249 protein-coding genes, 5 tRNA genes and 2 riboswitches (2 of these 256 only partly in view) are annotated in these 230686 nt (G+C 38.8%); of the genes, 219 read left to right on the top strand and 35 right to left on the bottom strand.

Annotated elements, in window-relative coordinates:
- The 7 genes in view from yqeH to AC3WJG_RS06920 are tightly spaced (at most 60 nt apart) and all read left to right on the top strand, a layout consistent with a single transcriptional unit that may run on beyond the window.
- On the top strand, positions 1-649 hold the 3' portion of the coding sequence (yqeH, locus tag AC3WJG_RS06950; protein WP_013059262.1) for a ribosome biogenesis GTPase YqeH. The gene continues 458 nt to the left of window position 1, outside the view; the window shows 649 of its 1107 coding nt (coding positions 459-1107); its start codon lies off the left edge, out of view; it ends in the stop codon at positions 647-649.
- Between the two features lie 19 nt (positions 650-668).
- A complete protein-coding gene (gene aroE, locus AC3WJG_RS06945; RefSeq protein WP_028410608.1) occupies positions 669-1508 on the top strand; it encodes a shikimate dehydrogenase in 840 nt (279 codons plus the stop codon).
- Positions 1509-1526: 18 nt separating this feature from the next.
- On the top strand, positions 1527-1826 hold the full coding sequence (yhbY, locus tag AC3WJG_RS06940) for a ribosome assembly RNA-binding protein YhbY (RefSeq protein WP_013059260.1): 300 nt from the start codon (positions 1527-1529) through the stop codon (positions 1824-1826).
- 60 nt (positions 1827-1886) lie between these two features.
- Complete coding sequence (locus tag AC3WJG_RS06935) at positions 1887-2459, top strand: nicotinate-nucleotide adenylyltransferase (protein ID WP_028410609.1); 573 nt, start codon at positions 1887-1889, stop codon at positions 2457-2459.
- Positions 2446-3018, top strand: a complete 573-nt coding sequence (yqeK, locus tag AC3WJG_RS06930) for a bis(5'-nucleosyl)-tetraphosphatase (symmetrical) YqeK (RefSeq protein WP_028410610.1) — start codon at positions 2446-2448, stop codon at positions 3016-3018. The genes AC3WJG_RS06935 and yqeK overlap by 14 nt, the downstream gene beginning before the upstream one ends.
- Positions 3011-3364, top strand: coding sequence for a ribosome silencing factor (gene rsfS / locus AC3WJG_RS06925; RefSeq protein ID WP_013085071.1), 354 nt, complete (start codon positions 3011-3013; stop codon positions 3362-3364). The genes yqeK and rsfS overlap by 8 nt, the downstream gene beginning before the upstream one ends.
- Complete coding sequence (locus AC3WJG_RS06920; RefSeq protein ID WP_102812658.1) at positions 3361-4119, top strand: class I SAM-dependent DNA methyltransferase; 759 nt, start codon at positions 3361-3363, stop codon at positions 4117-4119. The genes rsfS and AC3WJG_RS06920 overlap by 4 nt, the downstream gene beginning before the upstream one ends.
- A gap of 40 nt (positions 4120-4159) precedes the next feature.
- Here AC3WJG_RS06920 and comER read toward each other — a convergent pair whose 3' ends face one another.
- Positions 4160-4990: a late competence protein ComER gene (gene comER, locus AC3WJG_RS06915; protein WP_025750559.1), complete on the bottom strand. Its 831-nt coding sequence runs from the start codon at positions 4988-4990 to the stop codon at positions 4160-4162.
- Positions 4991-5086: 96 nt separating this feature from the next.
- Between comER and AC3WJG_RS06910 the strand changes: the two genes are divergently transcribed.
- The 3 genes from AC3WJG_RS06910 to AC3WJG_RS06900 all read left to right on the top strand — a co-directional run bounded on the left by AC3WJG_RS06910 (position 5087) and on the right by AC3WJG_RS06900 (position 8742).
- On the top strand, positions 5087-5719 hold the full coding sequence (locus AC3WJG_RS06910) for a helix-hairpin-helix domain-containing protein (RefSeq protein ID WP_028410612.1): 633 nt from the start codon (positions 5087-5089) through the stop codon (positions 5717-5719).
- A 96-nt stretch (positions 5720-5815) separates the two neighbouring features.
- A complete protein-coding gene (locus tag AC3WJG_RS06905) occupies positions 5816-6382 on the top strand; it encodes a ComE operon protein 2 (protein ID WP_014458174.1) in 567 nt (188 codons plus the stop codon).
- A 68-nt stretch (positions 6383-6450) separates the two neighbouring features.
- Positions 6451-8742 carry a DNA internalization-related competence protein ComEC/Rec2 gene (locus AC3WJG_RS06900; RefSeq protein ID WP_492588069.1) on the top strand — a complete coding sequence of 764 codons (2292 nt, stop codon included), beginning with the start codon at positions 6451-6453 and terminating at the stop codon, positions 8740-8742.
- A gap of 57 nt (positions 8743-8799) precedes the next feature.
- On the opposite strand, the gene AC3WJG_RS06895 is transcribed toward AC3WJG_RS06900, so the two are convergent.
- The gene (locus AC3WJG_RS06895) at positions 8800-8934 is read right to left on the bottom strand and encodes a YqzM family protein (protein ID WP_013059251.1); all 135 of its coding nucleotides are present in this window, start codon (positions 8932-8934) and stop codon (positions 8800-8802) included.
- A 326-nt stretch (positions 8935-9260) separates the two neighbouring features.
- On the opposite strand from AC3WJG_RS06895, the gene holA reads away from it, so the two are divergent.
- Complete coding sequence (holA, locus tag AC3WJG_RS06890; protein ID WP_102812657.1) at positions 9261-10277, top strand: DNA polymerase III subunit delta; 1017 nt, start codon at positions 9261-9263, stop codon at positions 10275-10277.
- A gap of 34 nt (positions 10278-10311) precedes the next feature.
- Here the strand turns inward: holA and rpsT are convergent, their stop codons facing one another.
- Entirely contained in the window at positions 10312-10578 is a 267-nt protein-coding gene (gene rpsT / locus AC3WJG_RS06885; protein WP_013059249.1) for a 30S ribosomal protein S20, read from the bottom strand.
- A gap of 256 nt (positions 10579-10834) precedes the next feature.
- Between rpsT and gpr the strand changes: the two genes are divergently transcribed.
- The 35 genes from gpr (at position 10835) to AC3WJG_RS06710 (ending at position 45242) form a co-directional block, all read left to right on the top strand.
- The gene (gpr, locus tag AC3WJG_RS06880; RefSeq protein WP_013059248.1) at positions 10835-11947 is read left to right on the top strand and encodes a GPR endopeptidase; all 1113 of its coding nucleotides are present in this window, start codon (positions 10835-10837) and stop codon (positions 11945-11947) included.
- Positions 11948-12031: 84 nt separating this feature from the next.
- The gene (locus tag AC3WJG_RS06875; RefSeq protein ID WP_014458177.1) at positions 12032-12367 is read left to right on the top strand and encodes a DUF3679 domain-containing protein; all 336 of its coding nucleotides are present in this window, start codon (positions 12032-12034) and stop codon (positions 12365-12367) included.
- 128 nt (positions 12368-12495) lie between these two features.
- Positions 12496-14319 carry a translation elongation factor 4 gene (gene lepA / locus AC3WJG_RS06870; RefSeq protein WP_013059246.1) on the top strand — a complete coding sequence of 608 codons (1824 nt, stop codon included), beginning with the start codon at positions 12496-12498 and terminating at the stop codon, positions 14317-14319.
- Between the two features lie 175 nt (positions 14320-14494).
- Positions 14495-15634, top strand: coding sequence for a radical SAM family heme chaperone HemW (gene hemW / locus AC3WJG_RS06865; protein ID WP_028410616.1), 1140 nt, complete (start codon positions 14495-14497; stop codon positions 15632-15634).
- 91 nt (positions 15635-15725) lie between these two features.
- The gene (hrcA, locus tag AC3WJG_RS06860; protein ID WP_013059244.1) at positions 15726-16754 is read left to right on the top strand and encodes a heat-inducible transcriptional repressor HrcA; all 1029 of its coding nucleotides are present in this window, start codon (positions 15726-15728) and stop codon (positions 16752-16754) included.
- Positions 16755-16859: 105 nt separating this feature from the next.
- Positions 16860-17420, top strand: coding sequence for a nucleotide exchange factor GrpE (grpE, locus tag AC3WJG_RS06855; protein ID WP_028410617.1), 561 nt, complete (start codon positions 16860-16862; stop codon positions 17418-17420).
- A gap of 30 nt (positions 17421-17450) precedes the next feature.
- Positions 17451-19268: a molecular chaperone DnaK gene (gene dnaK / locus AC3WJG_RS06850; RefSeq protein WP_013059242.1), complete on the top strand. Its 1818-nt coding sequence runs from the start codon at positions 17451-17453 to the stop codon at positions 19266-19268.
- 235 nt (positions 19269-19503) lie between these two features.
- A complete protein-coding gene (dnaJ, locus tag AC3WJG_RS06845; RefSeq protein ID WP_013059241.1) occupies positions 19504-20634 on the top strand; it encodes a molecular chaperone DnaJ in 1131 nt (376 codons plus the stop codon).
- A gap of 117 nt (positions 20635-20751) precedes the next feature.
- Positions 20752-21693 carry a 50S ribosomal protein L11 methyltransferase gene (gene prmA, locus AC3WJG_RS06840; RefSeq protein ID WP_028410618.1) on the top strand — a complete coding sequence of 314 codons (942 nt, stop codon included), beginning with the start codon at positions 20752-20754 and terminating at the stop codon, positions 21691-21693.
- A 19-nt stretch (positions 21694-21712) separates the two neighbouring features.
- Positions 21713-22465 carry a 16S rRNA (uracil(1498)-N(3))-methyltransferase gene (locus tag AC3WJG_RS06835; RefSeq protein ID WP_102812656.1) on the top strand — a complete coding sequence of 251 codons (753 nt, stop codon included), beginning with the start codon at positions 21713-21715 and terminating at the stop codon, positions 22463-22465.
- Between the two features lie 5 nt (positions 22466-22470).
- Positions 22471-23829: a tRNA (N(6)-L-threonylcarbamoyladenosine(37)-C(2))-methylthiotransferase MtaB gene (mtaB, locus tag AC3WJG_RS06830; protein WP_025750549.1), complete on the top strand. Its 1359-nt coding sequence runs from the start codon at positions 22471-22473 to the stop codon at positions 23827-23829.
- Positions 23830-24055: 226 nt separating this feature from the next.
- The gene (gene rpsU, locus AC3WJG_RS06825; RefSeq protein WP_013059237.1) at positions 24056-24229 is read left to right on the top strand and encodes a 30S ribosomal protein S21; all 174 of its coding nucleotides are present in this window, start codon (positions 24056-24058) and stop codon (positions 24227-24229) included.
- A 15-nt stretch (positions 24230-24244) separates the two neighbouring features.
- On the top strand, positions 24245-24688 hold the full coding sequence (locus AC3WJG_RS06820; protein WP_013059236.1) for a GatB/YqeY domain-containing protein: 444 nt from the start codon (positions 24245-24247) through the stop codon (positions 24686-24688).
- Positions 24689-24866: 178 nt separating this feature from the next.
- The gene (locus AC3WJG_RS06815; RefSeq protein WP_102812655.1) at positions 24867-26198 is read left to right on the top strand and encodes an NfeD family protein; all 1332 of its coding nucleotides are present in this window, start codon (positions 24867-24869) and stop codon (positions 26196-26198) included.
- On the top strand, positions 26198-27181 hold the full coding sequence (floA, locus tag AC3WJG_RS06810; protein ID WP_013059234.1) for a flotillin-like protein FloA: 984 nt from the start codon (positions 26198-26200) through the stop codon (positions 27179-27181). The genes AC3WJG_RS06815 and floA overlap by 1 nt, the downstream gene beginning before the upstream one ends.
- A 31-nt stretch (positions 27182-27212) precedes the next feature.
- Positions 27213-27674 carry a YqfB family membrane protein gene (locus AC3WJG_RS06805; RefSeq protein WP_102812654.1) on the top strand — a complete coding sequence of 154 codons (462 nt, stop codon included), beginning with the start codon at positions 27213-27215 and terminating at the stop codon, positions 27672-27674.
- Between the two features lie 59 nt (positions 27675-27733).
- Entirely contained in the window at positions 27734-28018 is a 285-nt protein-coding gene (gene yqfC / locus AC3WJG_RS06800) for a sporulation protein YqfC (RefSeq protein ID WP_013059232.1), read from the top strand.
- Positions 28019-28034: 16 nt separating this feature from the next.
- Positions 28035-29222, top strand: a complete 1188-nt coding sequence (gene yqfD, locus AC3WJG_RS06795; protein WP_102812653.1) for a sporulation protein YqfD — start codon at positions 28035-28037, stop codon at positions 29220-29222.
- A gap of 3 nt (positions 29223-29225) precedes the next feature.
- On the top strand, positions 29226-30200 hold the full coding sequence (locus tag AC3WJG_RS06790; protein WP_028410624.1) for a PhoH family protein: 975 nt from the start codon (positions 29226-29228) through the stop codon (positions 30198-30200).
- 63 nt (positions 30201-30263) lie between these two features.
- Positions 30264-32372 carry an HD family phosphohydrolase gene (locus AC3WJG_RS06785; RefSeq protein WP_028410625.1) on the top strand — a complete coding sequence of 703 codons (2109 nt, stop codon included), beginning with the start codon at positions 30264-30266 and terminating at the stop codon, positions 32370-32372.
- The gene (gene ybeY, locus AC3WJG_RS06780) at positions 32369-32839 is read left to right on the top strand and encodes an rRNA maturation RNase YbeY (protein WP_025750544.1); all 471 of its coding nucleotides are present in this window, start codon (positions 32369-32371) and stop codon (positions 32837-32839) included. The genes AC3WJG_RS06785 and ybeY overlap by 4 nt, the downstream gene beginning before the upstream one ends.
- Positions 32823-33194: a diacylglycerol kinase family protein gene (locus AC3WJG_RS06775; protein WP_025750543.1), complete on the top strand. Its 372-nt coding sequence runs from the start codon at positions 32823-32825 to the stop codon at positions 33192-33194. Before ybeY ends, AC3WJG_RS06775 begins: the two co-directional genes overlap by 17 nt.
- Positions 33195-33285: 91 nt before the next feature.
- Positions 33286-33684: a cytidine deaminase gene (locus AC3WJG_RS06770; protein ID WP_013059226.1), complete on the top strand. Its 399-nt coding sequence runs from the start codon at positions 33286-33288 to the stop codon at positions 33682-33684.
- Positions 33677-34582 (top strand): GTPase Era, encoded by a 906-nt coding sequence (gene era, locus AC3WJG_RS06765; RefSeq protein WP_337133913.1) that lies wholly within the window; start codon positions 33677-33679, stop codon positions 34580-34582. The genes AC3WJG_RS06770 and era overlap by 8 nt, the downstream gene beginning before the upstream one ends.
- A gap of 155 nt (positions 34583-34737) precedes the next feature.
- On the top strand, positions 34738-34881 hold the full coding sequence (locus tag AC3WJG_RS06760; protein WP_014458193.1) for a YqzL family protein: 144 nt from the start codon (positions 34738-34740) through the stop codon (positions 34879-34881).
- A 27-nt stretch (positions 34882-34908) separates the two neighbouring features.
- Complete coding sequence (recO, locus tag AC3WJG_RS06755; protein ID WP_013059224.1) at positions 34909-35673, top strand: DNA repair protein RecO; 765 nt, start codon at positions 34909-34911, stop codon at positions 35671-35673.
- A gap of 258 nt (positions 35674-35931) precedes the next feature.
- A complete protein-coding gene (gene ccpN, locus AC3WJG_RS06750; protein WP_025750542.1) occupies positions 35932-36570 on the top strand; it encodes a transcriptional regulator CcpN in 639 nt (212 codons plus the stop codon).
- A gap of 33 nt (positions 36571-36603) precedes the next feature.
- Positions 36604-37407, top strand: coding sequence for a pyruvate, water dikinase regulatory protein (locus AC3WJG_RS06745; RefSeq protein WP_013059222.1), 804 nt, complete (start codon positions 36604-36606; stop codon positions 37405-37407).
- 311 nt (positions 37408-37718) lie between these two features.
- The gene (locus AC3WJG_RS06740; protein ID WP_102812652.1) at positions 37719-38189 is read left to right on the top strand and encodes a YaiI/YqxD family protein; all 471 of its coding nucleotides are present in this window, start codon (positions 37719-37721) and stop codon (positions 38187-38189) included.
- A gap of 41 nt (positions 38190-38230) precedes the next feature.
- Positions 38231-40039 (top strand): DNA primase, encoded by a 1809-nt coding sequence (dnaG, locus tag AC3WJG_RS06735; protein ID WP_016765586.1) that lies wholly within the window; start codon positions 38231-38233, stop codon positions 40037-40039.
- Between the two features lie 65 nt (positions 40040-40104).
- A complete protein-coding gene (rpoD, locus tag AC3WJG_RS06730) occupies positions 40105-41238 on the top strand; it encodes an RNA polymerase sigma factor RpoD (protein ID WP_013059219.1) in 1134 nt (377 codons plus the stop codon).
- A gap of 382 nt (positions 41239-41620) precedes the next feature.
- Positions 41621-42760 carry an acyl-CoA dehydrogenase family protein gene (locus AC3WJG_RS06725; RefSeq protein WP_013059218.1) on the top strand — a complete coding sequence of 380 codons (1140 nt, stop codon included), beginning with the start codon at positions 41621-41623 and terminating at the stop codon, positions 42758-42760.
- Positions 42761-42891: 131 nt separating this feature from the next.
- Positions 42892-43251: a cytochrome c550 gene (cccA, locus tag AC3WJG_RS06720; protein ID WP_013059217.1), complete on the top strand. Its 360-nt coding sequence runs from the start codon at positions 42892-42894 to the stop codon at positions 43249-43251.
- Between the two features lie 168 nt (positions 43252-43419).
- Positions 43420-44124 carry a tRNA (adenine(22)-N(1))-methyltransferase gene (locus AC3WJG_RS06715; protein ID WP_028410626.1) on the top strand — a complete coding sequence of 235 codons (705 nt, stop codon included), beginning with the start codon at positions 43420-43422 and terminating at the stop codon, positions 44122-44124.
- Positions 44121-45242 (top strand): Nif3-like dinuclear metal center hexameric protein, encoded by a 1122-nt coding sequence (locus AC3WJG_RS06710; protein ID WP_060746222.1) that lies wholly within the window; start codon positions 44121-44123, stop codon positions 45240-45242. The genes AC3WJG_RS06715 and AC3WJG_RS06710 overlap by 4 nt, the downstream gene beginning before the upstream one ends.
- A gap of 47 nt (positions 45243-45289) precedes the next feature.
- Here the strand turns inward: AC3WJG_RS06710 and AC3WJG_RS06705 are convergent, their stop codons facing one another.
- Positions 45290-46240, bottom strand: coding sequence for a 4-hydroxy-3-methylbut-2-enyl diphosphate reductase (locus tag AC3WJG_RS06705; RefSeq protein ID WP_013059214.1), 951 nt, complete (start codon positions 46238-46240; stop codon positions 45290-45292).
- 128 nt (positions 46241-46368) lie between these two features.
- Positions 46369-47082, bottom strand: a complete 714-nt coding sequence (locus AC3WJG_RS06700) for a YqfQ family protein (RefSeq protein ID WP_223272395.1) — start codon at positions 47080-47082, stop codon at positions 46369-46371.
- 176 nt (positions 47083-47258) lie between these two features.
- On the opposite strand from AC3WJG_RS06700, the gene AC3WJG_RS06695 reads away from it, so the two are divergent.
- Together AC3WJG_RS06695 and AC3WJG_RS06690 are read left to right on the top strand one after the other, a co-directional pair.
- A complete protein-coding gene (locus tag AC3WJG_RS06695) occupies positions 47259-48578 on the top strand; it encodes a DEAD/DEAH box helicase (protein ID WP_013059212.1) in 1320 nt (439 codons plus the stop codon).
- A gap of 28 nt (positions 48579-48606) precedes the next feature.
- Positions 48607-49494, top strand: a complete 888-nt coding sequence (locus AC3WJG_RS06690) for a deoxyribonuclease IV (protein ID WP_028410628.1) — start codon at positions 48607-48609, stop codon at positions 49492-49494.
- 48 nt (positions 49495-49542) lie between these two features.
- On the opposite strand, the gene AC3WJG_RS06685 is transcribed toward AC3WJG_RS06690, so the two are convergent.
- Positions 49543-49794, bottom strand: a complete 252-nt coding sequence (locus AC3WJG_RS06685; RefSeq protein WP_013059210.1) for a DUF2624 domain-containing protein — start codon at positions 49792-49794, stop codon at positions 49543-49545.
- A gap of 273 nt (positions 49795-50067) precedes the next feature.
- Between AC3WJG_RS06685 and AC3WJG_RS06680 the strand changes: the two genes are divergently transcribed.
- Genes AC3WJG_RS06680 through AC3WJG_RS06670 form a run of 3 tightly spaced genes read left to right on the top strand, consistent with a single transcriptional unit; the run spans position 50068 to position 52096 of the window.
- The gene (locus tag AC3WJG_RS06680) at positions 50068-50847 is read left to right on the top strand and encodes a metal ABC transporter ATP-binding protein (protein WP_013059209.1); all 780 of its coding nucleotides are present in this window, start codon (positions 50068-50070) and stop codon (positions 50845-50847) included.
- The gene (locus AC3WJG_RS06675; protein WP_013059208.1) at positions 50844-51686 is read left to right on the top strand and encodes a metal ABC transporter permease; all 843 of its coding nucleotides are present in this window, start codon (positions 50844-50846) and stop codon (positions 51684-51686) included. The genes AC3WJG_RS06680 and AC3WJG_RS06675 overlap by 4 nt, the downstream gene beginning before the upstream one ends.
- Positions 51683-52096, top strand: coding sequence for a Fur family transcriptional regulator (locus tag AC3WJG_RS06670; RefSeq protein ID WP_013059207.1), 414 nt, complete (start codon positions 51683-51685; stop codon positions 52094-52096). Before AC3WJG_RS06675 ends, AC3WJG_RS06670 begins: the two co-directional genes overlap by 4 nt.
- A 30-nt stretch (positions 52097-52126) precedes the next feature.
- On the opposite strand, the gene AC3WJG_RS06665 is transcribed toward AC3WJG_RS06670, so the two are convergent.
- Positions 52127-52702 (bottom strand): 5' nucleotidase, NT5C type, encoded by a 576-nt coding sequence (locus AC3WJG_RS06665; protein ID WP_102812651.1) that lies wholly within the window; start codon positions 52700-52702, stop codon positions 52127-52129.
- A 259-nt stretch (positions 52703-52961) separates the two neighbouring features.
- Between AC3WJG_RS06665 and AC3WJG_RS06660 the strand changes: the two genes are divergently transcribed.
- The gene (locus tag AC3WJG_RS06660; RefSeq protein ID WP_013059205.1) at positions 52962-53327 is read left to right on the top strand and encodes a G protein-coupled receptor family protein; all 366 of its coding nucleotides are present in this window, start codon (positions 52962-52964) and stop codon (positions 53325-53327) included.
- 36 nt (positions 53328-53363) lie between these two features.
- Here AC3WJG_RS06660 and ispG read toward each other — a convergent pair whose 3' ends face one another.
- Both ispG and AC3WJG_RS06650 read right to left on the bottom strand, forming a co-directional pair.
- Positions 53364-54467 carry a flavodoxin-dependent (E)-4-hydroxy-3-methylbut-2-enyl-diphosphate synthase gene (ispG, locus tag AC3WJG_RS06655; RefSeq protein ID WP_201763664.1) on the bottom strand — a complete coding sequence of 368 codons (1104 nt, stop codon included), beginning with the start codon at positions 54465-54467 and terminating at the stop codon, positions 53364-53366.
- A 151-nt stretch (positions 54468-54618) separates the two neighbouring features.
- Entirely contained in the window at positions 54619-54951 is a 333-nt protein-coding gene (locus tag AC3WJG_RS06650; protein WP_013059203.1) for a hypothetical protein, read from the bottom strand.
- 76 nt (positions 54952-55027) lie between these two features.
- Between AC3WJG_RS06650 and AC3WJG_RS06645 the strand changes: the two genes are divergently transcribed.
- On the top strand, positions 55028-56239 hold the full coding sequence (locus AC3WJG_RS06645; RefSeq protein WP_028410630.1) for an MFS transporter: 1212 nt from the start codon (positions 55028-55030) through the stop codon (positions 56237-56239).
- 147 nt (positions 56240-56386) lie between these two features.
- Here the strand turns inward: AC3WJG_RS06645 and AC3WJG_RS06640 are convergent, their stop codons facing one another.
- Positions 56387-57178, bottom strand: coding sequence for a DUF1189 domain-containing protein (locus AC3WJG_RS06640; protein ID WP_028410631.1), 792 nt, complete (start codon positions 57176-57178; stop codon positions 56387-56389).
- Between the two features lie 114 nt (positions 57179-57292).
- Between AC3WJG_RS06640 and AC3WJG_RS06635 the strand changes: the two genes are divergently transcribed.
- From AC3WJG_RS06635 to AC3WJG_RS06520, 24 genes are all read left to right on the top strand, one after another.
- Positions 57293-57487 (top strand): hypothetical protein, encoded by a 195-nt coding sequence (locus AC3WJG_RS06635; protein WP_034276871.1) that lies wholly within the window; start codon positions 57293-57295, stop codon positions 57485-57487.
- A gap of 26 nt (positions 57488-57513) precedes the next feature.
- On the top strand, positions 57514-57999 hold the full coding sequence (locus AC3WJG_RS06630) for a DUF456 domain-containing protein (protein ID WP_013059199.1): 486 nt from the start codon (positions 57514-57516) through the stop codon (positions 57997-57999).
- Between the two features lie 62 nt (positions 58000-58061).
- Positions 58062-58136: transfer RNA gene (locus AC3WJG_RS06625), tRNA-Asn, on the top strand.
- A 1-nt stretch (position 58137) separates the two neighbouring features.
- Positions 58138-58211 (top strand) — tRNA-Met (locus tag AC3WJG_RS06620).
- Between the two features lie 40 nt (positions 58212-58251).
- A tRNA-Asn gene (locus tag AC3WJG_RS06615) sits at positions 58252-58326 on the top strand.
- Between the two features lie 3 nt (positions 58327-58329).
- Positions 58330-58406: transfer RNA gene (locus AC3WJG_RS06610), tRNA-Ile, on the top strand.
- A gap of 11 nt (positions 58407-58417) precedes the next feature.
- Positions 58418-58510, top strand: a tRNA-Ser gene (locus tag AC3WJG_RS06605).
- Positions 58511-58707: 197 nt separating this feature from the next.
- Positions 58708-59316 carry a superoxide dismutase SodA gene (sodA, locus tag AC3WJG_RS06600; RefSeq protein ID WP_013059198.1) on the top strand — a complete coding sequence of 203 codons (609 nt, stop codon included), beginning with the start codon at positions 58708-58710 and terminating at the stop codon, positions 59314-59316.
- Between the two features lie 129 nt (positions 59317-59445).
- On the top strand, positions 59446-60723 hold the full coding sequence (locus AC3WJG_RS06595) for an MFS transporter (protein WP_028410632.1): 1278 nt from the start codon (positions 59446-59448) through the stop codon (positions 60721-60723).
- Positions 60724-60884: 161 nt separating this feature from the next.
- Positions 60885-63062, top strand: coding sequence for a peptidoglycan D,D-transpeptidase FtsI family protein (locus AC3WJG_RS06590; protein ID WP_102812650.1), 2178 nt, complete (start codon positions 60885-60887; stop codon positions 63060-63062).
- 143 nt (positions 63063-63205) lie between these two features.
- Positions 63206-63334 (top strand): hypothetical protein, encoded by a 129-nt coding sequence (locus AC3WJG_RS06585; protein ID WP_255256606.1) that lies wholly within the window; start codon positions 63206-63208, stop codon positions 63332-63334.
- Positions 63335-63681: 347 nt separating this feature from the next.
- Positions 63682-64479 (top strand): phosphate ABC transporter ATP-binding protein PstB, encoded by a 798-nt coding sequence (gene pstB / locus AC3WJG_RS06580; protein WP_371264484.1) that lies wholly within the window; start codon positions 63682-63684, stop codon positions 64477-64479.
- Between the two features lie 22 nt (positions 64480-64501).
- A complete protein-coding gene (gene phoU / locus AC3WJG_RS06575; protein ID WP_102812649.1) occupies positions 64502-65161 on the top strand; it encodes a phosphate signaling complex protein PhoU in 660 nt (219 codons plus the stop codon).
- Positions 65162-65354: 193 nt separating this feature from the next.
- Positions 65355-65849 (top strand): DUF4912 domain-containing protein, encoded by a 495-nt coding sequence (locus AC3WJG_RS06570; protein WP_102812648.1) that lies wholly within the window; start codon positions 65355-65357, stop codon positions 65847-65849.
- Positions 65842-68160 (top strand): glycosyltransferase, encoded by a 2319-nt coding sequence (locus AC3WJG_RS06565; protein WP_028410636.1) that lies wholly within the window; start codon positions 65842-65844, stop codon positions 68158-68160. The genes AC3WJG_RS06570 and AC3WJG_RS06565 overlap by 8 nt, the downstream gene beginning before the upstream one ends.
- Positions 68157-70436 (top strand): sugar phosphate nucleotidyltransferase, encoded by a 2280-nt coding sequence (locus AC3WJG_RS06560; RefSeq protein WP_102812647.1) that lies wholly within the window; start codon positions 68157-68159, stop codon positions 70434-70436. Before AC3WJG_RS06565 ends, AC3WJG_RS06560 begins: the two co-directional genes overlap by 4 nt.
- A 238-nt stretch (positions 70437-70674) precedes the next feature.
- Positions 70675-70824, top strand: coding sequence for a 50S ribosomal protein L33 (gene rpmG / locus AC3WJG_RS06555; protein ID WP_013059189.1), 150 nt, complete (start codon positions 70675-70677; stop codon positions 70822-70824).
- 46 nt (positions 70825-70870) lie between these two features.
- On the top strand, positions 70871-71437 hold the full coding sequence (locus AC3WJG_RS06550; RefSeq protein ID WP_102812646.1) for a 5-formyltetrahydrofolate cyclo-ligase: 567 nt from the start codon (positions 70871-70873) through the stop codon (positions 71435-71437).
- Positions 71424-72221, top strand: a complete 798-nt coding sequence (locus AC3WJG_RS06545) for a DUF92 domain-containing protein (protein ID WP_102812645.1) — start codon at positions 71424-71426, stop codon at positions 72219-72221. The genes AC3WJG_RS06550 and AC3WJG_RS06545 overlap by 14 nt, the downstream gene beginning before the upstream one ends.
- Positions 72222-72272: 51 nt before the next feature.
- Entirely contained in the window at positions 72273-72449 is a 177-nt protein-coding gene (gene yqgO / locus AC3WJG_RS06540) for a protein YqgO (protein WP_013059186.1), read from the top strand.
- A gap of 134 nt (positions 72450-72583) precedes the next feature.
- Positions 72584-74104 (top strand): rhomboid family protein, encoded by a 1521-nt coding sequence (locus AC3WJG_RS06535; RefSeq protein ID WP_098331857.1) that lies wholly within the window; start codon positions 72584-72586, stop codon positions 74102-74104.
- Positions 74105-74285: 181 nt separating this feature from the next.
- Positions 74286-74492, top strand: a complete 207-nt coding sequence (locus AC3WJG_RS06530) for a YqgQ family protein (protein WP_013059184.1) — start codon at positions 74286-74288, stop codon at positions 74490-74492.
- A 2-nt stretch (positions 74493-74494) separates the two neighbouring features.
- Positions 74495-75463, top strand: coding sequence for an ROK family glucokinase (locus AC3WJG_RS06525; protein ID WP_013059183.1), 969 nt, complete (start codon positions 74495-74497; stop codon positions 75461-75463).
- Between the two features lie 111 nt (positions 75464-75574).
- On the top strand, positions 75575-76477 hold the full coding sequence (locus AC3WJG_RS06520) for a M14 family metallopeptidase (protein WP_337133916.1): 903 nt from the start codon (positions 75575-75577) through the stop codon (positions 76475-76477).
- A gap of 35 nt (positions 76478-76512) precedes the next feature.
- Here AC3WJG_RS06520 and AC3WJG_RS06515 read toward each other — a convergent pair whose 3' ends face one another.
- Positions 76513-76689 carry a DUF2759 domain-containing protein gene (locus tag AC3WJG_RS06515; RefSeq protein WP_013059181.1) on the bottom strand — a complete coding sequence of 59 codons (177 nt, stop codon included), beginning with the start codon at positions 76687-76689 and terminating at the stop codon, positions 76513-76515.
- Between the two features lie 208 nt (positions 76690-76897).
- Between AC3WJG_RS06515 and AC3WJG_RS06510 the strand changes: the two genes are divergently transcribed.
- Positions 76898-77530, top strand: a complete 633-nt coding sequence (locus AC3WJG_RS06510; protein WP_028410642.1) for an MBL fold metallo-hydrolase — start codon at positions 76898-76900, stop codon at positions 77528-77530.
- 37 nt (positions 77531-77567) lie between these two features.
- Here the strand turns inward: AC3WJG_RS06510 and AC3WJG_RS06505 are convergent, their stop codons facing one another.
- Positions 77568-77804, bottom strand: coding sequence for a DUF2626 domain-containing protein (locus AC3WJG_RS06505; RefSeq protein ID WP_013059179.1), 237 nt, complete (start codon positions 77802-77804; stop codon positions 77568-77570).
- A 261-nt stretch (positions 77805-78065) separates the two neighbouring features.
- On the opposite strand from AC3WJG_RS06505, the gene AC3WJG_RS06500 reads away from it, so the two are divergent.
- From AC3WJG_RS06500 to AC3WJG_RS06460, 9 genes are all read left to right on the top strand, one after another.
- Entirely contained in the window at positions 78066-78449 is a 384-nt protein-coding gene (locus AC3WJG_RS06500) for a Spx/MgsR family RNA polymerase-binding regulatory protein (RefSeq protein ID WP_013059178.1), read from the top strand.
- 268 nt (positions 78450-78717) lie between these two features.
- Positions 78718-79770 (top strand): competence type IV pilus ATPase ComGA, encoded by a 1053-nt coding sequence (gene comGA / locus AC3WJG_RS06495; protein WP_492588059.1) that lies wholly within the window; start codon positions 78718-78720, stop codon positions 79768-79770.
- Positions 79761-80807: a competence type IV pilus assembly protein ComGB gene (gene comGB, locus AC3WJG_RS06490; RefSeq protein ID WP_028410643.1), complete on the top strand. Its 1047-nt coding sequence runs from the start codon at positions 79761-79763 to the stop codon at positions 80805-80807. Before comGA ends, comGB begins: the two co-directional genes overlap by 10 nt.
- Positions 80808-80821: 14 nt before the next feature.
- Positions 80822-81133 (top strand): competence type IV pilus major pilin ComGC, encoded by a 312-nt coding sequence (gene comGC, locus AC3WJG_RS06485; RefSeq protein WP_016765560.1) that lies wholly within the window; start codon positions 80822-80824, stop codon positions 81131-81133.
- The gene (gene comGD, locus AC3WJG_RS06480; protein ID WP_337050928.1) at positions 81075-81557 is read left to right on the top strand and encodes a competence type IV pilus minor pilin ComGD; all 483 of its coding nucleotides are present in this window, start codon (positions 81075-81077) and stop codon (positions 81555-81557) included. The genes comGC and comGD overlap by 59 nt, the downstream gene beginning before the upstream one ends.
- A complete protein-coding gene (locus tag AC3WJG_RS06475; RefSeq protein ID WP_028410645.1) occupies positions 81541-81879 on the top strand; it encodes a type II secretion system protein in 339 nt (112 codons plus the stop codon). Before comGD ends, AC3WJG_RS06475 begins: the two co-directional genes overlap by 17 nt.
- Entirely contained in the window at positions 81876-82313 is a 438-nt protein-coding gene (gene comGF, locus AC3WJG_RS06470; RefSeq protein WP_492588057.1) for a competence type IV pilus minor pilin ComGF, read from the top strand. Before AC3WJG_RS06475 ends, comGF begins: the two co-directional genes overlap by 4 nt.
- Positions 82303-82677, top strand: a complete 375-nt coding sequence (gene comGG, locus AC3WJG_RS06465) for a competence type IV pilus minor pilin ComGG (RefSeq protein ID WP_102812643.1) — start codon at positions 82303-82305, stop codon at positions 82675-82677. Before comGF ends, comGG begins: the two co-directional genes overlap by 11 nt.
- Positions 82678-82720: 43 nt before the next feature.
- Complete coding sequence (locus AC3WJG_RS06460) at positions 82721-82906, top strand: YqzE family protein (RefSeq protein ID WP_128819640.1); 186 nt, start codon at positions 82721-82723, stop codon at positions 82904-82906.
- 23 nt (positions 82907-82929) lie between these two features.
- Here AC3WJG_RS06460 and AC3WJG_RS06455 read toward each other — a convergent pair whose 3' ends face one another.
- A complete protein-coding gene (locus AC3WJG_RS06455; protein WP_060746976.1) occupies positions 82930-83754 on the bottom strand; it encodes a YqhG family protein in 825 nt (274 codons plus the stop codon).
- Positions 83741-85414, bottom strand: a complete 1674-nt coding sequence (locus tag AC3WJG_RS06450) for a DEAD/DEAH box helicase (RefSeq protein ID WP_014458233.1) — start codon at positions 85412-85414, stop codon at positions 83741-83743. The genes AC3WJG_RS06455 and AC3WJG_RS06450 overlap by 14 nt, the downstream gene beginning before the upstream one ends.
- Before the next feature lie 180 nt (positions 85415-85594).
- A riboswitch (glycine riboswitch) is annotated at positions 85595-85687 on the top strand.
- 212 nt (positions 85688-85899) lie between these two features.
- Between AC3WJG_RS06450 and gcvT the strand changes: the two genes are divergently transcribed.
- From gcvT to gcvPB, 3 genes are read left to right on the top strand one after another with little or no spacing between them, the layout of a single operon-like run.
- Positions 85900-87000 (top strand): glycine cleavage system aminomethyltransferase GcvT, encoded by a 1101-nt coding sequence (gene gcvT, locus AC3WJG_RS06445; protein ID WP_060746977.1) that lies wholly within the window; start codon positions 85900-85902, stop codon positions 86998-87000.
- Positions 87001-87020: 20 nt separating this feature from the next.
- The gene (gene gcvPA / locus AC3WJG_RS06440; RefSeq protein ID WP_028410649.1) at positions 87021-88367 is read left to right on the top strand and encodes an aminomethyl-transferring glycine dehydrogenase subunit GcvPA; all 1347 of its coding nucleotides are present in this window, start codon (positions 87021-87023) and stop codon (positions 88365-88367) included.
- Positions 88360-89838, top strand: coding sequence for an aminomethyl-transferring glycine dehydrogenase subunit GcvPB (gene gcvPB / locus AC3WJG_RS06435; protein WP_337133918.1), 1479 nt, complete (start codon positions 88360-88362; stop codon positions 89836-89838). The genes gcvPA and gcvPB overlap by 8 nt, the downstream gene beginning before the upstream one ends.
- 44 nt (positions 89839-89882) lie before the next feature.
- Here the strand turns inward: gcvPB and AC3WJG_RS06430 are convergent, their stop codons facing one another.
- A complete protein-coding gene (locus tag AC3WJG_RS06430) occupies positions 89883-90266 on the bottom strand; it encodes a rhodanese-like domain-containing protein (protein WP_013085006.1) in 384 nt (127 codons plus the stop codon).
- 230 nt (positions 90267-90496) lie between these two features.
- On the opposite strand from AC3WJG_RS06430, the gene AC3WJG_RS06425 reads away from it, so the two are divergent.
- From AC3WJG_RS06425 to AC3WJG_RS06410, 4 genes are all read left to right on the top strand, one after another.
- Positions 90497-91330 carry a lipoate--protein ligase family protein gene (locus AC3WJG_RS06425; protein ID WP_060746979.1) on the top strand — a complete coding sequence of 278 codons (834 nt, stop codon included), beginning with the start codon at positions 90497-90499 and terminating at the stop codon, positions 91328-91330.
- 312 nt (positions 91331-91642) lie between these two features.
- On the top strand, positions 91643-94201 hold the full coding sequence (locus tag AC3WJG_RS06420; protein WP_060746980.1) for a vitamin B12-dependent ribonucleotide reductase: 2559 nt from the start codon (positions 91643-91645) through the stop codon (positions 94199-94201).
- A gap of 284 nt (positions 94202-94485) precedes the next feature.
- The gene (gene mntR, locus AC3WJG_RS06415) at positions 94486-94917 is read left to right on the top strand and encodes a transcriptional regulator MntR (RefSeq protein WP_013085004.1); all 432 of its coding nucleotides are present in this window, start codon (positions 94486-94488) and stop codon (positions 94915-94917) included.
- Between the two features lie 102 nt (positions 94918-95019).
- Positions 95020-95901: a patatin-like phospholipase family protein gene (locus AC3WJG_RS06410; RefSeq protein ID WP_016765549.1), complete on the top strand. Its 882-nt coding sequence runs from the start codon at positions 95020-95022 to the stop codon at positions 95899-95901.
- 30 nt (positions 95902-95931) lie between these two features.
- Here AC3WJG_RS06410 and AC3WJG_RS06405 read toward each other — a convergent pair whose 3' ends face one another.
- Together AC3WJG_RS06405 and AC3WJG_RS06400 are read right to left on the bottom strand one after the other, a co-directional pair.
- Entirely contained in the window at positions 95932-96330 is a 399-nt protein-coding gene (locus tag AC3WJG_RS06405; protein ID WP_013059160.1) for an SA1362 family protein, read from the bottom strand.
- Positions 96331-96377: 47 nt separating this feature from the next.
- On the bottom strand, positions 96378-97334 hold the full coding sequence (locus AC3WJG_RS06400; protein ID WP_014458240.1) for a DUF1385 domain-containing protein: 957 nt from the start codon (positions 97332-97334) through the stop codon (positions 96378-96380).
- Between the two features lie 313 nt (positions 97335-97647).
- On the opposite strand from AC3WJG_RS06400, the gene AC3WJG_RS06395 reads away from it, so the two are divergent.
- From AC3WJG_RS06395 to spo0A, 26 genes are all read left to right on the top strand, one after another.
- Complete coding sequence (locus AC3WJG_RS06395; RefSeq protein WP_016765547.1) at positions 97648-98184, top strand: YqhR family membrane protein; 537 nt, start codon at positions 97648-97650, stop codon at positions 98182-98184.
- 121 nt (positions 98185-98305) lie between these two features.
- Positions 98306-98743, top strand: coding sequence for a type II 3-dehydroquinate dehydratase (aroQ, locus tag AC3WJG_RS06390; RefSeq protein ID WP_033579708.1), 438 nt, complete (start codon positions 98306-98308; stop codon positions 98741-98743).
- A 1-nt stretch (position 98744) separates the two neighbouring features.
- Positions 98745-99803: a M24 family metallopeptidase gene (locus AC3WJG_RS06385; RefSeq protein ID WP_028410654.1), complete on the top strand. Its 1059-nt coding sequence runs from the start codon at positions 98745-98747 to the stop codon at positions 99801-99803.
- A 19-nt stretch (positions 99804-99822) separates the two neighbouring features.
- Positions 99823-100380, top strand: a complete 558-nt coding sequence (gene efp / locus AC3WJG_RS06380) for an elongation factor P (RefSeq protein WP_013059155.1) — start codon at positions 99823-99825, stop codon at positions 100378-100380.
- Positions 100381-100518: 138 nt separating this feature from the next.
- Positions 100519-100800 carry a YqhV family protein gene (locus AC3WJG_RS06375; RefSeq protein WP_013059154.1) on the top strand — a complete coding sequence of 94 codons (282 nt, stop codon included), beginning with the start codon at positions 100519-100521 and terminating at the stop codon, positions 100798-100800.
- Between the two features lie 65 nt (positions 100801-100865).
- Complete coding sequence (spoIIIAA, locus tag AC3WJG_RS06370; RefSeq protein WP_102812641.1) at positions 100866-101813, top strand: stage III sporulation protein AA; 948 nt, start codon at positions 100866-100868, stop codon at positions 101811-101813.
- Between the two features lie 6 nt (positions 101814-101819).
- A complete protein-coding gene (gene spoIIIAB, locus AC3WJG_RS06365) occupies positions 101820-102332 on the top strand; it encodes a stage III sporulation protein SpoIIIAB (protein WP_028410656.1) in 513 nt (170 codons plus the stop codon).
- Positions 102333-102351: 19 nt separating this feature from the next.
- On the top strand, positions 102352-102558 hold the full coding sequence (gene spoIIIAC / locus AC3WJG_RS06360; RefSeq protein ID WP_013059151.1) for a stage III sporulation protein AC: 207 nt from the start codon (positions 102352-102354) through the stop codon (positions 102556-102558).
- Between the two features lie 20 nt (positions 102559-102578).
- Positions 102579-102962, top strand: coding sequence for a stage III sporulation protein AD (gene spoIIIAD, locus AC3WJG_RS06355; protein WP_013059150.1), 384 nt, complete (start codon positions 102579-102581; stop codon positions 102960-102962).
- Positions 102963-102986: 24 nt separating this feature from the next.
- A complete protein-coding gene (gene spoIIIAE, locus AC3WJG_RS06350) occupies positions 102987-104171 on the top strand; it encodes a stage III sporulation protein AE (protein WP_013059149.1) in 1185 nt (394 codons plus the stop codon).
- Positions 104168-104797 (top strand): stage III sporulation protein AF, encoded by a 630-nt coding sequence (gene spoIIIAF / locus AC3WJG_RS06345; protein ID WP_231504554.1) that lies wholly within the window; start codon positions 104168-104170, stop codon positions 104795-104797. Before spoIIIAE ends, spoIIIAF begins: the two co-directional genes overlap by 4 nt.
- Positions 104794-105456, top strand: a complete 663-nt coding sequence (spoIIIAG, locus tag AC3WJG_RS06340; protein ID WP_028410658.1) for a stage III sporulation protein AG — start codon at positions 104794-104796, stop codon at positions 105454-105456. The genes spoIIIAF and spoIIIAG overlap by 4 nt, the downstream gene beginning before the upstream one ends.
- Positions 105457-105463: 7 nt before the next feature.
- On the top strand, positions 105464-106114 hold the full coding sequence (locus AC3WJG_RS06335) for a SpoIIIAH-like family protein (protein WP_272766929.1): 651 nt from the start codon (positions 105464-105466) through the stop codon (positions 106112-106114).
- A 352-nt stretch (positions 106115-106466) separates the two neighbouring features.
- Complete coding sequence (accB, locus tag AC3WJG_RS06330; RefSeq protein ID WP_337133919.1) at positions 106467-106973, top strand: acetyl-CoA carboxylase biotin carboxyl carrier protein; 507 nt, start codon at positions 106467-106469, stop codon at positions 106971-106973.
- A gap of 12 nt (positions 106974-106985) precedes the next feature.
- Complete coding sequence (accC, locus tag AC3WJG_RS06325) at positions 106986-108338, top strand: acetyl-CoA carboxylase biotin carboxylase subunit (RefSeq protein ID WP_013084993.1); 1353 nt, start codon at positions 106986-106988, stop codon at positions 108336-108338.
- A gap of 29 nt (positions 108339-108367) precedes the next feature.
- Positions 108368-108769, top strand: coding sequence for an Asp23/Gls24 family envelope stress response protein (locus tag AC3WJG_RS06320; RefSeq protein ID WP_013059143.1), 402 nt, complete (start codon positions 108368-108370; stop codon positions 108767-108769).
- A 221-nt stretch (positions 108770-108990) separates the two neighbouring features.
- Positions 108991-109383 carry a transcription antitermination factor NusB gene (nusB, locus tag AC3WJG_RS06315; protein WP_013059142.1) on the top strand — a complete coding sequence of 131 codons (393 nt, stop codon included), beginning with the start codon at positions 108991-108993 and terminating at the stop codon, positions 109381-109383.
- A gap of 84 nt (positions 109384-109467) precedes the next feature.
- Complete coding sequence (xseA, locus tag AC3WJG_RS06310; protein ID WP_337133920.1) at positions 109468-110808, top strand: exodeoxyribonuclease VII large subunit; 1341 nt, start codon at positions 109468-109470, stop codon at positions 110806-110808.
- A gap of 3 nt (positions 110809-110811) precedes the next feature.
- Positions 110812-111045 carry an exodeoxyribonuclease VII small subunit gene (locus tag AC3WJG_RS06305; protein WP_013059140.1) on the top strand — a complete coding sequence of 78 codons (234 nt, stop codon included), beginning with the start codon at positions 110812-110814 and terminating at the stop codon, positions 111043-111045.
- The gene (locus AC3WJG_RS06300) at positions 111045-111941 is read left to right on the top strand and encodes a polyprenyl synthetase family protein (RefSeq protein WP_013059139.1); all 897 of its coding nucleotides are present in this window, start codon (positions 111045-111047) and stop codon (positions 111939-111941) included. The genes AC3WJG_RS06305 and AC3WJG_RS06300 overlap by 1 nt, the downstream gene beginning before the upstream one ends.
- A 320-nt stretch (positions 111942-112261) precedes the next feature.
- Positions 112262-114163 (top strand): 1-deoxy-D-xylulose-5-phosphate synthase, encoded by a 1902-nt coding sequence (dxs, locus tag AC3WJG_RS06295; protein ID WP_028410662.1) that lies wholly within the window; start codon positions 112262-112264, stop codon positions 114161-114163.
- Positions 114160-114987, top strand: coding sequence for a TlyA family RNA methyltransferase (locus AC3WJG_RS06290; protein ID WP_014458249.1), 828 nt, complete (start codon positions 114160-114162; stop codon positions 114985-114987). Before dxs ends, AC3WJG_RS06290 begins: the two co-directional genes overlap by 4 nt.
- A 161-nt stretch (positions 114988-115148) precedes the next feature.
- Positions 115149-115598 carry a transcriptional regulator AhrC/ArgR gene (gene ahrC / locus AC3WJG_RS06285; RefSeq protein WP_013059136.1) on the top strand — a complete coding sequence of 150 codons (450 nt, stop codon included), beginning with the start codon at positions 115149-115151 and terminating at the stop codon, positions 115596-115598.
- A gap of 16 nt (positions 115599-115614) precedes the next feature.
- The gene (recN, locus tag AC3WJG_RS06280) at positions 115615-117342 is read left to right on the top strand and encodes a DNA repair protein RecN (RefSeq protein WP_028410663.1); all 1728 of its coding nucleotides are present in this window, start codon (positions 115615-115617) and stop codon (positions 117340-117342) included.
- 182 nt (positions 117343-117524) lie between these two features.
- Positions 117525-118805 (top strand): SpoIVB peptidase, encoded by a 1281-nt coding sequence (spoIVB, locus tag AC3WJG_RS06275; protein ID WP_016765539.1) that lies wholly within the window; start codon positions 117525-117527, stop codon positions 118803-118805.
- 227 nt (positions 118806-119032) lie between these two features.
- A complete protein-coding gene (spo0A, locus tag AC3WJG_RS06270; RefSeq protein ID WP_013084985.1) occupies positions 119033-119821 on the top strand; it encodes a sporulation transcription factor Spo0A in 789 nt (262 codons plus the stop codon).
- Between the two features lie 386 nt (positions 119822-120207).
- On the opposite strand, the gene AC3WJG_RS06265 is transcribed toward spo0A, so the two are convergent.
- Positions 120208-121539, bottom strand: coding sequence for a peptide MFS transporter (locus AC3WJG_RS06265; RefSeq protein ID WP_013084983.1), 1332 nt, complete (start codon positions 121537-121539; stop codon positions 120208-120210).
- A 312-nt stretch (positions 121540-121851) separates the two neighbouring features.
- Positions 121852-122004: a YycC family protein gene (locus AC3WJG_RS06260; protein WP_013059130.1), complete on the bottom strand. Its 153-nt coding sequence runs from the start codon at positions 122002-122004 to the stop codon at positions 121852-121854.
- A 125-nt stretch (positions 122005-122129) separates the two neighbouring features.
- Between AC3WJG_RS06260 and AC3WJG_RS06255 the strand changes: the two genes are divergently transcribed.
- Complete coding sequence (locus AC3WJG_RS06255) at positions 122130-122858, top strand: glycerophosphodiester phosphodiesterase (protein WP_028410665.1); 729 nt, start codon at positions 122130-122132, stop codon at positions 122856-122858.
- Between the two features lie 12 nt (positions 122859-122870).
- Here AC3WJG_RS06255 and AC3WJG_RS06250 read toward each other — a convergent pair whose 3' ends face one another.
- Entirely contained in the window at positions 122871-123122 is a 252-nt protein-coding gene (locus AC3WJG_RS06250; protein WP_013059128.1) for a DUF2627 domain-containing protein, read from the bottom strand.
- Between the two features lie 175 nt (positions 123123-123297).
- On the opposite strand from AC3WJG_RS06250, the gene AC3WJG_RS06245 reads away from it, so the two are divergent.
- From AC3WJG_RS06245 to AC3WJG_RS06165, 17 genes are all read left to right on the top strand, one after another.
- Positions 123298-125367 carry a sigma-54 interaction domain-containing protein gene (locus AC3WJG_RS06245; RefSeq protein WP_028410666.1) on the top strand — a complete coding sequence of 690 codons (2070 nt, stop codon included), beginning with the start codon at positions 123298-123300 and terminating at the stop codon, positions 125365-125367.
- Positions 125368-125605: 238 nt separating this feature from the next.
- Complete coding sequence (gene yqiS / locus AC3WJG_RS06240; protein ID WP_028410667.1) at positions 125606-126517, top strand: phosphate butyryltransferase; 912 nt, start codon at positions 125606-125608, stop codon at positions 126515-126517.
- A gap of 12 nt (positions 126518-126529) precedes the next feature.
- Positions 126530-127633 (top strand): branched-chain amino acid dehydrogenase, encoded by a 1104-nt coding sequence (bcd, locus tag AC3WJG_RS06235; RefSeq protein WP_013059125.1) that lies wholly within the window; start codon positions 126530-126532, stop codon positions 127631-127633.
- Between the two features lie 96 nt (positions 127634-127729).
- Positions 127730-128809, top strand: coding sequence for a butyrate kinase (gene buk / locus AC3WJG_RS06230; protein WP_371400211.1), 1080 nt, complete (start codon positions 127730-127732; stop codon positions 128807-128809).
- 28 nt (positions 128810-128837) lie between these two features.
- On the top strand, positions 128838-130259 hold the full coding sequence (gene lpdA / locus AC3WJG_RS06225; protein ID WP_028410669.1) for a dihydrolipoyl dehydrogenase: 1422 nt from the start codon (positions 128838-128840) through the stop codon (positions 130257-130259).
- A 20-nt stretch (positions 130260-130279) separates the two neighbouring features.
- The gene (locus AC3WJG_RS06220) at positions 130280-131272 is read left to right on the top strand and encodes a thiamine pyrophosphate-dependent dehydrogenase E1 component subunit alpha (RefSeq protein ID WP_102812639.1); all 993 of its coding nucleotides are present in this window, start codon (positions 130280-130282) and stop codon (positions 131270-131272) included.
- A gap of 12 nt (positions 131273-131284) precedes the next feature.
- Positions 131285-132268, top strand: a complete 984-nt coding sequence (locus tag AC3WJG_RS06215; RefSeq protein WP_013084975.1) for an alpha-ketoacid dehydrogenase subunit beta — start codon at positions 131285-131287, stop codon at positions 132266-132268.
- A gap of 15 nt (positions 132269-132283) precedes the next feature.
- A complete protein-coding gene (locus AC3WJG_RS06210; RefSeq protein WP_028410670.1) occupies positions 132284-133543 on the top strand; it encodes a dihydrolipoamide acetyltransferase family protein in 1260 nt (419 codons plus the stop codon).
- Between the two features lie 260 nt (positions 133544-133803).
- On the top strand, positions 133804-135840 hold the full coding sequence (locus tag AC3WJG_RS06205; protein ID WP_337133921.1) for an acyl-CoA mutase large subunit family protein: 2037 nt from the start codon (positions 133804-133806) through the stop codon (positions 135838-135840).
- Complete coding sequence (gene scpA / locus AC3WJG_RS06200) at positions 135833-137983, top strand: methylmalonyl-CoA mutase (protein ID WP_028410672.1); 2151 nt, start codon at positions 135833-135835, stop codon at positions 137981-137983. The genes AC3WJG_RS06205 and scpA overlap by 8 nt, the downstream gene beginning before the upstream one ends.
- 16 nt (positions 137984-137999) lie before the next feature.
- Positions 138000-138995: a methylmalonyl Co-A mutase-associated GTPase MeaB gene (gene meaB / locus AC3WJG_RS06195; RefSeq protein WP_098331867.1), complete on the top strand. Its 996-nt coding sequence runs from the start codon at positions 138000-138002 to the stop codon at positions 138993-138995.
- A 193-nt stretch (positions 138996-139188) separates the two neighbouring features.
- Entirely contained in the window at positions 139189-139626 is a 438-nt protein-coding gene (locus AC3WJG_RS06190; protein WP_028410674.1) for a BrxA/BrxB family bacilliredoxin, read from the top strand.
- Between the two features lie 282 nt (positions 139627-139908).
- Positions 139909-140712 (top strand): transporter substrate-binding domain-containing protein, encoded by an 804-nt coding sequence (locus AC3WJG_RS06185; RefSeq protein ID WP_026106695.1) that lies wholly within the window; start codon positions 139909-139911, stop codon positions 140710-140712.
- 31 nt (positions 140713-140743) lie between these two features.
- Complete coding sequence (locus AC3WJG_RS06180; protein ID WP_013059114.1) at positions 140744-141403, top strand: amino acid ABC transporter permease; 660 nt, start codon at positions 140744-140746, stop codon at positions 141401-141403.
- Positions 141396-142118 (top strand): amino acid ABC transporter ATP-binding protein, encoded by a 723-nt coding sequence (locus AC3WJG_RS06175; protein ID WP_028410675.1) that lies wholly within the window; start codon positions 141396-141398, stop codon positions 142116-142118. Before AC3WJG_RS06180 ends, AC3WJG_RS06175 begins: the two co-directional genes overlap by 8 nt.
- 160 nt (positions 142119-142278) lie before the next feature.
- A complete protein-coding gene (locus tag AC3WJG_RS06170; RefSeq protein WP_013059112.1) occupies positions 142279-143229 on the top strand; it encodes an aromatic acid exporter family protein in 951 nt (316 codons plus the stop codon).
- A gap of 98 nt (positions 143230-143327) precedes the next feature.
- On the top strand, positions 143328-143852 hold the full coding sequence (locus tag AC3WJG_RS06165; RefSeq protein ID WP_337133922.1) for a L,D-transpeptidase: 525 nt from the start codon (positions 143328-143330) through the stop codon (positions 143850-143852).
- Positions 143853-143927: 75 nt separating this feature from the next.
- On the opposite strand, the gene prli42 is transcribed toward AC3WJG_RS06165, so the two are convergent.
- Positions 143928-144023 carry a stressosome-associated protein Prli42 gene (prli42, locus tag AC3WJG_RS06160; protein ID WP_149917156.1) on the bottom strand — a complete coding sequence of 32 codons (96 nt, stop codon included), beginning with the start codon at positions 144021-144023 and terminating at the stop codon, positions 143928-143930.
- Positions 144024-144171: 148 nt separating this feature from the next.
- On the opposite strand from prli42, the gene mce reads away from it, so the two are divergent.
- The 12 genes from mce (at position 144172) to rnz (ending at position 158342) form a co-directional block, all read left to right on the top strand.
- Entirely contained in the window at positions 144172-144597 is a 426-nt protein-coding gene (mce, locus tag AC3WJG_RS06155; RefSeq protein ID WP_028410677.1) for a methylmalonyl-CoA epimerase, read from the top strand.
- Positions 144590-146140, top strand: coding sequence for an acyl-CoA carboxylase subunit beta (locus tag AC3WJG_RS06150; RefSeq protein ID WP_337133923.1), 1551 nt, complete (start codon positions 144590-144592; stop codon positions 146138-146140). Before mce ends, AC3WJG_RS06150 begins: the two co-directional genes overlap by 8 nt.
- Before the next feature lie 25 nt (positions 146141-146165).
- Complete coding sequence (locus AC3WJG_RS06145) at positions 146166-147284, top strand: tripeptidase T (protein WP_013084962.1); 1119 nt, start codon at positions 146166-146168, stop codon at positions 147282-147284.
- Positions 147285-147509: 225 nt separating this feature from the next.
- Positions 147510-148871, top strand: a complete 1362-nt coding sequence (locus tag AC3WJG_RS06140) for an NAD(P)-dependent oxidoreductase (RefSeq protein ID WP_028410679.1) — start codon at positions 147510-147512, stop codon at positions 148869-148871.
- Between the two features lie 21 nt (positions 148872-148892).
- Entirely contained in the window at positions 148893-150173 is a 1281-nt protein-coding gene (gene preA, locus AC3WJG_RS06135; RefSeq protein WP_337133924.1) for an NAD-dependent dihydropyrimidine dehydrogenase subunit PreA, read from the top strand.
- Positions 150174-150192: 19 nt separating this feature from the next.
- Positions 150193-151611 (top strand): dihydropyrimidinase, encoded by a 1419-nt coding sequence (hydA, locus tag AC3WJG_RS06130; RefSeq protein WP_028410681.1) that lies wholly within the window; start codon positions 150193-150195, stop codon positions 151609-151611.
- A 33-nt stretch (positions 151612-151644) separates the two neighbouring features.
- On the top strand, positions 151645-151857 hold the full coding sequence (locus AC3WJG_RS06125; RefSeq protein WP_028410682.1) for a hypothetical protein: 213 nt from the start codon (positions 151645-151647) through the stop codon (positions 151855-151857).
- Positions 151858-152252: 395 nt separating this feature from the next.
- On the top strand, positions 152253-152444 hold the full coding sequence (locus AC3WJG_RS06120) for a hypothetical protein (protein WP_013059103.1): 192 nt from the start codon (positions 152253-152255) through the stop codon (positions 152442-152444).
- Positions 152445-152583: 139 nt separating this feature from the next.
- Positions 152584-154215, top strand: coding sequence for a PucR family transcriptional regulator (locus tag AC3WJG_RS06115; RefSeq protein WP_034276881.1), 1632 nt, complete (start codon positions 152584-152586; stop codon positions 154213-154215).
- A 207-nt stretch (positions 154216-154422) separates the two neighbouring features.
- Positions 154423-155892: a CoA-acylating methylmalonate-semialdehyde dehydrogenase gene (locus AC3WJG_RS06110; RefSeq protein ID WP_028410684.1), complete on the top strand. Its 1470-nt coding sequence runs from the start codon at positions 154423-154425 to the stop codon at positions 155890-155892.
- A gap of 93 nt (positions 155893-155985) precedes the next feature.
- Positions 155986-157344 (top strand): aspartate aminotransferase family protein, encoded by a 1359-nt coding sequence (locus tag AC3WJG_RS06105; RefSeq protein WP_028410685.1) that lies wholly within the window; start codon positions 155986-155988, stop codon positions 157342-157344.
- 68 nt (positions 157345-157412) lie between these two features.
- The gene (gene rnz, locus AC3WJG_RS06100; RefSeq protein ID WP_028410686.1) at positions 157413-158342 is read left to right on the top strand and encodes a ribonuclease Z; all 930 of its coding nucleotides are present in this window, start codon (positions 157413-157415) and stop codon (positions 158340-158342) included.
- Between the two features lie 28 nt (positions 158343-158370).
- Here rnz and namA read toward each other — a convergent pair whose 3' ends face one another.
- A complete protein-coding gene (gene namA / locus AC3WJG_RS06095) occupies positions 158371-159387 on the bottom strand; it encodes an NADPH dehydrogenase NamA (protein ID WP_028410687.1) in 1017 nt (338 codons plus the stop codon).
- Between the two features lie 137 nt (positions 159388-159524).
- Positions 159525-160373 (bottom strand): pyrroline-5-carboxylate reductase ProI, encoded by an 849-nt coding sequence (gene proI / locus AC3WJG_RS06090; protein ID WP_013059097.1) that lies wholly within the window; start codon positions 160371-160373, stop codon positions 159525-159527.
- A 268-nt stretch (positions 160374-160641) separates the two neighbouring features.
- Here proI and AC3WJG_RS06085 point away from each other — a divergent pair, with 268 nt between their 5' ends.
- The gene (locus AC3WJG_RS06085; RefSeq protein ID WP_028410689.1) at positions 160642-161598 is read left to right on the top strand and encodes an MBL fold metallo-hydrolase; all 957 of its coding nucleotides are present in this window, start codon (positions 160642-160644) and stop codon (positions 161596-161598) included.
- Positions 161599-161621: 23 nt separating this feature from the next.
- Positions 161622-162416 carry an SDR family NAD(P)-dependent oxidoreductase gene (locus AC3WJG_RS06080; protein WP_060746998.1) on the top strand — a complete coding sequence of 265 codons (795 nt, stop codon included), beginning with the start codon at positions 161622-161624 and terminating at the stop codon, positions 162414-162416.
- Between the two features lie 73 nt (positions 162417-162489).
- Here AC3WJG_RS06080 and AC3WJG_RS06075 read toward each other — a convergent pair whose 3' ends face one another.
- A complete protein-coding gene (locus AC3WJG_RS06075; protein WP_028410691.1) occupies positions 162490-162705 on the bottom strand; it encodes a CDGSH iron-sulfur domain-containing protein in 216 nt (71 codons plus the stop codon).
- A gap of 130 nt (positions 162706-162835) precedes the next feature.
- Between AC3WJG_RS06075 and AC3WJG_RS06070 the strand changes: the two genes are divergently transcribed.
- The gene (locus AC3WJG_RS06070) at positions 162836-163174 is read left to right on the top strand and encodes an iron-sulfur cluster biosynthesis family protein (protein WP_028410692.1); all 339 of its coding nucleotides are present in this window, start codon (positions 162836-162838) and stop codon (positions 163172-163174) included.
- Here the strand turns inward: AC3WJG_RS06070 and AC3WJG_RS06065 are convergent.
- Together AC3WJG_RS06065 and AC3WJG_RS06060 are read right to left on the bottom strand one after the other, a co-directional pair.
- Positions 163171-164082: an alpha/beta hydrolase gene (locus tag AC3WJG_RS06065; protein WP_028410693.1), complete on the bottom strand. Its 912-nt coding sequence runs from the start codon at positions 164080-164082 to the stop codon at positions 163171-163173. The two genes, AC3WJG_RS06070 and AC3WJG_RS06065, sit on opposite strands and share 4 nt — an antisense overlap.
- A gap of 68 nt (positions 164083-164150) precedes the next feature.
- On the bottom strand, positions 164151-165047 hold the full coding sequence (locus tag AC3WJG_RS06060; protein WP_028410694.1) for a hydroxymethylglutaryl-CoA lyase: 897 nt from the start codon (positions 165045-165047) through the stop codon (positions 164151-164153).
- 177 nt (positions 165048-165224) lie between these two features.
- Between AC3WJG_RS06060 and AC3WJG_RS06055 the strand changes: the two genes are divergently transcribed.
- The 4 genes from AC3WJG_RS06055 to AC3WJG_RS06040 all read left to right on the top strand — a co-directional run bounded on the left by AC3WJG_RS06055 (position 165225) and on the right by AC3WJG_RS06040 (position 168339).
- Complete coding sequence (locus tag AC3WJG_RS06055) at positions 165225-166412, top strand: acetyl-CoA C-acetyltransferase (RefSeq protein WP_028410695.1); 1188 nt, start codon at positions 165225-165227, stop codon at positions 166410-166412.
- A gap of 235 nt (positions 166413-166647) precedes the next feature.
- On the top strand, positions 166648-167337 hold the full coding sequence (locus AC3WJG_RS06050) for a CoA transferase subunit A (protein ID WP_025750456.1): 690 nt from the start codon (positions 166648-166650) through the stop codon (positions 167335-167337).
- 20 nt (positions 167338-167357) lie between these two features.
- Positions 167358-168026: a 3-oxoacid CoA-transferase subunit B gene (locus AC3WJG_RS06045; protein WP_016765510.1), complete on the top strand. Its 669-nt coding sequence runs from the start codon at positions 167358-167360 to the stop codon at positions 168024-168026.
- A gap of 64 nt (positions 168027-168090) precedes the next feature.
- Complete coding sequence (locus AC3WJG_RS06040; protein WP_098326287.1) at positions 168091-168339, top strand: YqkE family protein; 249 nt, start codon at positions 168091-168093, stop codon at positions 168337-168339.
- Positions 168340-168366: 27 nt separating this feature from the next.
- Here AC3WJG_RS06040 and AC3WJG_RS06035 read toward each other — a convergent pair whose 3' ends face one another.
- Both AC3WJG_RS06035 and mciZ read right to left on the bottom strand, forming a co-directional pair.
- Positions 168367-169284: an aldo/keto reductase gene (locus tag AC3WJG_RS06035; RefSeq protein ID WP_098658775.1), complete on the bottom strand. Its 918-nt coding sequence runs from the start codon at positions 169282-169284 to the stop codon at positions 168367-168369.
- Positions 169285-169377: 93 nt separating this feature from the next.
- The gene (gene mciZ / locus AC3WJG_RS06030; RefSeq protein ID WP_013059085.1) at positions 169378-169542 is read right to left on the bottom strand and encodes a Z-ring formation inhibitor MciZ; all 165 of its coding nucleotides are present in this window, start codon (positions 169540-169542) and stop codon (positions 169378-169380) included.
- 71 nt (positions 169543-169613) lie between these two features.
- On the opposite strand from mciZ, the gene AC3WJG_RS06025 reads away from it, so the two are divergent.
- From AC3WJG_RS06025 to lysA, 19 genes are all read left to right on the top strand, one after another.
- Entirely contained in the window at positions 169614-170165 is a 552-nt protein-coding gene (locus AC3WJG_RS06025; RefSeq protein WP_013059084.1) for an NUDIX hydrolase, read from the top strand.
- A gap of 327 nt (positions 170166-170492) precedes the next feature.
- Positions 170493-171137, top strand: coding sequence for a stage II sporulation protein M (gene spoIIM / locus AC3WJG_RS06020; protein ID WP_028410697.1), 645 nt, complete (start codon positions 170493-170495; stop codon positions 171135-171137).
- A 112-nt stretch (positions 171138-171249) separates the two neighbouring features.
- Positions 171250-171702 carry a ferric iron uptake transcriptional regulator gene (gene fur / locus AC3WJG_RS06015; RefSeq protein ID WP_013059082.1) on the top strand — a complete coding sequence of 151 codons (453 nt, stop codon included), beginning with the start codon at positions 171250-171252 and terminating at the stop codon, positions 171700-171702.
- A 196-nt stretch (positions 171703-171898) separates the two neighbouring features.
- Positions 171899-172126 carry a YqzK family protein gene (locus AC3WJG_RS06010; protein ID WP_013059081.1) on the top strand — a complete coding sequence of 76 codons (228 nt, stop codon included), beginning with the start codon at positions 171899-171901 and terminating at the stop codon, positions 172124-172126.
- Between the two features lie 6 nt (positions 172127-172132).
- Complete coding sequence (gene xerD / locus AC3WJG_RS06005) at positions 172133-173026, top strand: site-specific tyrosine recombinase XerD (RefSeq protein ID WP_028410698.1); 894 nt, start codon at positions 172133-172135, stop codon at positions 173024-173026.
- A 197-nt stretch (positions 173027-173223) separates the two neighbouring features.
- Complete coding sequence (gene deoB / locus AC3WJG_RS06000; RefSeq protein ID WP_098658774.1) at positions 173224-174405, top strand: phosphopentomutase; 1182 nt, start codon at positions 173224-173226, stop codon at positions 174403-174405.
- 16 nt (positions 174406-174421) lie between these two features.
- On the top strand, positions 174422-175252 hold the full coding sequence (locus AC3WJG_RS05995) for a purine-nucleoside phosphorylase (RefSeq protein WP_098249277.1): 831 nt from the start codon (positions 174422-174424) through the stop codon (positions 175250-175252).
- Positions 175253-175368: 116 nt separating this feature from the next.
- Positions 175369-176535 carry a D-alanyl-D-alanine carboxypeptidase family protein gene (locus tag AC3WJG_RS05990; protein ID WP_028410701.1) on the top strand — a complete coding sequence of 389 codons (1167 nt, stop codon included), beginning with the start codon at positions 175369-175371 and terminating at the stop codon, positions 176533-176535.
- A gap of 102 nt (positions 176536-176637) precedes the next feature.
- Positions 176638-176988: an anti-sigma F factor antagonist gene (gene spoIIAA / locus AC3WJG_RS05985; protein ID WP_028410702.1), complete on the top strand. Its 351-nt coding sequence runs from the start codon at positions 176638-176640 to the stop codon at positions 176986-176988.
- Positions 176988-177431 (top strand): anti-sigma F factor, encoded by a 444-nt coding sequence (gene spoIIAB, locus AC3WJG_RS05980; protein ID WP_013084935.1) that lies wholly within the window; start codon positions 176988-176990, stop codon positions 177429-177431. Before spoIIAA ends, spoIIAB begins: the two co-directional genes overlap by 1 nt.
- A gap of 12 nt (positions 177432-177443) precedes the next feature.
- Entirely contained in the window at positions 177444-178205 is a 762-nt protein-coding gene (gene sigF / locus AC3WJG_RS05975) for an RNA polymerase sporulation sigma factor SigF (protein ID WP_013059074.1), read from the top strand.
- 161 nt (positions 178206-178366) lie between these two features.
- Positions 178367-178987 carry a stage V sporulation protein AA gene (locus AC3WJG_RS05970; protein ID WP_098249274.1) on the top strand — a complete coding sequence of 207 codons (621 nt, stop codon included), beginning with the start codon at positions 178367-178369 and terminating at the stop codon, positions 178985-178987.
- Complete coding sequence (locus AC3WJG_RS05965; RefSeq protein ID WP_074677429.1) at positions 178977-179399, top strand: stage V sporulation protein AB; 423 nt, start codon at positions 178977-178979, stop codon at positions 179397-179399. The genes AC3WJG_RS05970 and AC3WJG_RS05965 overlap by 11 nt, the downstream gene beginning before the upstream one ends.
- Before the next feature lie 18 nt (positions 179400-179417).
- On the top strand, positions 179418-179879 hold the full coding sequence (gene spoVAC, locus AC3WJG_RS05960; protein ID WP_025750442.1) for a stage V sporulation protein AC: 462 nt from the start codon (positions 179418-179420) through the stop codon (positions 179877-179879).
- 13 nt (positions 179880-179892) lie between these two features.
- Positions 179893-180924, top strand: a complete 1032-nt coding sequence (gene spoVAD / locus AC3WJG_RS05955; RefSeq protein WP_013084932.1) for a stage V sporulation protein AD — start codon at positions 179893-179895, stop codon at positions 180922-180924.
- Positions 180912-181262 carry a stage V sporulation protein AE gene (gene spoVAE, locus AC3WJG_RS05950; protein ID WP_028410706.1) on the top strand — a complete coding sequence of 117 codons (351 nt, stop codon included), beginning with the start codon at positions 180912-180914 and terminating at the stop codon, positions 181260-181262. The genes spoVAD and spoVAE overlap by 13 nt, the downstream gene beginning before the upstream one ends.
- 6 nt (positions 181263-181268) lie before the next feature.
- On the top strand, positions 181269-181835 hold the full coding sequence (gene spoVAEA, locus AC3WJG_RS05945) for a stage V sporulation protein SpoVABEA (protein ID WP_028410707.1): 567 nt from the start codon (positions 181269-181271) through the stop codon (positions 181833-181835).
- Positions 181828-183309: a spore germination protein gene (locus AC3WJG_RS05940; protein WP_028410708.1), complete on the top strand. Its 1482-nt coding sequence runs from the start codon at positions 181828-181830 to the stop codon at positions 183307-183309. Before spoVAEA ends, AC3WJG_RS05940 begins: the two co-directional genes overlap by 8 nt.
- A 138-nt stretch (positions 183310-183447) precedes the next feature.
- The gene (gene lysA / locus AC3WJG_RS05935; protein WP_028410709.1) at positions 183448-184767 is read left to right on the top strand and encodes a diaminopimelate decarboxylase; all 1320 of its coding nucleotides are present in this window, start codon (positions 183448-183450) and stop codon (positions 184765-184767) included.
- 50 nt (positions 184768-184817) lie between these two features.
- Here the strand turns inward: lysA and AC3WJG_RS05930 are convergent, their stop codons facing one another.
- Positions 184818-185693: a DUF1002 domain-containing protein gene (locus tag AC3WJG_RS05930; protein ID WP_013059065.1), complete on the bottom strand. Its 876-nt coding sequence runs from the start codon at positions 185691-185693 to the stop codon at positions 184818-184820.
- A 388-nt stretch (positions 185694-186081) separates the two neighbouring features.
- On the opposite strand from AC3WJG_RS05930, the gene AC3WJG_RS05925 reads away from it, so the two are divergent.
- Positions 186082-186516 (top strand): peptidylprolyl isomerase, encoded by a 435-nt coding sequence (locus AC3WJG_RS05925; RefSeq protein WP_013059064.1) that lies wholly within the window; start codon positions 186082-186084, stop codon positions 186514-186516.
- Between the two features lie 244 nt (positions 186517-186760).
- Complete coding sequence (locus AC3WJG_RS05920) at positions 186761-187114, top strand: GNAT family N-acetyltransferase (protein ID WP_013059063.1); 354 nt, start codon at positions 186761-186763, stop codon at positions 187112-187114.
- 74 nt (positions 187115-187188) lie between these two features.
- Here AC3WJG_RS05920 and AC3WJG_RS05915 read toward each other — a convergent pair whose 3' ends face one another.
- Positions 187189-187710: a DUF309 domain-containing protein gene (locus tag AC3WJG_RS05915; protein WP_028410710.1), complete on the bottom strand. Its 522-nt coding sequence runs from the start codon at positions 187708-187710 to the stop codon at positions 187189-187191.
- A gap of 132 nt (positions 187711-187842) precedes the next feature.
- Complete coding sequence (locus AC3WJG_RS05910; protein WP_170836726.1) at positions 187843-187941, bottom strand: YjcZ family sporulation protein; 99 nt, start codon at positions 187939-187941, stop codon at positions 187843-187845.
- Positions 187942-188139: 198 nt separating this feature from the next.
- On the opposite strand from AC3WJG_RS05910, the gene AC3WJG_RS05905 reads away from it, so the two are divergent.
- From AC3WJG_RS05905 to AC3WJG_RS05850, 12 genes are all read left to right on the top strand, one after another.
- Positions 188140-188895 (top strand): segregation/condensation protein A, encoded by a 756-nt coding sequence (locus tag AC3WJG_RS05905; protein WP_013059060.1) that lies wholly within the window; start codon positions 188140-188142, stop codon positions 188893-188895.
- On the top strand, positions 188892-189464 hold the full coding sequence (gene scpB, locus AC3WJG_RS05900; protein WP_013059059.1) for an SMC-Scp complex subunit ScpB: 573 nt from the start codon (positions 188892-188894) through the stop codon (positions 189462-189464). Before AC3WJG_RS05905 ends, scpB begins: the two co-directional genes overlap by 4 nt.
- Before the next feature lie 118 nt (positions 189465-189582).
- Complete coding sequence (locus AC3WJG_RS05895; protein ID WP_028410711.1) at positions 189583-190731, top strand: D-alanyl-D-alanine carboxypeptidase family protein; 1149 nt, start codon at positions 189583-189585, stop codon at positions 190729-190731.
- Positions 190724-191323 carry a nucleoside recognition domain-containing protein gene (locus AC3WJG_RS05890; RefSeq protein WP_013059057.1) on the top strand — a complete coding sequence of 200 codons (600 nt, stop codon included), beginning with the start codon at positions 190724-190726 and terminating at the stop codon, positions 191321-191323. The genes AC3WJG_RS05895 and AC3WJG_RS05890 overlap by 8 nt, the downstream gene beginning before the upstream one ends.
- Entirely contained in the window at positions 191320-191853 is a 534-nt protein-coding gene (locus AC3WJG_RS05885) for a spore maturation protein (RefSeq protein WP_013084923.1), read from the top strand. The genes AC3WJG_RS05890 and AC3WJG_RS05885 overlap by 4 nt, the downstream gene beginning before the upstream one ends.
- Positions 191854-191939: 86 nt before the next feature.
- Positions 191940-192665, top strand: coding sequence for a pseudouridine synthase (locus AC3WJG_RS05880; RefSeq protein WP_013059055.1), 726 nt, complete (start codon positions 191940-191942; stop codon positions 192663-192665).
- Between the two features lie 199 nt (positions 192666-192864).
- Positions 192865-193386 (top strand): thiol-disulfide oxidoreductase ResA, encoded by a 522-nt coding sequence (gene resA, locus AC3WJG_RS05875; RefSeq protein ID WP_028410712.1) that lies wholly within the window; start codon positions 192865-192867, stop codon positions 193384-193386.
- 12 nt (positions 193387-193398) lie between these two features.
- The gene (resB, locus tag AC3WJG_RS05870; RefSeq protein WP_028410713.1) at positions 193399-195021 is read left to right on the top strand and encodes a cytochrome c biogenesis protein ResB; all 1623 of its coding nucleotides are present in this window, start codon (positions 193399-193401) and stop codon (positions 195019-195021) included.
- Between the two features lie 11 nt (positions 195022-195032).
- Positions 195033-196211, top strand: a complete 1179-nt coding sequence (gene ccsB / locus AC3WJG_RS05865) for a c-type cytochrome biogenesis protein CcsB (protein ID WP_028410714.1) — start codon at positions 195033-195035, stop codon at positions 196209-196211.
- Between the two features lie 349 nt (positions 196212-196560).
- Positions 196561-197277 carry a response regulator transcription factor gene (locus AC3WJG_RS05860; RefSeq protein ID WP_013059051.1) on the top strand — a complete coding sequence of 239 codons (717 nt, stop codon included), beginning with the start codon at positions 196561-196563 and terminating at the stop codon, positions 197275-197277.
- Positions 197277-199049: an ATP-binding protein gene (locus AC3WJG_RS05855; RefSeq protein ID WP_337133925.1), complete on the top strand. Its 1773-nt coding sequence runs from the start codon at positions 197277-197279 to the stop codon at positions 199047-199049. The genes AC3WJG_RS05860 and AC3WJG_RS05855 overlap by 1 nt, the downstream gene beginning before the upstream one ends.
- Positions 199050-199218: 169 nt before the next feature.
- Complete coding sequence (locus AC3WJG_RS05850) at positions 199219-199908, top strand: peptidoglycan DD-metalloendopeptidase family protein (protein WP_060747009.1); 690 nt, start codon at positions 199219-199221, stop codon at positions 199906-199908.
- Between the two features lie 33 nt (positions 199909-199941).
- On the opposite strand, the gene serA is transcribed toward AC3WJG_RS05850, so the two are convergent.
- The gene (serA, locus tag AC3WJG_RS05845) at positions 199942-201516 is read right to left on the bottom strand and encodes a phosphoglycerate dehydrogenase (protein ID WP_337133926.1); all 1575 of its coding nucleotides are present in this window, start codon (positions 201514-201516) and stop codon (positions 199942-199944) included.
- Positions 201517-201815: 299 nt separating this feature from the next.
- A riboswitch (FMN riboswitch) is annotated at positions 201816-201958 on the top strand.
- Positions 201959-202112: 154 nt separating this feature from the next.
- Between serA and AC3WJG_RS05840 the strand changes: the two genes are divergently transcribed.
- Complete coding sequence (locus AC3WJG_RS05840; RefSeq protein ID WP_098331879.1) at positions 202113-202688, top strand: ECF transporter S component; 576 nt, start codon at positions 202113-202115, stop codon at positions 202686-202688.
- 78 nt (positions 202689-202766) lie between these two features.
- Here the strand turns inward: AC3WJG_RS05840 and AC3WJG_RS05835 are convergent, their stop codons facing one another.
- Complete coding sequence (locus AC3WJG_RS05835; RefSeq protein WP_013059046.1) at positions 202767-203015, bottom strand: ferredoxin; 249 nt, start codon at positions 203013-203015, stop codon at positions 202767-202769.
- 257 nt (positions 203016-203272) lie between these two features.
- Between AC3WJG_RS05835 and AC3WJG_RS05830 the strand changes: the two genes are divergently transcribed.
- The 10 genes from AC3WJG_RS05830 (at position 203273) to AC3WJG_RS05785 (ending at position 212695) form a co-directional block, all read left to right on the top strand.
- Positions 203273-204322 (top strand): YpbB family protein, encoded by a 1050-nt coding sequence (locus AC3WJG_RS05830; RefSeq protein ID WP_098249266.1) that lies wholly within the window; start codon positions 203273-203275, stop codon positions 204320-204322.
- A 23-nt stretch (positions 204323-204345) separates the two neighbouring features.
- Positions 204346-205863 carry a RecQ family ATP-dependent DNA helicase gene (locus AC3WJG_RS05825; RefSeq protein WP_028410720.1) on the top strand — a complete coding sequence of 506 codons (1518 nt, stop codon included), beginning with the start codon at positions 204346-204348 and terminating at the stop codon, positions 205861-205863.
- Positions 205863-206468: a CPBP family intramembrane glutamic endopeptidase gene (locus tag AC3WJG_RS05820; RefSeq protein ID WP_060747012.1), complete on the top strand. Its 606-nt coding sequence runs from the start codon at positions 205863-205865 to the stop codon at positions 206466-206468. Before AC3WJG_RS05825 ends, AC3WJG_RS05820 begins: the two co-directional genes overlap by 1 nt.
- 87 nt (positions 206469-206555) lie before the next feature.
- Positions 206556-207011: a DUF2663 family protein gene (locus AC3WJG_RS05815; RefSeq protein WP_221840792.1), complete on the top strand. Its 456-nt coding sequence runs from the start codon at positions 206556-206558 to the stop codon at positions 207009-207011.
- 54 nt (positions 207012-207065) lie between these two features.
- Positions 207066-207440: a hypothetical protein gene (locus AC3WJG_RS05810; RefSeq protein ID WP_221840793.1), complete on the top strand. Its 375-nt coding sequence runs from the start codon at positions 207066-207068 to the stop codon at positions 207438-207440.
- A gap of 20 nt (positions 207441-207460) precedes the next feature.
- Entirely contained in the window at positions 207461-208228 is a 768-nt protein-coding gene (locus AC3WJG_RS05805) for a metallophosphoesterase (protein ID WP_221840794.1), read from the top strand.
- Positions 208229-208335: 107 nt separating this feature from the next.
- Complete coding sequence (locus tag AC3WJG_RS05800; protein ID WP_060747016.1) at positions 208336-209247, top strand: MerR family transcriptional regulator; 912 nt, start codon at positions 208336-208338, stop codon at positions 209245-209247.
- 127 nt (positions 209248-209374) lie between these two features.
- Positions 209375-209977 carry a genetic competence negative regulator gene (locus AC3WJG_RS05795; protein ID WP_013084906.1) on the top strand — a complete coding sequence of 201 codons (603 nt, stop codon included), beginning with the start codon at positions 209375-209377 and terminating at the stop codon, positions 209975-209977.
- A 357-nt stretch (positions 209978-210334) separates the two neighbouring features.
- Positions 210335-211600 carry a Glu/Leu/Phe/Val family dehydrogenase gene (locus tag AC3WJG_RS05790; RefSeq protein ID WP_370506064.1) on the top strand — a complete coding sequence of 422 codons (1266 nt, stop codon included), beginning with the start codon at positions 210335-210337 and terminating at the stop codon, positions 211598-211600.
- A gap of 123 nt (positions 211601-211723) precedes the next feature.
- Positions 211724-212695, top strand: coding sequence for a YpdA family putative bacillithiol disulfide reductase (locus tag AC3WJG_RS05785; protein WP_028410725.1), 972 nt, complete (start codon positions 211724-211726; stop codon positions 212693-212695).
- Between the two features lie 19 nt (positions 212696-212714).
- Here AC3WJG_RS05785 and AC3WJG_RS05780 read toward each other — a convergent pair whose 3' ends face one another.
- A complete protein-coding gene (locus tag AC3WJG_RS05780; protein ID WP_028410726.1) occupies positions 212715-213686 on the bottom strand; it encodes an asparaginase in 972 nt (323 codons plus the stop codon).
- Positions 213687-213884: 198 nt separating this feature from the next.
- Between AC3WJG_RS05780 and prsW the strand changes: the two genes are divergently transcribed.
- The 10 genes from prsW to AC3WJG_RS05730 all read left to right on the top strand — a co-directional run bounded on the left by prsW (position 213885) and on the right by AC3WJG_RS05730 (position 223229).
- Positions 213885-214535, top strand: a complete 651-nt coding sequence (prsW, locus tag AC3WJG_RS05775) for a glutamic-type intramembrane protease PrsW (RefSeq protein WP_028410727.1) — start codon at positions 213885-213887, stop codon at positions 214533-214535.
- Positions 214536-214681: 146 nt separating this feature from the next.
- Positions 214682-215614 carry a spore cortex-lytic enzyme gene (gene sleB, locus AC3WJG_RS05770; RefSeq protein WP_043976367.1) on the top strand — a complete coding sequence of 311 codons (933 nt, stop codon included), beginning with the start codon at positions 214682-214684 and terminating at the stop codon, positions 215612-215614.
- 17 nt (positions 215615-215631) lie between these two features.
- Positions 215632-216981 (top strand): germination protein YpeB, encoded by a 1350-nt coding sequence (gene ypeB / locus AC3WJG_RS05765; RefSeq protein ID WP_028410729.1) that lies wholly within the window; start codon positions 215632-215634, stop codon positions 216979-216981.
- A 156-nt stretch (positions 216982-217137) separates the two neighbouring features.
- On the top strand, positions 217138-217803 hold the full coding sequence (locus AC3WJG_RS05760; protein ID WP_098333971.1) for a flagellar brake protein: 666 nt from the start codon (positions 217138-217140) through the stop codon (positions 217801-217803).
- A 69-nt stretch (positions 217804-217872) separates the two neighbouring features.
- A complete protein-coding gene (locus tag AC3WJG_RS05755; protein WP_161968321.1) occupies positions 217873-218049 on the top strand; it encodes a YpfB family protein in 177 nt (58 codons plus the stop codon).
- A 163-nt stretch (positions 218050-218212) separates the two neighbouring features.
- Positions 218213-218887: a (d)CMP kinase gene (gene cmk, locus AC3WJG_RS05750; RefSeq protein ID WP_013059029.1), complete on the top strand. Its 675-nt coding sequence runs from the start codon at positions 218213-218215 to the stop codon at positions 218885-218887.
- On the top strand, positions 218884-219471 hold the full coding sequence (locus AC3WJG_RS05745) for a lysophospholipid acyltransferase family protein (RefSeq protein WP_034276893.1): 588 nt from the start codon (positions 218884-218886) through the stop codon (positions 219469-219471). Before cmk ends, AC3WJG_RS05745 begins: the two co-directional genes overlap by 4 nt.
- A gap of 162 nt (positions 219472-219633) precedes the next feature.
- A complete protein-coding gene (gene rpsA, locus AC3WJG_RS05740) occupies positions 219634-220770 on the top strand; it encodes a 30S ribosomal protein S1 (protein WP_029714590.1) in 1137 nt (378 codons plus the stop codon).
- A gap of 16 nt (positions 220771-220786) precedes the next feature.
- Positions 220787-221839 carry a type 2 isopentenyl-diphosphate Delta-isomerase gene (gene fni / locus AC3WJG_RS05735; RefSeq protein WP_028410733.1) on the top strand — a complete coding sequence of 351 codons (1053 nt, stop codon included), beginning with the start codon at positions 220787-220789 and terminating at the stop codon, positions 221837-221839.
- Between the two features lie 175 nt (positions 221840-222014).
- Entirely contained in the window at positions 222015-223229 is a 1215-nt protein-coding gene (locus tag AC3WJG_RS05730) for an MFS transporter (RefSeq protein ID WP_098249260.1), read from the top strand.
- Between the two features lie 30 nt (positions 223230-223259).
- Here AC3WJG_RS05730 and AC3WJG_RS05725 read toward each other — a convergent pair whose 3' ends face one another.
- Positions 223260-223397 (bottom strand): YpzI family protein, encoded by a 138-nt coding sequence (locus AC3WJG_RS05725; protein ID WP_016765475.1) that lies wholly within the window; start codon positions 223395-223397, stop codon positions 223260-223262.
- A gap of 120 nt (positions 223398-223517) precedes the next feature.
- On the opposite strand from AC3WJG_RS05725, the gene AC3WJG_RS05720 reads away from it, so the two are divergent.
- The 8 genes from AC3WJG_RS05720 to folE all read left to right on the top strand — a co-directional run.
- Positions 223518-224123 (top strand): YphA family membrane protein, encoded by a 606-nt coding sequence (locus tag AC3WJG_RS05720; RefSeq protein ID WP_102812626.1) that lies wholly within the window; start codon positions 223518-223520, stop codon positions 224121-224123.
- A gap of 297 nt (positions 224124-224420) precedes the next feature.
- Positions 224421-225731, top strand: a complete 1311-nt coding sequence (gene der / locus AC3WJG_RS05715; protein ID WP_014458340.1) for a ribosome biogenesis GTPase Der — start codon at positions 224421-224423, stop codon at positions 225729-225731.
- A 17-nt stretch (positions 225732-225748) separates the two neighbouring features.
- A complete protein-coding gene (locus AC3WJG_RS05710; RefSeq protein WP_102812625.1) occupies positions 225749-226780 on the top strand; it encodes an NAD(P)H-dependent glycerol-3-phosphate dehydrogenase in 1032 nt (343 codons plus the stop codon).
- A gap of 315 nt (positions 226781-227095) precedes the next feature.
- Positions 227096-227299, top strand: a complete 204-nt coding sequence (locus AC3WJG_RS05705) for a DUF2768 domain-containing protein (protein WP_013059020.1) — start codon at positions 227096-227098, stop codon at positions 227297-227299.
- Positions 227300-227323: 24 nt separating this feature from the next.
- The gene (locus tag AC3WJG_RS05700; protein ID WP_028410737.1) at positions 227324-228046 is read left to right on the top strand and encodes a YphF family lipoprotein; all 723 of its coding nucleotides are present in this window, start codon (positions 227324-227326) and stop codon (positions 228044-228046) included.
- 229 nt (positions 228047-228275) lie between these two features.
- Positions 228276-229754: a stage IV sporulation protein A gene (gene spoIVA, locus AC3WJG_RS05695; protein WP_013059017.1), complete on the top strand. Its 1479-nt coding sequence runs from the start codon at positions 228276-228278 to the stop codon at positions 229752-229754.
- Positions 229755-230127: 373 nt separating this feature from the next.
- Positions 230128-230400 carry an HU family DNA-binding protein gene (locus AC3WJG_RS05690; protein ID WP_013059016.1) on the top strand — a complete coding sequence of 91 codons (273 nt, stop codon included), beginning with the start codon at positions 230128-230130 and terminating at the stop codon, positions 230398-230400.
- A 148-nt stretch (positions 230401-230548) separates the two neighbouring features.
- Positions 230549-230686, top strand: the beginning of a protein-coding gene (gene folE / locus AC3WJG_RS05685; protein ID WP_337133927.1) for a GTP cyclohydrolase I FolE. The gene runs 429 nt beyond the window's last position; the window shows 138 of its 567 coding nt (coding positions 1-138); it begins with the start codon at positions 230549-230551; the stop codon falls past the right edge of the window.

The raw sequence follows: 230686 nt of genomic DNA, 5'->3' as shown, positions 1-230686 counted from the left end.
AGCTATTGAACATTACCGCGAAGGTAAAGATGTATATGTTGTGGGATGTACAAACGTTGGTAAATCAACATTTATTAATGCCATTATTAAAGAAGTAACGGGAGAAAAAGATATTATTACTACATCTCAATATCCGGGTACAACGCTGGATATGATTGATATCCCGCTTGATAACGGCGCGTCTTTATATGATACGCCTGGCATTATTAATCACCATCAAATGGCTCACTATGTAGATAAACGCGACTTAAAGTTAATTTCTCCTAAAAAAGAAATAAAGCCGAAGGTTTATCAGCTAAATGAAGGGCAAACGTTATACTTTGGAGGACTGGCGCGCTTAGATTATGTACAGGGAGGCCGCAAGTCATTAACATGTTATGTATCGAACGATTTGCATATCCATCGTACGAAGCTTGAAAAAGCAGATGAGTTGTATGAAAAGCAAGCAGGTGAACTGCTTCAGCCGCCGCGCCCAGAGCAAATGGATGAGTTTCCTGAACTGGTTGCACATGAATTTACAATAAAAAATGAAAAAACGGATATTGTTTTTTCAGGGCTTGGCTGGGTGACGGTTAATGAGTCAGGTTCAAAAGTTGTGGCGCATGCACCAAAAGGAGTCGGCGTATTTGTGCGCGATTCTTTAATTTAAACAAAAAGGGGAAAAAATCTTGAGTACATTATATGGGCTAGTTGGTTATCCGCTTGGGCATTCACTATCGCCATTGATGCAAAATGATGCCTTTAAACGTCTGAATATGGATGCTCATTATGAAGCTTTTCCAATTGAACCTGTTCATTTTGAGTCAGCCATTGGAGAGCTAAAAGATAAAAACATTCAAGGATTTAATGTCACGATTCCTTATAAAGTTGATATTATGAAGCATTTGGATGAAGTCGATCCATTAGCAAAGGCAATTGGCGCTGTAAATACAGTTGTTAATCAAGATGGCCGTTATATTGGATACAATACCGACGGAGAGGGGTATGTGACGTCTTTACTCAAAGCAGTAGAAGGAAGCTTATCCCAAAAAAGAATTTTAATTATTGGAGCTGGAGGGGCTGCAAAAGCTATTTTTTATACAATTGCAGCTCAGCATGCTCCCGACGTAATTGCGATATGCAATCGTACCGTCGAAAAAGCAGCTGTATTAGCTAACGAGCTGCCTTTTTCGACGAAAACGGCGGCGATGTCTATTTCTGATGCAGAAAAACAATTAGATACATTTGATATTATTATTAATACCACTTCAGTGGGAATGTATCCTAATGTTGATGAGCTGCCTTTAGCACTTACTTTCTTGCAAAAAGAAGCCGTAGTCAGCGATATTATTTACAACCCTTTAAAAACAAAGCTTTTAAAAGAGGCTGAAGCAAAAGGGGCAGGCACTCATAACGGTGTCGGTATGTTTGTACTGCAAGGTGCACTTGCATTTGAAAAGTGGACGAATGTCCGTCCTGACGAAGAGGCAATGGAACACATTGTTCTTTCAACACTAACTAAGAGATAAGATACAACGGAGGTTTTTATGTTAACAGGTAAACAAAAACGTTTTTTACGTTCAAAAGCACATCATTTAAATCCAATTTTCCAAGTAGGAAAAGGTGGAGTCAACGAGAATATGATTGGTCAAATTGCTGATGCATTAGAAGCAAGAGAATTATTAAAAGTAAGCATTCTGCAAAACTGTGACGAAGATCGTGACACGGTTGCTGCTCGATTAACAAAAGGAACAAAAGCAGAGCTTGTACAAGTGATTGGAAATACAATTGTATTATATAAAGAATCACGCGAAAATAAGCAGTTAATGCTTCCAAAAGTGAAATGAAATAGAGCGGGGAAACCCGCTCTATTTAAAAATGAAGTAAATTAAAGGAGTCGGGGATTGTTGAAGAGTATTGGAATTTTAGGTGGAACATTCAATCCGCCTCATTTGGGGCATTTAATGATGGCAAATGAGGTTTTGCATGCCTTGAAATTAGATGAGATATGGTTCATGCCGTCGTATATTCCACCTCATAAAACAATCAAAGAGCCTATTGAGCCATATCATCGTTTACAAATGCTAAAGCTAGCTATTGAAGAACATGATCAATTTATCCTGCAGCCGATTGAATTTGAGCGCAAAGAGCCTTCATATACATATGATACGATGAGAATACTAACGGAGAAATATCCAACGTATCAGTTTCATTTCATCATTGGTGCTGATATGGTAGAATATTTGCCGAAGTGGTATGAAATTGATGAATTAGTCAATTTGGTTACATTTGTAGGTGTAAAACGCCCGGGGTATACCATTACGTCCCCTTACCCGATAAAAGAAGTAGAAGTTCCGCAGTTTGATGTCTCCTCTTCCTTTATTCGCGAACGAGTAGTAAAGAAAGAAACCATTCGTTATTTTATACCTGCTGGTGTTAAACAATATATCGAGGAGAATCAATTATATGAATCGAACTGAGGCATTAGCAATCGTAAAGAAACAGTTAACAGAACGTCGTTATATTCATACTGTCGGGGTAATGGAAACAGCAATTGAATTAGCTAAGCGTTTTGAAGCAGACGAAAAAAAAGCAGAACTGGCTGCTATTTTTCATGACTATGCCAAGTTTCGTCCAAAGGAAGAGATGAAGCAAATTATTATTGATCAAAACATGAACCCTTCTTTATTGGAATACAATACCGAATTATGGCATGCTCCAGTAGGCGCGTTTTTAGTGAGAAATGAAGTAGGGATTACGGATAAGGAAGTATTGGATGCAATTGCTTACCATACATCCGGAAGACCTGGCATGACGTTACTTGAAAAAATTGTGTACGTTGCTGATTACATTGAACCCGGAAGGAGATTTCCAGGTGTTGATGAAGTGCGGGAGTTAGCTAAAACGGACTTAAATGCAGCACTTATTCAATCACTGAAAAACACCATTTCTTTTTTAATGACTAAACATCAGGCCGTTTATCCCGATACGATGATGACATATAATGATTTAATCTTAGGAGGTCAAACACATGACTGAACGTGAATTGCTATCTCTTGTTGTAGAAGCAGCAGACGATAAAAAAGCAATCGATATCGTAGCGTTAAATATGGAAGGAATCTCACTTGTGGCAGATTATTTTGTTATTTGTCACGGTAACTCAGATAAACAAGTGCAGGCAATCGCTCGTGAAATTAAAGAAAAAGCACACGAACAAGGCATTTCTGTGAAGCGTTTAGAAGGATTTGAGCAGGCTAAGTGGGTTCTTGTTGATCTTGGAGATGTTGTGGTTCACATTTTCCATAAAGATGAGCGCGGATATTATAACTTAGAACGCTTATGGGGAGATGCACCATTTGTAAGTTCAGAAGAGCTACAGCTATGAGCAGGTACGGAGAATTTGCCTACGTATATGATCAGCTAATGGCAGACGTTCCGTATGACGATTGGGCTGAATTTTTTAATCAGCAGGTGGCAAAAGCGAAAACAAAGCCTGACAGTATATTAGACCTTGCCTGCGGCACGGGGGAACTCTCCGTTCGATTTGCACAAGAAGGTTTCTCCGTAGTAGGCGTTGATTTGTCTGATGATATGCTTATGGTAGCCCAGGAAAAGGCGGCAGAAGCAGGGGTAACGCTATCTCTTTTTCAGCAAAACATGGCGGAACTTGAGTTATTGAAAGAGTTCGACTGTGTAGTAATCTTTTGTGATTCTTTGAACTATTTGCAAAGTGATAAAGAAGTTCAAGAAACCATTCAACGTGTATATAAGCACTTAAAACCAGGTGGGCTCTTTGTATTTGATGTTCATTCAGTGCACAAGATGAAGGACGTATTTGGAAATCAATCTTTTTCTTACGTTGATGAAGACGTGTCATATATTTGGAACTGCACCTATGACGATACAGACATGCGCGTAGAGCATGATATTACGTTTTTTGCTTATGATGAAGAAATGGATGCATATCATCGCTTTGATGAGGTGCATGCTCAGCGCACTTGGTCGATTGACCGTTATCAATCTTGGCTGGGCGAAGCTGGTTTTATAAATATAGAAGTAAGTGCAGATTTCAAAATGAGTGAGCCTACTTCAAACAGTGAGCGCATCTTTTTCTCTGCGCAAAAAAAAGAAGCCGAGTAGAGGCTTCTTTTTTTGTTTCAAAGCAGGATTTCTACAGAAATTATGGAATAAGACTATCAAACTGATTGTGAACAAGCTCAATGTCTTCGTCAAATTTTTCATGTGTTTTTTGAAATACGTGCACAAACATCTCTCCGAGTTCAGCTTCTAAAACTTTAATACCTTCTCCGGTTACACCGCCTTTTACGCATACTTTATCCTGCAAGGTAGGAAGCGTAAATATTTCTTTTTCCAACAGTTTTCCCATTCCAATAATCATATCACTGGCCATGACGGTAGCTTCTTCTTCAGAAATATTTGTTTCTTGAACTGCTGCATCAATAAAGCGTTGAAGCAAAAAGCTGAAGAATGCAGGACCGCAGCTTACGATATCGGATGATACGCGCGTAATCGTTTGATCAATAGCCACAGGCTTTGACATAGATGAAAATAATTCATGTAAATAATTTTGGTAAAAAGGCGTACATCTTTCTCCAAACGTGAAAAGAGAAACACCTGCTAATGCCCGATTCGTAATGCTAGGGATAATTCTAGCTGCTTGACTCGGAATGAGGCGTTCGATTTGTTCTACGCTAATTGGACTGGTAATGGATACAATGCAATGATCTTTCGTCAGCAGTGGTTCTAATTTTATTAAAAGGGGGTGAATATCCAATGGCTTAACACAAATAAAAATGACTTTGGATGCGTGAACAACTTCTTCAGCTGTATCAGCAACATGAATTTTTTTATGCTGCTGTTGAATCTCTTTGGCTCTTTTTTTTGTGCGATTCATAATAGTAATTTTAGAAGGACGTACGGCTTTTGATTCAATAAACGCATCAATTAATATTTTCCCCATGTTTCCTGTTCCGATAAACCCTATGTTCACTGATTCATTCCCTCCTTCAAAAGCCTTTTCTTCTAAACACTATGAAGACATAATGGAATTTATGACGTTACTTCAAAATTCAAAGGAGTGTACAATTTGACTTTTTCAAAAAAACACTGGCTAATCGGGTGTATTTGCTTAGCAGTTGGCTTGGCTTTTTATATCTATCGCACAGGTGGAGAGAAACCGGAAAGTTCTCTTCAAACCTCAGATATGATAAGGGCAGAATCTTCTGCTGCAAAAAAAGGAGAGTCGTCTGATCAAGTAATTTCGAGCCAAGATTCTCCGTTTGTTATGGTGGATATTAAAGGAGCTGTTCAGAAGCCTGGTGTATACCAGCTTCCGAAAGATGCAAGGGTAAAAGATGCTCTAGCACAAGCCGGAGGCGCTACGAAAGAAGCGGACTTAAGACAGCTCAATTTAGCTAGCAAGCTACAAGATGAAATGGCAGTTTACATTCCAGCTGCTGGAGAAGAAATCCCCCCTTCATCTCCTGTTTCTTCAATCTCTTCCTCAGGAACTTCAAACGATCAGCCCCTTGTTAATATCAATACAGCGAACACTGATGAACTGCAAACGTTAAATGGCATTGGACCTTCAAAAGCGAGTGCCATCATTTCATATCGAGAGGAAAATGGCTTATTTCAAACAGTAGAGGATTTGGGGCAAGTATCAGGTATTGGCGAGAAGTCGCTAGAAAAAATCAAAGCTCAAATTACGGTACAGTAGAGACTTATTGACGAAAAAGGAAAAGAAACGCTACACTATGAAAGAGACAAGTATAATGATAATTATTCAGTTTTAAATAAAAAGGTAGGGAATGAGATGAACCGGATTTCATGGGATCAATATTTTATGGCACAAAGCCATTTGCTAGCTTTAAGAAGCACTTGTGAACGTCTGGCTGTTGGGGCTACAGTGGTGCGTGATAAACGTATTATAGCTGGAGGATACAACGGCTCGATCAGCGGAGGCGTGCATTGTGCTGACGAAGGTTGTTATGTGATTGATGGACACTGTGTAAGAACTGTCCATGCAGAAGTGAATGCACTCTTGCAGTGTGCTAAGTTTGGTGTGAAAACAGAAGATGCGGAAGTATACGTCACGCATTTTCCGTGTTTAAACTGCTGTAAAGCCCTTATTCAAGCGGGAATTAAAACAGTATATTACGCTAATGATTACAAAAATCACCCGTATGCTGTTGAGTTATTTCAACAGGCGGGAGTGAAAACAGCAAAAGTTGAACTTGATGAAGCAGTCATTGACTTAAAAAGTAAAGAGAAGCTTCAATTTGTGACGGATGTTCTCGCTCGTTTAGAAAAAAGCGGAGCGGACGAAGCAGAAGTGATGAATTTACAGCGTGAAGCTCTCGCTTTATTTACGGCAAATTAAAGGTGAAAGAGGTTTTTTACTATGTAACAGTAAGAAGCCTCTTTCTTTTAAGAAGAAAGGAGCTAAAAGTGAAAGGATATTATATTTACTGTGCTTTTAGCATGATGATAGCTTTATATGTATATGATAATTATTCTGCTGTAAGCCTGTTTTTGCTAATCGTGCTTTTCATTTTTCAATGGCTACAATGTCCGAGGAAAGTGGTTATTGCTTCTGCACTGTTGAGTGTCTTGTGCGTCTACCTATTAGCTGAGACAAATAAGCATAACAAAACGGTTCTTTTAGCTGAATCTTCTTCTTTTACAGGCGAAATTTCATCTGTGCCGCATAGTGACGGCGACAAGCTTACTTTTAAGTTTACGGTTCAAAATGAAGAGGTCATGGCTTTTTATAAACTAAAAACGTTGGAAGAGAAACAGCAGCTCGAAAAGCTAACGATTCATCAAGTTTGTCAACTAGCGGGGCAATTAACTTCTCCTTCACCCGCCCGCAACCTTCATGCATTTGATTATCAGCAATATTTGTACCATCAGTCTATTCATTGGCAGCTTAACGTTAAGAGACTTGATTTGGTAAAATGCCAGCTCCCCACTCTAACTCCACTTACGTACCTTACCTTTATTCGTCAAAAAGGAATTAATTATATTCAACAAAATATGTCGGATCCAGGCGCTGGGTTTATGCAGGCACTAATTTACGGCGAGCGCACCGGCATCGAAGAAGAGAGTATCAAGCGCTATCAGCAATTTGGTTTAATACACTTGCTTGCCATATCAGGTCTTCATGTTGGACTGCTGACAGCAATGTGTTTTTATTTGCTCATTCGGATTGGAATAACGCGCGAGCGAGCCATTACGCTTTTACTTTTGCTTCTTCCTGTATACATGGTTTTGGCTGGTGGCAGCGCTTCAGTTGTCCGAGCTGTTTTTATGAGTATGCTGATGCTTATATCGATAAAAATACAAAGAAAAATTCTTTTAGTTGATAGCATCAGCCTTGCTTTTATGGCCATGCTGCTTTTTAAGCCGTACTATTTATTTGATGTAGGATTTCAGCTTTCTTTTGCCGTTAGTTTTGCATTGATTTTATCGAGTCAGACGATTTTACCCCGTTTTCATTCTTCTTTCAGCCAGCTCATGGCTGTTTCAGCGATTGCACAAATCAGTTCACTTCCTTTACTGCTGTACTATTTTTATGGAGTATCTCTCCTCAGTTTGCCATTAAATATGGTGTTTGTACCTCTGTTTTCTCTTGTTATATTACCTCTTTGTTTGCTCATTCTTTTTGTTCATATCCCCTTGCCGGGAGTGAGTGAACTGCTGGAGCAAATTCTTCATGTTCTTTTACTTGTTTGTGAAAAATTGCTTGGCTTTTTTGAGTGGATTCCCGCTGATTTTGTAACAGGAAAGCCCCACATTGTGCTGTTTTTGGGCATGTACGTATGCATTTATGCTTTATTTGTGGCGGTCGAAGAAGGGCAATTTTTCGTTCGCTATATGTTTCTTCTCCTGGCATTGTTAGCCGCCCAATGTATGTATCCTTATTTGAATCCAAAAGGAACGGTCACAATGGTCGATGTAGGACAAGGAGACTGCTTTATCATTGAGCTTCCTTATCGAAAAGGTGTGTATATGATCGATACCGGAGGAACGGTTTCATTTCCAAAAGAACCATGGCAAAAACGCCGTTCTTCTTTTGACGTGGGAGAAGACGTACTTGTTCCGTTTTTGCATTCAAAAGGAATAACAAGGGTCGATAAAATGATTATCACACATGGTGATTATGATCACGCAGGGGCGGCACAGCATTTATTTTCACAAGTGGCTGTAGGAGAGCTGGTGCTTGGAGAAAAAGCTGAATTAAATGAGGTAGAGACTGGTTTGGTAATCGCTGCTCAAAAACAAAGCGTACCTGTTCACATTGTTCAGCAAGGAGATGGCTGGCAAGATGGAGGTGTGTTATTTCAGATTATTTCTCCAACAAGTTTCGAAGAAACGAGCAATAACGGCTCGATTGTAATAGACGCTAAGTTAGGAAATTTAAGATGGCTATTCACCGGAGATTTAGAAAAGGAAGGAGAACAAAGAATATTGAAAGACTTTCCAAATCTTAAAGTAGATGTATTAAAAGTTGGGCACCATGGCAGTAAAACCTCAACTTCAGAAGAGTTTGTTCAACATTTAAATCCTAAAGTAGCGCTTGTTTCAGCGGGACAAAAAAATCGTTATGGTCATCCTCATCAAGAAATATTAGAGCTTCTGAAAAGCTGCGGGGTGTATATTTATCGAACGGATGAAGATGGTGGAGTAATGTATGAATTTACAAAAAAGTCAGGAACGTTTTCAAAGCAACTTCCATAGTCTATAGTAAGAAAAACGAACTAAAAAAGACTGCTAAGAAGCAGCCTTGAAGCAATTTTACGAACCCAAGTAGTGAATCACAGTTGCAATAACAAATAAGGCAGTGAAAAAGCCAAATGAAACACCAAATCCTACGGCAGAATCGACAGCGTCGTTGCGTTTACTTTGGACACTTTCTTCAAATTGGTTCATTAACACCCCTCCTGTTTACAGTATAGTCTAACTTTTTTAAAAAATCTAGACAATTTAAAAGCGTTTTCACAAACTGACAACAGTTAACAACTATACTTTACGAGCATGAGGAGAAAATAGAGATAAGGGTTTAATCATTAACAAATAAGTAACCTAGGGCTTATATTGTTAATGTTTATCATAAACTGAGGAATTGTCGTTTTAAGGCAATTCCTTTTGTATTGTTGCCAAAAACTCATAACACCTTTACGATAGAAATTGTATTTTGTTTATCAGTAACTATACATAATCAATATAGATGAATAAAAAAGAGGAGCGTATATACGTTGGCAGTTGATAGCTTAAAAAGTATTACCAAAAATAATATAGCCCCCGTTTACTTAATACACGGGGTCAATGCATTTATGAGTAAAAAGATTAGAGATAAAATCGTCGACTATACGTTGAATGAAGAAGATAAAGAATTTAACTTGTCACTATACGATTTAGAAGAAACATCGATTGATCAAGTTCTAGAAGATGCTGAAACGCTTCCTTTTTTAGGAGACAAGCGTGTAGTCGTTGCGAAAAATGCAGCATTTTTAACGGCTGAAAAATCGAAAGATAAAGTAGAGCATGATCTAGCAAAACTTCAGCAATATGTGGAGCAGCCCCCGTCTTTTTCAACGTTAATTCTGCTAGCTCCTTATGAAAAGCTGGATGAAAGAAAAAAAATAACAAAATTATTAAAAAAACAAGCAGCTTACATCGAAGCGAACGAATTTGGTGAAAAAGAAATGAAGCAGTGGATTCGTAATTTACTTTCAAAAGATGGAGTGAATATGGATGAAGATGCTGTGACTCTCCTTATTCAGCTTGTGGGTCTTAATGTAACGCTTGTGACAAATGAAATTGAAAAAATGGTGTTATACGTTGGACAAGGCGGAGTTATTACAAAAGAAGTTGTGCTTAAGCTTGTGGCAAAAACGCTTGAACAAAATGTATTTACGCTTATTGACGCTGTTATTCAGCGAAAGGTTTCTACTGCTTTAAATATGTATCAGGATTTACTGCGTAATAACGAAGAGCCTATTAAAATTTTATCTTTGTTAGCGACGCAGTTTCGCTTGATTTATCATACGAAGCAGCTGTCTAGTCAAGGGTACGGTCAGCAGCAAATTGCTCAAACGATTAAGGTACATCCGTTTCGTGTGAAAATTGCTTTGCAGCAGAGCAGAAGTTTTGAGGAACAGCAGCTTAAAGAAATTTTAAAGGATTTAGCAGAGGCAGATTATGAAATGAAGACGGGGAAAATGGATAAAGCGCTTATTTTACAGCTGTTTTTATTAAAAAGAGCGCAATAAAAAAACGATCCTAATGGGATCGTTTTTGTCTCAATTATGCAGATAAACCGTTAAGTTTTACTGCTAAGCGAGATTTTTGACGAGCTGCAGCATTTTTGTGGATAATACCAGATTGTGCAGCTTTGTCTAATTTTTTAGAAGCAACAGCAAATGCTGCTTTTGCGTTATCTACATCGTTGTTTTCAACTAAAGCTTCAAAGTTTTTGATTGCAGTACGCATAGCTGATTTAGCTTGAATGTTATGAGCACGGCGAGCTTCAGTAGTTTTTACACGTTTGATAGCTGATTTAATGTTTGGCATCCGTTTCACCTCCCGAAATGATAACAATCGAGATTATATAGAACTCGACATTCTTCACAATAAGAACAAAAGATATTTTATCAAACACAAGGACAGAATGCAATAGCCTTGACAAGGAATTTTATATGACAGACCTCTCTTCAAAAGCTTGTAGCTGATATTGCGCCTTTCTTTCCACTTTTCATTTCTTAAATGCATGAATCTGCCAGTCCTCGGTGACAATAATTCCAACAAAGATTGTCTAGGAGGTTAAGAAGTGGAAAAAGAACTTGATTTAAGTCAATATAGCGTGCGCACGGATTTAGCTGTCGAAGCAAAAGACATAGCGTTAGAAAACCAGCCTAAACCGAATAACCAGTCAGAAATCAAAGGCGTAATTGTAAAAGAAAAAGAAGAACAAGGTGTCAAAATTTCAATGGTAGAAATTACGGAAGAAGGCGCAGAAGCAATCGGTAAGAAAAAAGGCCGATATGTAACCCTTGAATCGGTAGGTATTCGCGAGCAGGATACTGAAAAGCAAGAGGCCATGGAAGAAGTATTTGCTAAAGAGCTGAATTTTTTTATTAAAAGCCTCAACATTCCAGATGATGCTAGCTGTCTTGTAGTGGGTCTTGGAAACTTAAGTGTTACACCAGATGCGCTTGGACCAAAGGCAGTAGATAATTTGTTGATTACAAGACATTTGTTTGAGCTACAGCCTGAAAGCGTGCAAGATGGCTTTAGACCCGTTAGCGCCATTGTTCCGGGAGTAATGGGAATGACGGGTATTGAGACAAGTGATATTATCTTTGGCGTTGTAAAGAAAGTGAATCCAGATTTTATCATTGCAATCGATGCGCTGGCCGCTCGTTCGATTGAACGGGTAAATGCTACCATTCAAATTTCAGATTCAGGTATTCACCCGGGGTCTGGGGTTGGAAACAAGCGCAAAGAAATCAGTTATGAAACACTTGGCATTCCAGTTATTGCAATAGGTATTCCAACGGTAGTGGATGCTGTTTCCATTACAAGCGATACAATTGACTTTATCTTAAAACATTTCGGCCGAGAAATGAAAGAGCAGGGAAAGCCGTCTAAGTCGCTGCTTCCGTCCGGTATGACGTTTGGAGAAAAAAAGAAGCTCACGGAGGATGACTTACCCAATGAAGAGCAGCGTCAAACGTATCTCGGGATGATTGGCACCCTTCCTGATGAAGAAAAAAGACGTCTTATTCATGAAGTGCTTGCACCTTTAGGTCATAATTTGATGGTTACGCCAAAAGAAGTGGATATGTTTATTGAAGATATGGCTAATGTAGTTGCAGGAGGACTTAACGCTGCTTTGCATCATGAAGTGGATCAAGAGAACTTTGGAGCATATACTCATTAATACGCTTTTAGATGAATGAGTTCTTCACAATATAGTCATAATGGTTAGTACTACAGAAGATAAAGAAGTAAGGGGCCTAATAATATGATTAAATTCACTTTAAAATCAGTAGTGCTAACCATTTTTTTACTGTGCGTCGTATTTTTAGGGATGCAGACGGCTCAGCAAGGATTGATTAAAATGAAGGGATATAATGATCCTTCGATTGAACATGTTATTAATGTGTCTAAAACGTCAGATGGTCAGGTGGAAGCTGCAGTTTTAGGTTCAAAAAAAGTCGTGAATATTGATGAAAAACAGCAGTTTCTAGAAAAACGAAAGGCTTTTAACTTTTTCTCCTCGCTAGGTCAAAGTCTAGCGGAAGGCGTGAAAAGTACAATAGGAAAAGCTTTTAAGGCTATCCATCATCTTCTTAATTAAAAGCAGAATTTCTTTCTGCTTTTTTGTATGGAAAAATCCCCAATGGAATGCTTATTGAATGTTGACGAATGTGTTGTTATAATTTAGTTTAGTGTATTTTGCCGATTTTCAGTAGGAGTGAAAAAAATATGGATAGAGAAGCAAGATTGAAACGACAATCGAAAATTAGAAACTTTTCGATTATTGCTCATATAGACCACGGTAAGTCAACATTAGCAGACCGTATTTTAGAAAAAACAAATGCGTTAACACAGCGAGAAATGAAAGCTCAGCTTTTAGATTCGATGGATTTAGAACGTGAACGTGGAATTACCATAAAATTAAATGCTGTGCAGCTTCAATACAAAGCAAAAGATGGAGAAGAGTATACTTTTCATCTAATTGATACACCGGGACACGTCGATTTTACATATGAAGTGTCGCGAAGTTTAGCCGCGTGTGAAGGTGCTATTCTAGTAGTAGATGCAGCTCAAGGTATTGAAGCTCAAACATTAGCAAACGTGTATTTAGCACTTGATAACAACCTTGAAATTTTACCTGTCATTAATAAGATTGACCTGCCGAGTGCAGAGCCAGAGCGAGTGCGCCAAGAAGTTGAAGACGTAATTGGATTAGATGCGTCGGAAGCTGTATTAGCTTCAGCTAAAGCAGGAATTGGTATCGAAGAAATTTTAGAACAAATTGTTGAAAAAGTTCCTGCTCCTGAAGGGGATCCAGATGCACCGCTTCAAGCGCTGATCTTTGATTCATTTTATGATGCATACCGAGGTGTAGTTGCATCTATTCGTATTGTACAGGGACGAGTAAAAGTAGGCGACAAAATTAAAATGATGGCAACAGGAAAAGAGTTTGAGGTAACGGAGCTAGGTGTGTTAACGCCAAAAGCCGTTGCTAAAGATGAACTTTCTGTTGGCGACGTAGGTTTTTTAACAGCAGCTATTAAAAACGTTGGAGATACGCGAGTAGGGGACACGATTACTCTTGCTAAAAATGGAGCAAGTGAACCTCTTCCTGGTTATCGTCGTCTGAATCCAATGGTATACTGCGGACTGTATCCAATTGATACAGCGAAGTATAACGATCTTCGTGAAGCACTAGAAAAGTTAGAGCTAAATGACTCTGCACTTCAGTTTGAACCAGAGACGTCTCAGGCCTTAGGGTTTGGTTTCCGATGTGGATTCTTAGGGTTGCTTCACATGGAAATTATCCAAGAGCGTATTGAGCGCGAATTTAAAATTGATTTAATTACAACAGCTCCAAGCGTTATTTATGACGTGTATTTAACAGACGAGACTCACCTGTCTGTAGATAATCCGTCTAATATGCCGGACCCACAAAAGATTGAACGCGTGGAAGAACCGTATGTAAAGGCAACGATGATGGTACCAAACGATTATGTTGGTGCTGTGATGGAGCTTTGTCAGAAGAAGCGGGGCAACTTTATTGATATGCAGTACTTGGATGCTAATCGCGTGAGTATTGTATACGAAATTCCGCTAGCTGAAATTGTATATGATTTCTTTGATCAATTAAAATCAAATACAAAAGGCTACGCGTCGTTTGATTACGAGCTTATCGGATATCAGCCTTCGAAACTTGTGAAGATGGATATTCTCTTAAACGGCGAAACGGTCGATGCACTGTCCTTTATCGTGCACAGAGATTCGGCTTACGATCGTGGTAAAGTCATTGTAGAAAAGCTTAAAGAGCTTATTCCACGTCAACAGTTCGAAGTGCCGATTCAAGCGGCAATCGGTCAAAAAATTGTGGCGCGTTCAACAATTAAAGCCATTCGTAAAAACGTTTTAGCAAAATGTTACGGAGGAGATATCTCTCGTAAACGTAAACTTCTTGAAAAACAAAAAGAAGGTAAAAAACGTATGAAGCAGGTCGGTTCTGTTGAAGTACCGCAGGAAGCATTTATGGCTGTGCTTCGCATGGACGAAGATTAATAGCTGAAATTCTATTATTTAACATGTCAAATTAGTTTTGAAAATCAAGCTAATCTGATACGATAGTAAAGAGTTTTGAGCGCTGTAAATAAGTGTGAACGAACATAGATAAAAATACCGCAGAGAGACTCTGCGGTATTTTTATCATTTATAAATGTGATTGAGGTGAAAGTCCATGGTGAAGGCAGCATATCTGCATATCCCGTTTTGTCATCATATTTGTCACTATTGTGACTTTAATAAAGTGTTTTTTAAAAATCAGCCCGTTATGCCGTATTTGGAAAGCATGCGAGAAGAAATGAAACAAACAGTCGAACGTTATCCAACGACCAATTTAAACACGATATTCGTTGGGGGTGGAACGCCCACAGCGTTAGATGAACAGCAGCTAGAGTATTTTTTAGAATCCATTCGTATGTATCTTCCTTATGACGAAAAAGGTGAGTTTACATTTGAAGCGAATCCGAATGAATTGACGAAAGAAAAACTTCAGCTTCTTCATGATTATGGCGTGAATCGTTTAAGCATTGGTGTACAAACGTTTAATGAAAGATTATTGGAGAAAATTGGACGTGTGCATTCAAATAGACAGGTATTTGATTGTGTTGAGCAAGCGAGAAAGATTGGAATGTCGAATATAAGCTTAGACTTAATTTATAGCCTGCCGGAACAAACGGTAGCTGATTTCTCTTCTACGCTTCAAACCGCTTTTTCATTAGAGGTAGAGCACATGTCTGCCTATTCGTTGATTATTGAGCCTAAAACGGTATTTTATAATTTAATGAACAAAGGGAAACTGCCTCTGCCTGCTCAAGAAGAAGAAGCAGCTATGTATGAGCTGCTTATGAAAGAAATGGACAAACAAGGTTTTCATCAATATGAAATCAGTAATTTCGCAAAGCCAGGCTACGAGAGTATTCATAATCTAACCTATTGGAACAACGACGATTATTACGGAATTGGCGCAGGCGCACATAGCTATATAAACGGAATAAGACGAGCAAATATTGGACCATTAAAAAAGTACATTGATTCGGTCGAGCAAAAAGGAAATGCATATCTCAATGAAGTGAGCGTGACCGAGGCTGAAAAAATGGAAGAAGAAATGTTTTTGGGCCTTCGTAAAACGAAAGGAGTCTCAAAAGAGGAGTTTAAGAAAAAATTCAATCGAGAATTAAAAGATGTATTTGGAGAACCTATTCAAGAATACAAAGAGAAAGGACTTTTGGGTGAAGACAATAGCTCAGTCTTTTTAACACACAACGGTCGATTTTTGGGGAATGAAGTTTTTCAAGCCTTTATTGGGATAATCTAATATCAAATCGTTGACATCGCTATAGTGATTTGGTAATTTATTATTAGATTTAGCACTCAGAGTTTTAGAGTGCTAACAGAGGTGATGAAGCGTGCTTACTGATCGACAGTTATTAATTTTACAAGTCATTATTGATGATTTCATTCGATCTGCGCAGCCGGTAGGCTCTCGAACATTATCTAAGAAAGAAGAGTTTAATTTTAGTTCGGCTACGATTCGCAATGAGATGTCAGACCTAGAAGAACTTGGATTTATTGAAAAAACTCATACTTCTTCAGGGCGCGTTCCGTCTGAGAAAGGTTATCGTTATTATGTTGATCATCTAGTGTCCCCGCAGCACTTGAAAGCAAGCGACGTTTCCACGGTACGTTCGGTATTCGCTGAACGCATTGTAGAACTGGAGCAGCTCGTTCAAAAGTCAGCGCAAATTTTATCTGATTTAACGAGTTTAACGTCTATTGTGCTAGGACCAAAAGCGGTCAGCCATAAGTTAAAACAGCTGCAGATTTTACCTTTAACGGCTCAGTCAGCTGTTGCCATTATTGTGACCGATACAGGACACGTTGAAAGTCGGACGATTACGCTGCCGAGCAGTATTCAACCTTCCGATATTGAAAAAATGGTTAACATTTTAAACGAAAAGCTCATCGGCGTTCGCATTACTGATTTACATGATAAAATGTACAAAGAAGTAGCGACACTCTTAAAAAGCCATATTCAAGGGTATGAGCAGACGATGGATATACTCAATGATGCATTAAAGCTCAACATGAATGGCAAATTAGTAGTTGGCGGCAAAACGAATATGTTTGCTCAGCCGGAATTTCATGATCTTAATAAAATTCGCGGGCTGTTTAACATTATTGAACATGAACAGCAGTTTTATAAGCTGTTAAGCCCAAATGAGGCTGGCATACATGTGAAAATTGGTCATGAAAATAAATTGAATGAAATGGTAGGGTGCAGCTTAATTACAGCTAGTTATTCCTTTGGTCACGAACAGCTTGGCACAATTGCTATACTGGGACCGACCCGCATGGAATATGCGCGTGTGATTAGTTTGCTTACACTGCTGTCATCAGATATGTCTCAAGTATTAACAAACTTGTATAAAGAATAAAGGAATCGGGTGGAATATATTACTTCCATCCTTTCCCTGTGATAAAATAAAAAACGTTGTTTAAAATGTGAAAATGTGTGTAAACATTTAAGGGAGGTGAATGAATTGTCAAACGAAAAGCAAGTAGAAGAACAAAACGAAGAAGTGGTTGAAGAAGTTCAAACAAACTCTGCTGAAGCAACTGAAGCTGAAGCGTCTGAGGAAGTAAACCCTCTTCAACAAGAAAATGATCAATTAAAGCAACAGCTTGAAGAAGAAGAGAATCGCTACTTACGTCTACAAGCTGATTTCGATAATTTCCGTCGTCGTTCACGTCTCGATGCAGAAGCTGCTCAAAAATACCGTGCTCAATCATTAGTTTCGGATATTTTACCAGCACTTGATAACTTTGAACGTGCATTACAAGTTAACACAGCGGACGAACAAACTAAATCCGTGCTGCAAGGTGTAGAAATGGTATACCGCCAATTAGTAGAGGCACTTCAAAAAGAAGGTGTTGAAGCAATTGAATCAGTCGGGAAAACATTCGATCCATACGAGCATCAAGCAGTGATGCAAGTAGAAGACGATGAATACGAACCGAACACGGTAGTAGAAGAGCTTCAAAAAGGTTACAAATTAAAAGATAAAATCATCCGCCCTGCGATGGTTAAAGTGAATCAATAACACTACATATTATGAAGGAGGTCATTGTCAATGAGTAAGATCATTGGTATCGATTTAGGTACAACTAACTCTTGTGTCGCTGTATTAGAAGGCGGCGAACCAAAAGTAATTCCAAATCCAGAAGGAAACCGTACAACGCCATCAGTTGTGGCATTCAAAAACGGTGAGCGTCAAGTTGGGGAAGTAGCGAAACGTCAAGCTATTACAAACCCTAACACAATTATTTCAGTTAAACGTCATATGGGTACAGACCATAAGGTGGAAGCTGAAGGCAAGCAATACACGCCTCAAGAAATGTCAGCTATCATTCTTCAACATTTAAAAGGTTATGCTGAAGAGTATTTAGGTGAGCCTGTAACAAAAGCTGTTATCACAGTTCCGGCTTACTTTAATGATGCTGAGCGTCAAGCAACAAAAGATGCTGGTAAAATTGCTGGTTTAGAAGTAGAGCGTATTATTAACGAGCCTACTGCAGCAGCACTTGCGTACGGATTAGAAAAAACAGATGAAGATCAAACAGTTTTAGTTTATGACCTTGGTGGCGGTACGTTTGACGTATCTATTCTAGAACTTGGCGACGGCGTATTTGAAGTTCGCGCAACTGCAGGTGACAACCGCCTTGGTGGTGACGACTTTGACCAAGTAATCATCGACTATTTAGTCGCTGAATTCAAAAAAGAAAACGGCGTTGATTTAAGCAAAGATAAAATGGCGCTTCAACGTTTAAAAGATGCGGCTGAAAAAGCGAAAAAAGATTTATCAGGCGTAACATCTACACAAATTTCTTTACCATTTATCACTGCTGGAGAAGCTGGCCCTCTTCACTTAGAGGTATCTTTATCACGTGCTAAATTTGACGAGTTATCAGCAGGCCTTGTAGAACGTACAATGGCTCCTGTGCGTCAAGCTTTAAAAGATGCAGGCCTTTCTGCAAGCGAACTTGATAAAGTAATCTTAGTTGGTGGTTCAACTCGTATCCCAGCGGTACAAGATGCGATCAAAAAAGAAACTGGTCAAGATCCTCACAAAGGTGTAAACCCTGATGAAGTAGTTGCACTTGGTGCAGCAATTCAAGGTGGCGTATTAACGGGTGATGTAAAAGACGTTGTATTACTAGACGTAACGCCTTTATCACTAGGTATCGAAACAATGGGTGGCGTATTTACAAAGCTAATTGAGCGTAATACGACGATTCCAACAAGTAAATCACAAGTATTCTCAACGGCTGCAGATAGCCAAACGGCTGTAGATATTCATGTTCTTCAAGGTGAGCGTCCAATGTCTGCAGACAACAAAACGCTAGGTCGTTTCCAGTTAACTGATATTCCACCTGCACCACGCGGAGTACCTCAAATCGAAGTGTCATTCGATATTGACAAAAACGGTATCGTAAACGTTCGTGCAAAAGATTTAGGCACAAACAAAGAGCAAGCTATTACAATTAAATCTTCAACAGGTTTATCAGATGACGAAATCGACCGCATGGTAAAAGAAGCGGAAGAAAACGCAGATGCTGATAAGCAACGTAAAGAAGAAGTGGAACTACGCAATGAAGCAGATCAATTAGTGTTTACAACTGAAAAAACACTAAAAGATCTTGAAGGAAAAGTAGAAGAAGCTGAAGTAACAAAAGCTAACGAAGCAAAAGATGCTTTAAAAGCAGCGATTGAAAAGAATGACCTTGAAGAAATCAAAGCGAAAAAAGATGAACTTCAAGAAATCGTTCAAGCGTTAACTGTAAAATTGTATGAGCAAGCTCAACAAGCTCAGCAAGCAGGTGAACAAGGCGCTCAAAATGATGATGTTGTAGATGCAGAGTTTGAAGAAGTAAACGACGACAAAAAATAATGCATCTTGACGACTAACGTGAATGACGCCATGGTGCGATTCACATCTTTTTAAAAAGTCAAAGTCAAGCTTATTTCTTGGCTTTGACTTTTTTAACGTGGAAAAGCGAAAGGGAAAGTTTTTCACGTGGCTCTCTGCGTGTACGGGAGCAATAGAAAGTAACTTTTATGTTGCTATGGAATTATTAATAATGATACAATTACGTTTATGTGAAACGATTCGGGAGTGAGTATTGATGAGTAAGCGAGATTACTATGAAGTACTCGGTATCAGTAAGAGCGCTACAAAAGATGAAATAAAAAAAGCATACCGCAAGCTTTCCAAACAATATCATCCAGATATTAACAAAGCGGAAGATGCTGCTGACAAATTTAAAGAAGTAAAAGAAGCATATGAAGTATTGAGTGATGACCAAAAAAAAGCACAATACGATCAATTTGGTCATACTGATCCAAATCAAGGCTTTGGCGGCTTTGGTGGAGGCGGCTCAGACTTTGGTGGCTTCGGCTTTGAAGATATTTTCAGCTCGATCTTTGGTGGTGGTGGTCGCAGACGTGACCCTAATGCTCCGAGACAAGGTGCCGATTTACAATACACGATGACACTTTCTTTTGAAGAAGCTGTTTTCGGAAAAGAAACAACAATTGAAATTCCACGTGAAGAAACGTGTGAAACATGTCACGGTTCAGGTGCAAAACCTGGAACAAAAGTCGATACATGTTCGCACTGTAATGGTTCAGGTCAGTTAAACGTTGAACAAAACACGCCGTTTGGCCGCGTGGTAAATCGACGTGCGTGTCATCATTGTAATGGTACGGGAAAAATCATTAAAGACAAATGTGCAACGTGCCACGGTGACGGTAAAGTAACAAAACGACGTAAGATTAATGTTAAAATTCCAGCTGGTGTAGATGATGGTCAACAGCTGCGCGTAAGTGCTCAAGGAGAACCAGGGGTAAATGGTGGTCCTCCGGGAGATTTATACGTAGTGTTCCACGTGCGCACTCATGAATTCTTTGAACGTGATGGAGACGATATCTACTGCGAAATGCCTTTAACGTTTGCTCAGGCAGCGCTAGGTGATGAAGTAGAAGTACCAACTCTACACGGCAAGGTGAAGCTGAAGATTCCTGCTGGTACACAAACGGGAACGAAATTCCGTTTAAAAGGAAAAGGTGTGGCAAACGTACGAGGATATGGTCAAGGAGATCAGCATATTCACGTTCGAGTTGTAACTCCAACAAAAATATCAGAAAAACAAAAACAATTATTGCGTGAGTTCGCTGAACTGAGCGGTCAAGAAGCCGTTGATGAGCAGCATGATTCCTTTTTTGCAAAAGTAAAACGAGCAATTAAAGGAGAATAATTGTCTTTCATAGTAAACAGAGACAGGTTGGTAAAGGTACTTTGCCAACCTGTCATCTGTCATGTTCATATTTAAAATCCTATATTACTGAAGGCAGAAAGGATGAAGTTGGTAGCAATGAAATGGTCTGAAATTTGTATTCATACAGCGCAAGAAGCAATTGAACCCATCTCTCATATTTTACATGAATCAGGAGCTAGCGGGGTAGTCATTGAAGATCCTGCTGATTTAGTGAAGGACAGAGATACAACTTTTGGTGAAATCTACGATTTAAACGTAGAAGACTACCCAGAAGAAGGTGTAGTGATTAAAGCATATCTTCCAGTTAACAGCTTTTTAGCAGAAACTGTGGATGGTATCAAAAAAGAAATTAATGGACTGCTTGTTTACGACTTTGATTTAGGAGCTAACAAAGTTACGATCAGTGAAGTGAACGAGGAAGAGTGGGCCACTGCTTGGAAAAAATATTACCATCCGGTGAAAATTTCAGAGCGTTTTACGATTGTACCAACTTGGGAAAACTATGAAAAAGTAAGCACAGATGAATTGATTATCGAGCTTGATCCCGGAATGGCTTTTGGGACAGGTACGCATCCAACAACGGTTATGTCTCTTCAAGCATTGGAAAGAACAGTGAAAGCAGGAAATACTGTTATTGACGTGGGTACAGGTTCAGGAGTGCTAAGCATTGGCGCGGCTCTGTTAGGAGCAAGTAATGTACAAGCTCTAGACCTTGATGAAGTAGCCGTACGTTCTGCTCGCGAAAATATTGAATTGAATCAAGTTGGGAACGTCGTAACAGTAGGTCAAAACAACTTATTGCAAGGTATAGAAGGACCGGTTGACATTGTTGTGGCGAATATTCTAGCTGAAGTAATCGTTCGTTTTGTAGACGATGCTGCAAAAGTATTAAAGCCAGGAGGCATGTTCATTACATCAGGTATTATTAGTGCGAAAAAAGAAGATGTCAAAAAAGCGTTAACGGGAGCGGGCTTTGTTATTCAAGAAGTAACGCTTATGGAAGACTGGGTAGCAATTATTGCGCAAAAACAAGCTTAACAAGTGAGAAGGTGTCAAGATGCAACGTTATTTTCTGCCAAATGATCAATTTCAAGAGCAAAGTGTCATAGTGACACAAGATGATGCCCATCATATCTCACGCGTCATGAGAATGAATGAAGGATCACAGTTTATTGCCTGTAATGAACAGGGGCAAGCTGCTTTGTGTGAAATTGAAAAAATTTCCGCTAACGAAGTGAAAGCATCTATTATAGAATGGATAAGCGAAGAAAAAGAGCTTCCAGTCCATGTTACAATTGTGAACGGTCTGCCTAAAGGGGATAAGCTCGAGCTTATTATCCAAAAAGGGACAGAACTTGGGGCGTATAAGTTTATCCCTTTTATTGCGGCTCGTTCAGTTGTTAAATGGGATGATAAAAAGAGTCAAAAAAAAGTAGATCGCTGGAACAAGATTGCTAAAGAGGCTGCAGAACAATCTCATCGTACGATTGTACCAGCAGTAGAAGCCCCAATTTCTTTTAAAAAACTAGTAGAAATTAGCGGTGACTATACTCATAAAGTTGTAGCCTATGAAGAAAGAGCAAAGCAAGGAGAAACATCTCATCTGCACGCTGTTCTTTCGGCTTTAAAACCCGGCCATTCCGTGCTTGTGGTTGTAGGCCCCGAGGGTGGTTTGACCGAGCAGGAAGTAGAAGTATTAGAAGAAAATGAATTTACAATAAGCGGATTTGGTCCGCGAATTTTACGAGCAGAAACAGCTCCTTTATATGCGCTGTCTGCTATATCTTATCAAACTGAGTTAATGAGGTGACGATTATGTCAACAGTTGCTTTTCACACGCTAGGGTGTAAAGTAAATCACTATGAAACAGAAGCAATTTGGCAATTGTTCAAAGGCCAAGGCTATGAGCGTGTTGAATATGAACAAACTGCCGATGTATATGTAATTAATACATGTACGGTAACAAATACAGGAGATAAAAAAAGCCGTCAAGTTATTCGCAGAGCTGTGCGGAAAAATCCAGATGCGGTTATTTGTGTAACTGGGTGTTATGCTCAAACTTCGCCAGCTGAAATTATGGCCATTCCTGGTGTTGATATCGTAGTAGGTACACAAGATCGCGTTAAGATGCTTGATTATATTGAACAATTTAAAAAAGAGCGTCAGCCGATTAACGGCGTAGGAAACATTATGAAAACACGCGTATATGAAGAGCTAGATGTACCGGCTTTTACAGACCGTACGCGTGCTTCGTTAAAGATTCAAGAAGGCTGTAACAACTTCTGTACATTCTGTATTATTCCATGGGCGCGCGGTTTAATGCGATCTCGTGATCCTAAAGAAGTAGTAGCACAAGCACAGCAGCTAGTGGATGCGGGCTATAAAGAAATCGTGTTAACAGGTATTCACACTGGCGGATACGGAGAAGACATGAAAGATTACAATCTTGCCCAGCTTCTTCGTGATTTAGAGTCTCAAGTAAAAGGATTAAAACGCATTCGTATTTCGTCAATTGAAGCAAGTCAAATTACGGACGAAGTGATTGAGGTACTAGATCAATCAGAAATGGTTGTACGTCATTTGCATATTCCTCTTCAATCAGGTTCAAATACGGTATTGAAGCGCATGCGTCGTAAGTATACAATGGAGTTCTTTGGTGAGCGCTTAAACCGTCTGAAAGAAGCTCTTCCTGGATTAGCGATTACATCAGATGTTATTGTTGGCTTCCCAGGTGAAACAGAAGAAGAGTTTATGGAGACGTATAACTTTATTAAAGAGCACGGTTTTTCAGAGCTTCATGTATTCCCGTATTCTAAACGTACAGGTACGCCAGCGGCTCGTATGACCGACCAAATTGATGAAGAAGTAAAAAATCAACGTGTGCATCGTTTAATCGAACTTTCAAATCAATTGGCAAAAGAATATGCTTCAACGTTTGAAGGAGAAGTACTAGAAGTAATTCCGGAAGAAAAATATAAAGAAGATCCTGAAAGTGGTTTATATGTAGGATATACTGATAACTACTTAAAGGTTGTGTTTAAAGCGTCTGAAGAAATGGTTGGAAAGCTTGTAAAAGTGAAAATTTCAAAAGCTGGATATCCTTATAATGAAGGTGAGTTTGTTCGCGTGCTAGATGAGGTTCATCTTCAAGATCAGGTGAAAATGAGCTCATAACACTTATTGGAAAGCTGCGTGTATATGCAGCTTTTTTCATACGTGTAAAAAAGCTGAACGAGTAATGTTTTATCAAGAAAGTTCATAAAATAAAGGAGGAATAACTGCATTACTTTATGTAAAGCGGTTGACCTTAAGGAATCATTATATTATAATTGCAAAAGACATGTCTAACATGTCATTTCATTATGATGTTAGTGGTTTTGTTCGGAGGGAGGGAATTAGAATGTCAAGAACAGTTGTTCGTAAAAACGAATCGCTTGAAGATGCTCTTCGTCGCTTCAAACGTTCAGTTTCAAAAACTGGTACGTTACAAGAAGCAAGAAAGCGCGAATTCTATGAAAAGCCTAGCGTAAAGCGTAAGAAGAAATCTGAAGCTGCTAGAAAACGCAAGTTCTAATAAGAGGGTGGATTTATGAGTCTTCTCGAGCGTTTAAATAGTGATATGAAACAAGCGATGAAAAACAAAGAGAAAGAGAAGCTTGGGGTCATTCGTATGGTCAAAGCATCTCTTCAAAACGAAGCCATTAAGTTAGGAACCGACCTAACTGAAGCAGACGAGTTGACGGTTATTTCTCGCGAATTCAAACAACGTAAAGACTCCCTCCATGAATTTGAGAAAGCAGGTCGTCAAGATCTTGTTGATAAAATTCATTCTGAATTAGCGGTTTTAGAAGTTTACGCTCCTAAACAGCTAACTGAAGAAGAGTTATCTGAAATTATTAAAACGACGATTGAAGAAACGCAGTCTTCCTCTAAAGCTGATATGGGGAAAGTTATGGGAGCGCTTATGCCGAAAGTAAAAGGCAAAGCGGATGGCTCTCTTGTTAATAAGCTTGTCCTTCAACACTTATCATAAAAAACACCTTACCTTGTGTAAGGTGTTTTTTATATGGATAACAATCGAACGTATGTTTTGTTTTTCTTGTGCAAAGAATAAAATAGATAAATTTTAAAAAATTTGAAACTATTGTTAAAGTTATTCGTATATACAGATACATGCTCATACTATCTATGGAAGGAGGGAAGTGTATTCGGTGAAAACCTTATTTTCTTTCGTGTGCTTTCTTATCTTAGCCACTGGGTTATTCCCCACTATTAGCACCGCTGACGTGAAGGGTGTACACGTTATTCCTGTAAATAAAACGGTAGAAAATGGACTGCTTTCTTTTCTAAACAGATCCATTGAAGATGCGGAAAATGACGGTGCAGATTTGATTATATTGGACATAGATACTCCTGGAGGAGCTGTAGATGCAGCTTCTGAAATAGCTAAAAGCTTAACCTCAACACCTATTCCTACCGCTGCTTTTGTCGATAAAAAAGCATTATCAGCCGGAGCGTATATTGCACTTAACGCCGATCAAATTTATATGACACCCGGTTCTACAATGGGATCGGCAGCTGTGATTGACCAACAGGGAAATGCCGCAGGAAAAAAAGCTCAGTCCTACTGGTTATCGGCTATGAAGAGTGCAGCAGAGCAAAATAACCGAAACCCTAAATATGCAGAAGCGATGGCAAATACCAAGATGGTAATACCTGAGCTCAACTTAAAAGGAAACGAATTGCTGACGCTCACTCCGAAGCAAGCCGAGCAAGTTGGTTATTCAGAAGGGACTGTGAAAAATTTAGACGATCTCCTAAGCGTACTTGGCTATGAAGATGCTAAACTGACGTATGCGAAAATGAGTGTAAGTGAACAAATTGCTCGTTTTCTTACCCATCCACTTGTTGTTCCCATTTTATTATCCATTGGTGCTTTAGGAATTGTAATTGAATTGTTTACGCCTTCATTTGGTATTGCGGGTTCTATTGGAATAGCTTCACTTCTTTTATTTTTCTATGGTCATATGGTAGCAGGATTAGCTGGCATGGAAGCGCTCGTTTTATTTATAGCAGGAATTATATTGCTTCTGTTAGAGATTGTAGTACCAGGCGGAGTTTTAGGACTACTAGGGCTTGGAGCTATCATTTTAAGTTTTTTTATGTCAACAGATAATAATGTCGAAATGGGAATTTCTCTTGTAATTGCAATAGTGGTGGCACTGGGAGGTGCGTTTGTGATGATGAAATTTTTTAAAAGAAAGCTTACACCTTTCAAAAAAATGGTGCTTAATGATTCACTTAATACCGAATCTGGCTACGTGTCGAATCAAAATCGTTATGAATTAATAGGAAAACAAGGTAAAACAACAACACCGCTTCGTCCTTCAGGTACCGTGCTCATCGATGAAGAGTATGTGGATGTAGTCACTGAAGGCGGATATTTAGACAAAGATGTGTTAGTAAATATTATAAAAGTAGAGGGATCAAGGGTTGTGGTGCGGAAGCTTACAGAGCCTTTGAAAAAGGAGGACCTTAATTAATGGAAGTAGGTAGCGTATTGTTTTTTGTAGTTATTGGTCTAGCAATTATTGCTTTAGCTGTTTTTTTCACTTTTGTACCGATTATGCTATGGATTTCAGCATTAGCAGCAGGCGTTCGTATTAGTATTTTCACACTGGTCGGAATGAGACTTCGTCGAGTGATACCATCTCGCGTTGTGAACCCGTTAATTAAAGCAAGTAAAGCAGGTTTAGGTATTACCATTAATCAATTAGAAAGCCACTATTTAGCAGGCGGTAACGTTGACCGCGTGGTAAACGCGCTGATTGCAGCGCACCGAGCAAATATTGAGTTAACATTTGAGCGCGGAGCAGCTATCGACTTAGCGGGCCGTGATGTGCTAGAAGCTGTACAAATGAGCGTTAATCCAAAAGTTATTGAAACACCTTTTATTGCAGGGGTGGCTATGGATGGAATCGAAGTCAAAGCAAAAGCTCGAATTACTGTTCGTGCAAACATTGATCGACTAGTAGGGGGAGCAGGAGAAGAAACGATTATTGCCCGTGTTGGCGAGGGGATTGTTTCTACAATCGGTTCGCAAAAAGATCACAAAAAAGTATTGGAAAATCCCGATATGATTTCTCAAACGGTGTTAGGAAAAGGGTTGGATTCAGGAACAGCGTTTGAAATCTTATCCATTGATATTGCTGACATCGATATTGGTAAAAATATTGGGGCAGTTCTTCAAACAGACCAAGCGGAAGCAGATAAAAATATTGCACAAGCAAAAGCCGAAGAACGTCGTGCTATGGCCGTTGCTCAAGAACAAGAAATGCGTGCAAAAGTAGAAGAAATGCGTGCAAAAGTAGTAGAAGCAGAAGCAGAAGTACCGTTAGCGATGGCAGAAGCACTGCGCTCTGGAAATATTGGCGTCATGGATTATATGAACATTCAAAACTTGACTGCTGATACGGATATGCGTGATTCAATTGGAAAAATGTCTAAAGAAGACGATGAGAAATAATGAATCAGCTTAACAAGGAGGTTTTCTCCTAATGAATATCGTTGAAACGCTTATTAAACTAATTATTAATAATGCTTTCATTTTTGTCATCATTGGAGGGATTATTTTTAACGTTGTGCAGCGTTTTATGGCTCAGTCAAAAGAGGAAGAACAGCAGCGTTCTAAAAGAGCTCCTATGCCTCCTGTAAACAATCCTTCAAGGCGGGAAAGACCTAGATATCGACCTGTCAAAGAAGAGCCAAAAACAGCTCGTATGGAGCCGGAAACTGTTCCATCAGCAGAAACAAATCCTTTGCAAGAAAAATTGGAAGAGCTAAAAAATCGTTCGTATCATGAACCGTCTATTCAAAAGAAAATCACGGTTGACAAACCAAAAATCACAGGTGAGAAAAACGTTTTCAAGCCCATTTCTCGTAAAGAAGCTGTTCAAGGAGTGGTATGGTCCGAAATTCTAGGGCCGCCAAAATCGAAACAACGTAAATATAAACGATAAATAGATGTGATACATTAACCCCCTTTCTCATAAACATGAGATGAAAGGGGGTTCTTTTTATGAGCAAAAAGTGGAGACACCAAATGAAAAGATGGATGACAAAAACAATGGAACTACCCGCTGATGTATTAATGGATCTTCCCCGTATTACGTTAGTTGGACAAATACACATTTATATTGAAAACCATAAAGGTTTATTAGCCTTTTCTGATACTGAAATACGCGTGTTACTAAAACAGGGACAAATGTTAATTCGAGGTGAAGGACTGGTCATTAAAGTAATACTGCCAGAAGAACTGGTTTTAGAAGGTAAAATCAATCAAGTTCTTTATTTAGAACAATAACACAAGGAGGAAAAAAATGAAGAATGGATGGACAAACTTTGTTATTGGTACCGTACGTATTCGAATTGTTGGAAAAGGAATTGAACGTTTCTTAAATAATTGTGTGAGACAACAAATTATGATTTCGAATGTCCATAAAGTTGACGGTCAGCTAGCGACAGCAACAATATTATTGAAAGATGTAAAGAAAATTCGTATACTAATTCGCAACGCAGATTGTAAAATTTACTTTATAAGAGGCAGGGGTTTTCCTTTTTTAACAAAACGAGTGATCAAAAATAGTGGATTTGCTTTAGGTTTTCTTTCTTTTTTTATTATTCTTGGTTTGCTTTCCAACATGGTGTGGAAAGTGGAAATTAGCGGTGCAGAACCACAAACAGAACATCAAATGACTAAGCAACTCGCCAAAATAGGTGTAAAAAGAGGAGAGTTTCAATTTCTGTTAGAGAGTCCTGAAAAAATCCAGCGCTATTTAACGGATAATATGAACAATATTACCTGGGTGGGAGTAGAAGTGCGCGGCACTTCTTATCACTTCCAAGTGGTTGAAAAAAATGAGCCCAAGCCTCAGCAAAAAACACCTTACCAACATTTAATTGCTAAAAAGAAAGCCATTATTACGAATTTGTTTGTCGAAAAAGGACAACCTTTAGTCAAGGTTAATGATTTTGTCAATGAAGGCGAGGTCTTAGTTTCCGGTATTATTGGAAACGAAAAAAATAAAAAAGTAGTAGCTGCTAAAGGGAAAGTCTACGGTGAAACATGGTATAAGTCTGAGGTGGAAGTGCCTTTAAAAACTGATTTTCAGGTGTTAACGGGTAATGGATATACGAAGCACTATTTAGATTTTCAAGCTTTTAAAATGCCTCTTTGGGCTTTTGACAAAGAAAAATACGGTTCAAAGGTGACAGAAAAAGTGGAGCATCCACTCTATTTTTTTAAATGGAAGTTACCTCTGTCGTATGAGAAAGTTGCTGTACGAGAAGAACAGAACTCGCAGCGCGTCTATTCTAAACAAGAGGCGGTGGAAAAAGCTTTGGAAATCGGTCGAAAAAAATTACTATCAACTTTAGGTGAGGATGCTAAAATAAAAGGTGAAAAAGTTTTGCACCAAGAACAGGACAATGGTAAAGTTAGATTATCAATACATTACCAAGTTATAGAAAATATTGCGAACACTCAACCAATTATTCAAGGAGATTGATGAATGTCAGAACAGCTAGTAACAATTAACGTACAACTTGATGATTCAAACGAAGCCATTTCATTATTTGGCGTACAAGATGCGAATTTAAAGCGAATTGAAGAAGAAATGCAGGTCTCTATCATTTCAAGAGGTGAGACTGTTGTAGTCTCCGGAAGTACAGAAAATGTTCAGCTAGTGGAAGAAATGCTTAAAAAGTTACTGAACATTATCCGAAAAAATATTTCCATATCTGAACGAGATGTTGTGTATGCGATTCAATTAGCTAAGAAAAATTCTCTCGAGTTTTTTGAAGATGTATATGAAGAAGAGATTGGTAAAAATGTAAAAGGTAAGACTATTCGTGTTAAGACATTAGGACAAAGTCAATACATTTCGGCTATTAAGAAAAATGATTTGGTATTTGGAATTGGGCCTGCTGGTACTGGTAAAACGTATTTAGCCGTTGTCATGGCCGTTAATGCTCTTAAAAATGGTCACGTGCAGCGTATTATTTTAACACGTCCTGCTGTTGAAGCAGGTGAAAGTCTTGGCTTCTTGCCAGGAGATCTGAAAGAAAAAGTAGATCCGTACTTGCGGCCTCTGTACGATGCATTACATGATGTATTAGGAACAGAACATACGCAACGCCTAATCGAACGCGGAGTTATTGAAATAGCACCCCTTGCTTATATGCGAGGTCGTACACTAGATGATGCGTTTGTTATCTTAGACGAAGCGCAAAACACCACGATGGCGCAAATGAAGATGTTTTTAACACGACTAGGATTTGGGTCTAAAATGGTGATTACAGGAGATATTTCACAAATTGATTTACCAAAAGGAGCTCAGTCTGGTCTAGCGGCTGTCTCGAAAATCCTGACCAATGTTAAAGGTATTTCGTTTATTCATCTAGAACAGTCAGATGTTGTGCGCCATCCACTTGTGGGACGCATCGTTCAAGCGTACGAACAAGCTGACCAAAAGACCCTTTCTTAATAGGGTCTATTTTTTGTAAAAGGGGGTACGTTTGTGTCAACGTTTCGGATAATCAAGCAAACAATGGCACAGATCGAGCGATTACGGTTAATTCAAATTGGGTTATATGCCTTGTTAGGTGTAATGATGTTTGCGTCTATGTATAGCAATGTAAAGCCGCAGGAATTAGATCTCAGATTACTATCTATTTCCCCGCAAACCATTTACTCACCCGTTACCATTGAAGATAAAGAGAGCACAGAGAAAAAACGGGCAGAGGCAGAACAAGCCGTTGAAGATGTGTATACACAAAAAACAGAATACGCACAGAACCAAGTCGATCTTGTTGCATCTATTTTTGATGCGATGATGGAAGTTAATACAGAATATGAAAAAGAAGATCATGAAGATGACAGTATCGATGCTGTATTAAAAACCAAACAAAAAATGCTAGAGGACAAGCTTCCTGAAGACATTCAAAAAAACTTGCCAAAAGATACCATTAAGCAGCTGCTTCAGTCTTCTAACAGTGATTTATCGATTGCGAAAGATGCTGTAGTCACGGCCGTTCATCATGTGATGAAAGATCAAGTGAAGATTAGCGATGTAGAAGAGAAAAAAGATCAAGTAGAAAGTCAGCTTGTTTACACCAATGTCAGCAATTCTCTAAAGGATTCGATGAATGCAATTGCTAAATTCGCTATCATTCCAAATGTGATTTATGATCCACAAAAAACAGCTGAAAACCGTCAAGCAGCTGTGGAAAAAGTGGAGCCTGTCCGAATCAAACAAGGCCAGATTATTGTAGAAGAAAATCAGCTTATTAATCCTGATATATATCGTCAGCTCCAGCTCGCGGGATTGTTGAATAATAAAGGATCTATTCAGCCTTTTGCGGGGTTAGCTTTGCTGATTGTAATGATGATAGCGGGCCTCATTTACTATTTGCGTGAATTTCACACCAAGACATATCAGCCCTTGCTGTTGTATGTATTGGTAGCAACCATTACGATTGGCCTCATGAAAATTTTAAGCTTGTTTCAGCAAATTGATTTATCAGAAATTGGTTTCTTAGCTCCTGTTGCGGTGGGAGGTTTGCTGATTCGAATTTTAATGGATGAACGCATTGCTATTTTATCAAGCATTGTATTTGCTATTTGTGGAAGCATTATTTTTAATGGTGAATTGACAACCTCGTTTAATATGAACATTGGGATCTACTTTTTAATTAGCAATATTGCTGCTATTTTATTTTTAAGCAGGCAGCACAGACGTTCACGGATTTTGCAGGCAGGTCTATTTGTAGCTATGGTAAACGTAATTATCAGCTTTGCTATTATTTTTATTAAAAATGGCCAAATCGGCACTGTAGAGCTTGGCTATTACAGCATGATGTCAATTGCATCTGGTGTTATTGCTTCCGTTTTAACTATAGGTTTGCTTCCGTTTTTTGAAAGTGGATTTGGCATTTTATCTACGATGAAGCTGATTGAATTATCGAGTCCTACTCATCCGCTATTACGCAAAATCTTAACCGAAACACCTGGAACATATCATCACAGCGTAATGGTGGCAAACTTATCTGAAGCGGCGTGCGAAACAATAGGAGCTAACGGTTTATTAGCGAGAGTCGGGGCTTATTACCACGATATTGGTAAAACGAAGCGACCGCAGTATTTTATTGAAAATCAAATGAATATTACTAATCCGCATGATAAACTAAGTCCGAAGACTAGTAAAAATATTATAATCGCACATGCTACAGATGGAGCTACCATTTTGCGGAATCACAAGTTTCCAAAAGAGATTGTAGATATTGCAGAGCAGCATCACGGAACAACTCTTCTTAAGTTTTTCTATCATAAGGCACTTGAACAAACAGAAGAAAAAATTGATGAAAAAGAATATCGCTATCCTGGACCAAAGCCTCAGTCTAAAGAAGCAGCGGTTATTTGCATAGCTGATAGTGTAGAAGCAGCCGTAAGGTCAATGTCCAATCCCACTCCGGAAAAAATTGAGAACTTGGTGCGAAATATTATTAAAGATCGCTTGCAGGATGAGCAGCTTAGCGAGTGTAACGTAACGCTCAAAGAGCTAGAGTTAATTCGTCAAGCACTATGTGAAACTTTAAATGGGATTTTTCATTCCCGAATCGAATATCCAGAGATAAAAAAAGAGAAGGTGAAGGTATGAGTTTAGTTATTGATTTTATTGATGAAACAAACGAAGTAAGTGAAGAACAGCAAAAAGAGCTTGAAAAGCTGCTTGAAGCCGCTGCTATATATGAAAATCTGCAAGAGGATGCAGAAGTGTCCGTTACATTTGTGGATAATGATCGAATTCAAGAAATCAATCATCAATATCGCCATAAAAATCAGCCAACGGATGTAATATCGTTTGCGCTAGAAGAAATGGGCGAAGATGAAATGCAAATTATCGGAGATGAGATGCCAAGAGTCCTAGGGGACATTGTCATTTCGATTCCAAAAGCTCATGAGCAAGCAGAAGAATACAATCACTCGTTTATGAGGGAGCTAGGATTCTTAACGGTTCACGGTTTCTTGCACTTGCTTGGATATGACCATGAAACATCAGAAGATGAAAAAGAGATGTTTACACGTCAAAAAGATATTTTAGAACAATATGGACTCTCGCGATAAAAAGGGGATAGCTAAAGTTGTCAGTAGCTTTGGCTATGCAATAGAAGGGTTTATTTATGTTTGTAAAACACAGAGAAATATGCAAATTCACGTAGCAGCTTCTTTCATCGTCCTTTTCTTAGGCGCCGTGCTGTCAATTACAGCTGGTGAATGGACGGTTGTGCTGCTTCTGATTGCAGGCATGTTCAGCTTGGAGTTAATGAATACAGCAGTTGAAAAAGTTGTCGATTTAGTTTCTCCTGAATACCACATACTAGCAAAACACGCAAAAGATGCAGCCGCAGCCGCGGTGTTGGTCTATGCGTGTTTTGCTGTCCTTATAGGAGGAATTATTTTCTTAAAGTATTTGTTTTAAAAAGGATTCTTTTTGGTTCTTTACACCCCCGTGGTATAATAAAAAAGGACAAGTTAAAAGACATGTAGAAGCGCAAAAGGAGAGCGGATAAATGGATAAGACCGGACTGATTGATGAGGCGAAAAAAGCTCGTGAAATGGCTTATGTACCGTATTCAAAATTTAAAGTTGGTGCAGCTTTATTGACGAAGGATGGAAAGGTTTATCGCGGCTGCAATATTGAAAATGCAGCTTATAGCATGTGCAATTGCGCTGAGCGTACGGCTTTATTTAAAGCCTATTCAGAAGGAGATAAAGAGTATGCAGCACTTGCTGTAGTAGCTGATACTGATCGTCCTGTTTCTCCGTGTGGAGCATGCAGACAAGTAATCTCTGAGCTTTGTCCAAAAGAAATGAAAGTTATATTAACCAATTTAAAAAATGATATACAAGAATTAACTGTGGAAGAATTACTTCCAGGAGCATTTTCATCGGAGGATTTACATGAGTAATAATGAATTTAAGTCAGGTTTTGTTTCAATTATTGGAAGACCAAACGTAGGGAAATCAACTTTTTTGAACCGAGTAATTGGTCAAAAGATCGCGATTATGAGTGACAAACCGCAAACAACTAGAAATAAAATTCAGGGTGTGTACACGGAAGATCAGGCGCAGATTGTGTTTATTGATACACCAGGAATTCATAAACCAAAGCATAAATTAGGCGACTTTATGATGAAGGTAGCGCAAAATACGCTTAAAGAAGTAGATTTAATTTTATTTATGATTAACGCAACAGAAGGCTTAGGTCGAGGCGATGAATTTATTATCGAGCGTTTAAAGGACACAAAAACGCCTGTTTTCCTTGTGATTAATAAAATTGATGAAATTCATCCAGACGAATTGTTTTCAATTATCACGAATTATAAAGACTTATATCCTTTTGCTGAAATTGTGCCAATTTCAGCTTTACAAGGAAATAACGTGGAGCGTTTGCTTGATCAAATTAAGCAGCGATTGCCGGAAGGTCCGCAATATTATCCGGCAGATCAAGTAACTGATCACCCGGAGCGCTTTATTATTACGGAATTAATTCGTGAAAAAGTACTGCATGCAACGAGGGAAGAAATACCTCATTCTATTGCCGTTGTGATGGATTCTATGCAAAGACGAGATAATGGTTCGGTTTACGTAGGCGCTACAATTATCGTCGAAAGAGATTCACAAAAAGGCATCGTAATTGGAAAGCAAGGAAAGATGTTAAAAGAGGTAGGAAGAAAAGCAAGAGCAGACATTGAAGCCCTTTTAGGTTCAAAAGTATTTTTAGAACTATGGGTAAAAGTGCAAAAAGATTGGCGAAACCGAGCGTCGCATCTCCGTGACTTTGGATTTAGAGAAGACGAATATTAATCATTTGAGTTCTTGTTTGCGTCGATTTATATCCCTTCATAAAAGAAGGTAATTTGTAAAAAATTGTGTTACATGATTTTACGTCGGAAGGCTATTCTAAACATAAGGAATTGAAATATGTATCTGATCTTTATGGTTAGAAAGGTGGGAGTTCTATGTTGAATTTTACTTGGAACATTTTTTCACAAACAGGTAGCATTGATACTTATCTCATTTTTAAGGAACTTGAAAATGAAGTGAAAGAAAGACCCGAAACATATGAGGACAACAGCGAAAGTCTCAATTCTCCCTTGTCTTAGCCTTCTGTAAGATGGCGGTGATGATGATTGTTTAAAAAGTGTGAAGGAATTGTGATTCGAACGAATGATTACGGTGAATCAAATAAAATTGTCACCATTTATTCACGTGAACTCGGAAAAGTGGGTCTCATGGCAAGAGGGGCAAAAAAGCCCAGTAGTCGCTTAGCTTCCGTCACACAATTATTTACGTATGGATACTTTTTTATACAAGCAGGTTCAGGAATGGGTACTCTCCATCAAGGAGAAGTTATCTCATCTATGAGAAGCATACGCGAAGATATCTTCACAACAGCGTATGCTTCTTATATTCTTGAATTAACGGATAAAGCTACTGAGAACAATAAGCCAAATCCATTTCTATTTGAACTGCTGCACCAAACCATTCATTATATGAACGAAGAGTATGATGCAGAGATCTTAACATTTATTTATGAAATGAAAATGTTAAACGTTCTAGGTCTTCATCCTACATTAAATGAATGTGCAGTCTGCCACCAAGGTGAAGGAACTTTTCATTTTTCCATTCGAGAAGGTGGGTTTATTTGTCATCGATGCTTAGAAAAAGATCCTTATCATTTGAAAATTAGTCCGATGACGGTTAAACTATTAAGGCTATTTTATTACATTGATTTAAAGCGGTTAGGTTCTATTTCTGTTAAGCCCGAAACAAAAAAACAATTAAAGTTCGTAATTGATCAATATTACGAAGAATATTCAGGATTGTTTTTAAAAACAAAGCGGTTTTTGAATCAGATGGAGTCTTTAAAACAATCGCTCTCTGATGAGAAGTAGAAAAGATAATCAGTGATATGCAAGGAATTGCTGTCGCTAGGGTGCCTCGTAGTGTGTAGGGGACACCCTTTTTACTGTGGAGCGAAGGGGTAGTTTCGCTTATTGTAAGCGTAATGCCTGCTTTTTTTGAGAAGCCGTGGTAAAATAAACGGCATTCTAAAAAGATAAAATGCTAAAATTAATAAGTTATAGCTTTTACTTTTGCTTAAAAAGTATATAATGTTTTATAAATAGTATGTCACATTTAATGATTAGGTGGTGAGTACAATCGAACTGAACAAACGACAAGAACAAATTTTGCAAATTGTCAAAGACGAAGGCCCTATTACAGGTGAGCATATTGCAGATCAGCTTAGCCTTACGAGGGCAACGCTAAGACCGGACTTGGCTATTTTAACAATGGCCGGTTATTTAGAAGCGCGACCGCGCGTAGGTTACTTTTACACAGGTAAAACAGGAGCACAGCTTCTTACAGATAAAATAAAAAAAATACAGGTGCAAGAATATCAGTCTATCCCGGTAGTCGTGAACGAAAATGTGTCGGTATATGATGCTATTTGTACAATGTTTCTAGAAGACGTGGGGACCCTTTTTGTAGTGGATGAGAAATCCCAGCTAGTGGGAGTACTGTCGCGTAAAGATTTATTGCGCGCGAGTATCGGAAAGCAAGAGCTCACATCTATTCCTGTTCATATTATCATGACGAGAATGCCCAACATTACATATTGCTATCGCGAAGATTTGTTGATTGATATTGCTAAGATCTTAATTGAAAAACAGATTGATGCTATGCCCGTTATTAAAGAGGGAGACGGCAATTTTGAAGTGGTGGGACGCATTACCAAAACAAATATTACAAAATTACTAGTAGCATTAGCAAATGATGAAGTATTATAAGTGAAAAAGGATTAAAAAGGGGATGCACAAAATATGAACAACCCATGTCTTTATGTCATTTCGGATTCTGTAGGTGAGACAGCTGAACTAGTTGTAAAGGCTGCATCAAGTCAGTTCAATATGACGGACTTTGTAATTAAAAGAGTACCTTACGTAGAGGACATCGCAACACTTTCAGAAGTGGTTTCAGTAGCGAAGATGAACAACGCTATTATTGGTTTTACGCTAGTAAAGCCTGAAATGAGAGAATTTTTAATTCAAGAAGCGTCCAAGAATGGGGTAGAGGTATTTGATATTATTGGACCTTTAATTGATAAAATTCAATCTTCTTATCAACTTTCTCCTCGCTATGAGCCAGGAATGGCTAGAAAATTAGACGAAGATTATTTTAAGAAAGTAGAAGCGATTGAATTTGCAGTAAAATATGATGATGGGCGTGATCCGAGAGGCATTCTTAGAGCGGATATCGTATTAATCGGTGTATCAAGAACATCTAAAACACCTCTTTCTCAATTTTTAGCACACAAGCGTTTGAAAGTAGCCAATGTTCCGATTGTACCTGAGGTTGATCCACCAGAAGAGCTGTTTCACGTATCACCTGAGAAGTGTATAGGGCTTACTATTAGTCCTGAAAAACTAAACGATATTCGTAAAGAGCGTTTAAAGTCTCTTGGGCTAAATGATAAAGCAATTTATGCTAATATTGGCCGTATTAAAGAAGAACTTGAATTTTTCCAAGGGATTGTAGATAAGATTGGCTGTGAAGTGGTGGACGTATCCAACAGAGCCGTAGAAGAAACAGCAGGTATCATTCTCAATACCATCAAAAAGAAATAAACGATAGATCTCCTCTGTGCGTGACAGAAAGGAGATTGCTTTCTTATGTTTGTATGCTGTAAGCCTAAGAAAATATCCCAAAGATGAATATGACAGAACTTTTAAAAACAAGTGACTTTGGTATAGAAAATATAGGTTGTTTATATTATAATAAAAAATTGTGATAAAAAAGAATAGTTTTAGGTTTAGACTTTGTTAAGAACGAATAAACTATTTATATAAAAGTCAAGTCAGAATCGAAAAAAGTATTCGACAAATGCCATCTACAGGAAATAACAAATTGTTAGAAGGAATCTCTGGAGGGATGTAGAATACAGAGTTATAGCAAAAGAAAAAGTAAAGTTTTTGTCGATGCTGATGCATGCCCTGTTAAAGCAGAAATCGTTGAACTTACACATACATATGACATCGATCTTGTGTTTGTTGCTTCCTATGCTCACATGCAAACAAATCCTACACCAGGAAAATGGGTCTATGTGGATGCAGAAAAGGAAGCCGCAGATTTATATATTTTAAATCACGCAGTCAAGCAGGATATTGTCGTAACTCAAGATACTGGCTTAGCAAGCATGTTAGTAAGTCGAGGGGTTTACGCACTGTCTCCTCGTGGAAAGTACTATAATGACGACGAAATGAATACGGTGCTTTTCTTTCGCTATGTTTCTGCAAAAGAGCGACGGTCAGGCTGTCATACTAAAGGCCCAAAGGCATTTAGTGAAGAAGATCGCCAGCATTTCATTCAAGCTTTTGAAAAAATGTTGTCGAAACTTGCAGGAATTTAGCACTTAGTGAAGAATATTATATGAAATACGGAGCTGTTACTATGGCAAATCGAATTCCTGATGAAGTAATCGACCGTATTCGGCATTCAGTAGATATTGTCGACGTCATAAGCGATTATGTACAACTAAAAAAACAAGGGCGCAATTATTTTGGACTCTGTCCGTTTCATGGGGAAAGCACACCGTCTTTTTCAGTATCGCCTGATAAACAAATTTATCATTGCTTTGGATGTGGTGCAGGAGGGAATTCATTTTCATTCATAATGGAATTAGAAGGACTGTCCTTCACGGAAGCAGCTCAGCAGCTTGCTGAAAAAGGAGATATTCCTTTCGAACATGAGATACATCCTCATGAAGAAGATAATCAAAAGCCTAGCAATAAAATGATTGAAGCACACGAGCTTTTAAAGAAATTTTACCATCATTTATTGGTAAATACAAAAGAAGGCCAAGATGCTTATGATTATTTAATAAATCGAGGGTTTTCACGAGAAATTATCGATGAATTTGAGATAGGTTTTGCTTTAGATTCGTGGGAATTTGTAAGTAAGTTCTTAACAAAACGTGGGTTTAATCCGCAAGAGATGGAACATGCAGGTTTAATCATTAAACGCAACCAAGATGAAACGTACTTTGATCGTTTTCGTGATCGAATTATGTTTCCTATTGCTGACTTGCAAGGCAAAACAATTGCATTTTCAGGGCGCCTGCTAAAAGAGATAAAAGGGCAGCCTAAATATTTAAACAGTCCCGAAACTTCTATTTTTAACAAAAGTCGCACACTCTACAACTTTCACCGCGCTAAAAAACATATACGCAAAAATCAGCAGGTTATTTTATTTGAAGGATTTGCAGATGTTATTTCGGCTGTTAAAGCGGGTTGCCCGAACGCAATTGCAACAATGGGAACTGCCTTAACAGAAGAACAGGCCAAGATTATTCGCCGAAATGTAGAGTCCGTTATCATTTGCTACGATGCAGATTCTGCCGGAATTGAAGCAGCGCACAAAGCAACTGCTATCTTAACAAATGTGGGTTGTACCGTTAAGATTGCTGTGATGCCGGATGGTTATGACCCGGATGATTATATTAAAGAATACGGGGCAGAGAAGTTTCAAAATGATGTTATTAATAGCAGCTTGACCTTTATGGCATTTCAAATGAGGTATCTCCGCCGAAAACGAAATCTACAAAATGAATCTGAACGTATGCAATACATTGAAGACGTTTTGAAAGAAATAAGCCTCCTTACGAAAGCCGTAGAGCGAGATCATTATTTACGCCAATTGGCACAAGAGTTTTCCATTTCATTAGATGCGCTTAAAGAACAGCAGTATCAAGTGTATCGAACTGAAAAAAAGAAAAAGGATAATGATTCTCCAAATCGAAATAATATAAATAGACAACCAGTCGTAAAGAGAAGCTTATTACCGGCTTATCAAAATGCAGAACGTTTTTTAATCGCTCATATGTTGAAAGATAAGGATGTAGCATTTAGAATTCAAGACCGACTTCAAGGTCAGTTCAATGTCGAGGAACATCGTGCGCTTGTTCTATATTTGTATGCTTATTACGAGGAAGGACACGAGCCTAATCCGAGCGGATTTATCGAGCGGTTGCCCGAGTCTTCGTTGTCTAGTCTAGCTTCAGAATTGGCGATGATGTCAATCAATGATGAATTGTCGGAGCAAGCTTTGAATGATTATATCCAAACGATATTGATTTACCCACAAAGGGTAGCGATAGAAAAAAAAGAAGCAGAAAAGCAAGAAGCAGAGCGTCAAAAAGATTATTTAAAAGCTGCGACAATAGCAATGGAAATTTTACAGTTGAAAAAAACGTTAAAATAAACGATATTGCGTATTAGTCCCACTTTTAGAAGGTTTTCCTTAAAATTTTGGAAGGAGGGGATCTGATGGCTGAAAAATCAGCTCAATCAAAACAACTTGATTCAGATTTAACAATTGAACAAGTAAAAGATCAATTGACCGAAATCGGAAAAAAACGTGGTGTGCTCACATACGAAGAAATTGCAGAGCGTATGGCGAACTTCGAAATTGAATCCGATCAAATGGATGAATATTATGAATACCTTGGAGAACAAGGTGTTGAAGTAATGAGTGAATCTGAAGCAAATGATGACGATGCCGATCCCGATATTCAAGAACTGTCAAAAGAAGAAGAGTTTGATTTAAATGATTTAAGTGTACCTCCTGGTGTAAAAATTAATGATCCAGTTCGTATGTACTTAAAAGAAATCGGACGCGTTGACTTATTGTCAGCAGAGGAAGAAATCAATTTAGCAAAACGTATTGAAGAAGGCGATGAAGAAGCGAAACGTCGTCTTGCTGAAGCAAACTTACGTCTTGTTGTAAGTATTGCAAAACGCTATGTTGGACGCGGAATGCTGTTTCTTGATTTAATTCAAGAAGGAAACATGGGTCTTATTAAAGCGGTAGAAAAATTTGATTATCGCAAAGGTTATAAATTCAGTACGTATGCGACATGGTGGATTCGTCAAGCTATTACTCGTGCAATTGCTGACCAAGCAAGAACGATTCGTATTCCCGTCCATATGGTTGAAACAATTAACAAGCTAATTCGTGTTCAACGTCAGCTTCTACAAGATTTAGGTCGCGAACCATCTCCTGAAGAAATTGCAGAAGATATGGACTTAACACCTGAAAAAGTTCGTGAAATCTTAAAAATTGCTCAAGAACCGGTTTCTCTTGAAACACCAATTGGTGAGGAAGATGATTCTCATTTAGGTGACTTCATTGAAGACCAGGATGCAACATCACCTTCTGAACATGCTGCATATGAATTATTAAAAGAGCAGTTAGAAGACGTCCTTGATACGTTAACAGATCGCGAAGAAAATGTTCTTAGACTCCGCTTTGGTCTGGACGATGGACGTACGCGTACGCTTGAAGAAGTAGGAAAAGTATTTGGCGTAACGCGTGAGCGTATTCGTCAAATTGAAGCTAAAGCGCTTCGTAAGCTTCGTCACCCTAGCCGAAGCAAACGTTTAAAAGATTTCTTAGAATAGATAAAAGCGTAAATAACGCTTATGAGATAGCTTCTTTCCTAGAGGAAAGGGGCTATCTATTTTTTATGGAATAAATTTCATAAAAACGCATTTTGAAGAAGTATATTGATTTTTTTACCAACTTTTCTTCTTTCATATATTTTACTGAATTGTCCTGCGTTTTGCAAATGCTCCTTTGTATTCTTTTGTCACAGAGCGTAAGCTGTTCAAATTCCTTTTAAACATCCGAAAAATGGAATCGCTATCATTTTATTCATGCTTTGATTAGTACTCTTATATTATAACACGAAAAAATTAAAACGTTTTAAAAGTTGAGAAAATTTACAAAAATGAATTATAATTAAATAATGTAAGCGTATACATTTTTTTAGGGGGAATAAAAATGAATTTTGAATTAACCAATGAACAAAAGATGATTCAACGGACGCTCAGAGAGTTTTCAGAAGCGGAAGTAGCACCGAATGCACTAGAGCGCGATCGAAGTAAGCAATTTCCGCTTGATGTTTTTAAAAAGTTAAGTGAGCTTGGTGTAATGGGGCTTCCTTTTCCTGAAGAGTATGGAGGCGGAGGAGCAGATACGGTTAGTTTTGCTATTGTCGTAGAGGAATTAAGTAAAGCTTGTGGCTCTACAGGAATTACATACTCAGCTCATGTTTCGCTCGGGGGCGCACCTATTTATTTATTCGGAACAAAGGAGCAAAAAGAACAGTACCTACCTGCTTTATGCTCCGGGGAATCTTTTGGAGCGTTTGGTTTAACCGAACCGAACGCAGGAAGTGACGCGGGGGGAACGGAGACCGAAGCAGTGTTGAAGGATGGAACATTTAGGATTAATGGAAGTAAATGCTATATTACGAATGCCAGCTATGCAAAGTTTTTAGCTTTAACGGCTGTTACAAATCGTACAGAAGGGAAAAAAGAAATTTCAGCTATTATCGTGCCTACAGAAGCTCGAGGTTTTACTGTAATAGACAATTACGAGAAAATGGGTCTACATGCTTCAAATACAACTGAACTCGTTTTAGAGGATGTTGAAGTGCCTGAAGAGAATTTACTCGGTGTAAGAGGAGAAGGCTTTAAACAATTTCTAATGACGCTTGACGGGGGAAGAATTGGAATTGGAGCAATGGCCGTTGGAATCGCTCAAGCGGCTTATGAAAAAGCACTGTCATATGCGCAGGAAAGAAAGCAATTTGGGAAAGCTATTTCATCATTTCAAGCGATTCAGTTTAAATTAGCTGATATGGCGATGAAAATTGAGTTAGCAAGAAATATGGTGTATAAAGCAGCGTGGTTAAAAGACCAAGGAAAGCCATTTACGAAAGAAGCTGCTATGTGTAAACTGTATGCTTCTGAAATTTGTATGGAAGTAGCCAGTCAAGCTGTTCAGATTCATGGAGGATACGGCTACATGAAGGAGTATCACGTGGAGCGGTATTTACGAGATGCCAAGCTTTTAGAAATTGGAGAAGGAACTTCAGAAATTCAGCGCTCGGTTATTGCAAGACAAATTGGCTGTTAAGATACGCAATAAGAAATTAGTTAATTATGTAAATAAAACCCTTTCACTTATGAGCATTTTCAAGTAAAATAAAAGTGCTTATACTATTTTGTTATTTCTAGGGATGGGAATACATAAAGGGGGTATAGTGAGTGAAGCGAAATCCGCTAATACCATTTTTATTAATTGCGGTAATTGGGATTGCTTTAATGTTAACGCTTTCGTTCAACGGATTGAATAACGCAAAAGAAATCGCGGCTGAAAAAGAAGGCGGTGGCGCGGAACAGCAGGCTTCAGCTAAACCAGAAGAAATTTATCAAAAAACTTGTATTGGTTGCCACGGTGATCAGTATCAAGGTGGAGTAGGTCCTTCGTTAAAAGGAATTGGGAAAAAAGTTTCTCAAGACGAAATTGCAGATATTGTTGTAAACGGTAAAGGAAACATGCCGCCTGGGCTGGTTCCTCCGGAAAAAGCGAAGGAAATGGCTAAATGGGTATCAGAAATTAAATAGAGTTCAGAAACATGATTTTCTGGAAAGCCGCTCATTTATAAAGCAGGCTTTTTTTTTGTGATTTTTTATAAGCATTCAGCTAAAAGGAAAACATGAAGAGAAATAGGAATCATGCAGCTATCTATGTTAAAATAATGAACAGTAATCACATAGAGAATAGGTGACAAAATGAATGAATTAAACTTATCAATAAGACTTGAAGAAGTAGTAAAGTCGATTCCTTTGGGAGCAAAGATAGCAGACATTGGCTCAGATCATGCATACTTGCCGTGTTTTGCTTATTTAAATGGATATATTAGCGGTGCCGTAGCAGGAGAAATTACAGAAGGGCCTCTTCAATCTGCTATTCAGCAGGTGAAAAAAACAAGCTTAACGGACGTTATTGACGTTCGAAAAGGAAACGGCCTAGAAGTAATATCACCGAATGAAGTAGACTGTATTACAATCTGCGGAATGGGCGGAACGCTTATTACAATGATTTTAGAAGAAGGAAAAGCAAAGTTAGAAGGAGTAAAAAGGCTTGTACTTCAGCCGAATATTGGTTCACATCATATTCGCAGCTGGCTGATTGAACACAGCTGGGAAATCATTGATGAAAAAATCATCGAAGAAGACGGTCGTATGTATGAAGTCATCGTCGCTGAACCTGGAAACGCCTTAGCTCCTTATAACGGTGAAGTGGAAGCCGGTGTGTTAATGGGCCCTATTTTAAAAGAAAAGCGCTCTTCTGCTTTTATGACAAAGTGGACGCATGAACTAAATCATCTTAAACAAATTGTCAGCCAAATGGAGCTGGCTCAGTCCGAGGAAAGCAAAGCAAAACTTCAAAAACTTACCCAAGACATCTCATTAATTGAGGAGGCGTTAAAATGAGTAAAATCCCTAACGGATTTCAAGTAATTGAAGCATTTGAATCATTTTCTCCCAAGCATTTAGCGGTTGAAGGAGATAAAATTGGTTTGCAGATTGGAACGTTAAACAAGCCTGTAAAAAAAGTAATGGTAACGTTAGATGTTCTTGAAACGGTCGTAGACGAAGCTATTGAAAAACAAGTGGATTTGATTATTGCTCATCATCCTCCTATTTTTAGACCTCTAAAACAAGTGGTTACAGATCGTCCTGAAGGGCGTATTTTAGAGAAATGCATCAAACATGATATTGCTGTATATGCTGCTCATACAAACTTAGATATAGCTAAAGGCGGAGTAAATGACCTGTTAGCCGAAGCATTGGGGCTACAAGAGACAAAAGTGCTGGTTCCAACAACGTCTATTCAGCTGAAAAAGCTTGCTGTATTTGTTCCTTCAAATCATGCTGAAGCAGTGCGCACAGCTATTTGTGATGCGGGAGCTGGACATGTGGGTCTTTACAGCGACTGTACGTTTTCAACTGAAGGGGAAGGCACGTTTAAACCTTCTTCAGAAGCCAATCCATACATTGGCTCAAAAGAAGAGTTAGAACGTGTAAATGAAGCAAAAGTTGAAACTATTTTTGAAGCGGGTCAACAAAATAAAATTATTCGTGCCATGCTCAGTGCTCATCCTTACGAAGAAGTAGCCTATGACATTTATCCAGTGGAACAAACGGGCGAGACGCTTGGACTTGGACGAATTGGTAAGTTAAAAGAAGAGATGACGTTAAAACAGTTTGCCGCTCATGTTAAACAAGTATTGGATGTGGATGGTGTTAGAGTAGTAGGGTCTATGGATGCCACAGTGAAAAAAGTAGCTGTTCTTGGCGGAGATGGAAACAAATATATTACAAACGCAAAATTTAGCGGAGCAGATGCCTATGTAACAGGTGATTTGTATTTCCACGTTGCGCATGATGCAATGGCAATGGGATTAAACGTTGTAGATCCTGGTCATCATGTTGAAAAAGTTATGAGACAAGGTGTAACGCGTGTATTAACCAGTCTTTTTGATGCGAAAAACTTTGAGTGTGAAGTATTTGATTCAAAAGTAGACACAAACCCATTTACGTTTATGTAACAAAGAAAGAAGGTGTTGACGAATGTCAACACCTTCTTTTGCGTCTATTAAGACGATTTTTTTGTTCGAACTTTTGGTAAGATCTTTGAAAGAGGCACGCTTTTTTCACGTGTCCAAGTTGTTTCATCTTCCGGATCGAACTGATCTAGAAAATTGATGACCTCTTTTGTGATTGGAGTAGGGGTAGATGCTCCTGCCGTAACAGCTACGGTTTTCGCGTTCATCAACCATTCGATCTGCAGCTCTGAGATGTCACCGATACGATATGCCTCAGTGCCGGCAATCTCCATTGATACTTGAGCTAAACGGTTTGAGTTGTTACTTTTAGGATCTCCTACTACAATTGTAACATCTGCTTCACCTGCTTGCTCGGCTACAGCTTCTTGGCGAACTTGTGTAGCTAAACAAATTTCCTTGTGAACTTCAGCGTGCGGATATTTTTCTTTTACCTTTTCCATTACTTCTGCAACGTCCCACTGACTCATTGTTGTCTGATTTGTTACAATGATTTTTTCACGTTGAATATTTAAATGGGCTACGTCTTCTGCTTTTTCAATTAAATGAACGATATCTGGCGCGATACCAAGTGCACCTTCTGGCTCAGGATGATTTCGTTTTCCGATATAAATAACGTCATAACCTTCTTTTTCTTTTTGGCGAATAAGGTCATGGGTTTTTGTAACATCCGGACATGTAGCATCGATTGTTGTTAAGCCTTTTTCTTTTGCTCGTTCTTTTACTTCTGGAGATACTCCGTGCGCAGTAAAAATAACGGTTCCTTCATTTATTTGGTCTAAGATTTCTAGGCGATTAGCACCGTCCAGTGTGATAATGCCGTCCTCTTCAAACGCATCTGTAACGTGTTTATTATGAACAATCATTCCTAAGATATAGATTGGTCGAGGCAATGATTTATCTAAAGCGGCGTTTCGTGCAATGACCATTGCGTCTACTACACCATAACAATAGCCGCGCGGTGCAATTTTAATAACTTTCATTTCAATTTCCTCCTCATCATAATCCTGACGAGCAATTCAACTCGCTTCTATTATATAAAAGAGGAAGGAAGAATACAAAGATATTCTTTTTTTGCTCACTGTATTTCCTTAAGGAATCAGCAGATTTATCAAATATAAAGTTTTGGTTTAGACACCCGATCTCTGGATGAATGTTCAATTTCTTCTTCAAAGAAATCCAGCTCATCATCGGATGAATCCGTGCTTTCTGCGCCTGCTGATAAAACCTTACTGTCTTTACTTTCATCAGTTTCAGAAACCTCTGTTCCTTCTGCTTCGAGTACTTCATCTGTGTCATCACTTGAGCGCAAGGCCTGATAGATTTTCCATAGAGAAGGAGCATTTTTGACAAGAGGTCCGTATTGTTGAATCATAGGTCCCATCGTTTCCGCTGCTTTTAGTACTCGCTGAACATTCCCCATCATGGAGCTCAAGTTAGCAGGGTTCGTTAATCCTTGCAAACCTCCAAGCAGGGAAGAAGAGTTAGTCGCTCCTGCAGCACCTTGGGCTCCTGAAAGTCCAGAAAACAAAGAACCTCGAGGAGCAGCCGCAGCCGCTTGTTGAAATGGTATGTTTCTATTTCCGCCTCTTCGGAATAGGCGAGTTAAGAAGTTACCTCCTCCACGGTTCAGGCCTTGCTGATTCGGGTAAAATGATTGTTGAGCATTTGTTTGCTGGGCAAAGTTACGAAACTGCTGTAATGGATTAAATTGGCCAAAGTTACCAGGTTGTTGCCCAAAGCCGTTTTGTGGTGGCATTCCTGGCATCATTCTTCTTTGCATACCGGGTGGAAATGGTGGTCTTCGCTGTAGCAAAGGACGCACCTCCTTTAGTAAAGTAGATTTTCTTTTACTATCGTATGCAACTCGCGATAAAATGTTTTTGAAACAGGTAATAAGTTTTAGTAATATGAATGAGAAGTAGTCACAGAAGGAAAAATCGATTATAATCATATATTGTGCCTTAAAAGATGAACGTGAATGTAAAAAAGGAGACTATTATGGAAAAAACAAACTTTGAACGTTTTGAGTTTCAACCATTTTTAATAGAAGCAATTAAACAATTAGGTTTTTATCAGCCTACAGAGATTCAGGAGCGCTTAATTCCTTCCGTTTTAAAAGGGGAAAGTGTAATTGGTCAGTCGCAAACAGGGACCGGCAAAACACACGCTTATTTATTGCCTTTACTTGAAAAGGTAGACCCTAAAAAAGAAGAAGTACAAGTTGTAATCACCGCTCCAACTCGTGAGCTTGCTTCTCAAATTTATCAAGAAGTATTAAAGCTAACAAAACACAGTGCTGAAGGAGAAGAAATTTCAGCAAAATGTTTTATCGGCGGTACAGATAAGCAGCGTACAATCGACAAATTAAAGAAGCAGCCTCAAGTTGTTGTAGGAACACCGGCTCGTTTGTTTGATTTAGTAAATGAAAAAGCGTTAGTTGTGTATACAACAAAGGCGTTAGTAGTAGACGAAGCTGATTTAATGCTTGATATGGGATTTTTAGAAGATGTGGACCGTTTGGCAAGCAATATGCCTGAAAAATTACAGATGCTTGTTTTTTCAGCAACTATTCCTGAAAAATTAAAGCCATTCTTAAAAAAATACATGGAAAATCCAAAATTCACGCATGTTTCGCCGAAGCAAGCAGCAGCAGCTAAATTAGAGCATGTATTAGTTCCACTGCGTCATCGCAACAAGTTTAAGCTCCTGCATGATATGCTTATTTCTTATAATCCTTATTTAGCTATCGTCTTTACAAATACAAAGAAAATGGCGGACGAAGTAGCAGATGACCTACTGTCTAAAGGATTAAAAGTAGGAAGAATTCACGGAGACTTATCTCCTCGTGACCGTAAGAAAATGATGAAGCAAATTAATAATTTAGAATTTCAATACGTAGTAGCGACAGATTTAGCAGCTCGCGGTATTGATATTGAAGGAATTTCACACGTCATTAACTTTGAGCTTCCTTCAGATCTAGATTTCTACATTCACCGAGTAGGACGTACAGCTCGTGCTGGTCATTCTGGAATTGCTGCTACAATCTTCGATGTGGAAGATGAAGATGCAGTAAATAAGCTGGAGAAAATGGGAATCGAGTTTGTAAACAAAGATCTTCAAAAGCAAGAATGGGTTTCCATCGATGACCGTAACCGCCGTAAAAAGCGTGTAAAGAAAGCGGATGAAGTGGGAGAAGAGGCACATCGCTTTATTCAAAAGCCGAAGAAAGTAAAGCCTGGCTACAAGAAAAAACGTGCTCGTGAAATTACAAAGTATGTGCAAAAGAAAAAGCGTAGTGAAAGACGCAACAATCGTTAATCGCAATAGGTTAGAGGTGTAAAAAGTAATGTTGAAAATTGGTTCTCACGTATCAATGAGCGGCAAAAAGATGCTTTTAGGAGCAAGTGAAGAGGCAGCTTCTTACGGAGCAAATACGTTTATGATCTATACAGGCGCTCCACAAAATACTCGTCGCAAAAAGATTGAAGAGCTTAATATTGAAGCTGGTCTTTTGCATATGAAAGAGCATGGAATGACAGATATTGTTGTACATGCTCCCTATATCATTAATCTAGGAAATACAACAAAGCCCGAAACATTTGAGCTTGGAGTAGATTTCTTAACGTCTGAAATTCAGCGCACCCATGCTCTTGGTGCAAAGCAAATTGTTCTTCACCCAGGAGCTCATGTGGGCGCTGGAGCAGATGCCGGTATTCAGCAAATTATCAAAGGTCTAAACGAAGTGTTGACAGCTGATCAAGAAGTTCAAATTGCGCTTGAGACAATGGCTGGAAAAGGAACAGAGTGTGGAAGAAGTTTTGAAGAAATTGCCCAAATTATTGATGGCGTGACGCACAATGAAAAGCTCTCTGTTTGTTTTGATACATGTCACGTACATGATGCTGGTTATGATATCGTTCAAGACTTTGACGGTGTATTAAATGAATTTGACAAAACCGTAGGCATACAGCGAATTAAAGTGCTTCACATCAATGATAGTAAAAATGTATGCGGTGCTCGAAAAGACCGCCATGAAAATATTGGATTTGGTGAAATCGGATTTGGTGCACTGAATTATATTGTTCATCACCCAGCGTTTACAGAAGTTCCTAAAATTCTAGAAACTCCTTATGTAGGAGAAGATAAGAAAAATAAAAAAGCGCCATATCAGTTGGAAATTGATATGGTTCGTGCACAAAGCTTTGATTCAGAGCTAAAACAAAAGCTTATGTAATTTCATATGTAAAAGAAGAGGTCATGTCTATAGACATGACCTCTTCTTTTACATCAACTGCTGAAATAATTCGTTCACTCGTCTGGCAGTTTCACGATCTGTTACTTGAGCAATTTGTTTGATTAAATTTCGGCGCTCTTCAAGGTTATAAATATTTACGGGCTGCTGTCTAATGACGGATACAAGTGTGTGTGCCTGCTGATCTGTAATGGGGATGTTGTATTGTTTGCTATACTTTAAAAGCTCTTTCGGGGTAATGTTGTTTACTTTCTTATTGACAATCTGCTGTACAATTTTCATATGATTACCTCCTCGTCATATACAGTTTATGAATAAAAAAGAAAGATGTGACTATATTGTGTAATAAAACAACATTTCGAGTCGGATGAACTTACGGAGATAAGAAAGCAAAGGAGTGAAACGGCTTAGTTTACAAATAAAAGACAATCCTGTATACTACATTAATGACTAAATCGTAATGATTCTGAGAAAGTAAATGGGTAACGGAGTATACGATAGAAACCGTGCCCTCTTTTGTATGGAGAAATATAAAAAAAGAATGGTGAGGCGCATATGAATACACCTGATATCATTGAAATTGATCATTTATCATTTCAATATGATGGAGTGAATGTATTAGAAGATATAAGTTTTTCAATTCCAAAAGGAGCTTTTTTGGGTCTCGTTGGTCCAAATGGCTCTGGGAAATCAACGCTAATCAAATGTTTGCTTGGTTTGCAAAAACCATCTCAAGGTGCAATTCGTTTATTTGGAAAAGATCAGAGAAGGTTTAAAGAACGAAGTAAAATTGGATATGTATCGCAAAAAGCGAATAGTTTCAACAGCGGCTTTCCTGCTACCGTTTTTGAAGTAGTTTCCACGGGTCTTACTTCAAAATTAGGTTTGTTTCGCTTTATGAATGCTTCTCATAAACAAAAAGTAAAAGAAGCGGTAGAAGCAGTGGGGATGAGCGAATTTTTAAATCGAAACATAGGAGAACTGTCCGGTGGTCAGCAGCAGCGAATTTTTATTGCGCGCGCGCTTGTAAGTGAACCCGAGCTGTTAATTTTAGATGAGCCAACAGTCGGAGTGGATGCACAAAATGTGTACACTTTTTATGAGCTTCTCGAAAAGTTAAATAAAGAAAAAGGAATTACGCTTGTGCTTGTTACTCACGATATTGGCACTGTCTCAGAAAAAGTAACCCACGTTGCTTGTTTAAATAAATTTCTACACTTTCATGGGAATGCTAAAGAATTCGAACAGCTTTGTGAACATGACGTATCTATGTTTTATGGTCATAATGTTCATGTGTTAACCCATGATCATCATCATGGAGGGCAGCACGTATGATAAGCAGTTTATTTCAATTTGAGTTTTTACGAAATGCATTTTTAACCGGTATGATTATTGGCGTCTTAGCTCCTTTATTGGGCACGTTCATCGTAGTAAGACGTCTTTCTTTAATTGCAGACGCGTTAAGTCACGTGACGCTAGCAGGGATTTCTGCGAGCTTGCTTCTTAGTCAGAAAATAGGGTTTATGCAAGGAGTGAACCCCGTCTATTTAGGGATGGTATCTTCCGTTACAGGCGCTCTTTTTATTGAAAAACTTCGAAGCGTCTACAAGCATTACCAAGAGCTGGCCATTCCGATTATTTTATCGGGCGGAATTGGGATTAGTGCAATTTGTATCTCGCTAGCGGACGGTTTTAATAATGATTTAATGAACTATTTGTTTGGAAGCGTAAGTGCGGTGAGTCGTTCGGATCTTTGGACAGTTGTTGTCATAGCCGTATTTGTTATAGCTATTGTCTTTTTCTTATATAAAGAATTGTTTATTTTATCTTTTGACGAGGAGCACGCTTCTGCTTCTGGGATTAAATCGAAGTGGATGCACTTTTTATTTATTGTGATGGTTGCTCTTGTCATTGCTGTATCGATGCGTATCGTCGGTATCTTATTAGTGTCATCTCTTATGACTCTTCCTGTAGCAGCAAGCATTCGCTTAGCTAGAGGCTTTAAACAAACGATTCTGCTTTCGGTGATTTTTGGCGAAATATCTGTTTTAGGCGGATTATTTTCAGCGTACTACTTGGATTTAGCACCAGGCGGTACAATTGTTGTCATTGCTGTTGTTATTTTAATCATATCTATTATGATTAATAAAGGACGGAAGGGGAAACAAAAATGAATTTAACTGAAGCCATTCATTTATTAAAAGATCAAGGATATAAACATACAGGAAAGCGTGAAGAAATGCTTGCCCTGTTTTCAAAATCAAATAAGTACTTAACGGCAAAAGATGTATTAGAGTACATGAAGCCTGATTATCCTGGTCTGAGTTTTGATACAATTTACCGTAATTTATCATTGTTTGTGGAGTTAGGCGTACTTGAAATGACGGAGCTTTCGAGCGAAAAGCACTTTCGATTTAAATGTGCGACCGCCCATCATCATCACCACTTCATTTGTTTAGATTGTGGAAAAACAAAAGAAATTGAAGCTTGTCCGATGGAGTATGTAGACGAGGATTTGCGTGGGTACAATATTACAGGCCATAAATTTGAAATTTACGGTCAATGTATAGAATGTAATCAATAAAAAAGAGAGGGCGTTATGCACCTCTCTTTTTTATTTTTGCTGTTCTTTTAACCAGCTGGCTACCCACTGATCTGCTTCTAGCCAATTGTATACGCGAACCACTCCTTTTGGAACAGGTGAGCGATTATAAGGAGTATCAAATAAGATAACAGGGATATTGCATTCTTCACTGATTTCACAAGCATTATCATGTTTGTCTTCAAAAAAGATATCAACATCATATCGTTTTGCTGTCTCAACTTTAAAATGAGAACCCACTAACTCAATGTGATGAAACGATAGTTCATTTTTTTGAAACCATTCTTCCGTGACGTCCAATAGCTTATCGTGCCTTGCACTAATAAAGAATAATTCGTGCTTTTGATGCCATTTTTGCAAAACCGCTTTTGCATCGTCTGCAAGTGGAGAGGTTTCGTAAATAGAGCGTTCATTTGCTTTAAACCATTTCCCGAGTTCAGCAGGTGATACATTTACAAAAGGGCTGAAATCATATTCTGTAATGTCTTCAAGTGTTAAATTTAAGTTAAAGGCTTTATTTAAATGAGGAACAAAAGTTTCAGGAGAAGTAACAGTTCCATCAATGTCAATTCCAAACTTTTTCGTCAACTACGTGCACTCCTTTAATACGTTTATTCTACTTAGGTGCTTGATTATTCTTGTCTAGTGTAACATAAAGCCTAAAGAGAAACAGTAATACTTTTTATACGCCTTTAGCAAAACGTAATGATCACTGCACGGCCTGGTGATTGCGTCTGTACCTATTTCTTATAAGGGAGCGAGCGGCTGTATAAGATTAACACTTATAATTTTTCCCCGCATTCAGATACTATAAATGCTCCTTATTTACGAAAGCGAGGGATTAAGCATGGAGAATGAAGAACAAAGGCGTAGAAAAGATGTATATGAAGCTGATTTCATGGAAGAAACTGCAGCTGAAGTGGGCGTTCCTTACCGAGTAGGAGAGCCTCATGCAGAGCGTGAAGTTATAGATATTGATCGCAATCGCAATCATGAAGTCGCTGGACGAGGAGAAGGAACGGGATACGGTCGTTTCGCACTCGTGCTTTCGATTCTTTCACTATTCTTTTTACCAATTATTCTTGGTGCCGCTGGGATTATTCTAGGGTTTATCGCACGCAGAAAAGGAGCACTTACGCTAGGAGCATGGGCAATAGGGATCGGAGTTGTATCGATTATTGTCGGTACGTTTATATTACCGTTCTTTTCATAAAAAAAGCGAGGCGCATATGCGCCTCGCTTTTTTTAGTTATGATTTAGCTGCAGCTTTTTCAGCTTCTTGCTTTGCGTGATATTCAGCAGCAATTTTATCAATTTCTTTTTTTAGTTCCTCAACCATTGTTTCTTCAGGAACTTTGCGTACGATTTCGCCTTTGCGGAATAGTAGACCTTCACCGCGTGCTCCTGCAATCCCGATATCAGCTTCACGAGCTTCACCAGGACCGTTTACAGCGCAGCCAAGTACCGCTACTTTAATCGGTGCTTTTACAGTTGAAATATACTCTTCAACTTCATTAGCAATGCTAATTAAATCAATTTCAATACGTCCGCAAGTTGGGCAAGAAATAAGAGTTGCCGCATTGGAAGCTAAACCGAATGATTTTAGCAATTCGCGCGCAACCTTTACTTCTTCTACAGGATCCGCACTTAAAGAAATACGTAATGTATTTCCGATTCCTTTAGATAAAATAGCGCCAAGACCTGCTGCACTTTTTACAGTTCCTGCAAATAATGTACCCGATTCTGTAATTCCTAAGTGAAGAGGGTAGTCAAATGCTTGAGCAGCTTTTTCATAAGCTTCAATTGCCAAGTTAACATCCGATGCTTTCATTGAAACGATGATGTCATGGAAATCAAGGTCTTCTAAAATTTTAATGTGATGAAGTGCACTTTCTACCATGCCATCTGCTGTCGGATAGCCGTATTTATCTAAAATACGTTTTTCAAGTGAACCGGCGTTAACTCCAATACGAATTGGAATATTTTTAGCTTTTGCAGCATTTACAACAGCTTCCACTTTTTCACGGCGACCGATATTACCAGGGTTGATACGGATTTTATCCGCTCCGCCTTCAATAGCTTTTAATGCTAAGCGATAGTCAAAATGAATATCCACAACTAATGGAATGTTAATGCGTTTTTTAATTTCAGGGATTGCATCTGCTGCGCGCTCGTCTGGACAAGCAACACGAACAACTTGGCATCCTGCTTCTTCTAAACGTTTAATTTCTGCAACCGTTGCTTCAACATCATGTGTCTTAGTGGTTGTCATACTTTGAATAACTAACTCGTTGCTGCCTCCGATTGTTAAATCTCCAACTTTAACCGGGCGTGTTTTTGTACGATGTATAATTTCACTCACGTGATAATCTCTCCTTCAAAATGAAATCAAGAATTTGAATTCATTAATAGAATAACTCTTTATGAACAAAATAACTAGTAGAAAGTACTACCTTAGCTATTTTAACAATGACTATCCCATCTTGACAAGAAGAATGCTGTCATTACTTGTAAATAGGGAACTTATACGTTTTTCCAATTTGAATATCCTCAGGCGCTGTACCGTTATTTAACTTTTTGAAGTCTGTAATCATTTGGTTCATAGAAACCGGTATCGATTTTTTTGTAAGCTCCTCAATGACGGATAAAACTGTATCGCCTGGCTTAATTTTTATTTTTGTATAGGTGGAAGAAGAGCTGGCGGCTTTTGTTTCTGCAGGCTGCGCTTTGCTGACTTGAACTGCTTCAGTAGCAGTGGGAATGGTCCCGTATTTAATGTCATAGTGACAAATATATCCGATAAAAGCGAAAGCGGCTAATGCACATAGCTTTTTCATTATGCTCCTCCTTCATTCTTTTGCTTATGTGTAAAGCCTATGCTTGTCTTACTTAAATATGATTGGAGAACGAAAATTGAAAGGAAAATTAATGATTGTTTCATTAGGCTTATTGCCTTTAATCATGGTGCTGGGAAATTCCATGCTCATTCCTCTGCTGCCAAGCATTCAAAAGTCACTTCACTTAAGCGGAGTTCAAACCAGTTTGATACTGAGTGCATTTTCGATTCCAGCCGCATTGTGTATTCCTGCTGTAGGAATTTTATCAGACCGGTATGGGCGTAAAAAGTTAATCATATATTCACTCGTCATGATGATAATAGGCAGTGTCATCGCTGCTGGTAGTGCTTTATTCTCTTCTGGAAGCTTTGCTGTGTTGATGGCAGGCAGAGTCATTCAAGGGATTGGAGCTGCAGGTACTACAACGTTGGCAATGGCATTAACTGGAGATGTATTTACAGGGGAAAAAAGAGCAAAAGTCCTCGGGATTTTAGAAGTGTATAATGGAGTTGGAAAAGTGGTTGCGCCGATAATTGGAGCATCGGCAGCACTCGTCGTATGGTATGCCGCATTTTTTGTCTATCCTTTAGCTGCAGGTGCTGCTTTAGTAGGTATAGTGATGTATGTGAGAGAAGGGAAAACAGGCTCGGATTTAGTATCTGTTCAAGAATATTTAAAGAGAGCCATTGGGATTGTCTATGATAAAAGAAAATCGCTTTTTCCTTTATTCTTTGTGGGGGGATTGGGGTTATTTTTATTATTTGGCATTTTATATTACTTATCTTTTCTAATAGAGGAAACGTATCATATAGACGGTTTTTTTAAAGGAACCGCTTTTTTATTTCCTCTTGGTGCGATGACGCTCGTTTCTTATTGGACGGGTCAACGCATCAAAACAGATGTAGAGCTCATGAAAAAATTAATGATAGTAGGGATAACTCTTTTATTCCTGATGTTTGGAGTATTAACGATTATTTATACGCTTCCTGTGCTGATGTTTTGTTTGACAGTCGCCTTTGGCGGCTTAGGATTTGTTCTTCCGTGTATTAATATGATGATTACTTCAGCGGCTTCAGACGAAGAAAGAGGGTTTATTGTATCCATTTATGGAACGGTGAGATTTTTAGGAGTAGCGTTGGGACCTGTTGTTTTTGAAGTGTGGATGCACACTGAAAGGCTGATGTTTGTTTATAGCTTTATTCTGCTCACAGCAGGAGGTTTGTGGGTTTTGTATCAGTTGAAAATTCTTCCTTGTGCAATGGGAAGAAGAAAAGTTGTACCGAAATAAAGAGGCTGAGACTTAACTACATCACTCCAATCACCAGCTAGAAGCAGCCGCATACATGAAACCTGCGTTCACCATATCAATAAAAAAATCCAAAAGAGGTGGATTCTCTATCAAGAATCTAGATTCCTCGTTTGGATTTTCCTTCAACTAAGATACGTTTGTCCCAGCATCTTTATTAGGTTTTACTTTTTTTCTTATAGGAACCCTTGTGACGAGCAACAAGTAAATGAAGAATGTTCCTATCCAGTAAAGAGAGCTATGTAGTGCTAGAGACAAAGAAAAAGCTTCAAAAAGCGTATACAGCAGCGTGAAGGCTACTGTACTATAAGCGCTCAGTGCCCATAGCTGCTTGAAAGGAAGCTGCTTTTTAGTAATGAGTCCAATCAGTTTCCCAAGATAAGCAAGGCAGGTAATAGAAAGGAAGTTTAGTCCAGATGTTAATACGTACAGTAAAAGCATAGCGATAGGGACAAGTATGTATAAAGAAAATTTTTGTTCGTGCAGCAAGTTTAGCAATTCATTTTTATCTTTATGATGCCAGTTTAGCAACTCATATGAATACGTTTGTGTTTGTGAATTAGTCGTGATGTAAATTCCATCCTTTAAAAAACCAATGGCATGAGCAGGGGAATGAAACCGTTCAATAGACTGTGAGGGGTTTAAGATAAAAGCGGTACCATTTACTTTTTTTGTGAAAGGTTGACTTGACGTAAGCTGTGAGTTTGAAATAGAAAAAGAAGAAACAGATTTCGGAAGATCTGTAGTAGCGATATGATAGCCATTTACAATCGTCAAAGTCATAAAGAAAAATGTAGGCAGCAAAGAAATAAATGTTAAAAACAGCACAAAGCCAATTGTTTTATTCGTATGCTCAAAGCGAAGCGACCTTATTTTTTTGAAGGAAGTAAAACTCCATGCCATCTTTTTCAGCATGCTCATTGTAAAGCCTCCTCTTATTGAAGATTCTGGTTATATCTTATTTTATAGCGAAAATTTAAGGTTTACAATAGATTTTAGAAACCGTTACCAATTACAATGATGCGGTGGAGCGTTTTGTCACAAGCACATCTTATGCGTATATGTACAGGTTTCCCTGTCATTGTTTTTGGGGGATATTACGGGCAGCTTGAGGACCGTGCTGTTAATATTGCAGAGGTACACTCAAAAATCGTATTCGAAAGTAAAATAAAGGAAGGACTCGTCGTGCAAGGTCTTTCTTTATGGGAGTGGTTATTGTATGATAAATAGTAATAATAAAAAGGATAGGTGCGGGCATGGCTATTTTATGTTGGGCATTAATTATCATTAGCTTTGTTGTATCGTTTGTTGGGTTGGTTTATCCCATCATCCCAAGCGTGCTATTTGTAGCTCTGGGATTTGTTATATACGGTTTATTTTATGATTTTAGCTCCTATAGCTGGTTATTTTGGGTGATACAAGGATTGTTAGTTGTCGCACTTTTTTTAGCAGACTATATAGCTAATATTATTGGTGTGAAAAAATTCGGAGGCACTAAAGCAGGTGTTTGGGGAAGTACAGTTGGGCTGCTTGTGGGTCCGTTTGTCATTCCGGGATTTGGAATTATTTTAGGGCCATTTATCGGAGCGATTGTAGGAGAACTGATTGTTCATCGGACCACAATTAGCAACGCAGTAAAAATTGGAGTAGGTTCGGTTATTGGCTTTTTTAGTGGCGCTATTTCAAAAGGATTTATTCAACTGCTGATGATTGCCTATTTTTTATACGCTGTTTTAAAATAATATATTGACTTTAGGCTAGAAACATGTTAAATTTTTAATGTCGCTAGTAAATGTTATATTGTTCCACAGTAGCTCAGTGGTAGAGCTATCGGCTGTTAACCGATCGGTCGTAGGTTCGAGTCCTACCTGTGGAGCCATGGCGGTGTAGCTCAGCTGGCTAGAGCGTACGGTTCATACCCGTGAGGTCGGGGGTTCGATCCCCTCCGCCGCTATTTTCCAATTTGCGTTTGTGACATACATAATTCATATTGTTCCACAGTAGCTCAGTGGTAGAGCTATCGGCTGTTAACCGATCGGTCGTAGGTTCGAGTCCTACCTGTGGAGCCATGTGGACCCTTAGCTCAGCTGGTTAGAGCAGACGGCTCATAACCGTCCGGTCGCAGGTTCGAGTCCTGCAGGGTCCACCATTTATAGGGTTGGAGGAATACCCAAGTCCGGCTGAAGGGATCGGTCTTGAAAACCGACAGGGGTGTTAAAGCCCGCGGGGGTTCGAATCCCTCTTCCTCCGCCATACTATTGTCTATTCAAAGCTTCTTTTGAGAAAAAGAAGCTTTTTTTATGTTTAAAAGAATAGCGAATGGGAATTAGGTAAATATAAATCATGGATTAGGAACTTTTTATTTGAAACAGTAGGGTAAATTTGCTAATCTAAACGTATATGGTGCTTTTGCGCCAAAATGCTTACATATTTTGAAGGAGGAATTATTCATGGCTTACAAATTACCAGAACTACCTTATGCATACGATGCACTGGAACCACATATCGACAAAGAAACAATGAATATTCACCACACAAAACATCACAACACATATGTTACAAATCTAAACGCTGCTGTTGAAGGCAAAGCGGATTTAGAAAGCAAAAGTATTGAAGAGTTAATTTCAAACTTAGATGCTGTTCCTGAAGATATCCGTACAGCAGTACGCAATAACGGTGGCGGTCATGCGAACCACTCATTATTTTGGACAATCCTTTGCCCTAACGGCGGCGGTGCTCCAACTGGTGAATTAGCAGACGCTATCGCTAGCAAATTCGGCAGCTTTGATCAATTCAAAGAAGAATTTGCAAATGCAGCTAAAACTCGCTTCGGTTCTGGCTGGGCTTGGTTAGTTGTAAACAACGGCGAATTAGAAGTAACAAGCACACCAAACCAAGATAGCCCATTAATGGAAGGCAAAACGCCAATTCTTGGTCTAGACGTTTGGGAGCACGCTTACTACCTAAATTACCAAAACCGCCGTCCAGATTACATTTCAGCATTCTTTAATGTTGTAAAATGGGACGAAGTTGCTAAACGTTACGACGCTGCAAAATAAGCTGAAGACGTATTTAAGAGCCAGTAAAGTAATTATTACCTTTACTGGCTTTTTTGTTTTCCAATTCTTTTACATATCTCCTTTTCTTTTTCACACACTAGGTGTAGAAGAGAAAAGGAGTTTTTTGATATGCCTTTATTAAAAAAAGTAGTTGGAGATGTAGAAGTTAGTAAAGATTTACTTTTGCTTTTAATTATAGGCGGTCTTTATGCCTTGGCTATTTCAATTTCCAATTCGTTTGTTAACATTTATCTGTGGAAACAATCAGGCGAATTTTCGGATCTCGCTATTTATAATTTAGCGGTAGTGGTGCTTCAGCCGCTTACGTTTATTTTAGCAGGTAAATGGGCCAAACGAATTGACCGGGTTGTGGTTTTAAGATTAGGTGTATCTTTTTTAGCTGTTTTTTATATCGCTGTATTAATCAGTGGAGCTAACGCAGCCCAGTATTTAGTATTGCTTGGCGGACTGCTGGGTATAGGATACGGCTTTTATTGGCTAGCTTTTAATGTGCTAACTTTTGAAATTACAGAACCTGATACAAGAGACTTTTTTAACGGATTTTTAGGGATCTTAAACTCTTTTGCAGGGATGATTGGTCCTTTAGGAGCGGGCTTTGTTATTTCCGCTTTGTATGAATCACTTGGGTATAAAATCGTGTTTGGTGTATCACTGCTATTGTTTATCGGTGCCGTTGTGCTTAGTTTTTTTATTACAAGACGCGCAGCGGAAGGAGTATACAAATTTAAAGAAGTATGGGCTGAACGAAAAGTCAATAAAGACTGGAATCGAATATTGCAGGCTCATTTCTTTCAAGGGTTGCGTGAAGGTACGTTCATTTTTGTTGTATCCGTCATGGTATTTATTACGACGGGAAGTGAACTAGCTTTAGGAACATATGGACTGGTGAATTCAGCAGTTGCGTTTGTAGGATACTATGTTGCCTCAAGGTTTATTAAGCAAAAAAATCGCCTTCGATTTATCTTCGCAGGGGGCCTCCTTCTCTATGGAGCAGTCTTTTTGCTTATCTTTAACTTATCGTATCCAAAGTTAATTATATATGCTGTTTGTATTGCCATTGCTTATCCTATTTTGTTGGTTCCATTCATTTCTCTAACGTACGATGTGATTGGGCGAGCAAAAGACGTTGTTTCAAAAAGAATTGAATACATTGTTGTCAGAGAAGTATTTCTGAATATTGGACGCGTCGCTTCCATATCTTTATTTTTAATAGCTGTACTATTTTTTGATGAAGCAAAAAGTATTCCCATTTTATTAGCTATTGTTGGAGCAGGGCATACGATCATTTATTTTTGTGTGAGACATATCTCACAGCCTCTGCACAAAAAAGAAACGACTGTTACTCCTCCGGTATTAAATGAAGGAGACGGAGAGTCTCCAGCTTAGAGTATTGTGAGCTCCTTCATTTGTACTATGGAAAATGCTTCGCTTTTCTTTTAGAATAAATACGTTGTGTAAATAGGCACCTGCCAGGTGTCTATTTATTTGCTAAATAGCTGATTTTATGGTGTTATGGTATATATGTTTTATAAAGTGTAGGTGTTGGTATGAAAAAGAAAAAAAGAAGAAAAAGTCACGTGCCTTTTCGTGTGAACTTACTTTTCTTGACCGTATTTGCCCTATTTTCCGTATTAATTTTGCGGTTGGGACTTGTTCAAATTGTATACGGTGAGAATTACGAACGAGAAGTCGAAAAAACACAGGACGTTACGGTCAGTACGCCTGTTCCTCGAGGGAAAATGTACGATCGTTATAACCGCGTAATTGTAGATAATACCTCTTTAAATACAATTACATATACTCGTTTTCAAGGAAATACAGCTGAAGAAAGGCTGCGCATCGCTAAAAAGTTAGCCACTATGATCGATGTTCCTTACACCACAAATGTGATTGATATTCCGGAAAATAAAAAGAATAAAGATGCTAAAAATGTGGTAAAAATTACAGAACGCGATATGAAGGATTATTGGATTATGCTTCACCCTAAAGAAGCGGAACAGAAAATTACGCAAGCTGATCGCAAAAAAGTTCAAGATGGTGAAATGACTGATGACCAACTGTATCAACGTCAGTTAGACCGCATCTCTAAAAAAGATTTAGAAAGTCTAAAGAGTGATTTAGAAGTTCTCGCTATTAAGCGCCAAATGGAGGCAGGTTACTCTAACACCCCGCAAATTGTTAAGAGCGGTGTGACAAATGAAGAGTATGCCGTTGTAAGTGAGCACTTAGATGAACTTCCAGGTGTTGATACAACAACGTATTGGGATCGCTCATACCCAGAAAACAGTACTCTTCGCACTTTGCTTGGAAATGTATCATCTGCCAACGAAGGACTGCCTAAAGATAAAGTACAGTATTACTTGTCAAGAGGCTATAGCCGAAATGACCAAGTTGGGACGAGCTATTTAGAGAAGCAATACGAAGCTCAGCTCAGCGGTCAAAAAGAAAAAGTCCAATATGTAACAGATAAAAAAGGAAATCTCCTTGATACAATTCAAGTGTCTAAAGGTGAACGCGGCAGTGATTTGGTTTTAACTATTGATATGGAGCTTCAAAAAGCGGTAGAAAAACAAATTACCGACCAGCTTTTAGCCAAAAAGCAAATGAAAGGAACGCAATTTTTAGACCGTGCTTTTGTTATTATGATGGATCCTCACACAGGAGAAATTTTAACGATGGCAGGTAAAAAATACACCATTGATAAGAAGACTGGAGCGCCTAAAATAGAAGATTTTGCATTAGGAAATATTTCAACATCTTATACAATGGGCTCTGTTGTAAAAGGAGCAACGGTTTTAGCCGGCTTAGATTCAGGAGCTATTAAGCCAAACACAGTGTTCGTTGATGAACCGTTAAAAATTAAAGGAACACCGGTTAAAAAATCAGCTGAGGCTGAAGGGCTAGGACCCTTAACGTATTCATCTGCGTTAAAATATTCATCCAACGTATTTATGTTTAAAACGGTAATGGCTATGGCTGGGTTACAGTATCATAAAAACATGACTTTACCGATTAAACCTGATACATTCAGCGAACTGCGTTCTTACTACAGTCAGTTCGGCTTAGGCGTATCAACAGGCATAGACCTTGATAACGAATCAACAGGTGTCCAAGGCGGAAGCGATGTTCCAGGTACGGCGCTTGATTTAGGAATTGGTCAGTATGATACGTACACGCCGCTGCAGCTTGTTCAATATACTTCTGCAATAGCTAATGGAGGGTATCGTATTAAGCCGCAGCTAGTAAAAGAAATCCGAAAACCAACGATTAAAACCGATGAAATTGGCGGTACGCAGCATTCATTTGAACCTGATGTGTTAAATCGTATCACGATGAAAGAAGAATACATTAAAGATGTTCAAAGTGGCTTTAAGCGCGTTACTCAAGAACAAGGCGGTACAGGGTATGCAGCTTTCCATACAGCAAACTATAATCCTGCTGGTAAATCAGGAACGGCACAAGCCTATGAGAAAAACCCAAGCGGAGGGGATCCGATTAAAGTTAATAATTCAAACTTTGTGGCCTTTGCTCCGGCGAATGATCCTGAAATTGCAGTAGCTGTAGTGGTACCATCGGCATTTGTGCCAAGTGCACCAAATACCATTACAAAAGAGCTTGCTCGTTCTGCGCTCGATACGTATTTTGATTTAAAGAAAAAAGGTGAACAAGAAGTAAAAGACCAAGAAGAGAATCAACAGGCTGTCATTGCAAACGACGCCAATTAAAGAGGCTGGAATAAAAGCATATTAGTTAAAGTAAGATCCGAACGAAGTTGATTAAGAATCAGCTTCGTTCGGATTTTTTTATTGGTAGAGTGAACGTAGATTTCGTGTAGGTGGGCCCTTTTAGCGATTGATTGGAGGGCAAGGTGAAGACTTCTGCAGGGAAAGCGAAGCGACGAGGAGGCTCACCGGCTGTCCGTGAAACGAAAATCAACAGCGGTATCGGAAGTAATTCATACTGGCTTATTAATCCAATCCACCCACCTTTAGATTGAATTAATTTAGTTATGTCTCTACCTCTTCTTTTTTTGTTGAAAATCTTTACATATATGGTTTTTTATTGAATTTAAGGGTCGTAAGAACTAGTTTTTTACCTAAAAAACACGCAGATAGACCTTCGTTTACAAAAGCTTTACATTGAGTTAAAACACAATTAATAGTCGGCTATTATTCTGTAAGTGTAAGGGTTAATAGAAATGATCAAAATAAGGGGAAGCGTTTCGGCTTCTCGTATTTATTTACACTGATAGTAAACAATAGATATTAAATAGACATAGAGAGACTTTTATTGTGCTCAAAACGGTTAAAGACGATGAAGGAGGATTATCCAATGGCAATAACAATGGAATTGACTAACAAAGAAAAAGTAGATACTCCGCAAACAAAAGAAATTGTATATAAAACAAAAGGTTTGAATTTATGGTATGGCAACACACATGCCTTAAAAAATATTGATTTAGACATTCATGCTAACGAAGTTACCGCGATCATCGGTCCATCAGGCTGCGGAAAATCAACATATATTAAAACGTTAAATCGTATGGTAGAAATGACTCCAATTGTCCGTACATCAGGTGAAATTGAGTATAGAGGGAAAAATATTTTTGATAAATCGTACCACGTGGAAGAGCTGCGCACGCAAGTAGGAATGGTTTTCCAAAAGCCAAATCCGTTCCCAAAATCTATTTATGATAATATTGCCTACGGCCCAAGAATTCATGGCGTTCGCAATAAGAAAAAACTAGATGAAATTGTTGAAAAAAGTTTACGAGGAGCAGCTATTTGGGACGAAGTTAAAGATCGTTTGAATCAAAATGCGAATGGGTTGTCAGGTGGACAACAGCAGCGTATCTGTATTGCGCGCTGCTTGGCTATTGAACCCGACGTTATTTTAATGGATGAGCCTACTTCTGCACTCGATCCAATTTCAACATTAAAAGTAGAAGAGTTAGTACAAGAATTAAAGAAAGACTTCAGCATTATTATTGTTACACATAATATGCAGCAAGCGGCACGTATTTCAGATAAAACAGCATTTTTCTTAAATGGAGAAGTGGTAGAGTACGCAGAAACAGATAAAATCTTCTCAATGCCATCTGATAAACGCACAGAAGATTATATTACAGGTCGTTTCGGTTAAGACATACAAGGAGATGGGATGAGTGGTTGTACGCGAAAAGTTTCATGGTGATTTAAAGATATTACGTGAAAAATTATTAGAAATAGGGCGTTTAACGCATGAGGCGCTATCAAAATCAATTGAAGCGTTGCAAACAAGCAATGTTGAGCTGGCGCTAGAAATTATCGACGGCGATTCATACGTAGATGACTTAGAAGAAGAAATTAATGACCTAGCTATCTTACTGATTGCAAAGCAGCAGCCCGTGGCTATCGATTTAAGACGTATCATTGTGGCAATTAAAATTGCTTCGGATGTTGAGCGTATGGCAGATTTTGCGGTTAACGTAGCAAAATCAGCTATACGAATTGGAAACGAAGAATTAATTAAGCCGTTAGAACATGTAAAGAAAATGCACGATATTTCGATTGAAATGTTGAGCCTTTCGTTAAAAGCTTATCACGAGGAAGATCTTGTGCTGGCTAAAAAAGTAGCGGAAATGGACGATCAAGTGGATGAGCTTTACGGAATAACAATCAAAGAACTTTTAAGTCTTGCTAAAGAAAAGCAGGAGGCTATGAACCAAATTACGCAGCTTTTATTTGTAGCCCGCTATTTAGAGCGTATGGCTGATCATACCACTAACGTAGCAGAAAGCATATTTTACCTTGTAAAAGGCAAACGCTACGACTTAAACGAATAGTAGAAAAACCTCTTCTAATAAGCGAAGAGGTTTTTTTGTTAGTAAATTATAATTACTACGTTAACCTGAATTTTTAACACAAATCGACAAATTGCGTTTATTGTGGCAACTTTTTCTGAATGGTAAGATGTTAATAAGTTTATACGGCATTTATATGTAGAAAAAACATTCTAAGAAACGAAGTGATAAAACAGTGGCTGCTAATCTTATTCAAAACTTAAATGTGTGTATAGCTACTCAGCTTGACTCATCTCGTATTTATGTTCATTGGTCGTTTTCTGAGCATATTCGAGAGATGGTAGAAAGTATGTTTTCGACACGATGGGAAGAATTGAATCTAGCTATGTGTACGTATGATATAACAGGTCTTCATTTTAACGGGCATGAATCAAACCGCTATTATATGAAAGGCCTTACTCCTAAGCAAGACTTCATGTTTATGAACAGCTTGGAAAGTGAGCGCACGTATGTAATAGATATTGGCATTCAAGATAAAGAAGGAAGTTTTTTTTCCCTTCTTCGTTCGAATCCGGTTTATTTGATGAAAGAACAACATGAACAAGTGAATGCAACTTCGTTGAGCTGGATGTACGAACCTGTAAAAGTTCACCAGGGTGTTCAAAATGAATTTAGCACATATTCCTTATATTCAAATGACTTGGAGCAGGTGAAAAAGCAATATGAATAGTGATGACTGTATTCTTTTAACTTATATGCATTATCCCTTGCTACATGTATTTCAAGCAGAGAGCGAGTATCCGCTGTTTGAACAAGTAACGAACGAGTTCATCCCTTTTTTAGATCAAATTGAGTCTAAGAAATTGATAGGTGCAACAGCTGTGATGTCTTGTGTATTTTTGAACGCATTAAACGACGAGGCATTTAACACTCGTTACGCGCGGTATTTACACCAGTTTTCAAGCCGGCAGCATCAGAGAGCACTCACTTTTTTAAAAAAGTGGAAAGGGAGCTTGTTCTCAGCCTGCAAATATTTCTTTCAACATGACATGATGGAATGTATTCCTACTACCGTAACGAACGCGTTCGTTTCCATCCTTAAAACCGAACAAACATTAAATCTCCAAATTACAGAAGCAATACGTGTTTTTCAACAGTTTTTTGAAAAAAAGCCCGGCGGTTTTTTTATACAGCAAGGAGAATATACTCATCAAGTAGATATGCTCCTAAAATCTCATGAAATACGCTATACCTTTGTGAAGTCATCAACAGATGAACTAAAAAAGTCGCCTGCTGGCATTATCTTGTTTCCATATCCTAAGCAAGGAAAACAAATTGAGGAAGGAACCATGAATAAAGCGAGCGCTGTTTTGGATTTGAAAGCTAAGGACACGCTTGGCTTTCAGCGAATGCAAGCAGCAAGGGGTACATTTCAATATCCTTTAGACTACGCGAGGGATATACAGTTTCACCAAAACGAAACTCTTGCACTCTACGGTGCAACAAAAAGCGCTGAATTTGTCAGTCAGAACAATCAATTGTTTATTTCAACTGTACAGAAGTCAGAGGCAATGCTAGATGTTATCGATTCTAAACATCCTAGCGTGGTGAATGCTATCTACCGACAGTGGCTTCTTTTAAGCAGCAGCGATTGGCTTTATAACTTTGAAAAAGTCAGAGATGAATACGAAAGGCAAGTAAAACTATTTGATTTTCTTTGTCACGAAAAGAATCCAAGGATGGATAGCGAAAACAGTTTTCTTTCAGGCAGTTCTTTTTTATACCCTACAAAAGAGATAGAGCCGGCAGCTTTATCAGTAAATCAATACAAAGGCGGTCTCTCCATTTTAATGCTTGCATGGGAATTCCCTCCTCTAGTTATCGGAGGACTTGCACGACATGTATTTGATTTATCCAGAGCGTTAGCAAAGGCGGGCCATCACGTTAGTGTATTAACAACATATGTAGAGGGGCTGCCGGAATATGAGCGGTTATACGGTGTTCATGTTTACCGAGTTAAAAGCCTGCAGCCTCATCATCCGGATTTTTTGACATGGGTAAACAGTTTGAACGTGGCTATGGCTCTTAGAGGACTGCAATTAGGCTACAAGCTGTCTTTTGACGTTATTCATGCTCATGACTGGCTTGTTGCCTCCGCTGCAAAATGTTTAGCGGATAAAACGGATAGACCGCTAATTACGACCATTCATGCGACAGAACATGGGCGCAATAATGGTATTCATAATGACATGCAGCAGAAAATTCACTTGCAAGAAGAGGAGCTGATTCGACAATCAAGTTCAATTATTGTCTGCAGTGACTATATGAAGAAAGAATTAATCACTTTATTTCACGTAGAACAAGATAAAATTGCTATATTTCCAAATGGAATTGACAAGCAGCTGGTAGTCGACGCAGTAAATGAGCGGTTAAAAGAAAGTTTACAAAAGAAATATAATTTTAGAAAGGCCCCTATTATTTTTTCAATTGGACGAATTGTATATGAAAAAGGATTTCAGCTATTTATTGAAGCAGCGGAACTATTTAAGAAAAAACAAATAGATGTTCAATTCGTTGTGGCGGGAAAAGGACCTTTACTTCATGAGTTTCGAACACAGGTAAGTGAAAAGCAATTGGACAAATACGTGTATTTTATTGGATACATTACCGATAACGAACGAAATCAGCTTCTTCAAGCTTGCAAAATGGTTGTTTTTCCAAGTCTATATGAACCTTTTGGAATTGTGGCTTTAGAGGGGATGGTAGCCAAGAAGCCAACTATCGTTGCCGATACAGGAGGTCTAAGCGATATTGTTTCACATTTCGACACGGGCCTGACGTTTGCCCGAGGAGATACGCTCGAATTAATTAACTGTATTGAATTTTTGTTAAAAAATGAAAAAACGGCTGCGAAAATCAGCGAAAATGGGTATAGAAAAGCAACAACTATGTTTAGCTGGGAAAAAATCGCTATTGATACAAGTAAGCTGTTTCAACATCACATTTGCCAGGATAAAAAAAGGAGGGAGGCAAAAAATTGAAAGCCATTATACTTGCTGGCGGTAAAGGAACAAGACTGCAGCCCTTGACCTATACGATTCCAAAGCCTATGCTGCCGCTTTACGATAAACCTGTGATGGAATATAGCATTGAGCTGCTTAAGAAACATGGAATTACAGAGATTGGGATTACGCTGCAGTATAGGCATGAACAAATTATTGAATACTTTGGGGATGGCTCTCAGTGGGGAGTGACGCTTACTTATTTTATCGAAAAAGAGCCTCTTGGAACGGCGGGCGGAATTAAGCGAGCAGAGGCCTTTATTGAGGAAGACTGTATTATTATTAGTGGAGATGCCTTAACAGAAATTAATCTTCAAGACGTTATTCATTTTCATTATGAACAAAAAAGCGAAATGACCATTGTTACAAAAGAAGTAAACGACGTGCGGGGTTATGGAGTGGTGACGATAGATGAAGGGCATCGAGTCACCGAGTTTGTAGAGAAACCGACCTACGAACAGGCCAATAGCCGATTGATTAATACGGGAGTGTATGTGATCAAAAAATCCGTTTTTGATTACGTGAATTCTTATGGTCCTACAGATTTTAGCTTTGACATTATCCCGCTTCTTTTGGAACATAATCATACTGTGTGCAGTTTTGTAACGGAAGATTATTGGATTGATATTGGGCAAATCCACCATTATCGTCAAGCACACTATGATTTGTGGAGCAAGTGGTTTGGCAATAGACAGGAAAGTATTGTCTCAGATGACGCGCTCATAGAAGAAGGGGTGACTGTTTACGATCCGGTTTACGTAGGAGAAAATGTGGTGATTAAAAAAGGTGCTTCAATTGGTCCTTACACGATTATTGGAACCAATAGCATCATAGAAGCACATGCTGCAATCGATAAAACGATTTTGCTTCAAAACGTAACGGTGGGGGCAGAATCGTTTTTATACAACGCTACGATAGGTCCCTATGTAAATGTTCAAGCAATGACTACGTATGTCCAAGATACAGTAGCTGAAAATCAAGTGCTACCCCAACTTTCTGTAAAGCCAGATGTTTCTATCTTCAAAAACGGTCGCTTGTATGTACATTCATCTGTTGATCGAGAAAGACTATACAATGCGTTATTACTTGTATGCAAACATCAAGGGTCGTTTTGTCTAGCAAGCGATGATGAAGGAGAAGCCACTCAGCTTCGCAAAGAATGCTTTTCTTTTTTACGAAGTAATCATTCAGCTGTGTATGATATTAAAAAAGAAGCTCTTCCGGTATTTCGATATTACATGATGACTTCACAAGCGAGCATTGGTATTTATATTGGTGTGGATAGCAAAAACAGCAGCCTGTTTTTAGAAATATATGATGATAAAGGGCAATTAGTTAATCAGCTTATTGAAAAAAAGATTGAGCGGATGTACCTTCAAGCTAAAAAAGCAAGCGTAACGACTTCTGTTTCATTTAAAGAAACAAGCATAGGAAATATCAGGAGAGAATATTGTGATGCTTTAGTAAAATCAATTAATCAGCATGCTTTATTAGAAGACAATATGCGGATTGGCGTGATCTGTTCGCCGTTTATACAGGAAGTTGTCGAATTATTATGTAAGCGTCTTCGTGTCCACGTTTTATTTTTAAACAAATGGGAGAAAACAGAAGAACCCAAACGAATAATTAAACGAAATAAGCTGTCTTTTTGTATTCAGATTAAAGAAGATGGAGAAACATTTGCTCTATATGATGAAAAAGGCTGCAGCGTAAATGACTCAGAAATTATGTCGCTTTATATTTATAGCGTATACATGACAAAAAAAGTAGCATTCGTTCCTATTCCTATACACTATTCATCCACACTAGAAACATTTGCTCAATCTCTCAATCAATCATTTATGAGAACAAAAGCAAAAAAACGTGATTTGCTTAGTCTTTTAGGGCCTGTTCAATTTCAGTTGGATGCCATGTACGCTTTATGCCAGCTGATCGAATTAATTATGGTGCAACAGCGGAAAATTTCTGAAATGATTCAATATGTCCCGCACGCTTATATGAACTGGCGGTATATTTCATGTCCGCTAGAAATTCAAGAACAAGTGATGAAGAAACTATTAGAAGAAGCAATCGGTAAACAAGTGTATGTCATTGATGGCTTGAAAATTTATCATGATCCTCATGAATGGACGCTTATTTTGCCCGATGGTCACTTGCCTGTATTAAATATTTATTCCGAGGCGTTAAACACTCAGACTGCCAAGAAGCTGTCGGCATATTTTGTAGAAAAAATACAAGAGTATCAAAGAGTGTAAATAATGGATTTTATTTAAAAGAAAGGAAGTGCGCCTCTCGTAAAAAGAGTTTCGTTTATTTCAAGAAACTTCATATATAAGGTGCAGCAGAGAAGGAACTCAGGGCTCTAAGAGGAAAGAAAAAGTGAAGAAATGAAATTAAATGACTTTCTTCAAAAAAACAGACTGGCATTTCCTTTCGAAAAATGATATTATATTAAAGTCTGATTTATGTTTATAATGTTTGGAGGGAAAATAGATGCGCGTAAACGTTACATTAGCTTGCACTGAAACTGGTGACCGTAATTACATTACAACTAAAAACAAGCGTAATAACCCAGATCGTCTTGAGTTAAAAAAATACAGCCCAAGACTTAAAAAAGTTACACTTCATCGTGAAACAAAGTAAGCAGTAGGAGTACAATCCTGCTGTTTTTTTTATAGGGGGAATTAAAATGAAATCTCATCTGCGCAAAGAGATGAAGGGCGTTCTTAATTTAATTTCTGAAGAGCAGCACGAGGCACATTCAACAAGCATAGCAAATGCACTGTATGAAACTTGTTTATGGAAAGAAGCTAGAGTCATTGCAGCTACAGTTTCAAGAAATAAAGAAGTTAATACGAAAGCCATCATTGAACGTGCTTGGAAAGATGGAAAGAAAGTAGCTGTTCCAAAATGCAACCCCACAACATCTCAAATGGTTTTCTACGAGATTACGAATTTTTCACAGCTTGAAACAGTGTACTACGGGTTAGCCGAACCAATTGTTGAAGAAACTGTTCCCGTTTCAAAATCTTCAATTGATTTACTCCTTGTGCCTGGCGTGCTATATAGCAAAAATGGATATCGTATCGGCTATGGAGGCGGCTATTACGATCGTTATCTAACAGATTATACCGGACAGAAGCTAAGCCTCGCGTTTGATTGTCAAGTCGTTTCAGAGGTCCCATATGAATCTCATGATATTCCCGTTGAATATATTTTGACAGAGAAGGAGCTTATTTGCTGTGAATCCGTTTGATGCTGTCATGATAATTGTAATATTACTCATGGCAGGAGCAGGCTACATAGCAAAAGCACTGACAGTATCGGGAGCCTGCATGTCTTTCATCGTAGGAGCGAGCGTTTATATTGGTTTTTCGCTTCAAGGTTTTTTACTCTTACTCTTATTTTTTAGCACTTCTACGTTGTGTAGTAAGTACAAAAAAGAAAAAAAACGCGCACTAGAAGAAAAGCTAGAGAAACACGACAGGCGAGATTATATTCAAGTCCTTGCTAATGGAGGTGTAGGTGCTGCTTGCGGTTTGTTATATGCTGCAACAGCTTTTCCTGTTTACATGTGGATGTTTATGATCAGTATCTCAGCTGCTAATGCGGACACATGGGCATCTGAAATAGGATCTCTTAGTAAGAAGCCGCCGTTTTACCTTTGGACATTAAAGAGAGTAGAAGCGGGTACCTCAGGAGCCGTTTCACTTTTAGGTACAGCAGCCGGAGCAGCCGGAGCTTTTCTTATCGCTGCCGCTTGTTATTTTGCTTTTCCATTCGCATCGCTGAGTAGTATATTGCTAGTCGGGTGCTTTGGTTTTATTGGAAACGCTATAGACACTCTTCTTGGAGCAAGTGTGCAAGTTCGCTTTCGCTGTCAAAGCTGCGGTATTGAAACGGAACGGAAAGATCATTGCCGTAAGCCAACGATAAAAGAGAAAGGAATAACTTTCTTTAACAATGATGTTGTAAATCTTGCCGCTATTTTGCTTGCTGCTTTTACAGGCGGAATCCTTATCCTGCTTTTACCTATATAAGAGCATAAAATGTTCGTCATAGGAGCAAAGTAAACGTAAGGAGGCTTGAAAATGAGACATATTGTATTAGTACTTACGCTTTTAGTTGTTGGAACGCTGGGCTATCAAATGAGATACCGTGTTTTAAATTCGCTGTTTGGAAATTCATTTATCCGCAGTCTAGCTGTTCGTTCATTTTTTAATTTGCCGTTTGTTCGGGATCGTTTAATGAAGCAGGTCTTCCGCTAAGAGCGAAAGATACATAAAAAACACCTTACCGACCTGTAAGGTGTTTTTTTGTAGAAAAAGAAAAAGGGAAAATCGTTGCTTTTTTCCTGGCTTTCTGCCATCTTTACATATAGAGAGTATGAGGAGGTGACTATTTGTCTAGGCAAGATTTTTATTATTTGCAGCTGGCACAGCAATTGCTTGGCCATTCTTCATATGAGCTGATTTCGATGAAAGCTGATGCTTCTGAGCTATGGTTTCAATCGTCGCATCGTAAAGATAAGTCAATTGTCCGCATAGTCCGCCGGAATTTTAAATCAGCCGTTGAGCAGCAAAAAGATGTATTGTATGCATTACAAAGAGCTGAGAATGTGCGAAAGCAGAGAGGTAAATCAACGCTTACTCTTAACACGATTTACTTTGCTGATTTTGATCCTTTTTATACAGAGCAGTCCTTAGAAAGTGCGCCGAGTCCCTCTAAAGTGAATAGTTACGTTGAACAACTAACGGCAGAGAAAGCAAGCGCTTATGAACCTTTATTCGAACGGCTAGGTCTTACATTAGAAAGCGCAGACAATTTCTCTTCCGAAGAAGAAGCACAGCGAATAGAGAAGTGGAAACATAAAATTGTGCTTTTTGTACAGAAAAAACAAAGCGAAGAACAGCAAATAGCTGGATACGGGAAGCCTATTTTTACATATATATTTTTAGCGCTGCAAATCTTAATGTTTCTATTTCTGGAGTGGAAGAGCAGTACACAAAATACGCTCACTCTGATTCAATACGGAGCTAAATACAACCCCTTAATTATGGAAGGCGAATGGTGGCGTTTTTTTACACCTATAATTTTGCATATAGGACTTCTGCATTTGCTTATGAATAGTGTAGCCCTTTATTATTTAGGAACGCTTGTAGAGAGGATATATGGCAGCGGACGTTTTGTCTTTATTTATATATTTGCCGGGTTTGCAGGATCTCTAGGAAGTTTTATATGGAATACGTCCATTTCCGCAGGAGCCTCAGGGGCTATTTTCGGTTGCTTTGGAGCTTTACTGTTTATAGCAAGAACAAATCCACGCTTCTTTTTTCGAACAATGGGGTCGAGTTTTATTGTCATCATTGTGATTAACTTGATTTTTGGATTTGTTGCGCCGAACGTCGATAATGCAGGACATATTGGCGGTTTGGTTGGCGGATTTTTAGCTGCGAGCATCGTCAGTTTACCGAAACAAAAAAAGCTGTATATTCAGATTCCGGCTTTCATTTGCACGCTTTTATTAGTAGGAAGTCTGCTTTTTTATGGATATCATGAGCGTTCTGTTTATCAAGATGAGCCCTATGCACTCAGCGTAGCGGCTACGTATCTTCAACAGAAGCAGTATGAAGAAGCAAAAGATGCCATTAAGCTTTTTGTTGAAAAAGGAACAGCAAATAGTAACGTGTATTTCGTCAGTGCTAACGCAGAATTTTATCTTGAAAATTATAAAAAAGCTAAACAGCAATTAAATCAGGCTGTAAAGTATGATTCAACTTTTCATGAGGCGTATTACAATTTAGCTCTGGTGAATATGAAACTGAATGATATTCCAGCGGCCACACAAAATATCGATAAAGCAATTGCGCTGGAACCGCAAAATGAAAAATACGAAAAGCTGAAGCAAGAGATAGGAAATTAAAACTGTTGAATGACGAATTTAATATTTTATACTTTACTATTGTGAGAACGTTTACTAGAATATTAATATGTAGACCTAGCAGTGGGCGTTAAATACGGCCGCTGTTTATGACTGAATGACTGTTGAGTTATCTCAAAATAAATGAATCATATCACCTAGAAAATAGGATAAAGGTGACAGAATGAATACGTTATATGATGTACAACAATTATTAAAGTCCTTCGGCATTTTTATATACGTGGGCGATCGTATTGCTGATTTAGAGCTGATGGAAGCGGAAGTAAAAGAGTTATATCAGTCTAACTTGATTGATGTACGTGATTACCAAATGGCAATTCTTTTGCTTCGTCGAGAGTTAAAACAACAAAAAGAGAAAAAGGATGAATGAACATGGATGACAAATGGTTAGTTGGAGTTGATTTAGGCGGTACAACAATAAAAATGGCCTTTATTAATCATTATGGAGAAATCATTCACAAGTGGGAAATTAATACGGATGTGAGCGAGCAAGGCCGTAAAATTCCAACGGATATTGCAAAAGCAATTGATAAAAAGTTAAACGATCTTGGAGAAGTAAAATCAAGGTTAGTAGGAATTGGTATTGGTGCACCGGGGCCTGTCAACTTTGCAAACGGTTCGATTGAAGTAGCTGTCAATTTGGGTTGGGAAAAATTCCCTATTAAAGATATCTTGGAAGTAGAAACTTCTCTTCCTGTTGTAGTAGACAATGATGCAAACATTGCAGCGATTGGAGAAATGTGGAAGGGTGCTGGAGACGGAGCAAAAGATTTACTTTGCGTTACGCTTGGCACAGGCGTTGGCGGTGGCGTCATTGCAAACGGTGAAATTGTACAAGGCGTAAATGGAGCCGCTGGTGAGATCGGGCACATTACTTCTATTCCTGAAGGCGGGGCACCGTGTAACTGCGGCAAAACCGGCTGTTTAGAAACCATTGCTTCAGCAACTGGAATTGTACGTTTAACAATGGAAGAATTAACGGAAACGGACAAACCAAGTGAGCTTCGCACAGTGTTAGAACAAAATGGACAAGTTACATCTAAAGATGTATTTGATGCAGCTCGTTCAAAAGACGAGTTAGCTATGCATGTTGTAGATAAAGTTGCTTTTCATTTAGGTCTAGCACTAGCAAACTCTGCTAATGCATTAAACCCTGAGAAGATCGTTCTAGGCGGCGGTGTGTCTCGTGCAGGCGAGGTATTACTTGCACCGGTAAGAGATTATTTCAAACGTTTTGCATTTCCTCGCGTAGCGCAAGGTGCTGAACTAGCAATCGCTACTTTAGGAAACGATGCGGGAATTATTGGAGGAGCTTGGTTAGTTAAATCTTATTTTGAATAATAAGCAAGAATCTAACTGAGATAAAAAAGCGCTTTGACATTTAGTCAAAGCGCTTTTTTATCATGCATCTTTTCAATCTTTACATATACATAGTGTAAAGGAGTGAAGATTATGCAAATTGTAGATATCCAAAAGCCCTACGATTACACGCGAACAATACAAGATATCCAAACACTTTTAACGTACTATCCCTATGGTGCTCTTGAATGGATAGGGTGCAGCGTGCTTGGAAAGCCGATTCCTCATATTTTAATTGGAAACGGAGAAAGAAAAGTTCATATTAATGCGTCTTTTCATGCCAATGAATGGATTACGACAAATGTTCTTCTACAGTTTGTTGAAGATTATTTAGCTGCTCTTCATTATGATCAGGCGTTGAATGGTAAGGAAGCAAGAACTCTTTTTAATCAAATTACGCTTTCTGCGGTTCCAATTGTTAATCCAGACGGAGTAGATCTGGTCTTAAAAGGTCCTGCTGTAAGTGAACCTTATGCGTCTTTTCTTTCTAAAATAGGGAGAGATTTTCCTGATTTTCAAAGCTGGAAAGCAAATATCCGAGGGGTAGACTTAAACAATCAGTTTCCAGCTTATTGGGAAATTGAAAAAAAGCGCAAAGAACCTAAAGCTCCGCATTATCGGGACTTTCCAGGCTATGAATCTCTGTCTGAACCTGAAGCGCAGGCAATGGTAAAACTCGTTGAGCGTCATGATTTTGATTGTGTGATCGCTTTACATACCCAAGGAGAAGAATTTTACTGGGGGTATATGAATGAAGAGCCGAAGGAAGCGGAGGAAATAGCCAATTATTTTGAAAGGGTAAGCGGTTATAAAGCAGTCAAAACGATTGATAGTCACGCTGGATTTAAGGATTGGTTTATTTTGGAAAAGAAAAAGCTAGGGTTCACTTTAGAACTGGGGAAAGGAATTAATCCGCTGCCTTTATCTCAAATATCGCGCGTATATAATCCCACCAAGGCTATTTTAGTTGCGGCAATGGAATATCTATCTATTTGAAAAGCCACGCAAAGCATATGCTTTGCGTGGCTTTTTTAATGATGTACCGCCGGGTAACCGTGATGTATAATGGTCATCACGGTAAACCATCCGAACACACCGAATGTTAGTACCGAAAAACCAATGCCTAATATGTTTTTATTTCTAAAAGATGAAATAGCTGCAAATACGCCTAGCAATGTTGTTAGTGCAAAAATAATCATAAGACCCACTCGAAGAAACCTCCTTTAGGCAACTTAAAATTAAAGCGCTATCATTAGCTTATCCCTTTAATTGTAAAACTTTTCTAACCGTTTGTCGAGATGAAAACCAATCTTTCTTTCGCCTTATTAGCTTAGAAAGGTCCTTACTTTCATTTATAAGATGATGTGTGTATGATAATGCATATAACGAAAATAAATTTTACAAGGAGGATACATTATGAACTATCATCGTATACCGCTAGGACCGATTCAAACGAATTGTTATGTCGTGGCTAACGAAAAAAAAGAGTGTTTAGTTTTTGACCCGGGAGCTCAGGGAAAACAGCTTGTTGAATTTCTAGAAAAACAAACGTATAAACCGTTGGCTATTTTGCTGACACACGCTCATTTTGATCACATTGGAGGAGTAGATGAAGTGATGAATCACTACTCTATCCCGCTTTATGTACATAAAAATGAAAAAGAATGGCTTCATAATAGTGATTTAAACGGTTCGAAATTTTTTGATTTAGGAGAAATTACGGCTCCAGATGCAACCGATATTATTTCAGTCGAAGGCAATTTAACAATTGGCTCATTCCAATTTGAGGTGTATGAAACGCCTGGCCATTCTCCTGGCAGCGTTTCATATTATTTCAAACCGGGTAACTTCGTAGTATCTGGTGACGCGCTTTTTGCAGGCGGCATTGGACGCACAGATTTACCTGGAGGCAATCAAGCTCAGCTGTTAGAAAGCATCGAATCAAAATTGCTGTCCCTTCCAGAAGATACGCTTGTACTAAGCGGTCACGGACCTGAAACAACTGTGGGACACGAAATGGATCAAAATCCTTTTCTAAATGGTTTTTAAGAATACAAAAAGCGATGGAAGCCCATCGCTTTTCTCTTTACTGTCCTGGTGTCATCATAAAAGTTGACCAGTACGTGAACCCCACAAAAAAGACCGTCAAATATGCTCCGAAAACGTAAATGTACATTCTTTCAGACAGCTTTAAATAACTAAGAATTACAAAAAAGCCTGTTTGAGCTAAAAAGAGTAAAGAAGTCTTATGCATGTGACCGAGGTAAAACATTACAGTGAAAATTGCTGTCCAGAACCCCATTACACGGTACATTCGTTCCACGTCCATTTCCTCCTTTATCAAACTTAGTTAGTGTCATGATGAATGTCATCGCTGTGTAAGCACTAGAAAGCACTTATGAAACTATATCGATACTTTTCCATTATAATACATCCTTTCTTTCCTGAAAACGCTATCTTTTCCTTGAAATACGACAGAAGAAAAAAAGTTATACAAAACATGTGCAAAATACTATACAAAAGTTATACAAAACGTGTACAATGTATATAAACAACCTACAACTAAAAAACGGGAGGGTTTCATATGGAAGAAATTAAATTTTATACGTATCCGAGCTGTACATCTTGTCGTAAAACGAAAAAATGGCTAGTGAAGGAAGATGTAAATTTTAAAGAGCGTCATTTATTTAGAGAAACACCTACTCATAAAGAAATGCTTGAACTTCTTTCTATGACAACAGAAGGGATGGATGAACTTCTTGCTAAAAGAAGTCAAGAATATAAAAAGTTAAATGTTGATGTGGATAGCATGACGCTATCAGAAGTAGTCAATCTATTAATTGAACATCCTCGTTTGCTTCGCCGACCAATTTTGACAGATGGCAAAAAGCTTGTAGTAGGCTATAACGAATCTGCTCTTAAAAATTTAGTCAAGAAAAAAACAAGTCTTGCTTCTCTAGTTGTGTAAGCGTACATGATGAAGAAGTTCAATTCAGTAAATAACGAATAAAACGACAGCGTAGAGTTTTACATCACGTTGTCTTTTTTATGTAATCGTTTAGAGGTGTACAGAAGTTGTACATCTTGTACAAGGATTGAAGCGAAGAAAAGAAGCGTATACCAAAAAAATTATAAAAAATGAAAAAAAAAGGAGGGAAATCTCGAAAAAGGTCGAAATTACTGTTTCTAGATGTTTTACCAATCATCTTGATTACAAATAAAGGAGTGATGATCGTTTGACCGAAATTGAACAGTTTGCAACTTACATTATACGAGATGCATGTGAGTGCCGAAGTTCTGATGTGCATATTGTGCCCCGAAAGAAAGATGCTGTGATTCAGCTGCGAATTGACCAAGAGCTTATTTTAAAGAGGGTTATTTCAAAGGAAATGTCTAAACGGCTCATTTCGCATTTTAAATTTTTAGGGGGAATGGATATTGGCGAACGAAGAAAACCTCAAAATGGTGCATTGACCACTTCCATTGATCACTATCAAGTAAATTTACGTTTATCAACTCTTCCTACTTCTCATGATGAAAGTCTTGTTATTCGGCTTTTGCCTCATCAACAATCTACATCTCTCAAACATTTATCTCTTTTTCCTGAACATACTAAAAAGCTTATTTCTCTCTTGAAATTCTCTCATGGATTAATTATTTTTACCGGTCCTACAGGATCAGGTAAAACCACTACTCTATATACTCTTTTACACGAAGTAAAGCATCTTTTTAATCGAAATGTTATTACACTAGAAGACCCTATTGAAAAACCGAGTGAAACCGTGCTTCAAGTACAGGTAAATGAACGGGCGGGGATTACGTACACGACTGGTTTAAAAGCTATATTGCGCCATGACCCAGACATTATCATGGTGGGAGAAATAAGAGATAGTGAGACTGCCAAAATTGCTGTGAGAGCAGCGCTTACCGGACACTTGGTTTTGACAACGATGCATACTAAAGATACAAAAGGATCTTTGTACAGGCTGCTTGAATTTGGCGTTAGCTTTCAAGAAATGGAACAGACTCTTGTAGCAGTAGCTGCACAGCGCCTTGTAGAAATTCGCTGTCCGCTGTGTTCCGGAAAATGCCATCCCGCTTGTAAAAAAATGAGAAAGCATCGTCAGTCCAGCATATACGAATTGCTTTATGGCAAGGAGCTTAGCGCAGTGATGAGAGAAGTGAAAGGAGAAAATGCGGATTATGATTATAAGACGCTCCGAGATGTTATTCTAAAAGGAATCGCGCTAGGCTATTTATATCCGCATTCGCTAGACGGATGGGGGTAAAGACAAATAGACAAAAAAGGTGGTCTCTTGCTCAGCAAGCGAAAATTCTTAAGCAGGTCTCTAAGCTCTTAGAAAAAGGCTACACTCTTTCTCAAGCTCTTTCGTTTTTGACGTTTCAAGTATCTAACAAAGAAAAAACGGATATTGAAAAATGTCTTGAGCAGTTAAAACGAGGAGAATCTTTGCACGATGCTTTTGTTAAACTTCAGTTTCACCGTGATATTTTAAGCTATTTATATTTTGCGGAGCAGCATGGAAACCTTCAATTTGCTTTAAAAGAAAGCAGCTCAATGATTGAAGAAAAAGTAAGGCATCGTAAAAAATTTCAAAAGCTTGTTCAATATCCCGTATTGCTACTGCTGTTTATTCTGTCCATTTTATTTGTTTTAAGTACGGTTTTACTTCCACAGTTTGAAGCTCTGTACTTATCCTTTGGAAACAAGCAGTCTTCGTTTATCCTCTTATTTATGCAGGCGATGTCGTTCTTTCCTTTTGTGTTACCTGCAGTCATCAGTATGCCAATCATCCTGTATTTGTTTTATGTGATTTACATTAAAAAATTGCCTCCAGTAGTTCAAATGCAGCTCTTTATGAGAGTTCCCGTTATCCGAACGTTCACACGGCTATTTAACTCGTACTTTTTTTCTGTTCATATGAGCAATTTACTAAATGGTGGTTTATCTATTTATGAATGCTTTGCTCTTTTTCAAAAGCAAGAGCATCATCCGTTTTTTCAAGTGGAAGCTTTTGCTTTTACAGATCAACTTTCCTCAGGAATGCGATTAGATCATATCGTTTCAGGTAAATCTCATTATGAAAAAGACTTGGCTCATGTTATTGTTCATGGCCAGCAGAACGGTGAGCTTTCTCAAGAACTGTATGATTACAGTCTATTTATGATGGAAAGAATGGAACAGTTTATTTTTCGTATTTTAAAATATGTACAGCCGCTTACATTCTTATTCATCGGAATTGTCATTCTGCTTATGTATATGTCCGTTATGCTTCCGATGTTAGAAGTGATGTCGAGCTTGTAGAAAGGTGAAAGAATATGATTCTAAAAGGTAATAAAGGATTTACCCTTATTGAAATGCTCATTGTTATGCTCGTTATTACCGTGCTTTTGCTCATTATGATTCCAAATGTATTAAAGCATAATACGGTTATTAACAACAAAGGCTGCTCAGCTCTTGTCAAAACCGTAGAGGCTGAGGTACAAGTATACGAACTTGAAAATGGCGAAAAACCAAGTCTAGAAGAGCTTGAAGCAGGGGGCTACTTAAAAGAAGGCACCGTGTGTCCAAATGGTCAAGCTATTCAAATTGACGGTACCGGAAAGGTTACAGCTAGTGGTTCTTCTTAAGCAAAAAGGATTTACCCTCATTGAGATGCTGATGGTTTTATTTATTGTGCAAGTGATGATGTTTTCCGTTATCGTAGCCATTCGGCCGCTTGTGGAATATTACAAAATCACATTATTCTTGCGACAGCTGCAAAGCGACACGTTTTATGTGCAGCAGACAGCCATGAACCGAGAATCTCCAATTAAAATTAACTTCGCACCGAAGGGAACAGAATATATTATTTCTGATTCTCGTGCCGTTCTTTATAAGCGCGCCTATGACTCCACCATTCATATCACGTTTGGAAGCGGCAATTCCACGATACAATACAACAAAAACGGCAATATTTCTCAAGCGAAGACCATTTTTATCAGCAATCAAAAATTTAAATATAAAGTTACTTTTCAAATAGGCAGAGGGCGTTTTTATGTGGACAAGATGTAAGGGTCAGCAGGGCTACACCTTGTTAGAAATGCTTGTTTCATTTAGTATGCTTTTACTCCTAACCGGTACAATTATTCCTTTGTATGTTCAGATGAAGGAAGCAGAAAAGAAGCAATATGTTTCGTATCAAGCTGATGCTATCTTGCACGAAGAGCTATTGAAATATAAATATGAAGCAGGATATAAACGGCGAGAAAAAATCGTAAAAGAAAACGTTGCGTTTTATCTGAAGTGGGACGGAGAAAGTGCTCAAAAGCTTTGTGTAGAATGGACAGATTCCGCTGAGAAAATGAAAAAGAAGTGTGATGTGATGTTGAAGTGAAAAGGGAAAAAGGTTTTACGCTTGTAGAGATGCTAGTCAGTTTTACTCTTTTTTTGATCATTGTTTCCTTTTTCCCCATTATCATTCCGCTAGCTAAGCAAACATATAATCCGGACTTTAGTATGAATGAAATGGAGTGGGAAATCTTTGTAAATCAACTTGCTATGGAATATCGAGAAGCAAAAGAAGTGGGAATTCATGCGACTACGCTTACGTTGAAAATGGAAAATAATCAGATCATCACTTATGAACGCTACGAAGACAAGATAAGAAGACGAGTGGATGAAAGCGGTCATGAAGTTGTGCAGCAGCACATTAAGAATATTATGTACGAACAGCAAAAAGAAAGGCTGTTGATTCGTTCAACAGACGGTGTTAACAAAGTTAGAGAAGAAACCATTACGACGTTTTTGATGCTTGCTCATGAAACATAATGAGCAAGGATTTATTCTCCCGGTTGTTTTGGCATTTTGTGCGCTTTTTCTTCTGTTAATAGCTCAGCAAACCACTTATTTTGTGACGAAAAGTTCATTTTATCAAGAAGTAGAGCAGAAAAATCGTCTGCAGCATCTTTTAGAAAACGCGGTTGTACATGTAAAAAAAGAAATAAAAGAACATAATAAATCTCCATTTGCACCTTTAGTATTAGAAACTGGTACGGTTTCATACGAAGTAGTAAGTGAAGATGAACAGATGATTATCCTAAAAATAAAGTGTCAAACATTGCAAGGAAGAGCATTGACGGAAACGGCATATATTCAAAAAAAGGATCAGCACATTGTGAAGTGGACGGATTAAGTCTCTTTCTCTCCGGATATAATAGTGCTGAGGAGATGATTATATGAAAACGAATGATTATGTAAAATATATGACTCAGCAATTTGTACAATATATGGATCAGCCAAAAGAAGAGAGGAAAACGAAAAAGATTCAAAAAAAAGAAGAGCGAGCACCTTTTGCAAACAGATGGTTTGGAATGATTCCGCTGTCGTTTATGCTGTGGTATCGAAAGAAAAAAAAAAGATGAGCATATCATATGCTCATCTTTTTTTAACCGGCTTGTGTTTTATTAAATTGACGAGACATCGTTTCAGGCGATATGTAAAATAAGCCACCGTTTATAAATTTAAATAAGATAGTCGGCTCGTACAATTCTTGAAGCGCTGTTTTTTCGGTCATATATATTTCTGGCAGCTCTTCTGCTGTTTCGTAAAAATGATCAAGAAGCGCTAAGTCTTCATACCATCTCTCCTGCGCTTTTTCAGCCCATTCAGTTGGCTGAGTTTTAACATAGTCACTCACATATGATGTGAGTCGTGCGATGGCACTTTTCGGTTTAATAAAAGGTGAGAGAGTAAAGCAATAGTCTGAGATTTTAGATGATAAATTTTGATTAATGATTAATTCGTGAAATGATTCAATAATTTGTCCATTGATTAAATTAATGCCAAGCGACAAGAGCTCATCTTTTTTACGATCGCATTTGTACGAGACTTTAATATTTAATGCAAGCCAAGGGTGTAAAGGCTGATTTGTTGGCTGAGCTGATGCAACTTGTTCATACAAGTGAATAAACCCGCCAAGTTTTTGAGTAGAAGCGAAAATTTGGTGCAGCCTAGGTGAACCGAAATGAATTCGTTCTCCTTGAACGGAATCGTCTTCAAATGCTGGGTCTGTAATGAAAGTGAGCGAAGCAGGAGTTGCTTCTCCTCCCGTCTTTTCGATATAGTGCCAGTAAAATGGACGATTCATCAATTCTTTATCGAGTTCAATCGTTAATTGAACCGTCAGGTAAGACGATGTTTCTGTGACAATAGAACAATTATTAGCTAGAAAATAACGCTTTAAAAATTGATGAATATCAGTTTGCTGCATGCTGATCCTCCTCGCTGTCTTCGTATTGAATAATAGACGTCAAGTTCTCCATTTTGATTTTTATTTCTCCTTCACTCCGTGAATGAAATAAAATATCTTGAATATGCTCTTCGATATTTTTTAAATCAAGCTTTGTTAAAATATCATCTAGCTCTCCAACAACCCGTTCAAAAAGGTTTATTTTTTCGTACAGTAATTTTAAAATATGTTCTTCGACCGTATGTTGAATGGCTAAATTGTAAATGTGAACATCATGTTTTTGACCTAAACGATGGACCCTTCCAATTCGCTGTTCTAGACGCATTGGATTCCACGGCAGATCATAGTTAATGATATGATGACAAAACTGAAGGTTGATTCCTTCTCCGCCTGCTTCAGTGGCAATAAATACTTGCGCGTGGCTTTCAAAAAGCTGCTTCATCCAGTCTTTTTTACCTCGCTTAAATCCGCCTCTAAAGGGTACAGAGGTAATTCCATGCTGTTTTAAATACCACTGTAAATACAGTTGAGTTGCCCTGTACTCAGTAAAAATAATGACTTTATCATCAATTTTCTGAACGAGCTCTAGCACTTTTTCTGCTTTTGCATTTTGCGGCACTTGCTGAAGTAGTTCCATTAACGGCGTAATCATATGTTCCGTTAATGCGCTGTTTTGATCTTCCTGACGTTCCAGCATGTTTTTTAATGTCATATACACCGCTTCACGGCTGCTGCAGGCCTCTCGCTGCAGAGTTAAAATTGAAAAAGCGCTTGAAGGGTGGAGTCCGTTTCCTTTAAAAGATGTAATTGCATCGTACAGCTCCCGTTCTTTTGGCGAGAATTCAACAGGAATGGTTTGAACAATTCGCTTCGTCCATTCGATACCCGTATCGTGGCGGCGATTTCGAATCATAACTTTGTTAACAAGCTCTTTTAAGTGTTCATCGTTTTGCAAAGAGCGTTTTTTAGCGGAAAATAATTCTTCGAAATAGTCTTTATTGCCGAGATGGCCAGGCTTTAAAAGAGAGACTAAGTTAAAAATTTCTTCAATTCGATTTTGAATCGGTGTTGCGGTTAGCAACAGACAAAATTTCTTTTTTAGACTTTGCACAAATTCATAGTTTTTTGTTTTGTTGTTTTTAAGTTTGTGAGCTTCATCAATGATGATGAGATCGTAGTCTTGTTCAAGCACAATTTCTCGATGAGGAGAACGTTTTGCTGTATCAATTGAAGATACAACGATGTCACACTGATCCCACACATATGATTTTCTTTGAGGAACTGCGGGAATATAAAATTTTTGATTCAATTCCATAGCCCACTGTGAAACAAGCGAAGCTGGAACTAAAATGAGAACTTTTTTAACAAGTCCGCGAATCATATATTCCTTCAAAATTAACCCTGCTTCAATCGTTTTCCCCAGTCCTACTTCATCTGCTAAAATGGCTTTCCCATTCATTGTTTCAACTACTTGTTTGGCTACTTCGAGCTGATGAGGAAGCGGCGTTAAATCAGCTAGATGTTTTGGGCTTTGCAGTCCTTCAAATTCTGAGATAAGCGTTTGGTCTTCTATTTCATAGGCAAGTTTATACAAATCCCATGCAGACCAAGGGCCATCTTGCTCCAATTTAGTTGAGAAGGCTGCTTCCCATGTTTCATCGATGTTTAATTTCACTTTCATGATAAAAATGCTCCTTTGTAAAAAATTTTTATTGAACAAATGATAAGAATCAGGTAGGATAAAAATATATTTAGAAAATTTGAAAAAGAAAATAGATTAGCACTTTACAAATGATTGTGTGAATAAAGATAGATACATCTTTCAGTAGTATGCCCAACTTTACCAACTTTATAGAAGCGAATGACGACACGGGGAGAGACTACTTGAATGTAGCGCCGAAGGAGCAAGCAATAAAATTGTGAATCTCTCAGGCAAAAAGACTCTTGTTTGACGCAGCTCTGGAGAGTGTCTATGCGTTTATAGACCACCCACGAGGCAAACCTATTCGTTTATAGGTAAACTTTCAGGTGAAAAGGACAGAGACTTCCTACTAAATACAGTAGGGGGTTTTCTGTCCTTTTTTGTTTGGATACATAGTGATCCCCACACTATTTGAAAACTCCCCGTTATGAAAAGTTTCACGTGAAAAAGAGGAGGACATAAATATGACAACAGAATTACACAAAACGCCGCTTTATGATACCTATCAAAAATATGGTGCCAAAACAATTGATTTTGGCGGATGGGCTCTTCCCGTTCAATTTTCTTCTATTAAAGAAGAGCATGAAGCTGTACGTACAAAGGCAGGCCTTTTTGATGTCTCTCATATGGGAGAAATTCTTGTAACAGGAGCTGATAGCTTAGCTTTTCTTCAGCACACGATGACAAATGACGTTTCTACCCTCGTAGATGGAAAAGCGCAGTATACGGCTATGTGTTATGAAGACGGAGGCACGGTAGATGATTTGCTGATTTATAAAAAAGCAGATCAAGAGTATTTGCTAGTCGTAAACGCTGCTAATATTCAAAAAGACTATGAGTGGCTGGTGTCTCACAAACAAGGAGATGTAACGCTCGTTAATCAATCTGATGAAACTGCGCAGTTAGCTTTACAAGGTCCTGTAGCAGAAAAAGTTTTACAAACGTTAACGAACGAAAATTTAGCTCTATTAAAGCCATTTACATTTGCTGATGATGTAGAAGTAGCGAATATAAAAGCTCTCGTTTCACGTACTGGGTACACCGGGGAAGACGGCTTTGAAATTTATTGTTCTTCAACTGACGCCGCTCACTTGTGGACGGCTATTTTAGAAGCAGGCAGTGATGAAGGTGTGCTGCCTTGCGGATTAGGAGCTCGCGATACGCTTCGTTTTGAAGCCACTTTGGCTTTATATGGCCAAGAGCTTTCAAAAGATATTACGCCCATTGAAGCTCGAATTGGATTTGCAGTAAAAACGAACAAAGACAGCTTTATTGGAAAAGAAGTGTTAAAAGAACAGCGTGAAAGTGGGGCACCTCGTAAGCTGGTAGGAATTGAAATGATTGATAAAGGTATACCAAGACACGGTTACGAAGTATTTGCAGATGAAGAACAAATTGGATTTGTGACAACAGGTACACAGTCACCGACATTAAAGAAAAACATCGGTCTAGCACTATTGTCAGCAGAGTATACAGAGCTTGGTCAAGAAGTGGAAGTGCAGGTTCGGAAAAAACGCTTAAAAGCAAAAGTGGTTTCAACACCTTTTTATAAACGTTCAAAGTAAGCTTTGGGGAGGAATTTAACATGTTACATCGCTATTTACCAATGACAGAACAAGATCAGCAGCAAATGTTAGCAGCAATTGGTGTTTCATCTGTTGATGATTTATTTTCAGATATTCCGCAGCGCGTTCGTTTTCAAGGAGAATACAATATTAAAAAAGCGGCCTCAGAGCCTCAGTTGTTAAAAGAATTAAATAGTATGGCTGCTAAAAATGCTCATTTAAAAGACTATGCTTCTTTTTTAGGAGCAGGAGTTTACGATCATTACATGCCGGTTATTGTTGATCATGTTATTTCTCGTTCGGAATTTTATACGGCCTATACTCCGTATCAACCAGAAATTTCTCAAGGAGAACTTCAGGCCATCTTTGAATTTCAAACAATGATTTGTGAGTTAACGGGGATGGACGTGGCTAATTCTTCTATGTATGACGGAGGAACTGCTTTAGCAGAAGCCGCTATGCTCAGTGCGGGTCAAACAAAAAAGAAAAAAGTACTTGTCTCTGCGGCTGTTCACCCTGAGTCAAAAGATGTGTTAAAAACGTATGCGAAGGGTCAATACATTGAAGTGGTAGAAATCCCTGCAGCAGACGGAGTAACAGATATGATTGCATTAGAAAAAGAGATGGGGAGTGACGTGGCAGCTGTTATTGTCCAGTATCCAAATTTCTACGGACAAATCGAGCCGTTAAAAGAAATTGAAGAAATTACCCATCAAGAAAAATGCATGTTTGTGGTTTCAAGCAATCCGTTATCATTAGGTTTACTTACGCCTCCTGGAGAGTTCGGAGCTGATATTGTCATTGGAGATGCACAGCCATTTGGTATTCCAAGTCAATTTGGAGGCCCGCACTGCGGATACTTTGCAACTACGTCTAAGCTTATGCGAAAAATCCCAGGACGTTTAGTAGGGCAAACGGTAGATGAAAACGGTAAGCGAGGGTTTGTTTTAACCCTTCAAGCACGTGAACAGCATATACGCCGCGATAAAGCGACGTCTAACATTTGTTCAAATCAAGCGTTAAATGCTTTAGCGGCATCAGTTGCCATGACAGCTTTAGGCAAGCAAGGTGTAAAAGAAATGGCGCTGCAAAATTTATCAAAAGCACATTATGCATATGAAGCGTTAAAGGCAAAAGGGGTAAATGTAGCATTTGAAGGACCGTTTTTTAATGAATTAGTCGTGAAGCTTCCTGTTTCGGTAACAGAAGCAAACAGTCAGTTATTAGCTTCAAAAATAATTGGCGGTTATGATCTTAGCCGTGATAACCAAGCGCTTGAAAATCACATGCTGCTTGCTTTTACAGAGCTCCGTACAAAAGAGGAAATTGACCAACTTGTAAATGAATTGGGGGATCTTCATGCTTAATCAAAATCAATCACTTATTTTTGAAAGCAGTAAAGAAGGGCGAATCGGCTATTCATTGCCAGAGTTAGATGTGCCAAAAGTTAATGCTGAAGAACTGCTTGGAAAAGCGTATGTGCGTACCAAAGCTCCTGAGCTTCCTGAAGTATCAGAACTCGATATTATGCGTCATTACACCGCGCTTTCAAAACGAAATCACGGAGTAGATTCAGGGTTTTATCCGCTTGGTTCATGTACGATGAAATATAATCCAAAAGTGAACGAACAAGCAGCACGCATTGCTGGGTTTGCGCATATTCATCCGCTTCAGGATGAGCAAACGGTTCAAGGTGCTCTCGAACTTTTATATGATTTACAAGAGCATTTAACAGAAATCACAGGAATGGATGAAGTAACGCTTCAGCCAGCAGCAGGTGCTCACGGCGAGTGGACCGGGCTTATGATGATTCGTGCCTATCACGAAGCAAATGGTGAGACGCAGCGAACAAAAGTCATTGTTCCAGACTCAGCCCACGGAACGAACCCGGCTTCGGCAACAGTTGCGGGATTTGAAACGATAACGGTAAAATCAAACGAACATGGTTTAGTGGACTTAGAGGATTTACGCCGCGTAGTAGGAGAAGATACAGCCGCTTTAATGTTAACAAATCCAAATACGCTGGGGTTATTTGAAGAAGATATTTTAGAAATGGCTGAAATTGTTCACGCAGCAGGTGGAAAGCTTTATTATGACGGTGCAAATTTAAACGCAGTATTAAGTAAAGCCCGTCCTGGAGATATGGGGTTTGACGTGGTTCATTTAAACCTTCATAAAACGTTTACAGGTCCTCATGGAGGAGGCGGTCCTGGTTCTGGTCCGGTAGGGGTAAAAGCAGATTTAATTCCGTATTTGCCTAAACCAGTGCTTGTGAAAACAGAACAAGGCTATCACTTTGACTATAACCGTCCTCAGTCAATTGGACGCGTAAAGCCGTTTTACGGCAACTTCGGCATCAACGTTCGCGCTTATACGTATATTCGTTCAATGGGTCCAGACGGCTTAAAAGCCGTGACGGAAAACGCTGTGCTAAACGCCAACTATATGATGCGTCGTTTAGCAGAGCACTATGAGCTGCCGTTTGACCGTCACTGTAAGCACGAATTTGTTTTATCAGGAAAACGTCAGAAAAAGCTTGGGGTACGCACATTGGATATCGCGAAACGACTGCTTGATTTTGGCTATCATCCGCCGACTATCTACTTCCCGCTTATCGTAGAAGAGTGCATGATGATCGAACCAACGGAAACGGAGTCGAAAGAAACGCTAGATGCGTTTATCGATGCGATGATTCAAATTGCAAAAGAAGCAGAAGAAACGCCTGAAGTCGTACAGGAAGCTCCGCATACAACGGTTGTGAAGCGCCTTGACGAAACGCTCGCAGCGAGAAAGCCAGTTCTTCGCTATCAGAAAGAACAGGCTGTTCAAAACGTCTAACAAAAAACCTCGCCCAAAGGCGAGGTTTTTCTATATACATACCATTATTTTTTCTTTTTCACTTTACCGTTCCACATTTTGAAGCCGCCTTTTAAATCATAGATTTCTTGAACACCGTGGCGACGAAGCATTTGTGCTGCGCGTCCTGTGCGCATTCCGCTTTGACAATAGATGTAGACAGGTTGATCTGGACGAAATTCTTTAATGCGCATACGGAACTGTGAAAGAGGAATATTTCGTGCGCCTAAAATATGTCCGTTTTCGAATTCATTCGGTTCACGAATATCAACTAGCTGTGCCTTGCGGTAGCCGCTGCGGAATTCTTCTTCAGTTAACGTTTTCATAATGCGACGTTGGACAAAGAACATAACGACAGAGTATATGATGATTACTCCAAGTAAAATGAGTACTGCTGTAATTGCTGACATGCTGATTCTTCCTTTCTTCGACAAAATCCATACTCTTATTATATAAGTGAATGAAATTAGAAGTAAAGCGATTTTGCCTTGAATCTAGCGGATTTATTCCCGAAAATGAAAAAACTACCACATTTGAATTCGCAGTTTTATGTTGCTCTTTGCTTTTCCTTAGCTCAATCTTTTGGTAGACTAAAAAACGGATTTATTTTTTATATTACATATAGCTGAGGATGAGGTAGATGAAAGCAAAGTGGAGATTTATTGATTCCAACAACCGTTCGCCTTATTACAATATGGCGTTAGATGAAGCGTTATTAGAATGGCATAGTAAAGGAGAAATTCCACCTACGATTCGTTTTTACGGATGGGACCCTCCAACGCTGTCAATCGGTTATTTTCAAAAAGCTGAAAAAGAAATTAACTTTGATAAAGTAAAAGAATTAGGACTAGGATTTGTAAGACGTCCAACGGGCGGCAGGGGCGTGCTTCATGATGAAGAGCTTACTTACAGCGTAATTGTATCTGAAGAGTATCCTAACATGCCTAAGACAGTTACAGAGGCATATCGCGTAATCTCTGAAGGTTTACTGGAAGGATTTCGTTCGTTAGGGCTCGAGGCTTATTTTGCTATTCCTCGTTCAGAAGAAGAAAAAAATAGCTTAAAAAACCCTCGTTCGTCCGTGTGCTTTGATGCTCCTTCTTGGTATGAACTAGTTGTAGAGGGCCGCAAAATTGCTGGAAGTGCCCAAACTAGACAAAAAGGAGTTATTCTACAGCACGGCTCTATTCTGTTAGAGATTGATGAAGATAAATTATTCAGCGTGTTTAATTATCCAAATGATCGCGTGAAAGAAAGAATGCAGCGCGCATTTCGTTCCAAAGCGGTAGCCATCAATGCAATTGCGGGCCGCAAAATCTCTATTGAAGAAGCAAAAGAAGCGTTTTATAAAGGATTTGCTTCTGCTCTTGATATCGATTTAGAACCGTATACACTGTCTGAAGAAGAGGAAGCATATGTAGAAGAACTAGCGCGCACAAAGTACGGATCGGATGAATGGAACTTTAAGCGCTAAACGGATGCCCATGGGAAATAGATAAAAGTGCAACTTCTTATAAGTTGCACTTTTTATTGGGATTTTTAGAAACAATGCTTGGCTAATAGAATACATAGAGAAGAAAAGTCAAACACTTTTTTTACGAAAAAAAAAATATTTCACTTGACACCCTTCTATATGTAGATGTTTGGAGAAGTGTCAAATACTATATATTGAATTCGTCCAAGCCGTGTGGTAAGTTATTGATAGTTGATTGAAAAACTCTATTTCCTTTAAAAGGAAATAGAGTTAATAAATTTATAGATGTTCGATAGGTAAGGAGTTGTGAGAATGACTGTTTTGTTAAATCAAAAAGTGAATATGAATGTTGAAAAGCTCAATTCAGATATTGAACGCTTTCCGCAAGTACATCCGATTACACCGGATATGAAGTTGACTCATAAAGGTGTTTCAAGATTGGTAATGTTAGACCGCTATGCGTTTAAGGATACGGAAAAATTAACGTTATCAGAAGGAGATTTTGTTGTTCTAACCGTAAAGGAAGATCCAAAATTTCCAGCACGAGGACTTGGCTATGTGGAAAGCATTAATTTTGAGCAAAAAACCGCTGTTGTCAAGGTAGAAGATGAGTTTAGAGGAGCTTTATCGCCTGAAGAAGCAGAAAACGGATTAATTACTCGTTCTTTAGATGTCATTGAAAAACCTCTAGAAGTCTTCTATGAGCAAATTGCAAAACGTAATGCAACAGGCTTAGCTTCTGTGGAAAAAACAGAAGAAAAGCGCAAAGAATGGTTTGAAAAGTTCTATCAAGAGCTTGTTCAGCTAAACTTTGTACCAGCTGGCCGCGTTCTTTACGGTGCAGGTGCTGATACGGACGTAACGTACTTCAACTGTTATGTAATGCCTTATGTAAAAGATTCACGTGAAGGTATTTCAGAACACCGCAAACAAGTAATGGAAATTATGAGCCGTGGAGGCGGTGTTGGAACGAATGGTTCAACTCTTCGCCCGCGCAACACGCTGGCTCGCGGTGTAAACGGCAAATCATCTGGTTCGGTTTCATGGTTAGATGATATTGCTAAACTGACGCATCTTGTTGAACAAGGTGGGTCGCGCAGGGGCGCCCAAATGATCATGCTTGCCGACTGGCATCCTGACATTGTAGAGTTTATTATTTCTAAAATGCAAAACCCTCGCATTTTACGTTTCTTAATTGAAAACACAAATGACGAAATGATTAAAAAACATGCGCAAGATAAATTGAAGTTCACGCCGCTAACAGAGTCTGAAGAAGCGATGTATCAAGGAATCATTAACTATAAACAAATTCCTGGTCTTGGTGGATTCAGTGAAAAAATCATCAAAGATGCAGAAGAAAAGCTGCAAACAGGCGGAACGTACAGCGTTCATAACTCAGAGTTTTTAACAGGAGCAAACATTTCTGTATGCTTAACAAAAGATTTCATGGATGCTGTTGAAAACGACGGAGAATACGAACTTCGCTTCCCAGACGTAGAAAGCTATTCAAAAGAAGAAATGGCTAACTACAATGAAAACTGGCACGAAGTAGGCGACGTGCGCGAATGGGCAAAACAAGGAAACAAAGTTCGTACGTACCGTACTATCCGTGCAAAAGAGCTATGGAACTTAATTAACATCTGTGCAACGTACTCAGCTGAACCAGGCATTTTCTTCTTCGACAATGCTAATGACATGACAAATGCTCAAGCATATGGTCAGCACGTTGTTGCAACAAATCCATGTGGTGAACAACCACTTGCACCATTCTCTGTCTGCAACTTAGCTGCTGTTAACTTAGCGCAAATGGCAGATAAAGAAACGAAAACTGTTAATTTTGAAAAGTTACGTCAAACGGTTGAAACAGGCGTTAGAATGCAAGATAACGTTATTGATGCAACTCCTTATTTCTTAGAAGAAAACCAAAAGCAAGCGCTTGGCGAACGCCGCGTTGGCCTTGGTGTAATGGGTCTTCACGATCTTCTTATTTATTGTGAGACAGAGTACGGCTCTGACAAAGGCAATGAGTTAGTAGACAAAGTGTTTGAAACAATTGCAACGACGGCTTACCGCGCGTCTGTAGAGCTTGGAAAAGAAAAAGGAAGCTTCCCGTTCTTAGTGGGTGAAACAGATGCTGAAACGGCTTCTTTACGTGAAGCATTTACAAATACAGGCTTCATGAAAAAAATGCCTGAAGATATTCGTCAAAACATTAAAGAGAACGGTATCCGAAACTCTCATTTATTAACAGTAGCGCCAACAGGCAGTACTGGAACAATGGTTGGAGTATCAACGGGTCTTGAACCTTATTTCTCATTCTCATACTTCCGAAGCGGCCGTTTAGGTAAATTTATTGAAGTAAAAGCTGATATCGTTCAAGAGTATTTAGATCAGCATCCAGAAGCAGATCCAAACAATCTTCCTGAATGGTTCATTTCAGCTATGGAACTTGCACCACAAGCTCACGCGGACGTGCAATGTGTGATTCAGCGCTGGATTGACAGTTCAATTAGTAAAACAGTAAACGCTCCTCGCGGTTACACAGTAGAGCAAGTTCAAAAAGTGTACGAGCGTCTGTATAAAGGCGGAGCAAAAGGCGGTACGGTGTACGTAGACGGCAGCCGTGATGCACAAGTCTTAACGCTAAAAGCAGAAGAAAATACGTTTGATGAAGAAATTGAAGCGCCAAAAGAAGAAACGAAACCGCACGTTGTGTTAGTTGATACAATTAATGAAATTCGTTCAACTGATGTAACAATCGGTTCTGAAGTAGGTAATACTTGTCCGGTTTGCCGTCAAGGAACAGTAGAAGAAATGGGCGGATGCAACACATGTACAAACTGTGGTGCACAGCTGAAATGCGGCCTTTAATTTTGAACATGATTGACTAGTAAAAGCTGACTCAAACGAGTCAGCTTTTATTATGTATAAAAATGGGGCATAAATAAGAAGCGGGATCGAACGGTTCTTGTATTTGAATAAGCATTGTAGTATGATTTTAATTGAATGTCTTTTATCCAGTTTTATCTTATGACATCGCTTTATTTACACGTTTTTTTCACATAGATTATCAAACATGAACACGATATCACTATAAGAAACAGACATTTATGACTTATTATTAGCAATACATAATATTAATTGGGGGAGATTTCATGCCTACACCGAGTATGGAAGATTATATTGAACAAATATATATGCTAATTGAAGATAAAGGATACGCTCGAGTGTCTGATATTGCTGATGCATTGGCGGTTCACCCCTCATCTGTAACGAAGATGGTTCAAAAGCTAGACAAAGATGAGTACTTAATTTATGAAAAATATCGAGGCCTTGTTTTAACAGCTAAGGGGCAGAAGATTGGAAAACGTCTTGTTTATCGCCACGAGCTTTTAGAGCAGCTGCTGCGCATCATTGGTGTAGATGAGAAAAATATTTATGATGACGTAGAAGGAATTGAACATCATTTAAGCTGGAATTCCATTGATCGAATTGGAGATTTGGTTCAATACTTTGAAGAAAATCATAACCGTATTCAAGATCTTCGCAATGTACAAAAACGAAATGAAGAAGAGCAAAAATTATAAGAAAAAAGCAGCGGCCAATAGCGTCACTGCTTTTTTTCTTTTTATCATAACTTGTTGCTGAGTCGACTACAAATGTAGAGTGGGTAGTTTGGAGGAGAGGCTGTGTACGTCGACGGAGTGTTTTCAGGTGGCGGTATTAAAGGGCTTGCACTGATTGGCGCGTTACAAGCTCTAGAAGAAAAAGGCTTGATCTTTCGGCGGTTAGCCGGAACGAGTGCGGGTTCCATTATTTGTGCATTTGTAGCAGCCGGTTATACAAGTGAAGAAATTGTTGAAATGATGAATGAAATTGAGTTATCGTCTTTTTTAGATCAAAGAATGTCTTTTTTACCATCGAGCTTGACAAAGTGGCTGTTTTTATATTGGAAAATGGGATTGTATAAAGGAGAAAGGCTTGAAAAGTGGATTGCTGAGAAATTGCGGAGCAGAGGAATTCGTACATTTGCTGATTTGCCTGATCAGTCGCTGCGCATTATTGCGTCAGACTTGACCAACAGTACGATGCTTGTTCTTCCAGATGATTTGCCTAAATATCAAATCGACCCGAATCGCTTTTCTGTAGCAAGAGCCGTTCGAATGAGCTGCAGCATTCCATATTTTTTTGAGCCGGTTAAATTAAAATCTACCCCAAGCAGTTTAATAGTCGACGGGGGCGTGTTAAGCAACTTTCCAATTTTTCTGTTTGATGATGATAAAAGTCTTAAGAAGCGACCGGTAATTGGTGTGAAGCTGAGCCCGAAGGACGAAGAAAGGGAACGGAATAAAATTAAAAATGCCGTTGGTTTATTCAGCGCGCTTTTTGAGACGATGAAAGATGCGCACGATGCAAGGCATATTTCAAAACGTCACGAAAAAAATATTATCTTTTTACCTGTTAATCAAGTTTTTGCGACAGAATTTACCCTCACAGAAGAACGGAAGGAGGAGCTGATTGCGTTTGGAAAAAAGCGTACAAGGGCATTTTTGAAAAAATGGTGCTATTAAAAAAACAAGGAGGCTTTTCTCCTTGTTTTTTTAAAAGAATGCTCTATTTTTCTTTTTTCCTTTTTTACCTTCGATGACGGTCAAGTGTGAGTTGTTTTTCTTTTTCTTTAGCGGTTTCGTTGATTTGGATACCGGGCGCTTATTTGAGCTTCGGTACGTATGCATATCAACTTTGTTGCTTCCTCGCTCTTTTTCTTTTTGACGCAGTTTTGATTGTTTTACTGCGCGCACATAGCCTCTATCTTGACCTTTTGTCTGAGAAGGGCGGAGAATAAACCGATAAACTAAGTAAAACAAAATGATAAACAGAAAAATATAACCTGCTTGACGTAATAAAACAGCTGGATCTGTAATCAACGTAAATGCAAAGCCAATGACTCCTAACCCGATTAGACCATATACAAGTGGTTTCACGAATGGACGTCTCATTTTGTTCACCTCCTAAAATAGTAAAAAAGAAAGCAAAACGGTGTGGATTAGACAACTTGTTCGTCAGTGGTAGAAGAAAGTTCATTTTCAACGCGTAAAAGTTCTTTAAATGAAGCAATCGCAACTTCAACTTGATCATCTTTTGGTTCTTTGGTTGTTAAAAGCTGAAGCCATAAACCGGGATAACCTAAAAAGCGAAGAAGAGGGACATGACGAACTTTATTGGTTAACTGTAACACTTCAAATGATAAACCAAGGACAACTGGAATTAATGCAAGGCGATCCACAATTCGTAACCAAAGAGGATCCGTTGGAACAAGTAGGTAGACAAACATTCCTACAACTACGGTAAAGAGGATAAAGCTACTTCCGCAGCGATAATGAAGTCGAGACTGTGCTTGCACGGCTTCTACCGTAAGTTCAGCATTGTTTTCATATGCATTAATGACCTTGTGTTCTGCTCCATGATATTGAAACACCCGTTTAATAAGTGGCGTTTGTGAAATCACATAAATATAGCCAAGAAGCAATAATAGTTTAAATACTCCTTCAATAAAAACCTGAGCTACACTTGAAGTGAAAACAGGACGTGTCAATTGTGCTAAAAACACAGGAATCAATGTAAATAGTACTTTCCCGAAAAGAAAGGATATTACACCAATAGTTGCAACGCCAAATATTAAAGATAGTTTTGATTCTTTTTTCTCTTTTTGTTGTTCTGCTGCTACTTGAGCATCATCTTCTGGATTCACGTCATAGCGTTCAGAGGAAAAGTTCAAGTGCTGCGTACCGTTTGCACTGGCTTCAACAATAGCAGCAATTCCTCGTAAAAAAGGAATTTTTTTTAAAGCAGTGAGTACGGAATTTGATTTTCTTTTTGAATGAAAATAATCAATAGATTGATCTTTGCGGCGAATAGCCGTCACCATCATACGTTTGCCACCGAACATGACGCCTTCTATAACGGCTTGACCACCATACGCAGGTTTTTGTAATTTAGACATTTCAGGCACCAACCTAACTTAACTAGACTAGACTTCTTAGTATTTTATATTCTACAGCAAAATCAAATAAACCTCTAGGCGGATGCATGTTATCTAGTTTAGCCAATATTTTTCATCTCCACACCCTTGTTATGAATTTTTTTCCTTTCACTTATAAAATTTGTTTATGAAACTCTGTGCGAAGTAATTTAAAAATGTCTCTTTGATATCAGGCTCCCTTCTTGCGTATAGGAAGAGTAATAAACGTAAAAACTTAGAAATGAGTCAGTAGGAAATGAGAAAAAAGTTCATACTACATCAAGAGGTGATTAATATGTCAGAACCTAAAGAACAGCATGAAAAAAAACAGGATAACCACCCTACGCATAAACAGGAAATGTCTTTTTTATTTAAAGCCATCTTTATTTCCTTTTTTGGAGGGATTTTCTGGAGCTTTATTGGCTATTTAAATTATCTGTTCAGCTTTAGTGTTATCAATCCAAATATGCTTTTAGATCCATGGGCGTTAGGTGATTGGAAGGATAAAGGAATAGGTGTTATCGTCAGTATTTTTCTTATAGGGGTATTATCTATTGTTGTCGGGTTGTTATACTACGTCCTATTAAAGAAGTTTAAAACAATTTGGATAGGTTTTGCTTACGGCTTATTATGGTGGGCAATTGTATTCGTTGTTTTGAATCCGCTCTTTCCCAACTTAAAAACAATTGGAGAGCTTCCAGCTAACACGATTATTTCATCCCTCTGTATTTATATTTTATATGGTGTATTCATCGGATATTCCATTTCTTTTGAAGCTGCAGAGCTTCAAACAAAAGATGAATCTACAGATTTTCAAACGGCGAATAAGTAGTGTGAATGTTCCAACGTATGCTAATATATTCTATATAATGATTTAAAAAGAAAAATAAAGTGCAAATTCACATAAGTGAGCTGCATAAAGGGTTCGTAGTAGGGGAGAGTGTTGAATTAAGATGAATAAGATTTTAGTAATAAACGGTCCTAATTTAAATCGTTTAGGCGTACGCGAACCAGCGGTATATGGGACAGATAATCTTCAAAATCTTGAAGAGAAGCTTCAGCGAGCAGGCAGAGACCATAGGGTAGAAGTTGAGTGCGTACAGTCTAATCACGAAGGTGTAATTATCGACTGGATTCATGAAGCAGATGAGAAATTTGATGGGATTATGATCAATCCTGGTGCTTTTACTCACTACAGTTATGCCATTCGAGATGCGATTGCCAGTATATCTGTTCCTGTTATTGAAGTGCATATTTCGAACGTACATAAGCGTGAAGAGTTTCGCCACCATTCGGTGACGGCACCTGTTACACATGGTCAAATTGTCGGGTTAGGTTTATACGGATACGAGCTTGCCCTGCAGGCACTTTTACAATTAAGGGGGAAATAAAATGAAAATCGAAAAACTACGCGAACAGTTTTCAAAGTTGAATGTGGATGGTGTTGTAATTACAAGTGAATATAACAGACGCTATATGACCAATTTCACAGGATCTGCTGGTGTCGTTATCATTTCTGAAGACAAAGCGGCATTTGTAACAGATTTTCGTTATGTTGAACAAGCAACTAGTCAAACAGAAGGTTTTGATATCGTTCAGCACAAGGGTCCTATTGTAGAAGAAGTAGCGAATGTAGTGAAACAATTTGGAATTAAAAAGCTTGGTTTTGAACAGAATTATGTTACATATGGACAGCATCAATTATTTGATAAGCATATCGGCGCGGAACTTGTTCCAATCTCGCACGCAATCGAAAACTTACGCTTGATAAAGAGTGACTCAGAGATTAAGATATTAAAGGAAGCTGCAAAAATAGCAGATGCAGCATATGAACATATTTTAACCTTTGTTCGTCCTGGTTTAACAGAGCTTCAAGTATCTAATGAACTGGAGTTCTTTATGAGAAAACAAGGCGCAACATCTTCATCTTTTGATACAATTGTTGCTTCAGGGCATCGCGGGGCTTTACCGCATGGTGTTGCTTCTGAAAAAGTAATTGAAAAAGGGGAACTTGTAACGCTTGATTTTGGCGCATACTATAATGGTTACTGTTCAGATATCACACGGACATTTGCCGTCGGTGAAGTAAGTGATAAGCTAAAAGAAATTTATAATGTCGTACTGCAAGCGCAGCTTAATGGAATGAGCGGCATCAAAGCGGGTATGACGGGTAAAGAAGCAGATGCGTTAACGCGTGATTATATTACAGAACACGGATACGGCCAGTATTTTGGACATTCGACCGGTCACGGCGTAGGGTTAGAAGTACATGAAGGCCCATCACTTTCTGTGAAATCTACAGATGTACTGCAGCCAGGTATGATTGTAACCGTTGAACCAGGTATTTACATACCAGACTTAGGGGGCGTTCGTATTGAAGATGATACGATCGTCACAGCAGAAGGTAATGAGGCATTATCGCACTCATCAAAAGAGTTCATTATTTTATAAAATGTAGGAGGATTTCTTCATGATTTCAGTAAATGATTTTCGTACAGGTTTGACAGTAGAAGTAGACGGAGGTATTTGGCGTGTAATGGATTTCCAACACGTAAAGCCTGGTAAAGGCGCTGCATTCGTTCGCTCAAAACTACGTAACCTTCGTACAGGAGCTGTGCAAGAAAAAACGTTCCGTGCAGGTGAAAAAGTAGGAAAAGCACAAATTGATAACCGTAAAATGCAATATCTATATGCAAGCGGCGATCAGCACGTATTCATGGACAACCAGTCTTATGAGCAATTAGAGCTTCCAGCAAGTGCAATTGAATATGAGCTAAAATTCTTAAAAGAGAATATGGAAGTAGCAATTATGATGTACCAAGGTGAGACATTAGGTGTTGAACTTCCAAACACAGTTGAGCTTAAAGTAACAGAAACTGAACCTGGTATTAAAGGTGACACAGCTTCTGGCGGTACAAAACCGGCAACTGTGGAAACTGGCTTAACAGTAAACGTTCCGTTCTTCGTAAACGAAGGCGACGTATTAATTATCAACACAACAGACAGCAGCTACGTATCACGCGCGTAATTGGATCGTGTAAGCAAGCTGCAAACATACAAAAAAGGCAGAGAATCATTCTCTGCCTTTTTTGTATGTTTTTTTGTGCTAACTCTTCCTTATTTTGCATAGGTTGTACTAAACAACGCAGAGATATAGGAGGGGCTTATGAAGCAGTGGTTGGATCATTTAAACGGTACGGTATTAACGATGGCGTGCCTTCGATTTATTTCTTCATTTATTGAGTTTATTGCCGCTATTTTAATTGTCACAAACAATGATGTGAAAAAAGCGTTAATGATTAATGGAATGTTAGCACTTGTTGGTCCGATTGTAATGGTGAGTTCTTTTACCATAGGTTTAGTGTCCGTAGCCGATCAATTATCTTTTGGGAAATTAATCATGATTGTAGTAGGAGTGCTCTTCATTTTAATCGGTGTTTTTAAATAAAAGGTAGGCATAAAATGGTCAAGCTTATAATACATTGAAGTGAGTTCAAATATGAGGGGATGAATATGTTAAACGAAATACTTGCAATCTTTCCGCCTAATTTAAAAAAGACTGTTGAATTTTATGTTACAAACCATTCTCATGTACTAGAAGAAATTCGAGTGCGTATAGGAAGACCTGTCGAATTTACAATCAACAATCAGCCATATTTCGAATCGTATCTTCCAAGTGCAGAAGATGCTTTATTTATCTTAAATAAATTAAGCCAGTTTTCAATTTATATGATTGAAGAAGAATTGAAAAAAGGATATGTCACCATTGAAGGCGGGCACCGGGTTGGGCTAGCGGGAAAAGTTGTAACAGAAAATGGACAGGTTCGTGTGATTCGAGATGTATCATCCTTTAATATCCGGATTGCTAAACAAAAGATTGGTATTTCGAATCAGCTTCTTCCTTTTTTATACAATCGCTATTGGCAAAGTACGGTCATTATAGGACCTCCTCAAACAGGAAAAACAACCATGATTCGCGATTTAGCCAGAGTAATAAGTACTGGCATAGAGCGCTCTAAGATTCCTCCGTTTAAAGTGGGAATTGTAGATGAACGATCAGAAATTGCTGGGGCTGTTAAAGGGGTTCCTCAGCATACATTCGGATCTAGAATGGATTTATTAGACAGCTGTCCGAAAGCTGAAGGCATGATGATGATGATTCGCTCCATGAGCCCCGATGTGCTGATCGTCGATGAAGTGGGAAGTGAAGAAGATTGTAAGGCCGTACTTGAAGCGGTTAATGCTGGCGTTCGTGTCATTATGACTGTTCATGGCTATGACATTGACGATTTAATGAAGCGTCCCACTTTGCAAGCTTTAATGAAACTTCACGTATTCAAAAGGTATGTTGTGCTATCGAACAGCCGAGGTCCTGGAACACTTCAGGCTATCTACGATGAGCACTATAATTCCATGAAAACGTCCGTTGAAAAGTCGCTTATTGAAAATAGTAAAGGGTGATGGTGTATGAAACTGTTTGGTGCCATCTTTATCTTATTTGCTTCCACTTACACAGGGTTTGAGTTTGCAAAGCAGCTTAGTGCAAGACCTAGGCAGCTCAGGCAATTAAAAACGGCTCTGAGGTCGTTAGAAGCAGAAATTATGTACAGCAATCGGCCTCTTCAAGAAGTTGCTCATTTGTTATCTCTACAGCTTCCTAATCCTTTGGCTTCTTTATTTAATGAGTTTTCAATGAAATTAAAAGAAGGTACTGAAAGTGTCAAGGAAGCTTGGGAAAAGACGTTGGACCAATTTTGGAAACAAACCGCACTTAAAACGGGAGAACTAGAAATCTTAAAACAATTTGGTGAAACGCTTGGTCAGCATGATCGTTATTCGCAGCAAAAGCATATCTTACTGACGCTGAATCATCTTGAACGCGAAGAACAAGATGCAATTGATAAGCAGAATCGCTATGAAAAAATGGTTAAAAGTTTAGGCTTTCTATCTGGGTTGCTACTGGTCATTCTATTGATGTAGCGATAGAGGAGGATTGAATGTGGGAATTGATATGAACACCATTTTTCAGATTGCTGGGATTGGTATCGTCGTAGCTTTTTTAGTCACCGTACTCGAACAGATGGGAAAAAAAGATTACGCGAACTGGGTTACCCTCATCGGTTTTATTTATATTTTATTTATGGTTGCTTCGATTGTAGAGGACTTATTTCAAAAAATCAAATCGGTTTTTTTATTTCAAGGGTAGAGGGGTGAGTTGCCATTGAAATGCTTCAAATTGTGGGCTTAGGGTTAGTAGCTACGTTTTTGGCTCTTATTTTAAAAGAACATAAATCACCTATTGCTTTTTTACTTGTTGTATTCGTGGGATCCGTGATCTTTCTTTTTTTAATTGATCAAATCTACGAAATTATTAAGATGGTCGAGCGGCTGTCGATTAATGCCCACGTTAACATGATTTATGTGGAAACCATTTTGAAAATTATTGGTATCGCCTATATCGCCGAATTTGGTGCTCAAATTACGAAAGATGCAGGGCAGGGTGCCATTGCTTCTAAAATTGAATTAGGTGGAAAAGTGCTGATTCTCTCCATGGCAATTCCTATTTTAACGGTCATTATTGAAACGATTATTTCAATGCTGCCCAATTAATTTTACTTAATATGAGGTGACGAAATGAAGCGGTGGACGTTTAAAGTGAATATACTCGCTCTTCTTTTGTTCCTCTTTTTTTTCTTTCCAGAAAATGTACAAGCTTCCGAACCCCCGAAGCAGCAAGAACTTGTCAATGAACAAATTGATAAGCTCGGTATCGATGAAGTCAAACAGTTTTGGGACGATATTATTACCCAATACGGCGGCTTTTTACCCGAGAGTCAGAAGGGAAGTTTAGTCGATTTTTTAAAAGGAGAAAAAGAGTTCTCTCTTAAAGAATGGCTAGGAGGTCTTGTAAAGTTTTTATTTCATGAAGTATTAGCGAATGGAAAGCTCCTCGGCACGCTCATTATGCTAACGGTTTTTAGCGTGTTTTTACAAACGCTCCAAAGTGCGTTTAATCAGCAAACCGTAAGTAAAGTAGCGTATGCGCTTGTATATATGGTTTTGATCATCATTGCTCTTAATAGTTTTCAAATTGCTATCTCTTATGCAACGGGAGCGATTGAGACCATGACCAAATTCATTTTAGCTCTGGTGCCGCTGCTGCTTGCCTTAATGGCATCATCAGGAGGAGTTGTATCGGCAGCCTTTTTTCATCCGATGATTTTGTTTTTAATGAACACAAGCGGTTTGCTTATTCAATACGTAGTGATGCCGCTGCTTTTTCTTTCAGCACTGCTTAGCATTGTGAGTACGATTTCAGATGAACATAAGGTTACACAGCTTGCTCAGCTGTTGAGAAATATAAGCATTGGCGTGCTTGGAATATTCCTAACTGTTTTTTTAGGGGTGCTGTCCGTTCAAGGGGCCACCTCAGCTGTTGCCGACGGTATTACAATTCGAACGGCAAAGTTTGTCACAGGGAACTTTATACCTGTTGTAGGACGTGTATTCACAGATGCGGCTGATACAGTCATCAGTGCCTCGCTTCTATTAAAGAATTCAGTAGGGATTGCTGGAGTAGCAGTCTTACTGTTAATCGTCGCGTTTCCGGCTATTAAAGTGTTAACGCTCGCTTTTATCTATAAGCTAGCAGCAGCTCTTCTTCAACCTATTGGAGGAGGACCGGTTATTTCCTGCTTGAGCATTATCAGCAAAAGCGTCATCTATATTTTCGCGGCGCTTGCGGTTGTCTCGCTTATGTTTTTCTTATGTTTAACGGTCATCATTACAGCGAGCAACGTCACAATGATGGTGAGGTGAAGAAATTGCAGGCCTTAACGACGTGGATTACTAATATCGTTCTTTTTATCTTATTAGCTACCATTATTAATTTACTATTGCCCAATTCTAGTTTTCAAAAATATACAAAGCTGGTGGTTGGACTTCTTTTAATGCTGATTATTATTACACCCGTTTTTCAAATTTTCAAAGTGGATGTTAATCAAATGCTGAAATCACTTAGCTTATCATCTATTCGATCCGATCAGCAGGTAGAAAATTCAATAGAAAATCAGAAAAAAGAAATACAAGCTTCACAACGTGCATATATTTTAGAACAAATGGCTGTCCAAATGGAGACAGATGTAAAAGAGGAGTTGATGGATCAGTATGGTGTAGCAATTGATCGAATTCACATTGAAACAAAAAAGCCGAACGACGAACCTACCGCTGATAATATTAAATCCATTTCAGTTGCCGTAAGTAAAAAAGCATCGGATGATTCCGAGGTTGTTTCAGCTGTGAAAGTTATTTCTATTGATACCTCCACACCGATCGAAACAAACAAACCAACAGAATCCAAGAAATTATCCAACTATTTAGCAGCAAAATGGGATGTAAAACAAGGCCAAGTTGTTGTGAATATGGAGGAGGGAGACACGAAATGAGTCAAAAGCCAGAAAAAGGTGACCCATCATTTTTTCAGCGGTTCTTTTCACTTAAACAGTCATCAACTACGAAGAAACCTTCAAAGTTAATGTATATAGGCATTTTACTAGCTGCAGGCGTTATCTTTATGGTATTTAGCAACTCACTCACAACATCTATGAATTCAGGCGGATTACTAAAGGGTGCAAGCAAAGAAACCAGCGCACCACCGGTATCACAGGATGTTCCCGCTTTTAGCTCTAAAAAGACAACAACGATGACAGGTTATGAAGAGCGGTATGAGGAAGAATTGAAAGATATTTTGGATCAAGTTAGAGGCGTAAGTAAGGTAAAAGTAATTGTGAACCTAGATGCAACAGAATCCAAAATATATGAAAAAAACAGCGTCACAAAATCGCAAACGACCAACGAAACGGACCGTGAAGGAGGGACTCGTAAAGTTGAAGATTCCTCAACAGACGAACAGCTGGTCATTGTAAGAAGCGGAGAACAAGAAAAGCCTGTTGTAGTTAAAACCGAAAAACCAAAAGTAAGAGGCGTGTTAGTTGTCGCTAAAGGAGCTGATAATATCGAGGTAAAGAAATCTATTATTGAAGCCGTGACAAGAGCGCTCGATATACCAAGTCATAGAGTAGCAGTATTAGCGAAAAAAGGATGAGGGGGAAATGAATATGTTATTAAAAAAGCAAACGGTTTGGTTATTAACAATGCTAAGTTTAGTGGTTGTGTTATCGGTGTATTATATGACAACGCCAGAAAATCCTCAGAGTAATGTTGCGTTAGTAGACAATGAAAAGCAAAGCGAAAAGCAAGCTGATGACAAGGCTCCTGCAGAAGATACAAAACAACAGACAGATGAGAAATCAGGAACAAAAGAAGATTCAAAAACTGAAGGCTCATCAGAAGATGTAAAGAAGGAAACGGCTAAAAATGCAAAAGAATCAGCGGTTGTATCAAGCACGGACAGCGATGAGCTATTTACGGCGCTTCGTTTGGAATTAAATGATGAAAGAAGTCAATTAAAAGAAGAGTATCAAGAAGTAGCGGCATCAAAAAATGTGACGCCTGCGGAAGTAAGCAAGGCGATGGATAAAATTGATGAATTATCAAAGCTAGGGGAAAAAGAAGCCACGCTGGAAACATTAATTAAAGCAAAAGGATACAGTGACGCGCTAGTAAGAGCAGACGGAAAGCAAGTACAAATTACGGTTAAGACAGAAAAACACTCAAAAACAAAAGCAAATCAAATCATTCAGCTAGTCAAAAAAGAAATGGGTCCAAAAGAAGTAGCGGTAGAGTTTCAGCCAACTAAATAAAGGGAATAAAAGAAGTGTGAAACAGCCGTAAATTGGGGTTGTTTACACTTCTTTTTTTATGAAATGACTAAAATCTAAGCGAGACGGTAAAAATTTTAACATGGCTTTCTTTTTTTACTTCGGTTATAATAGGTTTCATAATCTTATATTAGTACTAGGTGACAAATGTTTTCATACGTATTGTCATCTGTAAAGCTATGTTTCCATTTATAAAACGATAACGCTAAAAAGTTATTATAGAGTAAGTGGAACTTCTTTTTAATGTTTGCCAAACGAATTGAATGGCTGTAGCCATCTATCGTATTATTAACATTGTAGAGAATTCTATTTTCATGAGGTAGGAGTGTTCAATATGTTAAAAATTCAAGAGATCCGTGAGATCATTAAACTAGTTGATCAATCATCAATCGAGGAGTTCACCTATGAGCACGAAGGCTCCAAAATCAAGATGAAGAAAAAAGACGCAATTGTTTCCAAACAAGCGCAGCAAGTAGTGGTTTCGGCACCTGAACAAGTGGCAGCACCTGCACCGCAGGCAGCAACGGCTCCAGCGCCAGCCCCAGCAGCACAGTCTGCTCAACCAAAAGAAGAACAAGCGGCCCCAGCGGTTGATGAGAGTTTACATAAAATTACATCTCCGATGGTAGGGACATTCTATGCGTCATCATCGCCAGAATCAGATGTATACGTAACTCCTGGAGATAAAGTACAAAAAGATTCGGTTGTATGTATCGTAGAAGCAATGAAATTATTCAATGAAATCGAAGCAGAAGTTAAAGGTGAAATCGTTGACGTATTAGTTGAAAATGGACAACTTGTAGAATACGGTCAACCTCTTTTCTTAGTAAAGCCTGAATAAGGAGCGGTAAATATGATTAAAAAGCTATTAATTGCGAATCGAGGAGAAATTGCGGTTCGAATTATTCGAGCGTGTAAAGAATTAGGTGTAGAATCAGTAGCTGTTCATTCTCAAGCTGATCGTGACTCTTTGCATGTACAATTAGCAGACGAAGCGTATTGTATTGGACCAACGTCATCTAAAGACAGCTATTTAAACTTTACAAACATTATGAGCGTTGCGATGCTAACGGGCTGTGACGCCATTCACCCTGGATACGGCTTTTTAGCTGAAAACGCTGATTTTGCAGAGCTATGCAGAGAGTGTAACGTTACATTTGTAGGACCAAGTCCTGAAGCCATTAACAAAATGGGAACAAAAGACGTAGCGAGAGAAACGATGCGTGAAGCGGGTGTCCCAATTGTCCCTGGTTCAACTGGAATTGTAGAGTCAGTGGAAGACGGTATGTCAATTGCTAATGATATTGGCTATCCTGTTATTATTAAAGCAACGGCAGGAGGCGGAGGAAAAGGAATCCGCGTTGCGAAAAATGAACAAGAGCTTATCAAAGGTATTACAATTACACAGCAAGAAGCTGCTACAGCTTTCGGTAACCCTGGTGTGTACATTGAAAAGTTCATTGAGGATTTCCGTCACGTTGAGATCCAAGTGTTGGCTGATTCTCATGGGAATACTGTACATTTAGGAGAGCGTGATTGCTCGATTCAACGTCGTCTTCAAAAATTAATTGAAGAAACGCCTTCTCCAGCGTTAGACGAAAAAACGCGTGAATTAATGGGCGACGCTGCCGTTAAAGCTGCTCAAGCCGTTAATTACACAGGAGCCGGAACAGTGGAATTCATTTATGATTACCGTGAAAACAAATTTTACTTCATGGAAATGAATACGCGTATCCAAGTAGAACACCCTGTTACAGAGATGGTGACAGGAGTTGATTTAATTAAAGAACAAATCAAAGTGGCAAATGGTGAAACTTTACCGTTTACGCAAGAAGAAGTGACATTTAACGGATGGGCAATTGAGTGCCGAATCAACGCAGAAAACCCAGAGAAAAACTTTATGCCATCACCAGGTACGATTCAAATGTACTTGCCGCCAGGTGGCTACGGAGTGCGCGTAGACTCTGCTGCATACCCGGGCTATGCAATCCCGCCTTACTATGATTCAATGGTGGCTAAATTGATCGTTCATGCGCCAACTCGTGAGGAAGCTATTGAACGAATGAAGCGCGCGTTAGATGAATTTGTTATCGACGGCGTGGCGACCACTATTCCTTTTCACCAAAAACTATTAAATCATGAAAAATTTGTTAGCGGTGAATTCAACACGAAGTTTCTTGAGCTATATGACGTAATGAATTCTTAGTATAATATAAACTATAGGAGGTGCTGTACATGAATGAAAATCATGTATTAGAAATGGAAGAACACCCAAATTCTCTTGGCAAAGTAGAAATTGCTCCTGAGGTTATTGAAGTCATTGCGGGTATTGCTGCTTCTGAAGTAGAAGGCGTTTCTGCAATGAGAGGAAATTTTGCAGCTGGCGTTGTGGAGAAACTAGGAAAGAAAAACCACGGTAAAGGTGTAAAAGTGGACTTAACAGAAAACGGGATAAAAGTAGACGTATTTTGTATGATGAAGTTTGGAGTGTCTATTCCAAACGTAGCGCAACAAGTACAAGATAACATTCGTCAAGCCCTTAAAAATATGACAGCTATTGATCTCGATGAAGTAAACATTCATATCGTAGGGATTCAGTTTGATACGCAAAAAACTGATATTGAAGAAGTTGAATAAAACAAACGTTGACCTAACGGCTGTTGCTAAAATGGAATAACGTATGATTACTTGTTCCTTTTCAACACAAGCTATGGTAAAGTGAAAAAGACTGTCTCGTCATAAAGACGGTCTTTTTCGTGTTCTACAAACTTCGTCTAAGAACAATGAAGTATCGTTTCATAAACTATGCTATTATCTAGGTATACTAGTTGAAGAAGATAAATAAAGGAGCAAAAATAATGAAAAGACATACAGCACGCCAAAAAGCATTACAAGCACTATTTCAGCATGATTTAGGGCAGACCGAGCCAATGGAGGCAATCGGAAATGTTGTACAAAATGAAAAGTCTGATCAATTTTTAGAAAGTCTCGTGCTAGGTGTGGTTGAACATCAGCAAGAAATTGATGAACTTTTACGCAATCATTTAGAAAAATGGACGTTAGATCGTGTAGCTACTGTAGACCGCGTTATCCTACGTATTGCCGTATACGAAATGAAGTATGAAGAAGAAATTCCTACGAGCGTTACGTTAAATGAAGCGATTGAATTAGCGAAAACGTTTGGCGATGATCAATCAAGCAAGTTTATCAATGGCGTATTGTCTAAAGTGTTAACAACTTTATCTAAATAAAGGTTCATCTTGCCAAATCAAGTGACCAAAATGCTTCTCTCCTTTATATAAAGGGGAGAGGGTGACTGCAAAGGAGGCAAAACGATGAGTGAAGTGCGTTATCTAACCGTTACGGCTCTTACACGATACATTAAGCGCAAGTTTGATGTAGACCCTCACATGCAAGATGTATGGATTAAAGGAGAAATTTCTAACTTTAAACGTCATAGTCGGGGACATATGTATTTCACCTTGAAAGATCAAAATGCTCGTATCGCAGCCGTTATGTTTGCTGGGCATAACCGGCAGCTTAATTTTCAGCCTGAAGAAGGAATGAATGTACTCATTCGAGCTGAAATTTCGGTTTATGAACCAAGCGGAAACTATCAAATGTACGTAAAAGAAATGCAGCCTGATGGCGTTGGAAACTTATACTTGGCCTACGAACAGCTGAAAAAAAAGCTGGAAAAAGAAGGCTTATTTGATCCTGCTAGGAAACGAAAACTGCCGAAGTATCCAACAACAATAGGTGTTATTACATCTCCAACTGGAGCAGCCGTACGTGATATTATTACGACATTAAAGCGCAGATATAACGCGAACATTATTGTGATGCCCGCTCTTGTTCAAGGAGTGAATGCGGCACCGTCTATCATTAAGGCAATTGAAGAAGCAAACCGTCGTAAAGAAGCAGACGTATTAATTGTTGGCCGCGGTGGTGGGTCAATTGAAGAGCTTTGGGCTTTTAACGAAGAAAGCGTTGCTCGTGCAATTTTCACTTCTACTATTCCTGTTATTTCAGCGGTTGGACATGAAACCGATTTTACAATTGCAGATTTTGTAGCAGATCTTCGCGCTCCTACTCCAACGGGTGCTGCGGAATTGGCTGTGCCTCATATCAGTGAAATTACAGAAAGATTGACTCAGCGAAATATCCGTCTTCTTCGTTCGATGAAAGAAATGCTTCAGTCTAGTAGCCGCAGGCTTGAACGATCCCAAAAATCATATGCTTTTCGTTATCCTCAAAAGTTGGTCCAGCAAAAAGAGCAGCAGTTAGATCAGTTGATGGAGCGTTTTTATCGTGAAGGTAGAAGGTACATTGAAGATAAACGGACGAACTCCGAGCAGCTAACAGCCGCTTTGTTGCGCAATCACCCCCAGCATCAGTTAACGAAAGCAGCGGAGCGTCAACAGCAGCTGACGAAAATGCTGACAAAAGAGATGCAGCAGCTGCTAAAGCAAAAACAGCTTTTATTTGCAACGGCAACGTCAAAATTACATACGCTTAGTCCATTAAAAACAATGGAAAGAGGCTACAGCTTAGTATACGATAAAGAAAAAGAGTTAATTAAATCAACCAAACAAGTATCCAAAGGCGATGTGGTAAACGTTCGTTTGACCGATGGACAGTTGCAGTGTGAAGTTTCGAAAATAGAGGAGCGATGAAAAATGGCGACAAATAAAGAGTATACGTTTGAAGAGGCGATGGAGCAGTTAGAAACCATCGTAAACAAGCTAGAAGAAGGCGACGTGCCTTTAGAAGAAGCAATTCAACAATTCCAAGAAGGAATGACTCTTTCAAAATTCTGTCACGATCGTCTTCAGCATATTGAAAAGCAAATGGAAACTATTTTACGTGAAGACGGAACGCTTGAGCCATTCTCGGTGCAGGAGGAAGAGTGATGGTGAATGAAATGAATTTAAAAGAGTATATTTCTTTTACAAAAGATCGAGTAGAAACACGCTTGCCTGAAGTGGTAAAAGCATTACATGCTCCGGTTAACTTAAAGGAATCCATGCTTTACTCTCTTACGGCAGGAGGAAAGCGACTTCGCCCAGTGCTGTTGTTTGCAACGCTACATGCGTTTGGAAAAGACGAGAGCATGGGATTAGAAACAGCATGTGCAGTGGAAATGATTCATACATATTCTCTCATTCACGATGATTTACCTAGCATGGATGATGACGACTTAAGAAGAGGTAAACCGACGAATCACAAGGTGTACGGCGAAGCAACGGCTATATTAGCTGGAGATGCTCTTTTAACAAATAGCTTTCAGCTCATTTCTGAAGCGGCACATCCTGAGATTACATCACATATGAAGCTTCAGCTCATTACAGAACTGGTAAAAGCAAGCGGAACAGAAGGTATGATCAGCGGACAGGTTGCGGATATGGAAGGCGAAAAAAAGCAGCTCACGCTAGATGAGCTTGAATATATTCACCTTCACAAAACGGGGAAGCTGCTAGGTTTTTGTGTAAAAGCAGGAGCTATTCTTGCAAAAGCTACGCCTCTACAGCAAGAATTATTAGAAGAATTCAGTAAGCATGTAGGGTTAGCGTTTCAAATTCAAGATGATATCTTGGATGTGGAAGGGTCTGAAGAAAAATTAGGAAAGCCAATTGGCAGTGATACAGAAAATGAAAAAACGACATATCCTTCTTTGTTAGGTATGGAAGCGGCCAAAGAAAAGTTACAGTATCATGTTGAACAAGCACTTCTCTCGTTACGTCAAGCTCAAATTAAGCACGGATTACTAGAAGAAATTTGTTTATATATAGCAAAACGTGATAGTTAATGACGAGTTCTGTCAGGTTTTTTGAGTGATACAGTAAAATAAGATTGAGTCCCAATAGGGGCTATGCTATAATGATTTTACTACTGTATAAAAGCGTAGTGCATAGGTTTGAAAGACATATACAATATCTTGGTGGCCGTTATCACATTTGTGTTAGCGGCTATTTTTTCACTGTTTTCCTTTGAATATCACTGGTTTACTGATAGAATATCAAAGGTATTGTAAGTAATAAGGAAATACTAAAAATTGACTATACGTATAAAACAATAGACAATGTATTAAGGTAACTTTATAACAAGTACGAAAGTGAGTGATCCACCTTGGATCTTACAACGATAAAAAATCCTGAGTTTTTAAAGAAAATGTCAGTAACACAATTAGAAGAACTAAGTGAAGAGATTCGTCGTTTTTTAATTACAAAGCTTTCTGCAACTGGTGGTCATATAGGGCCGAATTTGGGGGTTGTTGAGTTAACGCTTGCACTCCATAAAGTGTTCGACAGCCCAAAAGATAAATTTTTATGGGACGTGGGGCATCAGTCGTATGTCCATAAAATTTTAACAGGACGAGCGGGAGAGTTTGATACAATCCGTCAATATAAAGGATTATGCGGTTTTCCAAAGCGTGACGAAAGTGAGCATGATGTATGGGAAACGGGACATAGTTCTACATCTCTTTCAGCCGCAATGGGAATGGCTGCTGCAAGAGATTTACAAAAAACAAAAGCTCATATTGTTCCTATCATTGGGGATGGAGCTTTAACAGGTGGTATGGCTCTTGAAGCGCTTAACCACATCGGGCACGAGCAAACGGATATGACCGTTATTTTAAATGACAATGAAATGTCTATCGCTCCTAACGTGGGTGCTGTACACAGTATTCTAGGACGTTTGCGCACGGCGGGCAAATACAACTGGGTAAAAGATGAGCTTGAAGTCTTGCTGAAAAAAGTGCCTGCAGTAGGCGGGAAGCTTGCAGCAACGGCAGAACGTGTAAAAGATGGCCTAAAGTACATGGTCGTGTCAGGCATGTTCTTTGAAGATCTTGGCTTTACGTATTTAGGCCCGGTTGATGGCCATAGCTATGACGATTTATTGGAAACGTTACAATATGCAAAGAAAACAAAAGGACCGGTACTGATTCACGTTATTACGAAAAAAGGGAAAGGGTACTTGCCAGCGGAAAGCGATAAAAGCGGAGCATGGCATGGTACAGGCCCTTACAAAATTGAGTCTGGTGACTTTATTAAAGACAAAAATGTTCCGATTGCTTGGAGTAAATTAGTAAGTGATACGGTATTGAAGATGGCTAGAGAAGATGATCGCATTGTAGCCGTAACGCCAGCAATGCCTGTAGGTTCAAAACTCGAAGCATTTCAAAAAGAGTTTCCACATCGCATGTTTGATGTTGGGATTGCAGAGCAGCATGCAACAACAATGGCAGCGGGTCTTGCAACTCAAAATATGAAGCCCTTTTTAGCTATTTATTCTACGTTTTTACAGCGTGCATACGATCAGGTGGTTCATGATATTTGCCGTCAGAAGCTAAATGTATTTATTGGAATTGATCGCGCTGGACTAGTAGGTGCTGATGGTGAAACGCATCAAGGCGTGTTTGATATTGCATTCTTACGTCATTTGCCTAACCTTGTTATTATGATGCCAAAAGACGAGAATGAAGGCCAGCACATGGTTCACACTGCTTTGACTTATGAAGAAGGTCCGATTGCTATGCGCTACGCTAGAGGAAACGGATTAGGTGTTGAACTAGATTCAGAACTGAAAAACATTCCAATCGGTACATGGGACGTATTAAAAGAAGGTTCAGATACAACCATTTTAACGTTTGGTACAACGATTTCAATGGCGATGGATGCAGCAGCAGAACTTGAGAAGCAAGGAATCAGCGTCAAAGTGGTAAATGCTCGTTTTATTAAACCGCTGGATGAAAAAATGCTTCATGAGATTTTCCAAACGAATAAGCCTGTGATTACGGTAGAAGAAGCGGTACTTCAAGGCGGTTTTGGAAGCGCGGTGTTAGAGTTTGCATCAGAGCACGGCTATTATGATACGCGCGTTGAACGTATGGGGATTCCAGATCGCTTTATCGAGCACGGCAGCGTAACAAAACTTTTAGAAGAAATTGGCTTAACCAAAGAAGAGATTATAAATCGAGTTAAAAAACTCGTAACACCAACACAAAAGAGGCTTGAAGTTAAGTGACAAAAAAAGAACGAGTAGATGTATTATTAGTAGAACGAGGTTTGATTGAAACAAGAGAAAAAGCAAAGCGTACAGTAATGGCAGGACTTGTTTATGCGAATGAAGTCCGTTTGGATAAGCCGGGAGAGAAAATTGAGCGCGATACGCCGCTGACAATTAAAGGTGCAGTAATGCCTTACGTCAGCAGAGGCGGCTTTAAGCTTGAAAAAGCGATTAAAGAATTTAATGTCCATGTAGCGGATAAAATCATGATTGATATTGGTTCTTCTACTGGAGGCTTTACTGATTGTGCGCTTCAAAATGGAGCGAAGATGTCCTATGCGCTAGACGTAGGCTATAATCAGCTAGCTTGGAAGCTTCGCCAAGATGAGCGAGTAGAAGTAATGGAACGAACAAATTTCCGTTACGTGACGCCAGCTGATTTATCAAGAGGCTTGCCTGAATTCGCTTCTATTGATGTATCATTTATTTCCTTAAGACTCATTCTTCCTGTGTTAAAAACACTTCTTGTTCCACACAGCGATGTTGTTGCGCTCGTTAAGCCACAGTTTGAGGCTGGAAGAGAGCAAGTTGGGAAAAAAGGAATTGTACGTGATTCAAAAGTGCATGAAGAAGTCCTTCAAGGCATGGTGGATTTCTCGCTTCGTCAAGGATACGATGTATATAACATGTCGTATTCACCGATAACGGGAGGAGATGGAAATATCGAATTCCTTCTCCACCTGCGCTGGAAAGGCGAGCGTGAACTTGGTGAAAATCAAGCTCCGCTCACTGTGCATGAAGTAGTCGAAGAAGCACATAAGACGTTAAAAGAGAAAAAGTAATAATGGCCAATGTTAAGCAAAGACTTAGCATTGGCGATTTGATTATGACTCTTTATACAAAAGGTGCATAATCAAGTTGAACACATTATGCTACTTAATTAGTGAAAGACTTATAAACAACAAAACAAAAAGAAGATTACATATTAATGTGAGGTGCCAACATGAATAAAGGGCAAAGACATATTAAAATTCGTGATATTATCACGAATAATGATATTGAAACACAGGATGAATTGGTAGATATTTTAAAAAACCAAGGTTTTAATGTAACACAGGCAACAATCTCTCGTGATATTAAAGAATTGCACTTAGTCAAAGTGCCTTTGATGGACGGTCGATACAAATACAGCTTGCCTGCAGATCAGCGTTTTAATCCCTTACAAAAGTTAAAGCGCTCTCTTATGGACGCATTTGTAAAAATTGATTCAGCTGGGCATATGTTGGTGATGAAAACATTACCGGGAAATGCAAATGCGATTGGCGCATTAATTGATCATTTGGACTGGGATGAAATATTAGGAACAATTTGTGGAGACGATACATGTTTGATTATTTGCCGTACTCCTGAAGATACGCAAATTATATCAGACCGATTCTTAGAAATGTTATAAAGGTGAGTGAAGCAGGTTGTTAGCTGAATTATCCATTAAAAACTTTGCGATTATTGATGAACTTTCTGTTTCATTTGAAAAAGGCTTAACGGTATTAACAGGCGAAACAGGAGCGGGGAAATCGATTATTATTGATGCCATTTCATTGTTAGTAGGTGGAAGAGGCTCTTCGGAGTTTGTCCGCCACGGAACAGACAGAGCCGAAATTGAAGGACTTTTCTTATTTGATGAAGAACAGCATCCAAGTCATGAAAAAGCTAAACAAGTCGGTTTAGAAGTGGAAGATGGAATGATTGTGCTTCGCCGAGACATTACCACAAATGGGAAAAGTATTTGCCGGATCAACGGTAAGCTCGTAACGTTAGCTATCCTGCGTGAAGTCGGACAGACGTTAATTGATATACATGGACAGCACGAGCACCAAGATTTAATGAATCAAGATCGTCACTTAACTCTTCTTGATCAATATGGAGGAGAAAAAGTAGAAGAGGCTTTGACGGAGTATCGAGAGGTATTTTCTAGGTATACATCGCTAAAAAAACAGCTCGATCAATTAACTGAAAATGAACAGCAGATGGCACATCGCCTCGATCTTATTCAATTTCAATTAGATGAAATCAAAGCGGCAAATTTGCAGCTGAACGAAGACGAGGAACTAAATGAAGAGCGTTTGAAGATTTCTAACTTTGAAAAGATCTATACGTCGCTAAACGATGCGTACAATGCGCTGCACGGTGAACACCAAGGTTTAGATTGGGTAGGTGTAGCCATGAATCATACGGAGGATATTTCGTCACTGGAAAAAAACTATGCCGAAATTTCTGAGATCATTTCATCGAGCTTCTACCAGCTAGAAGACGCATCTTATAAAATTCGTCAGCAGCTTGATTTATTAGAATTTGATCCCAAACGCTTAGATTTTATTGAAGCGCGTTTAAATGAAATTAATCACTTAAAGCGTAAATACGGTCAAAGTGTAGATGAAATTCTAGAATATGCAGCGCAAATTGAAGATGAAATTGATCGTATTGAAAATCGAGATACGCATGTGAGCAAGATCAAAGAAGAGTTAAACAGTGTAGCACAGGATTTATTAGTAGAAGCTAATAACGTTTCAGCTATTCGAAAAAAACTTGCTCAAGAGTTAACGGACAGCATCCATCATGAGCTTCAAGAACTGTATATGGCTAAGACCGTATTTCAAATTAAATTCTCTGTTGTAAATGCAGGTAAAAATGATGTTGAAGTAAATGGAGAAAGAATAAAATTCACCAAAGACGGCATTGACAACGTAGAATTTTATATTTCTACCAATCCTGGTGAACCGTTAAAGCCTCTTGCAAAAGTAGCATCAGGAGGAGAACTGTCAAGAATTATGCTGGCGTTAAAAAGCATCTTCTCTAAGCATCAAGGCGTGACGTCCATTATCTTTGATGAAGTTGATACAGGCGTAAGTGGAAGAGTAGCTCAATCGATCGGTGAAAAAATACATGCTATTTCTGTTGATTCACAAGTTCTCTGTATATCTCATCTGCCTCAGGTAGCAGCAATGGCAGATACTCATCTCTTTATTGCTAAAGAGATAAAAGGCGATCGTACAACGACGTCTGTTCTTCCATTAACTGTTGACGAAAAAGTAAAAGAAATTGGTCGAATGATTGCAGGAGCTGAAATTACAAGCTTAACAAAGGAACATGCCAAAGAGCTTTTAGATTTAGCGGATAAGATGAAGCACACCATTTAAAAAAACACCTTTTAACACGTAACAGTATGTGTTAAAGGTGTTTTTTTATACAAAATGGAGGAACTGAAAATGTTTCCTTGCACTTCTTTTCATTTTTCTCTGAACTTCTGTTATAAATGCGCTCTAAGAAGGCTAAATTAAATGTGTAGCCATTTAGGCGAGGAAGCGAGGAGAGTGAAAACATGCAAAATCGATACAGACATATAATTGGTGCGATTCTCCTTGTTTCGTTCATTTTTGTAGGATTTATTCCAGTTGTGCAACAATATATACACATTCCAAAACAAATCGTCTTATTTGAACAGCAAAAAGAAAAAATTAATACGACATTACCGCTTAGCGTAGAAGCTTCATCACCTGTTTACGATGTAACAAGTAACAAGGCGAAGCTGACCGTAGCAGGCAAACAGGTAGGCAAAGAAGAGTTGATGCTTCATTTGGCCGGTATTCCTGTAAAGCGTGTAGATGTGCAGGTATTATCTGATTTTAAAGTCATTCCAGGTGGACAATCAATCGGTGTGAAATTAAATTCAAAAGGTGTTCTTGTTGTAGGCTATCATCAGGTAGATACAGCAAAAGGTAAAAGATCTCCTGGCGAAATTGCGGGTATTCAAGTTGGAGATATGATTACGAAGATTAATGGTAAAACCATTGAAAAAATGAGTGATATTACACCGTTTATTCAGCAGGCAGGAAAAACGGGTGAACCATTAAATCTGCATATTTTAAGAGAAAAAAAGCAGTTTGATACTAAGCTGTATCCGTTAAAAGATAAGCAAGATTATGCGTACAGAATCGGTTTATACATCCGTGATTCAGCTGCAGGAATTGGCACAATGACTTTTTATGATCCAAAATCTAAAAAATATGGCGCTTTAGGCCACGTTATTTCGGATATGGATACAAAAAAGCCAATCGTAGTAGAAGATGGACAAATTGTCCGTTCGACCGTTACATCAATTGAGAAAGGTTCTAACGGCGTTCCGGGTGAAAAGCTAGCAAGGTTTTCTGAAGATAGACAAATCATTGGAAATATTACACGAAATAGTCCTTTTGGTATTTTTGGAAAATTGTCTTCAACGATGGAAAACGGAATAATGGATAAAGCAATGCCAATTGCCCTATCTCATCAAGTAAAAGAAGGACCGGCTAAAATTCTAACGGTAGTAGATGATGATCAAGTGGAAGAATTTGATATTGAAATTATGAGTACTATACCTCAAAAGTTTCCGGCTACTAAAGGAATGGTTATTAAAATTACAGATCCTAAATTGTTAAAGAAAACAGGTGGAATTGTTCAAGGAATGAGCGGGAGCCCGATTATTCAAAACGGTAAAGTCGTTGGAGCGGTTACCCACGTTTTTGTAAATGATCCTACCTCGGGTTATGGTGTCCATATTGAATGGATGCTTAACGAAGCAGGAATTGATATTTATAAAAATAATCGAAAAAAAGCGAGCTAATGTTGTCATTAGTTCGCTTTTTTTGATAAAAATTATTGTCGTAAATGTACGAGAAAAACGTCGAAAAACAAAGAAAATAAGAGAAAATCGAATAAATTCCATTTAAAAGACTTTTTTCTAAAAAAATAAAGGAAATAATGTTGCATTGTCGAATTTGTCCTTTAGAATAAAGAATAGAGACACGTAGGAAACGACGTATAACATAAAGGACTGAGGAGGAAGCTGCATTGAAAAAAATTAAAGTATGCTTGGTTGATGATAATCGGGAACTAATTGGTTTGCTTGAAGATTATATTTCAGAGCAAGAAGACATGGAAGTAATCGGAGTAGCTTACAATGGACAAGAGTGTTTATCCATTTTAAAAGATAAAGATCCGGATGTTCTTGTATTAGACATTATTATGCCGCATCTAGATGGATTAGCAGTTTTAGGTCAGTTAAAAGAAATGAAAAAAGAAAATTATCCAAATGTCATTATGCTAACAGCATTTGGGCAAGAAGACGTAACGAAAAAAGCGGTTGATTTAGGAGCTGCTTATTTTATTCTAAAGCCGTTTGATATGGAAAACTTAGTGAATCATATTCGTCAAGTTAGCGGACAAACATCTTCATTTATGCAACGTTCATCTTCTTCCATGCGTTCACATCGCGACAGCAAACCAGCAAATTTAGATGCAAGCATTACGAGCATCATTCACGAAATTGGTGTACCTGCTCATATCAAAGGCTATTTGTATTTGAGAGAAGCCATTTCAATGGTATATAAGGATATTGAGCTGCTTGGGTCGATTACAAAAGTACTGTATCCTGATATTGCAAAAAAATATAATACAACGGCAAGCCGCGTTGAGCGTGCCATTCGTCATGCCATTGAAGTAGCATGGAGCCGAGGAAACATTGATTCCATTTCGTCATTATTCGGGTATACTGTCAGCATGTCAAAAGCGAAGCCGACAAACAGTGAATTTATCGCTATGGTTGCGGATAAATTACGCCTTGAACATAAAGCGAGTTGAAAGGGATAGGACTGCTGGAATTACGGGGTTTTGAGTGAGCTGATACCTTTTGTAATACAGAGTACATGCCGATAAATCTTTGGAATTTACACTAGATAGTAAACTAAAAACCAATAAACTTTTTACTGCAGGGCCAATGAATTTTACTCATTCATTGGTCTTTTTATTTTGTTTTAAGAGGTGAAAATATTGAGGTTAGAACGTGCATCTTGTTTTTCTTCATATCCATAGTGGAGTATTTTATTGAAATAATTTATTTAATTGTTATGAGGGTTTTGTGTTTGAAAGAAGATTTAGAAGATGCATTGAAAATTCATGTCCATATTTTAAATGGGATATAGATAAGTAAATTATAAAAAAGCAGCCTTCAGAAAAGGCTGCTTTTTTTAATCCATTAATTTAGCAATCGGTTTTGAAAGGAACAGAACAATAATTCCAAGTACAATTGTTACAGCTCCGATTAAGCTGAAGATATCGAAATAACCTAAAGACTGTGTATAAGATGCAAGAACACCCGCTAGCTTATTAGCAACAGCAGAGCTTGCCATCCATACGCCCATTAAAAGAGAAGCAAGCTTTAATGGAGCCAGTCTACTTACCATAGACAGCCCTACTGGCGAAATCATAAGCTCAGCTAGCGTGTGCAGGAAGTAAGTGAAAATCATGAACAGGATATTTACTTTTAAAGCTGGGTCATTACCAGTATACATAACGGCTGGAATTAAAATTAAGAATCCTAATCCCACTGTCACAAGTCCCATACCCATTTTTGTTGGCGTTTTGAAATCACCGCGTTTTGAATTTCCGAGCTTGTACCAAACTAGTGACATAATTGGTGCTAAAATCATGATAAACAGCGGATTCAATGATTGGAACCACTCTGTTGGAACCGTGAAACTACCTATTTGACGATTAATTTGATCTTGAGCATATAGCGTTAAAGAACTTCCGGCCTGTTCAAAAGCTGTCCAGAAAGCAATAACAACGAAGGCTAGAATAACGATAGCAACCGTTCTTTTCTTTTCTCGTGCTGACAGCGGAGCAGTTGATGTTTGAGATGCCGCTGCGTGAACTTTTCCTGTAGGCTCTTTCCCGATATCACCTAAGTAGCGATTAGCCAGTAGGTTAAATAAAATTTGTCCAACAACCATTCCGATAGCTGCTGTTAAAAATCCGTATTTGTAACTCATTAATCCAACAACTAACGGTGCGAAAAATGCACCAAAGTTAATACCCATATAAAAAATGGTAAAAGCACCGTCACGGCGAGGATCATTTTCTTCATAAAGATCTCCGACCAATGTGGAGATATTTGGTTTGAAAAATCCGTTTCCGATAATTAATAAAGCAAGTCCGATATACAAAGCGGCTACACTTTGATGAATGAAGATGGAAAAATTCCCGAGTGCCATAATCACACCACCGATAGTGATGGCTAGCCTTCTTCCGAGGAAGCGGTCTGTTAAATATCCGCCAATCATCGGCGTAATGTAAACAGCACTAGTGAATGTTCCATATAAGCTCAGTGCAGTTGCTTTATCTACCCCTAGTCCACCTTGAGCAGCGGTAGCAGTTAAATAAAGAACCAGAATGGCTCTCATTCCATAATAACTAAATCTTTCCCATGCCTCAGTAGCGAATAATAAGTACAGTCCAGGAGGGTGTTTTTTCCTAGACCCATTTGGCTGCTGATTTTCGTGTTGTACAGCTGCTTGCATAATGAAGTCCCCCTAAATTTTTCTCATACTATTTAATTCTTTTGTTTGAATTGATCAAAAAATCAGAATATAAGTACTGGAATAAATATAATGTCTTTTTATTTTAGTAGAAAAACAATAATTTCGTCAATGAAATTATATGGAAAAATCAAAAAATAATTAAATATACACAAAAAAGTATTAAATTACTTATTTAAAAGCATTTTTAAAAATACATTTATATTATTAAATATTCTAATATATGTTATAGGGAATGAAATGAGAAGGTAATACTATTTTTAGAAATGAAAATTCAAAAGAAAAAAGGATCTGTTATTCAGATCCTTTTTTATCTTCGCTCGCATTTAATTCAGCAAGTTTCTGCAGCAAAATATGCTGAGGCATATGCATTAATTGCTCTAGGGGGATATTTAATTGTTCCGCTAATTTTACGGCTGTATCCGGTGAAATTTGCAGTGGTCTCATACACAACAACCTCCTTTTGCATATAAAGTAATGAAAGTAAAAAAAGTATAAACAGTAAATTCGTGCTTTCACTATTAAGTAATGCTAAAGTTAATAATAAGTGATAATAGAGGAGTTGAGCAAGTATGTTTGTAATAGGTCATCGCGGCGCAGCTGGAACGTTTCCTGAAAATACGATGATTTCCTTCAAAGAAGCAGCGAGAGTTGGAGCACACGGAATTGAACTTGATGTGCATATGACAAAGGATGGAGAACTTGCTGTAATTCATGATGAAAAAGTAGATCGAACGACGAATGGAAAAGGGTATGTAAAAGATTTTACGTATCAAGATTTAAAAAAATTAGATGCGAGCTATAAGTTCAAAAAAAAGTATGGAGTATGTAAAATCCCCACGTTAAATGAAGTAATGGAGTGGGCTTCAAGTGAAGGAATTAGCGTAAACATTGAGTTGAAAAACAATATATTTGACTATCCATACTTAGAAATGAAAGTCTTGGATTTAATTTATTTATACAAGATGAAGGATCGAACGATGATTTCATCTTTTAATCATAACAGCTTAGCCCGAATTGGTTCTCTGGATTCTACGATTGAAACAGCTATTTTATATTCTTATCCGATGTATGAGCCTTGGGTATATGCGCAGCATCTTGGCGCAAAAGCTCTTCACCCTAATCAGCGTACCGTTAATGAAGTAAATGTAGCGGCTTCAAAAGATTGTCAAATTCCAGTGCGACCTTACACAGTAAATGATGTAAAAGTAGCTGAGCAGCTTCGAAAATATGGATGTGAATCCGTTATTACCGATTATCCAGAAAAAATGGTGAAGCAATTTGGAGGACGCTTTTCGTAAAAAAACATCGCATTAATGCGATGTTTTTTTATCTTTTTGAAATCTGTTTTGAACTTTGTTTCGCTTGCGGTCTCTGTGCAGAATAAAGCCGGCAACAAATCCAAGGCCGATTAAAAATAATAGAAGCCCGACTGAAAATTGCAAAAATAAAGAAGGGAACGGGGATTGCAGGATGCCAAAAATCATATCTCTCATAAGTTTAATGCCATAGCCAGCGAGTATACCGGGAATAAGTAAGATTAGCAGTGCGATAATTCGAACCATAAATGCTCCTTTCGCTTCTCTTTTTTAAAATGAATGCGTTTACATTTCGAAACCGTTATACTTGAATCATAAAAGAACTAAATAAATTGTCAAGAGCGTTTCTTTTTTTATATGATAGGTATATGCAATATTTTGCACGGGATATGTACATATTAAGTAGAAAAGGTGAAAAAATATGCAAAATGTGTTGATCGTTGGAGGAGGAAAAGGCGGATTAGCTCTTCTGAAAATCTTGTTGGAAACAGAATTTATGAAAGTGATTGGTGTAGTAGACGTACGAGCTAACGCGCCGGCTGTTTTGCATGCGCAAGAACAAGATATTTCAACCGGAATGAATTGGGAGCCTTATATGACAAAGCAGCTCGATGTCATTGTTGAAACAACAGGTAAACAAGGCGTCTTTCAACAATTGCAAAGAAGCAAACCCGCTGATGCACTGGTAGTGCCGGGATTGGTTGCTGAAATTATGGCAAATCTGATGGAGGAAAAAGAAGAGTTAATTCAGAGGTTAAAGCAAGAATCGTATAAATATGATCTTATTTTTAACGCAGCTCATGATGCGATGGTCGTGATTGATAGGAATGGATATATTACGCTATTTAATCAAAGTGCCGAGCGCTTGACGAACTTTTCACACAGAGATGTAATTGGCAAGCATCTTCATGAAGTCATTCCAAATAGTAAACTTGTTGATGTTCTTCATACAAAAACGATTGATCAAAATAGTGAATTTGTGTTAGATAGCGGACGCAAGGTAATTACGACTAGAATACCAATACTCGACGAGAATGGAGAGCTGTTTGGGGCCTTTTCCATTTTTAAAGATATTACGGACGTTGTCGGATTGGCAGAAGAAGTTACGAACTTAAAAGAAGTACAAACTATGCTTCAAGCTATTATTCAATCTTCTGAAGAAGCTATTTCGGTTGTCGATGAAGAAGGAAGAGGGATTTTAATTAATCCTGCTTATACGAGAATTACGGGTTTAAAAAAGACGGATATTATTGGTCAGCCCGCGACTGCTGATATCTCTGAAGGAGACAGTATGCACATGAAGGTGCTGCAAACAAGGCGTCCTGTTCGAGGTGTAAGAATGAGGCTAGGTCCGAGTAAAAGAGACGTGGTTGTCAATGTTGCACCCGTTATTGTCGACGGGAAATTAAAAGGCAGCGTTGGCGTTATTCATGATATGTCTGAAATTCAAGAGCTTACAAATGAACTCAAAAGAGCGCGTCAAATTATCCGAACGCTTGAAGCAAAATATTCATTTGCTGATATCATTGGGCAATCTGAAGAGTTTCAGTTAGCAATTGAGCAGGCTAGACTTGCTGCTAAAACACCAGCTACTGTTTTGCTTAGAGGTGAATCTGGGACGGGTAAAGAGTTGTTTGCACATGCGATTCATAATGCGAGCAGCCGAAAGTTTAATAAATTCGTCCGGATTAACTGTGCTGCGCTTTCTGAGTCTTTGCTTGAAAGCGAACTTTTTGGGTACGAAGAAGGAGCTTTTTCCGGGGCAAAAAGAGGCGGGAAACGCGGCGTTTTTGAAGAAGCCAATAACGGTAGCATCTTTTTAGATGAAATCGGGGAGCTCTCAGCTCATATGCAGGCTAAGCTGCTTCGGGTGCTTCAAGAAAAAGAGCTTATTCGCGTTGGAGGAACGACTCCTATTCCGGTGAATGTTCGCGTTATTGCAGCTACGAATGTGAATTTAGAAAAAGGAATGGCTGATGGAAGCATCAGACAGGACTTGTATTATCGGCTAAACAAAATTCCGATTCACATACCTCCTCTTCGGAAGAGAAAAGAGGATATTGGTGCGCTTGTTACACACTTAATTACAAAAATTAATCAAGATTACGGCCGGCATGTTGAAGGAGTAACAGAGCGGGCTTTACAGTCATTAAGATCATACGACTGGCCAGGAAACGTCAGAGAGCTTGAAAACATATTAGGCAGAGCGATTATTTATATGCACTATACAGAAACAATGATTGATTCTGTTCATCTCCCTTCACTTGAAGGTAAGGGCAAAAAAGAAAAAAATCAGGTGAATGAAGAGGTAGTATTCGAAGGGAAGACTTTAGCGCACATGATGGAAAATTACGAAGCGGAACTTATTCAAAAAGTGCTGCTTGCAAACGAATATAACCGAACGAAAACAGCAAAACAGCTCAATATTTCGCTGCGTTCTTTGTATTATAAGTTGGAAAAATACAATCTTGCAAATAACAGCATGCAATAAAATGCATGGTGTGCAATTTATTGCATATAAATAGAGAGGTATTCTTTTTTTCTATTTGGTGTTAGAATCAATAAAAAATTTTTTTTGTGCGTAAGAACCGATATAAGCAGCTATATTATGTAATATATGCAGTGGATGGCACAAATCTTGCATGTATTTTAGGTGACTGCATAAACGCGCAGTATGCTCTTTAAAACGGAGCAAAAGAAAGAATGAAAAAGGAGAGGTCGAACATTCCATGACTCTTGCTACCATCTTATCTCGGGTTGCTAAGCAGTCTTCTTTGACTGTTGCTGTTGCTGCAGCTGAAGACTTAGAAACAATTGAGGCAGTGTATGAAGCTGTGTCAAGGGAAGTTTCTGAATTTATTTTGTTTGGCAATGAAACGACAATTAATGAATTATTCAGGCAGTACCGCCCATCCTTACTCACTCATAAGGCTGTGACGGTCGTACATACGGAGTCCGTTTTAGAAGCGGCTCAATTGGCTGTGCGTTCAGTTCAGCAAGGTCAAGCTCATATCGTAATGAAAGGGAATTTATCCACATCGCTTATTTTAAAAGCTGTGTTAAATAAAGAGCATGGTTTGCGTACGGGAAATGTTTTATCACATGTAGCTGTGTTTGACGTTCCTCACTATGACCGTCCGATTCTTGTAACAGATGCAGCTATGAATATTACGCCGTCTCTGGAAGAGAAAGTTCAAATCATTCAAAATGCGGTGAACGTTGCCCACTCGATTGGGATCGAGATGCCAAAGGTAGCTCCTATTGCAGCGGTTGAAGTTGTGAACCCTTTGATGCCTGCAACAGTAGAGGCTGCACTTCTTACACAGATGAACCGCAGAGGACAAATTAAAGGCTGCGTTATTGATGGACCTTTAGCACTCGACAATGCCATTAATATAGAAGCAGCCAAGCAAAAAGGCATTCAAAGTGAAGTTGCCGGTCAAGCAGATATATTACTCGTTCCAGCAATTGAAACAGGGAACGTCTTATATAAATCCCTCATTTATTTTGCTAAAGCAAAAGTTGGAGCTATTCTAGCGGGAGCAAAAGCTCCGGTCGTCTTAACATCCAGAGCAGATTCATCAGAAAGTAAATTATACTCACTGGCGCTTGCTATCAGCGTCGCTCAACAGAATTCTTAGGAGGCACTAACAATGAAAATTTTTGACTATATGGAAACATACGATTATGAGCAGTTATTATTTTGCCAAGATAAAGATTCAGGCTTAAAAGCCATTATTGCGATTCACGATACAACAATTGGACCAGCCCTAGGCGGTACGAGAATGTGGACATATGAATCAGAAGAGGCTGCAATTGAAGATGCGCTTCGTTTATCACGCGGAATGACTTATAAAAATGCAGCAGCAGGCTTGAATTTAGGCGGAGGGAAAACGGTTATTATCGGAGATCCTCGCAAAGACAAAAATGAAGCGATGTTCCGTGCATTTGGTCGCTTTATTCAAGGATTAAATGGTCGATATATTACAGCAGAAGATGTGGGCACAACGGTAGAGGATATGGATATTGTATATGAGGAAACGGATTATGTAACGGGTGTATCTCCTGCTTTTGGTTCATCAGGCAATCCATCACCAGTCACAGCCTACGGTGTATACCGAGGAATTAAAGCAGCAGCAAAAGAAGCATTTGGAACAGATATGCTTGAAGGAAAAGTAGTAGCTGTCCAAGGCGTAGGAAACGTAGCATATAATTTATGCCGCCACCTTCACGAAGAAGGAGCGAAACTTATTGTAACGGACATTAATAAAGAAGCTGTTCAGCGTGCGGTAGAAGAATTTGGTGCGCAAGCAGTAGACCCGAATGATATTTATGGTGTAGAATGTGATATCTATGCTCCTTGTGCACTCGGAGCAACGATTAACGATGAAACGATCCCTCAAATAAAAGCAAAAGTTATTGCAGGGGCAGCTAATAATCAATTAAAAGAAACGCGTCATGGTGATTTAATCCATGAATTAGGCATTGTATATGCACCGGACTATGTTATTAATGCAGGAGGCGTTATTAACGTAGCTGATGAGCTAGTTGGATATAACCGTGAGCGTGCGCTGAAAAAAGTTGAAGGTATTTATGATAATATTGAAAAGGTAGTTGAAATCTCAAAACGAGATGGCATTCCAACCTATCTAGCAGCAGATCGCTTAGCTGAAGAAAGAATTGAAAAGCTGCGTCGTTCACGCAGTCAATTTTTACAAAATGGACAGCATATTTTAAGTAGACGTCATACGCGCTAATGTTTGAGCTGAAGGCTAGGCAAAAGGAATAAATGAAATCCTTTCGACCTAGCCTTCGTTTATGAGAATGATAAGGTAGGAGGACATTTGTTGGATATGCACGAATATCGAATGCTGATAATAAATCCGGGTTCAACGTCCACGAAAATTGGCGTGTTTCACAACGATAAACCAATTTTTGATCGAACAATCCGCTACGATTCACAGCAAATGAATCAGTTTGAGACGATATATGCACAGTATGAGTTTCGTAAAAACTCGATTTTAGAGGCACTTGATGAAGAAGGGATTAATTTATCTAAATTAAGTGCAGTATGTGGAAGAGGAGGGCTTTTACGCCCGATTGAAGGCGGCACATACGAAGTAAATGAAGCCATGCTCAAAGATTTAAAAGATGGTTATGCCGGCCATCATGCTTCAAATTTAGGCGGGATTTTAGCGTTTGAGATTGCGTCTGGATTAAATATTCCAGCGTACATTGTTGATCCAGTGGTGGTAGATGAGCTAAGTGACATCGCTCGTATCTCAGGAACTCCTTTTATGGAAAGGAAAAGCATCTTTCACGCGCTGAATCAAAAATCGGTTGCTCGAAAAGTGGCTAAAGAAATGAATAGCACATACGAACAACTGAACGTTATTGTTACCCATATGGGTGGAGGCATTACAGTCGGAGTTCATCAACGCGGAAAAGTAATTGATGTGAACAATGGCCTGCACGGTGACGGTCCTTTTAGTCCAGAGCGCGCTGGCGGTGTACCGGTTGGTGAATTAGTTCGTCTTTGCTTTTCAGGTCAGTATTACCGCGATGAGATTATGAAAATGCTTGTAGGAAAAGGCGGGCTTGTCGGTTATTTGGGCACATCTGACGTGCAGAAAGTCGAAGCGCTAGTGAAAAATGGAAACGAAAAAGCTAAGCTTATCTACGAAGCAATGGCTTATCAAATTTCGAAGGAAATTGGAGCTGCCAGTACGGTATTGCATGGAAAAGTAGATGCCATTATTTTAACGGGAGGCATTGCTTATTCAAAAGCGTTTGTTGAGCTGATTATTAATCATGTAAAGTGGATTGCAGATGTCATTGTTTATCCTGGAGAAAATGAGCTTCAAGCGCTAGCTGAAGGGGCTCTCCGAGTGCTTACAGGTGAAGAAGAAGTGAAGGAATATAAAGGCGCTTAATAGCGTTTGCAGAAAGGTGTGAAGCAGTGTGGCAAAAGAATATGATTTGGTCATTCTCGGCGGTGGAACCGGAGGGTACGTAGCAGCTATTCGTGCCTCTCAGTTAGGTCTATCAGTAGCGGTTGTGGAAAAAAATAAGTTAGGCGGCACATGCCTGCACGCAGGGTGTATCCCAAGCAAAGCTTTACTAAGAAGTGCAGAAGTCTATCAAACGGCTAAGAAAAGCAGTGAATTTGGCGTAGAAACGTCCAATGTACTATTGAACTATGCACGTGTACAAGAACGAAAGTCAGAAATTGTTTCACAGTTACATAACGGTGTTAAACAGCTAATGAAAAAAGGTAAAATTGACGTGTATGAAGGAATTGGACGTATTTTAGGACCTTCTATTTTTTCTCCTATGCCAGGAACCATCTCCGTCGAATTAAAAAGCGGTGAAGAAAACGAAATGCTTATTCCAAAGAATGTAATTGTCGCAACCGGGTCTCGTCCTAGAACATTACCTGGTTTAACGATTGACGGAGAGAAAGTAATCACTTCAGATGAAGCATTAAAGATGGAAACACTTCCTGCTTCTATTATTATTGTGGGAGGCGGCGTCATTGGAATTGAGTGGGCGTCAATGCTCACAGATTTTGATGTTGATGTAACGGTTGTGGAATACAGCGATCGAATTTTACCAACAGAAGATCAAGATATCTCCCGTGAAATGACGAAGCTTTTAAAAGCAAAAGGAGTTACTATTATTACTTCTGCTAAAGTAATGGCTGATACACTGTCTATTGATGGTCAGGTGAAAATTTCCGCTCAAGTAGGAGACGATATGCAAGAATATGAAGCAGAAAAGCTGCTTGTATCTGTAGGGCGTCAAGCGAATGTCGAAGGAATTGGTCTCGAGAATACTGATATTGTAGTAGAAAACGGTGTGATTGCCACGAATGATTTTTATCAAACGAAAGAATCTCATATCTACGCAATTGGAGATGTGATTGGCGGACTGCAGCTTGCACATGTAGCTTCTCACGAAGGAATTGTAGCTGTGGAGCATTTACATGGTGACAAGCCTTTGAAGATTGATTATACAACAATCTCTAAATGCGTATACAGCAGCCCGGAGGCAGCAAGTGTAGGATTAACAGAACAAGAAGCAAAACAGCAAGGATTTCAGCTGAAGGTTGGAAAGTTTCCGTTTAAGGCCGTTGGAAAAGCTCTTGTATATGGAGAGGCAGAGGGATTTGTTAAAATTATTGCCGATGCCGACACAAATGATGTTCTTGGTGTGCATATGATTGGACCTCATGTGACGGATATGATTTCTGAAGCGGGTCTTGCAAAGGTATTGGATGCTACACCATGGGAAATTGCTCATACCATTCATCCTCATCCTAGCCTTTCAGAAGCGATGGGAGAAGCTTCATTAGCTGTAGATGGAAAAGCGATTCATTTTTGATGATTAAAGGAGGTTTAAACATGACAAAAAACCGTCATGAATCATTAGGATTAACTGATGAACAAGTACTTGAAATGTACCGCACTATGCTGCTTGCAAGAAAAATTGATGAGCGTATGTGGCTATTAAACCGTGCAGGGAAGGTGCCTTTTGTTATTTCATGTCAAGGTCAAGAAGCCGCTCAAGTTGGCGCAGCTTTTGCCTTAAACAGAGAGAATGATTACATATTACCTTATTACCGCGATCTGGGTGTTGTACTAGCATTTGGAATGACCGCGCGCGATTTAATGCTTTCTGGGTTTGCTAAAGCAGAAGATCCAAACTCAGGAGGTCGTCAAATGCCAGGTCACTTTGGGCATAAGGAAAAGCGAATTGTAACAGGATCTTCTCCAGTTACAACACAGGTGCCTCATGCAGTAGGAATCGCTTTAGCAGGACGATTGGAGAAAAAAGACTTAGTAACGTTTGTCACGTTTGGAGAAGGATCTTCTAACCAAGGAGATTTCCACGAAGGCGCGAACTTTGCAGGTGTTCATAAGCTTCCTGTTATCTTTATGTGTGAAAATAACAAGTATGCGATTTCTGTTCCGGTTGAAAAGCAGCTAGGATGCGCAAAAGTATCTGATCGTGCGATTGGATATGGTATGCCAGGCTACACAATTGATGGAAACGATGTCCTTGAAGTATACCGAGTGGTAAAAGAAGCAAGAGATCGTGCATCCAGAGGAGAAGGGCCTACTCTTATTGAAACTGTTTCAGAGCGTTTGACTGCCCATTCAAGTGATGATGATGATCGTGCATATCGCGGAGCAGAAGAATTGTCTGAAGCTAAAAAGAGCGATCCGCTTTCGTACTTTGCGACTTATTTAAAAGAGGTTAACGTGTTAACCGATGAACGAGAAAAACAAATGCTTGATGATATTATGAACATCGTTAATGATGCAACAGATTATGCTGAAAACGCTCCTTATGCAGAAGCGGAATCGGCTTTAAAATACGTGTACGGTGAGTAAGGAGGAGAACATATGCCGGTTATTTCATATATTGATGCAGTAACAATGGCCATTCGTGAAGAAATGGAAAGAGATTCCCGCGTGTTTGTATTAGGAGAAGACGTAGGGAAAAAAGGCGGCGTATTTAAAGCAACCAACGGACTGTACGAACAGTTTGGGGAAGAAAGAGTTATTGACACACCTCTTGCAGAGTCTGCTATTGCAGGCGTAGGAATCGGAGCGGCAATGTACGGCATGCGTCCGATTGCTGAAATGCAATTTGCTGATTTTATTATGCCTGCAGTCAATCAAATTGTGTCAGAAGCAGCAAAAATTCGCTATCGTTCTAATAATGATTGGAGTTGTCCAATTACAATTCGAGCTCCTTACGGCGGCGGAGTTCACGGCGCTCTTTATCATTCTCAGTCTGTTGAAGCACTGTTTGCCAATACGCCAGGGTTAAAGATTGTGATGCCTTCTACGCCTTATGACGTAAAAGGATTATTAAAAGCAGCTATTCGTGATGATGATCCAGTTCTTTTCTTTGAGCATAAGCGTGCGTACCGTTTGATTAAAGGAGAAGTCCCTGAAGATGATTATGTACTTCCGATTGGCAAAGCAGATGTAAAGAGAGAAGGAGACGACATCACGGTTATTACATATGGTCTTTGTGTACACTTTGCTCTTCAAGCTGCTGAAAAACTGGAAGCAGACGGTATTTCAGCACACATCTTAGATTTAAGAACGGTCTATCCGCTTGATAAAGAAGCTATTATAGAAGCAGCATCTAAAACAGGTAAGGTTCTGCTTTTAACGGAAGACAACAAAGAAGGCAGCATTATGAGCGAAGTAGCAGCTATTATTGCTGAACACTGCTTATTTGATTTAGATGCGCCAATTCAGCGCCTTGCTGGCCCTGATGTTCCAGCTATGCCGTATGCACCAACAATGGAAAAATATTTTATGGTGAATCCAGATAAAGTAGAAAAAGCAATGAGAGAATTAGCTCAATTTTAAAAGGAGTTGTATCAATTGGCTATTGAAAAAATTACGATGCCGCAGCTCGGTGAAAGTGTAACAGAGGGTACAATTAGCAAATGGCTCGTTTCTGTTGGAGATCACGTAAATAAGTACGACCCGTTAGCTGAAGTCATGACGGATAAAGTAAATGCTGAAGTGCCTTCTTCTTTTAGTGGAACAATTAAAGAGTTAATTGCAGGTGAAGATGATACTTTGCCTGTAGGAGAAGTGATTTGTTTAATTGAAGTAGAAGGAACTGTACCTCAAGAAGAACAGAAAACGTCTGATAAGACTGTAGAAGAATCAGCGCCAAAAACAGCGGACAGTCAATCCAATAAAAGCCGATACTCTCCAGCTGTTATGCGCCTGTCGCAAGAGCATAATATTAATTTAGATGCCGTGACAGGAACAGGAGCGGGCGGCCGCATTACGAGAAAAGATATTTTAGCTGTTATCGAAAAAGGCGGAGCTGCTGAAGTGAAAGAAACACCTGCATCAACAGTTCAGCCAGAAGCACCTGTAGCAGCAGCTGCTCCAAAAACGCAGCAGCCCGCGCCGGTTGTGTCCGCAGCAGGAGATCAAGAAATCCCTGTTACAGGCGTGCGCAAAGCTATTGCAGCAAATATGCTTCGCAGCAAGCATGAAATTCCACATGCATGGACAATGGTTGAAGTTGATGTAACGAACTTAGTTTCTTATCGTGATGCATTAAAGACGGAGTTTAAACAAAAAGAAGGTTTTAACTTAACGTATTTTGCGTTCTTCGTAAAAGCAGTGGCTCAGGCTTTAAAAGAATTCCCTCAAATGAATTCAATGTGGGCAGGGGATCGTATTGTTCAGAAAAAGGACATTAATGTATCGATTGCTGTTGCAACAGACGATGCTTTATTTGTGCCGGTTATTAAACAAGCCGATGAAAAGACAATCAAAGGCATTGCGCGTGAAATTACCGAACTCGCGCAAAAAGTTCGTACGGGTTCATTGAAGTCTGAAGACATGCAGGGCGGAACGTTTACTGTTAACAACACAGGCTCATTTGGTTCCGTGCAATCAATGGGGATTATTAATTACCCTCAAGCGGCTATTTTACAAGTAGAATCTATTGTAAAACGTCCGGTTATTATTGATAACATGATTGCTGTTCGAGATATGGTTAACTTATGTTTATCACTTGATCACCGCGTGTTAGACGGCTTGGTGTGCGGCAGATTCTTGGCAAGAGTTAAAGAGATTTTAGAATCTACGTCTAAAGAGAATACGTCCGTCTATTAAAAAAGAGGCTGGCGCAAAACTGTTTTAGCTGAAGGAAGATCCGAACGATGAATTGAGATTCTTGATAGAGAATCCCACTCGTTCGGATTTTTTTATCGTGATGGTAAATGTAGGGTAATTATGTCCCCGTCTCGTTTTATTTTGAAGCAATGATTGAACAATTTGTAAAAGATGTATTAAAATAAAAGAAGAATCATCAAACTTCAAAGTGTAATCATCTAGGTCTAGCAGGCAGCTATTAACTGTAAAGGGGCATGGAAATGAAAACAAATACATTATCATTTCATGAATTTACACGTACACCTAAAGAAGATTGGGCACAGGAAGTTAGCAAAAACACCGCGCTCCGCTCAAAAGAAACGTTAGAAAACATCTTTTTGAAACCGCTTTATTTTGAAAGTGATACGGCACATTTAGACTACTTGCAGCAGAGTCCGGCGGAAATAGATTGTTTAAGAGGAGCCGGTAAAGAATCATACATACTAGGGGAATGGGAAATCACCCAAAAAATCGACTTACCTTCTATTAAAGAAAGCAATAAACTTCTTTTACACAGTTTGAGAAATGGACAAAATACGGCCGCTTTTACGTGCAGTGAAGCAATGAGGCAAGGAAAAGACATTGATGAAGCAACTGAAGCTGAAGTAGCCTCAGGCGCTACAATTTCTACTTTAGAGGATGTTGTTCATTTGTTTCAGCATGTAGCTCTTGAAGCTGTGCCTTTATTTTTAAATACGGGATGTACATCCGTTCCACTTCTTTCGTTCTTAAAAGCATACTGTGCTGATCATAACTTTGATATGAGACGGCTGACAGGTACGGTTGGAATGGATCCGCTCGGCACCCTTGCTGAGTATGGAAGAGTTCCACTTTCTACTCGAGATTTATACGATCATTTAGCTTACGCAACGCGTTTGGCTCACAGTAATGTTCCAGAGCTCAAAACGATCATTGTATCAAGTATTCCTTACCATAACAGCGGTGCAAACGCTGTTCAAGAACTAGCTTATATGCTTGCTACAGGAGTGCAGTATATTGATGAATGCATAAAACGCGGTTTGTCCTTACATCAAGTTTTACCTCATATGACCTTTTCGTTTTCAGTTAGCTCACATTTATTTATGGAAATATCAAAACTTCGTGCTTTTCGCATGCTTTGGGCAAATGTGGTTCGTGCTTTTGATGACACGGCCGTTTCAGTGCCGTTTATCCATACAGAAACGTCACATCTTACACAGTCTAAAGAAGACATGTATACAAATGCATTAAGGAGCACGGTTCAAGCATTTGCTTCTATTGTAGGAGGAGCCGATAGTCTGCATATTGAACCATATGATTCCGTCACATCTTCATCTTCTCAGTTCGCTCATCGCCTTGCCCGTAACACTCACTTAATTTTGCAGCACGAAACACATATATCAAAAGTAATGGATCCTGCCGGAGGCTCTTGGTACGTTGAAGCTTACACACATGAATTAATGACAAAAGCTTGGGAGTTATTTGGCAACATTGAAGACCACGGCGGAATGGAAGAAGCTTTAAAACAAGGGCGAATTCAAGATGAAGTTGAACAAATGAAAGTAAAAAGACAAGGGGATATAGAGTGCCGCATTGAGCGCTTGATCGGAGTCACACACTATGCTCCTAAGCAACAGGATGTATCTCAAGAGATAAAAAGCACGCCGTTTAAAAAAGAAGAAATAAAAATGCGTAAATACAGTGACCAGAACGCTTCGGAATTTTCATCAAACCTTTCGCTAGAGGACTATACAAAGCTAGCATCTAAAGGGGTAACAGCAGGGTGGATGCTAAAGCAAATGGCGAAGCAGACACAGCCTGACAGTATTGTGCCGCTCACTAAGTGGAGAGCAGCAGAGAAGTTTGAAAAAATACGGGTTCATACAAAGGGGATGAGCATTGGCATTATGGAGCTCACAGATCCTAGCAGCCGTAAAAAAGCTGAGATTGCCCGGTCTTTATTTGAAAGCGCAGGCTTTGCGTGTGAAACAATTAAAAACATAGATTCCTATGTCGAGATAGCAGATTGGATGAATGAACAAGAGCACGAAGCATATGTGATCTGTGGAAGTGATGAACTTGTGGAAAAGCTCTTAACGAAAGCGATGACTTATTTTGAGGAAGATTCCGTTTATGTGTACGTAGTAGGGGAAGAACATGTATCACGCAAAACGCAGTGGCAGCAAAAAGGTGTAATGAGCGTCATACATCCTAAGACGAATGTTATTCAATGCGTTAAGAAGTTATTATGTGCTTTGGAGGTAGAAGTTCATGTATAAAAAGCCTTCTTTTTCTAATATTCCATTATCATTTTCAAAGCAGCAAAGGGAAGATGACGTGGCTCAAAGTTCATTCACTGCCTTTCAAACAAATGAACAAATTGAATTAAAATCAGTATATACAAAAAAAGACAGAGATAGCCTCGACTTTATTCACTTTGCACCTGGTGTCCCACCGTTTGTGAGAGGACCGTATGCAACGATGTATGTCAATCGGCCTTGGACGATTAGACAGTACGCAGGATACTCAACGGCGGAGGAAAGCAATGCCTTTTACCGCCGAAACCTAGCTGCTGGACAGAAAGGGCTGTCTGTTGCTTTTGACCTCGCTACCCACCGCGGCTATGACTCTGATCATCCAAGAGTTGTTGGAGATGTAGGGAAAGCAGGTGTGGCAATTGATTCAATGATGGATATGAAGCAGCTGTTTGAAGGGATTCCGCTTGATCAAATGTCTGTGTCGATGACAATGAACGGGGCGGTGCTTCCTATTTTAGCTTTCTACATCGTAACAGCTGAAGAACAAGGCGTAAAAAAAGAAAAGCTGGCTGGAACGATTCAAAATGATATTTTAAAAGAATATATGGTGCGCAATACGTATATTTATCCTCCTGAGATGTCAATGCGAATCATTGCGGATATTTTTAAATATACAGCGGAGTACATGCCGAAATTTAACAGTATTAGTATATCAGGCTATCATATGCAAGAAGCAGGTGCTCCAGCAGACTTAGAGCTTGCTTATACGCTTGCAGACGGACTTGAATATGTACGAACCGGCTTGAAAGCGGGGATTACAATTGACGCATTTGCTCCGAGGCTATCCTTTTTCTGGGCAATTGGAATGAACTATTTTATGGAAGTAGCGAAAATGAGAGCAGGAAGGCTGCTATGGGCAAAACTAATGAAGCAGTTTGAGCCGGATAATCCTAAATCTTTAGCTCTTAGAACGCATTCTCAAACGTCCGGCTGGAGCTTAACGGAGCAGGATCCATTTAATAATGTTATTAGAACATGCGTCGAAGCTCTGGCTGCAGTATCAGGACATACGCAGTCGCTTCATACAAACGCACTGGATGAGGCGATTGCTCTTCCAACTGATTTTTCAGCTAGAATTGCCCGAAATACGCAGCTTTATTTACAAAATGAAACGGAGATTTGTTCCGTTATTGATCCTTGGGGAGGCTCTTATTATGTGGAATCATTAACGAACGAATTAATGATAAAAGCGTGGAAGCACCTTGAAGAAATAGAGCAGCTCGGCGGAATGACAAAAGCAATAGAAGCAGGCGTACCTAAAATGAAGATAGAAGAAGCCGCTGCGCGCAGACAAGCAAGAATAGATTCGCAGGCAGAAATTATTGTAGGTGTGAATCAGTTTGAGCCGGAGCAAGAAGAACCGCTTGATATTCTTGATATTGATAACACAGCAGTTCGAATGAAGCAGCTGGAAAAGTTAAAGAAAATACGCAGTGAACGTAACGAACGAGCGGTAATCGAAGCGCTTAATCGACTTACCAATTGTGCCAAAACAGGTGAAGGGAATCTCCTTGCTTTTGCGGTTGAAGCTGCGAGAGCTAGAGCTACACTAGGTGAAATTTCAGAAGCTATTGAGAAAGTGGCTGGAAGACATCAGGCTACTTCTAAGTCAGTCAGCGGGGTATACAGTGCGGAGTTTGTGCATCGAGATCAAATCGAAGAAGTTCGAAAGCTCACTGCTGAATTTTTAGAGGAAGAAGGAAGGCGCCCAAGAATTTTAGTCGCAAAAATGGGGCAAGACGGTCACGACAGAGGATCGAAAGTGATTTCAACAGCCTTTGCTGACCTTGGATTTGACGTTGATATCGGTCCTTTATTTCAAACGCCTCAAGAAACAGCAAGGCAAGCTGTAGAAAACGACGTACATGTGATTGGCATAAGCTCTTTGGCAGCCGGGCATAAAACGTTACTGCCGCAGCTTGTTGAGGAATTAAAGAAATTAGAGCGCGACGATATCGTTGTTATTGTCGGAGGCGTTATTCCTAAACAAGACTACTCATTTCTTTTAGAACACGGCGCTTCTGCAATCTTTGGACCTGGAACAGTAATCCCAAAAGCGGCCGTTTCCGTTTTATATGAAATAAAGAAACGGTTAGAAGAATAGTTGGTGAAGACAATTGGTGAAATTAAAAACGGTACAAGATTATAAACAAGGGCTGCTTGAAGGAAAAAGAACAGCGTTAGCTCAAGCCATTACTTTAATTGAAAGTAAAGCGCCGAAGCATAAAGTACTAGCACAACAGCTGATTAAAGAAATCTATCCTCATACGGGGCATTCAGTGCGCATTGGTTTTACAGGCGTACCCGGAGCAGGAAAAAGTACGCTGATTGACAAATTTGGTTCGTACCTATGCAAAAATGGCCATTCCGTTGCAGTTTTGGCAGTCGATCCAAGCAGTACCTTGTCTGGAGGAAGTATTTTAGGAGATAAAACGAGAATGGAGCTTCTTACCAAACAAGAGAATGCTTTTGTCCGTCCTTCACCTTCTCAAGGAACGCTTGGAGGTGTTCATCTTAAAACGAGAGAAGCCATTTTTCTTTGTGAAGCGGCTGGGTATAACATCATATTTGTCGAAACGATGGGCGTTGGCCAAGGTGAAATGATTGTAAAAGAGATGGTAGACTTCTTTGTTCTTCTTGCTTTAACTGGAGCAGGAGATGATTTGCAAGGAATTAAAAAAGGGCTGCTTGAGTGGGTTAATTTGATTTGTGTAAATAAAGCAGACGGGGATAACCGCCTAAAAGCAGAAGTGACTGCAAAAGAATACGAAAGCATCATCGGTTTCCTTCACGGTCATTCTGGAGGATGGAACCCACAGGTCATCACAACTTCTGCTTATGAAGAAGTATCATTCCAAGACTTGTGGAAGATAATTTGTGACTATAAGGAATGGATGAATAAAAATGATCTGTTTTATACAGTAAGGCAAAAGCAAATGAAGGCATGGTTACAAGCAAGTGTTAATGAATATTTACAAGAATCATTTTATGAACATCCTTTAGTTAAGCAAACGTTAGGGGATGTTGAAAAACAAATGATGACGGGAGATGTCACGATGGCTGAAGCTCTCGAACACTTGATTAAAACCTACCGGCAGGCGATGAAGGAAATATAAAAAAGGATCCTGCATTTTATGCGGATCCTTCTACACTAGGGAGTTAAGAGTATGGTTTTCTAGCTGTAAAAATAGTATCACCATTTCTTTTCTTGTTTAATTTTGATTACCAAGAAAAAATGAGTCAAAGCAATCGCCTTTTTAGTTTTCGTTTGCTATGATAAAGAATAGATAGCAAAAGGGAGGTATGAAAATGAATATCGATTTTAACTTGTTTATGAACGACGTTGTTCGTCAAGCCCGCAAAGAAATTACAGCTGCTGGTTATACAGAATTAACGACGGCTGAAGCGGTAGATGAAACGTTTAAAAAGCCTGGTACAACGCTTGTAATGGTGAATTCAGTTTGCGGTTGTGCAGGAGGTATTGCAAGACCTGCTGCAGCGCACTCTGTACATTATGATAAACGTCCAACAAACTTGGTTACAGTATTTGCTGGGCAAGATAAAGAAGCAACTGCACGTGCACGCGAATACTTTGAAGGTTATCCGCCTTCGTCTCCATCTTTCGCTTTATTAAAAGACGGAAAAATTATCACAATGGTAGAGCGTCACGAAATTGAAGGCCACGAGCCAATGTCAGTTGTGATGAAGCTGCAAGAAGCATTCGAACAGCACTGTGAAGAGGTGTAAGAGAGAAGCCGTTTTGAACGGCTTCTTTTTTTATGCGTTTTTTTACCTATCTGTATGCAGGCTTTCTAGAGAGTGGAAAATGTTAAGAAAAGGTATTTTCAAATAGTGAAACTTATATTTAAAAAAAGATATTGCATATTTATAATGTTGTGTTAAAATACATTTATATGAATATATATTTAAATTTCGACATTTACTTGCAATAGCAAAAAACTTATTTCATAATATTATTAATTTTTAAAAAATAATGCAAGGAATAAACTAGGGGGAACGAAGATGAAATTGAAGAAGTGGTTATCGGTAACGGCAATTGGTCTTTTAACAGCAGGCGTTTTAGCTGCATGCGGAGCAGGAGAAGGAACGTCTAATGGCGGAGCAAGCAGCGACGACAAAGATAAAAAAGTACTAGTAATGGGAACATCAGCAGATTACCCACCATTTGAATATATTGATACGGCAAAAGGTGATAGTGAAGCAATCGGATTTGACGTAGATTTAGCAAAAACAATCGGTAAAAAGTTAGGTTATGACGTACAGGTGAAGGATATGGAATTTGGCGGATTAATTCCAGCTTTACAATCTAATAAAGTCGATTTAGTTTTAGCGGGTATGACGCCAACTGAAAAGCGTAAAAAGAACGTGGACTTCTCAGACGTATATTATGAAGCAAAAAACATGATTGTATCGAAGAAAGATGCGCCAATTAAAAATGCAGAAGAACTAAAAGGAAAAACAGTCGGTGTACAAACTTCTTCTATCCAAGCAGACGAAGCAAAAGAAATTGCAAAAGAAGTTGACGGAGTAAATGTAACAACGCGTGACCGTATTCCAGAACTAATTCAAGAAATGAAATCAAATCGTATCGATGCAGCAATTATTGAAGATACAGTAGCTAAAGGGTATGTGAACAAAGACAAAAGCTTGCAAATGTCTGATACAGGACGTCCAGATTCAAGTAAAGGATCAGCAATCGCATTTCCTAAAGACAGCAAGCTAACGAATGACTTTAACCGTGAATTAAAGAAAATGAAAGAAAACGGTGAATTAGATAAATTAATCGTTAAGTGGTTTGACGACCAAAAATAAGAATGATAGTTAGAGAGGAATGGAACTAGGCATGAATTTGGATTTTTCGCAAATCGTGCCTTCTATGCCTTATATTTTAAAAGGGATAGGGGTAACGATACAGATAGTCCTAGCTTCAGCAATTTTAGGGTTTGTGCTGGGAGTTATTTTATCTTTATGTAAAATCAGCCGCAATAAACCTCTTCAATGGTTTGCGGATGCATATACGTCCGTGTTTCGCGGAACACCGCTTGTACTGCAATTATTATTAATATACTTTGGATTACCTCAGCTGCTCGGGTTTGATATTGCCCCGTTTCCAGCGGCCGTTGCTGCGTTCGGGCTAAACTCTGCAGCATATATATCTGAAATTATTCGCGCTGGTATTTTAGCTGTTGATAAAGGACAGCGTGAAGCGGCATTAGCGTTAGGAATTCCTTATCGCCGCATGATGGGACAAATTATTTTGCCACAGGCACTTAAAAATATTTTACCTGCTTTAATGAATGAGTTCATTACATTAACAAAGGAATCAGCTATCGTTACAGTTATTGGAGCACTCGACATTATGCGCCGTGCTTACATTGTAGGTGGAGAAAAATTCGCCTACCTTGAACCGTTAATTTTTGCAGGGTTGATTTATTATGTAATGGTAATGGGCTTAACGCTCCTTGGTAAAGCAGTCGAGAGGAGAATGAGAAAAGGTGATTAACGTTGAAAATTTACACAAATCATTTGGCAATAATGAAGTTTTAAAAGGTATTTCAACTACGATTAAGGAAAAAGAAGTCGTAGCTGTTATTGGCCCTTCTGGTTCTGGTAAATCTACTTTTTTACGCTGTATGAACCTGCTTGAAGAACCGACGAGCGGAGTAGTTTCAATTAACGGTCAAGTGATTACAGATAAAAAAACAAACATTATGCGTGTGCGTGAAAACGTAGGAATGGTATTTCAGCATTTTCACTTGTTTCCACATATGACAGTGCTTGAAAATTTGACTTATGCTCCGATGACGGTAAAAGGCGTGTCAAGAGAAACGGCTGTTGCTAAAGGCAAAGAATTACTTCAAAAAGTGGGACTTGCTCAAAAAGCCAACGAGTTTCCAAGTCGCTTATCGGGCGGTCAAAAGCAGCGTGTAGCTATTGCCAGAGCACTGGCAATGGAACCGAAAGTGATGCTGTTTGACGAACCAACCTCAGCATTAGATCCAGAGATGGTAAAAGAAGTACTAGATGTAATGAAGTCACTAACAGAAACAGGAATGACGATGGTCATTGTAACGCATGAAATGGGATTTGCACGAGAAGTAGCGGATCGTGTGCTGTTTTTAGACGGCGGTGTGCTTGTTGAAGATGCGCCTCCGGCTGAATTTTTCTCAGCGCCTAAAAGCAAGCGTGCTAAAGATTTCTTAGAAAAGATTTTATAATAAAAAAAGTGCAGGAAGAGTACGATCTTTTCTGCACTTTTTTTATTGAAATTTATACGGTACAGCAAGATTTAAGGTTGTGTTATTTTTCTATTCGTGTTAATAAAGAATAGAGTATTTTATCACACTAAAAAGAAACCAACATGTAGGAGTCTAGAAAATGAAATTTAAAATTGGGTACCGGACAATTAAAACAGCCGTCGGTACATCACTGGCTATTATTATAGCTCAGTTCTTTCACCTCGAGTTTTTTGTATCAGCTGGAATTATCACCATTTTGTGCATTCAAAATTCAAAGAAAAAATCGTTACGAAGTGCAAGCGACCGTTTTATTGCTTGTTCTTTATCCATTCTGTTTTCGTTTATATTCTTTGAAGGGATTGCTTATCATCCACTTGTTATAGGACTGATGCTGCTTTTGTTTATCCCGGTTACGGTTATATTCAAAGTGAATGCAGGCATTGTTACAAGCTCCGTTATTTTGCTTCATATTTACTCCAAAGGCAATATGACATGGGGAATCGTCTTTAATGAACTTGGCTTAATTGTAATTGGGATAGGTGTTGCCCTGCTTGTGAATTTATACATGCCAAGTTTAGATCAAGAGCTTCGCACGTATCAGCAAGAAATTGAAGAGAATTTCCGGTCGATGTTAAAAGAAATTGCCCTATATCTCAGAACCAATGACAGCAGTTGGGATGGTAAGGAAATTGCAGATACGGTAAAAATTTTAGAAAAAGCAAAAAGCCTTGCGTTTCGTGATGTAGAAAATCATTTTGTGCGTGGGGAAAACTATTATTATCGCTATTTTAAAATTCGTGAAAAACAGCTTGAAATTATTGAGCGAACGCTTCCTCTCATTACCGCTATTGATTTGGTGGTAGAACAGCGCTACATGATTGCCGATTTCATTGAAGAATTAAGTCTATCCATCCACCCCGGTAATACAGCAAAATTATTTTTAGCCAAACTTCAGCATTTACGAGAAGCGTTTGCAGAGATGCCGCTTCCTAAAACGCGGGAAGAGTTTGAAGCACGTGCGGATTTACTGCACGTAGTCAAAGAAATTGAACAATATTTGGTTATTAAACAAACCTTAAAAATAAGTTAAACAGCATGCATGTTGTTTATCTTGCTTACGAACACTAAATAGGACAAGAGATATCTCTCTTGTCTTTTACTTAGGACTAACGTAAGGTGGTGGATTACGTGCATGTGTTTGCTTTTATCCTTTTACTACTATCTCCGGTTTGGCCATTAGGAGAAAATCCGTTGCCAAATGATCCTTATATTATTATTAATAAACAAAGCAATCAGCTTGCTTATATTCAAAATAAAGAAATTAAACAAATTATTAAAGTAGCAACGGGGAAAACAGTTAACCTGACGCCCGAAGGAGAGTTCACGGTAACAGTAAAAGCTGTTAATCCTTATTATCGGAGAAGTAACATTGAAGGAGGCGCTCCTCAAAATCCTCTAGGTGTAAGATGGATTGGGTTTGATGCAAGAGAGACTGACGGACGTATTTATGGCATTCATGGTACAAATCAGCCGGGTTCCATCGGTAAATATGTATCAAATGGCTGCATTCGCGTAGAAAATCGAGAAGTAAGCCATTTATATGATCAAGTCCCTTTAGGTACAAAAGTGTGGATTGTATCTACAGATCAATCTTTTGAAGAGTTAGCCGCTCAAAAAGGCATTGTGAATATACAGCAAAAGACTGGTGACTAGTCACCAGTCTTTTTTATATGTTTGCATTGCACACAGAAACGGCAGTGCAGCTATGTTTTTAGTCATCAGTCCCGATTAAAACCACATGGCAAGTCCCGCTAAAAGCGTAGATATTAACATGACAAGAAGCATTAAAAACACAATGGTTTTTTGGATTTTCTTATTAGACATACAACCAAAGTCCTCCTACACGTTTTTTTCTTATTTTACATGTCTTCCGCTGCTTAGACAAGCAACTTTCTGTAGATACGCGAGCAGGAGATTTCTTTTGTTTTCAAGAATATGTGTAAATGAAAACGCTTTTTTAAGAGGTGAGAAAGTGATAAAAGGAATTGATCACATAGGAATAGCTGTAAAATCAATTGAAGGCAGCCTCCCGTTTTATGAAAAGGTATTAGGACTGTCTCTATTAAAAGTAGAAGAAGTAGAAGAACAAGGAGTAAAAGTTGCTTTTATTCAGTGCGGCAACGTAAAAATTGAATTATTAGAGCCGCTCTTTGAAGACAGTGCGGTCGGCGCGTTTATCAAAAAGAGAGGTGAAGGTCTTCATCATGTTGCTTTAGGTGTGCGCACGATTGAAGAACGGATTAACGAGTTAAAGGAAAAGGGTGTACACATGATTGACGATGTTCCGCGAAAAGGCGCAGGGGAAGCATCCATTGCTTTTTTGCATCCAAAGTCAGCAAACGGTGTTCTTTATGAGCTCTGTGAAAAAACACTAGAGGAGGAGAAGAAACATGGTTGACATTTATGATAAGTTAAATGAATTGTACGATAAACGCCGAAAGATCGAGTTAGGCGGCGGAGACGAAAAGATTGAAAAACAGCACCATAAAGGAAAACTAACGGCACGCGAACGAATTGAAATTCTTTTGGATGAACATACATTTGTCGAATTAAATCCGTTTATTGAACATCGGTGTGCAGATTTCAGTATGAATAATCAAGTAGGACCAGGAGACGGGGTAGTAACAGGTTACGGCAAGGTAAACGGTCGCTCAGTCTACTTGTTTTCGCAAGATTTTACAGTATTCGGAGGCGCGTTAGGTGAAATGCATGCTAAAAAAATTGCGCACGTAATGGACTTAGCGGCTAAAACAGGCGTGCCGTTTATTGGCTTAAATGATTCAGGGGGAGCTCGTATTCAAGAGGGCGTCATGTCTCTTGATGGATACGGTCATATTTTTTATCGAAATGCCATTTATTCGGGTGTCATGCCTCAAATATCTGTTATTATGGGTCCCTGTGCAGGCGGAGCCGTGTACTCACCGGCGATTACTGACTTTGTTTTTATGGTAGAAGAAACAAGTCAAATGTTCATTACAGGACCAAAAGTAATTGAAACGGTAACGGGAGAAAGCATTTCCTCTGAAAATCTTGGAGGAGCAGCTGTTCATAACGAAATTAGCGGTAATGCCCATTTTAGAGGTTCAACAGAACAAGAGGTGCTAGAACAAGTACGAACGCTCTTAAGCTATCTTCCTCAGTCTAGCCAAGAGCAGCCTCCTTTAGCCTCAAAGGCAGAGTCTGATCATTATCGTCCGGATTTATTAGACGTTGTCCCGTTTGATGCCGTGCGCCCTTACGATGTGCGTCAAGTCATTCACCAAGTAGTGGACGAGCACTCATTTTTTGAAGTGCAAAAAGACTTTGCAAGAAATATTGTCATTGGTTTTGCCCGCATAGATGGAAAAGTTGTCGGACTTGTGTGTAACCAGCCTAAAGTAATGGCAGGCAGTTTAGATATTAACTCCTCAGATAAAGCAGCAAGGTTTATTCGATTTTGCGATTCATTTAATATCCCACTTATTACATTTGAAGATGTTACAGGTTTTTTCCCAGGTATCAAGCAGGAACATGGCGGAATTATACGTCATGGTGCTAAAATTTTATATGCATACTCCGAAGCTACCGTTCCGAAAATCACGGTGATTTTGCGAAAGGCGTACGGAGGTGCATACGTAGCTTTAAATAGTAAATCGATTGGAGCGGACCTTGTGTATTCGTGGCCGAATGCAGAAATCGCTGTTATGGGTCCTCAAGGTGCTGCGAATATTATCTTTGCAAACGACATTCGAGGTAGCGAAAACCCAGATAAAACAAGACACGAAAAAATTGAACAGTATCGCGAGAAATTTGCTAATCCTTACGTAGCGGCAAGCGCTGGAATGGTGGATGATGTTATTGATCCTAGGGAAACGCGAATAAAATTAATACAAGCGCTTGAAATGTTGCACAATAAAAAGGAAGAGCGTCCAGCAAAGAAACATGGTAACATACCATTGTAGGTTATTTTTGGAGGGATTACATATTATGATTAATGAACAACGAATCGTTGATTTATTTATTGAATTAGTACAAGTAGACTCAGAAACAAAGCATGAAGAAAAAATTGCTGTTGTACTAAAAGAAAAATTTACCGCATTAGGCGTCGAAGTAGTAGAAGATGATGCCAAAGAAAAAACGGGTCACGGAGCCAACAACTTAATCTGCACACTGCCAGCTACAAAAGAAGGCGTAGACACAATCTACTTTACGTCTCATATGGATACAGTCGTACCTGGAAACGGTATTAAACCATCTATTGAAGATGGCTATATTAAAAGTGACGGCACGACAATTCTTGGAGCGGATGATAAAGCAGGCTTAGCAGCAATGCTAGAAGCCATCACCGTATTAAAAGAAGAAAACATCGCGCACGGCAAAATTGAATTTATTATTACAGTAGGAGAAGAATCTGGCTTAGTGGGCGCTAAAGCTCTTGATTCTAGTCTCGTAACGGCAAAATTCGGCTATGCTTTAGATAGCGATGGCAAAGTGGGAGACATTATTGTTGCTGCGCCGACGCAGGCAAAAGTAAATGCAACAATTTATGGAAAAACAGCTCATGCAGGTGTAGCTCCTGAACGAGGCGTTTCTGCTATTACGATTGCTTCAAGAGCCATTTCTAAAATGCCCCTTGGACGTATTGATGAAGAGACTACAGCGAACATTGGACGTTTTGAAGGTGGAACGCAAACGAATATCGTATGCGACCGCGTCGATATTTTAGCAGAAGCTCGTTCATTAATTCCAGAAAAAATGGAAGCACAAGTAGCGAAAATGAAAGAAGCGTTTGAAACAGCTGCACAAGAAATGGGCGGACGTGCAGAAGTGGATATTAAAGTGATGTATCCAGGCTTTAAATTTGGCGATGGAGATCATGTTGTCGAAGTTGCTAAAAAAGCCGTGGCTAATATCGATCGTCCTTCACGCCTGCTTCAAAGCGGAGGCGGAAGCGATGCAAATGTAATCGCAGGCTTTGATATCCCAACAGTAAATCTAGCAGTTGGTTATGAAGACATTCATACAACAAATGAAAAAATTCCGGTAGAAGAACTGGTGAAGACATCTGAACTAGTAGTGTCGATTATTAAAGAAGTAGCAAAATAATAGTTGCAGCCTTGCTTTTATATAAAAGCAAGGCTTTTTACATAGTGAATAGTAAATAGTCTGAATTTTTTAACATAATGTATAATGAAGAAAAGACGGTCGTTTTGTACAATAAAGTTAGTAATACATTTTACCAAAGTAGAAGTTGAAAATAACGTATATAAAAAATATGTAAGCGCTTTCAATTCGAGTTTTATCAACAGATATCCTTGGGAGGTTGATGCAATGCGATCACAGGAAAGTTTGCAGTCCATCATTCAAAACTTTAATGAAGTAGAAAAAGGGTTGTCAAATAGAGAAGCAGTCGAAGAATCTAATCGATGTTTGTACTGTTATGATGCACCCTGTATTCAGGCATGCCCTACAGGAATTGACATCCCGACGTTTATTAAAAAAATTGCATCGGGCAATTTAAAGGGGTCTGCCGAAACGATTATGTCTTCTAATCCCGTAGGAGCAAGCTGTTCGAGAGTTTGTCCAACCGATGAACTATGTGAAGGAGCGTGTGTGCTTAACCACTCAACCAAACCAATTATGATTGGAGATTTGCAGCGCTACGCAACGGATTGGGCTATTCAAAATGAACAGGTGCTGTTTGAGAAAGGAAGAGCAAACGGTAAAAAGGTAGCAATTGTTGGTGGAGGTCCGGCTGGTCTCTCTGCAGCAAGAGAACTGGCCCGATTTGGGTATGACGTAACCATTTTTGAAGCGGAAAAACAAGCAGGAGGGTTAAATACATATGGAATCGTGTCGTTTCGTCTTCCTCAAGCGATTTCATTCTGGGAAGTTGAACAAGTAAAAAGCTTAGATGTAAAAATTAAAACAAACGTAAGAATTGGAGAAGATATTCTTCCAAGCGAATTGCTGCAGTCGTATGATGCGGTTGTATTAGCTATTGGTATGAGCAAGGTGCCTTCTCTACATGTTGAAGGTGAAGAGCTAGACGGTGTGTATGATGCGATTGATTTTGTGAAAAAAACGAAGTCGGAAGCATTATCAACAGAATTTGTGGGTAAGCGTGTTGCCGTCATTGGTGCGGGAAATACTGCGATTGATGGTGCTACGTGTTCCGTGCGCTTGGGGGCTGAAAATGTTCAAATTTTATACCGTCGTACACGAGAAGAAATGACGGCTTATGATTTTGAATTTGAATTTGCGAAACAAGATGGTGTTGAATTCCGCTGGTTAACGGCTCCTATACGAATTATTGGAGATGAAAATGGTAAGGTGAGCGGGATTGAATGTGTAAAAATGACTCTAACAGATCCAGATGCAGACGGCCGAAGAAAGCCTGTTCCTGTTGAGGGTTCAACGTTTACCATTCCAGTCGATGCTGTTGTTAAAGCAATTGGTCAAGAACGGTACCTGTCTTTGATTCAACAATTTCAGGTGCATCATGAAGACGGAGTTGTCTTAATTAATCAAGAGACGTTTCAAACATCCAATCCAAAAGTATTTGCTTGCGGAGACGTTATTTTTGGTAAAGGGCAAGGAGAAGCAATGGTTGTGACCGCTGCTCAGCAAGGAAAACAAACGGCGTTAAATATTCATATGCAGTTAACAAAAGAAACAATGGAAACAGCTTAAAATCAGGAGGAGGAGAAATCTATGGCAGATTTAACAACAAATTTAGCAGGTATTCAATCACCAAATCCGTTTTGGCTGGCATCCGCACCGCCAACCAATTCAGGTTATCAAGTGCAGCGTGCATTTGAAGCAGGATGGGGAGGCGCAGTTTGGAAAACGCTTGGTGATCCGATTTTAAATGTTTCCTCTCGATTTGCTGCCGTTGGCTTCAACGGTCAGCGCGTAGCCGGCTTTAATAATATTGAGTTAATCACCGATCGTCCGCTTGAAGTTAATTTGAAGGAAATCTATGAAACGAAAAAGAAGTTTCCTAACCACGCAATTATTGCCTCTCTTATGGTAGAGCCTCAGCAAGAAAAATGGCATGAAATTGTCAAAAAAGTAGAAGACGTAGGAGTGGATGGATTAGAGCTGAACTTTGGCTGTCCTCATGGAATGGCAGAACGAGGAATGGGTGCTGCCTCTGGGCAAGTCCCTGATTTAGTTGAGAAACAAACGTATTGGGCTAAAGAAGTTGCCCAAACGCCGGTCATTGTTAAATTAACCCCAAATATCACAGATATCACCGTTACAGCAGAAGCAGCGGTTCGAGGTGGTGCTGACGCTGTGAGCATGATTAACACTATTAATAGTTTAGCAGGAGTAGACATTCATTCATGGAATACGATTCCACACGTAGCAGGAAAAGGCGCTCACGGAGGTTATTGCGGCCCGGCTGTTAAGCCGATTGCATTAAACATGGTTGCTGAATGTGCAAGAAGTCCGTTTATTAACGTTCCAATATCAGGTATGGGAGGCGTTTCGAACTGGCAGGAAGCCGTCGAATTTATGCTCATGGGTGCTACAGGTGTGCAAGTATGTACAGCGGCTATGCATCACGGGTTCCGCATTGTAGAGGATATGATTCAAGGTCTCAATTATTATTTGGATGAAAGAGGAATCGAAAAAGTAAGTGATATTGTAGGGAAAGCCGTTTCAAAATATTCCGACTGGGGCAACTTAGATCTCAATTATAAAGTAGTGGCCCGCATCGATCCGGATACGTGTGTTAACTGCAACAAGTGTCATATTTCTTGTGAAGATACTTCTCACCAATGTATTGATATGCTGAAAGATCCTTCAGGGAAATCTTATTTAAAAGTACGAGAAGAAGATTGTGTAGGATGTAATTTATGTTCGATTGTATGTCCGGTGGACGGGGCTATATCCATGGTTGAATTACCAAATGAACAGCCTCCAATGACGTGGAATGAACGCCAAGCTGCTTTACAAGCGACGGCTGCACAGCGATTAGACGTATAAAGACAAAGGGGATGAAGAAATGAAGAAAATCGTTAAAAATGGTGTGGTAGTCACAGCAACAGATACGTATAAAGCCGATATTTTAATTGAAAATGGAGTTATTTCGGCAATTGGCTCGGCATTTGAAGAGCAAGGCTGTGAAGTGATTGATGCAAAAGGCAATTATGTATTTCCAGGAGGGATCGATCCTCATACTCATTTAGATATGCCGTTTGGAGGCACCGTTACAAAAGATGACTTTGAAACAGGTACAAGAGCAGCAGCTTTTGGAGGTACGACAACTGTTATTGATTTTTGCTTAACCAATAAAGGCGAACCGCTGCAAAAAGCGATCGGCACATGGCATGGAAAATCAAAAGGGAAAGCGGCTATCGATTATAGCTTTCATCTAATGATTGGCGAAATCACGGAAGATGTATTAAATGAGCTTCCTACAATTATTGAAAAAGAAGGAATTACTTCTTTTAAAGTATTCATGGCCTATAAAAATGTTTTTCAAGCAGACGATGCTACCCTTTATCAAACGCTAGTGCAAGCTAAAAAACTAGGGGCGCTTGTGATGGTACATGCTGAAAATGGAGATGTGATTGAGTATTTAACGGCAAAAGCACTAGAACAAGGACAAACTGATCCTATCTATCATGCACTGACTCGCCCTCCAGAAATAGAAGGAGAAGCTACGGGAAGAGCCGCGGTGCTAACGGAACTGGCTGACTCACAGCTCTATGTTGTTCACGTGTCGTGCGCTGAAGCGGTTAAAAAGATTGCTGAAGCAAGGGAAAAAGGCGTAAATATCTGGGGTGAAACGTGTCCGCAGTATTTGACGCTTGACCAAACCTATTTAGAGAAACCGAATTTTGAAGGAGCAAAATACGTATGGTCACCGCCTTTACGTGAAAAATGGAACCAAGATGTTTTGTGGAATGCTTTGCGTAATGGCGACTTGCAAACGATTGGATCTGATCAGTGTTCATTTGATTTTAACGGTCAAAAAGATCTGGGGAAAGGAGATTTTACGAAAATTCCAAACGGAGGACCTATTATCGAGGATCGCATGAGTATTTTATTTTCAGAAGGAGTAGTGAAGAAACGAATTAATATCAATCAGTTTGTTGATATAACATCAACAAAAATTGCTAAGCTGTTCGGACTGTACCCGAAAAAAGGAACAATAGCGGTTGGCGCAGACGCGGATCTGCTTATATTTGATCCATCTGTTGAACGTACGATTTCAGCAAACACGCATCATATGGCAGTCGATTATAGCGCATTTGAGGGAATGAAAGTCACAGGTGAGCCGGTTTCAGTACTTTGCCGCGGGGAATTTGTCGTAAAAGATAAGCAGTTTGTCGGTCAAAAAGGCTACGGACAATTTACAAAACGAGCAAAGTTTAATGAGTTAAACACGGCTAACGAAGCTGAAAAATTAATGTTATAAAAACAGATGTAAAAATAGATCGGAGGCAGGGAAATGTCAAGTTACCATGAATATATGGCAGAGCGAGAAAAGATTGATTTTTTGCTGCAAAAAGGATTCAAAATAACGGCCGTAACAGAGAATCTAAGCGGGGCGTTTGTGACGTTTGAACGCAACGAAAATAACCAAACCGAACAAGAAACGCTTCATATATTGACGGCGGATGCTAGAAAATATTTTTCATCCGTACTGATTCAACAAGTATAAAAATGGAGGCTAGGACAAAATTATTTTAGCTGAAGGAAGATCCGAACGATGAATCGTTCGGATTTTTTTATTGGTAGAGTGAACGTAGATTTCATATATATAAGCGCTTTCAAATGTTGATTGGAGTAATTTAATTATGTTTCAATCTCTTTATTTGTTTACTAATACCTATAAGTTTTTTACTATATTGGCTGACAAAAGTGATCCGTTTGTGTGTTTTTTTCGTTTTGGATGTGAAACAAAATAACTAGATATTATCCATTCACTGTATTACAGTTGTTACATTTCGTTTACATCGAAAGAGAAAAGGTTTAGTTATCTAGTAAATTGTAGTAAATATTAGAGTAGAACGTTTTCAAACTAAATCTATTAAATACGAAAAGGGTGTGACACCGATGGATCAAGCTACGCAGTGTATGACACAAGAAGAAACAAAAATTATTGATAAATTAAAAATGGAAATGTTAAATGCAGTGTCACTACAAGATTTGCGTTTTTACAAAAAAGAAATTCACCGAATTAAAGAACAAGCGGTTAAACGCCACGGTTTTTTTAATAAATTACAGCAAACAGCTCAGAAGCTGTAACGATCCATTATCGTTACAGCTTTTTTCATTTCTTTCATTAAATATTTTATTTCTTCTAAATATTTAATATAATGTAAGAAGATATAGCTTTTGTTCTACACATATGCGAAATACGCGTTAATGATCCAGGAGACATGATGTGAAATTCGCTAGGGGCGGTGTTGACTTGAAATCATATTTAACAGTAACAGAGATTTTAACAAGGAAACATTTTGTAAACTGTGAAGTAATAGCTGGAGAGAAAGGGCTTACTAATTCTGTTAAGTGGGTGCACGTGATGGAAGTGACGCGCATTAATGAGCTGCTAAAAGGAAACGAGCTCATTTTATCGACAGGGGTAGGCTGGGGAGAAGATCCTCAATCTTGTTTATCATTTCTTCAGCAATTAATTTCTTGTAAGGCATCAGGACTGTGTATTGAACTTGGCACTTATACTTCTAAGATTCCGCAAATTGTCATTGATAAAGCGAACGAATGTGATTTTCCGATTATTTTATTTCACGAGGAAGTTCCGTTCGTTGAAATTACGCAAGATGTTCACTCGCTTTTAATTAATCAGCACTATCAAATGATTTCCGATTTAGAACAGTATTCTCATAGGCTAAATCAGCTGCTGTTAACAGTTAATGATCCGGCCCTCATCTTACAGTGTTTATATGAATCTACGGGGCTTCTTGTCGGCCTTAAAGTTTCAAATGAATTACTTACCTTTGCTCCGGAGATGGACTTGCTCAAACAGCAGCTTCTACTTCATTATATAAGCAGGGAAAATGAAAGTCCGCATTTTACTGAGCAGCCTATTCATTTATTAGGACAAGATTATGCTCAGCTGTATGTTGCTTCTATAAATGAAGCGTTAACAGAACTTGAAGTGCTCACTGTTGACCGAACGGCGACTGCACTTGCTCAGCATTTTTTGAAGGACCTGTATGTCGAAGAGAAAAAAAGAGTAGATGAAACCGAATGGATGACAAAATGGATGAACGGAGAGTTAACTCTTGAACAAATAAAAGACTCTATGCACGAAGTGTGTTCAGATTCGCCTATTCGCGGAGGTGTCGTTGTTTGCTGTAAGTGGCAAAGGCGGGAGAAGTTTGATCGAACGTATTTTAAGCTGATCTTGCGAAGCATTTTTGAACAAGAAGGCTTTCACTTATTAGTCTCCGAGCGAAATCGCGAAGTATTATTTATTCTTTTGAACAAACGAATGGTTAGCACATGGAGAGAGAGATTAGAAAACAGCCTTCATCGCTGGATGAATCAATATGAATCGGATGAAAATTCAAAGAGGAATGCCATTAGTTTTATCGGAATTGGCCAATACTGTGAACAGCTTGACTGCATGCATAAAAGCTATGAAACGGCTAAAGAAACAATTTCGATTCAAGAAATGCTGCAAAAACAAACCATTATTCATTTTTATGATGATTTGCATATGTACCGGATTATTTCGCTTTTACATCAGCATGAAGACTTACAGGAAGTGGTGTTTGAATATCTGCAGCCCGTTATTACATATGATGAAACGTATAATGCAAAACTCATGGAAACATTAAAAATTTATTTAGCATGCAACGGATCTAAACAAGAGACGGCTAAGCGTTTATACATTGTCCGGCAAACGTTGTATCACCGTATCGAAAAACTAGAAAAGCTGCTGGGTGAAGACTTTATGGAGCCGGAAAAACGACTGGCAATTGAGTTTATGATTATGGCATATGAATATTTGTTTATGATGAAAAAGTCGCGCGCGGAATTTATAAACGGATAAGTAAGCAGCTGGAAACAGCTGTTTTTTTATGTTGAGGCTGATTTTACTATATGTTCATTTTAGTTCATGCTTTCTCCTAGTTCACTGCGCAAAATGTGAAACGAGAATCTAGAGTTGTTTCACATTTTGTCTAATGCAACCACCATTTATTTATTCAATAATAAAGGTAGATTTGTCATTTCTTATTTTTTGAGGAGGCCAAGCGATATGTCAGTTGTGAATAATGATACGCAAGTTTTAAAAAATTACGTGGGCGGAAAATGGGTTGATACGGCAGGGGGAAAATTTGGAGAGGTAATTAACCCATCGACGGGCGAAGTCATTGCAAAAGTACCGCTTTCTACAAAAGAAGACGTAGCCAATGCGGTGGAAACAGCTCAAAAAACATTTGAAACATGGCGTAACGTTCCTGCTCCAAAACGAGCAAGATTAATGTTTGCGTTTCAGCATTTACTAGTTAAGCATCATGAAGAGTTAGCTAAATTAGTTGTACAAGAAAACGGCAAGGCTTTCAAAGAAGCTTACGGTGAAGTACAGCGCGGTATTGAATGCGTGGAGTTTGCCGCGGGTGCTCCTACTTTATTAATGGGGGAATCATTAAATAACATAGCGGAAGAAATTGATTCTGAGATGTTCCGTTTTCCATTGGGTGTCGTTGGCGGCATCACACCTTTTAACTTTCCGATGATGGTACCGCTTTGGATGTTCCCTCTTGCCATTGTATGTGGAAATGCGTTTGTATTAAAACCGTCTGAGCGAACGCCGCTTTTAGCAACGCGACTTGCTGAACTTTTTACAGAAGCAGGAGCACCGGATGGATTATTAAATATTGTGCACGGGGCACACGATGTTGTGAACGGATTAATAGAGCATGAAAAAGTTAAAGCGATTTCATTCGTCGGATCGCAGCCGGTAGCAAAATATGTTTATGAACAAGCTGCTGCTCAAGGGAAACGAGTTCAGGCTTTATCTGGAGCTAAAAATCACCATGTTGTGATGCCAGACTGCGATATGGATAAAGCGGTATCACATATTATCAGCTCGGCTTATGGAAGTGCCGGCCAGCGTTGCATGGCGTGCAGCGCCGTGGTCGTCGTGGGTGAAAAAGGCGATGAATTCGTCGCAAAATTAAAGCAAAAAGCAGATGAATTAATTATGGGAAGCGGATTTGATGATGAAGTGCTTCTAACGCCTGTGATTCGAAAAGAGCACCGTGATAAGGTGCTGGATTATATTGAACTTGGCATGAAAGAAGGAGCGGAACTCATTCGTGACGGACGTAAAGAAATGGATGAACATACAGAAGGCAATTTCTTAGGAGCAACAATTTTTGACCGCGTAACTCCTGATATGACCATTGCTAAAGAAGAGATTTTTGCACCTGTACTCAGCTTGCTTCGCGCTGACACATTAGATGAAGCACTTCGCTATATGGAAAAATCCCGTTTTGGAAATGGAGCAACGATTTATACAAAAGATGCAAAAGCCGTGCGTCAATTTAGAGAAGAAGCAGATGCGGGTATGCTCGGTATTAACGTAGGAGTACCTGCTACAATGGCCTTCTTCCCATTCTCCGGTTGGAAAGACTCTTTTTACGGAGATTTGCATGTCAACGGCAAAGACGGTTTGAACTTCTTTACACGTAAAAAGATGGTTACATCACGCTTTGACTTTTAACATATAGATGAATATAGCAAGTGGCTTCGGCATTTTGTCGAAGTCTTTTCATACAGAAAAAAATACCGCGCTAGCGATTTGGGAGTGGATAAGATGGTACAGGTCAGTCAAAATGAAAAAGATCTGCGTGCAAAAGATGAGCAGTATGTATGGCATGGAATGAAACCATACAGTCCGGATGCAACAATGGTTGCTACAAAAGCAAAAGGTGCTTGGATTACAGATGAACAAGGAAATCGCTATTTAGATGCAATGGCAGGGCTTTGGTGTGTAAATACCGGGTATGGACGGGATGAGTTAGCGCTCGCAGCCTATGAGCAGCTAAAAGAACTGGCTTATTTTCCACTCACTCAATCTCACGTACCTGCTATCAAACTGGCAGAGAAGCTAAATGAAATGCTAGGTGATGACTATGTTATCTTCTTTTCAAATAGCGGATCTGAAGCAAATGAAACGGCTTTTAAAATTGTGCGTCAGTATCATCAGCAAAAAGGAGAGCATTCTCGCTACAAATTTATTTCGCGTTACCGAGGGTATCACGGAAATTCAATGGGCGCACTAGCAGCAACGGGTCAAGCTCAGCGTAAATATAAATATGAACCGCTTGCCCCTGGCTTTATTCACGTTGCCCCGCCTGATTCGTACCGAGGGCAAGATGACTACGATGCACCGAAAGAAAATCTTCAATCTGTAAAAGATATTGACAACGTTATGACGTGGGAGCTAAGTGAAACGATTGCCGCTGTTATTATGGAGCCAATTATTACAGGAGGAGGAATTCTTTTACCGCCTCAAAATTATATGAAAGGCGTAAAAGAAACGTGTGAAAAACACGGTGCACTTTTAATTGCAGATGAGGTTATTTGCGGCTTTGGACGTACAGGAGAAGCCTTTGGTTTTATGAATTACGATGTAAAACCAGATATCATTACCATGGCAAAAGGAATTACAAGCGCATATCTTCCGCTCTCTGCAACTGCTGTTAAAAAAGAAATTTATGAAGCGTTCAAAGATAGCGATCAGTACGAGTATTTTCGCCATGTTAATACATTTGGAGGAAGCCCGGCTGCGTGTGCACTGGCATTAAAGAATTTAGAAATTATGGAAAGAGAAAATCTTTTTGACCGTTCTAAACGGCTCGGAGCTTACGTATTAAGTGAGCTAAAGCCGCTTATCGATAGCCACCCATACGTTGGAGACGTAAGGGGTAAAGGGCTTTTAATTGGAATTGAACTTGTAGCTGATAAACAAACGAAGGAACCGTTAGACGTTAATCTTGTAAATGAAGTGATTGCTAAATGCAAAAGCAAAGGAGTGATTATTGGGAAAAATGGAGCAACGGTCGCCGGCTATAATAATGTTCTCACGCTCTCACCGCCGCTTAACATTGAGGAAAGTGATATTGAGCTGTTATTAGCTACTATTACGTATGCGCTTGACAGCATCAAATAGGTAAGTTTGCAAAAAGCCTGTATAATATAATTACAGGCTTTTTGTGCGTGTGAAGGAGGAAGTAGAAAATGGAATTGTTATTTTTAGGGACGGGTGCAGGAGTACCGGCGAAACAGCGGAATGTTTCATCTCTTGCGCTCGAACTTTTGCAAGAAAGAGGGGCGGTGTGGCTTTTTGATTGTGGAGAAGCAACACAGCATCAAATTTTACATACAACCGTTAAACCGAGGCGAATTGAGAAAATTTTTATTACGCACCTTCACGGTGATCATATTTACGGATTGCCTGGACTCCTTGGAAGCCGTTCGTTTCAAGGCGGAGAATCGCAGCTTACTGTATACGGGCCAAAAGGAATTAAAGAATTTATTGAAGTCACGCTGGCTGTAAGTCAAACTCATCTGCAATATCCTCTAGAGGTTGTTGAAATAGAAGAGGACAGTGAAAGTGGAACGATTTTTGAAGATGAAACTTTTTCAGTGGAGTTTGGCAAGCTTGAACATGGCATTTTATCTTATGGATATCGAGTTGTCGAAAAAGATTTGCCAGGATCACTGGACGTTCAGCGTTTAAAAGAGATGAATATTCCCCCGGGGCCTCATTATCAGCAGTTAAAAGAAGGGAAAGAAGTAGTATTAAAAGATGGGCGTATAATCAAGGGTCAAGAATTTGTAGGAGAGGCTAAAAAAGGGAAGGTCATCACGGTTTTAGGAGATACAAGAAAGTGTATGCAAAGTGTTCAGCTTGCTATGGATGCGAATGTATTAGTCCATGAAGCTACTTTTTCAGCGGGAGACGAGGAGCTTGCTTACAACTATTTTCATTCTACTGCAAAAGAAGCTGCTGAAATTGCTAAAACAGCATCTGCCGAGCGTCTTATTTTATCTCATATTAGTTCGCGTTACCAAGGAGACGCAGTCAGCCAGCTAGCAGAAGGAGCAAAAGAAATTTTTCCGAATACCGACATAGCAGAAGACTTGAAGCGGTTTACGATTTCATAAAAAAAGACGAGGATATCCTCGTCTTTTTTTACCATCCGCGTTCGTACTGAACGGGTGCTGAAATTGTTTCATTTAGCTCTTTTGCCGCCGTGCGCGGGAAGTACGGATCGCGCAGAAGTTCGCGCGCAACAAAAATTAAATCAGCGCGTTCGCTTTGTAAAATCTCTTCTGCTTGTCGTCCAGTTGTAATTAGCCCAACAGCGCCTGTATCAATATTAGCTTGCTGCTTGATTTTATCTGCAAACGGCACTTGATAGCCAGGGTATACGTTGATTGGAGCGTGTACTAGAGCACCGGAACTAACGTCAATTAAGTCGACGCCTTGTTCTTTCATCCATTTTGCAAATACAACGTGATCATCGACTGTTAATCCGCCTTCTGTATAGTCAGAAGCAGAAACACGGACAAATAAAGGGCCGTCCCACTCTGTTTTCACAGCTTCAATAATTTCCTTTAAGAAACGATAGCGGTTTTCAGCGCTGCCGCCATATTCGTCGCTGCGCTTATTGCTTAGCGGCGATAGAAATTGATGTACTAAATAACCGTGTGCCGCATGAAGCTCGATAATATCAAATCCAGCTTCTTTTGAACGTCGAGCGCTTTCTTTAAAGGCAGAAATCGTTTCATGAATTTGTTCTGTGGTCATTTCCACAGGTTTTTTACTTTTATCATCAAAAGCAATAGCGGAAGGAGCATAAATATCGCCTTCAACAGTTGCTTTACGTCCTGCGTGTGCAAGTTGAATAGCAGTTTTTGCACCGTTTTCTTTTAGCTGTGTCACAAGTTTCGTTAATCCATCTTTTTGTTCATCATTCCAAATTCCCAAGTCTTGAGCTGAAATACGACCTTGTGGCACGACAGCTGAGGCTTCAACCATAATGAGACCTACTTGTCCAACCGCACGAGTTGTGTAGTGAACCATATGAAAGTCAGTTATTACGCCGTCTTCCTTTTCACATGAATACATGCACATTGGTGACATTACAATTCGGTTTTTTAATGTTACATCTTTCACTGTATAAGGTGAAAATAGTTTTGTTGTCATTTGGTTTAACCTCCAATTATTTCGATACTCTAAACAAAAGTTATTATATCACCGCATTGAATTTTCTTTCACATAATCTGCTTATCCATTTTTAATCATAAAAAAACCTCTTTCTTTTTTTAGAAAGAGGTGAACCTTTACGAACGTTTACTCGAGATTTTTTCGTCAATCGTATCTCCTAAATATTTGGAGCGAATTGTAGCTTGTTCAATACACTGCATCATGGCTTCTTGGAAGTTATGAGAAATAAGCTGTTCGATTCCTGCTTCTGTTGTGCCGCCCGGACTCATCACTTCTTTTCGAAGTACGGCTGGCGTTTTAGGTGACTGTTTCAGCATTTCTGCAGCACCGATAAGAGTTTGAAGAATTAGTTCATTTGACACTGACGTATCCAAGCCTTGTTTTTCAGCTGCTTTTTCCATTGCTTCTACTAGATAGTAGACATACGCTGGGCCGCTTCCAGATAGTCCTGTTACAGCGTGAAGCTGCTCTTCCTCTACAGTTGTAACCGTACCAATCGTTTCAAATAAAGCAGTAGTAACGTTCATATGCTCTGCTGTAGCAAACTTGCCGGGTGCAATGGCTGTAGCCGATAATCCAATAGAGGCCGATGTATTTGGCATAGCTCTTACAACCGCTACTTCTTGGTCAAACAAGTTTACAATTGTGGCAGTCGATACACCTGCTAAAACAGAGAGAACGAGGTGGTGGGGACGAATATAAGACTTAATCGTATCGATGCTTTCCGCTACGTCTTTTGGTTTAATAGCAAGCACGACGATATCGCTTTTTTCGATTAACAAGGCATGATTACGCGTAATGTTAATTTCATAGGCGTTTCGAAGTTCGTGAAGTCTTTTATCGTTGCTATGATTTGTTACGGTGATTTGATTGGGGCGAAGCTTTTTATCTGACAGCAGCCCTGAGATCATGGCTTCAGCCATTGATCCAGCTCCAATAAAGGCGATGTTTAGATCCGTTTTCATTAAAAGTTCCTCCAGTCATTTGCTATCCAATGAAAACAGATACTGAGATTTCAGTATCTGTTAAAGGCTTGTGTTTGTGTATCTCTTCTTTATAAAATGCATAGTTATCTAAAGATATGAATAAAACTTCACTATATTTCTGTCATTATGCAATGAAAAAGAGAGGGATGTCAATGTAATTTTCAGAAAACGAATGCAATTGTATAAATAACAGGGAAAATCGTGTAAACTTAAAAGAAAATGCGATGGTAAAGGAGCAAAAATACAGATGAATGAGCAATTATATAAAATTGTGCTGCCTACTCCTTTTGCGGTAGGAGATGTGAATGTTTTTGTTATAAAAGGTCAGACCGTTACGCTAATCGATGCTGGTATTAAAACGGAGGCAGCGTGGTCTGTATTTAAAGAAAAGCTTAATGAAATAGGATTAAAACCAGATGATATTAAGCAAGTTGTCCTAACTCATCACCATCCTGATCACGTAGGAATGCTTGATTTTTTTGATAAAGATATCGCCATAGTCGGTCATGCAAAAAATCAGCCTTGGATCTCCCAAAATCCAGATTTTTTTGAGTGGTACGATGCGTTTTTTGAAGACCACTTTATGAAAGCCGGCGTAGATGAAAGGTTTCGCCCTTATTTAAAACGTTTAAAAGCATCAATGAAGTATTCATGTCATCGTTCTCTTACAACTTCTGTGCAGGAAGGAGATTACATTCCGGGCCTAGAGAGTTGGAAAGTACTTGAAGTACCAGGTCATGCTCAAAGCCATATTGCATTATACAATGAAAGAACAGCGGTTATGATTGGAGGAGATTTATTGTTAAAGCATATTTCATCTAATCCGCTTATTGAACCTCCTATGAAACCAAGCGGCGAGCGACCTAAAACGCTTCTTCAATATAATCATTCATTAAGACGTCTGCTTGATTTAGAGATAAACTGTATCTATACAGGTCATGGAGATGAAGTGTTACGTGTTCGCGAACTTGTACAAGAGCGGTTACAAAAGCAGAGCGACCGAGCGGATAAAGTGCTTAGCATGATAAAAGAACGTCCTCAAACAGCGTTTGATATTTGCAAACAGCTATTTCCTACTATTTATGAAAAAGAACTAGGGCTAACTCTTTCTGAAACAATTGGTCAGCTCGATTTTTTAGAAGACGCAAATAAAATCAGTACACATGAAAAAGAAAGTACGCTTATTTATTCTGTGTGCTCTTAACTTATAAAAAAGGTGTGTTATATTTGAAATCCTCGTTAAAGAACCAACATGTCGTGATTACAGGCGCTTCAGGAGGTCTTGGAGAACATTTAGCTTACGAAGTGGCTAAAAGAGGGGGCGTCCCCGTTTTACTTGCACGTACAGAAGAAAAGCTGCACCGAGTAGCTGAGCAAATTAGTCAACAGTATGGGATTACCTCTTACATATACAAAGCTGACGTAGCGAACGTAGAGGAAGTCAAAAGAGTGGTTCAGAAAATGATGAGTGAAATTAAGCGTGTTGATGTCCTGATTAATAATGCAGGCTTTGGTGTATTTGAAGAAGTGAAAGAAGCATCGATTAAGACCATTGCCTCAATGTTTCAAGTCAATGTTATTGGATTAATTGCATGTACACAAGAAATTTTAGCTTATATGCTAAAAGAAAACAAAGGACATATTATTAACATTGCTTCTCAAGCAGGCAAACTTGCGACGCCTAAATCCAGTGGCTATTCAGCTTCTAAACATGCCGTGCTAGGGTTTACCAACAGCCTGCGAATGGAATTAGCGAAAACAGATATCTATGTAACGGCAGTGAATCCAGGTCCTATTCAAACCAACTTCTTTTCAATAGCAGATCAATCAGGAAACTATGAAAAAAGCGTAGAAAAGTTTATGTTAACCCCTCAATACGTAGCTGAAAAAACGGTCAATATTATTGGAAAACCAAAACGAGAAGTCAACTTGCCTAAGTGGATGAATATAGGCTCGAAGATGTATCAGCTTGCCCCGGGGATCGTAGAAAAATTGGCAGGGGATGCGTTTAATAGAAAATAACCTGTGCTTTAACCACAGGTTATCAAAGTTTTTTGTTAATGGTTTCGTTCAGTAAGGCTGTAATTCTATAAATCTACTGCTCGTCCAAAACTTTTGCAGCGCGCACACAAGAGTCGAATTTTCCTTTATGATTTCCGTCGCAAAAGGGCATCTTTTGCGACTGGCCACATCGGCATAGTGAAAATGTCGGCTTTGTTTCAAATTTGTTGCCGTCTGCATCAATTAATTCAACGTCTCCAGTGACACGGAAAGAACCGTTATCCATTACTTTAATTTGTACTTTTGACATAAAAAAACCTCCTTTTTGTACACATCTATATGAATCGCCAGAGTTTAATGAAAGCGAGATGTGTATTATACTCATTATATAAGCAATTTTCGTTTGTTTATACAATTAGTTTAAAAGGAGTTAAAGGAAAATGAATATTACCTTTACTGATAAAGCGATAGCAAAAGTACAAGAAAAGTACGGGAAAGATTCTTCACTATATTTAAAATTAAAATACGATACGGATGGATGCGGCTGTGTTGTGAGCGGCGTAACGACGCTATGGATTGTTGATGAAAAAGAGAGCGATGATGTAACCATTGAGACGAATTTTGTTCCTGTTCTTGTCGAAAAAACAAAGCAAGTATTTTTAGATGATAATATGACGATTGACTACAATGAAAGTGCATATGCGTTTATGCTAAAATGTCCTTCTCAAATTTTAAATCCGCGCATGTCATTTATCGATAAAACAAAAGAAGCGCTTTAAAGCGCTTCTTTTTGTATTTTTTCTAAAAATGATTCAATAACTTGTTCATATTCCTCTGGATTATCAGCATACGAGCGGGCATGAGTGCCTACAGGTGCTAAATACATCCGTTTTTCTCCCATTTTTTTGGCATGCAGCTGCTCCGTCATTTTAGGAAGAATATAGTCATCTTCTCTGCTGTGAATAAACAGAACAGGATGTTTGATTTGATTTACGACTGAAATAGGTGATACGTCTTTAAATGAGTAGCCTTCTCGCCATTTTAAAATAATATTAGCTGCTGGCATCACAAGCTGTTTTGGTAAGTGGAAATCTTGTTTTAAGCGATAGGCAAGAAGTTCTTCCAAGTCAGAAAAAGGGCAGTCGACAATATAAAAATCAGCTCCGTCTTCCATTCCAGCATACAAAAGAGTGGTCGCAGCTCCCATAGATTCCCCGTGAATCCCGAGGGAAATAGTTGAACCGAATTGTTCTTTTACCCAATGAACAACGGATTGAAGGTCTAGTTTTTCATAATAGCCGTAGCTCGTTGTTTTCCCTTCAGACTTGCCGTGGCGGCGGTGATCATAAAGAACGACGTTCCATCCAAGCTTTAGAAAAAGCCGAGCATATTTCATAGAGTTGAGTGAATGAACTGTAACTCCGTGCGAAAGAATCATAAATCGGTTGTTTTCGTGTTGTTTAATAACGGTCCCAGCTATGTTATAGCCTAGAGAAGAAGGAAGCACAAATGCTTCTTTAGGAAGAGTGCTATAGACTTTCTCATCATAAAAGCCATCTTCCGTGTCGCGGTCAATAATAACTTTGTCGGTCTTTTTACGGATGTACATCATTTGATTTGTAAAAAAGATGCCAAGAGCGGCAAATGCTCCGAAAATACTTCCTATTAATAATAGCCATTTTTTCATGATTAGCGGCTCCTTTTGTTAATATAGCTATTATTTATTATAGCATCGCTCTCATAAAAACCTAATTTTTAACGCTGTGCAAACAAAGAGTATTGCTTGCTTTCAATCGGTCTTGAAATGTGAGGAGCGATAAAAGCGACCGCTTCGAGCAGCTTTTCTTCATTAATAGAAGTGGAAATACCCATTTCATGAAGCATAAAGACGAGATCTTCTGTAGCTACGTTTCCCGTTGCTCCCTTAGCGAATGGGCATCCACCTAACCCCCCAGCCGATGAATCGAACCTGTTAATACCGGCTTGCAAAGCTGCATAGATATTTGCAATGGCTAATCCTCTCGTATCGTGAAAGTGCGCAGCCAGTAGCGTGTGGGGAAAGTTTTGTTTTAATTTCGAAAAAAGTGAAAATACATCTTTAGGGTTTGCCATGCCAATTGTATCAGCAACGCTTAGCTCATTAACTCCAGCCTCCACAAAGCTTTCGCAAAGGGCCAGCACGTCGCGTTCATGTATTTTTCCTTCATACGGGCAATAAAAGGCGGTGGAAATGCAAGTTCGAATAAAACATTCTTGCTGCTTGAGCTGCTGAATGAGAGGAAGCAGCGTTTGTACAGCTTCTTTGGTGTTTTTGTTAATATTTTTTTGATTAAAGGTATTGCTTACGCCAATAAACAGCGCAACGGAGCGGCAATTAGCTTGCAGTGCTTTTTCCAAGCCTTTTTGGTTTGGCACAAGTACAATGTTTCGGCACGTATCAGACTGAAATGTATTTGCAACAGTAGAAGCATCTTTCATTTGAGGAACCCATTTTGGAGAAACAAAGGATGTAATTTCGATTTCGGATAGTCCAGCTTCTTTTAATTTTTTGATAAAATTAATTTTTTTTTCAGTTGGAACAAAATTTTTTTCGTTTTGAAGTCCATCTCGTGGACCAACTTCTATAATTGTTACTTTTTCAGGAAATCCCATAAACCGCTCTCCTCCCACATTGTAAACGCTTACTAATATTCATTTTAATTCTAAAAAATTAAAATTCAATAAAAATTATAAATTTTTACAAAAAAAGAGGAATTTCGCAAGCGATGTCGAAATTAATACAGGTGACAGTTAATCACAGTAATCAAACAGTAAGGAGAGGTTTTCGACATGGGTCAAACAGAAGTAGTCATTGTAAGCGCTGTACGTACAGCAATCGGCAGCTTTGGGGGAAGCTTACAAAATGTATCCGCAACAACTTTAGGTGGTACTGTAATTAAAGAAGCTTTAAACAAAGTAGGGGTATCAGCAAACGAAGTAGATGAAGTTATCATGGGAAATGTCCTACAAGCAGGTTTAGGACAAAATCCAGCACGACAAGCAACTTTAGCAGCAGGTTTACCTGAAACTGTTTCAGCATTAACCATCAATAAAGTATGCGGATCAGGACTAAAAGCAGTACATCTCGCTACACAAGCGATTCTTGCTGGGGATGCTGATGTGATTGTTGCTGGTGGAATGGAAAACATGAGCCAAGCACCATACTTATTAAAAAATGCACGCAACGGGTTTAAAATGGGCGACCAAAAAGTAGTTGACAGCATGATTCAAGATGGATTATGGTGTGCATTTAACGACTACCATATGGGCGTTACAGCTGAAAATCTGTGTGATAAATATGAAATTACTCGTGACGAACAAGATGCGTTTGCAGCTTCAAGTCAGCAAAAAGCAGAAGCAGCTATTCAATCTGGTCGTTTCAAAGATGAAATCGTACCAGTAGAAGTGCCTGGAAGAAAAGGTCAAGTAACTGTTTTTGAACAAGATGAGTTCCCACGTGCAGGCACAACGGCTGAAAGCTTAGGGAAACTACGTCCAGCCTTCAAAAAAGACGGTTCTGTAACAGCTGGTAATGCATCTGGTATCAATGACGGTGCAGCGGCAGTAGTGGTAATGAGCCGTAAAAAAGCAGACGAGTTAGGCCTAACACCATTAGTGTCAATTAAAGGTAATGCAACTGCGGGAGTAGACCCAAGCATTATGGGAATCGGTCCTGTAAGCGCAGTGAAAAAGGCGCTTGAAAAAGCTGCTGTTTCATTAGAAGATGTTCAATTAGTAGAAGCAAACGAAGCATTCGCTGCACAGTCAATCGCTGTGGATCGTGAACTTCAATTTAATCATGATATTTTAAATGTAAACGGTGGAGCAATTGCGCTTGGACATCCTATTGGTGCAAGTGGTGCACGTGTCCTAGTTTCACTTATTCATGAAATGCAAAAACGCGACGCAAAACTTGGGTTAGCAACGTTATGTATTGGCGGAGGCCAAGGCGTTGCAACAATCGTTGAACGTCCTTAATTTGATATAGTTTTAACAAACATTAAAGCTATATCACAACGCCACAGATTCCAAACATACAGCTTTGGAACTCGTGGCGTTTTTGTTTTTCCTTTAATTTGTCTAGTAATATAACTTTTTTGACAAAAAAATGATTAAATTATAATTTTCAGTTATATATATATTTAAAAAGAAATAAAAATCTTTTATAATAGATTAGAAAGCGTTTTCAAAAATAACGAAGGGGTGGTTATGTATGAAACAAGTACATACGTCGTTTAAAGAAGCGGTGAAAGATATTCACGACGGTGCTACGATTATGGTCGGTGGTTTTGGTTTATGTGGAATTCCGGAGAATTTGATTTTAGCGTTAGTTGAAACAGGGGTAAAAGATTTAACCGTAATTTCAAATAACTGCGGCGTAGACGACTGGGGACTTGGACTGCTTCTGAAAAACAAACAAATTAAAAAGATGATTGGTTCTTACGTGGGAGAAAATAAAGAGTTTGAAAGACAAGTATTGTCAGGAGAAATTGAAGTAGAATTGCTGCCTCAAGGCACGCTAGCTGAAAAGATTCGCGCCGGCGGAGCGGGCATACCTGCATTTTATACACCAGCGGGAGTGGGAACACCCATTGCTGAAGGAAAAGAAGTTCGCGTGTTTGAAGGAAAAGAATATTTACTAGAAGAGGCGTTAAAAGCTGATTTTAGTTTGGTTAGAGCTTGGAAAGCCGATCATATGGGGAACTTGGTGTATAACAAGACAGCGCGCAATTTTAGCCCAATGATTGCAGCAGCAGGAAAAGTGACGATAGCAGAAGTAGAGGAACTTCATCCAACAGGCTCACTCGATCCAAATATTATTCACACACCTAGTGTATATGTTCAATCGTTAATTATTGGTGAACAAGAAAAACGTATTGAGCGTTTAACCGTTCAAAAATAACAAAAGGGGAGAGATTTTTCATGATTGAAAACGGCGTGAACGTGAGAGAGCGAATTGCAAAACGTGCTGAAAAAGAAATTTTGGACGGATTTTATGTAAACCTTGGAATTGGTATTCCAACGCTTGTGGCTAATCATATCTCAGATAATAAAACGGTGGTGCTTCAGTCCGAAAACGGTTTGTTAGGCATTGGACCATATCCGAAAGAAGGAGAAGTAGATCCTGATTTAATTAATGCAGGTAAAGAAACCGTAACGGCGACAAAAGGCGCCTCTTACTTCGATAGTGCTGAATCGTTTGGAATGATTCGCGGAGGGCATATTAACATTGCGATTTTAGGAGGAATGGAAGTCTCAAAAACTGGTGACTTGGCAAACTGGATGATTCCTGGAAAAATGATTAAAGGAATGGGCGGTGCAATGGATTTAGTTCATGGAGCACAGCGCATCATTGTTATTATGGAACACGTGACGAGAAAAGATGAGCCTAAAATCTTAAATGAGTGCAGCCTCCCTCTGACAGGAAAAGAGGTAGTGGATCGTATTATTACAGATCGAGCGGTCATTGATATTACGGCAGAAGGTCTAAAGCTTGTTGAAGTAGCGAAAGGCTATACGGTAGAAGATATTCAACAATCTACAGAGCCAACTTTAATCATTGATGAACATGTAAAACTAGATGCATTTTGATTTTTGGTAACAAAAGCAAGAATATGATACAATATCTCTCAATTAAAGTAGCGGGGGAATTGTGATGGCTAAAAAAAAGCAAAAACAATCAGCACAAAAACAAAATGATCAGCTTAGTATTAAAGATCAGCTAAATGATAGCTTATTAAAACAGCTTCAAGCTAAAAAACAGGCGCTTTCTTTAAAAGAAGAAGAGCAGAAAGAAACAGAACGTAAAGAAGCTGCTCGAATTCGAAAAGAAAAAGAAAAAAATAAGTCGTTTGAAGAACTGTTAAATGAAAGTAATTTGAACTGGTCTGAATTTAAAAAATAAAAGCGCCTTTATCGGCGCTTTTATTTTTTAACGGTGAGCTTCGTATTGATTTGCTTTAAAGATCGATTGCAGCTTGCTGATTTCAGTAGGCTGAAGCGGGGAAGCCTCGACAGCTTTGATGTTTTCACGAAGCTGTGAAGAAGAGCTTGCTCCTGCTACAACCGAGGCTACCGTAGGATTAGCTAAACAGTATTGAAGTGCCGTTGAGTTTAGCGAGTGAGTTGGTCGTACGTGACAAAATTCTTCTATCGTTTTTGCTAATTCCGTACCGCTATAATCTAAGTAGCCCTTGCCCTCGAATGCAGCAAGCTTTTGCTCTCCTTTTTCGGTTAGCAGCCCTTTGGCTACTGGACCTCTCGCTACAACGCTAATGCCGTTATCATGTAAAAGCGGAAGTGCACTTTCTTCAGGACGTCTGTCTAACAAGCTGTATTGCATCATGACGCTGACAATAGAAGAATTTTGCACATACTCTCGAATCACATTTGGGCGAATAGATGAAATACCATAGTAGCGAATGACGCCTTCTTGTTTTAATTCTTCAAATGCTTCAATCGTTTCCTCAATATTGTCTTCAACAGTTCCTCCGTGCAGTTGATATAAATCGATGTAATCTGTTTGAAGACGGCGCAGGCTTTCTTTTACTTCGTCTTTTATGTAAGCTTTAGACGGATCCCACGTCCAGCTGTCTTTTGCATCATTCCAGCGATTCCCCACTTTTGTGGCTAAAATAATATCATTTCTGCGTTTTTTTAGGGCTTGTCCCACAAACTCCTCGTTTAAGCCAAAATCATATAAATCTGCTGTATCGAAATAATTAATGCCATATTCGAGAGCTTCATCAATCATATTGACAGCGTGTTTTTGTTCCGTTCCAAGAGACATGCACCCTAAACCTAATGTACTGACAAGCAAGTCTGAAGTACCTAAGCGTCTTTTTTCCATCTATGTCACTCCTTATTTTTTACTTGTTTCTATCTATTGTAGCGCTATGATAGAGGGAAACTCAAATAAGAAGATTAGAAAACTGCAGCACAATTAGTGTCTGCAGTCTGCTTGTTTGTAAGAATTGAAATTTTGAGAGATAGCGTTCGTCCATTCATCAACATACTGAAATTGTTCACCGTATTCTTTTAACTTTTGTTTGATTTCCCATGCTTTACCAACCAAAATGATTTGCTTCTCGTGAACATAAACTTTCATTTTTTCTACCTCCCAAGATTCGTATGATAGAATATATGTAAGAGTCAAAAAAATAGAACGAGGTGTAGAAAATGGATCATTTAACAGAAAAAATGCTGTCTTCTGAAAAGCTGTTTGGAGGCAGAGTGATTGATTTGTACTTAGAAGAAGTAGAGCTTCCAAACGGAAAAACGAGTACAAGAGAAGTAGTTAAGCACCCTGGAGCCGTAGCTGTCATTGCATTAACAAGCGATCATAAAATGGTTATGGTCAAACAGTATCGCAGGCCGATGGATCGTATTTTAGTCGAAATTCCAGCCGGCAAGCTAGAAAAAGGAGAAGAGCCGATTGTGACAGCAAAACGTGAGTTAGAAGAAGAAACGGGCTATACGACAGATTCGCTTAGCCATATTATTTCTTTTTATACATCACCAGGTTTTGCGGATGAGTTGGTGCACCTTTATTTAGCGGAAGATTTAAAAGTGATGACCACCAAAGCAGAATTAGACGAAGATGAATTTGTTGAAGTAATGGAAGTTACGGTAGATGAGGCCCTTACTCTTATTCAAAACAAGGAAATTTATGATGCAAAAACAGCCTATGCCGTGCAGTACTTACAGTTAAAAAGCGGATTAGGAGAGTAAGAGAGTTTTTTCTTTTACATACGAACGGCAATCTAGCAATTTAGAGGTTTACATTGAAACGTCATTTGATGTGAGAAAAAACAGGCATGCGTATATCTCTAACTTAAAAAAATGTGTGACAACCATATCTTAGTTTAAGGAACATCCGAACGATGAATAGAGATTCTTGATGGAGAATCAAATTCGTTCGGATTTTTTTAAGGTGATGGTGAATGCAGATTTCATTATGTCTCATTCTCTTTTTTTATTTGATAGATTCAAAAGATTCTTGGCATAGTTTTTGTACTCTATCATACACTCTATTAAGCGATTAATAGGAGGAAGACGATGAGAAAAAAACAATTGCCATTATCGTATGCAAGACATTTTCAAGAAAACAGTTCTATTTATTTGTTTGTGACCGTGCTGTTTTTAATGGGAATCATTTTTGGGGCTATTGTTGTAAATAGTTTGACGCTTGATCAAAAAGAAGACCTGTATTTTTATTTAAACCGGTTTTTCGGACAGGTAAAGAGTGGAGAAGTAGCAAGCAGCGTTGAAATGTTTCAGCAAAGTTTTTTTCATAATGTTAAATACTTAGGGCTCATTTGGATATTAGGAATCGCCATTATTGGTTTGCCTGTAGTGTTAATTCTGCTGTTTTTAAAAGGAATGGTGATTGGTTTTACCGTAGGCTTTTTAGTCAATCAAATGGGACTCTCTGGTTTTGCGCTATCTTTTGTATCTGTTATGCCGCAAAATATCTTTCTCATCCCGGCGTTTCTAATCTTGTCTGCAGCTTCCGTTGCCTTTTCTTTGAAGCTTGTGCGGCAGCAATTCTTTAAAAAAGCAGCGGAGCCAATTTCCGCATCCTTTTTACGCTATGGCGGCACGATGATTGCAATGATATGTTTGGTTGCCTGTGCGGCTACAGTTGAAGCCTACGTATCACCTACTTTAATGAAAAGTGTAATGGCTCTATTAAATAAATAAGAATAAGTATTAAGTAAAAAGAATTCTTTTTTCTTATTAATAATAACTTTATTTTGACACCCTCGACACATCTGATATAATGGATTAGTGAATGGCGAGGGAGGGAATAATTATGGAAAGTCGAATTGAGCGAATTAAGCAGCAGTTGCACTCAGCTAGCTATAAATTGACACCTCAACGTGAGGCGACTGTAAGAGTACTTCTTGAACATGAAGAGGATCATTTAAGTGCCGAAGATGTATATCTCCTCGTCAAGGAAAAGTCTCCGGAAATTGGATTGGCAACTGTTTATCGTACGTTAGAATTGTTAACTGAACTTAAAATTGTTGATAAAATAAACTTTGGCGATGGCGTTTCTCGCTACGATTTAAGACAAGAAGGAGCCGCACACTTTCATCATCACCTTGTGTGTATGGAATGTGGATCTGTGGACGAAATTCAAGAAGATTTGCTTGAAGACGTTGAAGAAATTGTGGAAAAGCAATGGAATTTTAAAATTAAAGATCACCGCTTGACATTTCATGGCATTTGCCATCGCTGTCAGGATAAAGAAGACAAGCAGTAAAAGCCTTTTCCCTAATGGAGAAGGTTTTTTGTTGTACATAAATAGAAAAAAATAACGAGATTACAAGCTACATGGTTTTATAGAAAGAAAGGAAATGACCAGGAGAGCACTCAGCGTGTAAAGGCAAGAAACATGTATAAAACCTGTCCCAATTGGCATATCTTCTAATAGAATCAAAAATTGGAGGAATTGTTTCATGAAATCATGGGCTGAAATGGTATATAATACATGTAAAGTATTTATCTTATTTACCGGGTTTACTCTTTTGTTTTATTTTGGAATGATATGGGTATCTCAAGAGTATCAAAATTATAAACGTTATGATGAGCCGTCGGGTTCAGCAGTTAAGGTCATGCAAGCAAGTGTGAACAAAGATCAGACGTGGCTAGAGCGTTTATTTATGTTTTATCAAAACGGGGAGTAGAGGCTATTGAATGATCAAATTCAAGATTTTATTCATTATTTAGTAGTAGAGCGGGGACTGGCGAAAAATACGATTGACTCATATGAGCGAGACTTAAAAAAGTATGCTCAATATTTAGAGCATGTAGAGCAGCTGAAATCATTTAATGAAGTAACAAGACTTCACATCGTTAATTTTCTGAAATATTTAAGTGATCAGCAAAAGTCATCTAAAACGATTGCGAGACATGTGGCTTCAACTAGATCCTTTCATCAATTCTTACTAAGAGAAAAAGCAGCGGATACAGATCCATCCGTTCACATTGATACTCCGCAGCTTGAGCGCAAGCTGCCAAAAGTGCTAAATGCAGAGGAAGTAGAGGCGCTGTTAAATGTGTTTGATACTTCGACGCCTTTTGGCGTGCGAGACAAAGCGATGCTTGAGTTGCTTTATGCTACTGGAATTCGTGTGTCTGAACTCGTTAACTTAAATATTGATGATGCACATTTGACGATGGGATTTATTCGTTGTATCGGAAAAGGGAATAAAGAAAGAATTGTCCCTATCGGAAGGTTGGCAACGGAGGCAATTGAAGAGTATCTACAGCATAGCCGGAGTGTTTTAACAAAGCAAAAGGAACAGGACAAAGCACTTTTTGTTAATCATCACGGAAGGCGTTTAACAAGGCAGGGGTTTTGGAAAATATTAAAAAAATTAGCTTCTGAAGCAAAAATTGAAAAAGAATTAACTCCTCATACGTTACGGCATTCGTTTGCTACTCATTTGTTAGAGAACGGCGCGGACTTGAGAGCTGTTCAAGAAATGCTCGGGCATGCGGATATTTCGACCACTCAAATTTATACACATGTTACAAAAGCACGTTTAAAAGATGTATACAATCAGTTTCATCCGCGAGCGTAGGAAGATTCCAATGTCCAGTGAGTTCATAGACATTGGTTTTTTTGATTGAAAACACTTTCATTCATGTGTACAAAAAAATAAAAAGCGTCTATACTAATAGAGAGGTCAGACTTCTGACCAATAAGAGAAGATGGTTAAATTATTTCCAAACGGGAATTTTATAGAGAATAAATAAATTGATATTTGGAGGGAATAAAATGGCGCATACATATAAACGCGTATTTTTAATTGTCATGGATTCAGTAGGTATCGGTGAATCGCCGGATGCTGAAAAATACAATGATAAAGGTGCTGATACGTTTGGTCATATTGCAGAGCACTGCAACGGTCTTCATATGCCCAATATGGCTAAGCTTGGCCTAAGCAATATCCGTGAAATTAAAGGAATCGATAAAGCCGAAAAACCGTTGGCTTACTATACAAAAATGCAGGAAGCTTCTGCAGGAAAAGATACAATGACAGGCCATTGGGAGATTATGGGTCTTAATATTGATACGCCTTTTAATGTATTTCCAGACGGATTTCCAGAAGAGCTGATTTCACAATTAGAAGAAAAAACAGGTCGGAAAATCATTGGGAACAAACCAGCGTCTGGTACAGAAATTTTGGATGAGCTAGGAAAACAACATATGGAAACAGGTGACTTAATCGTCTATACATCAGCAGATTCTGTTTTGCAGATTGCTGCTCATGAAGAAATTGTTCCAATTGATGAATTGTACAAAATTTGTGAGATTGCTCGTGAATTAACGCTTGATGATCCATATATGATTGGACGTGTTATTGCTCGCCCGTTTTTAGGTGAACCAGGTAACTTTACACGTACATCCAATCGTCATGACTATGCATTAAAGCCTTTTGGACGTACAGTAATGAATGAATTAAAAGACCATAACATCGATGTTATTGCTATCGGTAAAATTTCTGATATTTACGACGGAGAAGGGGTAACAAAATCTCTTCGTACCAAATCGAATATGGACGGCATGGATAAGCTAGTTGATACATTAAACATGGACTTCACAGGCTTAAGCTTCTTAAATTTAGTTGATTTTGATGCTCTCTATGGTCATCGCCGTGATCCACAAGGATACGGGCAAGCGCTTGAAGAATATGATGCACGCTTAGAAGAAGTATTTGATTTATTAAAAGAAGATGATTTATTGATTATTACAGCTGATCATGGAAATGACCCAGTTCATCATGGGACAGACCATACGCGTGAATACGTGCCGCTTCTTGTGTACAATAAAGGCATGCAAGAAGGAAAAGAACTTTCTATTCGTCAAACGTTTGCGGATATTGGCGCAACGGTAGCAGAAAATTTTGGCGTAGCAATGCCTAAGCATGGAAAAAGTTTTTTAAAAGAGCTGAATTAAGCAGGGGGAATGGAGTATGAAAAAAGAATATATCGAAAAAGCAGCAGCATATATTAAAAATCAATCAGCTGTTACACCAACAATTGGACTTATTTTAGGTTCTGGGCTAGGGGTATTAGCTGACGAAATTGAAGGCGCGGTAAAAATTCCGTATAACGACATTCCTGAGTTCCCGGTTTCAACAGTTGAAGGTCACGCAGGTCAATTAGTAATAGGTACTATTCATGACGTACCGGTTGTAGCTATGCAAGGACGTTTTCACTTTTATGAAGGGTATGCCCTTGATAAAGTAACATTTCCAGTGCGCGTAATGAAAGAAATCGGTGTAGAAACGTTGATTGTAACGAATGCAGCGGGCGGAGTGAACGAATCCTTTAATCCAGGAGACTTAATGATTATTTCTGATCATATTAATAACTTTGGAACCAACCCTTTGATTGGACCTAATGACTCTGATTTTGGAGTAAGGTTCCCGGATATGTCAACTGCTTACTGCAAGGATCTTCGTCAATTAGCGAAGAAAGTAGGAGCTGATTTAAATATCGCCTTACAAGAAGGTGTATATGTAGGAAATACAGGTCCAACATATGAAACGCCTGCTGAAGTACGCATGCTTCGCATTATCGGGGGAGACGCGGTCGGCATGTCTACAGTGCCGGAAGTTATTGTCGCACGCCATGCAGGTATGAAAGTACTAGGTATTTCTTGTATTTCTAATATGGCAGCTGGCATTTTAGATCAGCCGTTAAATCATGAAGAAGTGATTGAAACGACTGAAAAAGTAAAGCAGCAGTTTTTATCTCTTGTAAAAGAAGTAGTAAAGCAGCTTCCAGCTTATCAACAATAAGAAGAAAATATGACTTCAAGCATCGAGAATTTCTCGATGCTTTTTTTATTTGGTTTAGTATAAATCGATTATACCTTGGAAAAAATAGGTTGTATAAAGAATGGAGGTTTGTGGAGATGAAGCGAACTATTGTAAAGTTACTCGTTGTCATATTTTTATTTCCACTTATGACGCAACCTGTTTTAGCCGCAGAAAAAAAGAATTCTGAGCTTGCTGACAGTGCTAGGTCAGCTATTTTAATTGAACGGGATACAGGAAAAATTCTATACGAAAAAAATAGTAATCAAGAACTTCCCCCTGCCAGTATGACTAAAATTATGACAATGATTTTAATTATGGAGGCTTTGGATAAAGGGAAAATTACCTTAAAAGATAAAGTGCGGGCAAGTGAATATGCCGCTTCAATGGGGGGCTCACAAATCTTTTTAGAGCCCGGAGAAGAAATGACGGTAAATGATTTGCTAAAAGGGATTGCGATAGGTTCTGGTAACGATGCTTCTATGGCAATGGCTGAATATTTAGCTGGATCAGAAGAAAAATTTGTAGCAAAGATGAACCAAAAAGCGAAAGAGCTTGGTTTGACTCATACAAAATTTCAAAATCCGACAGGCCTGCCCGTAGAAAATCACTATAGTACAGCTCATGATATGGCCATGATGGGCAGAGAGCTGCTAAAGTATGAAAAAATTATTAACTATACAAGTAAATATGAAGCTTATTTACGTACGGATACAGATAAGAAGTTTTGGTTAGTAAATACAAATCGCTTAGTGAAGTTTTATCCCGGCGTTGATGGACTCAAAACCGGATTTACAGGTCAAGCTAAATATTGCCTAACAGCTACCGCTAAAAAGGGAAATATGCGTGTGTTAGCGGTTGTATTCGGTGCAAGCACGCCAAAAGATCGCAATAATCAAGTAACCAAAATGTTAGATTACGCGTTCAGTCAATATACAACGAAGCCTTTATACAAAAAAGGAGACGTCATTACCAAGATAGATGTAAACAAGGGTAGCGAAGATCAGGTAACAGCTGTTACGTCCGAGCCTATTTCTGTTTTATTGAAAAAAGGAAATGCAGCCAAAGATGTTAAAACAGAAGTGAAAATGAACGAGAAGTTAAATGCGCCTATTCAAAAAGGCGACAAAATTGGAACGTTGACCATTAAGAAGGATAACAAAGTAGTTAGTTCTTCACCACTTCTTGCAAAAGAAGATATCGATGCTGCTTCTTGGTGGAAGATATTCAAACGTACATTCTCTATTTTCTCTCAAACATCTTAAACAGCTAAATGTGACGAAATAGAACTAGTTTTGTCGGTGAGAAGGATTCTATTCTGTCGGCAGCGAAAGACTGACTATAAGATTTCCGAGGAGGTTTGTATAGTGAGTCTTTCGATTGAATTGGAATTCAAACAAGATGTCTTGTTGGTTCGATTAACTGGAGAATTAGATCATCATGCGGCAGAAGAGCTAAGAAGCAAAATCACCGAAGCGATAGAGAAGGAATCTATCAGCCATTTGATTTTAAATTTACAGCATTTAACCTTTATGGACAGCTCTGGCTTGGGGGTTATTTTAGGGAGATACAAACAGGTTCATAATAACGGCGGGGAAATGGTTGTATGTGCTATTTCTCCTGCCGTAGAACGTTTGTTTAATATGTCAGGCTTATTTAAAATTATTCGTTTTGAACCTAATGAAGAAAACGCGCTTCAAAAATTGGGGGTGGCATAATGAAAAATCAAATGAACCTCCAATTTTCCGCGCTTAGTCAAAATGAATCGTTTGCCCGCGTCACGGTAGCATCATTTATTACGCAGTTAGATCCAACAATGGATGAGCTAACAGAAATTAAAACAGTCGTATCTGAAGCAGTAACAAATGCTATTATTCACGGCTACGAAAGCAATCCGGATGGTGTGGTATACATTTCTGTGACGCTTCATGAAGATGGTGTAGTCGAGCTGATGATTCGTGATGAAGGAATTGGTATCGATAACGTGGATGAAGCCAAACAGCCTTTATACACAACGAAGCCAGATCTAGAACGTTCTGGGATGGGTTTCACCATAATGGAAAACTTTATGGACGAAATTCGAGTGGAGTCAACTGTATTAGAAGGTACGACCTTATATTTAAAAAAGCACTTAACAAATAGTAAAGCGCTATGTAATTAAGGAGACTTGCCAATGGATGTGGAGGTCAAAAAAAATAAAAACGAACCGTATTTAAAGGATCATGAAGTTAAAGACCTCATCAAGCGCAGTCAGCAAGGTGATCAAATTGCACGAGATACAATCGTCCAAAAAAATATGCGGCTCGTTTGGTCGGTTGTTCAACGTTTTATTAACCGTGGTTATGAGCCCGATGATTTATTTCAAATTGGATGTATAGGGCTATTAAAGTCCGTTGATAAATTTGACTTATCGTATGATGTTAAATTTTCAACATATGCTGTTCCAATGATTATTGGTGAAATTCAGCGATTTATTCGTGATGATGGCACGGTAAAGGTTAGCCGTTCTCTGAAAGAAATGAGCAATAAAATACGTAAAGCAAAAGACGAGCTTTCCAAATTACTTGGACGCGTCCCTACAGTCGCTGAGGTTGCAGAACATTTGGATCTCACTCCTGAAGAAGTAGTGCTAGCTCAAGAAGCTAATCGTGCTCCTTCGTCTATTCACGAGACGGTCTATGAAAATGATGGGGATCCAATTACCCTTCTTGACCAAATTGCTGATCATACGGAAGCGAAGTGGTTTGATAAAATTGCCTTAAAAGAAGCAATTGAAGAACTTGATGAGCGTGAAAAGCTCATTGTCTATTTGAGGTATTACAAAGATCAAACTCAGTCTGAAGTGGCCGCAAGGCTGGGAATTTCTCAAGTTCAGGTATCGAGGCTTGAGAAGAAAATCTTAAAACAAATGAAGCTGCATATGAATGATACGTAATACTTAAGAAGCAATCCGTTTTGCTATTCAAAGAAGAATAGTGAAACGGATTGCTTTTTTTATTTGGTAATTAATGGTCTGTTCAGAAACGTGAATTAGAAAATTTAAGAAAATCCATACTACTCGTACAGGGAGATAATGAATCGTAAGGTGTGATATGAATGGAAAACGTTCTTTATCTTAAAATGAGGCATCGTATTCAAGTAAAACCTGATGAGGCTGTAAATATTGGACAATTAGCAATGGTTATAGCAGGAGATTCTGTTCAAAAGCAAATTGAAAAGCTAGTTGTATATCAAGTAAGTATGAGTGATCGAAATATTATCATTGTTGATTTAATGAAGGTAATTGAAAAAGTTACCTCTCAGTATCCGCATTTAGACATTCAGACGATTGGACCCGCTCAAACGATTGTAGAGGTCGTGTATAAAAAGAAACAATATTCCTTTTTGTTTTTTCTAGCTGTTTGGTTTCTTCTCTTCATCGGAGCTGCTTTGGCAATTATGAACTTTCACGAAGATGTGAGTATGAAACAAGTACATCAAAAATTGTTCTATATGCTGACCGGTCTGAGAGATAAGCAGCCTTTGCTGATTCAAGTGCCTTACTCTATCGGTTTAGGCTTGGGAATGATTCTGTTTTTTAACCATGTCTTTAGAAAACGAATTAATGAAGAGCCTAGTCCTCTCGAAGTCGAAATGTTTAATTACCAGCAAGACTTAGATCAATACGTCATTATGCACGAGAATAAAGAAAGTATGAAAAAAATTGATGATCATTAACATTGTGATGACCATTGTAATTGGACTTGCGGGAGGACTGGCTGCAGGTGCTGGGTTTGTAGCATTTTTGACGGTGCTGGGCATTATTCCGCGTTTGATGCAGCTGACCAAAACCATGAAATATATTCAAGCATATGAATGGGGAGTAGTAGGGGGTGCTGTTACAGGCGGTTGGTGCAGTCTTCATCAATACACGTGGCAGTTTCCTGTGGTGTTCATTATGATCATAGGTCTAACGAGCGGTATTTTTATTGGAATGTTGGCAGCAGCGTTAACAGAAGTGCTTAATGTATTGCCGACGTTAACGAAACGAATAGGAATGGAAGGCAAGCTTATTTTATTGTTAATGGCCATTGTACTAGGCAAAGTATGCGGATCATTATTTCATTGGATTTATTTTGTTAATCAATAAGAAAAGGATGTATGTAACATGGCAAATAATCAAAAATTAAAAGATAACTATCAAGAAAGCATTAAACCATTTCAGCCTAAACCTTCATATGTGGCAAATTGCCTAAAAGCCTTTTTGGTAGGGGGAATCATTTGTACACTAGGACAGGCAATTCAAAATTTCTATATTGCATTTTTTGACTTTAATGAAAAAAATGCAGGTAATCCTACCGTTGCAACTCTTATTTTAATATCTGCGCTCTTAACCGGGTTTGGGATATACGATCGTATTGGTCAATTCGCAGGTGCAGGTTCAGCCGTTCCTGTTACGGGTTTTGCCAATTCCATGACGAGTGCAGCGCTTGAACATCGAAGTGAAGGGATTGTTCTTGGAATTGCGACGAACATGTTCAAACTGGCTGGAAACGTCATTGTATTTGGAACGGTTTCGGCTTACGTTGTAGGAATCATTCGCTACCTTTTTAAAACTTATTTGCTATGAAAAGAGGGGGATTATGAGAAAAACTGGGAAGCAAACGTGGGTTTATGAAAATCCTATTTATATTAACGCCACGGGAACAGCTGTAGGACCAAAAGAAGCAGATGGACCGTTAGGAGAAACATTTGATATTACACATAAAGATTTGCACTGTGAAGAAGACAACTGGGAGTTGGCTGAAAGAAGGCTGATGACGGAGTCCATTGATTCCTGCTTGCAAAAAATAAATTTATCCTATGAAGACGTTGATTTGTTTTTGGCTGGAGATTTATTAAATCAAAACGTAACGGCTAATTTTGTAGCCCGGCATAACCAAATTCCATTTCTATGCATGTTTGGCGCTTGCTCCACATCGATGGAAACACTTGCAACAGGAGCAGCTCTTGTAGATGCAGGGTTTGCTAATCGTGTTATTGCATCAGCGAGCAGTCATAACGCAACGGCTGAGCGCCAATTTCGAAATCCTACCGAGTACGGAGGACAAAAACCAGATACAGCAACGGCAACCATTACGGGAGCAGGGGCAGCGCTGGTCTCGAAAGAAAAAGGTATTGTGCGTCTGACGTCTGCAACGATTGGTCGGGTAATGGATTACGGGATTAAAAATGCAAACGACATGGGTTCTGCTATGGCACCAGCTGCTGCAGATACCATTCAAAGACATTTGGAAGACTTAAACGTTGCTCCAAGCGAGTATGATCTTATTTTAACAGGAGATTTATCTGGTGTAGGAAGTCCAATCTTAAAACAGCTGCTCAAGGATGAAGGCTACGATATATCAACCAATCATAATGATTGCGGATTAATGGTATACCGCCCTGATCAAAATGTATTTGCAGGAGGAAGCGGCTGCGGCTGCTCGGCCATTGTCACGTATGGGCATATTTTAAATGAATTAAAATCAGGAAACTTAAAAAAAGTGTTTATGGTAGCAACAGGAGCTCTTTTAAGTCCAACGATGATTCAGCAAAAAGAGTCAATTCCAACAATTGCTCATGGCGTCGTCTTAGAACATATTGGGGAGGGGGATGATCAATGGAGTATGTAATAGCTTTTGCTGTAGGAGGAATCATTTGCGTTATTGGGCAGCTGCTGCTAGATCTTGCTAAGCTTACTCCAGCACATGTTATGAGTTCATTTGTAGTTGCAGGAGCGATTTTAGATGGATTTGGTCTTTATGATAAGTTAATTGAATTTGCTGGCGCCGGAGCGACGGTTCCAATTACAAGCTTTGGTCATTCTTTGCTGCACGGAGCGATGAAGCAAGCGGATGACCATGGACTTATTGGAATTGGGATTGGGATTTTTGAACTTACCTCCGCTGGAATTTCAGCAGCTATTTTATTTGCTTTTATTATCGCGTTAATCTTTAAACCGAAAGGATAAAAGATTATGAAAAAAAGAAGGGTCATTATTGTAACCGATGGGGACGAATATGCACGCAAAGCAATTGAGCATGTAGCTAAATCGGTTGGTGGCAGATGCATTTCGAGGTCATATGGAAACCCTACTACGTTAACAGGCAGTCAAACGGTAGAGTTAATTCTTCAAGCACCATATGATCCTGTCTTTGTGATGTTTGACGATAGCGGTTTCTTAGAGGAAGGGCCTGGGGAAGTTGCTTTGCTCCATGTAGCAAAGCATCCTCAAGTAGAAGTTCTTGGAGTGATTGCCGTTGCATCACGTACTCATCAAAGCGAATGGACAAGAGTGGATGTGACCATTGATCGTTTTGGAGAAATATCGCATTACGGAGTGGATAAAAGCGGAATTCAAGAGTTAGAAGTCGGACGAATTAATGGAGATACAGTTTACTGCTTGGATCAGCTTGATATTCCCTTAGTTGTAGGAATAGGGGATATCGGCAAAATGGCTAGGATGGATGATGTTAAACTGGGATGTCCTATTACAGAAAAAGCAGCAAGACTTATTTTAGAAAGGAGTGGTTCGTTTGGATAAGCTAGCAGAGCAGAAAACAGCTATTTTTTCGAAAGTACAAAAAAACGATCAGTGGTTCAAAGAAAATGCTAGTATGAACACAAGTTTTGATGTGGGCGTGCGTAAACTGCTTATTTTGGATCGAGAAGTTCACGTTTACTATGTAACAGGACTGTGCGATAGTTCATTTATTATTGAAATTACAAAAGTGCTCGTTCAAATTAATGATAATGAAGTTGAACGGGCAAAGCTGAAGGATATTGTTGAAAACCGTCTTATTCATCAGCAAGTCAAGCCTCTAAAGACGCTGGATGATGGAATGGTGTCGGTTTTATCAGGACTGCTATTCGTTTTAATTGACGGTGAAGAAGTTGGCTTTGAAGTCGATGTGCGTACATATCCTGGCAGATCCCCTGAAGAAGCCGATACAGAGAAAGTAATTCGCGGAGCAAGAGATGGATACACTGAAAACATCATTATCAATACAGCGTTAACAAGAAGACGAATTCGTGACGGAAGATTTCGTTTTGAAATTATGAAGGTAGGCGAACGATCAAAACTGGACGTAGCGATTGGGTACATAAATGGCGTAGCTGATCCAGGGCTGGTTAAACTGATAAAAGATGAACTTGAAGCAATTGATATAGATGGTTTGCCGATGGCTGACAAATCAATTGAAGAGTTTTTAGTCAAACAAGGAATTAATCCTTTTCCAATGGTACGTTATACAGAACGTCCGGACACAGCAGCAGCTCATGTACTAGAAGGGCATGTAATCATTATTACCGATACGTCTCCAAGCGTTATTATTACGCCAACTACGCTGTTTCATCACGTACAGCATGCAGAAGAATACAGGCAGTCTCCTTCTGTAGGAACGTTTATTCGCTGGATACGTTTTTTAGGAATTCTAGCTTCTCTTTTCTTATTACCGCTATGGCTATTATTTGTACTTGAGCCAGACTTGCTGCCGTCAAAACTGCAGTTTATTGGACCAAACGAAGCAACAAATATTCCAACTGTTGTTCAAATTTTCTTAGCTGATTTTGGGATTGAATTTCTGAGGATGGCGGCGATTCATACGCCGACGCCGCTTGCCACGGCGATGGGCTTGATTGCCGCCGCGCTTATTGGGCAAATTGCTATTGATGTAGGTCTCTTTGTTCCGGAGGTTATTTTGTATGTGGCTATTGCAGCAATTGGTTCGTTTGCAACGCCAAGCTATGAGTTAGCAGTAGCAAATAAAATGCTGCGATTGTTTCTGTTAATTTTTGTGGCGGCCTTTCATACTCCAGGGTTTCTTATTGCAACAACGTGTATCATTCTCTATATGGCGCGATTAAAATCGTTGAATACGCCTTATTTGTGGCCGTTTCTTCCATTCAACCCGCAGGCTTTATGGCAGATTATCATTCGCACACCGGTTCCTGGAGCAAATCCGCGTCCTAGTATTGTACATCCGCAGGACAAAGACCGCCAGCCTGCAAAACCTTAAACAAAATATGTGGTTGAAACCTGTATGAAGATGTGATAGATTTGTTTTAAATATGGAAAATAATAAATATTTAGACAGTTAGCAGCGAATTGCCGTTAACTGTCTTTTTTACACTATACACAGGAACGGGGTCTAAACATGTTTTTACACGGAACAAGTCGCATAAATAAGCAGGGTCATCTTGAAATTGGTGGAGTTGATACGGTTGAATTAGCATCAAATTTTGGGACACCCCTTTACGTATATGACGTGGCTTTAATTCGGCAGCGTGCTAGAGGATTTAAAGAAACATTTGAAAAGCATGGGGTAAAAGCACAGGTCGCTTATGCAAGCAAAGCTTTTTCTACAATTGCCATGGTCCAAGTCGTTCATGAAGAAGGTCTTTCGTTAGACGTTGTTTCGGGAGGAGAACTGTACACGGCTTTAGCAGCTGACTTTCCGAAAGAACGGATTCATTTTCATGGAAACAATAAAAGCCGAGCAGAACTAGAAATGGCTATCAAAGAAGATGTAGGATGTATTGTAGTTGACAATTTTTATGAGATTTCATTACTTCAGGAAATAACGGAACAGTATCAAAAAAAGATGCCTGTTCTTCTCAGATTAACACCCGGAATTGAAGCTCATACACATGATTATATCTTGACAGGGCAGGAAGACTCGAAGTTTGGGTTTGATCTTCAAAACGGTCAAGCAGACGAAGCTGTGCGTCTTGTACAAAATAGCAAGGGGCTAGAACTTTTAGGTATTCACTGTCATATAGGATCTCAAATTTTTGAAACAACCGGATTTATTATGGCGACTCAAAAGCTTTTTGCAAAAATGAAAGAGTGGAAACAACGTATAGAATTTGTTCCGCAAGTATTAAATTTAGGCGGGGGCTTTGGTATTCGTTATACGGAAGAAGATCAGCCTATTCCTGTTTCGCAGTATGTGGAAGTTATTATAGAAGAGGTCAAAAAGCAGTCTAAACAGTTAGAGGTAGAAATTCCTGAAATTTGGATTGAACCCGGCCGCTCTCTTGTAGGAGATGCTGGAACGACCCTGTATTCAATTGGTTCTCGTAAACATGTGCCTAATGTACGTGAATATGTAGCGATTGATGGAGGAATGAACGACAATATCCGTCCGGCGCTGTATCAAGCGAAATATGAAGCGGTCATTGCCAATCGAATGAATGATGAGAGTGATGAGCTTGTATCTATTGCGGGTAAGTGCTGCGAATCGGGGGATATGCTGATGTGGGATGTACATCTTCCAAAAGCAAACCCAGATGATTTATTAGCGATGTTTTGTACAGGCGCATACGGTTATTCTATGGCAAGTCACTATAACCGTTTGCCAAAGCCAGCTGTCGTGTTCGTAGAAGATGGAGAAGCACAGCTAGTCGTAAAACGCGAAACGTATGAAGACATTGTAAAAAATGACGTGAAATACAAAGTGACGGTAAAAAAGTAACGAGTGATTAACGTAAAAAAAAGAGCCTCTTGTTCAAGAGGCTCTTTTTTTTATGAGAATAACGATTTAATAGCATTAATAATATCAACAAAGAATTGCTTTAATTTATCAAGAAATGATTGGCCTTCTTCTGACTGAAGAAATGTTGTTACTTTTTCCTTTGTCGCGGAAAGTTGGTCTTTTACTTGATTCCAATCGATGTTCATATCTTTTAAACGATTGAAAAAATCAACAAGTGTATTAAGCTCTGAATCTGTTAATTTAATACCTAAATCATCAGCCACTCGCTGAATTAACGTGCGTAAATCATCCTTTGTTTGAGGATTTTCTTTGGCAATTTCTTCTTTAATCGTTGCCATAAACTGCGCTGCTTTTTCTTTACCGATTTTTTCACCAAGCTCAGATGTCTGGACCATCTCTTCATTGGCTGCTTTTTTTACTTCTTCTGGGATTTTTTGATCTGTTTGAACTTCATATGCTTTCATAATACCTGTTAAAGCAGCTGTACCAGATACTTCAAATGGAGCGGTAATCTGGATTTTTGCATCTTTAACGCCGGCGGTCATCAAAGCATTAATATACATGTCGTCTGTAATACCATTAATATTTTGAGTTGATACGCTTAAACCTGAATCTTTTGAACCAAGGGTAATACTAGAAGATGAAATAGCACGAGATCCAATAGTAGCCTTTGGAATAAAGTCACCTAAATATTCATGCTCTTCTTGGTTTGTCACGGTTACTGTTTGAGCATTGCTTGGTGCATCGAGGTCATTTAATACCTGTTGCTTCTGAGAGCTGGTTAAGTCCTGACCTAATGTAATAATAACATCGCCCGGCGCAGCATCTGCAAAACTTTTTAAGGGTGCGGTTAGGAATAGAAGAAGACCTAATGTCACCATCATTGCTTTTATCGTTAATTTCAAACCTTTTTCCTCCTTTAATCCCATACTTGCCCTATTATAATACGGGCAGGTCTGAAGTAACAGAGTCAATTCATCATTTTCCCATAAATCAGTCTAGAGGCGTAGATTTCTATATGAAATGAAATCTATGTATCTCTATCACTGTATTAGACGGATGATACTATAAAAAGTTTCATCTCACAACTACTATTTTTTATTTAGAGCCCTACGAGAAGAAAGTGAAGAAGTGCATTCATTGAATTCATGAGCTTGTTTGTAGTAGAATAGAGTGAGTTTATAAATGTAAGTGTTCTACTCTAGGTGGCACTTACAACTTTTACGTTTTGCCGCTTTGATAGGGAAAACAGAGCCTATAGCGGTACTAATACATATATTGGAGGTCATTTATATGAAAAAAGCAAGTATTCTAATGGAAAATGGCGAAAAAATTCTAATCGATTTATTTCCGAACGAAGCACCAGGAACAGTAGAAAACTTTGAAAAGTTAGCTAATGAAGGATTCTACAACGGCGTAACGTTCCACCGCGTTATCCCTGGATTTGTTTCTCAAGGAGGAGACCCAACTGGTACAGGTGCTGGCGGCCCTGGCTACTCAATTAAATGTGAAACAGAAGGAAACCCTCACAAACATGAAGCGGGTTCTCTATCAATGGCACATGCTGGTAAAGACACAGGCGGCAGTCAGTTCTTTCTTGTTCATGAGCCACAGCCTCATTTGAACGGTGTTCACACTGTATTTGGGAAAGTAACAGAAGGACTTGATACAGTGTTAAAAATGAAAAATGGCGACGTAATGAAAGAAGTAAAAGTCTGGGAAGAATAAGAGCATATTGCTATAAATGGATATTAGCTGATAAAACGTCATAACAACCTTTTACAGGGGGTTACGGCGTTTTTTCTTCGCGCAACAGCTCAAAAAGCGTAATAGATTAGGTTTCTCATACACGCATGACATAGGACAAGCTTTTGTGTAATATTGCTATTTACTTATAAATTTTGTATGATAAAAGCAGTAAAAAACGCAGCACATTAATTTGTAGGAAAGTTTGAGGACGAGGGAGAATCGTATGCTTATTCGCTATAAACGAAACTATGAAAAAATTGCCATGGGTCTTCTATCGTTTGTACCTACGGAAAAAGATTTAAAAAAACTTCAACAAACGATGAAAGAATATGAGCAAAACGAACATTGGCAGCTGTATCTTTGGAAGCAAGAAGAAGATATTATTGGGATTGTTGGCATTTCCATGCTCGATAAAAGTTTGATTGAGGTTCAACACGTCAGTGTAAACCCTTCACACCGCCAACAGGGTATTGGCAAAAAAATGATTAAAGCTCTTAAAGAAATGTATACGACTGCACAAATTAAGCCGAGTGAAATCATCGCTCCGTTTTATGAAAAGTGTCAGGCGGATGAATAAAAAAAGCATGATTAGGTGAGGTGTGAAAGCTTCTTTCACATCTTAGTCATCATAAAACAACAGGTAGCTTCTAGCTACCTGTTGTTTTGTTTTGCCAATAAGTTCGCTTGTCTTTCCGCAATCACATCTGACCGATCTCGCGTGCTGTGACGATGAACAATCGCATCATTTTGCAGATTAGAAGCTGATAACCAGACAAGCTGTTTATCAGTGCTTCTTTGTTTGCAAGCCCGTAATAATGCTGGATCTTCAATGGGCAAGTTAATACTTTTATATGGCTGATAGGTATCGGTTAAAGCTAATTGTTTGCGAAGAAGTTTAAGCAGTGAAGGATAATTAAGTCCAAGCTGTGCAATATTTTCTTCTTCCTTCGTTAAAATTGCCAGCGCCTTTTGCATCGTTCTTTTGGCTCCAGCGAAATTTTGGCGTCGATGATGATAGAGTGAAACAGCAATTTGAATAAGGCCAACCCAAATAATATTGCGGCGTCCTCTTTCGTCTTTTTTCCAGTGTTCTTCTAGCAGTTCATGACATTCAAAGTAATCCCGGTCGCCATGAAAATGAACTAAATAATCAATATAGGCTTGTGAATACAATCTTGTTCCCTCCTGGTAAGACTCTATATGTAGTGTATCACAAAAATTAGCTATTCATCAGCGCGGTGCCTTTAAAGAGACAAACGTGCTCAAGGTATGGCGAACACGTTTGTTTTTATTCAATATGTGTGGTTAGAAGCGTAAGCAAGAACAACCAACAATAATTAATAAAATAAACAGTACAACAATTAAAGCGAAACCGCTACCGTATCCACAAGATTTTTCACCCATGCGAGTTCCTCCTTCAGCCATTTCAAAATCTTATTACCTTGACATCATATGTATGTTTAAACTTTTTGTATGGGCAAATGACCTATTTTTACGTTAATTTGTATTGGACATGTGTCTATAATCCTCTATACTAATGATAGTAACGTTATATAAAGCAGCAGAAATGATAAGCAATTGAAAAGTGTTGGTGAGGTAAAAGTGGAGTATAGTGTAAAAGTAGATGCGTTTGAAGGACCTTTAGATCTTCTTCTGCATTTGATTAACCGATTTGAAATTGATATTTACGATATCCCAGTAGCGACAATTACTGAGCAATATATGATGTTTATACATACAATGAATGAGCTTCAGCTAGACGTTGCCAGTGAATATCTAGTCATGGCAGCAACTTTGCTTCAAATTAAAAGTAAAATGCTTCTGCCTACGTATGAAGAAGATATGGATGAAATTGAAATGGTCGATGAAGAAGATCCGCGTGAAGAATTGATGCAGCGCTTAATTGAATATCGAAAGTTTAAAGAAGCGGCTGTAGAGCTTCAAAAGCTGGAAGAAGACCAAAGTCATGTGTATACAAAACCTCCAAGTAATGTGCAAATAAATGCAGAAGAACGTACGCAGCCTCAGGATGAAGGATTGGATATATCACTGTATGATATGCTAAGTGCTTTTCAAAAGTTGATGAAACGAAAGCAAAATAAAAAGCCTATGCAGACAAAAATAGCAAGGCAAGACATTCCAATTGATAAGCGCATGAGTGAAATTGTGAATGAATTAAAAGCCTTTAAAGGGAAAAAAAGTTTTTATCAGCTGTTTCCTTATCAAGAGCGTGATCATATTGTTGTAACGTTTTTAGCTGTGCTGGAATTAATGAAAGAAAATGAAATCGTTGTGGAACAGCAGCACAATCTAGACGAGCTTTATGTATCGTATCGAGAAAGGAATGAAGAGGAATGACAACGAATAATCTACAGGCTATTATTGAGAGCTTACTTTTTGTTTCTGGTGATGAAGGTCTATCCATTAGCCGGTTAGCTGAGATTATAGAAAAGCCTCATGAAGACATTCAAGGTGCTCTGGAGAGCTTAGAGCAAGAGTGTAAGTTCAGAGGAGTTACACTTGTTGAAATAGGAGGGGCCTATCAGCTTGTTACAAAAAAAGAGTATGCACCATATATTGAGAAGCTCGTAGAAGCTCCTGCTAATCAATCGTTATCACAAGCAGCGCTTGAAACGTTAGCAATTGTAGCGTATAAGCAGCCAATTACAAGAGCTGAAATCGAAGAGATTCGCGGAGTGAAAACGGAAAGACCTCTTCAAACTTTAATTGGAAAGGTTTTATTAAAAGAAGTGGGACGAGCGGAAGGCGCAGGTCGGGCCATCTTATACGGAACGACAAAAGAATTTTTAGGCTATTTTGGTCTTAAAAGTATCGAAGAGCTGCCGCCGCTTCCAGAAGATTTATTACAAGAAGGAACCGATCAAGAAGCAGATTTGTTTTTTCAATCGTTTCAAGAAATGAAGTGAAAATGTAAAAGAACATAGAGTTTTTTCTATGTTCTTTTTTGTATGGACAAATCTTTTCATTCATAACCAAAAAAGACGAGCATAAACTTGTACAAACAGGTAGAGGGACGGGGATGACATGAAAAGAAGCAAAAAAAGTATCATCTATCTATTTATTGTATTGCTATGTCTCAGCGGTTGGCCTTCCACATCATCTGCAGCGGGGAGCGTAAGTGCTCATAGTGCTATTTTGATGGAACAGAAATCAGGGAGAGTATTATATGCTAAAAATGCAGATCAAGTTAGCCGAATTGCTAGCATTACAAAAATTATGACAGCAATACTGGCGATTGAATCTGGCAAAATAAATAAAACAGTTACCGTTAGCCACAGCGCAGTTGGTGTTGAAGGTTCTTCTGTGTATTTAGTTGAAGGTGAAAAAATAAAATTAAAAGATTTAGTATATGGCCTGATGCTTCGTTCAGGTAATGATGCTGCTGTAGCTATCGCAGAAGCCGTTGGAGGAAGCGAAGATGGATTTGTTTATTTGATGAATAAAAAAGCAGAAGAAATTGGCATGACAAATACAACATTTAAAAATCCGCATGGATTAGACGATCATGAAAATCATCGCTCAACAGCGCACGATATGGCTCTGCTCATGCGCTATGCAATGAATAATAAAATTTTCAAAGAGATTTCAGGAACAAAAGTCTATCGAATGAAGCATCCTGAAGAGAAATGGGATCGAGTGTGGAAAAACAAAAATAAACTGCTGACAACACTGTATGCATACTGTACTGGCGGAAAAACAGGGTATACAAAATTAGCAAAACGAACGCTTGTAACAACTGCTACAAAAGATGGAATGGATTTAATCGCCGTAACGATTAATGCCCCAGATGATTGGAACGATCACATTTCCATGTATGAAAATGCATTTGATAAATATGATATGACCAGTTTAGCTGCAAAAGGCGAGTTGGCAGATATAAAGGATTCTTTTTATAAAGATCAGCTGTATATTAAACGAAATGTTGTCTATCCGCTCACCAAGAAAGAACAAAGCTCTGTAGAAGTGAAAACAACGTTGATTCAGCCTAAAAAGCAGTGGAAAGAAACAGGAGAAGTTCCAAATGTGGTAGGAAAGCTCGATATTTATAGAAGTGGAGAGACGATTGACAGTGTTCCAATTTATTTCGAAAAGCAGTCCGAGCAGCAAAAAGGTTTCTTTGATAAAGTGAAGCGATTAATGTTTATTCAGTCTGGAGCCAAAACAGATGGTTAATATTATTTGGATGCTGCTGACCATTATCGGAATTGTTTTTGCGATTATAAATGGAAAAATTGGTGATGTAAACAAAGCAATTTTTCAAGGAGCAGGCGAAGCAGTGACCATCAGCATTGGGTTAATCAGCGTGCTGGTCTTTTGGTTAGGGATGATGAATATTGCTCAAAGTGCAGGGCTTCTCGACAAGTTAGCGAAACTGTTTCGACCCATCATTACAAGACTTTTTCCTGATGTTCCAAAAGATCATCCGGCCCTAGGGTACATATTGTCCAATATGATGGCGAATATGTTTGGACTCGGGAATGCGGCAACTCCTCTTGGCATTAAAGCGATGGAGCAGCTTAAAAAGCTAAACGGCGATAGAGACGAAGCAAGCCGTTCTATGATCACACTTTTAGCACTTAACACCACCAGTTTAACACTTATACCAACCACAGTTATTGCCATTCGGATTACGTATAACTCGGCTAATCCTACTGAAATTGTCGGTACCACGCTTTTAGCAACTGTTGTAGCTACGATAGGAGCTATCATCATTGATCGCTTCTTTTATTATCGACGTACACGAAAAGGAGGAAAACGAAAATGACTATGCTTAATCAAGTATCATTGATGTTTATTCCTCTTATTGTAGGATGCATTTTACTTTATGGGACCTATAAAAAAATTCCTACGTATGAAAAGTTTGTAGAGGGAGGGAAAGACGGATTACAAATTGCTTTTTCCATCATTCCTTACTTAGTCGGCATGTTAGTGAGCATCTCTATTTTTCGAGCTTCAGGAGCGCTTGATTTTTTCTTATCTGTTTTAAAACCTATGCTGCAAGCAGTCGGCGTTCCGGCTGAAATTGTACCTTTAGCTCTTATCAAACCGATATCTGGAACGGCTGCTCTTGGTATCACGACGGATTTAATTTCTACATACGGACCTGATTCTTTTATCGGTCGTTTGGCATCGACCATGCAGGGAAGTACAGATACCACATTTTATATTTTAACGGTTTATTTCGGAGCGGTTGGCATTAAAAAAATGGGAGATGCGCTGAAGGTTGGTTTACTGGCAGATTTGGTAGGAATTATTGCCTCAGTTGTCATTGTAATCCTTGTGTTTGGCCGGTAAGAAATCGAAAATTCTACCTCTGAGTGGCAAATAGACTTGTGTATTACTTCGTAAACAAGTAAGATGTTACAAGAGGTGAAGTGTTAATGGAACGATTACAAAAAGTGATTGCTCACGCAGGTGTAGCATCAAGACGTAAAGCTGAAGAATTAATCGGCCAAGGCCGAGTGAAAGTAAATGGAAAAGTTGTAAGAGAATTGGGCACGAAAGTAGGTCCTAACGATAAAATTGAAGTAGACGAAGTGCCGGTAGAAAGCGAAGCGCCCGTTTATTTTATGTTATACAAACCAAGAGGCGTCATTTCAGCTGCTAACGACGACAAGGGAAGAAAAACAGTCGTTGACTTCTTTCCACATGTAGAAGAAAGAATTTATCCGATTGGACGTCTGGACTATGATACGTCGGGTTTACTTCTTTTAACAAACGACGGTGAATTTGCCAATCAGCTAATGCACCCTAAATTTGAAGTGGACAAAGTGTATGTGGCTAAAATTAAAGGAATTCCAAGTCGTGAAAAAATCAGACAGCTGCAGCGCGGTGTGATGCTTGAGGACGGAAAAACAGCACCAGCTCGTGCGAAAGTTCTTTCTATTGATAAAAGCAAGCAGACGGCAATTGTGGAATTGACGATTCACGAAGGGAAAAATCGTCAAGTACGTCGTATGTTCGATGCAATCGGACATTCTGTCTTAAAATTAAAACGTGAGCGCTACGGACCTTTAGATTTACGCGGATTAAATGCAGGAGAAGCTCGTGAGCTTACAGCGCATGAAGTCAAACAATTATATTCAATGTCTCAAACAGGTAAGTAATTTTCACTTACCTGTTTTTTTTTATGAAAAATGTCGTGAATTAGAAAAACAAGCAAGGTTTTTTGAAAAAATGTCGAACTTGTAGAATGAGAGGAAGACTTCACAGAAACGTCGAAATATTATCGGAAAGCCACTACCAAAAAAATGATATAATGGTAGAAAAAAAGCGTATTGAAAGCGGTTAAAAGGAGTTCGTGCCATGAAAAAAAAGCGCTTGATTATTCGAACAGTGATATTAGCAGTTTTGCTGTGCGCGGTTGGATATACCCTTTATGCTCAATTTTTTGCTGATAAACAAAAGGTATCAGTAGGAGATAAGGCACCTGACTTTATATTAAGAGATGTTAATGGAGAAACTCATCAGCTATCAGATTACAAAGGTAAAGGAGTTTTTTTGAATTTTTGGGGAACGTGGTGCAAGCCCTGTAAACAAGAGATGCCGGCTATGGAAAAGCAGTATGCAGCATATAAAAAGCAAGGCGTTGAAATTTTAGCTGTTAACGTTGCAGAAACGAATATAGCGGTAGAGCAGTTTGCTAAACAATACGGGCTATCGTTTCCAATTTTGATGGATAAAGATTCACAAGTTTTGGGTGCGTACGGAATAGATCCTCTTCCGACTACATTTTTAATTGATAAAAACGGAAAGATTGTAGACAGCTTTATTGGCGGGTTGGAAGAATCTAAAATAAAAGAATATATGGAAGAAATTAAACCATAGGGAGTGTTGACAATGAAACACGTGAAATGTGAGTGTGGACACGTTAACCCGCATGGTACGATTTTGTGTGAAGCCTGTGGTAAACCAATTGCAGAAGAAACAACTGAAAAATTAGTAGATATGCGTTATGAAGGAAGCGCAAGGCGATCGCAAACGTACAATAAAACAGTTATCGATAAAGTATGGAATTTTTTCTCTTCTGTAAAGGTAGGCATTTGGATCATTATTGTGACGCTTGTTGCGTCTGCAGTCGGAACCATTTATCCTCAAGAAGCTTACATACCACCTAATGTGACAGCCGACGAGTATTATCAAAAGGAATATGGATGGACAGGAGAGCTTTATTATAAGTTAGGTTTTCATCATTTATATGAATCATGGTGGTACTTGCTTTTAATTGCTGCTTTAGGAATGTCGTTAGTCATTTGCAGTTTAGATCGAGTAGTGCCTTTGTACCGAGCTCTAAAAAAGCAGAGTGTAACAAAACATCCAAACTTCTTAAAAAGACAGCGTTTATATAGCATTTCATCATCGTGGACGGATCAAGATTATGAACATGTAAAAAGCATGCTCAAAAAAAGAAGATACTCTATTCGTGAAGAAAACGGCAATCTGCTGGCTGAAAAAGGACGCTTCTCAAGATGGGGTCCATACGTTAATCATATCGGTCTCATTATCTTTTTACTAGGTGCTATGCTTAGATTTGTACCAGGCATGTATATAGATGAAGTTCTTTGGATCCGTGAAGGTGAAACAAAAGTTATTCCTGGGACGAACGGAGAGTATTTTTTGAAAAACCATCGTTTTACTGTTGAAACGTATGATAAAGATAGCGAAAGCGCCGTGTTTCAAGAAGCAATCGATCGTGCAGGGAATAATAAAGTAGCCAAAAAATATGAAGCGGATGTTAGTTTGTATAAGCGCGAAGGAAAGCTTATACCGGGAGCAGATCCAAAGTTAAAGAAAATAAAAGATTCAGAGATTCGTGTGAATCAGCCGCTTAAGTTTGAAGGATATGCCATGTACCAAGTGGATTTTAAGTTAAATGAATTTAGCTCTATGTCTTTCCATTTAACAGATAAAAATGCAAATAGAAACGTTGGTTCACTTACAGTAGATTTACATAATCCAAAAGAAACATATGATTTAAAAAACGGATATAAAGTCAAGCTCATGAGCTACTTTCCAGACTTTTTCTTTGATGATGAAGGAAATCCAAATACAAAGACCAGAGTGCCTAACAATCCTGCTTTTGTATTTAAAATGATTACGCCTCAGCATAAAAAAGGGGAAGTTGCTTTTGTTGGAATTAGAGAGAACTTGGAGCCGCTAGGAAATAACGATTATAAAATGACCTTTGCTGGTGTGGAAACGAAAAATGTAACAGGGTTAACCGTTCGCAGAGACTATACGCTTTGGTTTTTAGGAATTGGCGGAGCCATCTTTATGATTGGTGTAATTCAAGGGATGTATTGGAATCATCGCCGCATGTGGATTCAAAAAGTCAATAATGAGATATGGTTGGCCGCACATACAAATAAAAACTGGTATGGGCTTAAAAAAGAACTAAATGGTTTATTAGAATCAACATCTCTTACACAGCTGAAGGACCAAAATGATAAAGAAACAAAATAGGAGGAAAAAGCATGGATTACGCGAGTATAAGTAGTAATTTACTGTATGTGGCGTTTATTGCTTATTTAGTTGCAACCTTTTTTTTCGGAGGAGCTATTCGAGATAAGCGAGCAGCTCAAAAGAAAACAAAGTGGGCAACGTTTGGAATTGCGGTTACCATCATCGGCTTTATTGCACAGATTGGCTACTTTATTACAAGGTGGATTGCATCAGGCCACGCTCCTGTTAGTAATTTATTTGAATTTACGACGTTTTTTGGCATGATGCTTGTTGGCGCATTTATTGTTATTTACTTTATTTATCGTCTTAGCATGCTTGGACTTTTTGCATTGCCGGTGGCTCTTTTAATCATTGCCTATGCAAGCATGTTTCCAACTGAAATTACGCCGCTGATACCGGCTCTCCAAACGAATTGGCTGCATATCCACGTTACAACCGCAGCTACGGGTGAAGCCGTGCTTTCCATTAGCTTTGTTGCAGGATTGATTTATTTAATCAAAACGATTGACCAATCCAAGCGAAATAAAAAAGCATTTTGGCTGGAATTCATCCTGTATACGCTTATTAGTACGCTTGGGTTTGTAGCGGTGACGCTGGCTTTTAATGCGGCTCACTACGAGTCATCATTTAATTGGGTTAATAAAAGTGGAGAACAAGAGCAAGTCGTATATCATATGGTTCCGCTAGTGGGGCCGCATCAAAGTGAGTGGACAGATGGGAACGATATACAGCCACTTATTGATATGCCCGCTATTATCAATGCTAAGAAATTAAATACGGTTATTTGGTCGTTAGGCGGTGGCTTTGTATTATATTGGCTGATTCGTCTTATTTTACGGAAGCGAATTGGAGCCGCGCTGCAGCCGCTTGTGAAGCAGGTAAACAGCGACTTGCTTGATGAAGTAAGCTACAGAGCAGTGGCGATTGGATTTCCTATTTTTACACTAGGAGCACTTATTTTTGCTATGATTTGGGCTCAGATGGCCTGGACGCGCTTTTGGGGGTGGGACCCTAAAGAGGTGTGGGCGCTGATCACCTTTTTATTTTACGCTGCTTTTCTTCATCTTCGGCTATCGAAAGGGTGGCACGGTGAAAAATCAGCTTGGCTGGCAGTTGGCGGGTTTGCCATCATTATGTTCAACTTAGTGGCTGTGAACCTAATTATTGCAGGTTTACATTCATATGCGTAACCTTTAATAATAGAATAGAGGCTGAAACGAAGATATTTTAGTTGAAGGAAGATCCGAACGAATGAGATTCTTGATGGAGAATCTCATTCGTTCGGATTTTTTCATTGAGATGGTGAACGCAAGGTTCGTGTATGTAGGTGCTTATAGCCTTGAAACAAGCGATCCCTACTAGCTTCTTTATTTTATTTATTCAGCTGTAGATTGCATGGATTTCGTTGCGTCTCAGCCTCTTTTTGGTAAAAAAAGCTGTTTTTCGTAAAGGTGTTCACGAATTGTCACATTGTTTGGGTATCATAAGTAGAACTCGCCGGTTTTTTTTTGTACACTAAGACTAGGAGGTTGAAAAGACATGCAAAACGAACAAAGATTACTGCTAGTAGACGATGAAGATCGCATTAGACGATTGTTAAAAATGTACTTAGAAAAAGAAGGATACATCATTGAAGAAGCAGCCGATGGGCATGAAGCAATCGAAAAAGCGTTACACATAGATTATGATTTGATTGTATTAGATTTAATGATGCCCGGCATAGATGGTATTGAGGTTTGTAAACAAATTCGGGAGAAAAAAGCAACTCCTATTATCATGCTTACAGCTAAAGGGGAAGAAGTAAACAGAGTCCAAGGATTTGAAGTAGGTACAGATGATTATATCGTTAAGCCATTTAGCCCAAGAGAAGTGGTTCTTCGCGTAAAAGCACTGCTTCGACGTTCTTCTCAAGCAACGTTTATTCAACCAGAAACGAGCGTAAAAAATCTTATTGTCTTTGATCACTTAACGATTGATAATGATGCACATCGCGTTACAGCAGACGGAAAAGAAGTTAACTTAACTCCAAAAGAATATGAATTATTATGCTACCTTGCAAAAACGCCAGATAAAGTATATGACAGAGAGCAGCTGCTGCGTGAAGTATGGCATTATGATTTCTTTGGAGATCTTCGTACGGTAGATACGCACGTCAAGCGTTTGCGTGAAAAGTTAAATCGTGTATCGTCACAAGCGGCGAAAATGATTGTAACCGTATGGGGAGTAGGGTATAAATTTGAGGTTGAAAATAACTGATGTTTTGGAGAAGTGTAGTTGGTAAACTATGGTTTACTATCCTATTGCTCGTCACGCTTGTTTTATTTATTTTGACTATTTTATTGCTTCAGTTTTTTGAAAATTATCATGTTGTAGATGCAGAAAACCGTTTAACTAAAACGGCTGCTAAAATCTCTACCATTGTGCAGGAAACGGACGATGAAAAACTAGGACTATCCATTGCTCGTGAACTTGCAGACCAAGCAAGTGTAGTTATTGTTCAAGACAAAGATTTTTATTGGCATTCCACACATCCTGATAAAGAAAATAAGAAAGCTATTTCGGCCATTGTTAAACAAAACGATCAGCTAAATCAAGTGGTTGAAAAAGGTAAAGTAATACGGGAAAAAATGTACATGACCACAAAGAAAGACACGAGTGATGAACCTTTAATGTTTGTTGTCGGTGTACCTTTAATGAAAGATAACAAACCGACAGGCGGCGTTTATTTGTATCAATCTCTTTCTGAAATTGAAGAACCCGCTCAATATACGACTAAGTTCATTTTATTGGCTGCAGGTATTGCTATTATTTTAACTACTATCTTTGCTTTTTTCTTATCCACTCGAATTACAGCGCCTCTTAGAAAAATGAGGCAGGCGGCATTTGAAGTAACAAAAGGCAACTTTGATACAAAAGTACCTATTTTAACTCACGATGAAATTGGAGAGTTAGCGATTGCTTTTAATCAAATGGGCAGGCAGTTAAAGTTTAACCTCAATGCGCTTAATCAGGAAAAAGAGCAGCTTTCAAGTATTTTAAGCAGTATGGCAGACGGTGTTATTACGTTTAGTAGAGACGGATCGATTTTAATTACCAATCCCCCAGCGGAGCATTTTCTTCAGACTTGGTATTACGAGCAGGATGTCAACAATCAGCAGGTGCCTGAGCTTCCAGCAAACGTTGTCCATTTGTTTCAAACGGTAGTAGAGACTGAAACGGAGCGAAGTGCAGAATTGAAAATTCAAGGGAAAACGTGGGTCATTTTAATGTCACCGCTCTATAATCAAACGAAAATTCGCGGTGCTGTAGCCGTACTACGGGATATGTCTGAAGAGCGTAAACTTGATAAATCGAGAAAAGATTTTATTGCAAACGTGTCTCATGAATTGCGTACACCTATTTCTATGCTTCAAGGTTATAGTGAAGCTATTATTGACGACATTGCAAGTACGGATGAAGAAAAGAAAGAAATTGCACAGGTGATTTATGATGAATCACTCCGTATGGGCCGGCTTGTAAATGAACTTTTAGATTTGGCGCGAATGGAAGCGGGACATGTGCAGCTTCACTTAGAATCTGTAGCAATGGTTGAATTTACAGAACGTGTTTTGCGTAAGTTTCAAGGGTTAGCTAAGGAAAAATATATTAAACTGTCTCTTAATGGAAAAATAGAAGATGAATTTGAAGCGATGATTGATTCAGACCGTATGGAACAAGTGCTGACAAACTTAATTGATAATGCTATTCGTCATACGGATGACTACGGAGAAGTAAAGCTGCATCTTGATAAAAGTCAATCCGAAATCCATCTTTCTGTTCAAGATACAGGAGCAGGCATTCCGAAAGAAGATCTTCCATTTGTATTTGAACGATTTTATAAAGCGGATAAAGCCAGAACGAGAGGGAAGTCAGGAACTGGTCTTGGGCTTGCAATCGCCAAAAATATCGTGGAGGCACATCAAGGGATCATTGCGGTTGAAAGTGAATTAAATGAAGGAACAACTTTCTTTATCAAATTGCCAAAGTAAAAACATGCTAAATAACAGTTTGTTCGGCTGAAATAATAAGAATAATAAAGAGATGTGATTCTCCACTGAATCACATCTCTTTATTTTTTCTATAAACAAGTCTAAAAGAGAAGGAATTGGCATATAGTATGTTTTGTGTGCAATGATCTACATAGGAGGTTCTTTCTTCATGATTGACGTGTTAAGAAGAATATTGGTTGTATTAGTAATGGGATTGTGTATAGGTCTTTTATTTTTGGGCGGGCAAATGGTAAAAGCAGAAGAGAAGCAGTGGGAGTGGCCGGTTGAAGGAGTCTTAACTGATATATTTGGTTCACGTCACGCCAAACACTTTGGAATTGATATAGCAGCACCTGTTGGTACACAGGTGTATGCTGTTGCAAAAGGAGTGGTGAGCCGCTCTTATTATTCAAATACATACGGACAGGTTGTTTTTATCAAACAAACAAATGGATACGAAACGGTCTATGCTCATCTAGAGGAACGTTTTGTTACAGAAGGAAATCGTGTAGCCGCAGGTCAAAACATTGGACGAGTTGGCAATACAGGGCGATCTTCAGGTGCACATTTGCATTTTGAAGTTCATCAAGGAAGTTGGAATCCGGATAAAACCAATGCAGTAAACCCACTTGCCAAATTGGACAATCAAAAACTATTGGCATACGTAAAAAGCGATTTAGCTGCCACGGTTTTTCAGCAGTTACATCAGACTTCTGATAACTGTATTCTTATCCATCAAGGAGATACATTATCTGAGCTCGCAGTCAAATATGAAGTAGATATGGATCAGCTAAAAAAGTGGAATCATTTAGAAAATACGATGTTAAATGCAGGACAAGTATTAAAAATAAGTCCATAAAAAAAGAGCCGCTCAGGCTCTTTTTTCTCAATGTCACAATTCAATACGCTGTATGGTCACAATTTCGCTTGTTTGTTTTAACGAAGCAATGACAGAATCATCTAAAAGTTTATCAAACGTAAGCATCATAATGGCTTCTCCGCCTTTTTGCTTACGGCCCACTTGCATGGTAGCAATGTTAATACGTAAATCTCCAAGTACTTTCCCTACATTTCCAATAACTCCGGGCTGATCACTGTGACGGATATAAAGAAGATGTCCTTCCGGATAAAAATCAATATCAAACGAATCAATATTAACAATTCGAGGTCCATAGCCGGCTATATAGGTACCCGTAATGGTAAATGTAAGCTGTTCGCCTGTTACAGTAACGTCAATCATATTGGAATATCCTTGCGTATCTTCCGATGTTTTTTCACCAAATGTAATTCCTCGTTCTTTGGCAATCATAGAAGCATTGACTTCGTTAACAGGTGAGTCGATACGATGAGTTAAAAAGCCTGATAATAAGCTCCGTGTAATATAAGTGGTTTCCAAATCCGTCACTGTACCTCCGTAGGAGATAGAGATATGCTGAACAGGTTCTCGCATGCATTGAGATAAAATAGCTCCCATTTGTTTAGTAAGGCTCGTAAACGGCTGAATTTTTTCAAAAACTTCTTTAGAAAGCGTCGGTAAATTAATGGATGAGCTTACAGGATTACCTTCTAGAAAACGCAAAACGTCATGTGCCACGTCTTCAGCAACGTTAAGCTGGGCTTCTTTTGTAGAAGCTCCTAAATGGGGAGTTGTAATAACTTGATCAAAATGTAACAAAGGGTTATCAATCGGCGGCTCAACTTCAAATACGTCAATAGCTGCACCTTGAACATGGCCAATTTCTAAATAATGAACTAAGGCTTTTTCATCAATGATCCCGCCGCGTGCGCAGTTTAATAAAAACACGCCCTTCTTTGTTTTGGCTAACGTGTCATGATTGAGCAATCCCTTTGTTTCTCTCGTAAGCGGAGTGTGCACGGTAATAACATCCGCTGCTGCTAGTAATTCATCCAGGGATAATAGTTCTACGCCTAGCTTTTCAGCTCGGGAAGATGTTAAAAAAGGATCGTAAACGTGAACGCTCATATTGAAGGCTTTTGCGCGTTTGGCAAGCTCTGAGCCAATTCGTCCAAATCCGATAATGCCCAGGTGTTTGCGATTAAGCTCTGTTCCAACAAATGCTGAGCGGTTCCATTCGCGCGCTTTAACTGAAGCATTACCTTGGGGAATATGCCGAAACAAGCTAGCCATCATAGCAAATGTATGTTCCGCCGTTGAAATGGTATTTCCGTTCGGCGCATTAATAACGACAACCCCTCGTTTGGTTGAGGCTTCAATATCAATATTATCGACACCTACTCCAGCCCGAGCAACAATTTTTAAATTCGGCATTTTTGCCAGCAAATCCTCTGTAACCGTCGTAGCACTCCGTACTAAAAGCGCATCGTACGTATGCAAATCATTCTCAACTTCTTCAACTTTTTTTCGCGTAAGATTCACATGAGGAGCTTCAAGTAGTGGAGCAAGACCTTCATTGCTAATTGAATCAGCTACTAATACATTATACATGACGTGAACATCTCCCTTGGATTTTACTATCATCAAATATTTGATAATTTACCATGTTAAAAAAATTCTGTCAATTATATTTTTCAAACTTTACGATTAGTTATCAAATACACTATTATAAACGTAAAATTGAAACTATAAATATGTCATAATGCTGTTGGTTATGCACTTATTTCCTTATTTTTCATATAAAAACAGTAATGAAGTTTATAAAATACATCAATTTAATAGGAATTAAAGAACTTCTTTATTTACTTTTAATTCGAGATAACATATAATAAATTCATAATTAAATATTGGTCTATCTTCGGGGCAGGGTGAAATTCCCGACCGGCGGTAAAAAACAAATTGTTTTGAGCCCGCGAGCTTATATGTAATACATACGAGCAGATTTGGTGAAATTCCAAAGCCGACAGTACAGTCTGGATGGGAGAAGGTGGAGGTTCAGCGTTCAAAACCTAATGTGATGAACGTTTATTAAATATGCCTGCCATGTCTCCTCTCAACGAATCATTTGTTGGGAGGTTTTTGCGTGGGGATATAAAGTTGAACCTTTCTTCTTTGAAGAGTGGATCACAAAGAAGGAGAGAGGCAAGATGCAACAAAGTAAGAAAACTCAAAAGCTGGTTGTGCTAGGAATGTTAAGTAGTATTGCTTATATTTTAATGATGATTAATTTTCCAATTCCTGGATTACCTCCGTTTTTAACAATTGATTTTAGCGAAATTCCTGCACTCGTAGCAGCACTTGTATTTGGACCGATGGCTGCTGTTATAGTAGAAGGAATAAAAAATTTATTGAATTATTTAATTCAAGGAAGTGCTACAGGGGTTCCAGTTGGTCAAGCGGCGAACTTTGTGGCTGGTTTACTGTTCGTTCTTCCTGTATCATACATGTTCAACCGATTTAAAACGGCTAAAGGCGTAACGATAGGTTTGGTTACGGGTACGGTGGTAATGACGGTACTCATGGCTGTCTTAAATTATTATGTCTTCTTACCAGCGTATACAATCTTCTTACAATCGCCAGAAATGTCTAGTGAACAAGCACGTCAATATATCGTTGCAGGTATTTTGCCGTTTAACTTAATAAAAGGAGCAGCAACAGGGGTTATCTTTGTCTTATTGTTTTCAAAAATGAAGCAATGGATCACGCGTCGCATTGCTGTTTAATTCAATCGCTCTCCCGGGGAGAGCGATTTTTATATATAAAAAAACCTGCAGCATGTACACTACAGGTTTGCTCCACACTTATTCGAATTTATTAGCATCGCCTTCGAATTTTTCATCCGCTACGCGAATTGAATCCGTAGGGCAGCCTTCCATTGCATCCATCATATCATCTTCTAGATCTTCTGGAATTTCTACTACACCTTGGTTATCATCTAATGTTACGAATGCAATACCTTCATCATCATAATCATAAATGTCTGGTGCTGCTGCTCCGCAAGCGCCGCATGCGATGCAAGTATCTTTATCAACAATTGTATATTTTGGCATAACAAGACCTCCTGTAAAGTGTTCGAAAATTTCTCATTATATAATCTCTTCGCGAATCAAGAGTGAAATTTCTCCTTATTCATTGTAAAATGATTTATAAAACTTTTCAATAGAAAAGTCACTGAGAATGCTTATCAAATCAAGGTTTCTTCACTTACCCAAACGTTTTGATACATAAAGGAAAGAGCTGAAAAGCCTTTATCTCACATGCTATTGGTCACTTTTGGTACAATGAATGAGAAAGGAAGTTGACACCTTTGAATTATATTCAAGTTAGCATTTTATTTTGTATAAAACAGTTAAAAGGTGAGCGAACCGCCTATGGTATTTATCATTTATTAACAGGTAAAAAGTCAGCTCAAACGATTCAAGACGGAAAAATTTTTGGAATTTCGTTTCTTTTTCAGTCATTTGTTTACTTAGATAAACGGTCTTTTGAAACCTGCGTTGCATATTTAAAAGAACAGCAGTATATTGAAGAAACTGAAAATCAAAAATATGTGATGACAGATAAGGGACAAGCACGCCTTGAAGATGAACTGACGGCTCGGCCCTTTCATCCAGCTTTAGACGGATGGAAATTCGCAAGCAGTACTCAATTATTTTTAGCAAGAATCACTTTGTTCATTCAGACCTTATCAAACCTACAGTATTTTCAAAAAGGGTTTTTACCCATTTCCAAAAATCCTGAGGTCATTCAATGGGTCAAAACGTATATTATGTCTCAAAAGCAAACGCGTCAAGAGTTAGCCGCCGAGCTATTCGAAGAGCTCCGAACGTGCTTGAAAGGTTGTACGGAACGGGACGCGTCTCTTTTTGTTTTGCAGCTGACTGGATACCAAAGAGTAGGCTTTACAAAAAATCAGTTAGCATATCAATATGAACTCGATGAGCATTATGTTCATATTCAACTGTTAGGGGTTATTCACCATATCATTGAAAAAGTGAGTAAAAATAATGAACGCTTTCATGTACTTTCTTCTTTTTTACGTGATCTATATTTAGAATTGCCTTTGACAAGCTCGACGTTAAAAACGTATAGCTGGCTTCAAAAAGGCAAGACGCTTGAAGAAATTGCTTATATAAGGCGTTTAAAAGAAAGTACCATTGAAGATCATATTGCAGAATTAGCTCTATTTGTTCCATCTTTTTCAATCGATGCATACGTATCGCCTAAGCAGCAGGAAAAAATTATCGCAGCCTTTGAAGGTTTGCGGACAAATAAATTAAAGGTGATAAAAGAAGAAGTAAAAGACGACGTTACCTATTTTCAGATTCGTCTCGTATTAGCAAAACATTTTACCTGATACTAAAAAAAGTGGTGTTTGATGTGAAGATAGAACAACTTCTACAGAAACAATTCGGCTATAGCCAATTTCGACTAGGACAAAAAGAGATTATTCAAGATATTTTAACAGGTCATAATGTGTTAGCGGTTCTTCCTACAGGAACAGGGAAATCATTGTGCTATCAGCTCCCAGCTTATTTGTTGAACCGACCGGTGCTGATTGTATCTCCTTTAATTTCACTGATGGAAGATCAAGTTCAACAACTAAAGGCAAGCGGAGAAAAGCGAGTTATTGCCTTAAATAGTTTCCTACAACAAGAAGAAAAACAACGAGCGCTAAAAAATTTAGCTTTTTATCGTTTTATTTATGCATCTCCTGAAATTTTGCAAAATGGTTTTGTAGTAGAAGCATTAAAGCAGGCAAAGGTAGGGCTTTTCGTTGTGGACGAGGCGCACTGTATTTCTCAGTGGGGACATGATTTTCGTTTAGATTATCTACAGCTAGGAGATATATGGAAGGAACTTGGCAGTCCGCTATGTCTGGCACTAACGGGAACTGCGACTAGGGAAGTAGTGGAAGATATTAAGCGCTACTTATCGCTTCCTGCTGTCAACGAGCACATCTATTCCATGAATCGAAGTAATATTGCGATGAAGGTTGATTTTGTTGCAAGTATTGAAGAAAAAAAAGAGAAGTTACTGATGTACGTTAGTGAACTGCAAGGTCCGGGAATTATCTATTGTTCCAGCCGATCTTGGACAGAAGCATTAACACAGCTTCTAAAGGAAAATGGGATACAGCGAGTGCAGTATTACCACGGAGGAATGGAACCGAATGAAAGAATGCTTGTTCAACAGCAATTTTTAGAAAATCAGCTTGATATCATTTGCTGCACAAGTGCATTTGGAATGGGGGTTAACAAATCGAATGTTCGGTTTGTTATTCATTTTCATACACCTACGCAGCTAGAAGCATATGTACAGGAAATTGGAAGAAGTGGACGCGATCAGCGAAACAGTATTGCGATCTTGCTTTATGCTGAAGGAGACGATGATTTTGCTCATTCTTTACTTGAAATTGAGCTTCCTTCTTCAGATAGCATCTTATACTGCTTGTCGTATTTACGAAACCATGATCAGGCCATTCCTTTAAAACAAGTAGAGTCTCACTTTCTTTATACAGTGGGTGTTCAAGAAACACATTGGCGATTTATTCGTTATTATTTGTACAGAGAAAATGTAGTGAAAAATGAACATGTTGAACCCTGGAAAATTCCTGAATCGCTGCATGAAACGATTGTTGCAGCTGTAAATAAACGTCTTCGAAACAAACATGACAAATATCGTGCGATGAAGGGGTTTATTGAGACAAAAGAATGCCGTCGTCACGTGCTGCTTGGCTATTTCGATGAAACGGGAAAATCAGAGCTTGAGAACTGTTGCGATTGCTGCGGCCTGGATTTAGAAAACTATAAAGAAACAAATGGTGAGCAGGAGCAATGGACATTTCAAGGCTGGGAATTAGAATTAGCTCGTTTGCTTCGTCAAGGAGAGATATAATGGCAAAATCACAGCAAGAGCTTATTTCATCCATGACAGATGCAGAGCTAGTTAAAAATTTATATGTAACACAGCTGCTCATCTGCTTCATTGCTTTAGGCATCGGTTTTTTCACATTCGATTCATGGAATTCCTTTTTGCAGTTTTTTCAGCTGGATTGGTCTTCTATTTTATTGTACGGGGGAGGAACAGCTCTCTTGGTAGTAGGAGGAGATATACTTCTAATGAAATGCGTACCTGAGCATTTATACGATGACGGAGGGATCAATGAACGTTTATTTGCTAATCGTTCTGTTCCTCATCTGATCCTTATTTGCCTAATCGTTGCATGTTCAGAAGAAATATTATTTCGAGGGGTTATACAAGTTCAGTTTGGCCTCTTTTGGGCGAGTATTGTATTTGCACTCGTTCACATTCGATATTTAAAAAAGTGGTTTCTTTTTATTTCGGTTGTGTTTTTAAGCTTTTTAATAGGGTTGCTTTTTTGGTGGACTGAAAATTTGTATGTCACGATTTTTGCTCATTTTCTCATTGATTTTTTATTGGGCCTGCAGATACGAAAATCAAAAGGGGAATCTGCACAGCCAGAAGAACTAATTCAGTAAAGTTAAGGAAACAGCCATTATTTTCAGTGCTATCCACATAATCTTTTATGTTCCCTCATATGTTGTACTAGCATACGAGGGGGTGGAATGATGGAAAACAAAGTGATAGACTTTGAAAGCGATGAAACACTTCAATATATATTAGCGAGCGTTATTAAAAGAAAAGAGACAGTCAATAAGCTGAAAGCTAAAGAGAAAAAATGGAAGCTTTTGTTTTTAGCCAGTGTAACGGTTGTTATTAGCTACTTTTTTTTCCTATTTCAAAGCGATTTTTTTACGACGTTTAGCGAATTTTTTTCATTTTTGTTAGGCAACATGGGACATTTGATGTTTCTATTGCTTACCGTCTCACTTTACTTTTATACTGTACAGCTGCAGAAAAAAAGCGAGAAAGCAGAAAAGACTTTCCAAGATTTGCGCTGTGAGATTATTAAAAGAAGCAAAGAGCTATGGGCGACGCCTGAAACATGGGAGCACCGAAAAGAAACGTTCCGCTGGATGCAGTCAACCTATGGAATTAATTTATATCATGAAAACAAATAGAATCGCATGAAAAAGCCTCTTTTTACATAGAAGTTTAGTGAAGGGGGTTTTTTTGTGAGGGATTGGTTTAACTTGCTGGCTGCGTGGTTATGCAGTTATTATATCAGCAGTGTAACGGCTGTAGGCTCAAAAGCTTCGTTAACCTATTTACTTATTCAAATGATTTTACATCCGTTAGATGTGTTTAGTGTTATAATCTTGTTTTTCACGGCTCTTTTTTGTCTGTCGACGGCAGTTCGTAAAGTGTTTCTGCAAAGTCGGTTGCTTCTAAAAGGCTATAAGGTAAAATGGCATGAATACCTTGTTTCATGTCTATGTGTGATAGGAATTTTATGGTTAAGTGCAATTGCGCTTTATCAAGTAGTAGGTTTGTTAACAATTGCGATAATTTATGCCCTTTCTTCTTTAAGAGAAACACATCGGGTATAAAATGAAAAGAAGGAGAATATATGGTTATTCTTTTAATGGTTTTAGCGTTAGGCATAGGCTTGCTGATTTTTATGTTTTCAGAAGCCCATCGTATACATGTGGAAGAAAGAACGATTCATTTATCAAGATTTCCTGAAAATCAGCAGCCTTTGCGCCTGTTTTTTATATCAGATATACATAAGCGAACAGTTTCGTCGAAGCTGTTGGAAAAAATACCGGGCGAAGTAGATTTTGTGATCATAGGCGGTGATTTACTAGAAGGAGGAGTCCCTTTATTGCGGGCTCGTCAAAATATTCAACAGCTTAAAACGCTAGGACCCGTCTATTTTGTGTGGGGAAATAATGATTACGAAGTAAGTCAAATGCAATTGAAGCAGATGCTTAGAGATGAAGGAGTTATTGCCCTTAAAAATGAGCATGTCTTTGCCGTTTCTAAAGATGGTACTACATGCCACTTTGCGGGGGTAGATGATTTATCAGAAGGTCAGATGAATCTAAAGAGAGCTGTTTCTTCCATTGAACCTGAGCAGCTTACCATTCTTCTAAGCCATAATCCTGATGTTATCTATTATGTAGATGAAGAATCAAAAGTAGATTTAATTTTGAGCGGGCATACACACGGGGGACAGATACGCTTATTTAATTTGGGTATGTATGAATTAGGAGGACTGAAAGAAAAAAGAAAGATTCCTCTTTTTGTCAGTAACGGATATGGTACAACCTCTTTGCCTCTCCGTTTACAAGCTAGAGCTCAAACGCATTATATCACTTTAAAAAGGAAAGAATAGCCTTGAACAAACTCTTTACATAGCATATACAAATTTTACACAAAGGATAACTTATCCTATAATTCAATTAATAGATACAGTTCACGAAGAGTAGTTGGAGGTTACGTATGGCTCACGAAGGGAAGTATAATATTAAAGCCATCTCAAATATGGTCGGAATCCAGCCGGGAACTTTGCGTGCATGGGAACGACGCTATCAAATTTTAAATCCTGTCCGCAATGAATCCGGGCATCGGTTATATACAGAAGAAGACTTGCGGAAATTAAAATGGCTCACGGAAAAAGTGAGCGGAGGTTTTACCATCAGTCAAGCGGTTTCGCTATTAGAAACGGAAAGCAGTACAGTAGGAACGTTTGAAGAAGAAGGAGAAGTAGATTCCCCTCAAAAAATTAGGGATGAGCTGTTAACGATGCTTTTATCTTTTGAAGAAGGAAAAGCACAGGATTTAATTAATCATGCTTTTAGCCTGTATTCGGTAGAAAAAGTGGTTATTGATATTTTGGGTTCTCTACTCGTGACGGTTGGAGACATGTGGGAAAAAGGGCAAATCACAAGTGCTCATGAGCATTATACGACTCAAGTATTAAAAACGCGTATCAGCATGATTTTTTATTCGCTGCCTTCAAATGGCTTATTGCCTAAAGCGATTGCTGTATGCGGACCTAATGAGACACATGAAGTGGGACTCCTAGTTTTTACGCTATTTTTACGCCGTAAAGGGTTTGAGGTTATTTATTTAGGAAGCAGCATTGAAGATAAAGATGTTGAGTTAATTGTTAAAGAAGTAGACCCAACGTTTTTATTTATGTCATGTACAATGATGGAAAATGCCGAGAAAACACTAAATTTGACGAACCAAATGATAAAGAAATTCCCGCATCTCAAAGTAGGATTAGGCGGTTATGTGTTTGATGGTTTAGATAGCAAAAGAAAAGGCGAGGCTCAGCCGTTTATTTTAGGAAATACAAAAGAAGAGTGGAACAGCTGGCTAACAAAAAAATTAGCAGAAATTGATTGAGAATAGCTTGTCTTTCCTATCATAAACCTGTAAACTCGTAAGTAAACATCACGAACCGTTTTCCAAAAAATACATATACTGCATTATCGAACCATGTGGTTATGAGTGCAAGCGGGGAGGGACGCTAATGAGGCTTGAACGACTAAACTATAATAAGCTAAAAGTTTTTTTGACCTACGATGATTTAAAAGAAAGAGGGTTAACAAAAGAAGATCTATGGACAGATACATTCAAAGTAAAACAGCTTTTTCGTGAGATGATAGAGCAAGCTTCTCAAGAACTGAACTTTGAACCTACAAATTCTCTTTCTGTAGAAGTTTTTTCACTTCAAGCACAGGGAATGGTTGTATTTGTGACAAAGCAGTATGAAGAAGAAACCAGCTACGGTGAGTTCGATGAAGACGAGTTCGAAGACTTCATTGAAATGCAGGTCATGCTAGATGAAAGCGAAGACATGTTTTTTGAGTTTGATTCATTTGAAGATGTCATTCAGCTGACCAAACGCATGTCAAACTTTTACGATACGGATAGCGTGCTCTATTCATTTGAAAAACGTTTTTACGTGCTGTTGGATTATCACATGCTGTCACCGGCTGAAGTTGGGAATATGATTGCGGTTTTGGCGGAGTATGGAAATCCCTCTACAATTACAAAGCACCGCGTAAATGAATATGGAAAAATGTTAGTAGAAAAGAGAGCTTTGGAGTATATTAATTCTGTCTTTTCTTAACTGTTTAATTGAAATAATTACACCCGTGAAGGATAAAGCACTTTTATTAAAATAAGAGTGGCTGCACTTTCAGCTTGTACAAAGTTGTTGAAAGTGTTCTTTATCACCGGGTGTTTTTTATTTTTTTAAAACGATTAAAGCATACTAGAAAAGAGGCAGACTTAAAACATTGTAGCATACCTTGCAAAGTTATTGGAAGCGTTTTCTTAGAAGAACACAAAAAATACTAAAAGTTCGATATTTTCCTTTGCAATGTAAAACTAAGGGTGTATACTATGTCATGAAAGAAGCACCATTCAATTAAAAACGAATAATTTTCGATACATTTTAGGAGGTTTACAGATGGTAGCCGACAAGATGCAAGACAGTAAAAATAGTCAAGAAGAGAAGCATGATGTTTTAAAATCTACACAAACAGTGATACATAAAGCGTTAGAAAAACTAGGCTATCCTGATGAAGTGTATGAACTATTAAAAGAGCCATTACGAATGATGACAGTAAAAATTCCTGTTCGTATGGATGACGGATCAGTTAAGATTTTTACAGGTCACCGAGCGCAGCATAACGATGCAGTTGGTCCTACGAAAGGCGGAATTCGTTTTCACCCAAACGTAACTGAAAAAGAAGTAAAAGCTCTATCTATATGGATGAGTTTAAAATGTGGAATCGTTGACCTTCCTTACGGTGGAGGAAAAGGTGGAATTGTTTGTGATCCTCGAAATATGTCTTTTGGAGAATTAGAGCGTTTAAGCCGCGGATATGTTCGTGCGATTAGCCAAATTGTTGGACCAACAAAGGATATTCCAGCGCCGGATGTGTTTACAAATTCACAAATTATGGCTTGGATGATGGATGAATACAGCCGGATTGATGAATTTAACTCACCGGGCTTTATTACTGGAAAGCCCCTTGTCTTAGGTGGTTCACACGGCCGTGAAACAGCGACTGCAAAAGGAGTAACTATTTGTATTCGTGAAGCAGCGAAAAAACGAGGCATTGAATTACAAGGTGCACGGGTAGTAGTACAAGGGTTTGGAAATGCAGGAAGCTTTTTAGCTAAGTTTATGCACGACGCTGGCGCTAAAATTGTAGGGATATCCGATGCGTACGGAGCGCTGCATGATCCTAACGGTTTAGACATTGATTATTTATTAGATCGACGCGATAGCTTTGGTACAGTAACGAAATTATTCAATAATACAATCAGCAATAAAGAGCTGCTTGAACTTGACTGTGACATCCTAGTTCCAGCTGCGATTGAAAATCAAATTACAGAAGAAAATGCCCATAACATTCAAGCGAGTATTGTAGTAGAAGCAGCAAATGGACCAACAACTCTTGAAGCAACGCGCATCTTGTCAGAGAGAGGAATTTTATTAGTTCCAGACGTTTTGGCCAGTGCCGGCGGTGTAACAGTCTCTTATTTTGAATGGGTGCAAAATAACCAAGGTTATTATTGGACGGAAGAAGAAGTAGAAGAAAAGCTTGAAAAAGTAATGGTTAAATCATTTAATAACATCTACGAAACCTCTACAACTCGAAAAGTCGACATGCGTCTAGCTGCTTATATGATAGGCGTAAGAAAAATGGCAGAAGGCTCTCGTTTCAGAGGCTGGATTTAAAAACAGAACAGCAGAACAATTGCGTAAATAGAAAAAATCTCCTATCATTAATGAGGAGATTTTTTTGTTTTACACTGCGTTAAAATAAAAAAAGGTGCGTTTACAACTGAAGGAGTGACAGGCATGAAGAAAGAAAAAGTAATTATTGTTGGGGGAGGACCATGCGGCCTTTCAGCGGCTATTGAGCTTCAACATACAGGTATTGATGCCCTTGTAATTGAAAAAGGAAATATCGTGAATGCCATTTATAACTATCCGACCCACCAAACGTTTTTTAGTTCGAGTGAAAAACTAGAAATTGGGGATGTCCCTTTTATTACGGAAAATCGTAAGCCTGTGCGCAACCAAGCTCTTGCTTACTACCGAGAAGTGGTGAAGCGCAGGCAAATTCGAATTCAGCCGTTTGAACGTGTCTTGCAAGTAGACAAACAAGCGGAAAACCAATTTATTGTCACAACATCTAAAGAGACGTATGAAGCGGAGAATGTCATTATAGCTACGGGCTATTACGATCATCCTAATTATATGAATGTTCCTGGTGAAGAGTTATCAAAGGTATTTCATTATTTCAAAGAAGCGCATCCGTACTTTGATAAAGATGTAGTCGTTATAGGCGGAAAAAACTCTAGCGTCGATGCAGCTCTGGAATTGGTGAAGTGTGATGCAAGGGTGACGGTTATTTATCGTGGCTCAGATTACTCCCCTAGCGTAAAACCTTGGATATTGCCTGAATTTGAGGCACTGGTTCGAAATGGAACAATTGGGATGCATTTTAATGCTCATGTAACGAAAATAACGGATGAAACGGTAACATATGAGCAGGAAGGGAAAGAATCTACGATTCGTAACGACTTCGTTTTTGCGATGACTGGCTATCATCCTGATCATTCGTTCTTAACAAAAATGGGTGTGGAATTAGATGCTGAAACAGGCCGCCCTTCTTTCAACGAAGAGACAATGGAAACAAACGTGGAAGGAATTTATATCGCTGGTGTGATTGCTGCAGGAAACAATGCTAATGAGATTTTTATCGAAAATGGACGTTTTCATGGAAAATCCATTGCTTCTCATATTATCAACAAAAACAACGCATAGGCTTCTATGCGTTGTTTTACTAATGATTAAATAGCTGCTGCAGCTCATCATGATTCGTTGTTACTTGGAGAGCAACTAACAGTTTAATGCGTGCTTTAGGACCATTTAAGCCATTTGAAAAAATAACGCCCATCTCTTTCAACTGCTTGCCGCCGCCTTCATATCCATATACATCTTGAGCAATTCCATTAAAACAGCGAGAAACGAGCACGATGGGTATCTTTCGCTTCAAAAGCAATTGAATGCCTGGAATTGTGAGAGGAGGTAGATTTCCTTGACCGAGGGCTTCAATTACAAGTCCATCAACATTCATTGAAGCCACTGCTTGAAACAAGTGGTCGTCCATACCTGCATAAGCTTTTAATAAGGTGATTTGTTTATCTATTTGATTAACAGGATAAAATTCATGTTCTGTAGGCATGTGGTGAAAAGATACGCCGCGTTTTGTAATTAATCCTATTGGTCCATACTGAGGACTTTGAAATGTCGCCACGTTGCTTGTGTGGGTCTTGGTCACATTTTCAGCGGTATGAATTTCATCGTTCATCACAACTAAGACACCTTTTCCTTTTGCACCGTCACTAATAGCCACCCGAACCGCAGATATAAAATTATAAGGACCGTCTGAACCAATTTCATTGCTTGATCTCATGGCTCCAGTTAAGACAATTGGAATATCTGTATGCACTGTTAAATCTAAAAAATAAGCGGTTTCTTCCAGGGTGTCCGTACCGTGAGTTAACACGACTGCATCAATTTTGCCTTCATTAATTTTATCGCGTATTTTCTTTGAAAGTATAAGCATTTCCTTAGGAGTAATGTGAGGAGAAGGCAGATGAAATGCTTCTTCTACGATTACATTGGCCATACCTGAAACAGATGATGTTGAGCGGTGAAGCGGGTTTTGAATATCTGGTGTTACCGATCCAGTTGCCATGTCTTCTTTCATAGAGATTGTGCCGCCGGTGTGAAGAATATAAACAGTTTTCATAGAGAGCTCCTTTCAATTTTTCATATAAGTATGATACATTTTTTGGTATACTTGTTTAAGGTCTTTGTTAGGCTTTGTAAATCGACAGCAAGTTATGTGAGCATTTACATATAAAGATAAGGACATTATAGACGGAGATTTTCATCCTAAAGATAACATGTTACTATTAAAAAAAATAGAGGAGATGAGGCGCTATTTATGTTGGCGATTGTATCTGCAGGCATTGCGCCAGGATTGGCATTGTTAAGTTTTTTTTATTTGAAAGATGAATATGAAACTGAGCCTATTTCAATGGTATTAAAAACATTTATTTTTGGAGCAATGCTTGTTTTGCCAATTATGTTTATTCAATATGTATTTGGTGAAGAACACGTTTTTCAATCACCTTTTCTTCAAGCATTTTTTACGACAAGCTTTTTAGAAGAATTTTTCAAATGGTTCATTTTATATTTCACGATTTATCAGCATGTGGAATTTGATGAGCATTATGATGGAATTGTTTACGGAGCAGCTGTTTCATTAGGTTTTGCTACCGTTGAAAATATTTTATATTTATTTGCAAATGGTTTAGAATCAGCGCTAGGAAGAGCCTTTTTACCTGTATCTAGTCATGCTTTATTCGGCGTCATTATGGGGTATTATTTAGGGAAAGCAAAGTTTTCTGAAGGAAAGGAAAAAACGAAGTGGACGCTGTACTCCGTATTTGTGCCGCTCATTTTACATGGAACATATGATTATATTTTAAAAACAATGGATCATTGGGTATTTATTATTATTCCATTTATGATTTATTTATGGTGGCTGGCATTAAGAAAAGTAAAAAAGGCCAAACAGCCATCGATTGTCTAGGCTCAGCTTGTAAATCTTTTTTGAGAGATTTATGAGCTGAGTTTTTTTCATTTCGGTAAATTTTGCGCATCTTGTATAAAAAAACAACCTTTACAAAAAATACTCCTATCATCTTATCAGTTACATACGATGTAGGAGGTTTTGTCATGTTATCATTTCGATGTTTTAAAAAGTATGCATGTCTCATATGCATATGTTCATTTATTGCAGCGTCCGTGGTGAGTCCAAAGGCCGCTCACGCGTTTTCAAATCAAGTCATTCAACACGGAGCAGTTGGAGATGACGTTATTGAGCTGCAGTCGAGACTTCAGTATTTAGGTTATTATAACGGGAAAATTGACGGTGTATTTGGATGGAGCACATACTGGGCACTGCGCAATTTTCAATATGAATTTGGCATTAAAAAGATTGACGGTTTAGCAGGCTGGCAAACAAAGATTAAATTAGCCAACGCAACAAAATATCACGAAAACTATGTGAAAAATCAAATTAGAAAAGGGAATAAGTTTACGCACTATGGCGGTCAGCCTCTTGATCAACAGTCTAAAGGAAGCGGTAGCAGTGGGAAAAGCAGGGGGAACAATGGTCAGCAAAAAGCACAAAGCGGATCTTCTCAAGCAAAAAAACCTGCCAGTCAGCCGCAGCGTAATACGTCTAAAGGAAATTCTGAACAACAGAAAGAAAAAGCACAAAAGCCAACAGCGGTGAATGTACCAAGCGGCTTTTCACAAAATGATATTCAGCTCATGGCAAATGCCGTGCATGGTGAAGCACGGGGTGAACCATATAATGGCCAAGTAGCCGTAGCGGCCGTTATTTTGAACCGAGTTAACAGTCCGTCATTTCCAAATACAGTCGCTGGAGTTATTTTTGAACCGCGTGCATTTACTGCCGTAGCAGATGGACAAATCTGGCTTGAACCCAATCCAACATCTAAAAAAGCGGTTATGGATGCGATTAACGGATGGGATCCTACTGGGAATGCGATTTATTACTTTAATCCGGATACAGCAACAAGCGCATGGATTTGGTCACGTCCTCAAATTAAGCAAATCGGGAAACACATTTTCTGTCGATAAAGAGAGGTGAAGGAAACATGATTCGCACAATTTTAATTGTATTATTAGCTATTGGTGTTGTAGGTGTAGGTTATTGGGGGTACAGCGAACATCAAGAAAAAGATGCTGTGCTGCTTCAAGCCGAGAATACGTATCAACGAGCATTTCATGATTTGTCATATCAGCTAGATTTATTAAATGATAAAATCGGTGGCACGCTCGCCATGAGTTCGAGAGATCAGCTTTCGCCCGCGCTTGCAGAAGTATGGCGTTTAACTTCTGAAGCTCATAACAATGTAGGACAGCTGCCTTTATCGCTTTTACCGTTCAATAAAACAGAAGAGTTTCTTTCAGATGTTGGTGACTTTACGTATAAAGTGGCGGTAAGGGATTTAAGCAAATCCCCCTTAACAGATAAAGAGTATAAAACGTTAAATTCGCTTTATGATCAGTCAGGCGAAATTCAAAATGAAATGCGCCAAGTACAGCATCTAGTCATTGATAATAACTTGCGCTGGATGGATGTTGAGCTAGCCTTAGCGACAAAAGAAAAGCAAGGGGACAATACGATTATTGACGGATTAAAAACCGTTGAAAAAAGTATGGATTCTTTTGCCGAAACAGATTTAGGCGTTATGAATGCAACGAATGAGCAGGAAAAAAACGCTTTTCACCAATTAAAAGGTAGAGAAGTTAGTGAAGATGTTGCAAAACAAGTGGCGCGTTCGTTTTTGAATTTAAAAGGAAATGAACAAATTCATATTGTAAAGAGCGGAAAAGACGCTGATTATGAGGCGTACAGCTTAACCATTACAGATCCAAAGACTAAACAAGAGACGTATATGGATATTACACAAAAAGGCGGATATCCGCTTTGGGTGCTCGAAGATCGAGATATTAAAAAACAAAATATTAGTTTAAACGATGCTATGAACAAAGCGAATAAGTTTTTAAAAGATCATCGTTTTGAAAGCCTAGTGATGGCTGAAAGTGCTCAATACGATAACATGGGAGTCTTTACATTCGTAGAGCAAACGGAAAGCGGAGTTCGGATTTATCCGGATTCAGTTAAAATGAAAATGTCTTTAGAAGATGGATCTGTGATTGGTTTCTCAGCTAAAGACTTCTTATTAAAACATCGTACGAGAGATATTCCAAAACCTAAAATTTCGAAAGAACAGGCAAAAACCAAGCTGAACTCGAACGTAAAAGTGATGGAAGACCGCTTGGCAATTATTACGAATGATTTAAACGAAGAAGTGCTATGCTATGAGTTTTTAGGGACAATAAAAAATGACACGTATCGAATCTTTATCAATGCCGATACGGGTTTTGAAGAAAAAGTCGAAAAACTGCAAAACTCAGAACCTTTATATAATGAAGTGTAAAGTTGATAAAAACCGGTGTCTATAGACACCGGTTTTTTGTGTTTTTTAATATTTTATTGAGTCTAAATAACTAATTTTTATTTACAAAATAAACATATTTGACTATGTTTGAATAAAGGGAAAAAGTGTATATAGTGGAACTGAAGGAGAGAGAAGATGATAAAAGCGGGAATGAGGTTGACGTTAGAGAGCGGGCACAGAGAGTCTACATTACAAAAAACATATCGATGTAAGGTAGTTGAGTTTACGGAAGAAGTGATTTATATTAGCTATCCGTTAAATGAAGAAACGCAGCGAAGTGCTTTTTTACTAAAAGGTACAAAATTGTTTGCCACGTTTATTGGATACGATCAAAATGTATATACCTTTCCAACTGAAGTAACAGGGCGTGAAATAAAAGGCATGCCTGTTGTGAAGCTCTTTTACCCGGGCGATAAAAAGATAAAATCGATCCAAAGAAGAAATTTTTTCCGTGTGCCGCTTACAGTGAAGGCGGTGGTAGAAAGTGAACAAGAACAGCAGAACGTAATGGAAATCATGACTAAAAACATCAGTGCAGGTGGAATAGCCGGCTCCTTCCATCACTCGCTGCTTTTTAATGAGAAAGATTCGGTTGTTGTACGATTAAGTCTTCCTAATCGTGAGGGAGCTTTGATGCATCTTGAATTAAAAGGGGAAGTTGTACGAATTACCGCCCCGACTTCTTGTAAAGTAGGTCAGCTATCTATTAAATTTATGGGTATGGAAAAACAAACGAAAGAAATGATGATTCGTTATACCTTAAAGCGTCAGCTCGACCTAAGAAGAAAAGGACTTCTTTAGCGTATAAAAAAAACTTCTCTTTCCTAAACTGTAAGCAAAGGTATTACTTCTTACAAAAGGAGAAAAAAGGTGAATCGAGTAGAACGAATTTTAATTAAATTAGTGGTTATTCAATTTGTATTTTTAATAATTGCTCAATGTATTTTACTATCTAGCAGTCACAGTACATATTTCTCAAAGGTTATTCAGTATGAGGGAGTGAGCAAAAATAATTTTAATAAAATTATTGAAACATTCGACCAGTAGTCGGACGTATGGTAGAATAACTAGGAAAGAAACATGCAGTGAACACCAGGCAGGAGAAGACCCCCCTGCTCTTTTTTTCGTTTATAAACGTTTCATATAAAATGGCTCATTGTATAAAAGATGAAAGTGGTTTGTTCCTGTTTTGAAATTAAGGGAGGCACTTATGGAAAAACAAATTTCAATCGCAATTGACGGTCCTGCAGCTGCTGGGAAAAGTACAGTGGCAAAGATTATAGCAGAAACCTTATCATATATTTATGTTGATACAGGAGCGATGTATCGTGCTCTAACGTATCAAGCGCAGAAAAACCAGGTAGATTTACAAAATGAAGAAGAGCTATTGCATTTACTTAACGAAACAGTAATCGATTTAAAGCCGTCTGAATCTGGACAGGTAGTCATCTTAAATGGACAGAATGTTACAAGTGAAATTCGTTCCGCAGAAGTAACTAACTCTGTATCCATCGTAGCGAAACATCGTGCAGTTCGTGAAGAGATGGTAGCGAGACAGCAGGGCCTTGCTAAAGATGGAGGCGTTGTAATGGATGGACGTGATATCGGTACACACGTGCTTCCTCACGCAGAAGTTAAAATCTTTTTATTAGCGTCTGTGGATGAAAGAGCACAGCGACGCCATGACGAAAACATAAAAAAAGGTTTTGAATCAAATTTAGAACGTTTAAAAGAAGAAATTGCCCGCAGAGACAAGCTCGATTCTGAGCGCGAAGTAGCACCTCTTAAAAAAGCTGAAGATGCAATTGAAATCGATACAACTTCCCTATCGATTGAAGGAGTTGTAGAAAAAATACTTTCTATTACAAAAGAAAGGATTGGATGATTTTGAGCTTTTATATGTTTGCACGTGCCATTGTAAAAGGCATTTTAACACCAGTTTATCGTTATGAAGTAATCGGTGCAGAAAATATCCCTTCAGAAGGCGGAGTTTTGCTTTGTTCAAATCATATTGACAACTTAGATCCGCCTACTGTAGGTGTGACATGTCCAAGGCCTATTTCGTTTATGGCAAAAGCAGAGCTGTTTAAAGCACCTTTTCTGAAGACGGTTCTGCCAAAGTTAGAAACATTCCCCGTAAAGCGCGGGATGGCAGATCGTGAAGCTTTGCGCCAAGGGTTAAAGATTTTAAAAGAAGGAAAAGTGCTTGGATTATTTCCAGAAGGAACAAGAAGTAAAGATGGAAAATTAGGAAAAGGAATGGCTGGAGTAGGCTTTTTTGCTTTGCGTTCAAAAGCAGCTGTTGTTCCTTGTGCTGTTATTGGTCCATATAAGCGTTTTGCAAGGTTAAAAGTAGTGTATGGACCGCCAATTCAGATGGATGAACTTCGTGAACGAAAGGCATCAGCCGAGGAAGTAACCGAAGTTATTATGAAAAGCATTGGTGAATTAATTGAAAAATATCAATAGTTTGTAACCTTATGACTTGACAAAAGATTCTATTTATTAGAAGTTAGTAACAAAGAGAGTTTTTTCTATACAGAGCTATATACAATAATGATGAGCTAAAAGAGTGAAGAACTCTTACAAGGGAATACATATTGTAGATGGATATTGGAGGAGGAAAAGACGATGACAGAAGATATGAATCAAGTAGAGGTAACGTCATTAGAAGTAGGGGAAACAGTAAAAGGTACTATTACAAAAGTAGAAGAAAAGCAAGTGTATGTAGATGTACCTAACAGCAAACTAGACGGTATTATTCCAATTAGTGAATTAGCGAGCTTACATATTGAAAAAGCAGGCGATGTAATCCAAGAAGGTGCCGAAGTCGAAGCGAAAGTAATTAAAGTGGAAGACGATTTGCTTGTGCTATCTAAACGGGCTGTAGATGCTGAAAAAGCATGGGATGGTTTAGAAGCAAAACTTTCTTCAGGTGAAGTGTTTGAAGCGGTAGTCAAGGAAATTGTCAAAGGCGGATTAGTAGTAGATATTGGTGTAAGAGGGTTCATTCCAGCTTCTCTTGTTGAAACTCATTTCGTTGATGATTTTGCAGAGTATCAAGATCAAACTCTTACAGTCAAAGTAGTGGAATTAGATAAAGAAAAAAATCGCGTGATCCTTTCGCATCGTGCAGTTGTAGAAGAAGAGCTTGTACAACAAAAAGAAAATGTTCTTGAGTCATTAAAAGAAGGTCAGGTTTTAGAAGGAACCGTTCAGCGCTTAACAGACTTTGGTGCGTTTGTAGATGTAGGCGGAGTAGATGGGCTAGTGCATATCTCTCAGCTTTCACATACGCGTGTAGAAAAGCCTTCAGACGTAGTAGCTGAGGGAGATACTGTGAAAGTCAAAGTATTATCTGTTGACAAATCAACGGGTCGTGTTTCATTATCTATTAAAGATACGTTAGAAGGTCCATGGTCCAACATTTCTACGAAGCTTCGCCAAGGTGATGTAGTAGATGGAACCGTTAAAAGACTTGTATCTTTTGGAGCTTTTGTGGAAGTTCTACCTGGAGTAGAAGGACTTGTACACATTTCTCAAATTTCACATAAGCATATCGGGACACCGCATGAAGTGCTTTCTGAAGGCGAAAAAGTGACGGTAAAAGTACTTGATGTGAATGAACAAGAACGACGCGTTTCGTTAAGCATTCGTGACCTTGAGGAAGAAGAGCAAGAAGATTACGGTGACTATGAATTACAAGAAGAGTCAAAAGGCTTCCAATTAGGTGATATGATTGGAGATCAATTAAAAAAATTAAGATAAGTAATGGTGATGATTTGTGAGCAGAGCAAAACGTAAAATTGATCACATTCATCATGCGATTCAAACGGGACAGCATCGGCTGCATGGGCTAGATGATATTCGCTTCGTTCATAATAGCTTACCAAATACAGGCGTGCACGATGTTCATATTGATACAAAAATTGGCGAACTTTTGTTAAGTTCGCCAATTTTTATAAATGCTATGACGGGCGGAGGCGGACAAGAAACGGAACGGATTAACCGTTCGTTTGCTCAAATTGCTCATCATGGTCAATTAGCAATGGCCGTTGGATCGCAGATGGCTGCGATTAAAGATGAAAAGGAAGAACAATCATACAGAGTAGTGCGTCAAGAAAACCCTAACGGAATTATTTTTGCCAACCTAGGCAGTGAAGCTACAGTTGAACAAGCTAAAAAAGCGGTTGATATGCTTGAAGCAAATGGACTTCAAATTCATTTAAATGTTATACAAGAACTGGTCATGCCAGAGGGAGATCGTGATTTTACCGATGCATTACGTCGTATTGAACGCATTGTCCGAGAAGTAACCGTTCCTGTAATTGTCAAAGAAGTAGGTTTTGGGATGAGCGCTCAAGCAGTGCAAAAACTTAAAGATGTTGGTGTTGAAATCGTTGATATTGGTGGGTACGGTGGTACCAATTTTTCGAAAATCGAAAATGAAAGACGAGCAAAACATTTTCACTTCTTTAATGATTGGGGAATTTCCACAGCAGCTTCTTTAGCGGAAGTATCTCAGCACGTAGAGGGTATGTCCATTATTGGTTCAGGAGGTATTCAAACTTCTATGGATATTGCTAAGTCTATTGCGTTAGGAGCTTCTGCAACGGGAATGGCAGGATATTTTTTATCCATTTTAATGAAGTCAGGTTTAGAAGCAGTTGTAGAAGAGATAGCGGAGCTCCATGAGGAGTTAACGTTTATCATGGCTGCGCTAGGAGCAACTTCTATTGCTAAACTTCAGCAAATGCCTCTAGTTATTACAGGGGATACCCATAGCTGGCTGACTCAGCGAAATGTATCTATAGAAACATTTAATAACAGATCATAAAAAAGCATGCAGTTAACTGCATGCTTTTTTATTTCTTTAGAAGATAAATGATCGCGTTTTTATTTTAAAAAACAAAAAAGGTTGGCAGAAGAAGTGACAAAAAGCATGAAATCCCAAACGTTAGCCTCTTATAATAGGTTAAATAAACAGAAAAATCAGAAAAAGAGGTGGCATAATGAAAAAGGGACATCCTATATTTACAATTTTTCTTTTCTTTTTAGGCTGGGTTTTCATGTATGCAGATCGTAATATTTTATCTCCAGTTATGGGAGATATCGGTGCGCAGTGGGACCTTAATAAAGCTGAACTTGGGCTAATGTCTACGGTATTTTTTGCAGCGTATGCAGCTATGCAAATTCCAACGGGTTTTTTGGCAGATCGATTTGGTCGCGTTAAGATCTTAGTAGCTGGATACATCTTGTTTGGAGTTGCCACATTTTTTACAGGACTTACAACTACTTTCGGTATGTTCTTACTCATGCGGGCGCTGACAGGACTTGGAGAAGGAACGTATTATGGTTCACAATACGGAATTTCTTCAAGCATCACGTCTGAACGATACCGAGGTCTAGTGTCGGCGCTCATCAATAGTGGAATGGCTTTTGGTATATCGCTTGGTTTTATCGGTTCTACATACATTACATATACGTTAGAAAAAGACTGGCAGTTTACTTTTTACTTATTTGCTATTCCGACTATAGTAATAGCTGTTTTAATAGCTTTCTTTGTAAAAGATAAGCAAAGGGATCAAGAAAAAAATTCGCCAAATAAAGAAACAAAGCAGTCGCTAAAAGTATTATTTACAAAAAATCATATTTTCGTATACATTTTAATCTTCTGCTCTCTTTACGGATTTTTTGGGATGCTGACGTGGCTTCCTTATTATTTGCAGCACTCGCGCGGCTTAGAAGGGTCTCAAACAGGCATCATAGCATCTTTAGTACCGTGGGCGTCTATTCCAGGAGCAATCTTCTTTGGATATATATCTGATCGAATTGCAAATAAAAAAGCATTAATTGTGAGTTTGTCAGTAGCGGGCGCTTTATGTCAATTTTTTATTCCCTATACAGAGAGCTATTCTTGGCTATTAACCGGCTTAATTGTGTACGGTCTGATAGGGAAATTAGCATTAGATCCGATTTTGATTTCGTATATGGCAGATATTACTCCATCGTCCATGTACTCTAAAGTGTACGGTTTTTTCAACTTCAGCGGCATGCTGTCATCGATCTTTGCACCTTACATTACCGGATATTTTGCAGATAAACTTGGAAGTATGGAATTTGGATTTTATTTGTCAGGAGCACTATTGTTAGTGGGAGGAGTTCTCTTTTTGTTTACAGGAAAGAAAGAACGTTCCTATCCTGTTTCACATCCAGTTTTAAAATAAAAAATGCGCTGACTTAGTCAGCGCATTTTTTTATTTATGATCATTTAACTCGCGCGCTTCTTCAGGACTTTGCAAGCTGGTGGCTCCCGGATAGTGAAGTCCTTGATCACGGTCAGATTCAACTCGTTTTGATTCCTTTAATTTTTTCTCTTGACGATCTTTTCCCATTTTATATTCCCTCCTTTTTTCTGATAGGTTGTCCAAAATAAGGGGTTCTATTCTAAAACTCCGATTAAGTTTGCCAAAATTGATACATACTGATGACAGGTAGAGGAGGTGCCATATTCAGTGGACGGAATTTTCTTTTATTGGCTTTCGTGGATGGGATGGATTGTTGCGACTTTTCTTATGCCCAAAACACCTAGGCGTTGGAAGGTAGCAGCCATTATATTAATCAGTATACTCCTAAGCGGAATGAACATGCATACGGCTCAGTTTTCATGTAGCTACACCGCTTTGTTTTTAGTGGGGGTAGCGTGTATTTATGCTTCAGGCTACAGCAGGTTTCAGCAGTTATATTATGTTATTGTATGCGGCATTATAATAATTGCCTATGCTGGTTTTTGTTTACTTGAGCTCTATGATCCTGTGTGGATTTTTATTGATCGTAAGTGGATTTTGACTGGACTTATCTTATATATTTGCTTTATGGTGATTAAAGATGCTGAAAAAAGATTCGCAGCGATCATTTTAGGTGTAGTTGGAGGAGATTTTTTATACGCAGTTGTCATTCGAGATATTGCATCTTATGAAGTAGGGTCTCTTCGGATGCTCGACGTTTTAGCAACAGCAGTAGGAGCTATGTTTATTTGGGAGATGCTGGTTTATTTCTCTGCTTATTTAGATTTGTACGTGCTGAAGTCTCACAGGCAAAAGCAAAGTACTTACAAATAGAAGAAGAGATTTCGTAAAATTATATTGTTGTTACCGGCGATTTTTGATAAAATTGTTTGATTGAAAGAGTAATGCTTATTCAGCGGATAGGCAGTTAATCAGCTTGGTGTAAAATAGAGCTGATAAAAAGCCTGCTTTATCGCTTATGATCGATTAGTAGAGGTCATGCCACGCTGCATGGCCTCAATTTTTGAAAAACGAATGATCTTATTTATTTGTACATGTAGATAAATACCTTTAGTCGATTAAAGACTGGTTGCCTATACATAAAAAAGATCAAGGAAAGGGAAGAATCGTATGCCAAAACCAATTATTGCGATTGTTGGTCGTCCCAACGTAGGAAAATCAACAATTTTCAACCGAATTGTAGGAGAGCGAGTATCTATTGTAGAAGATATTCCGGGTGTAACTCGTGATCGTATCTATAGTTCAGGTGAGTGGCTGAATTTGGACTTTAACATTATTGATACTGGCGGTATTGATATTGGAGATGAGCCATTTTTAGAACAGATCAAACAGCAGGCAGAAATTGCAATTGATGAAGCGGACGTAATCATTTTTCTAGTGAATGGACGCGATGGAATTACTGCAGCTGATGAAGAAGTGGCGAAAATTTTATATAAATCCAAAAAGCCCGTTGTCCTAGCTGTTAATAAAGTAGATAATCCTGAAATGAGAGAATTAATCTATGATTTCTACGCACTAGGATATGGAGAACCGTTCCCAATCTCAGGAACGCATGGTTTAGGTTTAGGTGACCTGCTAGACGAGGCAGCTAAGCACTTTCCAAAAGAAAAAGACGAAGATTACGGAGAAGAAGTCATTAAATTTTCATTGATTGGTCGTCCTAACGTAGGAAAATCTTCATTAGTTAATGCTCTTCTAGGTGAAGACCGTGTTATTGTCAGTGATCTTGCCGGCACGACACGCGATGCCATTGATACAAAGTTTACAAAAGAAGATCAAGAATATGTTGTTATTGATACAGCTGGAATGAGAAAACGTGGAAAAGTGTACGAGAGTACTGAAAAATACAGCGTACTGCGCGCATTAAAGGCAATTGAACGCTCAGATGTTGTCTTAATTGTATTAAATGCTGAAGAAGGTATTATTGAACAAGATAAGAAAATTGCTGGTTATGCACAAGAAGCTGGAAAAGCTGTTGTCATCGTTGTGAACAAATGGGATACAGTAGAAAAAGATGAGAAAACAATGAAAAAATTTGAAGAAAATATACGTGAGCATTTTCAGTTCTTAACATATGCTCCAATTGTATTCCTTTCAGCTAAAACGAAAAAACGTACGCATACGCTATTGCCAATGATTGATCTTGCAAGCGAAAGCCATGCGGTGCGTGTAGAAACAAGCATCTTAAACGATGTGATTATGGATGCAGTAGCAATGAACCCTACGCCTACTCACAACGGCAACCGCTTAAAAATCTATTACACAACTCAAGTAGCGATCAAGCCGCCAACTTTTGTTGTGTTTGTAAATGATCCTGAGCTAATGCATTTTTCATATAAGCGTTTCTTAGAAAATAAGCTTCGTGAAGCTTTTGGATTCGAAGGAACTCCAATTAAAATTATTGCAAGACCAAGAAAATAACAGAGGATGTGATCGGCGTGGAAAGAATAGCTGTACTAGGAGCAGGAAGCTGGGGAACTGCATTAGCTTTCGTATTGGCGGAAAATGGACACGATGTTCGCATTTGGGGACATAGACAACAAGTCATTGATCAAATCAACGAGATGCATCAGAATGAAAAATATTTGCCTGGTGTAGAGCTTCCTCATCAGATTAAAGGTTTTACGTCATTAGAAAAGGCAATAGAAGGTGTTGAAACCCTTATTTTAGCTGTTCCAACGAAGGCCATTCGTGAAGTGTTGCAACAGCTAAAATCCCTTACCGATGAACTATTTACAATTGTTCACGTAAGTAAAGGGATTGAACCGGATTCTCTTTTACGTATATCTCAAATGATTCAACAAGAAATTGATACAAAAGACATCGTTGTCTTATCAGGTCCGAGTCATGCTGAAGAAGTAAGTAGAAGGCAGCCGACAACCGTGACGTCAGCTTCAGCAAATATACAAGCAGCAGAAAAAGTGCAGGATTTATTTAATAATCAGCAGTACTTCCGTGTTTATACAAATCCTGATGTGATTGGTGTGGAAATTGGGGGAGCGTTAAAAAATATTATTGCTCTTGCTGCTGGTATCACGGATGGACTTGGATATGGTGACAATGCGAAGGCCGCTCTTATGACTCGTGGCTTAGCTGAAATCGCTCGTTTAGGTACTGTGCTTGGTGCCAATCCTCTGACGTTCTCAGGTTTAACCGGGATTGGAGACTTGATTGTAACGTGTACAAGCGTTCATTCTCGAAATTGGCGCGCTGGTAATCTTCTTGGAAAAGGCAAAAATTTAGACGAAGTATTAGAAAATATGGGAATGGTTGTAGAAGGTGTACGCACGACGAAAGCAGCTTACCAGCTATCTCAAAAATATGACGTAAAAATGCCGATTGCTGATGCTTTATATAATGTACTGTTTAATGATGTGAAGGCAAAAGATGCAGTAGACGCCCTTATGTCTCGTACTAAAACACATGAAATGGAAGATTTAGCGAATGTTTTAGGAGAAAAATTAAATTAAGTGCAAAGAAATATGAAAAAATAGGCAATTGGTGATACCCAAAATCATTTACTTGCATAAAATAACGTGTAAATAAAGATGAGTAGAACTGTTAGTATGGGAATATTTAGTTATGATCGAAGCGAAGAGCCCCCTTCGCTTCGATTTTTTTTATGTAAAAAAGCAGGAATTTGTTAATTTAATAGGAAAGTAATTACTATAGAGCTTGAATTACTGGAAGGTAAATAAATAGTGAATTTAGAAAGTTCTATCAATATCCATCTTAACTATAAGTCCTTATGTTATAATAACGGTGAAAAAAGGAGTGGATGCAATTTGTCACCAGGTTTGTTAAAGATGTGGATTTCATTGGGTTCCATTGTATTTATGTTTATTTCGGTATTTTCTATTTACTTTAGTCGTTATAAAATTACGAACCGCATTGGTAAAATTGTACTCGCTTTCATTGCCTATTCGCTTATGATTGTAGCGGGTCTTATTATGGTAATTGTCGTATTCAGCGGGCCGACAGATGCTTAATGTACATATGGTAGGGTGAGGGAAATGAAAAAATTCATGCTAACGTCTATTGTTGGGTTAACCATTTTTGTATTATCCGGTTGTTTGTACCCGGCGGAAAGAATGTCTCAAAATCAAGTTCCTTATAAAGATCAAGTTGCTTCCGTGCAAACGGCGGTTGATCAATTTAAACAAGAAAGCGGAGGCTTATTGCCAATAAAAACGAAAGATATGGACACGCCGATTTATCAAAAATATCCAATTGACTTTACGAAAATTGTTCCTAGATACATGCAAGACGCACCTGGGAATTCGTATGAAAGCGGAGGGATATTTGCGTACGTACTTGTGGATGCAGAAACAAACCCCACGGTTAAATTATTAGACTTACGGATGGCGGATACGATTCAAGATGTTAACGTACATTTGAATATATACCGTCAAAATCATAAAGGGTACGTACCGTTTAAAGACGTCATCGCTCCCGGCGTATTCTCTATTAATTATAAAAAATTAAATATGAAAGAGCCTCCTGTCGTTACTAGCCCATATACAGGGAATAGTCTTTCTTTAATTGTTAATGGACAGGGAGATGTATTTGTAGATTATCGTCCTGATTTGTATGATGCCATTCAAAAGCATAAAAGCTCCTACAAACCTGGTGAAGATATACGAAAGCTCCTTGTGGAAAACAGTGATTTTGTACCTGCTTACTCTCTTCCTTATACAGTCAACGATAAGAATGAACCAATATTTTTTAAAAAATAAGTCATGAACCCCTTCTCCTTGAATAATATTCAGAGAGAAGGGGTTTTCTCTTTCTTGTACACCAATAATGATAATCAGAATGACTAAGTCAGCATGTGCATGAAAAAAATCATAAATTTTTCTATCAAAAGTCATATTTTAATAGGACAACGTCATAACTATATAGTGTCCTAATTTACTCTCGCAATGGATGTCATATTCCATGAACTCATAGATCGGAGGGGATCTTTTGGAAAAGGTGGATGTATTTAAAGATATCGCTGAACGTACAGGAGGCGATATATATTTAGGTGTGGTGGGAGCAGTTCGAACAGGAAAATCTACATTTATTAAAAAATTTATGGAGCTGGTGGTCCTGCCTCACATCGAGAACGAGGCAGAAAGAGCTCGCACACAAGATGAACTACCACAAAGTGCAGCTGGAAAAACGATTATGACAACTGAGCCGAAATTCGTACCGAATCAAGCAGTTAATGTTTTGGTAGATGACGGGCTAGAAGTTAACATACGGTTAGTAGATTGTGTAGGATATACGGTGCCTGGGGCTAAAGGGTACGAAGATGAAAACGGACCTCGAATGATCAATACACCTTGGTATGAAGAACCAATTCCATTTCACGAAGCGGCTGAAATTGGAACGAGAAAGGTAATTCAAGAACACTCAACGATTGGTGTCGTCATTACAACTGATGGTTCAATTGGAGATATACCTCGTCAAGATTACGTCGAAGCAGAAGAGCGCGTCATTAATGAGCTAAAAGAAGTAGGTAAACCATTTATCATGGTTATTAATACCGTACAGCCATATCATCCTGATACAGAAAAGCTTCGTGCAAAACTTAATGAAAAATATGATATTCCAGTATTAGCGATGAGTGTGGAAAGCATGCGCGATACTGATGTGATGAACGTATTAAGAGAAGCACTCTATGAGTTCCCTGTATTAGAAGTTAACGTTAATCTACCAAGCTGGGTAATGGTTTTAAAAGATAAACATTGGCTGCGTGAAAGCTATCAAGAAGCCGTTAAAGAAACGGTAAAAGATATTAAGAGGCTGAGAGACGTTGAACGGGTAGTAGAGCAATTTAGTCAGTTTGAGTTCATCGATCAGGCTCGATTAGCCGGAATTGAGATGGGGCAGGGAATTGCCGAAATTGACTTATACGCTCCAGATGACTTATACGACCAGATTTTGAAAGAAATCGTGGGAGTAGAAATTCGCGGAAGAGATCATTTGCTGCAGTTAATGCAAGACTTTGTTCATGCAAAAACCGAGTATGATCAAGTCTCTGATGCCCTTCGTATGGTTAAACAAACGGGTTATGGTGTAGCTGCACCTTCGCTTTCGGATATGAGCCTTGATGAACCTGAAATTATTCGCCAAGGATCGCGTTTTGGAGTTCGTTTAAAAGCAGTGGCACCTTCTATACACATGATTAAAGTGGATGTAGAATCAGAATTTGCGCCGATTATCGGAACGGAGAAGCAAAGCGAAGAATTAGTTCGTTATTTGATGCAAGACTTTGAAGATGATCCGCTTTCAATTTGGAATTCAGATATATTTGGCCGCTCTCTAAGTTCAATCGTAAGAGAAGGGATTCAAGGAAAGCTGTCGCTGATGCCTGAAAATGCGCGATATAAGTTAAAAGAAACGCTAGAACGGATTATTAACGAAGGATCCGGAGGTTTAATCGCGATTATTCTATAAGCATGTAACGTTAGGCTCCTCATAAAGGAGCCTCTTCTTTTTGGATAGATCATACAAAACTTTACATATATTGTGATAGATCGCGTGGTTATCCTATTCCTGCGTTATTTTCTGCTTGCTATGCCTTGTTCAATATGTTAATCTTTTAACAGAAATCGATCGATCATACTGTTTTCACTACATACATACGGCAGATGAATGAAAAACATTGAATTATTTAGTTCAATCGTTTATGATTAGGCTTGTCGATACATAGGTTATGTATAATATCCATTTGTTTTGTTAAAGAATGAGATATAACGAATTACTAGATTCCTTTTCTAACAAGGTTTTTAGTTATTATATGATCCGATTTTGGGAGGAGGTGAATGGCATGAACAAGACAGAATTAATTAATGCTGTTGCAGAAGCAAGTGAGCTTTCAAAAAAGGATGCTACAAAAGCAGTTGATGCTGTTTTCGATACAATCTTAGAAGCTTTAAAAGCTGAGGACAAAGTTCAACTTATCGGTTTTGGTAACTTCGAAGTACGTGAACGTGCTGCTCGTAAAGGACGCAATCCACAAACTGGCGAAGAAATCGAAATTCCTGCTAGCAAAGTTCCTGCATTCAAACCAGGTAAAGCTCTTAAAGATGCTGTAAAATAATATCTACATAAAATGGCTTTATTCATAGCCGTTGATGAAGAGCTTTGAAAGGTCGCACATTTGCGACCTTTCTTTTTTGCCTTTGGTATATACATATGCTAGAATTTTTTTCATAAAGTCGCAATGCAACGAATTGGAGGGCAACAACATGTCATCTGTAAATAAACCACAGATCGAACAAGCCGTGAGACTAATTTTAGAAGCAATTGGCGAAGATCCAAACCGTGAAGGATTATTAGATACACCAAAGCGAGTAGCTAAAATGTATGAGGAAGTCTTTTCCGGG

Source organism: Priestia sp. FW507-14D1A (assembly GCF_058781295.1).
This window is presented reverse-complemented; position numbering and strand designations above follow the sequence as displayed.

Coding starts and splice junctions, on each gene's coding strand:
- yhbY (WP_013059260.1), top strand. CDS start 1,527: ATGTTAACAGGTAAACAAAAACGTTTTTTACGTTCAAAAGCACATCAT.
- yqeK (WP_028410610.1), top strand. CDS start 2,446: ATGAATCGAACTGAGGCATTAGCAATCGTAAAGAAACAGTTAACAGAA.
- rsfS (WP_013085071.1), top strand. CDS start 3,011: ATGACTGAACGTGAATTGCTATCTCTTGTTGTAGAAGCAGCAGACGAT.
- AC3WJG_RS06920 (WP_102812658.1), top strand. CDS start 3,361: ATGAGCAGGTACGGAGAATTTGCCTACGTATATGATCAGCTAATGGCA.
- AC3WJG_RS06905 (WP_014458174.1), top strand. CDS start 5,816: ATGAACCGGATTTCATGGGATCAATATTTTATGGCACAAAGCCATTTG.
- AC3WJG_RS06895 (WP_013059251.1), bottom strand. CDS start 8,934: ATGAACCAATTTGAAGAAAGTGTCCAAAGTAAACGCAACGACGCTGTC.
- rpsT (WP_013059249.1), bottom strand. CDS start 10,578: ATGCCAAACATTAAATCAGCTATCAAACGTGTAAAAACTACTGAAGCT.
- AC3WJG_RS06875 (WP_014458177.1), top strand. CDS start 12,032: ATGATTAAATTCACTTTAAAATCAGTAGTGCTAACCATTTTTTTACTG.
- lepA (WP_013059246.1), top strand. CDS start 12,496: ATGGATAGAGAAGCAAGATTGAAACGACAATCGAAAATTAGAAACTTT.
- hemW (WP_028410616.1), top strand. CDS start 14,495: ATGGTGAAGGCAGCATATCTGCATATCCCGTTTTGTCATCATATTTGT.
- dnaK (WP_013059242.1), top strand. CDS start 17,451: ATGAGTAAGATCATTGGTATCGATTTAGGTACAACTAACTCTTGTGTC.
- dnaJ (WP_013059241.1), top strand. CDS start 19,504: ATGAGTAAGCGAGATTACTATGAAGTACTCGGTATCAGTAAGAGCGCT.
- prmA (WP_028410618.1), top strand. CDS start 20,752: ATGAAATGGTCTGAAATTTGTATTCATACAGCGCAAGAAGCAATTGAA.
- AC3WJG_RS06835 (WP_102812656.1), top strand. CDS start 21,713: ATGCAACGTTATTTTCTGCCAAATGATCAATTTCAAGAGCAAAGTGTC.
- mtaB (WP_025750549.1), top strand. CDS start 22,471: ATGTCAACAGTTGCTTTTCACACGCTAGGGTGTAAAGTAAATCACTAT.
- rpsU (WP_013059237.1), top strand. CDS start 24,056: ATGTCAAGAACAGTTGTTCGTAAAAACGAATCGCTTGAAGATGCTCTT.
- AC3WJG_RS06820 (WP_013059236.1), top strand. CDS start 24,245: ATGAGTCTTCTCGAGCGTTTAAATAGTGATATGAAACAAGCGATGAAA.
- floA (WP_013059234.1), top strand. CDS start 26,198: ATGGAAGTAGGTAGCGTATTGTTTTTTGTAGTTATTGGTCTAGCAATT.
- AC3WJG_RS06805 (WP_102812654.1), top strand. CDS start 27,213: ATGAATATCGTTGAAACGCTTATTAAACTAATTATTAATAATGCTTTC.
- yqfC (WP_013059232.1), top strand. CDS start 27,734: ATGAGCAAAAAGTGGAGACACCAAATGAAAAGATGGATGACAAAAACA.
- yqfD (WP_102812653.1), top strand. CDS start 28,035: ATGAAGAATGGATGGACAAACTTTGTTATTGGTACCGTACGTATTCGA.
- AC3WJG_RS06790 (WP_028410624.1), top strand. CDS start 29,226: ATGTCAGAACAGCTAGTAACAATTAACGTACAACTTGATGATTCAAAC.
- AC3WJG_RS06785 (WP_028410625.1), top strand. CDS start 30,264: ATGGCACAGATCGAGCGATTACGGTTAATTCAAATTGGGTTATATGCC.
- ybeY (WP_025750544.1), top strand. CDS start 32,369: ATGAGTTTAGTTATTGATTTTATTGATGAAACAAACGAAGTAAGTGAA.
- AC3WJG_RS06775 (WP_025750543.1), top strand. CDS start 32,823: ATGGACTCTCGCGATAAAAAGGGGATAGCTAAAGTTGTCAGTAGCTTT.
- AC3WJG_RS06770 (WP_013059226.1), top strand. CDS start 33,286: ATGGATAAGACCGGACTGATTGATGAGGCGAAAAAAGCTCGTGAAATG.
- era (WP_337133913.1), top strand. CDS start 33,677: ATGAGTAATAATGAATTTAAGTCAGGTTTTGTTTCAATTATTGGAAGA.
- AC3WJG_RS06760 (WP_014458193.1), top strand. CDS start 34,738: ATGTTGAATTTTACTTGGAACATTTTTTCACAAACAGGTAGCATTGAT.
- AC3WJG_RS06745 (WP_013059222.1), top strand. CDS start 36,604: ATGAACAACCCATGTCTTTATGTCATTTCGGATTCTGTAGGTGAGACA.
- dnaG (WP_016765586.1), top strand. CDS start 38,231: ATGGCAAATCGAATTCCTGATGAAGTAATCGACCGTATTCGGCATTCA.
- rpoD (WP_013059219.1), top strand. CDS start 40,105: ATGGCTGAAAAATCAGCTCAATCAAAACAACTTGATTCAGATTTAACA.
- AC3WJG_RS06725 (WP_013059218.1), top strand. CDS start 41,621: ATGAATTTTGAATTAACCAATGAACAAAAGATGATTCAACGGACGCTC.
- AC3WJG_RS06715 (WP_028410626.1), top strand. CDS start 43,420: ATGAATGAATTAAACTTATCAATAAGACTTGAAGAAGTAGTAAAGTCG.
- AC3WJG_RS06710 (WP_060746222.1), top strand. CDS start 44,121: ATGAGTAAAATCCCTAACGGATTTCAAGTAATTGAAGCATTTGAATCA.
- AC3WJG_RS06705 (WP_013059214.1), bottom strand. CDS start 46,240: ATGAAAGTTATTAAAATTGCACCGCGCGGCTATTGTTATGGTGTAGTA.
- AC3WJG_RS06695 (WP_013059212.1), top strand. CDS start 47,259: ATGGAAAAAACAAACTTTGAACGTTTTGAGTTTCAACCATTTTTAATA.
- AC3WJG_RS06690 (WP_028410628.1), top strand. CDS start 48,607: ATGTTGAAAATTGGTTCTCACGTATCAATGAGCGGCAAAAAGATGCTT.
- AC3WJG_RS06685 (WP_013059210.1), bottom strand. CDS start 49,794: ATGAAAATTGTACAGCAGATTGTCAATAAGAAAGTAAACAACATTACC.
- AC3WJG_RS06680 (WP_013059209.1), top strand. CDS start 50,068: ATGAATACACCTGATATCATTGAAATTGATCATTTATCATTTCAATAT.
- AC3WJG_RS06675 (WP_013059208.1), top strand. CDS start 50,844: ATGATAAGCAGTTTATTTCAATTTGAGTTTTTACGAAATGCATTTTTA.
- AC3WJG_RS06670 (WP_013059207.1), top strand. CDS start 51,683: ATGAATTTAACTGAAGCCATTCATTTATTAAAAGATCAAGGATATAAA.
- AC3WJG_RS06660 (WP_013059205.1), top strand. CDS start 52,962: ATGGAGAATGAAGAACAAAGGCGTAGAAAAGATGTATATGAAGCTGAT.
- AC3WJG_RS06650 (WP_013059203.1), bottom strand. CDS start 54,951: ATGAAAAAGCTATGTGCATTAGCCGCTTTCGCTTTTATCGGATATATT.
- AC3WJG_RS06640 (WP_028410631.1), bottom strand. CDS start 57,178: ATGAGCATGCTGAAAAAGATGGCATGGAGTTTTACTTCCTTCAAAAAA.
- AC3WJG_RS06630 (WP_013059199.1), top strand. CDS start 57,514: ATGGCTATTTTATGTTGGGCATTAATTATCATTAGCTTTGTTGTATCG.
- sodA (WP_013059198.1), top strand. CDS start 58,708: ATGGCTTACAAATTACCAGAACTACCTTATGCATACGATGCACTGGAA.
- AC3WJG_RS06595 (WP_028410632.1), top strand. CDS start 59,446: ATGCCTTTATTAAAAAAAGTAGTTGGAGATGTAGAAGTTAGTAAAGAT.
- AC3WJG_RS06590 (WP_102812650.1), top strand. CDS start 60,885: ATGAAAAAGAAAAAAAGAAGAAAAAGTCACGTGCCTTTTCGTGTGAAC.
- pstB (WP_371264484.1), top strand. CDS start 63,682: ATGGAATTGACTAACAAAGAAAAAGTAGATACTCCGCAAACAAAAGAA.
- AC3WJG_RS06565 (WP_028410636.1), top strand. CDS start 65,842: ATGAATAGTGATGACTGTATTCTTTTAACTTATATGCATTATCCCTTG.
- rpmG (WP_013059189.1), top strand. CDS start 70,675: ATGCGCGTAAACGTTACATTAGCTTGCACTGAAACTGGTGACCGTAAT.
- AC3WJG_RS06550 (WP_102812646.1), top strand. CDS start 70,871: ATGAAATCTCATCTGCGCAAAGAGATGAAGGGCGTTCTTAATTTAATT.
- yqgO (WP_013059186.1), top strand. CDS start 72,273: ATGAGACATATTGTATTAGTACTTACGCTTTTAGTTGTTGGAACGCTG.
- AC3WJG_RS06530 (WP_013059184.1), top strand. CDS start 74,286: ATGAATACGTTATATGATGTACAACAATTATTAAAGTCCTTCGGCATT.
- AC3WJG_RS06525 (WP_013059183.1), top strand. CDS start 74,495: ATGGATGACAAATGGTTAGTTGGAGTTGATTTAGGCGGTACAACAATA.
- AC3WJG_RS06520 (WP_337133916.1), top strand. CDS start 75,575: ATGCAAATTGTAGATATCCAAAAGCCCTACGATTACACGCGAACAATA.
- AC3WJG_RS06510 (WP_028410642.1), top strand. CDS start 76,898: ATGAACTATCATCGTATACCGCTAGGACCGATTCAAACGAATTGTTAT.
- AC3WJG_RS06500 (WP_013059178.1), top strand. CDS start 78,066: ATGGAAGAAATTAAATTTTATACGTATCCGAGCTGTACATCTTGTCGT.
- comGB (WP_028410643.1), top strand. CDS start 79,761: ATGGGGGTAAAGACAAATAGACAAAAAAGGTGGTCTCTTGCTCAGCAA.
- comGC (WP_016765560.1), top strand. CDS start 80,822: ATGATTCTAAAAGGTAATAAAGGATTTACCCTTATTGAAATGCTCATT.
- comGD (WP_337050928.1), top strand. CDS start 81,075: ATGGTCAAGCTATTCAAATTGACGGTACCGGAAAGGTTACAGCTAGTG.
- AC3WJG_RS06475 (WP_028410645.1), top strand. CDS start 81,541: ATGTGGACAAGATGTAAGGGTCAGCAGGGCTACACCTTGTTAGAAATG.
- comGG (WP_102812643.1), top strand. CDS start 82,303: ATGAAACATAATGAGCAAGGATTTATTCTCCCGGTTGTTTTGGCATTT.
- AC3WJG_RS06460 (WP_128819640.1), top strand. CDS start 82,721: ATGAAAACGAATGATTATGTAAAATATATGACTCAGCAATTTGTACAA.
- AC3WJG_RS06455 (WP_060746976.1), bottom strand. CDS start 83,754: ATGCAGCAAACTGATATTCATCAATTTTTAAAGCGTTATTTTCTAGCT.
- AC3WJG_RS06450 (WP_014458233.1), bottom strand. CDS start 85,414: ATGAAAGTGAAATTAAACATCGATGAAACATGGGAAGCAGCCTTCTCA.
- gcvT (WP_060746977.1), top strand. CDS start 85,900: ATGACAACAGAATTACACAAAACGCCGCTTTATGATACCTATCAAAAA.
- gcvPA (WP_028410649.1), top strand. CDS start 87,021: ATGTTACATCGCTATTTACCAATGACAGAACAAGATCAGCAGCAAATG.
- gcvPB (WP_337133918.1), top strand. CDS start 88,360: ATGCTTAATCAAAATCAATCACTTATTTTTGAAAGCAGTAAAGAAGGG.
- AC3WJG_RS06430 (WP_013085006.1), bottom strand. CDS start 90,266: ATGTCAGCAATTACAGCAGTACTCATTTTACTTGGAGTAATCATCATA.
- AC3WJG_RS06425 (WP_060746979.1), top strand. CDS start 90,497: ATGAAAGCAAAGTGGAGATTTATTGATTCCAACAACCGTTCGCCTTAT.
- AC3WJG_RS06420 (WP_060746980.1), top strand. CDS start 91,643: ATGACTGTTTTGTTAAATCAAAAAGTGAATATGAATGTTGAAAAGCTC.
- mntR (WP_013085004.1), top strand. CDS start 94,486: ATGCCTACACCGAGTATGGAAGATTATATTGAACAAATATATATGCTA.
- AC3WJG_RS06405 (WP_013059160.1), bottom strand. CDS start 96,330: ATGAGACGTCCATTCGTGAAACCACTTGTATATGGTCTAATCGGGTTA.
- AC3WJG_RS06400 (WP_014458240.1), bottom strand. CDS start 97,334: ATGTCTAAATTACAAAAACCTGCGTATGGTGGTCAAGCCGTTATAGAA.
- AC3WJG_RS06395 (WP_016765547.1), top strand. CDS start 97,648: ATGTCAGAACCTAAAGAACAGCATGAAAAAAAACAGGATAACCACCCT.
- aroQ (WP_033579708.1), top strand. CDS start 98,306: ATGAATAAGATTTTAGTAATAAACGGTCCTAATTTAAATCGTTTAGGC.
- AC3WJG_RS06385 (WP_028410654.1), top strand. CDS start 98,745: ATGAAAATCGAAAAACTACGCGAACAGTTTTCAAAGTTGAATGTGGAT.
- efp (WP_013059155.1), top strand. CDS start 99,823: ATGATTTCAGTAAATGATTTTCGTACAGGTTTGACAGTAGAAGTAGAC.
- AC3WJG_RS06375 (WP_013059154.1), top strand. CDS start 100,519: ATGAAGCAGTGGTTGGATCATTTAAACGGTACGGTATTAACGATGGCG.
- spoIIIAA (WP_102812641.1), top strand. CDS start 100,866: ATGTTAAACGAAATACTTGCAATCTTTCCGCCTAATTTAAAAAAGACT.
- spoIIIAB (WP_028410656.1), top strand. CDS start 101,820: ATGAAACTGTTTGGTGCCATCTTTATCTTATTTGCTTCCACTTACACA.
- spoIIIAD (WP_013059150.1), top strand. CDS start 102,579: ATGCTTCAAATTGTGGGCTTAGGGTTAGTAGCTACGTTTTTGGCTCTT.
- spoIIIAE (WP_013059149.1), top strand. CDS start 102,987: ATGAAGCGGTGGACGTTTAAAGTGAATATACTCGCTCTTCTTTTGTTC.
- spoIIIAG (WP_028410658.1), top strand. CDS start 104,794: ATGAGTCAAAAGCCAGAAAAAGGTGACCCATCATTTTTTCAGCGGTTC.
- AC3WJG_RS06335 (WP_272766929.1), top strand. CDS start 105,464: ATGAATATGTTATTAAAAAAGCAAACGGTTTGGTTATTAACAATGCTA.
- accB (WP_337133919.1), top strand. CDS start 106,467: ATGTTAAAAATTCAAGAGATCCGTGAGATCATTAAACTAGTTGATCAA.
- accC (WP_013084993.1), top strand. CDS start 106,986: ATGATTAAAAAGCTATTAATTGCGAATCGAGGAGAAATTGCGGTTCGA.
- AC3WJG_RS06320 (WP_013059143.1), top strand. CDS start 108,368: ATGAATGAAAATCATGTATTAGAAATGGAAGAACACCCAAATTCTCTT.
- nusB (WP_013059142.1), top strand. CDS start 108,991: ATGAAAAGACATACAGCACGCCAAAAAGCATTACAAGCACTATTTCAG.
- xseA (WP_337133920.1), top strand. CDS start 109,468: ATGAGTGAAGTGCGTTATCTAACCGTTACGGCTCTTACACGATACATT.
- AC3WJG_RS06305 (WP_013059140.1), top strand. CDS start 110,812: ATGGCGACAAATAAAGAGTATACGTTTGAAGAGGCGATGGAGCAGTTA.
- AC3WJG_RS06300 (WP_013059139.1), top strand. CDS start 111,045: ATGGTGAATGAAATGAATTTAAAAGAGTATATTTCTTTTACAAAAGAT.
- ahrC (WP_013059136.1), top strand. CDS start 115,149: ATGAATAAAGGGCAAAGACATATTAAAATTCGTGATATTATCACGAAT.
- spoIVB (WP_016765539.1), top strand. CDS start 117,525: ATGCAAAATCGATACAGACATATAATTGGTGCGATTCTCCTTGTTTCG.
- AC3WJG_RS06265 (WP_013084983.1), bottom strand. CDS start 121,539: ATGCAAGCAGCTGTACAACACGAAAATCAGCAGCCAAATGGGTCTAGG.
- AC3WJG_RS06260 (WP_013059130.1), bottom strand. CDS start 122,004: ATGAGACCACTGCAAATTTCACCGGATACAGCCGTAAAATTAGCGGAA.
- AC3WJG_RS06255 (WP_028410665.1), top strand. CDS start 122,130: ATGTTTGTAATAGGTCATCGCGGCGCAGCTGGAACGTTTCCTGAAAAT.
- AC3WJG_RS06250 (WP_013059128.1), bottom strand. CDS start 123,122: ATGGTTCGAATTATCGCACTGCTAATCTTACTTATTCCCGGTATACTC.
- AC3WJG_RS06245 (WP_028410666.1), top strand. CDS start 123,298: ATGCAAAATGTGTTGATCGTTGGAGGAGGAAAAGGCGGATTAGCTCTT.
- yqiS (WP_028410667.1), top strand. CDS start 125,606: ATGACTCTTGCTACCATCTTATCTCGGGTTGCTAAGCAGTCTTCTTTG.
- bcd (WP_013059125.1), top strand. CDS start 126,530: ATGAAAATTTTTGACTATATGGAAACATACGATTATGAGCAGTTATTA.
- buk (WP_371400211.1), top strand. CDS start 127,730: ATGCACGAATATCGAATGCTGATAATAAATCCGGGTTCAACGTCCACG.
- AC3WJG_RS06220 (WP_102812639.1), top strand. CDS start 130,280: ATGACAAAAAACCGTCATGAATCATTAGGATTAACTGATGAACAAGTA.
- AC3WJG_RS06215 (WP_013084975.1), top strand. CDS start 131,285: ATGCCGGTTATTTCATATATTGATGCAGTAACAATGGCCATTCGTGAA.
- AC3WJG_RS06205 (WP_337133921.1), top strand. CDS start 133,804: ATGAAAACAAATACATTATCATTTCATGAATTTACACGTACACCTAAA.
- scpA (WP_028410672.1), top strand. CDS start 135,833: ATGTATAAAAAGCCTTCTTTTTCTAATATTCCATTATCATTTTCAAAG.
- AC3WJG_RS06190 (WP_028410674.1), top strand. CDS start 139,189: ATGAATATCGATTTTAACTTGTTTATGAACGACGTTGTTCGTCAAGCC.
- AC3WJG_RS06180 (WP_013059114.1), top strand. CDS start 140,744: ATGAATTTGGATTTTTCGCAAATCGTGCCTTCTATGCCTTATATTTTA.
- AC3WJG_RS06170 (WP_013059112.1), top strand. CDS start 142,279: ATGAAATTTAAAATTGGGTACCGGACAATTAAAACAGCCGTCGGTACA.
- prli42 (WP_149917156.1), bottom strand. CDS start 144,023: ATGTCTAATAAGAAAATCCAAAAAACCATTGTGTTTTTAATGCTTCTT.
- AC3WJG_RS06150 (WP_337133923.1), top strand. CDS start 144,590: ATGGTTGACATTTATGATAAGTTAAATGAATTGTACGATAAACGCCGA.
- AC3WJG_RS06145 (WP_013084962.1), top strand. CDS start 146,166: ATGATTAATGAACAACGAATCGTTGATTTATTTATTGAATTAGTACAA.
- AC3WJG_RS06140 (WP_028410679.1), top strand. CDS start 147,510: ATGCGATCACAGGAAAGTTTGCAGTCCATCATTCAAAACTTTAATGAA.
- preA (WP_337133924.1), top strand. CDS start 148,893: ATGGCAGATTTAACAACAAATTTAGCAGGTATTCAATCACCAAATCCG.
- hydA (WP_028410681.1), top strand. CDS start 150,193: ATGAAGAAAATCGTTAAAAATGGTGTGGTAGTCACAGCAACAGATACG.
- AC3WJG_RS06125 (WP_028410682.1), top strand. CDS start 151,645: ATGTCAAGTTACCATGAATATATGGCAGAGCGAGAAAAGATTGATTTT.
- AC3WJG_RS06120 (WP_013059103.1), top strand. CDS start 152,253: ATGGATCAAGCTACGCAGTGTATGACACAAGAAGAAACAAAAATTATT.
- AC3WJG_RS06110 (WP_028410684.1), top strand. CDS start 154,423: ATGTCAGTTGTGAATAATGATACGCAAGTTTTAAAAAATTACGTGGGC.
- AC3WJG_RS06105 (WP_028410685.1), top strand. CDS start 155,986: ATGGTACAGGTCAGTCAAAATGAAAAAGATCTGCGTGCAAAAGATGAG.
- rnz (WP_028410686.1), top strand. CDS start 157,413: ATGGAATTGTTATTTTTAGGGACGGGTGCAGGAGTACCGGCGAAACAG.
- namA (WP_028410687.1), bottom strand. CDS start 159,387: ATGACAACAAAACTATTTTCACCTTATACAGTGAAAGATGTAACATTA.
- proI (WP_013059097.1), bottom strand. CDS start 160,373: ATGAAAACGGATCTAAACATCGCCTTTATTGGAGCTGGATCAATGGCT.
- AC3WJG_RS06085 (WP_028410689.1), top strand. CDS start 160,642: ATGAATGAGCAATTATATAAAATTGTGCTGCCTACTCCTTTTGCGGTA.
- AC3WJG_RS06075 (WP_028410691.1), bottom strand. CDS start 162,705: ATGTCAAAAGTACAAATTAAAGTAATGGATAACGGTTCTTTCCGTGTC.
- AC3WJG_RS06070 (WP_028410692.1), top strand. CDS start 162,836: ATGAATATTACCTTTACTGATAAAGCGATAGCAAAAGTACAAGAAAAG.
- AC3WJG_RS06065 (WP_028410693.1), bottom strand. CDS start 164,082: ATGAAAAAATGGCTATTATTAATAGGAAGTATTTTCGGAGCATTTGCC.
- AC3WJG_RS06060 (WP_028410694.1), bottom strand. CDS start 165,047: ATGGGATTTCCTGAAAAAGTAACAATTATAGAAGTTGGTCCACGAGAT.
- AC3WJG_RS06055 (WP_028410695.1), top strand. CDS start 165,225: ATGGGTCAAACAGAAGTAGTCATTGTAAGCGCTGTACGTACAGCAATC.
- AC3WJG_RS06050 (WP_025750456.1), top strand. CDS start 166,648: ATGAAACAAGTACATACGTCGTTTAAAGAAGCGGTGAAAGATATTCAC.
- AC3WJG_RS06045 (WP_016765510.1), top strand. CDS start 167,358: ATGATTGAAAACGGCGTGAACGTGAGAGAGCGAATTGCAAAACGTGCT.
- AC3WJG_RS06040 (WP_098326287.1), top strand. CDS start 168,091: ATGGCTAAAAAAAAGCAAAAACAATCAGCACAAAAACAAAATGATCAG.
- AC3WJG_RS06035 (WP_098658775.1), bottom strand. CDS start 169,284: ATGGAAAAAAGACGCTTAGGTACTTCAGACTTGCTTGTCAGTACATTA.
- mciZ (WP_013059085.1), bottom strand. CDS start 169,542: ATGAAAGTTTATGTTCACGAGAAGCAAATCATTTTGGTTGGTAAAGCA.
- AC3WJG_RS06025 (WP_013059084.1), top strand. CDS start 169,614: ATGGATCATTTAACAGAAAAAATGCTGTCTTCTGAAAAGCTGTTTGGA.
- spoIIM (WP_028410697.1), top strand. CDS start 170,493: ATGAGAAAAAAACAATTGCCATTATCGTATGCAAGACATTTTCAAGAA.
- fur (WP_013059082.1), top strand. CDS start 171,250: ATGGAAAGTCGAATTGAGCGAATTAAGCAGCAGTTGCACTCAGCTAGC.
- AC3WJG_RS06010 (WP_013059081.1), top strand. CDS start 171,899: ATGAAATCATGGGCTGAAATGGTATATAATACATGTAAAGTATTTATC.
- deoB (WP_098658774.1), top strand. CDS start 173,224: ATGGCGCATACATATAAACGCGTATTTTTAATTGTCATGGATTCAGTA.
- AC3WJG_RS05995 (WP_098249277.1), top strand. CDS start 174,422: ATGAAAAAAGAATATATCGAAAAAGCAGCAGCATATATTAAAAATCAA.
- AC3WJG_RS05990 (WP_028410701.1), top strand. CDS start 175,369: ATGAAGCGAACTATTGTAAAGTTACTCGTTGTCATATTTTTATTTCCA.
- spoIIAB (WP_013084935.1), top strand. CDS start 176,988: ATGAAAAATCAAATGAACCTCCAATTTTCCGCGCTTAGTCAAAATGAA.
- sigF (WP_013059074.1), top strand. CDS start 177,444: ATGGATGTGGAGGTCAAAAAAAATAAAAACGAACCGTATTTAAAGGAT.
- AC3WJG_RS05970 (WP_098249274.1), top strand. CDS start 178,367: ATGGAAAACGTTCTTTATCTTAAAATGAGGCATCGTATTCAAGTAAAA.
- AC3WJG_RS05965 (WP_074677429.1), top strand. CDS start 178,977: ATGATCATTAACATTGTGATGACCATTGTAATTGGACTTGCGGGAGGA.
- spoVAC (WP_025750442.1), top strand. CDS start 179,418: ATGGCAAATAATCAAAAATTAAAAGATAACTATCAAGAAAGCATTAAA.
- spoVAD (WP_013084932.1), top strand. CDS start 179,893: ATGAGAAAAACTGGGAAGCAAACGTGGGTTTATGAAAATCCTATTTAT.
- spoVAE (WP_028410706.1), top strand. CDS start 180,912: ATGGAGTATGTAATAGCTTTTGCTGTAGGAGGAATCATTTGCGTTATT.
- spoVAEA (WP_028410707.1), top strand. CDS start 181,269: ATGAAAAAAAGAAGGGTCATTATTGTAACCGATGGGGACGAATATGCA.
- lysA (WP_028410709.1), top strand. CDS start 183,448: ATGTTTTTACACGGAACAAGTCGCATAAATAAGCAGGGTCATCTTGAA.
- AC3WJG_RS05925 (WP_013059064.1), top strand. CDS start 186,082: ATGAAAAAAGCAAGTATTCTAATGGAAAATGGCGAAAAAATTCTAATC.
- AC3WJG_RS05920 (WP_013059063.1), top strand. CDS start 186,761: ATGCTTATTCGCTATAAACGAAACTATGAAAAAATTGCCATGGGTCTT.
- AC3WJG_RS05910 (WP_170836726.1), bottom strand. CDS start 187,941: ATGGGTGAAAAATCTTGTGGATACGGTAGCGGTTTCGCTTTAATTGTT.
- scpB (WP_013059059.1), top strand. CDS start 188,892: ATGACAACGAATAATCTACAGGCTATTATTGAGAGCTTACTTTTTGTT.
- AC3WJG_RS05895 (WP_028410711.1), top strand. CDS start 189,583: ATGAAAAGAAGCAAAAAAAGTATCATCTATCTATTTATTGTATTGCTA.
- AC3WJG_RS05890 (WP_013059057.1), top strand. CDS start 190,724: ATGGTTAATATTATTTGGATGCTGCTGACCATTATCGGAATTGTTTTT.
- AC3WJG_RS05885 (WP_013084923.1), top strand. CDS start 191,320: ATGACTATGCTTAATCAAGTATCATTGATGTTTATTCCTCTTATTGTA.
- AC3WJG_RS05880 (WP_013059055.1), top strand. CDS start 191,940: ATGGAACGATTACAAAAAGTGATTGCTCACGCAGGTGTAGCATCAAGA.
- resA (WP_028410712.1), top strand. CDS start 192,865: ATGAAAAAAAAGCGCTTGATTATTCGAACAGTGATATTAGCAGTTTTG.
- resB (WP_028410713.1), top strand. CDS start 193,399: ATGAAACACGTGAAATGTGAGTGTGGACACGTTAACCCGCATGGTACG.
- ccsB (WP_028410714.1), top strand. CDS start 195,033: ATGGATTACGCGAGTATAAGTAGTAATTTACTGTATGTGGCGTTTATT.
- AC3WJG_RS05860 (WP_013059051.1), top strand. CDS start 196,561: ATGCAAAACGAACAAAGATTACTGCTAGTAGACGATGAAGATCGCATT.
- AC3WJG_RS05855 (WP_337133925.1), top strand. CDS start 197,277: ATGTTTTGGAGAAGTGTAGTTGGTAAACTATGGTTTACTATCCTATTG.
- AC3WJG_RS05850 (WP_060747009.1), top strand. CDS start 199,219: ATGATTGACGTGTTAAGAAGAATATTGGTTGTATTAGTAATGGGATTG.
- serA (WP_337133926.1), bottom strand. CDS start 201,516: ATGTATAATGTATTAGTAGCTGATTCAATTAGCAATGAAGGTCTTGCT.
- AC3WJG_RS05840 (WP_098331879.1), top strand. CDS start 202,113: ATGCAACAAAGTAAGAAAACTCAAAAGCTGGTTGTGCTAGGAATGTTA.
- AC3WJG_RS05835 (WP_013059046.1), bottom strand. CDS start 203,015: ATGCCAAAATATACAATTGTTGATAAAGATACTTGCATCGCATGCGGC.
- AC3WJG_RS05820 (WP_060747012.1), top strand. CDS start 205,863: ATGGCAAAATCACAGCAAGAGCTTATTTCATCCATGACAGATGCAGAG.
- AC3WJG_RS05815 (WP_221840792.1), top strand. CDS start 206,556: ATGATGGAAAACAAAGTGATAGACTTTGAAAGCGATGAAACACTTCAA.
- AC3WJG_RS05805 (WP_221840794.1), top strand. CDS start 207,461: ATGGTTATTCTTTTAATGGTTTTAGCGTTAGGCATAGGCTTGCTGATT.
- AC3WJG_RS05800 (WP_060747016.1), top strand. CDS start 208,336: ATGGCTCACGAAGGGAAGTATAATATTAAAGCCATCTCAAATATGGTC.
- AC3WJG_RS05795 (WP_013084906.1), top strand. CDS start 209,375: ATGAGGCTTGAACGACTAAACTATAATAAGCTAAAAGTTTTTTTGACC.
- AC3WJG_RS05790 (WP_370506064.1), top strand. CDS start 210,335: ATGCAAGACAGTAAAAATAGTCAAGAAGAGAAGCATGATGTTTTAAAA.
- AC3WJG_RS05785 (WP_028410725.1), top strand. CDS start 211,724: ATGAAGAAAGAAAAAGTAATTATTGTTGGGGGAGGACCATGCGGCCTT.
- AC3WJG_RS05780 (WP_028410726.1), bottom strand. CDS start 213,686: ATGAAAACTGTTTATATTCTTCACACCGGCGGCACAATCTCTATGAAA.
- prsW (WP_028410727.1), top strand. CDS start 213,885: ATGTTGGCGATTGTATCTGCAGGCATTGCGCCAGGATTGGCATTGTTA.
- sleB (WP_043976367.1), top strand. CDS start 214,682: ATGTTATCATTTCGATGTTTTAAAAAGTATGCATGTCTCATATGCATA.
- ypeB (WP_028410729.1), top strand. CDS start 215,632: ATGATTCGCACAATTTTAATTGTATTATTAGCTATTGGTGTTGTAGGT.
- AC3WJG_RS05760 (WP_098333971.1), top strand. CDS start 217,138: ATGATAAAAGCGGGAATGAGGTTGACGTTAGAGAGCGGGCACAGAGAG.
- cmk (WP_013059029.1), top strand. CDS start 218,213: ATGGAAAAACAAATTTCAATCGCAATTGACGGTCCTGCAGCTGCTGGG.
- AC3WJG_RS05745 (WP_034276893.1), top strand. CDS start 218,884: ATGATTTTGAGCTTTTATATGTTTGCACGTGCCATTGTAAAAGGCATT.
- rpsA (WP_029714590.1), top strand. CDS start 219,634: ATGACAGAAGATATGAATCAAGTAGAGGTAACGTCATTAGAAGTAGGG.
- AC3WJG_RS05730 (WP_098249260.1), top strand. CDS start 222,015: ATGAAAAAGGGACATCCTATATTTACAATTTTTCTTTTCTTTTTAGGC.
- AC3WJG_RS05725 (WP_016765475.1), bottom strand. CDS start 223,397: ATGGGAAAAGATCGTCAAGAGAAAAAATTAAAGGAATCAAAACGAGTT.
- der (WP_014458340.1), top strand. CDS start 224,421: ATGCCAAAACCAATTATTGCGATTGTTGGTCGTCCCAACGTAGGAAAA.
- AC3WJG_RS05700 (WP_028410737.1), top strand. CDS start 227,324: ATGAAAAAATTCATGCTAACGTCTATTGTTGGGTTAACCATTTTTGTA.
- AC3WJG_RS05690 (WP_013059016.1), top strand. CDS start 230,128: ATGAACAAGACAGAATTAATTAATGCTGTTGCAGAAGCAAGTGAGCTT.